Raw genomic sequence first — 230,686 nt, 5'->3', positions numbered from 1 at the left:
CCGCAGGGTACGGCCTATGGCGCCAACGCTCTGGCCGGCCTGATCAACATGACCAGCCGCGCGCCGACTGAAACAACCGAGGCCAGCGTGGCTGCCGAGCTGGCGGAATACAATGGTCGCACCCTCTCTGCAGTCGTCAGCGGCCCCCTGACCGAGCGACTGAGCTACCGCCTGGCCGCACGCAATCAGCAGTCGGATGGCTATATCGATAATGCTTATCTGGATCGCGAAGACACCAACGATATCGATGAGTCGGTGCTGCGCGGCAAACTGCGCTATCAGGTTGGCGATGACCTGCAGCTGGATTTCACTGCGCTCTATCTTGATGCGGACAATGGCTACGACGCATTCTCGTTGGCGAACACCCGCACCACGCTCTCCGACCAGCCCGGGTGGGACCGACAGCAGGCGCTGGCCGGCTCCGTCATTGCACGCTGGAGCGGCGACGAGCGTTTCACCCTGCAGGCCACCTTGAGCACCGCCGATTCCGATACGGAATACGGCTATGACGAAGACTGGACCTATGTGGGTTTCCATCCCTGGGAATACAGCTCCACCGACAATTATCTGCGCGATAAAGCCAACACCAGTGCCGACCTGCGCCTGCTGTCCACCGAGGCATCTAAACTGTTTGGCGGTCGCAGCAGCTGGGTTGCCGGACTCTACTACCGCATCGAGAGCGAGGGTCTGCAGCGGAACCAGGACTTCACCAGCCAGTACGACACCGACAATGCCGCGATCTATGGCCAGCTCCGCACCGCGCTCACCGATGCGCTGGCCCTGATCACCGGGCTGCGCCTGGAGCAGCGCACGGCCGAGTATGACGATTCGCTGGCCGTCCATTCCGGCAATGAGGAGTCCCTGTGGGGCGGCAACGTGTCGCTCGAATACGCTGTCGCCGACAGCACGCTGCTGTACGCAACCCTGTCCCGGGGTTACAAAGCCGGTGGTGTCAACGGCCGCATCATCTCCGCTTCCGTCACCAATCCGGATATCGACAGCGCGGTATTCGAGTTTGATACCGAGCACCTGCTCAACTATGAACTGGGCATCAAGGGCGGCTGGCTGGAGAATCGCCTGCAGGCGCAGCTGGCAGCGTTTTTCCAGGATCGCAGCGATGTGCAGGCCAAGCAGTCGATCTTCGATCCCAGCGACTTTTCCTTCGATGACTTCCTCGCCAACGCCGCCGGGGGCGAGACCGTGGGCGTGGAGTTGGAGCTGAATTACCTGGCCAGCGATGCACTGCGTTTGTTCGCTTCGGCTGGCTGGCTGAATGCGGAATTCGAAGGCTTTGAAAGCACCGCCCACGTGGATGCCCGCGATGATGCCAACAGTATTGCCCTGGCACCGGTGGATCTGGATGGCCGCGATGTGGCCCATGCGCCGAATTACCAGTTCTTTACCGGTGCGGAGTATTCCTTCACTCCGAATCTGATGTTGCGCCTGGAGCTGGAAGGCAAAGATGTTTTCTATTTCTCCAACAGCCACGATGAGAAATCCGCCGCTTATGAACTGCTGAATGGCCGACTGACTTATCGTGGCAATCGCTGGGAGGCCTCACTGTGGGGCCGGAACCTGACGGACGAGGATTACTACATCCGCGGCTTCTACTTCAGCAACGCGTTTGGTAACAACCCGGCCAACCTCTATGCGCCGGAGCCCTACTACCAGTTTGGGGAACCACGCGTGGCCGGGGTGTCCGGCACTTACACTTTTTAACGGCCTGCATGGGTTCACGATGATTGGGTTGAGCCCGGCAGCTGGTGTGGGCGGCCTGTCCATCCGCACTGTCGAAATCACAATTTAGGATCGAGTGCATGAAACTCTCCGTAGAAATCAGTATGTACCCGCTGAAGGACGAGTACATTCCCAGCATCCAGGCATTTATCGACCGTCTTAATCTGCATCCGGAGTTGCGGGTTATTACCAATACCATGAGCACCCAGGTGTTCGGTGATTACGACCTGTTGATGGATATCCTCAAGCAAGAAATCGGCACGGCTTATGAAAAGCACGGTCGCGCTATCTTCGTGTGCAAATTTATCCAGGGCGACTTAGACCCGGCGACCACTGATGTTTGAGGCGGAAATGGGCAGTGCCATCACTACAGCGCTGGCAGCCATGTCCGGATGGGAGATCGTTGCCGTCATCCTCGCGCTTGCGTATCTGCTGCTGGCAATGCGGGAAAATATCGCCTGCTGGTATGCGGCTTTTGCCAGTACCGCGATCTATACCCTGCTGTTTTGGGATGTCAGCCTGCTGATGGAATCCGCGCTGCAGGTGTTCTACCTGGTGATGGCGGTATACGGCTGGTGGCAGTGGCGTCACCATCGTGATACACAGCGCGATCTACAGATCCACCGATGGCCACTGCGCACGCACCTCGTCGTTTTCGCTGTAGTGGGTGCATTGACCGCGATCTTCGGATATGTGCTGGAGGCCACCACCAGTGCCGCCCTGCCCTACCTGGATTCTTTCACTACCTGGGGTGCGGTGATCACAACCTTTATGGTGACGCGCAAGGTGCTGGAAAACTGGATCTACTGGTTTGTAATCGATGGTGTTTCGATTTACCTGTATCTGGACCGGGGTCTCTACCTTACTGCAGTGCTGTTTATGGTCTATGTAGTCCTGGTCGTGGTCGGCTTTTTTCATTGGTATGCCATTTACCGGAAAGAGGCTCAGATTCCCGGCACTGGAGTTGCGGCGTGAGCATACCAGTGGTAGATGTGATTCCGTCCGACTGGGGCAGGTGGGCGCACACCCGACCTGAATTAGTTCGACAATTATCCGGTGGTCTCACGAACGAGAACTACCTGATTACCGCCGGTGATGAGCTGTATGTACTGCGCAGGAATTCTGCCATCAGTGCAGCGCTGGACCTGGATCGAGAGGCCGAAGCCGATGCCTTGCACCGCGCCGATCGGGCGGGTCTGAGTGCGCCGCTGGTGTACTGGGACCCAAATCACCGCTACCTGGTTACGCGTTATCTGAAAGGGCGACCCTGGCGCGTGAGCGGACAGGCTTCGCTGAGGCCGCTGGCGGATTTGCTGCGCAGGATCCACTCACTGGCGCCGATCAATGCCTGCCTGGATGTTGAGGAAAAGATTGCGCGCTATAGCCAATCCATCGACACCGCGCTCGATCTGCGGGCTGAACTCCAAGCCCTGCAGGCCAAAATCCAGTGCCATATCGACAGTGCCCAATCGCTGAGTGGTGTGTCGGTTCTCTGTCACAACGATCTGGTCCCGGCAAACCTGATCGCTTGTGGGCCGGACAGGCTGTATGCGCTGGACTGGGAGTATGCCGCCATGGGTGACCCCTTTTATGACCTCGCTGTGATCGCCGAGGAGCACAGTTTGGAGGAACGTCATCTCCATTGGCTACTCTCAGCTTACCTGGGGCGTGAGCCATTGCAGGACGACTGGTTGCGCCTCCACCACTGGCGCGTCATCTATGTCTATCTGGCGGGGTTGTGGTACACGGTCCAGTGCAGCAGTGGAGTGGTGCAGGCAGAGCGTGCTAGTGCTGTTATCCGGCGGTTGAAACAACTGCTGAGGGCCGCTGGGTTCTGATTGAGATAATATTCGGGTGCTGATTGCGATTGTTATACTTGGTGAGAGCGCACCTAGTCGGTTCTGCTTTTAGTTCTGTCGACTTCGGGTCACGGTTGATGAAAGGGCGCTACCTATTTGAACTGCACCGAAAATAAAGGAGTTCTATATTGCTGTGAGAATGAATTACGCTGCTTTTTTGGCAAGCTGCCGAGTACAACAAAGGATCGGAACGCCCCTCAACTATGGCTTACGACTTATCAGCCGGAATCCAAGATAGGCCCGACTTAAACTTGGGTTCATAGGATTTTGGCGCTTTTTGCTAGATTGTGTCGGGCGCATAAAAGCTGGACATTTTCGGTGCTAAGCGAAGTACCACCTTTTGAAAATGGGACAATATGATCAAAATGAAGCTCATCAACTGCACCACATTCTACACACTTCCCTCTATCACGCTTCCACACAGCTAATTTTATCTTTGTAGGAATTATTCGAGTGCGCTTTGTCTCATCTGCCTGTATGTCTTCAGCGGCCTCGTCATTAATAATGCCCTCAACCGCAGCCAATTTAAATTTAAAAACATTGCGTGATCCGTCGGGCTCACGCCAAGAGTCAATCAGGTGGAAGTAGCCATTGTCTGACCAGATGCCTTTCTTTATCTTTTCATAAACTCTAACGATATCAGGGTTTTTTAAACCGGCCTTAAAGTCTAGGGCTGCTTTATGAAATTTTCCATTCTCTGTCAAATTGCCAGACGGGAGATGTTCAGGTTGATCAACAGATTTTGGGTTTCTAAGGCCGTTATTTCTGGGTTCGTCGTGGCCCTCGTAGATTAAGATGGAGCCATCATCCTCGATGCGATCTTGATAAGGTGCATTAGCATGTAGTGACATCAAAATTACGGAATGCCTTCCTCTCAGCCGAAAGTTCATGCCCCTTTGTAAGCTGGTTCCTTCCTTCTGGCACATTTCAAAATATGAGATTACATTTCCTCTCATGAAATAGCGCTTCCCTTTTAGTTACATATGATTTGGACCACTTTCTAAGTGGACTAACGATTAAGCAGTCCCTTCACCGCTTGCGGCAAATCCGCCGGCAGGATCACATTCTTGGCGTTATCAGACTGGGATAGCTCCGATAGCGCAGCGATATAGCGCTCGCCCAGCAGGTACATCACTGGCATCTCCTGTTCGCCAATAGCCGAAGATACGCGCTCGATGGCTTCGCGGCTGGCGTCTGCCAGTACCACCTGGGCCTTGGCGTCACGCTTGGAAGCTTCCAGGCGCCCGTCGGCCTCGAGGATCGCTGCCTGTTTCTCTCCCTCCGCGCGGGTCACGGTGGCGCGGCGCTGGCGTTCGGCAGCGGCCTGCTCTTCCATGGCGGCCTGCATGGTCTGTGATGGGTTGATATCCTGGATTTCTACTGTCTTAAGGTTGATACCCCAGTCAGCGATATCGTCAGAGATACCTTCCTTGAGCTTGGCCTTGATCAGGTCGCGGGAGGACAGGGCTGCGTCCAGTGACATTTCGCCAATGATGGAGCGCAATGCGGTCTGCACCAGGTTCTGGATCGCGATCTCATAGTCCTCGACACCGTAGACGGCTTTCTCCGGCGAGACGATATTGATATAGGCCACGGCGTTGGCAATGATGGTGGCGTTGTCCTGGGTGATGACTTCCTGCGAGGGAATATCCAGCACGATATCTTTGGTGGTGACTCTGTAGGGCACCTGGTCGACGTAGGGAATGACGACGTTCATGCCGGGAGTAAGGGTGCGGTGATATTTTCCCAGACGCTGCACGATATGCTTGGAACCCTGCGGCACGATTCTTACCCCTTTGGCGATGGTGATCACCACCAGTGCGACCAGCGCCAGTACTACATATAAACCTTCCACTTCCTGTTCCTCTCCCCGGGTAAAAGACCATCGGTCTGTATTGTTAATATCGATTCAGTTGTTGGTTGTATTCAACAGTTGGCGGGCGCTCAGAGGCGGCTGACCATCAGCGCGTTGCCTGAGATATCGGTCACACGTACACGGTCCCCGATAGCGACTTCTTCGGTGCAGATAAAGATCCACTCGTCCTCGCCCAGGATCGGCGCGGGGAATTTCAGCCGACCGCGACTTCTGCCGGCATTGGATTCCAGTACCAGGCCGACCTGGCCCACGAGGGCCTCAAAGGCCATACCGGCGGTGGTGCGGTCTTTCCAGCGGGGTTTGATGCTTTTCACCCAGATCACCACGAAGGCGACAGAAGCGAAGGCCCACAGAATGAGTTGCAGGGTAAAAGGCAGGTCAACGGCCAGTGTCAGGATCCCCATGAGAAGGGCAGCGAGGCCAAACCAGAACAGAACGAAGCCAGAGACAAAAATTTCCGCGGTGACCAGTAGCAGACCCAGCACCAGCCAGTGCCAGTAGGCGATGTGAAGGTTGAGCCAATCCAGCATGGCAATCTTTCCCTGTTATGTTGCAAGGAAAGCATTATGCCAAAAAGTCTGGCAAAGGGGGCTTTTGATTGACATGAAGGCGGAATGAGAGAGGCATGTCCAGCTGGCGCTAGCATTCCAATTTTTTCGGGCCGAACAGGTCAGCAGACAACTGCGCTATCTTCCCGTGTAATTCATCACTCTTCCCGCAGGCGGTATCCAGCAGGGGGATCAGCTCGCCAGGGAACTGTGCGCTCAGGGGAGCCAGATGCCGGCAAAGCAGATGCAGATCGCGCCAGTCCCCCAGTGCCTTGGCCAGCTTCTTCAGTGGTTTTCGCCGTTTGCCGATGTGTTTTTTATGTTTCTTCCCCATCAGTCGGCTGTGATACCAGTGGTCTTTCACGCGCTTGCGAAACTCGTGAAAGTTCTCCGCACTCTCCTCTGCAAAGGCCTGCTGCATGCTCTTGCGAGCGCGACGATAACTCTTCGCATAACCCCGTCGGGCATGCTTCCAGTGCAGAGCCTTCAGGGGCCAGGCTTCAAACCGCTGCGCAGCCTGCTGCAGCTGCAATCGGGCATCGTCGAGCGCCCGGCTGTCATTCTTGTGCTCGGCCTGCTGGCTCAGCAGGGCTTCTATCTGCGGATATTTACCCGGGGCCAGCTTCAACAGTGCATCTCGCAGCGAGACCGCATCGCGGCTAGCGGACAGAGTATTGGCAATGGTGCGGAACTGGGCGTTCTCGTAGCGGTACAGCTTCTCAGCCTCGTGGCGGACCAGCCGCAGAAGCGCGCGCAGTTTCTTGCAGCGCTTGCGTACCTGATGGACTGAATCTTCCTCCGGCAATTCAGCCAGTTCGGCAATCGCCGCAGCTACCTGGCTCCGGGCTACTCTCCCCAGGTTCGCTGGCAGGCTCTTGTCAGGCTTGAAGACGTAGTGCATTGCAGGTGCTTCCTCTCTATCCCGTCTTCAGTTTAGTGCGGTGGATTTGCATTGTTTCAGGCAATAAAAAAGCCGCATCCGGGGATGCGGCTCAATGAGAGCGCTCAGGCTCTTAACCTTCGAAGTCTGCGCTTCTTAGAAGGTGTAGTTGGCGCCCAGGTAGTAGGTACGACCCAGGGTGTCATACATACCGGAGCCACCACCGGTACCGGTCAGGTAGGCCGGCGGAGCGGTGTCTTCGATATTGTTGACGCCGCCGAAGACCTCGATGCTGTCCTGGAACAGGTAGCGGGTCTGCAGGCTGTTGTAGCCAACTTTACCGGTATAAGACGGTGCAGCGCTTTCCGGACGGGAGTCACCAATGCCGAACAGCGCCATGCTGTCGATGTACTGGTGGCGCCAGTTGACGGACAGGTTGCCGTAGCTGTAAGTGACATTGCTGATGAATGTATCAGTCGGGTCACCCAGCTCACCATCGATCTGGTCCACGTCTGACGGATCGTCCTGGAAGGAGTAGTCATTACGCTCCAGCAGGTGGGTGCCCAGCAGGCTGAGGGTCAGGCTGCCGAGGTCGTCAGAATTGAACACGTCGGCCAGTGCAAACTGGTAGCGCACTTCATAGTCGATGCCGTTTGCGGTCAGGGCAGAGGCATTCAGCGCGGAGCTGGTCAGGGATACCAGGTCGCCGTTCGCATCGCGCTCGATGTTGCCACAGAAGGCGTTGTTGATGGAGGAACCGTCCACACACTTGTTGAGGATGGTCTGGCCACCGTAGTAGGAGATCGCATCTTCAATCTCGATATCCCAGTAGTCCACGGTCAGGGTCAGACCCTCGGCAAAGCCGGGAGTGAAGACGAAGCCGTAGGTGAAGGTGGTCGCAGTCTCTTCCTGCAGGTTCTCGTTGCCGCCGCTGAAGCCGGGCAGGGTCGGGCCCTCGTTCCACGGAGACTGGTAGTCGGCAGCGAGGCCCAGGGCCGCACAGTTGGCCGCGCGCAGGGCGGGGTCCGGAGCGTACGGAATCTCGTCAGCGTCACAGGGGTCATCGACGTTGAAGAAGTTCTGGCCCAGGGGCGCGAACAGCTCGTCGATGTTCGGTGCGCGGACTGCCTCGGAAGCGGTAGCGCGGAAACGCAGATCGTCATAGACGGTCCAGTCGAGACCGGCTTTCCAGGCACCGGTGCTACCGATGGTGGAGTAATCAGACGCACGGTAAGCGGTATCGAAAGTCAGGCTCTGGACGCCCGGCAGGCCGCTCAGCAGCGGTGCGGAGGCCTCCACGTAGAATTCACTGACGTCGTACTCACCGTCGGTCGGAGCCAGAGCGTTCATGAACGTCGCGCCGTCCTTGATGATCTGGTCGTAATCGACGTTGCTGGTTTCTTCGCGGTATTCGAAACCACCGGCCACAGAAAGAGGACCTGCAGGCAGGTTGATCAGGTCACCACTGATAAAGCCGGAGGCCACCATCTGGGTCATATTTTCATATGAGCCGGTATTCTGCAGCATGACGTAGTCGATGGCTTCCTGAGAGGCACGGCCTTCACCGAACAGATCCAGCGGCTGACAGCCATTGGCGCGGGCCTCCGCATCGGCACAGACGATTTCGCCGTCGATCTCAACCGCGTTGATGGCTTCTGCGAAGCGGGCATTGTGGCGGTTGTTCAGGTAGCGGACGTTGCCGTCGTACTCACCCCAGACCAGGCTGGTCTCGTAGTTCCAGTTGCCATCGATATCGCCCTTCACGCCGAGGACGTAGCGCTGGGTTTCACGCTCGGCCAGGTTGCCGCGGTAGCCCAGGTCGGAGTGCATGCGATACATGCCGAAGCCGCCGATGCCGGCATCAGTCAGAGCCTGGGAGAAGCTGTCGTCCAGGAACGGGTTGGTGGAAGAGTAGCCGTCATAGCTGAAGCTGGCCTGGCCGAAGCTTTCCGCTTCGTTGTTCACGTACTTGGCTTCCGCAAACAGCTGCATGGAATCGGTCAGATCGTAGCGACCTTTGACGAACACATTGGTGTTCTCGGTGCGCGGGTACATCTGGTACTGGCCAATCCAGCGGTAGCCGTCACCGCCGCTGCAGCGGCCGGAAGAGTCACAGATGCTGCCGTACTCTACCGGGCGCGCGGTGCCGTCCTCGTCAAAGGTAACCAGGCCCAGGCCGGTATAGGCGAAACCGGCTTCGCTCAATACGGGCAGGGTGTAGTCCTGGACAACAATGCGATCCGGGATGCCGTCTTCGGGACCGGTGTCTTCCGGGTTGCGCAGGGTGCCCCAGCCCTTGGTGATCCACTCGCGGTCATAACCGTAGACGTCGTCGCGGGCCGAAGTCTGGATGCTACCGGCAATGTTGGCGCGGCCGTCGAAGAAGTTCTGACCGAAGGTGATGCTCATTTCGGTGGTTTCTGCACCACCGTTGTCGGTGTCACTGCCGTAGGCACTGATCTTGACGCCCTCGAAGTCATCCTTCATGACGAAGTTGACCACGCCGGTAACCGCGTCCGCACCATAAATGGCGGAGGCACCGCCGGTGATCACGTCAACGCGCTCCAGCAGGTCTTCCGGAATAGTGTTCACGTCCACTGCAGAGGTGCCGATGGAGGAGGCGATGTGGCGACGACCGTCTTGCAGCACCAGCGTGCGGGAAGTACCCATACCGCGCAGGTCGAGCAGGTTCAGGCCGACAGTGCCGATAAAGCGACCGGAGTTGTTGCCGGAAAAGGTGGAGCGCAGGGCGGGCAGGTCGTTCAGTACGTCGCCCAGGTTTACGTCACCACCGAGGTTGATGTCTTCGGATGTCAGGGAAGTCACCGGGGTCGGGCTCACTGCGTTCGGGCGAGTGATCCGCGAGCCGGTTACCGTGACCTGCTCGATGGCAGCATCTCCGGTGATACAGGTCGGGTCTTGGCTGCCTTCAACGCAGGTGGCGTCGGCAGTATTGGTTGAGTCTTGAGCGAAAGCCGGCGTTACGCCGACCGCGGCCAGAATCGCACCGCGGATCGCCATGGAAAGTAGATTGCCCTTCATTCTTGAACCCCTCAGAGTCGTGGCATTTGTTATTGGACAGACCGGTCTGGCCGGTCATACCTGTTTGACGTACTTCACCAGTATTTCCTCAAAATATTTTTGACATTAATCAAAAGTGTTCATTTTATGAGCGGGTGGCGCCGGGGGTTTAAATGTGTCTGGTTCGAGGCGGGATGCAACGTGTTCCATCTTTGAGCGCTGACAAGCGCTTAGTGCTCGGCCTTCCGGCCATGTACAATGCCACCCCTGAATCAGGCTCAGCAGGCGCAGTTATGACCGACCGCAAGACGACCCATTTCGGCTACCAGGAAGTTCCGGTGGAGGAAAAGGCCGGGCGTGTGGCCGAGGTATTCCACTCGGTGGCGGCGCGCTATGACGTGATGAACGACCTGATGTCCGGTGGTGTCCACCGGTTGTGGAAGCGCTTTACCATCGAGCTGTCCGGTGCACGACCGGGGCAGGCGATCCTGGATATCGCCGGTGGTACCGGCGACCTGACGGCGCGTTTCTCCCGTATCGTCGGCCCCGAGGGTCAGGTGGTGCTGGCGGACATCAACGAATCCATGCTGCGTGTCGGTCGCGACCGGCTGATGGATCGGGGCATCGCCGGCAATGTGGTGCCGGTACAGGCGGATGCCCAGTACCTCCCGTTCCCGGACAATACCTTTGACTGCATCACCATCGCCTTCGGTCTGCGCAACGTCACCGACAAGGATCTGGCGCTGCGCTCTATGCTGCGGGTGCTGAAGCCAGGCGGCCGGCTGCTGGTGCTGGAGTTCTCCAAGCCGCAGTCGAAGCTGCTGGAAAAGGTCTACGACCAGTACTCCTTCCGCCTGCTGCCGTTCATGGGCAAGCTGGTTGCCAACGACGCCGACAGCTACCGCTACCTGGCCGAGAGTATCCGCATGCACCCGGACCAGGACACCCTGAAGCAGATGATGGCGGATGCCGGCTTTGTGGACTGTGAGTACCACAATATGACCGGTGGTATCGTGGCCCTGCACCGGGGTATCAAGCCCTGACTTGAGTTCGATGGCGCTGCGAGAGTGCGCCATTTCACCCGACCGGTCTGGATAGAAGGAAACCTGCCTTGGACCCCACCTTCCGCTCTGGCTTCGACGCCGCGCTGGAGAGCGCCATCAACGCCGCACTGAGTTGTGACCCGGCGACCCGCGCTCGCCTCGGGAAGCTCGATGGCCGTGCCCTGGCGCTGAACCTGACTGCGCCGCGAATGGAGCTGATCCTATGTGTGGAGGGCGAGGAAGTGCGACTGCGTCAGCACTGGGAGGGTCCGGTGGACACGCGCTTGACCGGTTCCCCGATTGCCCTGCTGCGGCTGCTCAGGGATGACAGCGCCACCCCGGCCAAGTTGGGCGTTTCCATTACCGGCTCCAGCGCTCTGTTGCAGCAGCTGCAGCAGATACTGCGGGACCTGGACATCGATTGGGAGGCGCCGCTGTCGCGGCTGCTGGGCGACGTGCCGGCGCACTCTATTGGCAAGCTGTTTCGTTCCGCCGATCGCTGGCTGCGGCAGAACCTGGCTGATGCCCCCGGCGCGGCCGCCGAGGCGGTGAGTGAGGAGTGGCAGCTGACGCCACCGCGCGCCCAGTTCGAGGCCTTTGCCGACGATGTTGCTGAGCTGGCACTGGCGACCGATCGGCTGGAGGCGCGCCTGCGCATCCTGCGGCAGAAGCTCGACCCGCGGGAGGCGCCCTGAAATGCCGGCAGCCCGCAGCCTCACCATTGCCCGCGTCTTCCTGCGCTACCGCCTCGATACGCTGTTGCCGAACCGGCAGCGACCGCTGTGGATGCGGATTCTCTGGTCGCCTCTGCGCCTGTTGCCGGAGCCGAAGCTGAGCCGCGGAGCACGTCTGCGCCGCGCGCTGGAGGCGCTGGGGCCGATCTTCGTCAAGTTCGGACAACTGCTGTCCACCCGGCCGGACCTGTTGCCGCCGGATGTGGTGGAGGAGCTCAACCACCTGCAGGACAATGTGGCCCCCTACCCCACAGACCAGTGCATCGCCCGCATCGAGGCGGCGTTGGAAGCTCCGATCGACAGTCTGTTTGCCCACTTCGATCGCACGCCACTGGCCTCCGCCTCGGTGGCCCAGGTGCACGGGGCCGTGCTGCCGAATGGCGAGTCCGTGGTGGTCAAGGTCCTGCGCCCCGGCATTGATAAGGTGATCGAGCAGGACCTGCGCCTGCTGAAGGTGATTGCCCGCTGGATCCGCCGCTACGTGCCGGACGGTCGTCGCCTGCGTCCGGTGGAGGTGGTAGAGGATTACCGTCACACCATCGAGGGGGAGCTGGACCTGGTCCGCGAGGCGGCCAATGCCACCGAACTCAAGCGCAACTTTTCCGGCTCACCGCTCCTCTACGTGCCCGAAGTGCACTGGGACTACACCCGGGAGACGGTGATGGTGATGGAGCGCATCGACGGCATCCCGGTCACGGACCTGGAACAGCTGCGGGCCCAGAACACCAATATGCAGCTGCTGGCCGAGCGCGGGGTGGAGATCTTCTTCAAGCAGGTGTTCGAGCACAACTTCTTCCATGCCGATATGCACCCGGGCAACATCTTCGTGTCCCGCCAGCATCCGGAGCGGCCCCAGTACATTGCCATCGACACCGCCATCGTCGGCAGCCTGTCGCGGGAGGACCAGTACTACCTGGCCCGCAACCTGCTGGCGATGTTCCGCCGCGACTATCGCATGGTGGCAGAGCTGCACGTCCAGAGTGGCTGGGTGCGTGCCGACACACCCATCAATACCTTCGAGTCGGCGATCCGCGCCGTCTGTGAGCCCATTTTCGAAAAACCCCTGGGGGAAATTTCTTTTGCCCGCGTGCTGATCAGCCTGTTCCAGACCGCGCGCCGCTTCGACATGGCAGTACAGCCGCAGCTGGTGTTGTTGCAGAAGACCCTGCTGAACATCGAGGGGCTCGGTCGCCAGCTTTATCCGGAGCTGGATCTGTGGAAGACTGCCCATCCATTTCTGGAGCGCTGGATGCGCGACCGCATTCATCCGCGCACCATTCTCGGCGAGATCAAGCGCTATGGCCCCGAGTGGCTGGAGAAATTTCCCCAGCTGCCGCAGATGGTGTACTCAGCACTGGATCAGTCGCGGGAATTGGCGCCCCAGTTGCAGGCCATTGGCAGCGCGCTGGAATCCACCAACCGCCGCGGGCGCAGCCGCTACCTGCGTCGGGCAGCGGCGGTAGTGCTGGCGGCGGGGGCCGCAGCGCTGGCCGCTCCGCAATGGCTGGCGGCCATGCCGCCGGCGGGGTGGGCCATGGCGGTGGCAGCACTGACGTTGGCACTGTGGCCCTGACAGCCGACCGGCGTCCGTGAGCCACCTACAATCAAGAGATACGTGACAGGCAAAGCAGTGACAGAGGTTTCGACAACACAGGATTTGATCGACGCCGTACGTTGGAATGACGACGGGCTGGTACCCGCCATTGCGCAGGATGCCCGCAGTGGCCGCGTCCTGATGATGGCGTGGATGAACCCTGAGTCACTCCAGCTGACCGCCCGCGAGGGGCGGGCGGTCTACTGGTCCCGCTCGCGCGGCAAACTCTGGCGCAAGGGTGAGTCCTCCGGCCACGAGCAGCGGATCTGCGAGATACGCCTCGACTGCGATGGCGACACCCTGCTGCTGCTGGTTGAGCAGCGTGGTGGAATTGCCTGTCACACCGGCCGCACCAGCTGCTTTTACCGGGTACTGGAGCAGGGCCAGTGGCGGGTCAACCAGCCAGTCATCAAGAATCCGGACGACATTTATGAATGACCTGCTGCGTGAACTGGATGCGGTACTCGACAGCCGCAAGCGCTCCGGCGATGCGGAGGCGTCCTATGTGGCCAGCCTGCACCGCAAGGGGCTGAACAAGATTCTCGAGAAGGTCGGCGAGGAGGCCACGGAAGTGATCCTCGCGGCGAAGGACGCCGAGCGCAGTGGCGACCGCGAGGCGATGATTGCCGAGACTGCCGACCTCTGGTTTCACTCCCTGGTGATGCTTTCTCACCTGGGGGCGGATTCACAGGATGTATTGCGCGAATTGGGGCGCCGTTTCGGCCTCTCCGGCTTGGAAGAAAAAGCCGCTCGCACGGCCACGCAGGAGCAAGGGCAACAACAATAGCGAACGGCGCCTACGGCACCGAAACAACTGGATCTTGAAGGAGTAAGTTATGGGTTTTGGCGGTATCAGTATCTGGCAGCTGCTTATCATTCTGGTGATCGTGCTGCTGCTTTTCGGCACCAAGCGGCTGAAAAATCTCGGCGGTGACCTCGGTGGTGCCATCAAGGGCTTCAAGAAAGCCATGAAGGATGAGGACAAGGCCGGCGAGGACGATGAGGGCAAGACCAAGGAAACCAAGCGCCTCGAACACGATGAGGCGGACAAGCCCAAGTCCGAGTCTACACAGCAAAAAGACAAGCAGTCCCAGGACAAGTAAGCCGAGAGCGCGCGCGTGTTTGATATCGGTTTTTTCGAGTTGCTGCTGGTCGCTGTCGTCGGTCTTCTGGTGGTGGGCCCGGAGCGCCTGCCGGATGCGGTGCGCACCACGGCCCGCTGGTGGTCGGGCCTCAAGCGCACGCTCCACAATGCGCGCGAGGAGCTCGAGCGTGAAGTGGGTGCCGATGATATCCGCCGCGAACTGCACAACGAGCGGATCCTCCGCGAGCTGGAAGAGAGTCGGCGCGAACTGGAGGCGTCAGTGCGCGAGCCTCTGGCAGAGAGCCAGCCCAAAGGGGAAGAGATCGAGTTGCCGGAAACCTCCCGCGCCGAGGCCTCCGACTACCTGCCGGAGGACGAGCGGCAAATGGGCGACTCGGAGCACCTGCCGGAGGATGAGGAGGAACTGGAGGATCCCGAGTACCCCGAGCACCTGCATGATCACGGTGATCCGGAGTTCAACCCCGATCATCCCGATCATTTCAAAGACCAGGACGAGCGACGCTCACCCAGGGACGAAGACAAATCTTCATGAGCGAACAGCAACATCAGCCGTTTATCGACCACCTGATCGAACTTCGCGATCGTCTGCTCAAGACGTTGCTGGTGGTGGTGGTGATTTTTGTCTGCATGGTGCCGTTCGCATCGCAGATTTATGACTTCGTTGCCGATCCGCTGCAGGAGCGCCTGGTCGAGGGCGCAGGCATGATCGCCACCGAGGTGACCTCGCCATTTTTCACCCCGTTCAAGACCACCTTTATCCTGGCGTTTTTCCTCGGCATTCCCTATGTGCTGTACCAGGCCTGGGCTTTCATCGCCCCGGGCCTTTATCAAAATGAAAAGCGCCTGGCCATGCCGATCCTGGTTTCCAGTGTGGTGCTCTTTTATGCCGGCATGGCATTCGCCTATTTCGTGGTGTTCCCGATCCTGTTTGATTTTTTCATCAGTTCTGCCCACTCCGATATCAAGGTTCTGCCGGATATCAGCCGCTACCTGGATCTGGTGCTGAAGCTGTTCTTTGCCTTCGGTTTTGCTTTCGAAATACCCATCGCGACCGTGTTGCTGATCTGGAGTGGTGCCGTCGATGCAAAGACCCTGGCTTCAAAGCGCCCCTATGTCATCGTCGGCTGTTTCCTGGTGGGCATGCTGCTGACACCGCCGGATGTCATTTCCCAGTCGCTGCTGGCGATTCCCATGTGGTTGCTGTTTGAGCTTGGAATCCTGATCGGCCGCTGGATCAAGCGAAAGCCGGCGCAAGAGGAGACGGATGGCTGAGACCGGCATTGCGTGCCGCCGAAGCTCGGTCCGGCGCCGTTCGAACCCGGTATCAAGACGCTGCCGTTGACCCGGGGCGAAATCATGGCGAACCCGGAAGCGATCCGGCAGGCACTGCTGTTCCTGCAGCGCGGTCACTTTACCGGCGCTACCGCAGAAGCATTCGCCTGCGGTTACTGAGAGGCTCATCACCCGTTATCGGGCCGGGGCTCACGCGCCCTCGTGCATCTTGCGCAATACCATGCGGGTCATAAAGGTCGCCATCAGGCACACAAAAGCGATGATGCCGAGGCTGAGAAGGCCAGAGAAGCTGGTGAAAAGGTCGATAAGTGCTGCCATGATGCTCGCTCCAACAGTGGTCATTGAACACAACCAGTGTAGGGCCGGGCCGCAGGCGCCAATTGACCTGGATCAACCGTCGTTCAATCCGGGCTGTTCTGCAGGTGGGGTCAGGCCAGTGCGCTCAGGAGCGGGTTTCGCCTGTGGCGCCATGCTGAATGCTCTGGCAGTCGTACAGGATCACCTCAAATTCCCGTTCGCCACTCTTGCGAAGGGAGAGCGCGGCGGAGTCTTCCTTGGTATGCCAGCGATAGTCCGGGTGCCCCTTGTCGGCGACAAACAGGACACCGGAGGCTGCCGGTTCCTGGTGCATGGGGACCAGCTTGTTATCGAAGGTCAGCATGGCCATCGAAGGGCCGCTCTCCGGCTTGCCATATTTGACCTGCAGCCGAGTGCCATCGCCACACTCATAGTTGACGGTGCGTATCTGGGTGTCGATCTGGCGACTGCCGCCCTCGCAGCCATGGAGGAGGGGGACAGCCAGCAGCAGGGTGGCAGAGACACGGCGTAGCATGAACGATCCAGTGTATTGTCTTGCAAAAGTTACCCGGCTTTGAGCACGGGAAAGCTAAAAAATTCCCGCTATGCTGATGAAAACCAGCGCGCCGAGGACCAGGTAATAGATCTCCCGGTGCCGCTGCCACTGGGGCGCCAGGCCAATCAGGGCTATCGGCGGCAGGAAAAGGGCGGCGAGGCCGAATAGCGTGCCTTCGCGAAACCCGGCCAGGATCAGGCGCAACCAGCCGATGACGGCGAACACCAGCGCAAACACCGTCAAGACGGCGGCCACGGGTGGTATTCCATTGGCGGCGGCTGCCGGTTCCATGGCTGCCCTCCCTGAAACTGACCAGAAGAATGAATGGATCACCAATTGTATAGCAGCAGGGAGCACAACAAGGGCATTTGCGGATGGCGCCTGCTTGCCGTCCTGCTCATCACCACCGCGCTCGGCGGCTGCGAGACAGCGGGATATTACGCCCAGGCAGCCACGGGGCAAATGCGCATCCTCGCGGCGCGGGAGCCGATCGAAAAAATAGCCACCGCCGAGGATACCGACGACAAGCTCCAGCAGCAGCTGGCGCTGGTGCAGGCAATCCGGGCATATGCCGCCGGAGAGCTGAAGTTACCGGTGGGGCGGGCATACGGCGCCTACGTCAAGCTGGAAGACGACTATCCCATCTGGAACGTGCTGGCGGCGCCGGAATTTTCTCTCAAGCCCCGGCGCTGGTGCTATCCCATCGTCGGCTGTGCCAGCTACCGCGGCTATTTCCGCAAGGATTGGGCACGAAACAAGGCGCAGGAATTGGCTGCCGACGGGTTCGATGTCTATCTGGGCCCGGTGCCGGCCTACAGCACACTGGGCTGGTTCGATGATCCGGTCATGTCGAGCTTTGTGCACTGGCCACCGGAGCGGCTGGCGGGGCTCCTGTTTCATGAGCTGGCCCACCGCCGGGTATATATCTCTGGTGACACCCAGTTCAACGAGAGTTTCGCCACGGCGGTGGCACAGCTGGCCCTGCCGGACTGGCGCCGTCGGCAGGGAATCGACGGGCCTGCGGCCAACCGGATTGCCGAAGCAAAAGCGGTCAATGCGCTGATGATGACTACCCGGCGCCAGCTGGAGGCGATTTACGACAGCGACCTGCCGGTGGGAATCCAGCGCCAGCGCAAGGAAGAGACCCTGTCGCGGCTGCGGGCATGCTATCGGGCGCTCTCCGCCGGCTGGGCCTACCCGGATCGCTACAAGGCCTATATCGACAAAACCAACAACGCGACCCTGGCCCTGGTCTCGGAGTACCAGACCCGGGTGCCGGCGTTTCAGCAGCTCTATCGGCAGAGCGATGGCTGGGAGGACTTTTACCGTGCCACCGAGCGATTGGGTAAGCTGGACAAGAAAGAGCGAGACCGGCGACTGGATGCACTGGCGTCTGCCTATCAGGACTCCAGCAGGAACGTCACCGGTCCGTCGTTCAACAGCGAGACCTGCATGTCGGCGGCGAATATGCCGCAGGCAACCGGGGACAGCTGAGCGCGGGCACGCTCGACGAAGTAGTCGTAGAGCCCCTCGGCCTGTGCGGGGCTGGCACCCTTGCTGAAACTGGGCCGCAGGCCCCGCGCCGTATCGGCAACGAGGGTGAACTGGCTGACCACCAGCAGGCCGCCACCAGCCTGCTGCACATTGAGGTTCATGCGTCCGCTCTCGTCGCCGAACACGCGATAATGCAACACTTTCTGCAGCAGTTTGTCGGCTGTAGCGCGGTCATCGCGGGCCTCTACACCGAGTAGCAGTAGCAGACCGCGTTCAATGGCGCCGACCGTTTTCCCGTCCACGTCCACCTGGGCGTGCCGCACCCGCTGAATCAACCCCTTCACTACACGATCTCCTTTGATCCCGCTGCCCTGTGGCGCGGGCCGGTAAAATGCCCTAGGTTACCCAACTGTCCGTGGATAAAAAACTCGAGCTCACGGCATCAGGAGCAGTGGATGGTATTGGCGATCATCGTGCTGGATGGCTGGTCGATGAAAAATTTCCGCATGGAAAAAGTTCTGGCGTGCGGTCGAAAAAAACTGGCCCGCAGTTAATTCCCGGCAGGCGACGGCGTTGCCGTGCCCGGGTGAGCGCTGAAATGGCAAGTCGGTTGCCATCGGCTTGGTTGCAATAAGTACCCGCTTGCGTTGGTATGGCATGGGGCGGACTTCAAGAATTTCCTTCAAACCGGTTTTTGCTGGAAACTGACGGAATCGCCCTTCAGTTTTCCAGCGACTGTCACGTTTTCGAGGTTACTCCAGCATGAAACACGCCTTCGTCACCGGCGGTACCGGGTTTCTCGGCGCCAACCTGATCGAGCAGCTCATTGCGCAGGGGTGGCGGGTTACCGCCATGCACCGGCAGGGATCGGATACCCGGTTGGCGCAGTCCCTCGGTGCTCACCTGGTGCCCGGAAGTCTCGGTGATATGGGCTCCCTGGAGCGGGCGGTGCCGGAGCAGGTGGATGCGGTGTTTCATGTGGCGGCGAATACCAGCATGTGGCGCGGAGGCCGCGCGCAGCAGTGGCGGGACAACGTCGAGGGCTCGGCCAATCTCGCCCGGGTCGCACGCCGGAAGCAGGCCGGTCGCATGGTGGTGACCAGTTCCATTTCCGCTTATGGCTATCAGGATCAACCCATCGATGAGGAGAGCCCGCAGCTCGCGGATGACCCGCGTTATGGCTATCTCTACACCAAGAAGCGGGCGGAGCTGGCGGTGCGTGAGGAAATTGACCGGGGCCTGGATGCGGTTTTCCTGAATCCCTGTGCGATCGTCGGTAAATATGACACCAGCAGCTGGGCGCAGACATTTTTCCTGATCCTGGACGATCAGTTGCCGGGGGTGCCACCGGGCAACGGCTCATTCTGTCACGCTGCGGAAGTGGCCAGGGCGCACATCGCGGCTTTCGAAAAGGGCCGGACGGGTGAGAACTACATCCTCGCCGGCATCGATGCCAGTTTCCTCGAGTTCTTCGGCACCATTGCCCGGCTGCTGGGAAAGCCGGTCCCCCGGCGCACCACGCCTGCCGCCGTGATTCATCTGGTGGGGCAGGTTTCCGATTTGCTGTCGCGTGTTACCGGCAAGGAACCGCGGATTACCCCGGAGAAGGCGGCGCTGATCACACGGCGGGTCACGGCCAGCTGCGAAAAGGCACGACGGGAGTTGGGCTACCGGGGCGATGTTCCACTGGAAACGATGCTGCAGGAGAGTCGCGACTGGTTGATCGGGCAGGATCTGCTGCCGGCCAACGTGGCGAAAATCACTGTGAAGAAAGAAACCGGGGAGGTGTCGGCGTGAACCGCGGCAATATTATTTTCCTGCTGGTGATGACCCTGTTAGTGCTGCAGTTGATCCAGCATTACTTCTTTTCTGGTGCCCAGTAACAGGCCGGATCCGGAGCAACGTCATGGGTGAAAACCGCTGCGACTGGTGCCTGTCCACACCGCTCTACCGGCAATACCACGATGAGGAGTGGGGCCGCCCGGTCACCGACGATGCCCGGCTGTTTGAGTTCCTTATCCTCGAGGGGGCCCAGGCTGGCCTGTCATGGATCACGGTACTGAACAAGCGGGAGAACTACCGCCGCCTCTTCGACGGTTTCGATGCCGAGCGCATCGCCCGCTATACCCCGGCGAAGATCGAGCGGTTGCTGCAGGATCCCGGCATCATCCGCAACCGTCTGAAGGTGGAGTCGGCGGTCAAGAACGCCCGCGCCTATCTGGCCCTGCGCGAGCGCGGGGAGACTCTGTCGGATTTTCTCTGGCAGTTCACGGACGGCCGGGTGCTCGTCAACCGGCCGCACACCATGGCCGACGTGCCGGCCACCACGCCGGTGTCCGATGCCATGAGCCGGGCGCTCAAGAAAGCGGGTTTCAGCTTTGTCGGTTCCACCATCATGTATGCCCATATGCAGGCGACGGGCATGGTCAATGACCACCTGCTCTCCTGCCCGGGACACCGGCAGTGCGTGGACGAGGCGCGGGCAAAAAACCTACTCTGAGCCGCTGCGGCAGTCGGTGAGATGACGTATGCTGCGGGGCTTACGTCCATCGAAAAAGGAGGGGTACCAATGGACCTGCAACCGCTCATCGAACAGTACTGGCCGCTGATCAGCGCCGGTGCCCTCAAACTCGGCAGTGCGCTGCTGATCCTGCTGTTGACCTATATCGCCGCACGCCTGGCCCGCCGTGGCGTCCGGCGACTGTCCGGCCGACTGGATGCCACCCTGATCCCGGTGCTGAGCAACATGGTGGTGTGGGCGGTATACGTCATCGGTGCGCTGGTGATCCTCGATCGCTTTGGGGTCAATACCACGAGCCTGGTCGCGCTGCTGGGTGCCGCCGGTATCGCCGTCGGCCTGGCCCTGAAGGACACGCTGCAGAACATCGCCGCCGGCTTCATTCTGCTGGGCCTGCGTCCGTTCCGGGTCGGAGACACCATCCAGTTCGGTGACACCATGGGGACGGTGCGCGAAGTGGGGCTGTTCACCACCCGTATCGACACGCCGGACGGGCTCTGTATTTCTGCGCCCAACAGCAATGTCTGGGGCCAGAACCTGATCAACTACACCCGCAACGCCACACGCCGCATCGAGATCATTGCCAGCATTGCCTACCGCGACGATATCGACAAGGGCATGGCAGTCCTGCGCCAGCTGGTGGCCGATGAGCCGCGTATCCTGCCGGACCCCGAGCCCAGCTTCGCCGTGCGCGCACTGGCGGACAGCTCGGTGAACCTGCACATGCGAGCCTGGGTCCGCACCGAGGAGTACTGGGATGTCTACTGGTCCCTGATGAAGCAGCTGAAACCGGCACTGGAACGCGAGGGACTCAGCATTCCCTTCCCGCAGCGGGAGCTGCATATCATCAATCAGGTGGCAGAAAAGCCAAAAGAGAAAGCTGTACATGAATGAGTTTTTTGCCGTGGCCCCCTTGAGCTGGCCGGGCATCCTCACCGCCATGGCCTGCGCCGGTGCCATCGGCCTCGAGCGCCAGCTGCGGGGCAAGCCGGTGGGGATCCGCACCTCGATCCTGATCGTGCTGGGCACCTACGCCTTCACCGCCCTGGCTATGTCCATCGGCGGCGGTGCCGACCGCGCCCGGGTACTGGGGCAGGTGATCACCGGTATTGGCTTCCTCGGCGCCGGGGTCATGCTGGCCCGCGACGGTGTGGTGGTCGGGGTGACGTCAGCCGCCACCATCTGGGTACAGGCGGCCATCGGCACACTGATCGGCTTCGGATTTACCGGCACCGCCGTGGTGCTGGCCGGGCTGGTGATCTTCGTGTTGCTCGGGGTCGATCTGCTCGAGAACTATTCCTCCCTGCTGACGCGGGGCGTCCATGCCCGCTACCAGCGCTGGCGGCGCCGGCGAACGCTGGTGCCCGGGGGTGATCCCAGCGAGAGCTGATCGCGCCGGATGCTCGCTTTGGCGCACAAGGGGTAGGCGTCCGGGGCGTTGCAATCGACTCCTCCGCGGTTTCGTGTCAAAGTAAGCGCCGTTTTTCTGTGCATATTTTGAGCGAGGCACCAAGATGCGAACCAAGCTGCATAGCCCACTAATCCCCAGCCTGCTGGCTCTGGCCATCCTGAGTGGATGCCAGGGTGAGGATCCGAATCAGGCTGCCGATGCTGCGCAACAGGCCCAGAGCGCCCAGGTCTCCGAGGCCGCCACCCCGGCAATGGACCCGGCCGCCGATCCCGCGGCAGAGACGGCGCGCCTGACAGAGTGGTTTAACCAGCGCTATGAAGAGCAATTACAGTTCAGCCCGATGCAGCTCAGTTACCTGGGCCGCAAGGATCTGTACGACCAGATCGACGACATGAGTGAAGCGGCGGATGCCCGCGAGCTGGCCTGGAAGGCCAAGACCGTCGACGAGCTGAAGAACAACTTCGACTACGACAGCCTCACCGAGGCCGGCAAGGAATCCTACGACCTGTGGATTTTCCAGTACGAGCAGGCCAAGGCGGCTGAGCCGTTCAAGCGCCACTCCTATTTTGCCGGCGAGCTGGGCGGCCCGGAGGCCTCCCTGCCCAACTTCCTGATCAATATCCACAAGGTGGAGACCGAGGAAGACATGCAGGCCTATATCGCCCGGATCGACGGCATCAGCCGCGCCATGGGCCAGATGCTGGAGCGCGCCCAGCTGTCTGCCAAAGATGGCATCCGCCCACCGCGTTTCGCCTATGACCTGGCGATCGAGCGAGCGCAGAAAGTCTCCACCGGTGCCCCCTTCGACGGTGAGGGCGAGGCGCCCATCTATGCCGATGCCAAGGGCAAGATCGAGTCACTGAAGAAAGACGGCAAGATCAATGATGAGACCGCGGCGCAGATGCTGGCGCAGGTGGAAAGCAGCCTGCAGGAAAGCTTCAAACCGGTGTATGACCAGTACATCGCCTGGCTGAAAGAAGATCGCGAGAATGCCAGTGAGGAGCCGCAAGGTGCCTCCAGCCTGCCGAACGGTGAGGCGTACTACGACAATCGCCTGGCCAACTACACCACCACCGAGCTCACCGCTGATCAGGTGCACGAGATCGGCCTGATGGAAGTGGCCCGCATCCGCAAGGAAATGGAGGCGATCAAGGAGCAGGTTGGCTTTGAGGGCAACCTGCAGGAGTTCTTCACCTTCATCCGCACCGACGACCAGTTCTACTACCCGAACACCGACGAGGGACGCGAGGGTTACCTGGCCGAGACCCGCGGTTTCCTCGACGACATCGAGAAGAAACTGCCGCAGTATTTCGGCATTCTGCCGAAGGCGAAGCTGGTGGTGAAACGGGTTGAGCCATTCCGCGAAGTGCCTGGTGGTGCCCAGCACTATCAGTCCGGCACCCCGGATGGCTCCCGCCCGGGTACCTACTACGTGCACATGTCCGACATGAGCGCCCTGTCCACCACCGATATGGAGACCGTGACCTATCACGAGGGCAGCCCCGGCCACCATATGCAGATCTCCATCGCGCAGGAACTGGAGGGTATTCCGCAGTTTCGCACCCAGGCGCACTTCACCCCCTACATCGAGGGCTGGGCACTTTACTCCGAGAAGCTCGCCAAGGAGATGGGTCAGTTTGAAGATCCGTACAAAGACTTCGGCCGTCTGACCGCCGAAATGTGGCGTGCCATCCGCCTGGTGGTGGATACCGGCATGCACGCCAAGGGCTGGACCCAGGACCAGGCAGTGGAGTATTTCCTCGAGAACTCTGCCATTCCGGAGAGCGCCGTGCGCTCCGAAGTGCGTCGCTACCTGACCCTGCCGGGCCAGGCCACTTCCTACAAGATCGGTATGCTGAAGATCGAGCAACTGCGTGAGCAGGCGAAGAAGCAGCTCGGCGACAAGTTTGACATCCGCGGCTTCCACGACACCGTGCTGGGTGGCGGTGCACTGCCGCTGCCGATGCTGGAGAAGCGGGTTAACCGCTGGGTCGCCGACGTCCAGCAGGGCTGATCGAAAACGCGCCTCGTTGCGTAAAGAGAGCCGGGCATCCGCCCGGCTTTTTTGTGCCCGCATAAAAAGTGCACGCTTTGTGTTTTGACCGGCGGCCTATTAGCATCCGGGGCAGCAATCACTCTTCAGCGAAGGAGATCTGACACATGAACCGATTGGCCAAATTCCTCAGCCGGTCTCTGGCAGTGCTGGCACTTGCCACCGGCACTGCGGCAACGGCCGCTGAGGTGGTGGAGGAGCGTATCGATACCGACAAGCAGGATTTCCGCATCGTGCGTCTGGTTTCCGGCCTGCACCACCCCTGGGCAGTGGCACAGCTGCCCGATGGCCGCTTCCTGGTGACCGAACGCCGGGGGCGGTTGGCGCTGGTGGAGGATGGCAAGGTCACCTACCTGGAGGGCGTTCCAGAAGTATCTGCGGTCGGCCAGGGCGGCCTGCTGGATGTGGTACTGCACCCGCAGTACGGCGATGGCGAGCACGACTGGATCTACCTCAGCTATTCCAAGGCCGCGGATTCCAACAGTGGCAAAGAAGGTACCGCCACCGCCATGGGGCGCGCGAAACTGAAGGGCAATTCACTGACCGGGTTCGAGGAGCTCTTCGTGCAGGACCGCTTCTCCCAGCCAGGCCGCCATTATGGTTCGCGGTTGGCCTGGCGTGAGGACGGTACCCTGATGATGACCATCGGTGATCGCGGCGTGGTGCGCGAACGCGCCCAGGATATCGAGGACCATGCCGGCAGTGTCCTGCGGCTCACGGGTACAGGCGCTGCCCCGGCCGACAACCCCTTTGCCGGGGACAAGCGCGGCCTGGACGAGATCTTCAGTTACGGTAACCGCAATATCCAGGGCCTGGTGGTTACCGGTAATGACCAGGTTTGGGCCAGCGAGCACGCGGCACGCGGCGGCGATGAGCTGAACCTGATCGAAGCCGGCAACAACTACGGCTGGCCCAAGGCAAGCCGTTCCAGGGAATACAGCCGCGACGAAGCCATCGGTAAGCCTTCGGTACCGGGTGTGCAGCAGCCGAAGCACTACTACGAGGGGCGCTTCGCACCGTCCGGCCTGGCCCAGGTGGACAGTCGCCTCTTTCCCGCGTGGCACGGCAACCTGCTGGCCGGTGGACTGGGCAGCGAGAAACTCCTGCGCATCGTCATTGATGGCAGTGAAGTCAAGGGCACCGAAGTGTTGCTCGACGGGCAGCTCGGCCGCATCCGCGATGTGCGCCAGGGTCCCGACGGCTATATTTACTTGCTGAACGACCAGGGCGATGCAGGCCTCTATCGTCTGGAGCCGGTGAAGTAACCGACCGATCCAGTGGGGATCGCCATAATAGGCCGGGCAATCCCGGCCTTTTTTATACGCGATGTCCCGACCTGACACAGGGTGTCGACATGAATTTTTACAGGGGAAACCGGATGCAACCGATCAAGCTGATGACCTTCCTGCTGACGTGCCTGCTGGTGCTGCCAATGGCATCTGTGGCCGAAACCCAAAGCACGGATATTGTCGTACGGGCCAAGTCCAAGGATGCCAAATTTATCGGCACATCCATGGGCGGCGCCATGGTCCGGATCCGCGATGCGGAGAGTGGCGAGATCCTCGCCGAGGGCCTGACCGAGGGCAGTACGGGCAATACCGACCTGATCATGAAGGAGCCCCATCGCCGCCATCAGTCCATCGCCGAGGGTGCTGCGGCTTTTCGCGCGTCGCTGGAATTGAGTGAGCCGGTATTTGTGACGGTCGAGGTGCTGGCTCCCTACATCAAGAAGCAAGCCCGCGTCGCCGCACAGACACAGGTCTGGCTAGTCCCTGGCAAACATCTGGATGGTGAGGGCCTGGTCGTGGAGATACCGGGATTGGTAGTGGATGTCCTGAGCCCGCAGACCCACCGCTATACGGCTCTGGCCGATGCGCCATTCGAGGTTCGCGCCAATGTGGTCATGATGTGTGGTTGTCCGATCAGTGACGGTGGCTTATGGGACGGCAGCAAGATGGAGGTGGCAGCGCTGGTGAAAAAAGATGGCCGCGACTTCGCCAACATTCCACTGTCCCTCGCCGACACCAATACCTTTACCGGAGAACTCAAGCCGGATAGTCCCGGGGTCTACCAGGTACTGATTTATGCCCACGACCCGCGCACGGGTAATACCGGTGTCGACCGGGTCAGCTTTATCGTCAGATAAGATTCTCAGGTTTTTCAGCGGTCGGCGCAGGATGCCGGTCGGACAAGGGGTGCTTCTGGCCGGTGTCATCGGCTTGGGGCATTTTCCGGAAGCCAATCAGGGAGGTAATCGGCGTTGAAAAAAGGGGAAACGGAGACCCTGATCCGTTCACACCGGCGGGAAAATATAGCCCGCCGCCTGCGCCAGCCGCCGCCTTCCCAGAATACTTCTGATTTTGTTCTGGGTGCCATCGACGGTTGCGTGACCACATTCGCTATCGTCGCCGGTGGTTTCGGGGCGGGCATGTCTGCGGCAGTGATTCTGATCATGGGGCTTGCCAACTTGATTGCCGACGGCTTCAGCATGGCTGTCAGTAACTATGAGGCGGTCAATGCCCAGCGTGAATTTGTCGATGCCGCCAGGCGCACGGAAGAAGAGCATATCGTCAAGGTGCCGGAGGGTGAGCGCGAGGAAGTTCGGCAGATTTTTGCCCGCAAGGGCTTCCACGGAGAGACGCTGGAGAAAATCGTCTCCACCATCACCGGCAACCGCAAACTGTGGATCGAAACCATGCTTAACGAGGAGTATGGGATCGGCCAGGCAGAGGGCGACCCGGTTCGCTCCGCGCTGGTCACTTTTTTTGCATTCGTGCTGGTCGGAGCTGCCCCTCTGCTTCCGTATCTTGTGCCAGCGATCGAACTCAGCAGCCAGTTCCTGATCAGTACCACGCTCGCCGGGATGATGTTTTTCCTGATTGGTATGGCGAAAACCATGGGTAGTGAACGGAGTGCGCTGTTCTCGGGAGTGAAAACATTACTGCTGGGCGGTGCCGCGGCAGCGCTTGCTTACCTCACCGGATGGCTGTTGCGGTCTTTGCTCATGGGTTGACGTTATTGAATGTGGGACAACCGATAACAGTGAATTCATTAGTCCCAGTGCCGATAACCCTGGCGGTGACCGCGGTCGCGTTCGGGTTGTCGGAAAAAAATATCTACTATCACATGCGCCAATAAAGACTCACCTACGGCGCTCTGACTGATCCGGATTAGCCCTTTCGGGGTTATTTCTCAAAAATTCTGCAGCGCTCACAGTTTTTACTTTCCTGAAAGCCGGTCGTGATCCGCCCTCGATTAAGTGCCGTACCCCCGAAGCACAAACCATCAACTGAGGGATGTAATCATGTTCAGCAAAAAACAATTGTTCTGCGCAATCGCCGGTTCTGTATTTGCCGCTTCTGCCAGTGCAGAGGGGCTCTATGTGAGCGGCAATATCGGCTACAGCAATATGGACGATACCGATACCAGTGGCAGCTTCAGCAGCGAGTTCGTGACAGGACCGGGCACCACCATTCCCGCCGGTGTCCCCCTGCCAGCCGGCACCAATGTCGGCTGGGACACCAAAGTGGACAGCGGCACCACCTTCAGCCTGGCCCTGGGTTACCAGATCAACCAGTTCCGGCTCGAGGCCGAGTACGCCAGTTCGCAGAATGATGTCGAATCTCACGATAATGTCAGTGCTGCCGGTATCGACCTGACCGGGGAGGATGCGGGTGTGCTGGTGAGCGGTGCGCCGGGCAACCTGGGTGTGAGTGTCGGTGACCTGGTGGCCGCGGGTGAAGGTGAGTTTGACAGCGACTTCCTGTTTGCCAATGTCTACTACGATTTTGACCTGGGCACTGCACTGACGCCCTATGTCGGCGCCGGTATTGGTAATGCCTCCGTAGACGTCAGCTACAGCCCGTCCGGTGTGACCATCATTGATGACAGCGACAGTGTTTTCGCCTATCAGCTGATGGGTGGTGTCAACTACGCCATGAGCGAGCAGCTGAGCCTGTTTGGCGGATTGCGCTGGCGCCAGACCGATGATATCCAGGTGGATGCAGACCTGTTCGATGCCGACTTCGAGGTACAGATGGATACTTTCGTGGCCGAAATCGGCACCCGCTTCCAGTTCTAATCGTACCGCCGGAATATCCGTGAGGCCGTGCCAGGGATGGACGGCCTCGCGACTGGATTTACTCTCAGGCAGTCTGTACAGGACGCCATATCTACCCCGCCAGCAATGGCGCCTCCGCTACCCCGCAATCGACAAAAGCCCGCCAGAATCAGCAGTTCTGCGCCTAATTGTGCCCGGGCGCCGCGGGTAAAGATCTATCGTTTAAAGGAGACCGTACGGATCTCTGCCCAAACCAAACAACAGGAAGTGATTATGTTGCGTAAAAGGACTCTATTGACTGCGATTGCGGCCAGCGCACTGTCGTTCGGCGCCCACGCGGATGGGCTGTATGTCGGCGGTTCTCTCAGCTACAACGACATGGACGACGTGGACACCGATGGCCGCTTTACCCGCGATTTCCTCACCGGCGGCCCGGTGATGGTGATGATCGATTCCGGCACCAGGGTGCGCTGGAATACCGATGTCGACAGCAGCTGGGGCGTGAACCTTGCCCTGGGTTACCAGGTCGATGATTTCCGCTTTGAAGTGGAATATGCCTATGCCGAGCACGATGTGGACTCACACGATAATGTGCGAGTCGCAGGTGTCGGCAATATCGATGACCTGGATGTCTCAGTGCTGCTTGAGGGGCTGGACACCGAGCTGGGCGTCACTGTCGGCGATGTGGTGGGCGACGGCAGGGGTGAATTCAGCGCTGATTACCTGTTCTTCAACGCCTACTACGACTGGGATACCGGCAGCCAGTGGCAGCCCTATGTCGGTGTGGGTGCAGGTAACGCCTGGGTGGATGTGGACTACAACCCGTCCAATGTCCGCGTCATCGATGACGATGACAGCGTGTTTGCCTGGCAGTTGATGGGTGGTATCAACTACCTGTGCAGCGACGAGCTGACCTTCTTTGGCGGCCTGCGCTGGCGGGAGACCGATGATGCCGAGGTGGACTCCAGTCTGCTCCCGGCGGATTTCGATCTGAACACTGAAAGCTGGCTGGTGGAAGGCGGCGTGCGCTGGCACTTCTGAGACCGTCAGGTTCCATTGCGAGACGCGGCTCCCCGGGGCCGCGTTTTTCGTTTCCGGGTCAGACCGCCACGACGCGGTTGCGGCCGTGGTGCTTGGCCCGGTACATGCGCTCGTCAGCCTCAGCCAGTAACTCGCCATGGGTGTTGTCGTCGGCACTACCCGCCGCGACACCGAAACTGATGGAGACCCTTACCGGTACTTCATAGCAGTCACTGAGGGCCTCGACTTTCTGCCGCAGCTTTTCCGCCAGCACCCCGCCACCATTCAGGTCGGTATTGGGTAGCAGGATCAGGAATTCCTCGCCGCCCCAGCGGGAGACGATATCTCCGACGCGGGTATTCTCCTGCAGTACGCGGGCCACATCCCGCAGCACACGATCGCCGAAACTATGGCCGTGCTCATCATTGATGGCCTTGAAGTTGTCCAGGTCCCCGATCAGCACGGTGTAACGACCGTCCGCCTGCTGGTCGCGGCGCTCCAGCTCGTTGATGGCACGGTAGGCTTCACGGCGGTTGACCAGGCCGGTGAGCGCATCGGTACTCGCCCGCGCTTCCAGTTCCTCGGTCAGATGGTGGAGCAACTGCTGGGTCTGGTGGCGGCTGCTATCCAGCAGTGCCGTCAGGGCGGTGAGGGCGCCAAACACGGCGAGGAAGCGTGCCCGGTAGCCGGTGTCGTATTCAGCAGTCAGGCCGGGGAATTCCGGGTAAAACAGAATCAGCGCCGTCGCCCCGCCGATCGCCAGCAGGGTGGCCGTGCCGGCACGGTAGCCATAGAGATTGATAAAGCATGGGACCAGAGTCACCGCCCACATCAGGCCGGTATTCTTCACGCCACCGGACAGCAGCAGGTAGAAATACAGCACCAGTAACAGCAGGCCCACCAGCACCGGTGTCTTGCGGCTCTGGCCGAGCAGGTTGATGGCCACATAGGCGCCGAGGATAAGGCCGGCGATGCCGAACAGCACGCCCGACAGCAACAGCTCGCCATTGGTCAGCGCCATCAACGCCATGGCGCCGGTGATGGCCATGGCAAAGATCAGCATATAGCCCGACGCCAGGATGCGCCGACGCAGCTCGATCTTGCGCGCCTGCTCCAGCGGGCTGGGCAGGTCGTAGGTGTTGCCGGGTAAGCCTGAATTCATGAAGGTCCCTGTTCAAGCTGGGCCCGTCGCACCCCCTGGCCCGTTCCGCCCTGCCACGGCGGCGCATTCTTATTGGTAGCGGCAGCGGCCCAGGGGCCGGTCTGGAAGCAGTTGCCCAGTATAAGGGTTTAATCCGCGGCACCAAAAGCGGCGCGCTATAGTTTCAGCGGGTATGGCGAGGGAATCGGCGAGTAGTGAGATTGCTCAAACTGACAAGTGGTGACATCCTGACAATCCGCGCCGCCGGGCTGGTCTGCCCGGCACACAAGCACCTCATTCGCGGCCGCGGACTATCGGTGCAGATCTTCGATCGCGGCGGTGAGGCTCTCGAGGCCGCCTGCGACCTGCAGCCGGAGTGCCCGGTGGGAGAAGCCCGCCTCACCCGGGCCTATGGGCTGCCGGTCAGTTACCTGATCCATACCGTCACGCCCCAGTGGAGCAGTGGCGACCTGTGGACCTCGAGGGCGCTGGCGCAACTGGGCCAGTGCTATGCGAGCGCCCTCGATCTGGCAGCCTCGAAAGGCATCCGCACACTGCTATTCCCGGCACTGGGTGCCGGTACCAACCGCTTTCCCCACAGCATCGCCGCACACCGCGCCCTGGAAATCCTGCTGCCGAGGGCTACCGAGTTCGAGCAGCTGACAGTCTGCCTGCACACCCGCGCGGCGCTGGCCGAGTGGCGGCGCGTGGAGCGGCAATTCTATTCCTGACTCGGGCGGCACTTCTTGGCAGCTCACCGCACTCGCTGCACTATCGTTGGCCTCCCCCCCCCTCCCGCGCAGTGGGTTTTTATTGTGTTGGTGCTGCAAGGAGAATTTCGCTGTAGCCGCTTTCCTCCGATAGGAAGCTGCGCAGTGAATACCACATTTGCCATGAGATCTGCTCGATAATTTTTGCCGGTGGCCGATAACGTTGTATCAGGGCAATTGCGCAAACAGTTTCTTATTGAGCCAGACAGAGCCTACGGTGATGGCTGGAATTGTCGAACAGGATGCAATGCTTGCCGCGCTCATGCCTCTAGAAAGGAGAAAATTCAATATGATTATGCTTGGTTGATAGTTTGACTTGAGTCGCGCGATTAATAGTCCTGACTTTAGTGACGTTGCATCCAATGTTGATTTTTATCTCATAAATACCCGCCGGTCGTGCGGGTAGACTTTGCGATTGGAATGTATTCCAATCAATCCGTTTTGAGGCAAAGCTGGAATCATGCTTTTGTCTTCATCGCAACGATTTCATCGAATCCAAACCGGATATCTGAATTTCGCTCCACAAAACAATAAACACTGATCGGAGAGATACCATGAAGGTGCAACAAATAGTAACTTCGCTTTCCCTCGTCGCACTGGCTGGCAGCCTGGGAATGCCTGCTTTTGCACAGACCGGCGGCGATAGCCAGCAAATCATGGAGGAAGTGGTTACCGTCGGTACCAGAACGAAGGCGCGTTCTGTGTCAGAATCACCAGTGCCGGTGGATGTGCTCAATGCGAATGACCTGGCCAAGTCGGGCAGCAGCGATATGCTCGACCTGCTGAAAGGCTCGGTTCCCTCCTTCAATGTACATGATCAACCGATCAGCGATGCTGCCTCGATGATCCGCCCAGTCAACATGCGCGGCTTATCCTCTGATTCCACACTTGTCCTGCTCAATGGCAAGCGTCGCCATCGTGCCGCTGTCATTGCCTTCCAGGGCGGTGGCCTGAACGACGGTGCCCAGGGGCCCGACATTTCCGTGATTCCCAGCATCGCCCTGAAGCAGGTTGAAGTACTGCGTGATGGTGCTGCAGCCCAGTACGGCTCAGACGCCATTGCCGGGGTGATGAACTTCGTGCTGAAAGACAGCGCGGAAGGCGGCTCCCTGGAGGTCAAAAACGGCGAGTTTTTTGAGGGCGACGGTCAGACGACGACCATGGCCGGCAACTATGGCATGGCCATGACTGACTCCGGTTTCCTGAATTTAAGCTTCCAGCTAAAGAACACGGATGCCACCTCCCGCTCCGTTCAACGCCCGGACGCCCAGGCAATGATCGATGCCGGCAATACCGATATACCTGTACCGGCACAAATCTGGGGTTCACCCAAGATCGAAGACGACCTGACCCTGTTTGGAAATTTCGGCATTGACCTGAAAGACGGCAGCGAAATTTATGCCTTCGGTAACTATTCCAACCGCATGGTGGATGGCGGATTCTATTACCGGAACCCGAATGGCCGCGATGGCGTCTACACAACGGATGGGGTTCGACTGGTTGGCGCTCTGGACGGCGACGCGGCGAGCTGCGATGCCTACCGCACCACGCCGCTGGACGATGGCTCCGATATGGTGACGTCGGGTCTGCTGGCTGACGATAACTGCTTCGTCTTCAACAAAATGATCCCCGGCGGCTATACCCCCCGCTTTGTCGGTGATATCACCGATACCTCGATTACTGCGGGCCGCCGCGGTGAATGGACCGATGGTTTCATGCAGGGCTGGAACTATGACGTCAGCGGCTCCTTTGGCCGCAATGAGGCCGCATTCGGTCTGAACAACACCATCAACCCGTCGTTTGGCCCAGACAGCAAGCGTAATTTCGATACCGGCGCTTACATCCAGCAGGAGACGACGCTGAACTTCGACCTGCAGAAGCAGTTCGATACCCTGAGTCTCGCTATGGGTTCCGAATGGCGTGACGAGTCGTTCCAGATTATCGCCGGTGAAGGGATGTCCTGGCAGGTGGGACCGCTGGCGGACCAGGGCTTCAATATCGGTTCTCACGGCTTTGCCGGCTTCTCCATCGATTCTGCCGGTACGGCAGAGCGCAGTAACTACGCTCTCTACATTGACGTGGAAAACCAGCTGACCGATGACCTGTTGCTGGGCGGTGCAGTGCGGTACGAAAACTTTGATACCTTCGGTGATACCGCCAACTACAAACTGGCTTTCAACTGGCAGCTGAGCGATAACATCGCCTGGCGCGGCTCTCACAGCACCGGTTTCCGTGCGCCGACCATGGGCCAGGCATCTGTGGTCAATACCCAGACCTCAATCGTGGGCGGCCAGTTGACCCAGGCGCAAACCCTGCCGGCCACCAAGCTGGGTGAGGCAGAACTGATGCCCGAAGAGTCGGTCAACTTCGCCACGGGTCTGGTCATGTCAGCAGGTGGAATCGACGTGACTGTCGATGCCTATTACATCGAAGTGCAGGACCGCATCGCGCTGACCGACAACGCCGCTCCCACCGATGCGCAGCGTGCGGCGATGGCAGCAGCCGGTGTGCCCAATCCGGAATTGATCGGACAGATCAACTACTTTGCCAATGATTTCGATACCGAAACCACCGGTGTCGATGTGGTGGCAACCTACGGTGCGGAACTATTGGGTGGTGGCACTGATTTCAGCCTGGCCTACAACTGGACCAAGACAGAGGTCAATGGAGGTGACGCAACCTGTGGCGGTGCCTTCGTGAATAATCAGGGTGAGATCTGTAAAGCGGTGCGTCTGGAGCGCGGACTCCCCGAGCATCGCGCTTCCTTCACCATGGCGCAAAACTGGGACAAGGTCAGTGCCTTCCTGCGTACGAACTTCTACGGCGAGTATGTTGGGGTTCATGCCGACTGGTTTGGCGAGCAGTTGGATTCCGCGTTCACCGTCGACCTGGAGGCATCTTACCAGGCAACAGAAGCCATTTTCCTGACTGCCGGCGCGTCAAACCTGTTTGATGAGAAGGGTGGGAAAATTGATGGCTCCATCGTCGGCGAGCAAGATAGCGTGCTCGGTGGCGTCTACTACGAAACGTCGCCCTACGGTATTGGTGGCGGCTTCTATTACCTGAAAGCCAGTTACGAGTTCTAAAACATTTCCGTGGTTTTTAGGTAAAAAAATAAGCGCCCTTCGGGGCGCTTATCTATTTGCGCCGCGAGTGAATCGCGGCGAGGGAGGTGGCGTGCTTCTGGCGAGGAATTACTTCTTCGCGCGCTTGCGCATGTTTTCCTGCAGGACTTTCTTGCGTAGGCGGATGTGGTTCGGGGTCACTTCCACCAGTTCGTCGTCCTCGATGAACTCCAGCGCCTGCTCCAGGGTGTGGCGGATCGGCGGTGTCAGAGTCAGTGCCTCATCGGTGCCGGCGGCACGGATGTTGGTCAGCTGCTTGGCCTTGGTGGGGTTCACTACCAGGTCGTTGCTGCGCGAGTGAATGCCGACGATCTGGCCCTCGTAGATATCCTCACCGTGGCCCAGGAACAGGCGGCCGCGGTCCTGCAGCGCGTAGAGCGCGTAGGCCAGGGTCTTGCCGTTCACCATGGAGACCAGCACGCCGTTGACGCGCTTGCCGACGTCGCCCATTTTCACCGGGCCGTAGTGGTCGAAGATACTGGTCATGATGCCGGAGCCGCTGGTCATGGTCAGGAACTGGGAGCGGAAACCGATCATGCCGCGGGACGGCACGATAAACGTCAGGCGAACGCGACCCTTGCCGTCCGGTTCCATGTTGGTCAGCTCCGCCTTGCGCAGACCCAGCTCTTCCATCACCGAACCCTGGTGCTGGTCCTCGACGTCGATTACCACCTGCTCGAAGGGCTCCTGGATCTCACCGTCGATCTCGCGCTGTACGACTTCCGGGCGGGAGACGCCCAGTTCGAAACCTTCGCGGCGCATGGTTTCGATCAGTACGGACAGATGCAGCTCGCCGCGGCCGGAAACCTTGAATTTATCCGGTGAATCGCCCTGCTCTACCCGCAGCGCCACGTTGTGGATCAGTTCCTGCTCCAGGCGCTCCTTGATGTTGCGCGAGGTGACGAACTTGCCATCCTGGCCTGCGAACGGGGAGTCGTTGACCTGGAAGGTCATGCTCACGGTAGGCTCGTCGACGGTCAGTGCCGGCAGCGCTTCCGGTTTTTCCGGATCGCACAGGGTGTCGGAGATATTCAGTTCGCCCACGCCGGTGATGCAGACGATGTCGCCGGCGCTGGCCTGCTCGACTTCCATCCGCTCCAGACCCAGGTAACCCATGACCTGCAGCACCTTGGCCTTGCGCGAGTTACCCTCGCGGTCCAGTACCACCACCTGCTGATTGGGCTTCAGGGTGCCGCGGGTAATGCGGCCGACACCGATGACGCCCACGTAACTGTTGTAGTCCAGTGCGGAGATCTGCATCTGGAAGGGGCCGGAGCGGTCCACCTTCGGCGGCTCTACCTTGTCCACGATCATCTGGAACAGCGGGGTCATGTCCTCGGCCATGTCGGTATCGTCCAGGCCGGCGATGCCGTTCAGGGCAGAGGCGTAGACTACCGGGAAATCCAGCTGCTCGTCGGTGGCGCCGAGGCTGTCGAAGAGGTCGAATACCTGGTCCATCACCCAGTCCGGGCGCGCACCCGGGCGGTCGATCTTGTTGATGACCACGATCGGGTTGAGGCCCTGCTCGAACGCCTTCTGGGTCACGAAGCGGGTCTGCGGCATGGGGCCGTCGACCGCGTCCACCAGCAGCAGCACACTGTCCACCATGGACAGTACCCGCTCCACCTCGCCGCCGAAGTCGGCGTGCCCGGGGGTGTCGACGATGTTGATACGGTAATCGTGCCAGCGGATGGCAGTGTTCTTGGCCAGGATGGTGATGCCGCGCTCACGCTCCTGATCGTTGGAGTCCATCACCCGCTCTGAATCCGCATCGCGGCGGTCCAGGGTGCCGGACTGCTGCAACAGCTTGTCCACCAGGGTGGTCTTGCCGTGGTCTACGTGGGCGATGATCGCAATATTGCGCAGGTTATCAATCACAGGGAACCTCTGAGGGGGTAGTGCGCGCAGCTTGCTGACTGGCGCGTCAAGTCAATCGGGGCGGGCTGACGGGCAGCGGTGGTCCGGCCAAAGGCGGGGATTATAGTGGCCAAGCGTGACAATTGGGAGCAAAAATTGAACAAAAAAACGACAGTTGCCCCGCTTTTTTCGCTTCGGGCGAGGAATCCCTCGCCCCGGGGTGAGAATCGGGCCGGGACGCAGAGGTAAAGCGGTTTCGCTCAGCGGCTACAGGAGCAAGCGGGTACTGTGCTGCGGGAGGATCCCGGTGGCTGACACGGGCCGTCACATCCCGTACACCTTCCGCTCGTGCTTACTGCGATACGCGGCCTGACGCTTCCCGGTTCTGCCAGTACTGGGGTGCCCACGCCGGGTGCCGCCGGTGAACAGCCGTTATCCCGGTCGTCCTGCCTGACCTCCACGGAAAAGCTTCTGCGCAGCCTGCGGTGGAATCGGGCATCGCCACTGCTGGTTTTCCCCGGCTTTACGATGCCTGCTTCACGGTGTTATCGGCACCAGGGCTCAAGGTGAATGGCTGCCCCACGGGAACAGCACGCTGCGTGCAGCGGTTTTTTGGCTGTGCGATGATTTCGGCATTCGAATTTTTTGTCGGTAGGGCGGCATTATGAAGCGCTTTGCATTGATCCTTGGAATTCTGGTGGCGTTTGCCTGGGTCGTCGACAGGGCACTGCTGCCGCAGCAGGGCTATCAGCCAGAGGCGTTGCAGGGCGTGGACGTGAAGCCGGAGAGCCTGCGCTATTTCCCGGACAATTACGCTCAGAGTCGTGAACGGTTTCGGCAGCTGCGAACGCTGTCACCATCGCGCTATCAGGTGCAGGGTGGGTTATTCAAGGTGTCGTCCTCCGATGAGGACCTGACCGTGGACTGGTTGCACTTCCGTAGCAATGCACCGCGGCTGGTGGTCCTGGTCAGCGGCGTGCATGGTATGGAGGCGCCAACCGGCGCTGCAATGCAGCAGCTGTTTGTGGATATGTTGCGCGCAGGCCAACTGCCGGGAGACTTTGATCTGCTGATGCTGCATGCGCTCAACCCCTATGGCTTCAAATATGGTCGACGAGCAACAGAAAACAATGTCGACCTGAATCGTAATCTAGATACAACTGCCGCTTTGTTTGCGAATGGCAATCACGGCTACCGGCAATTGCACGACTTTCTCTTGCCGCAAGAACCGGTGGATTTGAGCCGGTGGGAAAACCGCTTCTTCGCAGAGCGTTTATCACTGAAATTGTTGCGCAATAGCCGTGATGCAATTCAGGAAGCCGCACTCAGTGGGCAGTATCAGTACCCGCAGGGTTTTTACTACGGTGGTGACAGCTTTGAGCCACAGCAAGAATTTTTACAGCAACTTCTTATCGATAAAGCGGCGCCCTACCAGAGCATTCTTTTTATTGATTTGCATACCGGCTTTGGCACCCGCGGCGAAACTCATTTCTATCCGGGCAATCCTGCCACAGAGCAGATCAGGCGCGATATGGAGTGGGTTTTCCAGGACTACGAGATGGTTTGGCCTTCCGAAGCGTCCGGGTTTTTCCCGATCCGGGGTGATCTGATCGGATTCGCGGGGAAGCTGCTGGCAGCGGAAAAGCGCTTTGTGCCGATTATTCTGGAGTTCGGCACCATGGACAGCCTCGCCACCAAAGGTGGAGTGGAGTCACTGCATCGGACGGTGCTGGAAAACCAGGGACACTTTCATGGCTTCCTGTCAGGGCAGGATCGCGCCGAAGTACAGCGCCGCTATGAAGAAATGTTTTACCCGTCATCAGGCCGCTGGCGCAGCAAGATTATTGGGGACATGAGCAATATCTACCCACAGGTTCTTGCGCGTTTCCTGCAGCTGGAGGAAGTGAAACCCGAGCGCGGGGATCTCAATATCACTGCGGTGGATTCGGGTCATTAGGCCAGTGGCATTGGGGATGCTCAGCAGTTTCAGGGGCTGTTGGGCCAGCTGAGGGTGGCCCGGGTGCCGCCCAGTGTGGGCGAGCGGCCCAGCCTGAGTTCGCCGTCGTGCCACATCATGACTTTTTTCACGATGTAGAGCCCGAGTCCATACCCCTGCTCATCAGTGGCGGAGCGGGTAAAGGCATCGGTGAGTTCCAGGGCGTCGCCACCCAGGCCCGGGCCGTTGTCCTCGACGGTGAGCTGGCAGCGCGTTTCACAGTAGTCGAAGCGCAGGTCGACCCGGTTATCTGCGTACTTGCGGGCATTGCTGACCAGGTTCTGGATTGCGATAGCCAGCGCATCCGGCTCGAACCAGGCTTCGCCGTCGGGGAAATAGTATCCGAGCTCCAGCTCCGGGCAGTGGCTTTCCAGTGATGGCGCCAGGTCATCGAAAAAAGTTTCCAGGCAGACCCGGCGGCGGGAGATGAATTCCTCGTGGATTTCCAGTCGGGAGAAGCTCAGGTATTTGTCCACCAGCTGCTCGATATCGCTGACCGCCTGGGTGACGACCTGTTTGCTCTCCGCTCCTTTGTCATCCAGCGCCAGCTGGAACTTGATTCGGGCCAGAGGGGTGCGGATCTCGTGGGCGATGGTGCGGGCCAGGTCCTGGCTCATCTGGCAGTAGCCGAGCACGATGTTCGACATCCGCCGGAAGGTTTCCGCCAGCGGATAAATGGTGGAGCGGCGACTGGTCGGCGCCGGCATCCGGAACGGTTTTTTACTGAAGCGGATGGCCAGGTTCTGCAGCCGGTTGAGATCACGGAACATCGGCCAGATCAGCAGTAACAGCACCAGCAGCATGGTGCCGATAAACAGCAGCCGCCACTGGGTGACACTGGCTGCCTGCGGTTGGCTGAAGGGGCCGATCTCCATCACCTGGTCGCCGCTCAGGCGATAAAAACGAATCTGTTGATTGTCATCGTCGAGCCCGACGGTGGCACCGGACTTGAGGCGTGACATCAATTCGCCCGGAAAATGGACCGCATGCAGCGGGTAAGTCTGTACCAGCGCGCCCTCACTCCGTTCCAGCGCCTGTGCCAGCTGGGTGGCACTGATGGTGTAGTCGTCAGGCCCGCTGGAATACTGTTGATGAAGTGCGCTGATGGCTGAGAAAACCACCACGAGGGCCAGTGCCATCAAACCCAGCAGGCGTAACATCTGGCCACGCATCAATCACTTCCTTTGGTGGCACAGAGCACATATCCCCGTCCGCGCACGGAGCGGATGGCGATCTCACCGGTGAGCGTGTCCAGTTTCTTGCGCAGCCGGCTTACGCGCATGTCCACCGCGCGATCCAGACCATCGAACTCCCGACCAATGACACGCCGGAATAAATATTCGCGACTCAAAAGCTTTGACGGTTGTTCGGCAAAGATCAGCAGGAGATCAAATTCGTTTGCCGTGAGCGGCAGCGGTTCGCCATCGACGGCAACTTGGCGGCTAGCGAGATCCACCAGCAGCGGTCCGAAATGGATATCGGCAACAGTCGTCGCAGATTTCCTGCTGTTGCGCATGTTGGCTTCGATCTTTGCCCACAACAGCTCCGGGTCGACGGGTTTGACCAGGTAGTCACAGGCACCAAGTTCCAGACCGCTGACCTGGTCCCGCACCGAGCTCAGGGCACTGATGAAAATGAGCGGGCAGTTCAGCTGGTGTCGGCACTGCTGCAGCAGCGAGAATCCGCTGGCATCGGGCAAGACCACGTCCGCCAGAATGATGTCGTAATCACGATGGTGCAGTGCCTTGAGAAAGTCGCTGCCATTATTTGCATGAGTCACGGCGCAGCCGCGCTCACCGAGAAAACGGCAGATCAAAGCCGCCAGCTGTTCGTCATCCTCCAATAACAGGATGCGGTAATTGGATGCCGTCATAACAGCCCCCAGCCGTAGCGACGTTGGTGGCGTGTGGGACGATAGCGTGCAACTTTGAGTGTGGCCGTCGCCACTTGCGCTCCGCTGTCTGCCTCAGTGACCTGAAACTCGGTATCGGCATCGGCGGTAACGTGGATCTTCATTTTCGTCAGTTGGTGACCGGCGAAGCATTGCACCACCCCCCTGCCGGAAATCTGCAGGCAGTAACGGTCGCTTTCATCAGTCGTGAATGCGACATTAATAGAAATGGAGCAGGTGTCCTCGCCTTCATCAATTGCGCAGAGACTAGGCGTTAAGCTCAGTTCGGCCGCATTGCCCACGCCCGGCAAGGCCAGGGTCGGGCAGAGCAGGAGCAGAAGTGAGCGGAAGTGTTTCATCTGCCACTTCCGATGGAATACTGGATGCCCGCAAACCAGCTCAGCGTCTCGGACTTGCGGATAAAGCGGGGGAGCCTGCCATCGAGATCGAAGTGGTTGTAGCGGCCCGCAAGCCGCAGGGCAAAACCCTTACCGAGCGGGTAGGAAAAATGCAGCCGTGCATACTGGTCGGTGACATCGCCGGGCGGATGGGCAAGGGCATAGCGCTCGGCAAAAGCACCAGCCTCCTCCTCGCGAAAGTGATAATAGTAGTCAACCAGGTCGGTATCCTTGTGCACGGCCCCGATTCCCCATCCCAGGGCGCCGCCAAGAAATCCGTATTGCTTGTCGATACTGAGGTGCACCTCACTGCCGTGGTGAACACCAGTGACATCGTGCAGCCAGGAAAAAGACAGGTCGGCCATGCCGCTGACGAGTGTGCTACTCGCGCCGGCCATCAGGGAAACCCGGCGATCGATCTCGCTGACTTCCGGTGCCTGGGCGAGGGGCATGAAAATGGAGACTGAACCGGCGGCGACTGCGGGCTTGTCCAGCTGGAAAAAGAGCCCGTCCTCGTTTGGCTGAGCGATCAGGTCGATGTAGAAGCGCTTGTTCTCGACCAGGCTATAGCCAGCGGTCAGATTGCTGAAAAAGAAACGTTTTCCGTAATAACTGAGCGACGGCAGTAAAAAAGTTTCACCATCTGCACGGCCCTCTAGGGGGTTCTCGATCACGCCGCGGCCGCTGGCCAGTGAGAGTTCCCACTGTGGCGTTCTGATTTCAGCGCCCAGGGCGGTGCCGTGGGCCAGCAGTAACAGTGATGTTATTAGAATTCTTGTGTACATATTCAGATGTGAAGGCATATCTGTTGGCGTCTCTTTTACCACAACCCTACCTGACGGGCGGGGCCGGCAGAGCAAAAAGTCACAAACTGTTACAAAATTTCGGGCCGGCAGAAGTAAATCGCGCTGGCTGGCTGGTCACAGCATCTTGTTTTGCCTTTTCACCAGGGGCGGCCGACAGATCTTCTGAATCTGCCGCTGTCGAAGCACAGGCAGGGGTGACCAGGGCCTGAAAATCGGTGTTGTTTCTGGGGCCGATGCCCGCGATTCAGTCGCCAGAGGTTGACAGTGGCTTGCAGGGTTTCCAGGGGCCTGTGAGGGGGAAGGGAGTTGTGCGTGGGGCAGTGGTGGGGCCCGGTGAGGGCTGAAACGCAATATTATTCCCCGGCGCAGCAGCCGGGGAATTCGGTCAATGCGGCATTACTCGGGCCGGTGTGGCAGGTGCGGGCGCAGTACGCCGACATTCCGGTAGCCCTCGTCGAGCAGGTGCGAGGCGTGCAGCCGGCTCATGACGCCGCGGCTGCAATAGAGAAGATATTGCCTGTCCGGGTCCAGGGTGGCAAAAGCGCGGTTCAGGCGGTAGAAGGGGATCACCTCCACCTGGCTGTTCTCCAGTTCCAGTGGGTCCATCTCCTCCTCGTCCGGGTGGCGGATATCGATGATCACCGCCTGGCCGGGATCGCTGACCACTTCCACGTCCGGCACCTCGCCATTGATCTCTTCCACCACCTGGTCGATGTTCTGGATCACCCGCTGGTTGATGGCGCGATCCAGCACGGCAAAGTCGAAGTGGCTTTCCTCCTCCTCGACCCGTTCGCGCTTGGCTCGCGTGGTGGGCTTCACAGAGATCACCCCGCAGTACTCGGGCATGTTGGCCGCGAACTCCTCGGTGCCAATTTCGCGGGCGGTACGGATGATATCGGTCTTGTCGCTCACGATCAGTGGCCGCAGCACCAGGGTGTCAGTCACGCTGTCGATCACTGACAGGTTCTTGAGGGTCTGGCTGGAGACCTGGGCGATGGCCTCGCCGGTCACCAGCGCATCCACTTCCAGTTCGTTGGCGATGGCGGTGGCGGCGCGCAGCATCATGCGCTTGAGGATCACGCCCATATGGGAGTCATCCACATTGGTCAGGATCTCTGCCACGACTTCATCGAAGGGAACGGATACGAACTTTACCCGGTGGGAGGAGCCATAGCGGTTCCACAGGTAATAGGACACTTCTTTCACGCCCAGCTCATGCTGGCGTCCACCGAGGTTGAAGAACAGGAAGTGGGTACGGATGCCGCGCTTCATGGTCATGTAGCTGGCGACGATGGAGTCGAATCCACCTGAGACCAGCGACAGCACCGGATCCTGGGTGCCCAGCGGGAAACCGCCCAGGCCCTGGTGCAGCTCTTCGACCACATTGAGTTTGTCGTGGCGGATTTCCAGCTTCACCGTCACGTCGGGATTCTTCAGCTTGACGCCCTTGGCGCCGGTATTCTTGTTCAGGCCACCACCGACGTACTGCTCCACGTCCAGGGACTGGAAGTCGTGCTTGCCGCTGCGCTTTACGCGCACACAGAAAGTCTTGTCGTCGAGTTTGTCGCCCCATACCGAGAAGGTCTTCTCATAGATATCGTGCATCTCTCCCAGCGGGAACTGCTGCACTCGGGTGAAGTTGGCGATACCCGGTGTGTGGGCCAGCACTTCCTCGATCCGTTCGGAGAGGTGGGCAACGGCGTCTGGGGCGATGACTTCAATCTTTTCCCAGTCCTTCAGGACCTTAATGCGGTCGTCCACGCGATGCAGCAGGATGCGCAGGTTGTCCTTGAGCTGCTTGGACATGCGCTTGCGCACGGGATTGCTCTTGATGGTGATTTCGGGAAAGAACTTGACGACAAAGTGCATGGGAATCCGTGGTGTACCACTTTCTGGAGAAAACGCTGCATTATAAACCAGCACGGCCGCGACTGGTCGTGCACCGGGCTTGTGCGATCGCGCGCGAATGCGCGCCATTTTGGTGCGAAAGTCGGTAGCCAGTTGCGCCGGCTGCATCTATTCTGACCAAGACGACGCCATGTGACCCCGGTGGAGCGCCATCTGGCGCGCCTGCCCCAATTTGGCACACTCCTTGCTTTGTTACTGGTTAAATAAAGGTCGCGCATACGGATCTTTACGAAAGAAGAGCACACGCCAGCAACAGGGCTGTCGCAACTCAATACTTTTCCAAGACCTGGAGGACTGCAATGTCAGCGAAAACGCTCGGTTTGATTAAAGAGAGTGAGGCCAAATGGGTAGACCTGCGCTTCACCGATACCAAAGGTAAAGAACAGCACGTATCTCTGCCGGTTTCAGAGATCGACGGCGAATTCTTCGAAGAAGGCAAAATGTTCGACGGCTCTTCCATCGCTGGCTGGAAGGGCATCAACGAGTCCGACATGATCCTGATGCCGGACGACGAGACTGCGGTACTGGACCCGTTCACTGACGAAGCGACCGTGATCCTGCGCTGTAACATTGTTGAGCCGTCCACCGGTCAGGGCTACGAGCGCGACCCGCGTTCCATCGCCCAGCGCGCTGAAGATTACCTGAAGTCCACCGGCCTGGGTGACACTGCCCTGTTTGGCCCGGAGCCCGAGTTTTTCGTCTTTGACGATATTACCTGGGGTGCGGACATGGCCGGTGCTTTCTACAAGATCAACTCTGAAGAAGCAGCCTGGTCTTCCAGCATGCCCCATCCGGAAGGCAACATCGGCCACCGCCCGGGCGTAAAAGGTGGTTACTTCCCGGTTCCGCCGGTCGACTCCCTGCACGACGTGCGCGCTGCCATGTGTTCCGCCATGGAGCAGATGGGCCTGGTGATCGAGGTGCACCACCACGAAGTGGGTACCGCAGGTCAGTGTGAGATCGGCGTTGGCGCCAACACCCTGGTGAAGAAGGCGGACGAAGTACAGATCCTGAAGTACTGCGTGCACAACGTTGCCCACGCTTACGGCAAGACCGCCACCTTCATGCCCAAGCCGCTGGTAGGTGATAACGGTTCCGGCATGCACATCCACCAGTCCTTCAGCAAGGACGGCGTCAACCAGTTTGCAGGCGACGGTTATTCCGGTCTGTCCGAGACTGCCCTGTACTACATCGGCGGTATCATCAAGCACGCTCGCGCGATCAACGCCTTTGCCAACGCTTCCACCAACTCTTACAAGCGTCTGGTACCGGGCTTCGAGGCGCCGGTTATCCTGGCCTACTCCGCGCGCAACCGCTCTGCGTCCATCCGCATCCCGTACGTTGCCAGCCCGAAGGGCAAGCGTATCGAGGCCCGCTTCCCGGACCCGACCGCCAACCCGTACCTGGTGTTCGCTGCCATGCTGATGGCCGGCCTCGACGGTATCAAAAACAAGATCCACCCGGGCGACCCGGCCGACAAGGATCTGTACGACCTGCCGGCGGAAGAAGTGGCCGAGTACCCGACCGTTGCTTCCAGCCTGGAAATGGCCCTGGACGCACTGGATCAGGACCGCGCCTTCCTGACCGAAGGTGGTGTTTTCTCCGACGACGCCATCGATGCTTACATCGAGCTGAAGCGTGAAGAAGTCGAGCGTTTGAACATGACCACTCACCCGGTCGAGTTCGACATGTACTACTCCGTTTAATGTGCATCGGCGTCCCCGTGACGCCGGTCGCATTTGACGCCAAAAGCCCGCGCCTTCCAGGTGCGGGCTTTTTTGTTGGCGGTACACTAGCGGGGAGATGTTCGCCAACCTGCTAGGTTGTAAGTAGCAGGACTTTCTTTCACTGCCAGGCGTGGCCGAGCCCACGAACGGAATTTCATGAAGAAACACTACGGACTGCTGATTGCGCTGTTGACGGTAACCTCGCCAGGATTGGCGGGCAGCGACGGGACAGACCGGGCATCCGGTGGTGGTAGCGTGGTTTACAAAACCGTCGGCCCCGACGGCAGCGTCGTGTTCACGGACACGCCGCCCCCGGATGGCAAGGCTGAGCGTATCGAGCTGGGGCCAGTCAATGTGCAGCCTCGCCCTATGCCCACGCGCAAACTGTCACCGAGGGACCAGGAAAAAGATGATCGGCGACGCGCCTATACTGGACCAGTCAACTTCGCCATCGTCAGCCCTCAGGACGGCGCGACCATTACCCCCGGGCAGCGCTTCATCGTCATGCAGGTGGCCATCGAACCCCTGCCACCCCAGGGGCACCAGGTCTTTGCGGTGGTGGACGGGCAGCCCTGGCTGGGCAGTTCCTCCGGCAACCGCCTGGACATCTCCGCCCTTGAGCGCGGCAGCCACACCCTGCAGGCGGTGCTCGCCGACCCCGGGGGCAATGTGCTGGCCCGTTCACAGATCATCAACCTGTACGTGCAGCGGCCCGGTGACCAGGTGCCGGATTATCCCGGCGCGAAAGCACCGCAGGCGCCGAAAACCCCGGCCGCGCCGGGACTGTCGCGTCCGGCACAGCCGCGTCGGAACAACTGACCGTGGTGTAGGACCTTTCCCCCGCCGGCGTCCCGCGGTCGCCGGCCCTCTCCTCTGCCCCAGGATCGGGGCGGTACTGACCCGCTGGCCGGGCTTGCGGCTGTCTTTTTTCTGACCTGCGCACCATAATGGTGCGGACAATGGCGCACTGGTGAGTGTTGCTGTGCCGATTCGCCTCCCTCGACCTGAAGCCGCTACCGACTGGTGCCAGAGCACCCACCATGCCCGCCTTTGGCGCACGGCATGCGGGGGTGGGCGTTAAAAAACCTCTGGTGCGCCATTTTGGTTTGCTTTTTGCACCGTAATCTAACGACCGCTTTTGAAATGGCCCGCGCGCCATGGTTGAACCGGAAACACGCCATGCTCAATGACCGTCAGCTGCGCCAGTTACTGGATAGTCTGTCCACGGCCGTACTGGCCCTGGATGACAGCCTGCTGATCTGCTACCTGAATGCCGCCGCCGAGGACCTGTTGGCGGGGTCAAATACACGGGTCCATGGCCTCCCGCTACGGGAGCTGGTGCGGGAACCCCGGTCTGCCCAAGAAGCGATGCGCGCGGCACTGGCCAGCGGGGAGCGCTACACGGTGCGGCAGGCTCATTGGCACCTGCACAACCTAGAGCAGCGCACGGTGGATTACTCCGTGAGCCCGGTGCCGGAGTTGGGGTTGTTGCTGGTGGAGATGCAGCCCATGGACCGACTGTTGCGTATCGCCCGCGAAGATGCACTGCTGAGTGCACAGGAGACGACGCGCAACCTGGTTCGCGGCATGGCCCACGAAGTGAAGAACCCGCTCGGTGGTATCCGCGGCGCAGCCCAGTTGTTGCAGCGCGAGCTGCCGGATGAGGAGCTGGCGGAGTACACCCAGATCATCATCGACGAGGCAGACCGGTTGCGGAATCTCGTCGACCGGCTGCTGGGGCCCAACCAGCCCGCCGCCATCGAGTCCACCAACGTGCATGAAATTCTGGAGCGGGTGGCTCAGCTGATCGATGCTGAGTGCGATGGCCAATTGCGCATTCGCCGTGATTACGACCCGTCGATTCCCGAGTTTCCGGCAGACACCGAGCAACTCATCCAGGCCCTTTTGAATATCGCCCGCAATGCCATGCAGGCCATTGATGAAAGTATCGGCCTGGGCGCCGGCGAGATTACTTTGAGAACCCGAATTCAGCGGCGCTTCACCATTGGTCGGCGCTGTTGCCCGCTGGTCTGCCGCATCGAGATTGAGGACAACGGCCCGGGTATCCCGGAGGAGATCCGCGACCGTATTTTCTATCCGATGATTTCCGGGCGCGCCGAGGGTTCGGGTCTCGGCCTTTCCATTTCACAGAACATCATCAATCAGCATCGCGGCCTGATCAAATGTGACAGCCGCCCGGGGCAGAGCGTCTTCCAGATCTATCTGCCTCTGGACACCGAATAGCAGCTTACTGGACGGAAGAGTATGAGTAACCGCGTTTGGATTATTGACGACGACCGATCGATTCGCTGGGTCCTGGAGCGGGCACTGTCCCGCGAGGGTATCGAGACCAAGTGCTACGAGAGTGGTGACAAAGCCCTCGATGATTTCTACAGCGACTCACCGGATGTGGTGATCAGCGATATCCGCATGCCCGGCTCCGACGGTTTCAAGTTGCTGCAGCGCTTTCAGGCCGAGCGCCCCGCCCTGCCGATCATCATCATGACTGCGCACTCTGACCTGGACAGTGCCGTGGCTGCCTACCAGGGTGGTGCCTTCGAGTATTTGCCCAAGCCTTTCGATGTGGATGAGGCGGTGGCTGTCACCCGCCGCGCCCTGGCCCACGCCAGCGAGCAAGAGGCGGAGGAACCGGTTGCGATCGAACAGGTGAATGGCAACAAGGAGATCATCGGCGAGGCGCCGGCCATGCAGGAGGTGTTTCGCGCGATCGGCCGTCTGTCCCACTCCAACATCACCGTATTGATCAACGGTGAATCCGGTACCGGTAAGGAGCTGGTGGCGCAGGCACTGCACAATCACAGCCCGCGCAAGAGCAAGCCGTTTATTGCCCTGAACATGGCGGCGATTCCCAAGGACCTGATGGAATCTGAATTGTTTGGTCACGAGAAGGGCGCCTTTACTGGTGCCACAACCCAGCGCGCGGGCCGGTTCGAGCAGGCGGATGGCGGCACCCTGTTCCTCGACGAGATCGGCGATATGCCGGCCGAGACCCAGACCCGGCTGTTGCGGGTGCTGGCCGATGGTGAGTTCTACCGCGTTGGCGGCCATACCCCGGTGAAAGTGGATGTGCGCATCATCGCTGCGACTCACCAGGACCTGGAAAAACTGGTCGGCGAGCACAAATTCCGTGAGGACCTGTTCCACCGCCTGAACGTCATTCGCATCCATATCCCGCGCCTGGCGGACCGCCGCGAGGATATTCCCCGCCTGGTACGGCACTTCTTCAACAGTGCCGCCAAGGACCTGGGGGTCGAGCCGAAGATCCTGCTCAAGGAAACCGAGGAGTACCTCGCCAACCTGGACTGGCCCGGCAACGTGCGCCAGCTGGAAAACACCTGTCGCTGGATCACCGTGATGGCCTCGGGCCGTGAGGTGCATATCGAGGACCTGCCGCAGGAGCTCCAGCAGCAGACGGCGAGCAGCGCAGCACCGCAGGACTGGCAGCGCTCCCTGCGCCTGTGGGCCGACCAGGCACTGGCGGCCGGACGTCGTGAAATCCTGAGTGAAGCAGTGCCCGCGTTCGAGAAAGCCCTGATCGAGATTGCACTGAAACACACTGCCGGTCGCAAGCGCGATGCCGCAGAACTGCTGGGCTGGGGAAGAAATACCCTGACACGAAAACTCAAGGAATTGGATATGAGTGGGGAATCCGACTAGCCTGAAGCAACCGATTGCCACGAGCGGGGCGGATCAGGTGGCAGCTGCTGTGAGGGTTTGAATCCTCGGGGAGTGCCTTTCCCTTGCTTTGAGCGCAACAGGTGATGGGCGGGTCCATGGGGCTGGCGGACTTTGTTCGGCTCTCGATTGGTCTCTCGATTCGGCTCTTGCCGTTATGCTTGTGCCTGCTCTGCGTTCGGCAATCAGCCGATTTCATTGGAATATTGCCTGAAAGGAACTCATCGATGGATCAGATAAAAATTTCTGTTGTCGCTTCCTCTATATCCCTGGTCCTGGCGATAGCGGTGGCCATTGCCCTGTTCACAGGAAACGTCATCGGGCAACCCGAGGGTGAGATTACCAATCTCAAGGCCCAATTAGCGGAAAGCCAGCAAAGCGTTGGTTTGCTGAATGAAAGAATTGAGGAACTTGAGATGCGCTTGCAGGGCATCGAGCTTGCCGTGCAGGGAAAAGAGCCGCGGCAGGAATGGAAGGTCCGGCCTCTGGCCGCAAATACCGACTAGGTCGATTGTCGAATAGGCAGGGCGGTGGGCTGAGGTGAAACTTGAGCAGGCAGAGCAACGTGCGGTCAGCCTGCTGGGCGGCAATGCTCTCCTTGAGTACTGCGGCCTGAATGTCTGGCCTTTTTATATCGAGCCCGCTCCGCAGGGTGAGTTTCATGTGTTTCGCTATCAATTTGCAGATGAAGCAAGAATTGGGAGCGATCGCTACATTGCTATAGGCGCCACGGGTCAGCCATTTTCCCTATTGTTTGAGCAGGGCGAGTAGCGGCACAGCTATGGTGAAATTGCGTTTCAAGTGATTTCAGTCAATAAAGGTTTCAGGGCAGGGTTACGCTCTCAGACTGCATAACGTTGGGTTACCAACTGCATCGATACAGCAGCACGAATACGGCACGTTCATCCTCCCCGTTGTAGTACAGTCCACAGGCATTGCTTCGATATATGTCTGCGCCGTCAACAGCGAACAGCTTCCCCAGTCTTCATCTTTTCGCTCTGCACCCGTTGAGTCTATCCCGGCGCAGAAGGCCTCCTCCCCCCGTGTCATCGTCCTGCCATCGCCGACAACCTCGATCGAGTCAGCGCGTTTGCCAGGAAAAACTGAACCTGGCACCCGACGCCCGTGACCGGCAGGCATTCATCAAGCACGGCGCAAGAGTCTATAACTCCCTGAGGAATGGAAAACCTGGCGATCGGGTTCCCCTTTCAGTTATTTCGGCGACACGCGCTGCGTGGATGCCGGGATCTGGTTGTTATCCCGTTTGCCATTAATCCGCTGGAATTTCCATAGCAGGGAGGATCCCATGGGGAGATGGGCTGCGATGCTTGTGCTGATGCTGGCAGCGGGAGAGATCCTGGCTCAGACCGGGTCGCGGCATCTGTTTATTCTGTCGGGTCAATCCAATATGGCCAGGATGAATCCCGACCTGACTTTCACTCCGTATTTACAGGGTGTACTGGGTAGTGATCAGGTGGTTGTGATCAAGGATGCGCAGGGGGCGCAGCCGATCCGCCGCTGGATCGATGCCGAAACGGCGCAACCCGGACCGCTCTATCTCCGACTGCTACAGAAGGTCAGGGATCGCGTGGGCGAACTGAAGCCGGATGACAGCGTCACTTTTGTCTGGATGCAGGGAGAACGGGATGCCCGCGAGGGGCTCGGGCTGGAATATGAAAACAACCTGCAAATCCTGTTGGCAAGGTTGAGAAAGGATCTGAGGCGGAATGACATGGTCGTCGTGATCGGCCGTATCAGTGACCACGGCCTTGCCGGCCCTCGCAGTGATGACTGGCGCGCCGTGCGCGCAGCACAGGAGCGTGTCGCGGAATCCAGCATGCTGGCGGCATGGATTGATACCGATGATCTCAATGATGGCACCGGCCCGGAGGGCACACAACTGGAAAACGATCTGCATTATACCGATGGCGGCTACCGGGAACTTGGCCTGCGTTTCGCGAATCAGGCCATCCGTCTGCACCGGGAGGCAAACCCTCCGGCGCAGGAAAAAGCCAACCCCGTGGTCCAGAATTGAAAGGATACCCGCGGGAAATTCATGAACCTTTACGACCCCTTCTCCACGCTGCCGCTGTTGGGACTTTACGTCTTTTCCATCTTACTGGTGATGCTGACACTGGGGCTGGGTTATCTGTTTGGTCACCGTCTACAGCGCGCTCACAGAAGTGTCCGGGACAGCTCACTGGGCAGTGCAGTGGCCGCGACCCTGGGACTGCTGGCCTTCATGCTGGCGTTCACCTTCAATATGAGTGCCGAGCGGTTCTCTGAGCGCAAACAGCTGCTACTGGAAGAAGTGAATGCCATCGCCACCACTTACCTGCGCGCTGATTTCCTGACCGAAGAGGGCAAAGGGGAAGCCCGCGCGCTGCTGGCAGAATACGCATCGGTTCGGGACTTTAATCCCGCCCGCATCGATCTGCAGACCTACCTGCGCCTGCTGGCGCGCAGTGAGGAGATACAGGACCGTCTCTGGGCCATTGTCGCCGAACATGTCGATGCGGGCTTCGATACGGAAAAGCTGCGGGCCTTTTACCAGCCTCTCAATGAGGTGCTCGATTATCACACCCGCAGGGTGCAGGTGGGGTCCCGCTACCGCATACCGCCGCCGATCTGGGTCGCGCTATACGCGATTACCGGACTGGCGATGTTCGGTATCGGTTTCCAGCTGGGGGTGGCGCGTGGTGGCTCGCCGCAGGTGGCCATTGCGCTGGCGCTGTCCTTTTCCCTGGTGATCCTGCTGATCGCCGACCTGGATCGCTCCTGGGAGGGCTTTCTTATCGTGGACCACAGCGCCATGACCGAGCTGAGTACCAGCCTGCAGCAGCGACAGCGTGAGATCATGGAAATTCAGGAGGGGCGCCGTGAGTAATACCGACGTGTGCACTGCGGGTGGCGGGCGCATGACCGGGCACCAGGCCCTTGGGAACTGGTGGCTTTATGTACGCTGATGATCTCTTCCATACACTGCCGCTGTCACTGATCTACTTCGTTACCGTCTGCTTCGTGCTGATCACGCTGGCATTCGGTGTCATGCTGGGTCGTTTTTACCGGAGAAAGCATGGTGACCAGAAAGAGTCCTCCATCGGTAGTGCCGTCGGTGCGACCCTGGGCCTGCTGGCCTTCCTGCTCGCTTTTACCTTTAACATGACGGCCAGCCGTTTCGGTGATCGCAAGGCCCTGGTCCTGGGCGAGGCGAATGTGATTCACAATGCCTACCTGCGCGCGGACTTCCTGCTGCCAGAACAGGCCACCCGTGCCAGGGCATTATTGGCCGAGTATGCCGATTTTCGTGACTATGATCCCGGCGAACGCAAGATCAGGGCGGAAGACCTGGCCCATGTGGAAGGCCTCCACCGGCAATTGTGGGGTATCGTCGACTATCACGTGGCCCAGCAATACAACGCCGGCTATCTGCGGCAGTTTGTCGACCCATTGAGTGAGTTGATCCGCTATCACCATTCGCGGGTGGTGGTGGCGCTCCAGTACCACATACCACCGCCGATCTGGCTGTCGATGTACTTCATGACAGGTTTGGCGATGATGGTGATCGGCTACCAGTTCGGTATCAGTCGCGGCGGCTCACTGCAGATAGCGGCGGCTTTGGCACTGACTTTTGCCACTGTCATCCTTCTCATCGCCGATCTCGACCGGTCGATGGAGGGCTTGTTGCTGGTCGATGAGCGGCCGCTACACGAACTCAACCTGCGCCTGCAGCGGGAGCAGCAGCGCCGCCTGGAGGAGAAAACGGGGCCAGACAGTGTCAGCCTGCCCCGGGGCGTATCTCCTGGCCACCCGGCTGTTCAGAGCCCATGAATTCCCGCATGAAGATCTGCCAGAAGGCCATGAACAGTGCCGCCAGCAGTGGGCCGATGGCAAAGCCGCTGATACCGAACATCATCAGACCGCCGACCGTGGAGAAGAGCACCAGGTAATCCGGCAGCTTGGTATCCCGTCCCACCAGGATCGGCCGCAACAGGTTGTCCACCAGGCTGATCACGCCGACGCCGAAGGCCATCAGTATGGATGCCTTGACCACCTCGCCGGTGGCGTAGAGGAAGATGGCGGCCGGGAACCAGATGATTGCCGCCCCCACTGCCGGCAGCAGCGAAAGCAGGGTCATCACTACCCCCCACAGCAGTGGTGCCGGTAGTCCCAGAGCCCAGAAAATCAGTCCCCCCAGTGTGCCCTGGGTAACGGCCACCACCAGGTTGCCCTTGATGGTGGCGCGGGTTACCTCGGCGAACTTGGCCAGCAGCAGGTGTTCGCGCTCATCGCCGAGCGGCAGGGCGCGGATCAGCAGCGCCACCAACCACTCGCCATCCCGAATCAGGAAGAAAGTCAGGTACAGCATCAGGCCCAGCATCAGGAAGAAGTTGAGCGTGTTCTGGCCGAGGGCGATGGCGTTCTTGGCAATGAAGCTGCCAGCGCTCATGAGACCGCTGAGGACTCGCTCCTTGAGCTGGTCGAAGTCGATACCGAAGCGCTCGAAGAAGGCACTGATACCGGGGAAGGCGGAACGCACCTGCTCCAGCTGGCGCGACAGGTCGATCTGGCCGCTCTGGACCTTCTGGAACAGGCTGACGGCTTCATTGATGAACGAGCTCGCCACAGCGAGCACCGGGATCACCACCAGCACTACGCAAAGCACCAGCGTTAGCAGGGCCATCAGGTTGGGCCACTTGGGGAAGCGCTGCATCAACAGTCGGTAGACCGGATAGAAAATCACGGTGATGGCGCAGGCCCAGAAAATGGGCGTGAAAAAGGGCTTCAACAGCAGTGTAAAAGCCAGAGATACCAGCAGCAGGGCAATGATGAACGAGCGCTGTTCCAGCTTTGCTTGCACCTGTCGTCCCCCGATTATTGTTGTCTTGTCAGGGGGCTAGTTTACGCAGTGGTGACTATCGATTACCAGCCTCGGTAGCCGCAGGTGTCGATATGGAAGCGGACCCCGCTGTAAATGCCGAGTCCCATATTCCACCTCTTGCCCACGCGCCGGTGGATTTTTTTGAGGATCGGCACCAGCTCTTCGCGGCTGTAGTCCCGCTCCGGCACCATGTCCAGCCCGCAGAAATGCATATGTTTACTGCGCCGGGAGCCGCCGGCCTTGGCGTTGTAGGTGTTGGTACGCCAGCCGGACAGCACCGTAACCGGGCCGATTGCCGGAATGATTTCCTGCTGCAACAGGCGCAGTGTTTCCACCATGGTGCCCCAGTTCTTCTCCGGTGGAATGGCAAAGGGCGGCTCTCCAACCTGCTGCCAGTCACTGCCCTGCCGAAGAAGGGAGTAGGAGGGAACCACTCCATCGACCTTGTTGATGTAGAGGAAGTGTTGCAGGCGGGTATAGCGGGGCCGCAGTTTGCTGTCGTCCAGGAAGCGTTCGAAAGCCTTGGGGGAGGCAGCCGCATAGCCTTTCACATCATACACATCGGGAATCACCAGTTTCTCCGGAATTTTTTCTATCGGAATGATTTCCCGCGGCGTCACGATGCGCTCCGACAGTTCCCGTACCTTTTCCACGGTGAAGACCACCAGCAGCAGGATGCCCGCCAGGGTGAGGCCGGTGATCCAGATTGCTCGGCGCCGCTCAATGTGAATATCGATCCACTCGTGATCGGGACTCTCTTTGATATCCATGGTCGATCAGGCTCCTGGTAGAGGACTCACCAGTGGCGATAGCCACAGGTGTCGATATGAAAGCGGACCCCGTCGTAGATACCGAGTCCGGCCCGGCTCTGCGGGCCGACCCGCACATGCATGGCCTTCAGTTCCTCGGTCAATTCACGGCGACTGATGTTGGATCGGGGTACCAGGTCAACGCTGCAGAAATCCCGGTGATGGCTGCTGGCCGAGCCGCCCACCTTGCGGTTGTAGCGAGCGCTCCGGTAGGCAGATACCACGACCACCGGGCCGGTATAGGGCACCACTTCATCGCGCACCAGCTGCAGGGTGGCGACGATATTGGGCCAGTCCCGGCGCGGCGGCAGGGCAAACGCCGGCTCGCGGATACGCAGCCAGTCGGAACCCTGGCGCAGCAGGTCCCGGGGTGGGATCAGGGCGGTGTCCACATCCGCCTCGCGCAGGAAGGTGGTGAATTCTGCGAAGCGGGCGCGGTTGTCGCCCTCGCGCAGGAACTGCTGGAAGGTTTCCTCATCCGCGAACCGGTAGCCGCGGATTTCCACATAGGGCCGCTCCACAGACTGGAGGTACAGCAGGCCCCAGAGTGTGGCGATGATCACCAGCAACAGCAGCACAATGCCGGTGAGTACCAGCCAGTTGACGCGCTCCGCCCGCCACTGCTGGTGGACCTGGCGACCGATTAGGGTGACTTGGTCTGTTGCGGACATGTGAACCGATGGCGTTTGAGTACAACCTCGCCGCGCTGGCGCACGGCGCCTCTTCATTCACTATAGCCGCAAACGAAAAGACCCCCGCAGATTGCTCTGCGGGGGTCTTTCAGGCCGTCAGACCGGACAGGGTCAGGCGCGGGGGCCGGCGGCCTTCACGTCGTCGCTGACCTGGAACTTGTCGATGTTCTCGGCGAACAGCTGGGCCAGTTTCTTGGCCTGCTCGTCATAGGCAGCCTTGTCAGACCAGGCTTCGCGCGGGTTCAGGTAGGCTTTGTCGACACCCGGGACATCCATCGGAATATCCAGGTTCAGGGCCTCCAGGTGCTCGGTTTCAACACCCTCCAGGGCGCCGCTCTGGATTGCGGCGATCACTGCGCGGGTGACCGGGATCGGGAAACGCTTGCCTTTGTCCCCGGAGCCACCGGTCCAGCCGGTGTTGACCAGGTAGACTTTTGAACCGAAGTCCTCGATGCGCTTCATCAGCAGGTCCGCATACTCGCGCGGTGCGCGCGGCATGAACGGAGCGCCGAAGCAGGTGGAGAAAGTCGGGTGGATGCCCGCCTCCGCACCCAGCTCGGTAGAGCCGACGCGCGCGGTGTAGCCGGACAGGAAGTGATAAGCGGCGGCTTCCTTGGACAGGATGGACACCGGCGGCAGTACGCCGGAAACGTCGCAGGTCAGGAAGATCACGTTCTTCGGCTCGCCGGCCTGGTTGCCCGGCTGGCGCATTACCACGTGCTCCAGCGGGTAGGAGCAGCGACCGTTTTCGGTCAGGCTGGTATCGTGATAGTCGGGTACGCCGGCCTCGTCGGTGACCACGTTTTCAACGATGGCGCCGAAACGAATGGCATCCCAGATGACCGGCTCGTTTTCCTTGCTCAGGTTGATGGTCTTGGCGTAACAGCCGCCCTCGATGTTGAAGACGCCGCCCTTGGCCCAGCCGTGCTCGTCGTCACCGATCAGGTAGCGGTCCGGGTCGGCGGACAGGGTGGTCTTGCCGGTGCCGGACAGGCCGAAGAACAGGCACACGTCGCCATCCTTGCCCACGTTGGCAGCACAGTGCATCGGCATCACGTCCTTTTCCGGCAGCAGGAAGTTCTGCACGGAGAACATGGCCTTCTTCATCTCGCCCGCGTAGCGCATGCCAGCCAGCAGCACTTTGCGCTGGGCAAAGTTGATGATCACTACACCTTCCGAATTGGTGCCGTCACGCTCGGGTTCGCAGACGAAAGCCGGGGCATGCAGGATGCGCCACTCTTCCTTGCCCTTGGGGTTGTACTTGTCCGGGCGGATGAACATGTTGCGGGCAAAGAGGGTGTGCCATGCGGTCTGCGCCGTGACCACTACCGGCAGGTAATAGTCCTCGTGCTGGCCGACGTGTAGCTGCTGCGAGAAGGTATCGGAGGAAGATACGAACTCTTCGACTCGGCTCCAGAGGGCATCGAACTTATCCTGCGGGAAGGGGCGGTTGACGTTGCCCCATTCGATGCTGTCGCTGGTGGAGGGCTCTTCCACCACGAAGCGGTCTGCCGGGGAGCGGCCGGTGCGGGCACCGGTCTCGGTGACCAGTGCGCCGGTCTCGGAGAGCTTGCCTTCGCCGCGGCGGATCGCCTCTTCAATCAGTTTCGCCGACGCCAGGTTCTTCAGAGCCTGTGCCGTGTCGTCCATCTGTGCCATTCGTCGATTACCCGTGAAGTTATAGGACTGAAATAGTAGGGCAACGCTAACGGGAGGCGTTGCCGGGAAAATCGGGGGGCAGAATTATGGCAAACTTCAATTTGACGGGATACTCAGAAAGGCTATTTTTTGCTCAATGACAGCGTTGTCTTGTGAAATTTAGTGTCAGACTATCAGCTTTGGCGATAATGTAGTTTTACTACATAGATTTAATGAATTTTGGTGCCAAAATCGGCGACCGTCGGCGAACGGCCCGATGCCCGGTCGGGGCCGGGCATCGGGGCTCTGCGGGAGCCGGAGGCCCCCCTAGTGCAGGGTGTGGGGAGGGGCGTTGAACAGGGTCTCGATCTGCTCCCGGTCGAAGCGGTACTGGGTGTTGCAGAACTGGCAGTCAGCCTGGATTTCTCCTCCCTGCTCCTCCAGCAGCTGGTAAACCTCCTCCGGGCCCATGGCGATCAGGGCCTGCGCGCTGCGCTCGCGGGAGCAGCTGCACTTGAAGCGGATATTGGCCGTGCCCAGCGCCTCGGGGTTGAGCTGATGGAACAGGCGATGCAGCAGCTGGTCGTGGGGCAGGTCGTGCAGCTCATCGGCGGTCACTGTTTCGGCCAGGTGCTGGGCCATCTCCCAGGCATCGGCGTTTTCCGCTGCGGTGGCCGCATTGTTGCCGGGCAGCACCTGCAGCATGATGCCGCCGACAGTGCTGGGACTGGATTCGATCCAGAACCGGGTCGCCAGCTGTTCGGACTGGGTGAAATAGTCCTCCAGGCACTCGGCCAGGGTTTCCCGCTCCAGGGGCACAATGCCCTGGTAGCGCTCCCCCTGAGCCGGTTCGACAGTGATGGCCAGTACCCCGCGGCCACCGATCAGCTGCTGCAGGGAGGCATCCTCGGCGATCTCGGCGCCTTCCGCCAGATGCGCGATACCGCGCAGGTCGCTGTGGTGGGTGCACTCCGCCATGATCAGCGGTACATCGCCCTCGCCGCGGGCCTGCAGGGCCAGCAACCCCTCGAATTTCAGCGTGGTGGATAGCAGGCAGGCGGCGGCGAGAAACTCACCGAGCAGTCTCTGCACCGGCATCGGCAACTGGTTGTTCTCCAGTACCGCCCGGTAAGCGTCGGTGAGGGTGACCACCTGACCGCGGATATCGTGTTGGGAAAGTATGAAGCGTTCCAGCTGATCGGACATGGACTCGTGGCCTCGGCAATTCTTGGGGCGGACGGGCATCGCCGTCGGGGGCGGCGATTTTAGAGGGCCGGGTCTTTAAATGGTAGCCGTGGCGGCGGGTACCGGTTCAGCCACACAGCTGGCGGATCTGCTGCTCCAGTGCCGCGGCTTTTTGCTGGCGCTCGCGCTCGCTGAGACGCACCTGCTGGCCACTCTCATCCACAAGGATCACCGGGCCGCGCAGGATACTCAGGTCCCGCTGGGCGCGGCGGCACGCTTCGGCGCGCTGTGCCTGTTGCCGCTTTAGCTGCTGTCTCTGTTGCTGCTGGTACTGGCGCTCGAGGTCGACCGGCTGCTGGCGTACGCTGGTGGTCGCTCTGGTGGGATCGGCACTGTTGATGGGGGTGAGGGCCTCACCCACATCCTCGGCGCTGGCAGAGGCCGGTGGCCGGTCACCGAAGTGCACCTGGCCGTGCTCATCGACCCAGCGGTAGAGCTCGTCGGCGCTGGCCGTGGTGCCGGCCAGAATGAGCGACAGGACCAGTAATCCACGTCTGAACATTGTCCCCTCCCTTCACTTCCCTGCGGGCCGTCCCGGTAGATGGACGGTTATTCGCCGGTATCCTGCGCCAGGGTGCTGAAGAGCTCCGGCGAGTGGCGGTGCGGGATGTGGTAGGTCTGCAGAATCATCGGTTCCTGCTCGCGCGCCGCCGCGGCGTCGATGACCATACGGTACCCTGCGTCGTCACGCAGGTCTACGAAGGGTTTCTCGTTGCCCTCCATCAGTTGGGCAAACTCTGCGAAATCCTTCACCGGCTCGCCATTCACCGAATCAATAATCCAGTTCTTCCAGTCGTGGTAGCCCAGGTTCACGCCGGCGGGCAGGACCTTCAGGGCCACCACCAGTTCATGGCGCTCGGCATCCCCCCAGCGGTTGCGGGCGTGCAGGTAATCGATCGGCGCCTTGGAGTGCCAGTTGTTGCCCCAGCGCTTGATCAGGTTCATGTTCAGGGGCACGAATACGACGCCGCCGTAGATGTAGTAGCGGGGGCGCTGGTCGAATTGCTCCCCCACCACCAGGGAGCGGGATAGCGGTGCGGTGCCGAGGGTGACCTGTGCGGTGCGCACCTCCCCGTCACGGGAAAAGCGCACCGGCAACTGGTCGCCGACGTGGTACTGGTCCACGGCGTAGTGATAGTTGGTGCGCTGGTTCTCGCGCCACTCCACGGTGCGGTCCGCCGCAATTGGGTAGCCATCGACTTCCAGCAGCACGTCGCCGGGCTGCAGCACAGTGGCTGCCGGTGCATCGTGGAACACCTTGACGACCAGTGCGCCCTCTTCATCTTCGGCCAGACCGGCCACCTCTTTGAGCGCCGGGCTCTCCATGCTCTGGGTTACCGCGCCCAGCTCGGGGAAGCCGTCATGGACGCCGTCCTCGGCATCTTTCAGCACATGCCGGATTACGCTGGGGGGCACGAAGTAGCCCAGGTTCTCGGCACCCTGGCTGTTGTTGGTCTGCATGGCGACGCCGACGATGCGGCCATCGGAAATGACCGGACCGCCGCTGTTGCCGGGATTGATGGCGGCATCGATCTGGCCCGCCATCAGGTAGCTCTCGGCATGGGCGTAATACTGGTGCTCCACGCGCGAGAGCACACCGCGGGTGATGGACAGCGATTTGCCGCCGATGGGGTAACCGTAGACTGTGACCTCTTCCTGCAGGTCCGGCAGTTCACCGAGGTCCAGCGGGCGGGTGTCCTCGAAGAAACTCTGCTCCTCGACCGTGAGCAGCGCCAGGTCCGCCTCGTGGGAGACAAAAGCCACCTGGGCGCGGAATTTCTTTGCATCGCCGTGGCGCTGCACCTGGATGAAGCTGCCATTGGCGACCACGTGGGCGTTGGTGAGGATGCGCCGGCCATCGATCACCGCACCGGAACCGGACAGTTGCTTGGCATTCAGCAGTGCCCAGGGGTTGAAGTAGTCGGGCGCCGCGGCGGTGGTGTAGATCTTGATGATGGAGCGCTTGAGCTGTTCGTGTTCGCGGCTGTCGGCGCTGGCGGTCTGGGTGACCAGCAGGCACAGGGCGACGAGGGCGAGGATTCTTTTCATCATGGCGCAGATCGCTGTCGTTTATCTTTATGGCTGGCAGTTTAGCAGTTGCCGTGGATTGCTACGCTGCGGGCGCGGCAATGGAGCACCGCCCTAGTCCTGTTCGCGCAGGAAGCGGTGGATCTGGCGGCGCTGTTTCTTGTTGGGCCGCTCGCTGTGGATGCCCGCATTGCTGGCCTTGCGCTCGGCCCGGGCCTGCTCGCGTTTGGCTACGCTGGCTTCGGTTTCCCGGTAGAGGGTCTGGGCAATGTCGGCACCGCGTCGCTGGTCAGACAGGGCCAGCACTTCCACTTCCAGCTGGTCCCACCCCTTGCGGATCACCAGAGTCGTGCCGGTAGTGATTTCCTTACTGGCCTTCACCCGCTGTCCATCGGCGTGCACCTTGCCGCCCTCGATGGCCTGCTTGGCAAGACTGCGGGTCTTGAAGAAACGGGCGGCCCAGAGCCATTTGTCGATGCGGACTTTTTCCATGGAGGTATTTCAGTGTTCGTGAGCGGCACGGTCGAGGCGGGCTTTCGGGGCACGCTGTGAATACTTCCCTGTACGCTTGTAATCGGCATCCTGCCTCATACAGTCCCGAAAGCCCGCCCCGACCATGCCTGTGCCTGCGAATGAACCGCAGTTCACTTGGGTGCGATTTCGATGATTTCGTTGAAATGCAGGATCGCCGGGAAGTCGGTGATGTCCCGCAGCGGGCCGCGGCTGTCCGGTTGGCGGATGCACAGCAGGTGGGCGATGCCGTAGTCACGGGCGGCAGCCAGTACCTGCTCGTTGTCGTCCACGAACAGGGTCCGGTTCGGCTCGAATACCGAGTGCTCGCGCAGCACCGGCCAGAAATCAGGACTCTCCTTGGCGTGGCCCAGATCGTGGGACGACACGATACCGTCCATCCAGCGGTCGATGCCGGTGCGCTCCAGCTTGTGGGTCAGGCCGTCCGGATGGGCGTTGGTCACCAGCAGTACGCGCTTGTCCATCTGGCGCAGGTTGCTGAGGAAGTCCTCCACATGGGGGCGCACGGCGATGCGGTCCTCGATCTCCCGTAGGACGGCGGGGATATCCATCTTCAGTTCCCGGGACCAGAAGTTCAGGCAGTACCATTCCAGGGTGCCGCGACGGCCTTCGATCTCCTCCATCAGCGCCGCTTCCGCCTGGGCCAGGGTGAGGCCGTGGGTCTCGGCATAGCGCCTGGGCAGGTGGTTGAACCAGAAGTGATTGTCGTAATGCAGGTCGAGCAGGGTGCCGTCCATATCCAGCAGCACCGTATCAACGCCTTGCCAGTCCAGCATGAAAGTCTGTACCTCGTAGGTGCCGGCGCCCGGTTCAGCGCCGGCGGTCAAAAAATCGCCGGTTGCCTATTATGCCCGCGCGCGCCCTATTCCGTACAGCAGCGCCAGCTGGGCACCATAATAGGTGACCATGATGGCAGTGCCGGCCATCGGCAGCGGCAGCAGGAAGCGGTTCACGGCGATCAGGGTGTCGGAAATCATGAAAATGATGGCACCAGCGAAGAGCAGGCCCGAGCGGCCCCGGTGGGCAGCCGCACTGAGCGCCATGCCGGTGATCGCCAGCAGGTAAAAGGACACCGCTGCTGCCAGCTGGCCCGCCGCGGGCAGCAGCTGCGAGGCGAGCAGGCTGGCGGCCAGCAGTAGAGGCAGGGCCCGCATGGCGAAGCGCTGGCTGCGCCACTGGGCCCCGCGCAGGAAATTGGCGGTATACACCAGCTGCGCCACCAGGAAGGCGGCAAGCCCGGCCACGAACTGCAGCGGAAATTCGAGTGCCAGCAAGACATCGCCCAGGGCGGAGAAACCGAGCGCGACCAGAGTGAGCGTGCGGGTCCTGCCCCTGAGGATCAGCGTCGCCAAGGCCCCGAGCACGGCGATGGGTGCCGCCTTGAGCACCACCATGCCGATGCCGGATACCCCCGCAGCGTCCAGGTAGATGTAGAGTGCTGCCAGCAGGGCAAAAACCGCGGGCAGTGCGGTGCGGGGCAAAAAGCCGGGCCGGGAGTCTGGGGAAATCGCGCTGGAAGTCATGGCGTGGTCCGTGTTTTTCTTGTATTGGTGCTGCTCGAGTGGGGCAGTATTCGCGAAAGGCGCTGGGCGCGCAATTGCGTGTTCCAGTTTCGCTCCCCGACCATGACGCAGCCCCGGCAATTAGACAGCAAGTCGCGCAACCGAGCCGCCGTAACTGACAAGGAGAACACGGCCATGAAGGCAGACAGCATTCTCGAGACCATCGGCAACACACCACATGTCCGCATCAACCACCTGTTTCGCCCGGATATCGAGGTGTGGATGAAGGTGGAACGGTTCAACCCGGGCAGCAGCATCAAGGACCGTATCGCCCTGTCGATGATCGAGGAGGCGGAGAAGAACGGCGAGCTGAAGCCCGGCGGTGTGATCGTCGAGCCCACCTCAGGCAACACCGGCATCGGCCTGGCCATGGTGGCCGCGGTGCGCGGCTACCGCCTGGTCCTGACCATGCCCGAATCCATGTCGGTGGAGCGGCGCAAGATCATGAAGGCCCTGGGGGCGGAGCTGGTGCTCACTCCGAAGGAGCGCGGCATGCCCGGCGCCATCGAGCGGGCCGAAGAGCTGCTCAAGGAGCACGACAACAGCTGGATGCCGCAACAGTTTCGCAACCCCGCCAATGTCAAAGTGCACCGGGAGCAGACCGCCCGTGAAATTCTCGAGGACTTCCCCGAGGGCCTCGACTACATGATTACCGGCGTTGGCACCGGCGGCCATATCACCGGTTGCAGCGAAGTGCTGAAGGAATATTTCCCGCAGCTGAAGACGTACGCGGTCGAACCGGAGAAGTCGCCGGTGATCAGCGGCGGCGAAAAGGGGCTGCACCGCCTGCAGGGGATCGGTGCCGGATTTATCCCGGACATCCTCAATACTGACACGCTCGACGGCACTGTTCAGGTCAGCGAGGAAGACAGTTTTGAGATGGCCCGGCAGTGTGCCAGCAGGGAGGGAATTTTCGTCGGTATCTCCTCCGGCGCCAGTCTCGCCGCAGTCAAGCAGCGCGAGGCCAAATTCGCCCCGGGTGCCCGCGTACTGGTGTTCAGCTACGACACCGGTGAGCGTTACCTCTCCATCGAGGACCTGTTTCCGGCCTGAGTGCTGCTCTCGTCAATGCGGTGTCGTGCGAACAGCACCGCTCGGTGCGTATAATGCCCCGCTTCCGTGCCACAACCGTGGCGCAGCGACAACGATAAACAGCGTCCGGAAACTGCCGGACCGGGAGCCGAGGTAGTATGAATCAGGGGTTGGACAGCAAGGCGCTGCTGGAGCGCGTGATCGGGATCTGTGAGCGTGCCGGCGAGGCGATCCTCGAGGTCTACAACAGCAGTGAAGAACTGGCAGTAGAGTCCAAGGCAGACGATTCGCCGGTAACGGCTGCCGACCTGGCCGCCCACCGGGTGCTGGCACCAGCGCTGGCGGAGCTGATCGAGGGTGTGCCGGTGCTGTCCGAAGAGCAGGAGATGCCTCCCTTCGAGGAGCGCAGCCGCTGGCAGCGCTACTGGATTGTCGACCCTCTCGACGGCACCAAGGAATTTATTCGGCGCACTGGCGAGTTCACCGTCAACGTGGCCCTGGTGGAGAATGGAGAACCGGTACTGGGGGTGGTCTATGTGCCGGTGCTGAATATCACTTACGCCGGTTGCCGCGACCTGAACGGCAGTGGTGAGCCGGTGGCGTTCAAGCGCCACGGCGGAACCGAGACCCCGATCCGTGTGCGGACGCTGGCACCGCGCCTCGAGAGCAGTGAGCCGGTGGAAGTGGTGGCGAGTCGCAGCCACGGCGCCGGTGCTGTCGACCAGCTGGTGGAGCGGATCGAATCGACGTTGGGGGCGGTCGAGTGCAAGAACATGGGCAGCTCGCTGAAACTGTGCCTGGTCGCCGAAGGTGCGGCGGATCTGTATCCGCGCCTGGCACCCACCTGCGAGTGGGACACCGCCGCTGCGCAGGCCGTGGTGGAGGCCGCCGGCGGCACCGTGGTGGATGAGCAGTTCGAGCTGCTGCGCTACAACCGCAAGGACTCGCTGCTGAACCCCTACTTCTACGTCATTGGCGATACCAGCTACGACTGGCGCGAATTGCTCACAAAGTAACCGTTTCTGGGCTAGCCTTTTGATAGGTTCTGTGTTCGCCGCCCCGACCATGGGGCGGCCCCCCTGAGGTTGCCCATGACCGATCCGCGTACCGTCCATGTGAATGTCAGCGAGAGCGAGACCCGCAAAATGCGCCGCCAACTGGAGTCGGAAATCCAGTGGTTGCAACGGCAGATGGATGACATGCAGGGTGCTTCCGGTGAGCTGGATGTCTCCCTGCTGCAGACGTACAAGGAAATGATTTATTGTCGGCGGGCATTACTGGGTCGTATGCCTCGCTGAGAATTCTGTTCCCCTCCCCTTTCCCTATTCAGCAAAGGCATTCCAAAAAGCGCCGATTCCCTCCGTCCGCTGGCCACGAAAAATTAAATACCGTCTACGCTTGGTGGGTTATTGAAATAAGAGTAATACCAATGCGTTACCCGGTTGTGGTCCACAACATCGAATATGCGGGCTTCGGTGCCATCGCGCCCGACCTGCCCCACTGTCACTGCCACGCCGAGACCCTCGATGCGACCCTGCAAAAGATGGCCGAAACCATTTTCCAGCGGTTGGAGGACCTGCACGAGGCTGGTGAGTCCCCCCCGCCCGGTGGTGACATCGATATGCTGCGCAAAAACCCGGCCTACGCGGGCGGTATATGGGCCATGATCGATGTGGATCACGAACTGCCCGCGCCCGACTCGAACCCCTGAATATCTGTTTTTACGAAGCCACGAGCATTTCTCTGACCAAGGATGGAAGGCATGAAAAAAATCGTCGGTGCATTCGCCCTGCTTTTCTCAATGTCTGCAGGCGCGGTGGAATGGAACAATCCCATTGAGGGCTTCTGTCTCGGTGAATATCAGGTGGTGGGCACGATTGGCCTCGGCCAGGGTGAGCTGCAGATCAACGATGACGGGGATTTCTATGGCTACGGCAGCGTCGGCATCTCTCCCAGTGTAGGTCTGTGGCAGGTCGAACTGCGCTACACGAATTTTGATGATGGCGGCGTCGACATCGACCAGTACGGCATCAATTTCAAAGTCGACTTCACCCTGAACTGTGATGTGCACTGTCTGTACTGGATGGCGGGCTGGAACTACAGCGAGATAGACGTAAGTGAAGTCATACGCGGCGGCCTGCCGGTAATTGTCGACGACAACGGTTATGACAACTACTGGAATGCCGGCGTCGGCTATCGCTATCGCTGGACACGCGACTTCGATACCTCCGTCGAATACATGTACAACGATGTTGGCAAGGTGTCCGGTTTCGACCTGGGCCACCTGCGCGGCCTCACCGTCAACTTTGCCTATCGCTTCTGAAGCACCCGAAAAGGGGATAAACAGAAGTAGCGCAAGGCATTTATGGATTCGATCGGCACCCGGACACAGGACCGGGCGCCGTTTTTATATGTCCAACTGGGTTCAGAAGCGATAAATGCCATTCATCCAGAGGGTGCGACCGGGCTCATTCACCCGCTGCAACTGCGTAAACCCGGCGACAGACACGCCGGCGCGGCTGATGTGTTCGGCATAGGTCTCGTCGAGCAGGTTGTCGACCCCGGCGGTCAGCTGCAGTTTCCGTGAGGCCTGCCAGCTGCCGTTAAGCGACAACACCCTTGCCCCATTGGTGGGGCCGATGTCCTGGCCGGCGATATTGCCCTTCCCCACATCAACCCGCTTCTGGCTGGCGATTCCCCTGACCAGCAGACCCGCACTCCAGGTGTCGCTGCTGTACCTGAGTGCAAGGCGGGCCTCCAGTGGCGGCAGCTGGGCAAGGGTGGTGGTGTCGGTCTCATTGGCACCGCGCACGGAGGCAAGGGTGAATTCTGTCTGCCAGTGATCGTGCAGCCGGTACTGGGCGTCCAGTTCCAGCCCCCAGGTTCGCGCATCGATGTTGCGCACGATGCTGGTGCTGCGGGTCATCGCCATGGGCATGCCCATCATGTTGCCCCCGGCCATGGCCGGTTTCTCGTAGCCGGACTGGATCAACAGGTAGTCGTCGATCGCGTTGTAAAAAGCGGAGATGCTGCCGGACAGGCGATGGCCGTTATAGAGCCAGCCGATATCCAGTTGCGTTGTCTTTTCCGCTTCGACGTCGAAGGCGCTGACAGAGTCGGCCGTCTCTCTCGCGATCATTTCCCAGTAATCGGGGAAGCGCTCGCTATGGCCGACGCCGGCGAACAGGGTCGAGCCGCCGCTGGTCAGCTCCACTTCGTGACGCAGGAACCCGCTTTTCAGCACCTCGTCTCGCTCCAGTCCGCGACTGGGGTTCGGTGCCGAGGCCATCATCGACAGCATTACCATCGAGCGCTGGTCCTCCACCTGCCAGTGGTCCAGGCGTGCCCCGCCGATCCAGCGGTGCGCATCATTCTGGTTCCAGCTCAGTTCCGAGTAGAGTCCACTTTGCAGGAACTCCGCATCGGCACTGCGCGACAGCTGCCGGTAATCGACCATCTGCTGGTTCATGGTGTTGCGGCTGGTATGTGCGTTGAACTGGGTATCCACCCCTAACACCAGCTCGGTCGCCGCAGAGGGGGTGAGAGTCAGTTCCGCTATGCCACCGCGGGTCTCGCGGTCGGGATTCATCGCCACCGGGTTTCCCATCGGGCCGCCGGGCTCCCGCAGGTTGTAGTTGTCCATCACGTGATCGACGTAATTGAAGTAGCCCTGCACCTCGATCGATTGCAGGGTATCCCCCAGGTTGTCCCAGCGCCCACTGGCGCTGTAGTGTTCCCGGGCAAAGCGACTGCCGTCTACTCCGCGATCCGCGTAGGCCGCTTCGCCGTCACTGCGGGAGGCGCTCAGTGCAAGGCGGGTGTCCTCATCCGGAGTCCAGGCAAGGCTTGTCTGACCCTGCCAGCGTTCATAACGGGAATGCACGGTTACTCCATCGCCGTCCCGGTAATCGTCCGCGCTGGCGGCGGACAGGGAGCCGCGAACGGAGAACCCGGGGCTGCTGTAGCGGGCATCGAACAGCCCGTCGCTGCGTCCGGCACTGGCCGCCAGCAGGCTGGAGTAGAACTCCCACTGCTCCCGGCCGGGACGCTCCTGCTCGCGCTCGAACAACACCACACCGGCGGAATTGCCCGGCCCGTGTTTCACCGTTTGCGGGCCCTTGATCACCTGAATCACGTCCATGCTCTCGGGGAAGATATACGCGGTGGGCGGGTCCATGCGGTTATTGCAGCCACCGAGGATGACCTCGCCATCTACCAGCACCGATAGTCGCGAGCCGGCCATGCCGCGCAGTACCGGGTCGCCATCGGTGCCCCCTTTGCGGATCACCGAAAATCCGGGGATGGTCTTCAGGTAGTCCGCACCGTCGTTGGCCGGCAGCGGTTGCCGGGGTTGCCTCGGATCGGTTACCACATTGAGCGGGCTCTGCGTCACTGCGCCAGTCACCACGACCTGCTCGAGTTCGCTATCGCTGTGGGCGGCAATTGCTGCCTGGTTCATGCTGGCTGCGATTGCGAGGCCCAGAAGGCTGTGGGTTATTACCGGAGCATAAGAATTGTTGCTGTAGCGGGCAGTCAGGCCACGCCATGAGTTAAGGTCTTTCATCATTATTGCTTCCACACAGGGGCAGCGGTCACCCTCGACGGCTGCCGACAGGGCGCAAGGGCTCAGCGGCCGCGAGCGCCAATAGAATGCTTGTTGGTGGGTCAGTCAGGCGGTGTGGATGAAAGGCGGTGCACGGCCCTGGGGGCGCAGATACGCCAGTGACGGAGCGTAGGTATCTGCTGCAGGGGCATCGCCGAGGCCGCTTTGTACGATGCCGCCAGAGTTGAGAGGTTGCGCCTCGACGGCCAGCGCAGCACTCGCAGCAAAACTGCAGTGGTTGTCAGCAAAGACCTGGGCAGTGGCCGGATCATGGTCGTGGCCGGTTTGCGGGCTACTCCCATCGGCTCCGTGATGGCCGTGGTGCCCATGATGATGGTGCTCCCCGGTCGGGGTGGCGGCAGCCAGGCTCTGCAGAAGGAATGCACTGCGGGCATCGCCATGACAGAGGCCATAGGGGCTGCCGGAGCTGATCGGCGCGGGCATGAAACCCACGGGGACGAGGCCGCGCACCGCCAGGAACAGCGCCAGTAACAGCACGGCATAGAGCCGTGCCGTGGGCAGGAGCAGGGTCCGTTGTACTGAGCGGATGGGTTGCATGGGTGCCGGCTGTGCTGGAACAGGCCGGAAAAGAGTTACCGGCACTAGGGCTTATTGTGCCGGCCGAGGTTGGCAACGGCAACGAATCGTTGCCGCGGTGGGTGCCAGTGGCAGATGCACGGCGACGCAGCTGACGCTACCATTGCCCCATCGTGCAGAAGCCGGGGAGGATCGGTGAAAAAATTGCTGTTGGTGGCGGCCTTGCTGCTGGCCGGTGGGTATGTGGCACTGCCGTGGAACACCGTCGGCCAGATCGAGCGATCCGCCGCGGAGAATGACCCCGAGCGACTTGCCGGCTACATCGATTTTCCCACCCTGCGCGAGAACCTGAAGGCGGGCCTTCAGGAAGAAGTGCGCCGCTCCATGGGTGATGAGGTGCCGCCTGAGCTGAGCGATTTTCTCAGCGCCGGCGCCAGCCTGCTGGCCGGCCCGATCCTGCGCCAGCTGGTGACACCGGAAGGCATGGCGGAGCTGTTGCGCGGTGGTGAGAGTCTGCTGGATCTGCAGCGTGAGCTGAATCGGGAAAGCACGCCGCCGCAGACTGGGGAGCAGGGGCAGGCCGAGGCCGCGCAGGAGTGGCGCCTGTTGGGCTGGCGCTTCACCGGCCCGAGCCGGGTCAGTGCCGATTACGGCCCTGAGAAGGATCCCCAGATACAGCTGTTGCTGGAGCGTCAGGGCCTGCAGTGGCGGGTCGTGGATCTGCAGTTTCTGCCCGAGCCAAACCATGAGGAGGGAGGCTGACCGTGCAAGTGGACGATTCCAAGAATGTCTTCGGCGACCCGTTGCTGCCATGCAGCATGGATCCGGTGACAGGATTTTTTCGTGATGGTTGCTGCAACACCGGACCCGAGGATTACGGTTCCCACACCGTATGCGTTGAAGTCAGCGAGGAGTTCCTGCTGTTTTCCCGTGACCGCGGTAACGACCTGATTACCCCCATGCCGGAATACGGTTTTCCGGGCCTGCGGCCCGGTGATCACTGGTGCCTGTGCGCCTCCCGCTGGCTGGAAGCACAAAAATACGACATGGCACCGCGGGTGTTCCTGCAGCGCACCCATGTCCGCGCGCTGGAGATTATCCCGCTGGAATTGCTGCGCCAGTACGCCGTGGATCTCAATTAACTGATTGGCGGATGTAGTGACCCCGTGCGGTGGGATGACTGGCTTATGGCAGGCATTGGAACCTCATAACCCTTCACTTTCCTAAACGGGGCTCAGGTTGGCTATATCTGACTCATCAATATTTTGCAGGAGCAACCCATGGCAAGAGTACTGGTCCCGGTGGCAGATGGCAGCGAGGAGATCGAGATGGTCACCATTGTCGATGTGCTGCGTCGTGCCGGCGCAGAAGTGACGCTGGCCTCGGTGATGCCGGATTTGATGGTCAAGGCCTCCCGGGATGTCTGCCTGAAGGCCGACGCTTCCATCGACGAGTGCCTGGATACGGACTGGGATCTTATCGCGTTACCGGGAGGGATGCCCGGCGCCCAGCACCTGGGCAGTTGTGCCCCGCTACTGCAACTGTTGGCGCAGCAGCTCAAAGAGGATCGCTGGGTCGGGGCCATCTGTGCTGCGCCGGCCGTGGTGCTGGGTCGCAATGGCCTGATTACCGATTATGCCGCCAGCTGCCACAAGAACTTTCTTGGCGAGTTATATCAGCAGGCGCGGCTGGGCAGTGATGAGAGAGTCTGTATAGACCGCAAGCTCGTCACCAGCCAGGCACCGGGCACGGCGATGCTGTTCGCTTTGCAGCTGGTCGAGTGCCTGTTCGGCGAGGAGAAAAGGAAAGAAGTGGCAGCGCCGATGGCTGTCTGAAGTCATCCTGACCGGGGCGCTGGAGCCCGGGTCACAGTGAGTGGGACGTCCCTGTCCCAATGAGTCTCCAGAACTGTTTCGGGGATTCAGAGACTCGAGTTCCATTTTCCGATTTGACGTCTTTCACACAATAGCCCTTTGGGGCTATTTTTGTCTGTAAAATCCAATAAATAGCAACATAAAGGCGGCAAGTGTCGCCTTTTGCCAATATAAGTTCCGCAGTCACTTTGGGTGAGAGCTACAGAAGGCCATCCGTAATGCAGCGGGTGATCAGCTCACCGGTGTTTTTGCTGCCGGATTTGCTGAGAATATTTTTCCGGTGGTTCTTGACCGTGTTGGCTGCGATACAGAGCGTCTCGGCGATATCCCGGCTGGTCATGCCCCGGGACATCAGGCGGATAATTTCCATTTCCCGCTCGCTAAACAGTGGACCGGATACCTGTTTGGGCTTTTGAGCCTGGGAGATATCCAGGTTCAGATAGGACGGCTCACTGGCCATGCCAATAATGGAAATACAGTAATTGTTCTGGCTGGTGAGGTGTTCGATGCTGGTATGGATACACAGGGAACGCGCAAGGCGTCCTTCCGTGTCAGTAGCGAGGACCATCGCCTGGTGATTGAGCAGGTGATAGGAGCCGTCAGCGGTTTTGCAGCGGAAGCAGTAAGAAACTTTGTAGTTATGCCTTTTCTCGGCTGGAATTCGGCCGTAGACGATTTCAAAGGCCGCCCGCTCCGCATTGGCGACAAACTCCAGGTCGTCGGGGTGCGTCCTGTCGAGAATGTCCTGCACCGTCATGCTGTCAGGGGCCAGTCCGAGCAGGTGCCGAACAGAAGCACTGGCATGCTTGATCTGCATGTCGGCAAAATCGACGACGAAATAGTAACTCGGTCCCCCGGAGAAGACGGACGAAAGCCTGTCATCCAGCTCAATAAGGTCGGTCTCCGCGCTTTCCGGGCTCAGATGCTCACTTGAATGCTCCCAGACTGCCTGCAGCAAATGCTTGTCTGCCTTCATAACTTTGCTTGTTTTTCTTACTTATTTTGCTGTTGTTTTGACCGCTATCGGATACGCAGTACGGACCACGTCGACGGTGGGACCCGCCTTCTGTGTCCTATTGACGGTGGCGGGTGGCACTGGTTTTGTGCTCCAGTTCGCATGCATGATGCGATATGTATCGCATAGGCAAATATTTTTGGCTATTTGCGGTGCCAAAGTCCAGATGAAATATGCTTTTTCTGGCTAGACCCAGATAGCGGCCGAGAGGTCCGCGCAGTGAGCCTGTGGCGGCCTATGGCCACTGCTCCTGGGTGGTGGTGTCGCCAAATGATGAAGTCCCGGCATGCGACTGGGGATTCTGGTACCAGGACGGCCGGCAGCGGGCTGCCGATGCCTCGGGATAGGCTGGTGGGGGAGGCGGGCGCGTATTCCGGGGGCATGGAAGGCGCCCCCTGGTTTCTGTGCTCTGGCTATTTTGTGGCGAACAGCGACTGGTCTATATCGTGAAATCCCTTGAACTCCAGAGCATTGCCTGTGGGGTCGAGGAAGAACATGGTGCCCTGTTCGCCCGGCTGCCCGGCAAAACGAATATGGGGCTCGATCAGGAATTCATCGACAAAGCTTTTGGCCCGCTCCGCAAACGCCTGCCAGTCCTCAAAAGGCATGACCACACCGAAATGCGGCACCGGCACCCCATGACCGTCCACCGGGTTGGCGATGGCCGGCACCTTGCCCTCACGGCCAATAGCCGGGTTCAGGTGGGTGACCAGTTGATGGCCGAACAGGTTGAAGTCGATCCAGTGCTCGGCACTGCGTCCTTCCGGCAGGCCCATCTTGTTGCCGTAGAACTCCCGCGCCTCGTCGATATCGCGGACCTGAATGGCGAGGTGAAAGGGCGTCAAACGCATAATTCATTCCTGATCGGTTAGTGCCACCTCGAAGGGGCTGTTACTGCAGAGGGCTGGAGAGCAATTCCAGCGTGGCGCGGTCTTTTTCCCCGTCATAATACTTCTGCAGGACCTCGGCGAAAACTGACTCCCCGGTGGCCACCTCATTGAACAGTGTCATGGATGACTTCAGCTTGAGATCATCAGGGCTGCCCAGGATCTGGTGCGCAGTCCTGCCCTCCACCGATAGCAATGCTTCGGCACATTTCCGCAACCGCTCGCCCAGCTGTGGATGCTGAAGGTAGGCCTCTGCCTCCGTCCGATCCCTGATCGCATAGTGCCGCGCCGTCGCGCTGCGTCCCAGGCCCTGGATCTGTGGGAAGATGTACCACATCCAGTGGCTCTGCTTCCGGCCCGCCTGCAGCTCTGCTAGCGCCTGTTCGTAGCTGTCCGCCTGTGCCTTCAGGAACCGGTCCAGGTCGTAGTCTCTCTCCACGGTGATCTCCGCTCTTCTTTGTGTGTCTTTGCTGGCCTTACTGCCAGTCTAGTGGTGCCGGAACTGCGGCAACTGGTTCGCAAAAAAGCTTGGGCAGGGGGCTATGCAAGTCTTACTGGGGACGGATCAGCCAGGGCGTGCAGTTGTTCGTCATCCACGCAGCGCCCCGCGCCTGAGGTGTTGCTCAGCAGCAAGGGTAGCTACCCTGGCATCCTCTGCTCGGCGTGCAGCCTCTTGATAAGGGTCCCGAGCGAGTTTAGCTGGTCAACAACGGTGCCTGACATCTCACCCTGTGCGATACACTGTTTTCTCGAAGGAAGCGTGCCTGGATCTGCCAGAGGAAAACCCCCGCCTCTTGCAGGTAGCATCGGCTGCCACCGTTGGTGTGGGTAACACTTGGCAGAGGGCAGATGTGTTCGTAATAACGATTAGTCCGAGGAATGCCGCTCTGGGCCTGACTGCGCACGATTCTCATGTCTCTGCTTGATCTCCACCCTGAGCCTCCTGACGCATTGGATTCCGGAGTGGCTGAGAGAGCAAAACCTCCCAAAGCGATATCGCGCCCTATGTACGGGGCCAGTGTTTAAGCCGGTAATGCCGGCGACTCAGGACAAGACAGGACAAATGCAAAGGGCAGCCCAGATGGCTGCCCTTATCATTCAGAAATGGCTGTAAATTACTTCCAGAACTGCCACCACTTCTTGCTGTTTTCTTCTCGGGCTCGCTGGCCTTGTTCAGAGCCTTTGCCAAGTTCCTTACGCTCCTGCTCGGCTTTCTTTTCAGCCTGCTTGGTCATGCCCTTGTTCTCCTTCTCGGCCTTGGCCCCCTCTTTTTTAGCATCGAGGTGTTTCTCTTCTGCCATCAGAGCCTTCTCTTCCTTTTTGGCCTTTATCTCGCCCTGTTTAGCGCGCTTTTCAGCTGCCATCTGGCGTTTACCCTCCGCCATCTCTCGATGCTCGGCAATGCGAGCCTGGGCTTCGGCAGGAACCTTCGGTTCTTTAACATCTTTACCGGCCGCCTCGGCCTGCTGGGCCAGGGCCGGAGCGGAGAGAAGCATGCTTGTTACCAGGTATGGGATTGCTTTTTTCATGGTGAGGCTCCTTAAGTGGAGTGAGATGTGAAAACGCGATAGCCCCACAATGCAGCCTGGCTCTCAATGTCGAGCATGGTGAAAGTAGTTCTATCCAATAGTGAGCAATGGTACACGCAGGAAGCTGAATTAGTCATGAATAGGAAATGCTACCTGGGTTGATGATGCCATCGTTGATTAGTTCGGGCCAAATCTGACTCATCTTCCTGAAAAAAAGGGGTTCTCCTGCTAAGGTAAGGACACTTCTACCTCGCACCCCAAGAGAGAATATATTCAATGTTTGAGCTCATCATGGCCCTGGTGAACCTGGCCCTCGGCCTCTACCTGATCAGCCTCGGCCGCGGCCGGCCACTACCACAGATGCAGCGCGAGCTGAGCCCGGAGCGAAAAGCCAAGGTACGGAAGCTGTGTACTGTAGGCGGGGTCGCCATGCTGGTGCTGGCTCTCCTGTATCTGGTGACTTTCTTCATGGCACCAGAAGCGCAATCGTGAGTTGAGAAGTCGCGGGAGAACTCAGTTGGTTGTGGCAGGTCAGTAGAAGCTGGGAGACTAGAAAGCAGGGAGCAGGTCAAGTAGAGAAAATAGTCGAGAAGTCGGTTGAGAAAATTGTTGAAAAAGAAGTACCAGACTACCTGGATGAATGCATACAAATTAGGCGTAATGCAAAGATATATGTGAGTGGTGATGGAGTAGCTGTCGATGGTGCCCCAACAATTGGAGAGAGTAGAGTAGAAAATATCCCGGAGTTGGTTCCCGCTTCATAGCAAAGGTAAAGTTTTTTCTGCTTTTGCGCCTTAGATATACACTAAGGCCCAAACTTACCATCATGAGATCAGCGTTTTTCTAAAAAGGTAGGTGTGATGATCTTCATCAAGCAGGATAATTTTCTTCAGGGACTGATGACTTTGGTGCAAAAATCAGCATGTCATCAGATGGCCGTTGAGGTCTTATTTTGTTGACTTCGGAATCAAACTTGGAGGGGGTTATTTTGTGCTCCAAGTAGAATTGATATTGCGATCTATAGCCCTCTAAAACTTCATTTCTAGCCGTTAAGTTATGCATGAACTGGATTTGATCTTTATCATTATCGCTTAGGCCGTTAGAAAAAAGCCCCTTAAGCCCAGAGATGCGTGATTCGCTTGTTCTAGATCTAAGCTCGTCAATCCAAGCTAAACCTTTGCGCTCGTTATGTGTAAAATCCATCCAGTCTACAATTTTTGCCGAGGGTAAAAATTCAACGTAGTTCTTTTGCAGAAATCTTTCTGGGTCCTCGCCAAGGATCATATTTGAGGCAATATGTCTCCCTTTTGCCTGCCAATCTTTATGGCCACTTTGCAATTCGCTTAAGGCTTTATCGAACATGCCAAGCTCTGCACTGCATCGGGCCCGCATGAGGAACGCCGTGCAGAAAAAGTGCTGGTACGACATTGCTTCCAAGAGTTCGGTGGAGTGGTCGAGATGCTCTAAATAGTGCATTGCCGCATGGCCCAAGCTTTCTCTAGATAAATGCAGAATATGATTTCTATGCGATTTATCGGTTGGAAGTGAGGAGAGCTCGTCGGCTGCGAGGAGTAATGATGAGCGGCGGTCTGTATCGAGAAAAGTTTTAATCCAGTCGACTTTTTTGTCGATGGATTTTACTCGGCCTTCTACCCTTTTAAGGCTTGAATATAGCACAGCGAAGCTGGCAGCACTTACAGCAAGGTTCAATCCCGAGATTGCCATAGTTGTCTGGCTAATTCCTACGAGCTTTTGAGTTGTTTTTGCTATATCCCGCAGCTGGAACGTGTTGAATATATCAAAAGGAGCGCTCAATACACCTAATGGGTTGAGTGAGGTGCTGGCGGCGGGGATCAAATGCCTTACGATGCGCCCGCCTGCATCGCGTATAACTCCACCGTGTATTGAGTATTTTCCGCTCAATACTCCGGTGATTACTGATTCGGGGATGCTGCGCTGTAGGGTGAGTAATTGCTCAATCATTTATGGCTTAAGTCTTTATTTTATTTTGGGGCATCATACACCAGGTGCCAGTATGGCCCCATCCCCGTGGGCATGATGTTTTGTATGGTAACAGGTGCTGGATGGGTCGAAATAGAGGGGGGTGTTGGCGGTTTCAACGTGGCCTGCGAAGAGCGATGGCTATGGCCGTGGCGTGTTCGTTGCTGAGCGCAATTGCGTCTGAGTGAAGCGGTTCGGAGATGGCTTCCCTGCGCGGCAGATCCTGTGGGCGGGCGGAATAATCACAACAGCCTATGGGCTATTGTGCCCCTGCGGGCTTCGCGCTACGCGCTCGTTGCAAATTGCTGTCGCAATTTGTCGAACCGCGGTGGTTCTCATCCACCTCCAGTCACCAGATACAAAAAAGCCCCACCCTTTCGGGTGAGGCTTTATTTGTATGGTGCCCGGAGGCGGAATCGAACCACCGACACGGGGATTTTCAATCCCCTGCTCTACCAACTGAGCTATCCGGGCTTCGCAATTTGCCGGGCTCTCCGGCTGCGAGGCGCGTATTAAACCTGCTCCCCGGGGCCGAGTCAAGCCCTTGATTGATAAATAGTTTTTCTTGTGAGTGAGTGCTTACTCTTTAGGCGTTTTTGTCTTCCGGCGGCACGTAGCCTTCGGCCTCATCATAGCTTTCGCCACTCAGGAACTTCTGCATCTGCTCGCTCAGGTAGGTGCGGGAGGAGGGCTCCATCATGTTGAGGCGCTTTTCGTTGATCAGCATGGTCTGGTGGGACATCCACTCTGCCCAGGCTTTCTTGGAGACGTTGTCGTAGATGTCTTGGCCTTTGGGTCCGGGGAAGGGGGGCGCTTCCAGGCCTTCCAGTTCCTGCTGGTACTTGCGACAGAATACGGTTCTCGACATGGGTCTCTCCTCGGTTAGGTGCCGGTCTGGTCCTGGGTTGTCAGCAGCGGGGCGCGGAAGGCCTCCAGCTGATGGACCAACTTGACGATAGGGGCCGGCAGTCCCAGTTCCTGGGCCGCCCTGGGCCGGTTGAGTTGGCGCAGTTTATACCAGTCCCCGGAAGGCTCTGCCACCCGGGGCGGCCGCGCCGCCAGCTGTATCCAGACCGGGCTGATATCCAGGTGGAAGTGGGTAAAGGTATGGCGCATGGCCGGCAGTGTTGCCAGTTCGGTTGCCTGCAGGTCGCGGATTGCCAGCCACTCATGGGCGCTGGCTTCGCCGCCATCGTCTTCTTCCAGCTGCACCGGGCACCAGAGCCCGCCCCAGATGCCACTGGGCGGGCGCTGCTCCAGGTAGAGTGCGCCGTCGTGCTCGATCAGCAGCATGGTGGTGGTGCGGACGGGCTTTTCTTTCTTGGGTTTCTTGCCCGGGTAGTCCTGCGGATTGCCCTGGGCCAGGGCTGTGCAGTGGTTGGCGAGTGGGCAGGCATCACAGCGCGGTCGGCTGCGGGTACAGACGGTGGCGCCCAGATCCATCATGGCCTGGGTGTAGTCGTTACAGCGGGCCTCGGGGGTGTACTGTTCGGCCAGCTGCCAGAGCGCGTTTGCGACGCGGGTCTGTCCGGGCCAGCCTTCGACGGCGCGGAAGCGGGACAGCACCCGCTTGACGTTACCGTCGAGGATCGGCGCGTTGATGCCCATGCTGATACTGGCGATGGCGCCGGCGGTGGAGCGACCGATGCCCGGCAGCGCACTGAGCTCCTCCACATCGCGCGGGAATTCGCCGCCGTGTTCTTCCGTCACCTGTTGCGCGCATTTGTGCAGGTTGCGGGCACGGGCGTAGTAGCCGAGGCCGCTCCAGTGGGCGAGCACCCTGTCCAGCGGCGCGCTGGCTAGGTCTTCCAATGTGGGGAAGCTGTCCATAAAGCGCTGAAAGTAGGGAATGACGGCCGTGACCTGGGTCTGCTGCAGCATGATCTCGGAAACCCAGACGCGGTAAGGATTGATGTCCTGTTGCCAGGGAAAATCCTTGCGGCCGTGCTGGTCGAACCAGGTGAGGACAGCTTGCTGGAATTGATTCGGGGACATGGTCGCGGGCATGGGCTGGCGGGTTACTGCATTTGGTGGCGGGAGTGTAACAGAGGTCCCGGTTGGTTCCGGGCTCTGTTGTGGCTTTCTTGGTTCGGAGCGCTGGGTGGTGCCTGGGTCCCGGCCTGCGCCGGGACGACGATGGTTTGTGTGGCTGGGTGAGTAGGTGAGTGGGGCGATCATCGCCTGGCCAAAGGTGAGAGCTGTGCGGGGATGGTTGTGCCGGATCCCGGGTCGGGGCTGGGTGGTGTCTGGGGCCCGGCCTTCGCCGGGACGACGATGGTTTGTGTGGCTGGGTGAGTAGGCAAGCAGGGCGATCATCGCCTGGCCAAAGGTGAGAGCTGTGGCGGGGATGGTTGTGCCGGATCCCGGGTCGGGGCTGGGTGGTGCCTGGGTCCCGGCCTGCGCCGGGACGACGATGGGAGGGTTGGGCAGGGGGTGGCGTTGGGAAAGGGGCGGGACAGTGGGGACTGGATCCCGGGTCGGGCCCGGGATGAGCACAATTGGGGTGGGCCCTGGTACAGACCCACCCCAGCACCTGGGATCAGTCGCCGCGGTTGAACAGGCCCTTGAACTTGTCTTTCAGGTCGTCGACCTTTTCCTTGACCTTGTCACCGTACTTTTTCTCCGCCTTGTATTTCAGTTCGTCGCGGATCAGGTCGTCGATGCGGCGGCTGTCGGGTTTGCAGCTGCCGGCACCGGCGTCGGCAAACTTGTCCTTACAGCGCAGCGGCAGCGGCCGGTTGCGCCAGCGGCTGTTCTGTACTGAGCACCCGCTGGCCGAAGTTTTCTCACCTACGAGCGCGAGGCCGAGGGCAAAGTCAAAATCCTGCTGCTCGAGGTTGACGGTGCCGTCTCCGGTGAGGGCGATGTTCTCGACCCCGGCAAGCACTTCCTGCACCTTCACCTTGTCACCCTCGACGAGGATATTGGCGCGCAGGTCCTGCAGGCGGGTGCGGTTCTCCCACTGGCGTTCGGGCAGGGTCGTCTTCTCGACGAAGCTCACCAGCTGGCACATGCCTTTTTCCAGGTTGAACGGCGAGAGGTACAGCTGCTCGCTGGAGACCTGCACGGCAGCGCGCAGGTTCTTCTGCAGTTCGACGGTGTCCACACCGCCACTCTGGCCGGACCAGGTGATACTGCTCTTGCCGGAAACCTGCACCCGCTCGCTGGGGAACAGTGCACCCTGCACTTTTGAGATTTCCACGTCGGCGAGGCCACCGCTCAGGCGGGCCACGGCGGACTGGCCGCGGGCGTTGAACTGACCGTTGGTGCTCAGCTGGCCACCGTACAGGTCGGCGCTGAGCTTCTGCAGCTGGAACAGGCCGTTGTCGACGGTCAGCTGCAGCTGGGGACGGTCCATGACGACCTGCACTGCCTGCAGGCGATCCAGGGACAGATCCAGGTTGGCGTTAAAACCACGCATCTCGGTGAGCGGCAGTGGCGTCGGCGGGGTTGGCTCCGCCGTCTCCTGGGGCTCCGCTTCCGGCGGCGGTGGTGGCAGGTAGTCGTCCAGCACCAGTTCGCCACCGCGCAGGGTCAGGTCGATGCCGGGCATGTCGCCGTTGCGCAGCTGGGCGCTGCCGGCGAACACGGTATCATCCAGCTGCAGCTGTAGCGGGGTCATATCCAGTTTACGGTCGGTCCCCTCGATGTTGGTTTCGAGGGTGAACTTCGTCAGTGCGGCACCACTCTGGGTGGTGAGTTCGGAGCCGGTCACCGCCAGCCAGGGGCGCAGCGGCTGCGCCTCGGCGTTCAGGGTGAGCTGGATCTGCCACGGCTGATCGTTGGCTGTGCGCCGCAGGCTGCCGCGCAAATAGATCTTGGCTGCTGCCTCGCCACTGGTGGCAGTGAGTTCCAGTGGCTGCAGGCGCAGTCCGTTCAGGCCCTCGTCCAGTGCCAGGGTACTGTCGAGGTTCAGGCTGACGGGCTCGGCAAGCGCATTGCCGGTGACCTCTGCGGTTGCCTGTACCAGGCCTGGCTCTCCGCCCGGCTCCAGGTTGTCGGCAGTGACCGAGAGCAGACTCAGCTGGTACTCGGTATTATTGCTGGCATCGCGGTAGCTGATGCGGCCGTCTTCCACCCGCAGCTGCTGCAGCGCCAGCTTGAGTTGCTGGGCGCCGGGCTCCGCCGGTTCGGTGGGCACCTGCAGTTGCGGTGGTTGGCTGGCCTGTTGTTTGCGCTGCGCCTCCATGGCTTCGGTGAGCAGTTCCCAGTTGCCGCGGCCATCCTTGTCGACCGTCAGCTCCACCTGCGGGGCGACCAGCAGGATTTCCTGCGCTTCGACACGTTTCTGCAGCAGCGGCATCAGGGCGACGCCAACGGCGATCTTCTCTGCCTGAACCAGCGGTTGGTCCGGCTGCGGCAGTGGCGCGAGTTTTACCCCCTCGAGCTCGAGCGCGATATTGGGCCAGATCTGCCAGCCGATATCGCCATCCAGGCGCAGGGCGATGCCCTGTTTGGCGGCGAGTTGTTCCAGTTGCGGTTTGTAGCGGTTGACGTCGATGCCCATCAGCAGCCAGGCAGCGGCGCCGGCAAGGAGCAGAACGACAATGAGCAGGGCGACAAAAGTGCGCTTTATCCAGGCCATGAAGCAGCAAATCCCTCTGTTTTTGTAATGGTCAGTGGCGCAGGGCGCCGGTGTGCGACTGGTTATCTGTTTATTCAGACGCCCGCTGGCGGCAGGTGTTCCCGCGCAGGGCGGCTGAGGTCGCAACTGTCGGTTTGATTTCGAGGGTATTGTAGGAGAAATGCCCCCCGTGCCGATACACGGGGGGCTTCAGCAGGGAAAGTTTTGCGGATCAGAACAGGAAGCGGACGCCGGCTTCGACGCTGCGACCCATCTCCGGTGCGAACTCACGCAGCAGGGAGGTCGAGTTGCGGATCTCTTCATCCAGCAGGTTGCGGCCGCTGGCGAAGAGTACTGCGTCGGTGCCGCCGAACTTGAGGTTATAGCGCGCGGTCAGGTCCATGCGCGTGTAGCCGTCGGTCGCCTCCTCAAAGGCGCCGGCACGCTCCTGCTCGGAGGCCCTGGTGGTGCGCAACTCCCAGTTCCACTGGTCGTAGTCACCACCGAAGGCCAGGCCAACCCGCAGCGGCGGCATGCGCGGTACATCGGTGCTGTATTCGCGGCCCTCGCCCTCTTCGTGGGCATGTTCAACCCCGGCCTCTTCGTGTTCTTCGTGGAGGAGATCCAGGTTGCTGGTAAAGCTGGCGCGCACGCTGTCACCGAACAGTTCCACATAGTGACCGCCGGTGAAGGGGAAGCGCACGGAGGCCTCCGCGCCGTAGAACACCGCATCGCGGTTGGTGTAGGCGTAGATGGGCAGCTCGGCCTCGATGTTCTCCTCACCGGTGTTGGCGGCATAGATGTAATCCGCCACATGGTTGTAGAACAGGTTGGCTTCGAAGCGCGCCGCATGCCAGCCGCTGGCCTCCTCGTTGTGGTGGTGGTAACCCAGCTCCAGGTTGACGGACTGCTCCTTGTCGAGATCCTCATCGCCCTCGATATAGCGCGCCTCTGCCAGATGGGCGCCATCCGCAAACAGCTCCTCGGCCACCGGTGCCCGTTCGGCGCCGGTGATGCCCGCGCTGATGTGCTGATGCTCGGCGAGGAAGTATTGCAGTGATGAGCTCACGCCCAGCAGGTTGAAGTCGCGGCTATCGGCGAACTCCGGATCCACTTCGACCCGTTCGACGCGGCCGCCCATATCCAGGTGCCAGGCACCCCATTCCCGCTCTTTCATGGCGAAGATGCCTGCGGCGCGGGTATTGCTGGGCTGGATAAACGCCTCGTCACCGATGGCGGCGAAATCCTTATCTGAGAGCTGCACGCCGTAGGCGCCGCGCCACTCGCCGCCAGCGTCGTGGGTGAGTTCGACGCGGCTCTCCCAGGCATCGTTGGTGAAGCGGGTGCCCGGCTCGCCGGCATCGATTTCCACGTGTTCGTAGTCGTTGTAGCCGAGGCGGAAACTGAGCTTGTCCCAGTACTCGTCATTGAGACGGCGCTCGCCCTTGAGGTCGTAGCGGGTCTGGGCCAGGTCGATACGGACGTTGTCCTCGCCCTCCTCACCGTGCTCCTCGCCGGCGAGCTCTTCTCCAGCGTGCTCTTCCTCGTGTGCGTGCTCATGGGCGCCCAGCGGGATGCCGTAATTGTTCTCCAGCCGGTTCACGGACAGGCCGACAAAGCCCTGCTCGCCGATCCAAGACATTCCGCCGCTGTAGCTGTGGGCGCGGGCATTGGTATTGCCGACGAAGCCGTCGGTGTTGAACTCTTCCTCGTGCTCTTCACCGGCAAGCTCCTCGCCGGCGTGTTCCCCTGCGTGCTCACCTTCGTGTTCCAGGATCGCCAGGCCCGGGATGCGGGTGTCGTCGTTCTCGCGGTAGACACCGTCCAGATACCAGGCCAGCTGCCCTGCACCGCCGTTCAGGCGGAAGACGCCGGCATCCTGGTCGTTGCCGCTGTTATGGCGCATCTCGACGGCGCCTTCTACCTGCTCGGGAATACGGCTGGGGATGCGGCCATCGATCACGTTCACTACGCCACCGATGGCGCCACTGCCGTAGCGCAGGGTCGCCGGGCCGCGCAGGATCTCGATGCGCTGTGCCAACAACGGCTCAATGGCGACGGCGTGGTCAGCGCTGGTATTGGAGGCATCGGCGCTATCCATGTTGTCGCTGAGGATCTTGACCCGGTTGGCGCTCTGGCCGCGGATCACCGGCAGGCCCACGCCACCACCAAAAGACGCATTGGCAACGCCGAGTTCATTCTTGAGGGTGTCGCCGAGGGTGGCGGAAGCGGCGTCCCGCAGGGCCTCTCCGGAGAGCACCGAGACCGGTGCAGCAACGGCGTCGACGGGCTTCTCCAGGGGAGAAACGGTCACATTGACCTCTTCCAGGCGCTCGCCGGCGGCGAAAGTTGCAGATGCGGGTACGGTCAGGGCGCCGGCGATCGCCAGGGCCAGTTTGCTGGTTTTGTTCACGATTTTTATACCTGTCACAGGGCGCAACCCATAGCCTGCGAACGCGCAGGGGCGGGGCGCCGAAAATACGGATAAGGGTTGTTATCAGTGCTGGGACAGGGAGGCGGGCGGGCCGCGGGCGTTCTGGCGCTCGGGCTGACTGTCGCGGGGTGCCGGGGCACCCTGGGCGAGGTACAGGTAGCTGCCCACTGGGGCGTAGGCCTGGTACTCGCTGCCGGGGGCCGCGGGCATCTGGTGGGAGCAGATATCACAGAGTTCGTGGGAGGTATCCACGAAATGCACGTGTTCCGCCAATACCGGCTGTGCCGCGAGCATTGCTAGCAGCAGAACCAGGCTGGCCCAGAGACGGGTCTGTTGGCGGAATTGGGTGATCATGGTGCGTATCATATGGGCCGGACGCCACGAATCAAGTTTCATCTGTCACTATCTGCGTACACAGGCGACATTTGATCCTATAATCCGCGGCTTCCGTCTCATTGCAGCAGAAATAAGGACGAGCACCCCATGCGCAAGGCCAGCGTCAACCGCGACACCCTGGAAACCCAGATCAAGGTCAGCCTGAACCTGGACGGTGATGGACGCGGCAAGTTCGACACCGGCGTACCCTTCCTCGAGCACATGCTGGACCAGATCGCCCGCCACGGCATGATCGACCTGGATATCACCTGCAAGGGCGATGTGCATATCGATGACCACCACACCGTGGAGGACATCGGTATTACCCTGGGCAAGGCCATTGCCGAAGCGGCGGGGGACAAGAAGGGTATGACCCGCTACGGCCACAGCTATGTGCCTCTGGACGAGGCCCTGTCCCGGGTGGTGATCGACTTCTCCGGCCGCCCCGGCTTGGTGATGGATGTGCCCTTCACCCAGAAGCGCATCGGCAACTTCGATACCGAGCTGTTCTACGAATTCTTCCAGGGCTTTGTGAACCACGCCCTGGTGACCCTGCACATCGACTGCCTGAAGGGTCACAATGCCCATCACCAGGTGGAGACGGTGTTCAAGGCCTTCGGCCGCGCGCTGCGCATGGCCCTGACCCCGGATCCGCGCATGGCGGGCACCATGCCCTCCACCAAGGGGGTGCTCTGAGCCATGCAGCGCATTGCGGTACTCGACTACGGCATGGGCAACCTGCACTCGGTGGCCAGTGCCCTGCAGAAAGTGGCCCCGGGTGACGAGGTAATACTGGCCACGAGTCCCGGGCAGGCTGCCGACGCGGACCGCTTGCTGGTGCCCGGTGTCGGCGCGATCCGGGACTGTATGGCCGGCTTCGCCGAAGCGGGGTTCGAGCCGGTGTTGCGCGACGCGATCGATGCCGGCCTGCCGGTGCTCGGTATCTGTGTCGGCATGCAGATCATGATGCGCCACAGCGAAGAGAATAACGGCGTCGATTGCCTGGGGCTGTTCCCGCAGCCAGTGAAGTTCTTCGGCAGTGATCTGAACAGCGACGGCGAGCGTCTAAAAGTGCCCCATATGGGCTGGAACCAGGTGTGGCAGAAGTGCGAACACCCGCTCTGGCATGGTATCGCAGACGGCAGCCGCTTTTACTTCGTGCACAGCTATTACGTGCCGGCAGAGGGCAATGCCGCGCTGGCGGGGCAGACCGATTATGGTGTCTCCCTGGCGGCGGCGGTGGCAGACAGCAATGTCTTCGCTACCCAGTTCCATCCGGAAAAGAGTGCCGATGCCGGCCTGCAGCTGCTGCAGAACTTTGTCGCCTGGGACGGCCGCGCCTGAGCGCGGTCCGGTCCCGACCAACCAACGCCGAAACCAAGACAGAACCATGATTGTAATTCCCGCCATCGACTTGAAAGACGGCCAGTGCGTGCGCCTGCGCCAGGGCGAAATGGAAGACGCCACCGTTTTCTCCGACGACCCCCTCGCCACCGCCCGTCACTGGGTCGAGCGGGGAGCCCGGCGCCTGCACCTGGTGGACCTGAACGGGGCCTTCGCCGGCAACCCGGTCAATGGTGAGGCTGTTACCGCCATTGCCAAGGAATTCCCGCAGCTGCCAGTGCAGATTGGCGGAGGCATCCGCGACCTGCACACCGTTGAACGTTACCTGGATGCGGGTGTGACCTGGGCCATCATCGGCACCGCCGCGGTCAAGAACCCGGATCTGGTCAGGCAGGCCTGCCGCGAGTTCGAGGGCCATATCATCGTCGGCCTCGATGCAAAGGATGGCCTGGTGGCCACCGAGGGCTGGGCGGAAGTCTCCGACCAGCAGGCCACCGAACTGGCCAAACGCTTTGAGGACTGCGGGGTGAGCGCCATCGTCTACACCGATATCGCCCGTGACGGCATGATGCAGGGGGTCAACATCCCGGCCACGCTGGAGATGGCCCGCGCAGTGCAGATCCCCATCATTGCCTCCGGTGGTGTGAGCTGCATCGCGGATATCGAACAGCTGCTGGAAGCCGGTGATATATACGGTGCGATTACCGGTCGTGCGATTTATGAGGACAAGCTGGATTTGGCTGAAGCGCAGAAACTCTGTGACAGCTGGAAGCAATAAATTCGGCTTACTCCGTGGTTAAACCCGGATCTGAAGTCGGTGCGCCGACACCCCCTGCCTCGCAGGGTTGCCTGATTGCGAAAGCTTAAGCAATACAGGCAAATTGAATACGTAACAACGCTGACCCCGGAAGCGAAGTACAAGTGCCGGTGATGGAATTTCGAAACCGTCGGTAACAGGGACGTTACCGACGGAGCTACAGGGATGTATTACTGCGTTTTCGAAATTCCATCACCGGTGCTTGTGCGCCCCTGAACCCTGAACCCTGAAAGGTTTTTACCGGGAGTTGAGTGAAGGAAACACTATGGCCCTTGCCAAACGCATTATTCCCTGTCTCGATGTCGACGCCGGCCGCGTGGTCAAGGGCGTGAACTTTGTCGATATCCGCGATGCCGGCGATCCGGTGGAAATTGCCCGCCGCTATAACGAGGCGGGTGCGGATGAAATTACCTTTCTCGATATTACCGCCACTCATGAAGAGCGCGATACGATGCTGCACACCGTGGAGCAGATGGCTTCGCAGGTCTTCATCCCGCTGACCGTCGGTGGTGGTGTACGCACGTTGCAGGATATCCGCAACCTGCTCAATGCCGGTGCCGACAAAACCGCCATTAATTCTGCCGCAGTAAAAAATCCCGAGTTTGTGCGCGAGGCCGCCGAGCGTTTCGGTCGCCAGTGCATCGTGGTGGCCATCGATGCGAAGCAGGTCGCCGAGGGTCAGTGGGAAATCTTCACCCACGGCGGCCGCAAGCCGACCGGCATCGACGCAGTAGAGTGGGCAAAGCAGATGGCCGATCTCGGTGCAGGGGAAATCCTGCTCACCAGCATGGATCGCGACGGCACCAAGAATGGCTTCGACCTGGCCCTGACCCGTGCCATTTCAGATGCAGTGCCGGTGCCGGTGATTGCCTCCGGCGGCGTCGGCAATCTGCAGCATCTGGTGGATGGCGTTCTGGAAGGTGGTGCCGATGCAGTGCTGGCGGCGAGCATTTTCCACTTCGGCGAATACACGATCGCCGAGGCGAAGGAATATATGCAGAAGGCCGGTATCGAGATGCGGATCTAATCCCTGACTCAGCTCTATGGAAGGCCGGATCTGGTGTCTGCCCGGCCTCGCTCCAGCCCCCGCCGTTGTCACAATGCACTGCGGTTGTAGCACCCACTGACACTGGATCCCGGATCAAGCCCGGGATGACGCCGGTGGTGTGTTTCGGCCGTCCGATGGATCCAGGCCGGGATGACGACGGTGATGTGTTTCGGCCGTCCGATGGATCCAGTTCGGGATGACGACGGTGATTTGTTTCGACTGTCCGATGGATCCAGGTCCGGGTCCGCAAGCTTACTTCCAACCCTGTCGTCATACCGGCGCAGCCCGGTATCCAGTCACCTCGGTGCGGGCAGCGTACACGGGATCCCGGATCAAGTCCGGGATGACGCCGGTGGTGGGTTTCGGCTGTCCGATGGATCCAGGCCGGGATGACGACGGTGGATTGTTCCGGCCCTCCCATGGATGCAAGCCGAACTGAGTAAAAGCATGCTCCCACCTCTGTCGTCATACCGGCGCAGGCCGGTATCCAGTCACTCGGTGCGGGCAGCGTAAAGGGTAGGTTGTGAATTGCTCGGATTTCGGCGTAATAACCGCGGCCAGCGGCCGCTTCCATAAAGGGGGTCAGGCAGGAAGTCAGCGTCCCTGTTCTCTGCGCCAGCGGTGCGCCCGCCGGCTGCCGAATGCATGGATAACAGCGCCCTGGGGGTGTTTCTGGTTGGGTGGACTCGAAGAGGAGCCCTGCGATCCATCTTCCAGCGGTATCCCGAAGTACATTCGTACCGCGCGGTCTGCGGATGCCCGGCAGGGATAGGGGCCGAAGCAGGTGCCTCCTCTTACCTGGAAGAACCAGTCATCGCCGACCTTGTAGAAACGGTCGGAGCGCGGGGGGATCGGGCGCCCCTGCTCGCCTTTGCGGTACTGCTCCATATACATCCCTGTCCGCAGTGTCGCAGCGTCCTGCCGCGACGGTTACCTCAATCGGCCTTGGGGGCGTGCTCTTGTTTGCCACCATCCACGCGCCGGGGCCATGCCGGCGCTGTTCGGGTTGACTGCTAGGTTCAGTCGGCGCGGGCCACCTTGGCGCGTAGTTCACGATCGCGATTGGCATAGAGGTTCAGGCCCTTGAGCACATTCAGCGCCTCAAAGATCTGGTTGTCGCGGTCCAGCCAGTCCTCGCGCTCTTCCATCGCTTTCTTGCGATCTGCCGCATTGCGCTCCTCACCGCCGTTGCCATTGCCCAGGTGACCGGCGAGATCCGCCTCCGTGGTGCGCGCCGGACCTTCCAGGCGAGTGATCTTGACCCGCTCCACCAGGATATCGGGGGTGATGCCCTGGGCCTGGATCGAGCGGCCATTGGGGGTGAAATAGAGGGCGGTGGTGAGTTTGATGGCGCGGTCGCTGGTGATCGGGATCACGGTCTGTACCGAACCCTTGCCGAAGCTGTCGGTGCCCATCACCACGGCGCGGCGGTGATCCTGCAGCGCACCGGCAACGATCTCCGCCGCGGAGGCCGAGCCGTCATTGATCAGCACCACGATCGGTGCTCCGGCGGTGATATCACCGGGCTCCGCAGAGTAACTGAGCTGGGAGGATTCGGTGCGGCCCTCGGTGTAGACCACCAGGCCCTCCTCCAGGAAGGCATCGACCACCTCCACTGAAGACTGCAGTACACCGCCGGGGTTGTTGCGCAGGTCGATGATCAACCCCTTGAGTGCGCCCTTCTCCTGCAGCTTGTTGACCGCCTTCACTACATCGTCACCGGTGCCGAGCTGGAACTGGCTGATGCGCACATAACCGTAACCCTCGTCGAGGATGCGGCTGCGCACGCTGCGGACACGCACGGTGTCCCGCTTGAGGGTCACCTCGAAAGGCTCCTTGTAGCCCTTGCGGGCAATGGTGAGGGTGACGGAGCTGCCCTTGGGACCGCGCATGCGTTCCACTGCCTCGTCCAGACTCAGCCCTTTCATCGACTTGCCCGAAAGGCGCAGGATGATGTCGCCGGCTTTCAGGCCCGCGCGGGCCGCGGGGGTGTCGTCCATGGGCGTGACCACGGTGATATGGTCGTTCTCGATGCCCACCTCGATGCCGAGGCCGGCGAACTCACCGGTAGTGTTGGCCTGCAGGTCGTCGAAGGAATCCCGGTCCAGGTAGGAGGAGTGCGGGTCCAGCCCCTGCAGCATGCCCTTGATGGCATATTCCAGCAGCGTTCGGTCATCCACCTCCTCGATATACCCCTGGCGGATCTGTTCGAATACCTTGGCAAAGCTGCGCAGGTCTTCCAGCGGCAGGCGCGAGCTGGTGCTCTGCACCAGGTTCTCGGTGGGATCCACTTCGCTGAGGCCCATCAGGGGCAGAGCGGTCAGGGCAGCGGCGCCGATGAGGCTGGCCAGCGCTTTGGGAGTGAACATAGGGGAGGACCTCGGCCTTATTTCTACGCTTCTTTGCCAAAGTGTAGACCCGGGGTCCCCGGCAGGTTTTCAAGTTGGCGCGCGAGCCAACGGTGCCCCATCGGCGGGGGCGGGCTGTTTCAGCGCCGGCACCAGATGGTCGGGTCCTGCGGCTCACCGCGGTGGCGGATCTCAAAATAAACCCCGGTATGCTCAGTGCCGCCGCTGTTGCCGGTGCGGGCGATGATATCCCCGCTCTCGACCCATTCGCCGAGGCTGCGAGTGAGGGACTGGTTGTGGGCGTAAAGACTCATGTAACCATCGCCGTGATCGAGAATCATCAGCATGCCCTGGCCGCGCAGGTAATCCGAAAAGACCACCCGGCCGCGGTGAATGGCGCGTACCGGTTCCCCCTCACTGGCGCGAATGGATACCCCCTTCCAGGTGATGCCATTGGCGCGGCGCTGCCCGAAGGCGTTGGCGCGGCGCCCCTTCACCGGCCATGCCATACGGCCGCGCTGCCTGGCAAAGGGCTGCTGGTCCTGGGGGCTGATCAGGGTGGCAATTGCGCGACCCACCTCATCTACCAGGCGCTGCAGGCGCGAGCGGTCGTCCCGCAATTGCCGCAGCTCGCCGCTCTTGTCGGCCAGCCGGGCTGCCAGCCGATCCAGGGTTTTCTGCCGCGCGCGCTGGGCACTGACCAGTGCCCTCTCCTGGGATTGCAGGCGCTGGCGCTCGGCGTCTAGGGTGTCCCGTTCCCGCTGGATGGAAGAGGAGACGTTCTGCAGCGAGGAGAGGGTGGAGAGGTAGTCGTCGATGACGCGGGTGCGTTCTTGGAGAAAGTATTCGTGGTAGCGAAGCTGGCGGGCGATGGTCTGTGGATCCTGCTGGTTCAGGAGCAGCTTGATCTGCTCCTGTTTCCCTAGTCGGTAAGCGGCGGCGACTTCCTGCTCGACCCGCCGCTGCATACTTCGCCGCGATTCCTCCAGCTGCTGCTCCTCCTCCCTGAGCTCTTTCAGCTTGTCGGTGCGCGTGCGCATATCGTTCTTGATGCGATCGATGCGCTGCTTCAGCTCGGAGATGCTCTTTTCATTGTTCTCCAGGTCCTTGAGCAGCTGGTCGCGCTCGTTGCGGACCTGATTCAGCTCCTCCTGCAGGGTCGCAATGCGCTCCTTGATCTCCTTCAGGCGCGCCTGCTGCTCAGCCTCGGAGGCTTCCTGGGCCAGGGCTGGCCAGGCGGGCAGCAGGAGCAGCGAAAAAATAATTGCCGAAACAGTTTTCATTGGTCGAATTGCACCAGGCTGTGGCCAGTCATCTCTGCCGGTTGCGGCAGGTCCATCAATGCAAGCATGGTCGGGGCTACGTCGGCAAGGCTGCCGCCGTCGCGAAGACTCAGCTTGCGTTCGCCAATATAGACGAAAGGCACCGGCAGGGTGGAGTGCTGTGTGCTCACCTGGCCGGAGCCGGCATCGTACATTTCCTCGACGTTGCCATGGTCGGCGGTGATCAGCACTTCGCCACCGGCGGCCAGGGTGGCGTCGACGACGCGGCCGACACAGGTGTCCAGCGCCTCGACCGCCTTCACCGCGGCTTCGAATACGCCGGTGTGGCCAACCATATCGCCGTTGGCGTAGTTGCAGATGATGGCGTCATAGTGGCCGCTCCCGATGGCGGCAACCAGCTTGTCGGTCACCTCCGGGGCGCTCATCTCCGGTCGCAGGTCGTAGGTGGCCACATTGGGGGACTTGATCAGCTCGCGGGTCTCGCCAGCGTAGGGTTGCTCGCGGCCACCGCTGAAGAAGAAGGTCACGTGGGCGTATTTCTCGGTCTCGGCGATACGCAGCTGGTTGAGGCCGCGCCCGGCAATGTACTCACCGAACGAGTTGACCAGATCTTCCGGCGGGAAGGCGCAGCTGGCGTGGATGTCGGCGGCGTATTCGGTGGTCATGACAAAATCGGCGAGCTTCGGTGTGGCAGCACGCTCGAAGCCGTCGAACGCGTCTTCGGTAAAGGCGCGGGTCAGCTGGCGGGCGCGGTCCGGACGGAAATTCATGAAGATCAGGGCGTCGCCATCGGCGATCGGTGCCGGCTCGCCCACCAGTGTCGGCGCTACGAACTCGTCGTTTTCACCGCGCTCGTAAGCCGCCGTCAGGCCCGCCAGCGGGTCTTCGGCACGGTGTTCGGCCTCGCCCCTGGTCAGCATGTCGTACACCGGCTGCACACGCTCCCAGCGCTGGTCCCGGTCCATGGCGAAGTAGCGACCCGCCATGGTGGCGATGCGGGCATTGCCGACGCTGTCGCACACCTGCATCAGTCGCTGGAGCGAGGGTTCTGCACTGCGGGGGGGCGTGTCGCGGCCATCGAGGAAAGCGTGTACGTAAATTTGCCTGGCGCCCCGCTGGGCGGCGAGCGTCACCATGGCAACGATATGGTCCTCATGGCTGTGCACCCCGCCATCGGACAGCAGTCCCATGATATGCACCGCACCATCGTTGGCGACGGCCTTGTCCACGGCGCCGGTATAGGCGGTATTGCGGAAGAAGTCGCCGTCCTCGATCGCCTTGTTGATGCGGGTAAAGTTCTGGTACACGACCCGTCCGGCCCCCAGGGTCATATGTCCCACCTCGGAATTGCCCATCTGCCCCTCGGGCAGGCCCACCGCCATGCCGGAGGTCTGGATCAGCGTTCTGGGCCGCTCGGCCCAGATCCGGTCCCAGACCGGGGACTTGGCGGCGTGAATGGCATTGTGCTCGGCCTTTTCACTGTGGCCGAAGCCGTCCAGGATCAGCAGGACCAGTGGGCGGTGCTGGGGATGAGACTGCGCAGATGCCATGGCGTGGGGGTTCCTGTGCCGGTGATTGGAAAACGGACGCGGATTTTAACCCGATTCCGGGCTCCCGGTCAGGGGGCGCCGACCGGCCGGACAGTGCATTCCTGGTTAATAATTGCTCACAATCGTGTATACTGCCGCCGCACCGCGGCATGGGGCTGCGGCAAAACAACAACAGAGATAGCTGGGGGCGGAGTGGATTTTTTCGTCTTTATGAGCGAGCAGTGGCTGCTGGTCAGCCTGCTGGTGATTTTGCTTTATGCATTTGCGTTCTCCGAGCGCCACAGGGCCGGTGTCCCGGCTTCCGTGCACGAGGTGACGCGGTTGATCAACGTTGAGGACGCCCGCGTGCTGGACGTGCGCGACCGCAGCGAGTTCAACGCCGGGCACATCGTCGATGCCATCCACATTCCCCACGGGGAAGTGGCCGGTCGACTCGGCGAGCTGGCGAAATACAAGGAGAAACCGCTGATCGTGGCAGACAAGCTCGGCCAGCACGCCGGCGCCGTAGGCCGCCTGTTGAAGCGGGAGGGCTACCAGGTGCGTCGCCTCCAAGGCGGCATGAGTGAGTGGGCCAACCAGAACCTGCCCCTGGTGAAGGGCTGAGTTTTCATCGAGGAGTTGCGGTAACGAGTATGCAAAACGTCGTGATTTACACTACCCGCTTCTGCCCCTTCTGTATCCGGGCCAAGTACCTGCTGGACAAGAAGGGCGTGAAGTACGACGAGATTGCGGTGGACGGCAACCCCACCCTGCGCGCCGAGATGACGGCCAAGGCCGGCAAGCACACGGTGCCCCAGATCTGGGTGGGCAAGCAGCACGTGGGTGGCTGCGACGAACTGATGGCTGCGGAACGCAGTGGCCAGCTGGACAAGCTGCTGGCGGCCACTGGCTGAGGCAGTCGTCGGCGGACAAAAACACCGCCGGCAAGCATTCCGGCCTTGAAACGGCTTTCAAAGGCCCCAATTGAAAGACCCTAACAGGGAGTCTTTCTCACGGAAGGCAAAACGAACCATCTAAATAAAGTACAGGCAGTAACATGGCTGAAGAACAAAACGGCGCAGCGACCAACGCAGAGGCTCCAAACGTACAATTCCAGATGCAGCGCATCTACCTGAAAGACCTCTCCTTCGAGACCCCGATGGGTGCCGAGGTCTTCAAGAAAGAGTGGAAGCCGCAGGTCAACCAGGAACTGAACACCAAGACCTCCAAGATCGACGAAGATCTCTACGAGGTTGCCCTGACCCTGACCATCACCGTCAAGCTCGAAGAAGACACCGCATTCCTGGTGGAAGTGAAGCAGGCTGGCCTGTTCACCGTGAAGGGCCTGGAAGGTCAGCAGTTGGCCCAGGTGCTGAACACCGCCTGCCCGCAGATCCTGTTCCCCTACGCCCGCGAAGTGGTGGACAACGCTGTGACCAAGGGTTCTTTCCCGGCCCTGATGTTGCCGCCGATCAACTTCGACGCGCTGTTCGCCTCTGCCCTGGCCCAGGCCCAGAAGCAGGCCGAAGGCGCACAGGCAGAAGAGAAGGCCGAAGCCTGATCCGCTTCCCTCTCGATCTGAAAAGGCCCCAATCGGGGCCTTTTTTGTTGGTCGGGTAGTCGCTCCCGGGCTTGAGTGCCCGCTGTCGATCACCTAGGCTCGAGGGCCGCGACTGGAGAATTCGTCATGCAGTGGGATTTGCCGCAGCCTTACACACTGTCCGTGACCGTGGGCCCCGAACACGTCGACGGGCTGCACCACGCCAACAATGCCGAATATGTGCGCTGGTGTGAGCGGGCGGGCTGGGCGCACAGTGTTGCGCTGGGGCTGGACGTGGCCAATTACCAGGATCTCGACCGCGGCATGGCCATCCGTCATGCAGAGTACGACTATATACTGGCGGCGAGGGAGGGTGACGAGCTGTTGTTCGGCACCTGGCTGACCCTTGTGGATGGCCGCCTGAACATGACCCGCCGCTTTCAGGTCTTCCGCCCCTCCGATGGTGCCCTGATCCTGCGCGCCCAGTGGCAGCTGGTCTGTATCGAGCTGTCTTCCGGCAGACCGAAGCGGATGCCGGCGCTGTTCCGGGACATCTATGCCCCGGCTGTGGTACGAGCCGACCAACCTACCGTGGAGCAGACCAATGAGTGAGAGTGAGGCCTTCGCCACCCTGACCAGTAATAGCGGTGCCCTGAAGGACAAGACTGTTTTCATCACCGGTGCCAGCCGCGGCATTGGCCGGGCCATTGCCCTGAAGTGCGCCGCCAACGGGGCCAATATCGTCATCGCGGCCAAGTCCGCGGAGCCCCATCCCAAGCTGCCGGGTACCATCTTTTCGGTAGCAGAAGAAGTCGAGGCCCTCGGCGGCAAGGCGCTGCCGTTGCAGGTGGATGTGCGCGAGGAGGCGCAGCTGGCCGAGGCCATGGCTCAGGCCGCGGAGAAATTCGGCGGTATCGATGCGGTGATCAACAACGCCGGGGCGATCAACCTCACCAATGTCGAGAATACGCCCCCCAAGCGTTATGACCTGATGCAGAGCATCAACAGCCGGGCTGTCTACCTGACCGCGCACCTGGCAATTCCGTACCTGAAGAAGTCCAAACAGGGCCATATCATCAGCCTGTCGCCGCCTCTGAACCTCAAGCCCAAGTGGCTGGGTCCCTGTGCCCCCTATGCGCTGTCCAAGTTTGGCATGACCATCCTCAGCATGGGGCTGGCGGAGGAGCTGCGGGAGGCCGGCGTCAGTGTCACAACGCTGTGGCCGCGCACCCTGGTGGCGACGGCGGCAATCGAGTTCGCTGTCGGCAGCCGGGAGATGTTTGAACAGAGCCGCAAGCCGATGATCATGGCGGACGCCGCCTTTGAAATCCTGCAGACCCCGAATGGTGAACTCTCCGGGCAGCAGCTGATTGACGAGGAGTTGTTGCGCGAGCGCGGGGTTACCGATTTCACCGAATACGCACATAATCCGGACAAGGCCGACCAGTTGGCGGTGGACCTGTTTCTGGACCCGTAAGATGTTTCACCGGGGGGAGGTAGAACAGTGGCAGATGACAGCAATCTGTTTCAGGAGGCGCTCGGCCAGCTCGGGGATGTGAAACCCCTGAAGCGGGAGCGCCGCGTGCCGCTCAAAAAGCAGCAGGAAGCCGTCCTGGACCTGCGCGCCCGCCGCGAGGCGGCAACACACGAGAAAGTGCAGGAGTTCAATCCCCTCGCCGGGGAATTCGTCGAGCCTGTGGACCCCTGGGATCCGCTGGAATTCAAGCGCGATGGGGTGCAGAACGGGGTCTACCGTAACCTGCGCCTGGGCAAGTACCAGGTGGATGCGCGGCTCGATCTGCACCGCCACTCTGTGGAGTCTGCACGACGCGCCGTGTTCGAATTCGTGCGCGACTGCCTCGAGGCCGATGTGCGCTGCGCCCTGATTACCCACGGCAAAGGGGAAGGGCGCAAACAGCCGGCGCTGCTGAAGAGTTGCGTCAACGCCTGGTTGCCGCAACTGGACGAGGTGCTGGCTTTCCATAGCGCGCAAAAGCAGCACGGCGGCCTCGGTGCCACCTATGTCTTACTGCGCAAGAGCGAGCGCAAGCGCCAGGACAACCTGGAGCGCCATCAGCGGCGACGTTAAGCAAGACGGTCAACTCTCAAGGGCGTGTCATCTGTTTGTCACGCCCCGAAGCTACTATGCCCTCACAACGAACGGCCTGTCCTGCCCGCGACTGACTTCACTACGGGATCGTTGTTCTTCTCTCTTTGATTTGCGTTTCCCATCGCTGGTGGTGGGCCTGAACAGCGGGTGCCGAATGGTGTCCCCGGTTCGATGGCATTTTCTGACCATAAGAAATATAGGCGGCTTACGGGCCGCCATTTTTTTTGCAACAGGGGAATGGATCAGGGGGCCGGGGGGGGTGGGTTGTCGGTGCGCCTGAACTCCAGTCGTGTCATGCCGCCCTCGTCCTGCAGAATCAAGGCGTCCCCTTCTACATTGAGACTGTCTGTCAGGGGCAGGGCCCGCAGGTAGTCCTGCTCAAGTTCACTGCTCTCCCGCACATTGCCCATACGGGAGATCTCCGGGATCTGTGACCAGTTAATCCGGCCGTCCTCCTGCAGGCTGAAGCGACCCAGGTAGGGGTTGTTGCCGGCGCTGCCGCGCACATAGCCGAGGTCATCACAGGTAAAGTAAGGGCGGTCGCGCAGGAATGTCTGCCAGAGAAGCCTGGAACGGTGTTCGCGGCCATCGATGGACATGCGCTTCAGCAGCCACTGGTGATCACATACGGACTGCTCTGCCACTGGCACTTCGTTCGGGGCATCATCCATCATTCCGCAAGCGGTGAGTGATGGCACTAATGCGAAGGCGGCAATAAAAACTGCGGGCCTGGGCAACATGGGACAATTCTCATTATTGTGGTGAAGTGTCCGCCATATTAAACACTAAAATGCGCTCCGGGTCTGTGGCCGGCATCAAGGCTCAACCCTGACATATTCGATATAGATATTGCCTGAGGCGTCGCGCAGGATCAGGCGGCCACCACCGGACTTGGTAAACGCCTGTCGGGTGCCAGCCAGAGCGCGCAGGTACGTATTTTCCTGCTCCATCAGTGGCGCCGGTCCGGCCATTTTTGTCGAGGCAAAGCTGGAGGTGTCCCACAGCATCAGGCCGTTGTCGGTAATCTGGACACTGCCGCGGTAGGTATTGATGCCGCTCTTGCCCATCACATTGCCTTCTGCATTACAGACGAAAGTGAAGCGGGAATTCTCCTCGATCGGCACCGCTGCGCCATTGACGCGCAGCCTTTTGAGCTGCCATTTAGTCGCACAAACTGAATTGATGCTGCCGGCAGTCTGTACCACCTGCGGTTCGTCTGTACCAAGACCCAGGCAGCCGGCGATCACCAGTGTCAGCCCGGCCAGCCATAACAGCGCAAATTTACTCATTGCCACCTCACTTTGCTGCGCCCATAAGAAAAGGGGCGGCAGCGTTCCCTGTGCACCCATCCTGCCCCTAGCTTAGTTGCTGGGGGCGACGGCGAGTGGAAAAGCGCGACGGGCTATGCTGGAAAAAACCACTCCGGTAAAAAAGTGACCGCCGCCACAGGGATGTGCTTGCGCATGATTCGACGCACCAAAATCGTTGCCACCCTCGGACCCGCCTCTGACAAGGCGGATGTCCTGGTCAGGCTTATTGCGGCTGGAGTAAATACCGTTCGCCTGAATTTTTCCCATGGGCACGATGATGACCACCGCCGCCGCGCGGCCCTGGTCAGGGAGGAGGCGCGCCGACAGAAGCGCCATGTGGCCATCCTCGGCGACCTGCAGGGGCCCAAAATCCGTGTGGGTCGTTTCAGTGAAGGGCGGGCACTGCTGGAGCGGGGTGCGACGTTTGTGCTCGACCCCGGCTGGGGTGATAACGCCGGCAATGCCGAGGGTGTCTCCGTGGACTATGCGGAGCTGGCCAGTGATTGCCGCGCCGGCGATATCCTGTTGCTGGATGACGGTCGCCTGCGGCTGTTGGTCCAGAGCGTGGAAGGGCAGCGGCTCAATACCCTGGTGGAGGTCGGCGGCTGGCTTTCCAACAACAAGGGCATCAACAAGCTCGGTGGTGGCCTGACGGCGCCGGCGCTGACCGGGAAGGACCAGCGGGACATCGAGGTCGCCGCCGAACTGGAGCTGGACTATCTCGCGGTTTCTTTTCCCCGCGATGCGGACGATATCGTCAGGGCACGTGAACTCCTGCATGCGGCTGGGGGGCGGGCACACATCGTCGCCAAGGTGGAGCGCGCGGAAGCGGTCGCGGACGAAGCCCGGCTCGACCAGCTGATACTCGCCAGTGATGCCATCATGGTGGCGCGTGGGGACCTGGCGGTGGAGATCGGCGATGCGGAACTGATGGGGGTGCAGAAGCACCTGATCCGTCGGGCCCGCCACCTCAGCCGCGTGGTGATTACGGCCACGCAGATGATGGAGTCGATGATCTCCAGCCCGGTACCCACGCGGGCCGAAGTTTGCGATGTGGCGAATGCGGTGCTCGACGGGACTGATGCGGTCATGCTGTCGGCGGAGACCGCTGCCGGCGACTATCCGGTAGAAACCGTGGAGCATATGGCGGAAGTCATCGTCGGTGCGGAAAAGCATCGCGCCACCCGGCGACCACCGCGGGTGATGCGGGACAATTACCCCGCCGGCGACGAGTGTATTGCCATGGCCGCCATGGCCATCGCCAACCACTGCCGTGATATCCGGGCCATCATCTGCCAGACAGAGACCGGCAATACCGCCCGGCTCATGTCCAGGGTCCGGTCCGATATCCCCATCTTTGCCTTCTGCCGCCATCCGGTCACCTGTAACCGGGTGGCGCTCTACCGTGGCGTCGACCCGGTGCTCATGCAGGTGGAAGGTCTCGATGGTATCGAGCGGGACCGCAAGGCCATCGACCATCTTAAGAAGCGTAAATTCCTGCAGCGCGGGGATTTTGTCCTCATCTCACGCGGTTACCACCAGGATGTGGGTGGTAATACCGATACGCTACGCATTGTGCAGGTGGAGTGAGGGCTTCTCGCGAGTTAAGACGTGATCCGGCCTGTCGTCTGCTTTTGCAAAATGGCGCCTATTGCCTCACTTTGACAGCCGTTTCCTCTAGTCTGAAACATGAGTGCGGTAATCACCGCTCCACTCATCAGTGTCTAGAGGTAACTGCAGTGCAGAAGTTGTGTTGTATTCTGCTGGCAGCGGCCATGGCGACAGGAGTTGCCGGTTGTTCCACAACCGCGTCCAAGGGTGCCCCCAAGTCATTGACCATGAACGGTCAGAAATTCCATTGCATCGAGGAAGAGCAGGAAACCAGAATCCTGGTTCGCTGTGTGCGGGCGAGTTGATCGTGGCGCCGGAGCAAGGCGGGTGACCGGCATTACCGGGAGCCCGTTCTGCAGATACAAAAAAGCCGCAAACAGCGATGTTTGCGGCCAAGGGTTTTGCTCAGTGAGCTGGGGGCCAACCTGACCCCCGAAAGACTTCCTAACCTGTGAGATCGGGATTAGAAGTTGTAGTTGCCGGTGAGGGCGATGGTGCGCGGAGCGCCGTAGAAGCCTGTGTCGAAGGCGCCACCGAAGGCATAGCCAGCGATGCGGTATTCCTTGTCAGTCAGGTTCTTGCCCACCAGGCCCGCCTGCCATTTGCCGTCCGCGCTGTAGTAGGTGGCAGTCATGTCCACCAGCGTGTAGGCCTCCTGGTCGAGGACGGGGTTCGGCACCTCGAAGATCTGGGTGTCGGCACGGTAGGAGATGGTCGGGTTGATCACGACCTCAGCACCGCTCTGCATCGGCAGGGAGTAGTTCAGCTGGAACATGGCGGTGGTATCCGGCGTGTTCTGCAGATCACGCTGGTCGGATACGTCCACGCCACCAGAGATGAATTCCAGGAACTCGGTATCGGCGTAACCCAGGGCCAGGTTGGCCATCAGGTTGTCGGTCATCGCCAGCGTGGCTTCCAGCTCGATACCCTGAATGCGGGATTCACCGGCGTTCAGCACGGCACTGGCGAAGCCACCGCCCTCAACAAATTCCTGTACGGTCACCTGCATGTCCTTGTAGTCGGCACGGAAGGCGGCCGCGTTCAGGCGCAGGCGGTTGTTGAACAGGTCGGACTTCACACCGAACTCGTAGGTGTCCACGGTTTCCGGATCGAAGCCGTCTACTGTGGAAGGCAGCTGGCTGGCATCGCCGCGCATATCGAAGCCGCCGCTCTTGAAGCCTGCGCTGTAACCGGCGTAGACCATCACATCATCGTTGATCTGGTGATCAATGCCGATATGCGGTGTGAATTCGCCCCAGGAATCACTGTTCTCGTAGTCGGTCAGCACGCCGAGCAGGATCGGGTCAGCCCCTTCGGGGTAGTACTTGTCCTGGAAGGTGGGGCTGTACAGGCTGAGATAGTTCGCCTTGAATACATCGGCGTCTTTCTCATCCTTGGTGTAGCGGCCGCCGAGGCTCAGGTTCCAGTCCGGGGCGAACTGCCAGTTGTAGTGGGCATAGGCCGACAGGCTGGTGGTATCCACGGAACCGGCCACATTCTGTGTCAGCGGGATGCCGATGACGTTGGTGAGATAACCCAGTACTGCATCAAAGGAACCAGCTGCGGTGCCGGTGTAGTAGTAGACGCCGCTGACCAGGTCTGCGTTATCGCCTTCCCAGATCAGCTGGAATTCCTGGGTAGTCTGGTCATCTTCGTAGAAAGCGGGTACGTCGAAGTCGGGACGGTTGACGCTGTCAAAGTCAATCGCGGTCTGCGTTTCGCCCTGACGGAACGCGGTGGTGGACTTCAGGGTAACGCTGTCGCTGAGCTCATACTCTGCAGTCAGGGACGCGCCGCTGGTCTCTACCAGGTTGTCGTACAGCATGTTGGATTCGGTGTCGTAGACGCTGTCCAGTACCGGCTCACCGCCGAGTCCCGGAGCGAGGCGATAGCCGTGCTTGGGCGCAGACTTGTCAGTGGTCTGGTCTGCCGCTACGCGCACCCAGAGAGCATCGCTCGGGTTGAATTCCAGGGCGACACGGGCGCTGACGATATCTTTGTTGTACTGCTCGTCACCGGTGATGACGTTTTCGCCGTAGCCATCGCGCTGGAAGCTGGCGATGGCACCACCCAGGTATACGCCATCAGCGATTTCGGTGGAGCCGGCCACTTTCAGGTCGGTCTGGCTGTAGCTGCCCACGGCGCCGGAGATAGAGACACGGGTGTCGCCGGACATCTTCTTGGTGACGTACTTCACGGCACCGCCGATGGTGTTCTTACCATAGAGGGTACCCTGCGGGCCGCGCAGCACTTCCACGCGCTCTACGTCGAGAATATCCAGAACCGCACCCTGCGGGCGTGCAATGTAGACGTCGTCCACGTAGATACCAACACCCGGCTCAAAGCCCCACAGCGGGTCCTGCTGGCCGATGCCGCGGATAAACGCCGTCAGGGTGGAGTTGGTGCCGCGGCTCGCCTGCAGCGTGGTGTTGGGGGACAGCTTCTGGACGTCAGTCAGGTCGCTGACGCCAGCTTGCAGCAGCTGGTCCTCGCTGATTGCAGTAACGGCCACCGGAACTTCCTGCATTGACTGTTCACGCTTCTGCGCGGTAACGGTCACCTCTTCCAGGGCGGGCTCGGCATAGGTAAAGCTGGCACCGCAGGCAAGCATGACGCCGGCGGCGATGGGATGAAACTTTATTGCTCTCATTGCGACTCTCTCCATTCACCAATATTTATGGTTGTTATAAATCTTGCGGATAGCCACTGTATCCGCTCCCGGTCTAGTTGCCTGTTAGACCAAGGTATGACGGCTGGCTGTGGTCCCGGGGAGGACAAAAAACAGCCAGTAGGGTAAGGTTCGGTTTCGAGATTGCTCCGCCTGTTCTTTGACCAATGCGCCCGCTCGATTCACGGGTTGGCGGAAAAATCTACAGCAAGAATAACTGGCACAAGCCCATCCTGTCATGGGTCAGCGCTTGTCAGTTGGCGCCAGAATGCTCTCCGGGGATAGCTGGCGCCAAATAACAAAAACTGAGAGAAGACGCGTTTGTTCAGCCTGACTACCCTGGCCGCAGTGGCACTGGCCTATCTGCTGTTGCTGTTTGCCATCGCCTTCTGGGGCGACCGCATGCCGGCGCACCGTCTGCGCCCCATCAAGCCGCTGATGCTGGCCCTGGCCGGCACCTATACCAGTGCCTGGATGTTCTTCGGCACACCGGCTCAGGCGGTCGAGGAGGGCTGGATTCTGCCGCCCACCTTCGTCGGTGCCAGCCTCATGCTGATCTTCGGGGCCCCGCTCCTGGCCCGCTTTGTGCGGATGAGCAAACAGCAGGGCTCCACTTCCATTGCGGATTTCATCTCGGCCCAGTTCGGCGGTTCCCAGTGGCTGGCGGCGGCAGTGGCCGTGCTCGCCCTGGTGGCGGTGCTGCCCTACCTGGCCCTGCAGTTGCGGGCGGTAGCCGACAGTTTCCTGTTGCTGGGGGGGAGTGGCGATATCAGCCCGGTGCTGGTGACGGCAATCGTCAGTGCGACACTCGGTCTGTTTGCGCTGCTGTTTGGTACCCGGCATATCGACAGCAGTGTGCATCGCAACGGCATGTTGCTGGCCGTGGCCTTCGAGGCGCTGGTGAAGATCGGGGCTTTCGTGGCCGTGGCCTGGTTTGTGATGGCCGGCGCCTTTGATGGCGCGACCGACCTGATGCGCTCTGGTCTGGAGAGCGACAAGGTCCGCGCACTGGCGGAATCCCGTCCGGCAGATACCGGCTTCCTGGCCGTGGTGGTGCTGGGTATGGCAGCCATGTTCTGCCTGCCGCGCCAGTTCCATATCCTGATGATCGAAAGTGACGGCGAGCAGGATGTTGGCCCGGTGCGCAAGCTGATCCCGCTGTACCTGGGTGTCCTGTCGGTGGCGATCCTGATCGTCGGCTATGGTGGGCTGCTGTGGCTGCCGGACAGCTACAGCAACCCGGAGCGCTTTGTGCTGGGCCTGCCTCTGGAGAGCGGCTCCACGGCGCTGGCTCTGCTGGCCTTTGTCGGTGGCCTTTCCGCCGGCTCCAGTATGGTCATCATCGCCACCATCGCCCTGTCCACCATGATCGCCAATACCATGGTGGTGCCCTGGTGGCTGCAGCGCCTGCAGGCGCGTCCTGTCGGGCAGGTACTGGGCACGGACCTGCGCCGGGTGCGGCGGGTGATCATCGCCCTGATCATGCTGGCTGCTTTTGCGGTTAATGAGGGGATCGGGGCCGGGGTGCGACTGGGTACCTTCGGGCTGCTGTCACTGGCCCTGGTGGGCCAGCTGGCCCCGGCAATGATCGCTGCGGCCTGGTGGCCGGCCCGCTGGCCCCGCCTGCGTGCAGCGGGTGTGATGACCGGCCTGGCAGCCGGCGCTGCGATCTGGAGCCTGTCAGCGCTGCCGGCAGCGGTCGGTAACCCGGATCTGATTGCGCGGACCCTGGGGCTGGAGTGGAGTGCCCTCTCCATTACCACGCTGTTCGGCCTGGGCCTGAACAGCCTGCTGCTGGTCTCCGTTTCGCTGTTGCTGCATCGCTGGCAGCCACAGGGCCGCAAGGCCGCGGAGACCCCGGTCAACAAGGTCCGCCTGCGTGAACTGCTGGCGCGCTTTGTCGGTCGCGATGCGGCAGAGCGGACCTTTGCCGGAATTGCCGCCGAGAGTGGCGACCGCAAGAGTGCCTCGGCAGAGGATTACCGGGATGCGGTGGAGAAGATCCTCGCCGGTATCGTCGGGTCCACGAGTGCGCGGCGACTGGTGCGGCAGCACAACAGCGCCGAGGTCAGCCCGCAGACGCTGGAGCAGGCCAGTGCCATCTACCAGTTTGGTCGCGGCCTGCTGCAGAGCAGCATCGACAATATCGACCAGGGCATCTCCGTGGTCGATGCCAACCTCAACCTGGTGGCCTGGAACCGGCGCTATGTAGAGCTGTTCAACTACCCCGGCTCGATGATCTACGTCGGCCAGCCAGTGGCAGAGCTGGTGCGCTATAACGCCAGCCGCGGTGAGTGCGGCCCCGGGGCGGTGGAGATGCACGTGCAGAAACGGGTGGAACACCTTCGCGCCGGCACCGCCTACCGGGTCCAGCGTCACCGTACGGACGGCACGGTGCTGGAAATCCGCGGCAATCCGTTGCCGGGCGGCGGGTTTGTAACCACTTACACCGACGTTTCGGACTACCAGCGCGCGCTGGCTGAATTGACGGAAGTGCGGGATTCGCTGGAGCAGAAAGTGGCGGCACGGACCGGTGAGCTGCAGGCCCTGAACAGCGAGCTCCACGCCGCCAGTGCCGGCAAGACCCGCTTCCTCGCCGCCGCCAGTCACGACCTGGTACAGCCCCTGAACGCCAGTCGCCTGTTCCTCGATGCGCTCAGTGCGCGCCAGCTCGACAGCGACAGCGCCCGCCTGCTGACCCGCGCCGACAGCGCCCTGGCCGCGGCGGAACAGCTGATTACCGATATGCTGCAGATCGCGCGTATGGACGCGGGTGATATCCATCCGCAGATGCAGGCCATGGCACTGGAGCCGGTACTGGACAATGCGGTGGCCCAGGCCCGCCTGGCCGCGGAAGCCAAGGGGATTGAATTACGCTACCGCCCCACCGACCTGTGGGTACACAGCGATGAAAAGATGCTGCGCCGGGTGGTGCAGAACCTGCTCGACAACGCAGTCAAATACACCCGCAGTGGTGGGGTGCTGCTGGTCGCCCGCGGGCGCGGGGACCGGGTCTCGCTGGAGGTCTGGGATACCGGGTGCGGTATCGATGAGTCCCTCCAGCAGGATATTTTCCGCGAGTTCTGCCGCCTCGACAGTCCCGGTCAGGAGGTGCAGCGGGAGCACGGTTACGGACTGGGACTCGCCACCGTGGAGCGTCTGTGTCGCCTGCTGCAGTCGCCCATCAGCCTTACTTCCCGTACCGGTCGCGGCAGTGTGTTCCGCGTGCGCCTGCCCCGTTCCCGGCCGCTGGCCCGCCGAGTGCCTGCGCCCGCCCAGCTGCAGCCGGCGAGGTCCTCCCTGAGTCTGCGCGTTGCCTGCGTCGACAACGAGCCGGCGATCCTGGAGGCGATGGAAGCGTTACTGGGAGGGTGGGGTTGCCAGGTCGCGAGCGCCCCGAACCGGGAGTCTGCGCTGGAGCTGGAGCAGCCGGATCTGCTGCTGATGGACTTTCACCTGGGCAACAGTATCGACGGTATTGCCCTGGCGCGGGAGCTGATGGCGCGGTGGGGTGCGACCGTGCCCTGTGTGATCATCTCGGCGGAAAACACCGACCTGGTAAAGAACCGCGCCCAGCGCGCCGGTTGGCAATTCCTGCAGAAACCGCTGCGCCCGGGTGCCCTGCGGGCGCTGCTGCAGGCGCAGCAGAAGAGCGGACGCCGTGACCCTGCGACCAAGGTCGTATAGGGCAGTGATCCCGCTCTGGTTAGTGTGACGTTTAATAAGAATGCCCGGAACAGTAAGCCGGGCGCAGCCTTCTGGAAGTCGCTATGAAGAAATATGTCCTCGAAATCCTGATGTTCACCGCCTACGCGCTGTTCGCGGCGTCCTGGGTATCCGGTGCCATCCTGACCCCCAGCGTGCAGGCCTCCTTTGGTGAGGCCGGTCTTGCCAATGCCACCTGGGGCAGTAACGTCATCACTATCGCCAAGATTGTCGGCAACCTGGCTGCCGCCATGCTGCTGGTGCGCCTCGGCGTGAAGCGGGCCTTTACCATCGCCGTGCTGCTGATTGCGGCCGGCGGCCTGGGTGCGCTGGCCGGTGATTACATCGGCTGGCTCTGGTCGCGCCTGGCCCTGGGGCTCGGCGGTGCGCTGGCGATCGTCTACTTCAACCCGGTGGTGCTGCACTACTTCGCCGCGGAAGAGCGCCCGCTGATCAACGGAGTCAATGCCGCAGCCTTCAATACCGGTAACCTGATCGCGCTGCTCTCCACCGGAGCGCTGGCCGCCTGGATGGGCAGCTGGCAGTCCGTGGTGGCGCTCTATGGCGTGATGGTGGTGGCCCTGGCAGTGCTCTGGTGGCTCTCGGCCGAGGACTTCTCCCTGTCCGGTGCAGCCAACAAGGGCCAGCCGGAAGAAAAATACGGCCTGCGCGAGGGTATTCGTGAAGGTTTCAACTGGTGGCTGCCGCTCGCCTACTGCGGTGTGCTGTTCTGCTACATCGCTGTGTTTGCCCTGTTTCCGCTGATCGATGGTTTTGCAGTGGCCAGTAACCACCTGTCAGCTGTGATGATTGCTGCCGGCATGGTGGGCACTGTGGCCGGTATCATGATTACACGCCGCTATCCGCTGCGCCTGCCGGTGCTGCGTTATGCGGGCCTGGCGCTGGTGATCTTCGCGGCACTGATGGTGCTGAGCCGCAACCCGGTCATCGCCTATGCCGCGGCGGCTCTTGCCGGCTTCTTCATGTTCCTGCCCATGACTGCGCTGGTGACGCTGCCGCAGGAGCTGCCGGGCATGACCCCCGGTCGCATCACGGTGACCTTTGCCATGTTCTGGTCCATTTCCTACGGTGTCGAAACCGTGCTGATGTATGGGGCGGGTCTGATGGCGGACATGACCGGTGAGCCGGCGATTGCGGCCTACATCGCCGTGGCCTGTTCCGCCTCCCTGTTTGTGTTTTCCTTCATGCTGCCAGAGAGCGGCAAAAAGCCTGCGAGCGATGTAAAAGAGGAATCGGATAATGCAGAAAGCGCGACAGCTTGATCCGGCACTGGCCCAGTGGCTGGAAACGATCAATGAGGTGGTGGCAAAGCTGAAGGCCGCCGGCTTTGAGCCGACCCCCACCAATGCCCGTGAAAGTCTCGCCAATCTGACCCGGGGCTTTGTCGAGGCGGGTCCGGAAATGCCGGCAGTGGATACCACTGTGCCCGGCCCCCGCTATGCCGTGCCGGTGCGTATCTATCGCCCGGAGGAGAATGATGGCGGTCCGGCGATCATCTATGCCCATGGCGGCGGCCATATGGCCGGCAGCGTGTCCGTGTACGACCCGATTTGCCGCCGTATCGCGCAGCACTGCAAGCGCACGGTCATTTCGGTGGACTACCGGCTGGCCCCGGAAAACCCCTATCCCGCCGGCCTGGAAGACCTGTTGACCGTGGTCCGCGGTATCGGCCCGGCACTGGATCGCAAGGGCATCGAGCACGGCGACCGCTGGATCCTGATGGGGGACTCCGGTGGTGGCGCTCTGTGTGCGAGTGCCAGTACGCTGCTGCAGCACGAGCGCCACAATATTGTCGCGCAGGTTCTGGTATACCCGAGTCTCGACTACACCATGCAGCTGCCGTCCATCGACGAGAATGGTCGCGGCTATTTGCTGGAAAAGGAAAAGATCGGCTGGTACTTCAATAATTATTTCCAGGGCGTCGAGAACCGCCGCGCCTGCTCGCCGCTATACGCCGAGTTCACGGCCAATCTGCCCAGGACCCTGATGGTCACGGCGGAATTCTGCCCGCTGCGGGACGAGGGCTTCGCCTACGTGGACAAGCTGAAAGAAGCCGGGGTGGCCGCTGAGCTGCTCCATTTCGACCAGCAGATCCACGCGTTCCTGAACCTGGAATCCATGGTGGCGGCGGACTGTGAGCGCTTCTATCGCCATACCGCGGAGTTCGTGCGCGGCCTAACGGATTAATTGTCGGCCGTTTTGCCACCGGCGACACCCATCGCCGGTGGCTTCTGTAGCTCCCTTTCTCTCTCCCTGTTCTCCCTCCTTCGCCCCCTCTTTCTCGCCGCCGGTTCTTCACTCCAGGGCTTCTGGTCGCGCTTCAGGTCTCGGCGGGCTATGACCAAGGTATGAGTTTCAGCGACTGAAACTTTCCGTAACATGAATACTGATTCAGGTTTCATAAAGAGAGCAGAGCACCATGACGGATGCCGTCTCCATTCCCGCAGTCGCCGGTAGCGGCCCTGGTGTGCCCAAGACCGCCCGTGGCGAGCGGACCCGCGCCCGTATTCTCAAGGCGGCGGAGGAGACGTTCGGCACACTTGGTTATCACCGCGCGGGCATAGCCGACATCACCCGGGCTGCCGGTGTCGCTTCCGGGACCTTTTACACCTACTTCGCCAGCAAGGAGGAGACCCTGCGCGAACTGGTGCAGGAGATGGGGCGCCGCTTGCGCGCGCACCTCGAGCAGGAAACTGCCGGTGCACGGGATCGGCTGGAGGCAGAGGAGCTGGGTTTGCGCGCTTTCCTCCAGTATCTGTGCGACAACCCCGCACTGTATCGCGTGCTGCAGGAAGCGCAGTTTGTCGATGAGTCCATTTACCGCCATTACTACGAGTCTTTTGGCGAACGTTATATCCGGATGCTGGCCGGGGCCACGGACAGGGGCGAAATCCGCCCGGGTAACGATGAGGTGCGGGTCTGGGCCCTGATGGGGATTTCGAACTTCCTCGGTCTTCGTTATGCCCTGTGGGAAAAGGAAGCCCGCTTTGATGAGATCGTGGCGACGGTTTCCGACCTGTTGCGCAATGGACTGGCCTCTGGCGGCGGCAGGGAAAACCGGTGAAGACCGCAAACGTGCTCTATGAGCTGGAGGATGGGATAGCCACCATCACGCTCAATCGTCCCGAGCGCCACAATGCCCTGGTGCAGCCGCTGCTGGATGAGCTGCGCGAGGCACTGGCCCGTTGCCGGCAGGACAATCCGGCGGCGCTGGTGCTCCGCGCGGAGGGTCGCTCCTTTTCCAGTGGTGGTGATGTCGCTGCTTTTTACGAGGTGGCCCGGGGAGAGCGGCGCGCCTACGCCACGCGGCTTGTGGGCGCGCTCAACGAGGCGATGCTCGACCTGCTGCGCCTGCCAGTCGCGACCGTGGCAGCGGTACACGGCATGGTTACCGGTGGATCGGTCGGGCTGGTACTGGCCTGTGACATTGCTGTGGCCGGCCCCAACACCCATTTCGCCCCCTGGTACACCGCCGTTGGTTTCAGTCCGGATGGTGGCTGGACGGCGCTGATGCCGGAGCGCATCGGTCGCGGTCGCGCGCTGGATGTGCAGCTTACCAATCGCCATATCGAGGCCGTGGAAGCCCTGCAACTGGGATTGGTTCAGTACCTGGAGGAGGACGGCGATGTGTCGGCCAGGGCCGTCAGACTGGCGCGTCAGGTGCGTGACGCAAAGCGCGTCAGCGTCCGCAACACGCTGGCCCTGACGCGTCCCGATGTGAATCGGGTGGCCGCGGCGCTGGAGGTCGAACGGCGACACTTTCTGGAATTGATCGACAGTGAGGAAGCAGACCGTGGCATGGCAGCCTTTCTCGGTCGCGCTAAACAGTAATCATTGCCCGGTTGCCGTGGTGGCCACGATCCCCGGGTAGATAACAATAACGGAGACTCCCATGGAAATGTTCGACCTGCTCGCGCAGCGCGCGCGGGTAACGCCGGATCTGCCGGCACTCGAGGACCTCGACAGCGGTGAATGCTATGACTACCGCCAACTGAACGAGCGCGCGTCACGCCTGGCGGCAGCCGCGCGCGAGCACTGGGGCCTGCAGGATGGCGACCGGCTCGCCTACCTTGGCCACAGCCGCGCGGAATTTTTCGCCATGCTGTTCGGCTGTGCCAAGGCCGGTCTGATCCTGGTGCCGCTTAACTGGCGCTTGGCGGAGCCGGAGCTGGAAGTGTTGCTGGATGACTGTGATCCCCGTGCGTTGATCTTCGGTGGCGAATTCGCCGAGGTGGCGGCCCGTCTGGGCAACCGCTGGGACACAATGACCCTGGTGGCCCTCGACGGTGCCGCTGCGGGGCAGCGCGATTACCACCAGGATCTTGCCGCCAGCACGCCGGACCTCAGGCCGCACGCAGAAAAGAGCCCGGACACGCCCTGGTACCTGCTTTACACCTCTGGCACCACCGGACGCCCGAAGGGGGTCATCCAGACGTTCCGCATGATGCTGGCGAATCACCTGAACGTCGGCCTCGCAGTCAACCTGACCAGCGATGATGTGCTGTTGAACGTGCTTCCCCTGTTCCATACCGCGGGCATCAACCTGTATTCGTCTGCGGTGTTGCTGGTGGGTGGCTGCGTGCTGGTATCGCGCAGCTTCAATCCGGACCAGGCCCTGCAGGTGCTACAGGACCGGGCAACCATCTTTTTCGGTGTACCGGCCGTGTACCAGGCGCTACTGGATCACCCTGAATTCGACGGCGAGAGGCTCAAGCGCGTGCGCTCCTGGGGCTGTGGCGGTGCGCCGTTGTCGCTGCCCGTTGCAAAACGCTATGCCGATGCGGGCATTCGCATCCGCACCGGTATGGGCATGACAGAAACCGGTCCTACGGTATTTCTGCTCGATGAGGAGCTGGTGCTCGACAAGGTTGGCTCCGTGGGTCGCCCGCAGTTGCTCACCGAGGTGCGCATCGTCGACCGCAATGGAAACGATGTTGCCGATGGCGAACCGGGCGAGTTGCTGATCCGCGGCCCGAATGTCACGCCCGGTTACTGGAACCGACCGGATGCCACTGCGGAAGCGATCCGGGTCGATGGCTGGCTGCACAGCGGTGACGTGGCCCGCTGTGACGAGGATGGCTGCTACTACATCGTCGACCGCTGGAAGGACATGTACATCTCTGGCGGTGAGAATGTTTATCCGGCCGAGGTAGAGCAGGTGCTGGAACAGCACCCAGCCATTGCCGAGGTCGCAGTAGTCGGCATGCCCGACGAGCGCTGGGGTGAAGTCGGCAAGGCTTACTTCGGCCTGAAACCCGGTGTGCCCGCACCGGAAGAAGATGAGCTTCGGGCGTTCTGCCGGGCGCGCCTGGCAGGCTACAAGGTGCCCAAGGCATTCCAGGTGCTGGCCGCCCTGCCACGCAATGCCCTGGGCAAAGTGATCAAACAGGAGTTACGCGATGACGCAGCCAGAAACTGAGGCGCAGCCGGGGCAGACCCTGCAAAAAATGCAGCGGGAGTTTGTCCTGACCCAGGAAGACTTCAACCGCTTTGCCCGCCTGAGCGGGGACCACAACCCCATCCATGTGGATCCGGAATACGCTGCAGGTACCCGCTTCGGAGCCACTGTCTCCCACGGCATGCTGTTGTTTACCGTGCTGCGGGGCATGATCGAGGCGTATTATCCGGGCGCAAGGCTGCAAAGCCAGGACCTCAAGTTCCCGGCGCCCACCTATACCGATCAGCCGATCACGGTCACCCTTCTGGTCGAGGCGGGACAGTCGGGTCGCGTGGAACTGGTGACACAGATTACCCAGCAGGAGCGGTTGTGCCTGGATGGCCGCTGTTGTGTAGCGCTTGCTGAGGAGTTGCCGCGATGAACAAGAACCTGCCCCGTTTCGATGCCCTGCGCCTCGACGACCGTGCGTCCGTGACACGCAGTTTTGACCGGCAGGCCCTGCGGGAGTGGTGCCAGCTGGCGCATATCGAGGGCGACTGGCCGGAAGTGCCTGAACCCCTGATCGCCGGGCTGTTTTCCTACCTGCTGGGTGAGGAGTTACCCGGACACGGCACCAACTACCTGAAGCAGCACATGCAATTCCATGCTCCCGCAAGGGTAGACGAGCCTCTCACCGCGACGGTCACCGTCACCCGCCTGCGCGATGATAAGGCGCTGGTCAACCTGGAAACCCGCTGCACCGGTGAAGGTGGACGGCTGATCTGTGAGGGAGATGCACTGGTGCTGTTCCAGTGCTGAAAGGCGGGTCTAGGGTACTTCAGCAGTAAGCCTGTGCGGATATTAATATCCGCACAGGCTTACCGTCACTTCAAAGCTGGGTCAGCACCTGGGCCTCGCGGATCAGCTGCTTGCGGTCACGGAGCTCCAGCTTGCGCAGGATCGCGGTGACATGACTCTTGACCGTGGGCTCGGTGATGTCCAGCTCGAAAGCGATCTGCTTGTTCAGCAGGCCCTGGGCAATCATCTGGAAGATGCGCAGTTGCTGCGGCGTCAGCCGTGACAGGCGATCGGCCAGCTCACTCCCTGCCTCTTCCTCCAGCGCCTCCGCGCTGAAATATTCCTCGCCGTCGAGGACGCGCTGGATGCAGTCGATGATTTCTTCCGGGCGGGCGGTCTTGGAGAGAAATCCGCTGGCGCCGAAGCCGGCGGCCTGGCGGATCACGCTGTTCTTGTCGCTACCGGAGACCACCACCACCGGCACCATCGGGAAACCGTTGCGAATCTGTGCCAGCCCGTTGAAGCCCTCGCTGCCGGGCATATTCAGGTCCAGTAGCAGCAGGTCGATTTCATGCTCATCGAGTCGGGAAAGGGTGGAGGCGAGGTCTTCACTCTGCAGGAGATCGCAATCCGGCAGCTTGGCACTCACCGTAGTGGCGAGCGCCTCGCGGTAGAGAGGATGGTCGTCGGCAATCAGCAGTTTGTAGTTCACAGCGCGCTTCTGGGTGATGAATGGATGCCGACTGTGCCGGCATCCGCTCATGCTACTGCGCGCTCCAGCCTCCGTCTACCGGCAGGGAGGCGCCGGTAATGGTGGTCGCATGCTCACCACACAGGTAATGCACCAGTGAACCGATGGCATCGGGCTTGGTCGCTTTCGCGATTGGCTGCTTGGCCCCGATCAGGCGTTTCTGGGCCTGTTCCAGGTCGATGGATTCTTCCTGTGCGATGCGCTCGATCTGTGGCTGGATCAGCGGTGTCTCCACCCAGCCGGGACAGATGGCATTGACGGTGACACCGTAGTCGGCATTTTCCAGTGCCAGTACCTTGGTCAGGCCGATCAGGCCGTGCTTGGCGGCACAGTAGGCAGCCTTGTGTTCTGAAGCCACCAGGCCGTGCACGGAAGAAATATTGATGATCCTGCCCCAGCCGCTCTCGCGCATGTTCGGCAGCAGCTCCTTGCTCAGGTAGAACGCGGAACTCAGGTTGATGGACAGGATACGCTGCCACTGCTCGCTGGGGAATTCATGGGCCGGGGCAGTGAACTGCACGCCGGCATTGTTGACCAGTGCGGCCGGGTGCCCCAATGCCTCGCGGCTATCGGCTACCAGCTGGGCACAGCCCTCATCGCTGCTGATATCGGCACTGCTGAAACCACAGAAAATCCCGTAGCGCTGCTGGAACTCTTCGATGAGCGCCGCACCTTCGCTCGCCGTGGCGAGGCCGTGCAGCATGACTGGATATCCGGCCTCGGCCATGCGCCGGGCAATGGCAAGACCGATACCGCTTGTGGATCCGGTTACCAGGATGGGTTGATCTGAATTGCGCTGCACTTGCACCCCCCGCGGCTGCTTTCATCAAAGACCCCGCGCCTGTGGCACGGAGCCTTCCTGCTCATTTTTTCAAAATCGTAGCAGCGGTGGGGGGCGTGGTCTGTATGACCAAGGTATGAAGCTGTGAGCTCACCCCGAGGCATCAGCGCCGCGGACGGTGCGCACCACCGTGATGGGGGCGGTTGTAGTGCGGACGGCCATGATACCGGTGATGGCCACGGTAATGGCGGTGACCGCGGTAGTGGTGGTGGCGATAGTAGTGACGATACCGCGGATGGTGCCGGTAACGATAGTAGCGGGGCGAAGAGTAGTACAGGTGCACGCTGCTGGACGGATAGTAATAGGGGTAGCTGGAGTAATAGCTCCCGCCCGAGTAATAGCCGTCCGAGGCGCAGGCGCCCAGGGTCAGTGCGGTGCAGACCGTAACAGCGATCAGCCCGGTTTTGAGAGTTCTGTTCATGACGTTGTCTCCGGTTGGTCTCTCCTCGGATCACGGCATTCCCTGCGGCACCGGGGTGTCGCTCGCCAGGGTTCGTATCGAGGTATCGCTACCTCAACGGGGTCTGGGTCGGGCCGGTAGTGGGCGCGGCCTGACGTGTTGATGGGGTGGTCGATGGTGGTGGGGGGGCCGGTGGTGGTAGTGGCCGTGACGCGGCCGGTAAACACCGCCCACAAAGTAGTAGTTCGCGTGACGAACGTTATGGCAGACACCGCTCGGGTGGCAGTGATAGTAGCGGCCGCCAACACGGTAATAACCGTCACGGGAACTGGATGAATAGCCGGATTCGGCACATCCCGATGATGCCAGTGCAGCGGCAATGGCCAGTGAGGAAGCTATCCCCCACAGGCTGCGGGGCAACGATTTCATAAATGACCTCCACGCCCTTCGGCGGGTACAGCGTCTATTGAAAGCGTAGCAGTCTTGGCGCACTTTTCATTTTTTTCGTCCCGAGAATGGGACCGCTTTGAGCACTGCAACTGCAGGGACAAAGCTTAATGTCGCGGGAGCGTTACCCCCACCCATGTGGTTTGCAGCGTGGGGGTAAGCGATATATCAGTCAGCGCTAGGAAGAAGTTCAGTGGTGAGAAGTTCGCGATATACCGCGCTGGCCAGCAGCTGCTTTGCCTGCTCGATATCCGGGGCGAAGTAGCGGTCCTTGTCGTAGAAGGAAACCCGTTTCCGTAATTCTGCTTTTGCTTTCTCCAGTTTTCCGGTGGTCTTCAGCGGTGCTCGGAAATCCAGGCCCTGGCAGGCGGCTAGCAGCTCGACCGCCAGTATGCCGCTGGTATTGTCAGCCATGTCGCGCAGGCGGCGGCCGGCAAAGGTGGCCATGGAGACATGGTCCTCCTGGTTGGCACTGGTGGGCAGCGAGTCCACGCTGGCCGGGTGTGCCAGGGACTTGTTCTCACTCGCCAGCGCGGCGGAGGTGACCTGGGCGATCATGAAGCCGGAATTGACCCCGCCGTTTTCCACCAGGAAGGGCGGCAGACCGGATAGGTTGGTGTCGATCAGCAGCGCCATGCGCCGTTCGGACAGTGAGCCGATCTCTGCGATTGCCAGTGCCAGGTTGTCGGCCACCATGGCGACCGGTTCCGCATGAAAGTTGCCGCCGGAGATGATGTCGGAATTCTCCGGGTTTTCTTCGTCGGTAAAAACCAGCGGGTTGTCGGATACACCGTTGGCCTCTGCCAGCAGGACCTCGGCGGCGAAGCGGATCTGCTGCAGGCAGGCACCCATCACCTGGGGCTGGCAGCGCAGGGAGTAAGGGTCCTGCACCTTCTCGCAGAACTGGTGTGACTCCCCGATCTGGCTGCTGTCACCCAGCAGGTCGCGGAAACTCGCCGCCACTTCGCGCTGGGCTTTCTGGCCGCGCACCGCGTGGATGCGGTCGTCAAACGGCCGCCGGGAGCCCTTGGCGGCCTCCAGGGTCAGGGCGCCGGTGACAATGCCGCCGGCAAACAGATCCTCGGCGGCAAAGAGCCCCAGCAGGGCAAATGCAGTGGAGGCCTGGGTACCGTTGAGCAGCGCAAGGCCTTCCTTGGGGGCCAGTACGATTGGCTCGAGGCCCGCTTTTTTCAGGCCGTCGCTGGCGGGCTTGCGCTCGCCGTTGATGAATACCTCGCCCTCGCCCAGCAGCACCACGCTCATGTGCGCCAGCGGTGCCAGGTCGCCTGAGGCACCGACGGAGCCCTTTTCCGGAATTGCCGGGAATACCTCCGCGTTGACAAGCTGCATCAGCGCTTCGATCACCTGCGGGCGCACGCCGGAAAAGCCCCGGGCGAGGGAGTTGATCTTGAGCACCATCAGCAGGCGCACGGTGGCCTCATCCATGAAATTACCGGTCCCTGCCGCATGGGACAGGACGATGGCGCGCTGCAGATTTTCCAGGTCATTCTTCTCGATACGGGTATTGGCCAGCAGACCGAAACCGGTATTGATGCCGTAGACGGTGCGACCTTCACTCAGTACCTGGGCAACGGTTTTTGCCGAGGCTTCGATGGCCGGGTAGGCATCTTTCTTCAGGGAAAGCTGCACCGGCTCGCGTGCCACGCGGCGGAGTTCTGCCAGGCCCAGCTGGCCGGGGTTGATTTCCAGTTTGTACATAAACTTTTTCACCGAAAATAAATTCTTTGGTTTCCTATCACGCCGGCGCAGGCCGGTTACCAGCATCAAAGTGCCAGATGTTCCTCTGGCACTTTCTCTGGATCCCGGATCGGGTCCGGGATGACGACATAAGCAATGGCTGTATCGCCAATCAGTCTTTCAGCATCGGCAGGTCCAGCCCCTGCTCCCGTGCACAGTTTTTGGCAATGTCGTAGCCGGCATCGGCGTGGCGCATCACACCGGTGGCGGGGTCGTTCCACAGCACACGCTCGATGCGCTTTTTCGCCGCTTCGGTGCCGTCACAGACGATCACCACGCCGGAGTGCTGGCTGAAGCCCATACCCACACCGCCGCCGTGGTGCAGGGAAACCCAGGTGGCACCGGAAGCGGTATTCAGCAGCGCGTTGAGCAGCGGCCAGTCGGAGACCGCATCGGAGCCATCCATCATGGCCTCGGTCTCGCGATTGGGGCTGGCGACGGAACCGCTGTCCAGGTGGTCGCGGCCGATCACCACCGGGGCTTCCAGCTCGCCGCTGGCCACCATCTCGTTGAAGGCCAGCGCCAGGCGTGCGCGGTCCTTCAGTCCCACCCAGCAGATGCGCGCGGGCAGACCCTGGAACTGGATGCGCTCGCGGGCCATGTCGAGCCAGTTGTGCAGTTGCGGATTGTCCGGAATCAGCTCCTTCACCCTGGCATCGGTCTTGTAGATATCTTCCGGGTTGCCGGACAGGGCGGCCCAGCGGAACGGGCCGATACCCTCACAGAACAGCGGGCGGATATAGGCGGGGACAAAGCCCGGGAAGTCGAAGGCGTTTTCTACCCCTTCCTCGAACGCCATCTGACGGATGTTGTTGCCGTAATCCAGCGTGGCCGCGCCGCGATCCTGCAGGTCCAGCATGGCCTGCACCTGGATCGCCATGGATTTCTTGGCTTCCTTCACGACAAGGGCTTCGTCCTGCTTGCGCATCTCGGCGGCCTGCTCCATGGTCCAGCCTCTGGGGAGGTATCCATTCAGTGGGTCATGGGCGGAAGTCTGGTCGGTGACTACATCGGGCTCGATGCCGCGTTCGACGATCTCGGGGAAAATGTCGGCGGCGTTGCCGAGCAGGCCAACGGAAATTGCCTCGCCCCTTTCCATCGCCCCATTGATGATCTCCAGCGCCTCGTCGAGGCTGGTGGCTTTTTTGTCCACATAGCCGGTGCGCAGACGGAAGTCGATGCGGGTCTCGTCGCACTCAACGGCGATCATGCAGAAGCCGGCCATGGTCGCCGCCAGTGGCTGGGCGCCGCCCATGCCGCCGAGTCCACCGGTGAGGACCCATTTACCCTTTGCTTCACCGTCGAAGTGCTTGCGGGCTACCGCGGCAAAGGTTTCGTAGGTGCCTTGCACAATGCCCTGGGAGCCAATGTAGATCCAGGAGCCGGCGGTCATCTGGCCATACATGGCCAGCCCTTTTTTATCCAGTTCGTTGAAGTGCTCCCAGGTAGCCCAGTGCGGCACCAGGTTGGAGTTGGCAATCAATACACGGGGAGCATCGGCGTGGGTCTTGAATACGCCCACCGGCTTGCCGGACTGCACCAGCAGGGTTTCATCCTCCTCGAGGCGTTTCAGCACTTCGACGATCTTGTCGTAGCATTCCCAGTCCCGTGCGGCACGGCCGATACCACCGTAGACCACCAGGTCTTCCGGGCGCTCGGCCACATCGGGGTGCAGGTTATTCATCAGCATGCGCAGCGGCGCTTCGGTGAGCCAGCTCTTGGCGTTCAGCTTGGTGCCGGTCGGTGCCGCAATCTTGCGGCTGGGGTCGTGACGTTTGTCTGTGGCCATGTTGTCCTCGCCAAATATCTTGTAAAAACTCCGTCATTCCGGGACGCGCCCGGAATCCAGAAACCCCTGCGCCAGAGTCTGGCACTGGATCCCGGTCTGCGCCGGGACGACGATGAATGGGGTCAGAATCTCAGTTGGGCGCCCAGGCGGTAGCGGTTGCCCGGATGGACCAGGCGGGCAAAGCTGACCACGCCGGTGCTGCTCATGGTGCGCCGCCAGATCTGCAGGCAAGCATCTCCCGCAGCGATCTCGAGCGCGCGGGCGATCTGCTCATCGGCGGCAATGGCCTCCACCGTGGTGTCCACTTCCGTCAGCGGTGCCACCGCGGAGAGATAGGCATTGGGTGTGGAGACGGAGAAATCCTGCTGCAGATATTCAGGTGCGAGGCGCGGATTGGTAAATCGCTCCTCCCACTGGATCGGCAGGCGGTTGTCGCAGTGCACGATCAACGAGTGAAACACCGCTGCTCCTTCTGCCAGTGCCAGGGCGCGGCTCACCGCCGGCGATGCGGCGGTTTCCTCCAGGCACAGGATGCGGCTGCTATAACTGTGACCGCGGGCAGAGACTTCGTCGGCAATGTTGCGAATCTCCAGCAGCGATCCCGCCGGCACGGGTTCGGCGACAAAGGTACCCAGTCCCTGGCTCCGCATCAGTACTCCCTCATCGGTCAATTCACTGAGGGCCCGGCGGGCAGTCATGCGGCTTACCTGGAATTCCTCGGCCAGCTGATTCTCCGAGGGCACGCGGGTATTCACGGGCCAGTCGCCGCGCTCGATACGGTCACGGATATGGCGCTTGATGGCCGCATAGCGGGGCTCATGGCCCTGCTCCGGCCTTTGGTGCCCCTGGGCCGGGATCTGGTTGTCCCGGGCTGAGGGCCTGGTATCCCCGGATGAAGGCTTTCTTGCAGTATTCATGGACTTCTGTAGAGTCTCAATCTTGGTTGTATATGCCTGTATATACAAATGGTGTGGCTACTATGTTGCCCGTTGCCGGGCCTGTCAAGGCGGCCGGTAAAGTCCTGCGGGGCCTGTTGGTCGTCTGCCGCCCTGGCCGGTGCCCGAAGCCGGTGCCCGAAGCCGGTGCCCGAAGCCGGTGCCCGAAGCCGGTCGCCCTAATTGGTAGGGCCGCAGGGGCGGGATTGCCAGCCCGATTGCTCCGCACAAATCCGCTCGACAATTACTCGAGCGACTATGGTTAGAAAAAGGAAAACCGCGCCGCCCTGGAGCCTGAGGTTTCTTGCGCGAGAATGCCGGGAACAAGAGAACCCATGACAGAACGCTGTGACCTGCTGATTACCAATGCCAATGCCGCCACCATGGATCCGTCGATTCCGGGCGGCTACGGTGCCATCGAGGATGTGGCGATTGCCGTGACCGGCGGCCGCATCGTATGGATTGGGCCCCGCCAGGAGCTGCCGGATTGTGCCGCCGATGAGACCGTGGACGGCGAGGGTTGCTGGGTTACGCCGGGGTTGATCGACTGCCATACCCACCTGGTCTACGGCGGCCACCGGGCATCGGAATTCGCCCGCCGTCTCGGCGGCGAGAGTTACGAGGAGGTGGCCCGCTCCGGCGGTGGCATCCTGTCCACTGTCCGCGCCACCCGCGCTGCCAGCGCCGAGCAGCTGTACCGGGCCGCAGAGCCGCGCCTGCAGGCGTTGCTCGCCGAGGGCGTTACCACGGTGGAGGTCAAATCGGGTTACGGACTCGAGCTGGACACGGAGCTCAAGCAGTTGCGTACGGCCCGCCGACTGGCCCAGCACTACCCGGTGGAGGTCGTCACCACCTGCCTCGCAGCCCACGCCCTGCCGCCGGAATACGATGGTCGTGCCGATGAGTACATCGACCTGGTGTGCGACGAGATTTTGCCGGCGGTGGCCAAAGAACAGCTTGCCGATCAGGTGGACATGTTCTGCGAGTCCATCGCTTTTTCCGTCGAGCAGTGCCAGCGGGTCATCGAGCGGGCGCAGGAGCTGGATCTGCCGGTCAAGGCGCACGCCGAACAGCTGAGTCGCAGCGGTGCCACGGCCATGGCGGCCAGGGCGGGTGCGCTGTCGGTCGACCACGTGGAATACATTACCAACCTGGATGTGGCCGCCATGGCCGAGAACGGCACCGTGGCGGTGTTGTTGCCCGGCGCCTTCTACACCCTGAAAGAAACCCAGCTGCCGCCGATAGAGTCACTGCGGGCGTCCGGTGTGTGCATGGCCCTGTCCACCGACCTCAATCCGGGCAGCTGCCCCATCGCCTCGCTGCGGCTGATGATGAACATGGGGTGCAACCTGTTCGGCCTGACGCCGGCCGAAGCCCTCGCCGGCGTAACCCGCTCGGCGGCCCGCGCGCTTGGCCTGTGCTGCTCCCGCGGGGTATTGCGAGCAGGGCTGCGGGCGGACATGGTGCTGTGGCCCATGGAGACCCCGGACCAGCTGGCATACGAATTCGGCGCCCTGAAACCGGCCCAGATTTACTTTGGAGGCAGACATGTTACAGCTGGCTGATATGCGCCTGTGGAGTGGCCGCACCGATCGTGAAGACGGTAAGGCCGGCGAGCGCTGGCACCAGCGCATCACGCCACTGCAGCTCGACAGTGCACCGGGCCTGGCGATTCTCGGGTTTGCCTCCGATGAGGGCGTGCGTCGCAACAAGGGTCGCATCGGTGCCGCCAAGGGCCCGCGTATCCTGCGTATGGCGATGGCCAACCTGCCCGCCACCTTCGGCACCCCGCTCTACGATGCGGGTAACGTACGGGTGGAGAAAGAGGATCTGGAGTCGGCCCAGTCCCTGCTCGGTGCCCGGGTCACGGAGTTGCTCAGCGACGGGCACTTCCCGCTGGTGCTGGGTGGCGGCCATGAAATTGCCTTCGGCAGCTACCAGGGCGTCGCCCGCTGGATGCGTGAGCAGCAGCGGGAAAAGACCCTCGGCATCGTCAACTTTGATGCCCATCTGGACCTGCGACTGCCGAAGCCCAAGGGGTCATCGGGCACGCCCTTCTACCAGATCGCCGAACAGTGCGAGATCAACGGCAAGCCGTTCAATTACCTGTGCGTCGGTGCTTCCGATGCCGCCAACACGCCTGCCCTGTACAACCGTGCCGATGAGCTCGGCGCCAGCGTGATCCGCGACCGGGAAATTACGCCCTGGGCGCTCGACCAGACCCAGAAGCGTATCGCCGACTTTATCGGCGGGGTGGATTTCGTCTATCTGACCGTCTGCCTGGATGTCTTGCCGGCAGCCGTCATGCCTGCGGTCAGTGCCCCGGCTGCACGCGGCGTACCGCTGGAGTTGCTCGAGCCCCTGCTGGATACGGTACTGGAGTCCGGCAAGGTCTGCCTGGCCGACCTGGCCGAGTTCAATCCGTACTTCGATATCGAAGACCACGGTGCCCGCACAGCGGCGCGGATCGCCTTCCAGGTCGCCAACGGGGTGACGGGCCACTGACCTCCTGCCATACCTTTCGCCATTTCGCCATCATCCATCATGTAGTGGCGAGACATATGGGGAGGCTCGGACGGACCTGCATCAGGTGTCGATATGCAAACGCACGTCCACATTGTTGCGGGTGGCGTTCGAATAGGGGCAGACCTCGTCGTGGGCGCGGTTGGCAATTTTCTCTGCATCGCCCTTGTCCATACCCGGCAAGTTGATGTGCAGGTCGATATCCAGGCCAAAGCCCTTGCCTGCGGGGCCGATACCCACCTCTGCACGCACGCTGACACCATCCGGCACGTCGATACTCTCTTTGTCTGCGACGAATTTCATTGCGCCGATAAAGCAGGCGGCATAGCCGGCGGCGAACATCTGCTCCGGATTTGTGCCCTTACCGCCGTCACCGCCCATCTCTTCGGGCACACTGAGATCAACCTCCAGTCTGCCGTCATCGCTCTTGGCTTTGCCGTCCCTTCCGCCGGTGGCTGTAGCAACTGCCGTGTAAAGCGCCTTCATGTTGGTCCCTGTCATCTGGCCTGAATCGAGGGAAAAGTGTAGTCGAGGTCAAGCCCCGCGAGCTGACTGGTAATTGCGCACGGCCCGGGGTGTTATTAAAGTGGCAATCAGAATAATTAAAAAAAGGTTCTGACATGCCGGATCGGGATATTGCTACATCCAAGCCAACACGCCGCCCGCACACTCGTGTGGGCAGGCGCTACCGTCCGAACCGGCTCGAAGGTCCCTACGATGCCATCGTCATCGGCTCCGGCATCGGCGGGCTGACCACGGCAGCGCTTCTGAGTACGGCCGGCAAGAAAGTACTGGTGCTGGAGCAGCACTATACCGCCGGGGGCTTCACCCACGCCTACGAGCGCAATGGCTATGAATGGGATGTGGGGGTGCATTACATCGGTGATGTAGGCAGCCATCCGACCATGACCCGCAAGCTGTTCGATTTCCTCTCCGGCGGTCAGCTGCAATGGACGCCAATGGACAGCACCTACGACCGTATCTGTATCGGCGACGAGCAGTTCGATATCCGCGCTGGGCGGGAGCAGTTTATCTCCGGTTTACTGGAGCACTTCCCCGGAGAGGAACAGGTCCTGCAGCGTTACCTGCAGCGAGTCTCAGCCGTTGGTCGTGCCATGCGTTTATTGACGCTGGAAAAAATCCTGCCCGGGTGGTGCGCGCCGCTAATTTCACTGTGGAAAAAATGGCGGCTGCCGGATTATCTCAACAGGACCACCTACGAAGTCCTGCGTGAGCTGACCGATAACGAAAAGCTCATCGCGGCGCTGACCGGCCAGTGGGGCGATAATGGCATGCCGCCGAAACAGGGCAGCTTCATCATCCATGCGCTGATCGTGAAGCACTATCTCTATGGTGGCTATTATCCGGTGGGTGGCTCCAGTGAGATCGCGGCCACCATTGTTCCGCAGATCCAGGCCGGTGGTGGTGAAGTCTTCACCTATGCCGAGGTGGATACCATCCTCATGGAGGGCAATCGCGCCAGTGGCGTGCGCATGAAGGATGGCACTGAGATCGCCGCGCCTGTCGTCATCTCCAGCACTGGCGTCTTCAACACCTTTGAAAAGCTGCTGCCCGAGAGCGCGACGGAGCAGGCCGGTTATCACCATGACCTGGCACAGGTGCAGCCCTCGATGTCTCACCTGTGCCTGTATATCGGCCTGCAACAGACGGCAGAAGAGCTCGGGCTGCCCAGGACCAATTACTGGCTTTACCCGAGTGAAGATTACAGCGCTGATATCCAGCGCTTCCTTGACGACCCCGACGCGGAAATCCCGCTGGTGTATATTTCATTCCCGTCGGCCAAGGACCCGACATTCTGCAGGCGTTACCCCGGCCGGGCCACCATAGAAATCGTGGCTCCCGGCCCCTATGCCTGGTTCGAGCAGTGGCAGGACAAGCCCTGGGGTAAACGAGGGCAAAGTTACGAGCAGCTCAAGGAGCGTTTCAGTCAACGCCTGCTGGAGCATCTGTATCGGCACTTCCCGCAGCTGCGAGGAAAGATTGATTACCACGAGCTGTCCACGCCGTTATCGACCCGACACTTCTGCTTTTATGAGCGTGGGGAGATTTACGGACTCGACCACGACCCCGGCCGTTTCCGGCAACAGTGGCTGCGCCCCGGGACTCGCATCAAGGGGCTCTACCTGACCGGGCAGGACATCATGAGCTGTGGCGTGGCCGGGGCGATGTTCGGTGGCATGCTGACCGCACAGGCAATACTCGGGTGGCGGCGCGGTGCCCTCCTGTTGAAAAAAGTATTCGGCAATTCCGCAAAGAACCGTGGAGATGTGAGCGGACGGCTGGTGAGGTCTGCCTGAAGCCACAATTGATTCAGCCCGGGGCTACAGAGGGTTTTAGTGCTCCGGGTCATTCATCAGGAACAAGAAAGTCAGGGATGAAAACCATGACAACAAGCCTGATAAATCGTGCATTTCTGGGCTGCATTGTCGCATTGGCCACTCCGGTGAATGCAGCTGACAGGACGCCGATTATTGATATGCACCTGCACTCGTACACCGTGCGCGAGCCCTATCAACAGAATCTACTATTGGACTTTGTTTCTCCCAGTTCCAGCTCGGCACTGCAGGTGTTAACGCTCGCTGCCCTGGAGCAGCACAATATTGTTCTTGCAGTGACTGATGGTCACGAACTGCAAGAATACCGGCAGGAAGCACCGGGGAGGATTCTGCCGGGCTGCGGGATCAGCGGCAGGGACAGTGTCTCTACCCTGCGCGAGCGCCTGCAGAGCGGGGAGTGCTGGGTGCTGACCGAGTCGAGGCCTCAGCGCAGGGGAATTGCCATCGATGCACCCAGGATGGAGCCTTATTTTTCCCTGGCAGAGGACTTGGATGTTCCTGTCGGGGTGCACATGGGGATATTACCCCATGAGGCGGTCTGGCGGCCGACTATCCCCTAGCGGGACCTGACTCTCAACAATCCTGCCAGCTTGCAGCAGGTGTTGGAGCGCCACCCGGACCTGCGGGTTTATGTCACCCATTCGGGTTGGCCGATGCTTGAGGAGATGCTGGCACTGATGGAGGAGCACTCACAGGTCTATGTCGATGTGGCAGGGATCAACTGGTCGTTGCCACGGGAGGTTTTCCACCAGCACCTGCGCGAACTGGTAGAGGCAGGCTTTGTCGACAGAATCATGTTTGGCAGCTGCCAGATGCTCTGGCCGGATGCCATAGAACTCTCCATCGAGGCGATCGAGTCGGCACCATTCCTCACGAAAGAGCAGAAACGCAAGATCTTCTACGGTAATGCGGCCCGTTTCCTGCGGCTCGAACAAGAGCTGATTGAGGGGCACCATCGACGATGAATAGTGCAGGCCTCGTTCAAGATGTCAGCAGCAAAGCTTGTTGTTCTTTTTGAGGCATCAGGAAAAGAAGGTCAGGGCGGACACATTCTGTGTCGTCAAGTTTGGAGCTTGCCTGAAAAAAATACCAGCTCGCCAGGGCAAGCTGGTTACACTGATTACTTCAGTCCGGTGAAGTGGCAGGCATGTCCAATAGGAAAGTTATATGCCGAGTATCATCCGGAATTTACCAGCAGTGGTGCTGGGCGCTTCTTTCAGGCGGATGTACCACTTTGAATTATTCTTGGCCACGCGCTCGAAATCTTCCCCCGTAGTGCCCTGAATGCTGACTTGATACGCTACGACACCGTGTTCGCTGTCCGTCATGCTGATTTCGGTCACTGTGATGGATGATGAGTTCAGTATTTCGAATGTTTGAGGGCTCATTGCGGCAACGAGCTGATTCAGTCGAGCAAATACTTCGGTTCGACTCAAATCCTTGCGACTTCCATTATCAGTGTCTCCAAAGAAGTGGTCTGCAAAGGCTCGTACCTGCGGATTACTGCTCTGGCCGGCCGTGAGAAATAGAGGTAACAGCTCCTCTTTGAGTAACTCGAGGTCGGATGGGAGGATATATTCGGCGGCAGCAATAAAATCAGTGCCGGAGTAAGCATCCCAATACCCCTGCATACGATCAGTGATTTCAGCATTGTTGGCGAATGCCGGAGTCCAGTGGAGGAGGAAAATCAGGGCAAGGATTGATCGCTTTATCATTATTTGCAGTCCATTAATTTGATTTTGCTTGAGTGCGGCCGGCCGACATTTTGGTGCGAGAATGCCTGTACGGCTTTTAATCGCCTTTCCGGGGTTAGCCAGTAGTTGAATATCTTTGGCTATTGCTGCCTGTGTGGCAAAAATTTGGCTGAGATTGGCGGATTTTTTTTCATCTGGTGTTGGATCGGCAAGGATCCGCTCAAAAAATGACTTGCTTGTGCCGATTGCAACAGATTCAGAGAACAGACTAATATCCAGCTTTTCGTCAGATTTTATGGCTTCGGGTGGCGTGGCTGGGGTGCGCCAATGTGAAGTAAAGAAAGAAGGAAATGTACATGTTTAGTCACGTGATGGTCGGCGCCAACGACGTCGAAGAGTCAAAGAGATTTTACGATGCGACCCTAGGGGCGCTGGGGTACAAGGCGGGCTCGATGGATCCCAAGGGGCGCTGTTTCTATTTTGGCAATGGTGGTGTCTTTGCCATTACCAAACCCATTGACGGTAACCCGGCCTGCCACGGCAATGGCAGCACCATCGGTTTCGCGGCCGAGAGCCCGGAAGCGGCAGATGCCTGGCATGCGGCGGGGCTGGCCAATGGTGGCAGCGAGTGCGAGGACCCGCCCGGCGTGCGCGAGGGCTCGGGTATGAAACTGTACCTGGCCTATCTGCGCGACCCGGCCGGCAACAAGGTTTGTGCCATGTACCGGATGCCCTGAGGCCGGACTACTCGGAACAAAAACAAGAAGGGCGATCCGTGGATCGCCCTTCTTGTTTTGCGGTGCCGGCTTTATTTCTTGTTTTTCATCGCCGCCATCAGCAGGTCACCCATACTGCCCTGGCTCTTGCCGCCACCCTGTTGCTGGCGGTTGCGATTATTGTGACGGCTGGCCTGGCGGCTCTCGCGGTGATCGCCCTTCTTGACACCGCCACTACCCTGCTCACCGGGTTCATCGGAGAGGCGCATGGACAGGCCGATGCGCTTGCGCGCCACGTCCACTTCCATCACCTTCACCTTGACGATATCGCCGGCCTTGACCACTTCGTGTGGATCCTTGACGAACTTCTCTGACAGGGCGGAGATGTGTACCAGTCCGTCCTGGTGCACGCCGATATCGACGAAGGCACCGAAGTTGGTGACGTTGGTGACAGTGCCTTCCAGCACCATCCCGGGTCGCAGGTCCTTGATCTCTTCCACCCCCTCCTCGAACTGGGCGGTGCGGAATTCCGGACGCGGGTCGCGGCCGGGTTTTTCCAGCTCGGCGATGATGTCGGTCACTGTGGGCACACCGAATTTTTCATCGGTATAGTCCGCCGGATTCAGTTTGCGTAGGAAAGTGGAGTCGCCGATCAGGCTGTTGATCTCGCGGCCACTCTTCTCGGCGATGCGCTTCACCACCACGTAGGCTTCCGGGTGCACGCCGGATTTGTCCAGCGGGTTCTCGCCATTGTTGATACGCAGGAAGCCGGCGGCCTGCTCGAATGCCTTGGGGCCCAGGCGCGGGACTTCCTTCAGCTGGTCGCGGCTCCTGAAGGCACCGTTCTGGTCGCGATAGGTAACGATGTTTGCAGCAATGGAATTGCTGAGGCCGGATACCCGCGCCAGCAGCGGCGCGGAAGCGGAGTTCAGTTCGGCACCGACGCCGTTTACACAGTCTTCCACCACTGCGTCCAGGGAGCGCGCCAGCTGCGTCTGGGAGACATCGTGCTGGTACTGGCCGACACCAATGGACTTGGGTTCGATCTTCACCAGTTCTGCCAGCGGGTCCTGCAGGCGGCGGGCGATGGAGATGGCACCGCGGATGGTCACGTCGAGGTCCGGGAATTCCCGCGCGGCAAATTCGGAGGCGGAGTAGACCGAGGCGCCGGCCTCATTGACCATCACCTTCTGTGCTTTCAGCTTGTACTGTTTGATGGTCTCGCCGACGAACTTGTCGGTCTCGCGGCTGGCGGTGCCATTGCCGATGGCGATCAGGCCCACGTCGTATTTCTCGCTCAGGGCGGCGATCACGGCGGCGGATTCCTGAAGACGGTTCTGCGGTGGGTTGGGGAAGATGGCGGTGTGGTCCAGCAGCTTGCCGGTGGCGTCCACCACGGCCACTTTCACGCCGGTGCGCAGGCCCGGGTCGAGGCCGATGGTGGCTTTCTGGCCCGCGGGCGCGGCCAGTAGCAGGTCCTTCAGGTTGCGGGAAAAGACTTTGATGGCCTCTTCCTCGGCTTTTTCGCGCAGCTCACCCATCAGGTCGGTTTCCAGGGTGGTCAGCAGCTTGATGCGCCAGGTCCAGCGCACCACCTCGCCCAGCCATTTGTCCGCCGGACGGCCCTGGTCAGTGATATCCACGTGTCTGGCGATCATGGTCTCGCAGGGGTGGCCGGCGGTGGCGGGGCGCTCTTCGTCGTCCTCCAGGCCGATGCTGATGGCGAGAATGCCTTCGTTGCGTCCGCGGAAAATAGCCAGGGCGCGGTGGGAAGGTACTTTGGACCAGTCCTCGGCGTAGTCGAAGTAGTCGCGGAACTTGGCTCCTTCCTCTTCCTTGCCGTCCAGCACGCGGGATTTCACCTGTCCGTCGCGTTTGAGGAAGTCCCGCAGTTTGCCCAGCAACTCGGCATCCTCGGCAAAGCGCTCCATCAGGATGAACTTGGCTCCGTCAAGAGCCGCCTTGATGTCCTTGACGTGCAGGGACGGGTCCTCGTTGTCCGTATTCAGGTACTGCTGCGCCTCCTCTTCCGGGTTCAGTGCCGGGTTGGCATAGAGGGCATCCGCCAGCGGCTCCAGGCCGGCCTCGATGGCAATCTGGCCCTTGGTGCGGCGCTTGGGCTTGTAAGGCAGGTAGAGGTCTTCGAGGCGGTTCTTGGTGTCCGCCGCATTGATCTGGTTCGCCAGTTCCGGCGTAAGTTTGCCCTGATCGTCGATGCTCTTCAGGATGGTGGCACGGCGCTCTTCCAGTTCGCGCAGGTAGCGCAGGCGCTCTTCCAGGGTACGCAGCTGGGTGTCATCCAGGGCGCCGGTTACCTCTTTGCGGTAGCGGGCGATAAACGGGACGGTGGCGCCTTCGTCCAGCAGGGCGACGGTGGCGGACACCTGTTGCGGGCGTACGTTGAGTTCTTCGGCGATTCGGGCGTTGATATCCAGCATTTTATTTTCTTACATCCGTTCTGCGGAGGGTACATCTTGCCCGGCGACTGTGGATGGCGCCGCCGGTGAATTCAGGAGAGGCATTATGCGGGAGCCGCGCGCTGCGAGAAAGGTTTGCGGCGAACTGCAGCCCCCTGCGACGACCTGCACCCGAAAGCGCTTTTTTTGTTGCTGAACTCCAGTAGAATGCGCAGCTAGTCAAAATTTGATCACTTTTGGGTCCGTTGCCGGATTGAGGGTATCTGTGAAAATTTCCAAGAAAAACAAGCTTCTGGGAATCGTTGTTGCGGCTGGCGCGACCGCGATCGCTCTGGTTTTCCTGATGGCGCCAAAGCCAGAGGAAAAAGTTGTTCAGGCCAGCGTGCCGCCGGTGGTGGATGTCATGTATGTGCAGCCCGGCCGGGAAGCCCTGCTGGTGCCCAGTCAGGGCACAGTGCGCGCGCGCTACGAGATCGAAGTGGTGGCGCGGGTCGGTGGCGCGATCGAAAAGGTTGATGATGCGTTCGTCGCGGGCGGTTTTTTCCAGCCTGGCCAGTCGCTCCTGCAGATCGAGTCCGCCGACTATCGCCACCAGCTGGTCCGCGCCGAGTCCCAGCTGGCCAATGCCAGGGCTACCCTGGCCCAGGAGCAGGGCCGCGCGAAGCAGGCCAAGCGTGAGTGGCGCGACCTGGGCTCCGAAGAAGCCAATGCCCTGTTCCTGCGCAAGCCCCAGCTGGCGGCGGCGGAAGCGGCGGTGGCCGCGGCCCGTGCCGATCGAGACCAGGCCCAGCTGGACCTGGAGCGGACCCGGGTGAAGACCCCGTTTGCGGGTCGCGTGGTAGAAACCTTTGTCGACCTGGGTCAGTACATCACCCCGGGTACCAGGCTGGCCAGAATTCACAGTACCGACATTGCCGAGGTGCGCCTGCCCCTGACCGATCGCCAGCTGGCGCTGCTGGAACTGCCGCTGGGTCAGTCCATCGAGAGCGGGCCCGCCGTGCGTCTGCGCGCGCAGATCGCTGGTCAGCAGCGTGAGTGGCGCGGCCAGCTGGTGCGTACCGAGGCCAGCATCGATCCCAACAGCCGTTTCGTCTACGCGGTGGCGCAAGTGCCGAACCCCTATGAGGGGGAAGCGCCGCTGGTAAACGGTCTGTTCGTGGAGGCGGATATCGCCGGCAAGACGTTCGACGGTGTAGTCCGCCTGCCCCGCCAGGCTTTGCATGAGAGTGACCATCTGCTGGTGCTCGATGCCGAGAACAGGCTTCGCATCAAAAATGTTGAACTGCTGCAGACCGTGGGCGAGGAAGTCTGGGTGCGTGGTGATATCGCGACCGGTGAACGCGTGATTGTCTCCAGCCTGGGCTATTCCCGCGAGGGCATGGTGATCACCGGCAATCCCGTCAACGAAAAACCGGCGGACGTGATCCTCAGTGACAAGGCGGTAAGCGGGGAGTTGAACGACGAGGGCGCCACTGCAGCCCGTGTTGGCGCCGGTGGTACCGCTGAGGGGGCGCGCTGATCATGAATGGTGTGATCGGGTGGTTCGTCCGCAACAGCAAAGCAGCCAACCTGCTGATGATCATGATTTTCATCGGCGGTGCTTTCGGCATCATGAGCGTCGGTCGTGAGGTTTTCCCCAGTAGCCCCTCGAATACGGTTGCTGTTGAGATCTCCTATCCGGGCGCGGGCCCGGCAGAAGTCGAGCAGCAGGTCACCGTCCGGGTAGAGCAGGCCATCACCGACATCAAGGGCATCAAGGAGGTGAACTCCTTCTCCCGCCGTAGTCACTCCAGTGTCCACGTCGAGGCAACAGAGGGATACGACGAGCTCCGCCTGTTGAACGATATCAAGGTCAAGGTGGATAGCATCAACACCTTCCCCGGGGACATCGAGCGGCCTGTGGTCGCCATGCGGGAGTGGGAACAGGAAATGATGCATATCGCCCTCGGCGGCGATGTGTCCGAGCGCCAGCTCAAGCAAACTGCGGTGAACCTGCGGGACCGGCTGGTGCTGTTGCGCGGCGTCCGCCAGGTGGATATCTGGGGCGAGCGTGCGGATGAGATGTCGATCGAGGTCTCAGAGCTCGACCTGCGTCGTTACAACCTGAGTTTCGATGATGTGGCCAATGCGGTGCGGCGCTCGTCGCTGGATCTGCCCGCTGGCATGATTCGTTCGGATCGCGGGGATATCCAGGTCCAGACCCGGGGCCAGGCCTATACCGCCCGTGAGTTCGGCCAGATCCCGGTGCTGAGCCGTCCGGATGGCACAGTCCTGCTGTTGCGGGATATTGCGACCATTCGCGATGGGTTCGAGGAAGAGGGTTCGGTCATTCGCTTCAATGGCAAGCCGGCCATGAACCTGCGCGTATTACAGGGGGAGCCGCTGGACGTGGTCGCCACGGCCGAGCGTGTACGCGCCTTTGTAGAAGAGGTGCGCAAAGAGCTGCCTCCGGGTATGCAGCTGGAGATCTGGTCTGACAACTCCAACCTGTACGCCGATCGCATGGGCCTGCTGCTCAAGAATGCCGCCGGTGGCCTGGTGTTGGTCTTCCTGCTGTTGATGCTCTTCCTCCGGCCCGCGCTGGCAGTGTGGGTCACTGTGGGTATCGCCACCGCCTTCATGGGCGCCCTGTGGCTGCTGCCCCTCACCGGTGTCACCCTGAACATGCTGTCCCTGTTCGCCTTCCTCCTGATCCTGGGGATCGTGGTAGACGATGCGATCATCGTCGGTGAAGCGGTACATGCTTCCCATGACGAGGGTGCCCGGGGGCTCGCGGCGGCCGAGGCGGGTGTGAAGCAGGTGGCCAAACCGGTGATCTTTGCCGTTGTCTCGACCATGGTGTTTTTCATCCCCATGCTGTTCCTCCCGGGCGGTGCTGCCACCCAGGCGCTGGCGCTGGGTGCGGTGGTGTTGCTGTGCCTGCTGTTCTCACTGGTGGAGTCGCTGCTGATCCTGCCTGCGCACCTGGCAAGCCTGCAGCCCGAGAAGCCGGCCAAGTCCGGTATCGGTCGCAGGCTCCAGGTATTCAGGGGGCACTTTGCCGGTGCCCTGGGCATGGCAAAGGATCGTTATTACCAGCCCCTGCTGGAAAAAACCCTGCGTAACAGCCGGGTGACGGTGGCGATCTTTTTCTTCGCCTTGCTGACGGCTGTATTTGTCTACAAGGAGGGCTACCTGAAAACCAGCTTTATGCCGGATGTCGCCTCCGATATGTTGAGGCTGAATGCAAGCATGGCTGCCGGGGAGTCTTTCGAAGAGGCCGAACGGGTCATGAAGCAGTTCGTTGCGGCCGCAGATCGGCTGGAACAGGATCCGGAGATGCTGGAGAAGAACGGTGGTCCTTTCCTGCGGAACAGCATCATGTTCCTCTGGCGCGGCAACATCTACGTGAACCTGCAGCTGGTTCCTGGCGAGGAACGCAATATCTCCCCGAATGAGCTGGCCCTGCGCTGGCGCGAATACATTGGTGAGCTTCCCGGTACCGTTGAGGATATGCGCATCGTATCCAGCATCAATAACAACGGTCCGAGCCTGGCCCTGCATTTGAGTACGGGCTCTGGTGACATGGCCGAGCTGCGCCGGGCGGCGGATGCCGTCAAAGCCAAGCTTGCCTCTTACCAGGGGCTCTATGACGTGCGCGATAATCTGTCCAGTGCGCGGCAGGATGTCGAAATCCAGCTGAAGCCCTATGCCACCAATATGGGGGTGACCCTGGGGGATGTTGCGCGGCAAGTCCGCCAGGGTTTTTATGGGGAAGAAGTGCAGCGTATTCCCAGGGGCAAGGAAGATGTCCGGGTGATGGTGCGCTACCCGCAGGAGGAACGCGCTGGCGAGGATCAGATCGAGCGCATCCGTATCCGTACGCCGGAGGGTGAGGCTCCGTTCAGCGCCGTGGCGGATGCGGTCTATGTGCCCGGCTTCACCACCATCCGTCGAAATGACCGAGAGCGCTCGGTGCGCATCACTGCCGATATTGAGCCCGGCACGACCGAGTCCTTCAAGGTGTTGCAGGATCTGCGTAAAACCGCCTTCCCCGAGTGGGAGCGTGAATTCCCGGGTTTCAGCCTGAAGACTGCAGGGCAAATGCGTGAGCAGCGGGAGTTTAATTTTGCGCTCGCTGCAGGATTCATCCTTTCGGTATTCACCATTTATGCGCTGCTGGCCATTGCTTTCAGCTCCTACTCACAGCCGCTGCTGATCCTCACGGCAGTGCCGTTCGGATTCTTCGGCGGTATCGTTGGCCACCTGATTACCGGCTATGACATCAGCATGATGTCGATGCTCGGATTCCTGGCGGCCGCGGGGGTGGTCGTGAATGACAACCTGGTGCTGATGGATCGTATCAATCAGCTGCGCGACAGGGGCATGGAAGTACTGGATGCGGTCAAGCAGGCGGGCAGCGACCGCTTCCGGCCGATTATCCTGACCTCCATCACCACCTTCGTGGGGCTGGTGCCGATCATGTTCGAGCGCTCCCTGCAGGCGAAATTCCTGATCCCGATGGTGGTCAGCCTGGCCTTCGGCGTGCTGTTTGCAACTGCGGTGACCCTCATCCTGGTGCCGAACCTGTACAAGGTGGTGGAGATTATGCGTGCCAAGGTCCATGGGCCCCGCGAAAGCAGCGAGGATTTGTCGGGCTCGCTCAAAAACGCCTAAACTACCAGCCACAGAGAAAACGCCGACCCCGAGTCGGCGTTTTCATATTTCCCCTCCCAGCAAGGACTGATCACCGATGCGCGTGCCGCGTATTTTTTGCCCTGAGCCCCTGTCCGGACAGAGTGAGGTGACGCTGGACGAAGGCGCCAGCCGCCACCTGGTGAAGGTGCTGCGGCTGCAGCCGGGGCGTCCGCTGGTGCTGTTCGACGGCCATGGCGGTGAATACGAGGCAGAGCTGTCGGAGGCTGGCAAGCGCGCCCGGGTGCGGGTTGGCGAATTCCGTGATCAAGAACGCGAATCGCCGTTGGTGCTGACCCTCGCGATCGGTATTTCCCGTGGCGATCGCTTTGACTGGGTGATCCAGAAGGCCACTGAGCTGGGGGTGGCGCTGATCCAGCCGCTGTTTACCGAGCGCTGTGAAGTAAAACTGAGCGGCGACCGCTTACAGAAAAAACTGGGGCACTGGCGCCAGATCGCCATCAGTGCCTGTGAGCAGTGTGCCCGCAACAGGGTTCCGGAGCTGCTCGAACCGCAAAAGCTGCCGCAATTCCTGCACAGATCCGGCGAGGAGTGCCTCAGGCTGGTCCTGCACCACCGCACCGACGTCAGCCTGCGCCAGTTGGAGCGCGAGCGCGGCCGGCCAGAGTCAGTACTGTTGCTGGTCGGGCCGGAGGGAGGCCTGTCGGCGCTGGAAATCGACTCGGCGCTGGACAGGGGCTTTGCGCCGCTGAGGCTCGGGCCACGGGTCCTGCGGACGGAGACGGCTCCGGTTGCAGCCTTGTCCGTGTTGCAGTATCAATGGGGCGACCTCTGACCGGCACCACTGCCATTCGGCCCCCGGTCATGACAAACGCATCAATCTCAGGGAGAGAACAATGGTTAAGTTGATTTTGTGGTTGCTGGGCCTGGCGATACTCGGGCTGTCCATCGCCATCATCGTGCAGCCACAGCTGGCTCGGAGCCTGAGTGAGCGACTCAATGAAACCGGCTATGCGGTTTCTGCCTGGGGGCGGATTGTGGTTGGCCTGATCCTGCTGCTGATAGCCGATACCCGTGCATGGAATATCCTGTTCAATGCCCTTGGTGTGTTACTGGTGCTGGCCGGTGCCTACATGCTGTTCATCGGCTTCGAACGCAGCAAAGCGCTGGCGATCAAAATTGCCAATGGCAGTGAGAACTTCCTGCGCGTCAGCGGTGCCGTGGGCGTGTTGCTGGGATTGCTGCTGCTGTCGGCGAGTTGAGAGAGCAGAATGTTTGCAACGCAGTTGGTGATATTTGATTGTGACGGGGTGCTGGTGGACAGCGAAACGATTGTCTGCCGCATCCTGGCCGAAGAGATGAACAAGCTCGGCATGCAGACCACTGCCGAAGAACTGGACGAGCAGTTCAGCGGCAGGCCGGCCAAGGATTGCCTGGCCGAGATCGAGACCCGTTACGGTGGGCCGCTGCCGGACAACTATTTCGGCAATACCGAGCGTCGGATTCGCGAGGCATTTCATCGGGAGCTCGAACCGGTCGCGGGTATCGAAGACCTCCTCGATCACCTGCTGCAGGTGAATCTGCGCAGCTGTGTCGCTTCCTCGGGATCCCACGACAAGATGCGCCTGACCCTGAACCGCACCGGCCTGTACGATTACTTTGACGGGCGTATCTTCAGTGTCGATGATGTCGGCCGCGGTAAGCCCTGGCCCGACCTGTTTCTGCACGCTGCCCAGACCATGAATGTGGAGCCCCAGCACTGTCTGGTGGTGGAGGACTCCATAGCCGGCGTGAAGGCGGCGGTGGCTGCCGGCATGCCAGTGGTGGGCTACAGCAACCATGTCCGTCGCGCCGACCAGCTCCGGGAGCAGGGGGCCATCGTGGTTGGTGACATGATGGCGGTGCTCGATCACCTCTGACTGGCAGTTGGTCTACAATGAATGCAACGCCACCCGCACGATGCCACCACGGGAGATCCCGGTTATGGTGCCAAGCCGCTGTTCCCCTCTTCTGCTGATCATCAGCCTGTCACTGGCTGCCTGTTACGATGATCCTCACAAGAAATATGCCCTGAATCCACCGGGCGCTGCGCCTGTGAGTGATGCAGCTGCCCAGACTTTTGGTGACGCCGTGGTGCGCTATCTGAGGGGGCAGGTTGCAGAAAATGCGTTTGTTCTCGGGGTGGATTTCGAGCCCGGCAGTTCCACACCCAAAATGCACACCATCGCCGACGTGGAAGCTCTGTTGGTGATCCTGCGGGATTTCCCGACGGTCACAGTGGTGATCGAGGGGCACACGGACAGCGAGGGGGAACCGGAAAAGAATCAGCGCCTCTCACAATGGCGGGCGGAGTGGGTCAGAAACTTCCTGCTCGACCGCGGCATCGCGCCCGAACGGGTGTCGGCCGAGGGCTTCGGTGACACTGTGCCGATCGCCGACAACAGCACGCCCAGTGGCCAGCAGAAAAACCGCCGCCTGGTGATTCGCCTGCACAAGGGGGGCGTCGAACCTGTCCAGGCCCAGCAAGAGACAAATCCGGAGCGCAATGGCTCCGGAGCCGTCGGGGAGCAGCTCAGTCGAGACTGAGCGACTGGAGTATCTCTGCGGTGGGTTCCACCTGGTTCATGGTATAGAAGTGCAGTCCCGGTGCACCGCCTTCCAGCAGCGTCTCGCACAGGTCCGTCACAACTTCCAGTCCCAGCTTGCGGATATCTTCCGGGTTGCTGAAGCTTTCCATCCGCTTGCGTAGCCAGCGGGGAATTTCCGCGCCGCAATTCTTCGAAAAGCGTGCCAGGTTGGTGAAGTTGGTAATCGGCATGATGCCCGGGTAGATGGGCGCGTCGATACCGGCTTTCTCGCACTGGTCCAGAAAATAGAAATACGCATCCGGGTTGTAGAAGTACTGCGTCAGTGCGCTGTTGGCGCCCGCATCAAACTTGCCCTTCAGGTAACCGATATCAGCGTCATAGCTCTCGGCCTCCGGGTGGATCTCCGGATAAGCGGCTACTTCGAGGTGGAAGTGATCGCCGGTGTGACGCCGGATAAAGGCCACCAGCTCATTGGCATAGACCAGTTGCGCCACGGCGCCCATGCCGGATGGCATGTCACCGCGCAGGGCGACGATCCGGTCCACGCCTGCCTCCCGGTAGCGGTTCAGCAGCTGGAGCACGGCTTCCTCGCTATCACCGCCAAAAGACAGGTGCGGGGCAATGGAAATTCCATCGCGGCGCAGGTTGGTGACGATATCTGCCGTGGTTTCGCGGGTGGTGCCGCCGGCGCCATAGGTGACGGAAAAAAATGCCGGCTGGAATTCCTGCAGGGTTTCACGGGTCTTGTACAGATTCTCCCGGCCCTCGGGGGTCTTGGGCGGGAAAAACTCGAAGCTGATGCGGGTACTGTTTGTCATGGTAAATCGTCCAGTCCTCAAGGGGCTGGATTCCGCCTGGCGGCCGTGAGCCGGCCCGGCAGAATGACGATCTTTACCAGCATCGTCATGCCGGCGCAGGCCGGCATCCAGTCTCGGTTGGATTAATACTTGTAGCTTTCCGGCTTGTAAGGGCCGTCCACGGAAACGCCGATATACTTGGCCTGGCCTTCAGTCATGCGGGTAATCACACCGCCAAATCCTTCGACCATATAGCGCGCCACTTCCTCATCCAGCTTCTTCGGCAGCACTTTGACATACAGTGCAGAGACCTTCTGGTCTGCCGGTAGCTCAGCGAATTTCTCCTGGTACAGGTGGATCTGGGCGAGCACCTGGTTGGCAAAGGAACCATCCATGATGCGGCTCGGGTGGCCGGTGGCATTACCCAGGTTCACCAGACGGCCCTCAGAGAGAAGCAGCAGGTGATCGTTGCTTTCGGCATTGCGCACGATCTTGTGCACCTGCGGCTTCACTTCCTGCCACTCCCAGTGCTTGCGCATATAGGCGGTATCGATCTCATTGTCGAAGTGGCCGATATTGCACACCACGGCACCGCTCTTCAGGGCGCTCAGCATATGCGCATCGCAGACGTTGGTGTTGCCGGTGGTGGTGACAAGCAGGTCGGTATTGGCCAGCAGGTCCTTGTTGATGGACTCCGGCTTGCCGGTGTTGATGCCGTCGATATAAGGAGACACCAGCTCGAAACCGTCCATGCAGGCCTGCATGGCGCAGATGGGGTCGACTTCGGAAACCTTGACGATCATGCCTTCCTGACGCAGCGAGGCGGCGGAGCCCTTGCCCACGTCGCCGTAGCCGATCACCAGCGCCTTCTTGCCGGACAGCAGGTGGTCGGTGGCGCGCTTGATGGCATCGTTCAGGCTGTGGCGGCAGCCGTACTTGTTGTCGTTCTTGCTCTTGGTGACGGAATCGTTGACGTTGATCGCCGGCACTTTCAGGGTGCCTTCACGTAGCATTTCCTGCAGGCGGTGTACGCCGGTGGTGGTCTCTTCGCTGATGCCGTGGCACCGGTCGAGAATCTCGGCGTACTTGCGGTGTAGCAGCTCGGTGAGGTCGCCGCCGTCGTCGAGGATCATGTTCGGCTGCCAGCCGGCCACGTCTGCACCCACGGTGCGCTCCAGGCACCATTCGTACTCTTCTTCGGTTTCGCCTTTCCACGCAAACACTGGAATACCGCGGGCGGCGATGGCAGCGGCAGCGTGATCCTGGGTGGAGAAAATGTTGCACGAGGACCAGCGCACTTCCGCACCCAGGGCCACCAGAGTCTCGATCAGCACCGCGGTCTGGATGGTCATGTGGATGCAGCCCATGATGCGCGCACCGGCGAGCGGCTGCTCGTCATGGTATTTCTCACGCAGCGCCATCAGGGCCGGCATTTCGCCCTCGGCGATCTCAATCTCGCGGCGCCCCCAGTCGGCCAGGTTGATGTCGGCGACCTTGAAGTCCTTGAATTCAGTGCTCATTTGATTCATTGCAAACCTTGTACGTTTTTTATTGCGCAGGCAGTGCCTGCGCGTGAGTTTCTGGGTTTTAGCGATTACAGATCAGCGTGCGCACGCAGCGCTTCCGCCTTATCGGTCTTTTCCCACGGGAAGGCGGTGAAGGTTTCACTGCGCTTCTCGCCATTGCTGTCGACCCACTCATAGGTATGCTCGAACGGCTCGCGGCCAAAGTGTCCATAGGCGGCGGTCAGCTGGTACATCGGGTGGAGCAGGTCCAGCGCGCGGGAAATGGCGTAGGGTCGCAGGTCGAAGTGCTCGCGCACCAGCTCGATCAGCTTCTCCTCGCTCACCTTGCCGGTGCCGAAAGTGTTGATGGAAACAGAAGTCGGCTCGGCGACACCGATGGCATAGGACACCTGGATTTCGCAGCGGTTGGCCAGGCCTGCGGCAACGATATTCTTCGCCACGTAGCGGCCGGCGTAGGCAGCGGAGCGATCCACCTTGGACGGATCCTTGCCGGAGAAGGCGCCGCCGCCGTGACGGGCGGAGCCGCCGTAGGTATCCACGATGATCTTGCGCCCGGTCAGGCCGCAGTCACCGACCGGCCCGCCGATGACGAATTTACCGGTGGGGTTGATGTGATACTTGGTGCCAGCGTGCAGCCACTCGGAGGGCAGGGTGTGGTGCACGATCAGTTCCAGCACTGCCTCGCGCAGGTCTTCCTGGCTGACATCGGGGTTGTGCTGGGTAGACAGTACCACTGCGTCGATGGCGCAGGGCTTGCCCTGGTCGTCATAGCGGAAGGTCACCTGGCTCTTGGCATCCGGGCGCAGCCACGGCAGCAGGCCAGACTTGCGCGCCTCGGCCTGACGCTCCACCAGCCGGTGGGCATAGTAGATTGGTGCCGGCATGAATGTCGGGGTCTCATCAGTGGCGTAACCGAACATCAGGCCCTGGTCGCCGGCGCCCTGGTCCTCCGGCTTGGCGCGATCGACGCCCCGGGCGATATCCATGGACTGCTTGCCGATCACATTGATCACACCGCAGGTCTCACCGTCATAGCCGACCTCGGAGGAGGTGTAGCCGATATCGGTGATGACCTTGCGTACCAGGTCTTCCAGGTCCACCCAGGCAGAGGTGGAGATTTCGCCGGCGATGACGGCAATGCCTGTTTTTACCAGGGTCTCACAGGCCACGCGGGCGTGCTTGTCCCGGGCCAGCAGTGCATCCAGCACTGCATCGGAAATCTGGTCGGCAATTTTGTCGGGGTGCCCTTCGGACACGGACTCCGAGGTAAACAGTCTGTATTCACTCATAAGGTGCTCTCCATTGATGTCGCCGCGGCGCTCCATTTATCCCGCAGTCGGCGGTTTTATAACTGTCGGTCTGGTTAGTCTTGGTCTCAGCGATCCGGTGTAGGCCGGACTGAAAAAATAGTCGCTCTCAGTATTTACGCACTGGTTGCCGTCGCAGTTTCCGGCTTGAGGAATTCACGGATCTGGATCTGGAAGCCATTGCGCAGGGCGTTGTACACGCTGCGTCCATTCTCGAGGCCCGCCTGCTCCGCCCATTGCGACAGCTGCTCCGGCGCAAACCCCAGCCACAGATCCCCGCAGGCATCGCGGGCCCAGTCCTGCTGGTGGGCCTGCAGCTCGGCCACCAGCAGCTGGCCACCGGGCTTCAGCGCTGTCGACAGGTCACGGAATATCTGTTCGGGCTCCGGCGTATGGTGCAACACCATGTTCACCACCACGCTGTCGGCACTGCCGGGGCGCGCGGCGGCCTCGCGGGTGTCGCCACGAAGAAATTCGATATTGCCGAGGCCGCTGTCCCTGGCGAACTGCTGCGCCCGTTCCAGCATGGTGGGTGAAAGATCCAGGGCGGTGACCATTTCGAAGCGCGGGGCCAGCTCGGCGAGAAACTCGCCCTCGCCGGGGCCGACTTCCAGTGCATTGGCCCCGGGGCGTAACAGCTGGCCTACCTGTGGGCCGTAGACATCATAGCCGGCGATCAGCTCCTGCTGTTCCCGGAAGCGGTTGCCATAGTCAGCGAAGAAGCGGCGCGATGCCTCCGCCCGCTCCCGGGCAATCTCCGCGACTGCCGCCTCGCGCCCTTGCGGTAGCGGCAGGCTGTCGAGGCTGGTGAACAGGGGCTCGAGGCCGTCGCCGCTGCGGCGGTAGAACAGGTTGTTGCCCTCGCGGCGTTTGCTCACCAGGCCTGCCTGGGCCAGCACCTTGAGGTGGTGGCTCAGAGCCGGCTGACGCAGGTCGAAGATCCGGCAAAGCTCCAGCACGCTGTAGGAGTCCTGGCTCAGCAGCCGCAGGATCTCCAGGCGCAACGGGTCACCCGCCGCCTTGAGGCGCACGGCCAGTTGCGGGATCGGGTCGCCAGAATCGACTTCCGGCGCTGCTTGGTTTACCTGGGAGGATGACATGGCGGCGAGTCTAGCAGCGGGCTGACCCTATATCAAAGTTTTTTGATATAGCTGCATAAAAAACTTTTGATGCAGCTTTAACGTTTCATTGCGTGGGCGCCAGCGGCAACTTTGTTGCGTCTAATTGGCCGCAAAGCGCCCTTGCCCTTTGCGTGGCAGCGGTGATTGCGGGAAAATACGCCTCCTTTTTTCGAGACCGCAGGCCAGGCCCTGGGGAGCCGCCAGCCGCGAATACGCTGCGCTGGCCTATCTTCAGGGAGAGCCAGGTCCAGCAAACAGACCCCAGAGAGTTGAGCCCTATGACTTCCCGTACCCCGTCTCGCACCGAGCTGGCCAATGCCGTTCGCGCCCTGTCCATGGATGCCGTGCAGAAAGCCAACAGCGGCCACCCAGGCGCGCCCATGGGCATGGCGGACATCGCTGAAGTCCTCTGGAACGACTACCTGAAGCACAATCCTGCCAACCCGGACTGGGCCGACCGCGACCGCTTCGTGCTGTCCAATGGCCACGGCTCAATGCTGCTCTACTCTCTGCTGCACCTCACTGGCTACGACCTGCCGATCGAGGAGCTGAAAAACTTCCGTCAGCTGCACTCCAAGACTCCGGGCCACCCGGAATACGGCTATGCCCCGGGCGTAGAAACCACCACCGGCCCTCTCGGTCAGGGTATCACCAACGCCGTCGGTATGGCCCTGGCGGAGAAAGTCATGGCGGCACAGTTCAACCGCCCCGGTTATGAGCTGGTGGATCACCACACCTACTGCTTCCTCGGAGATGGTTGCCTGATGGAGGGCATTTCCCACGAGGCCTGTTCCCTGGCCGGCACCCTGGGCCTGGGCAAGCTGATTGCTTTCTACGACGACAACGGCATCTCCATCGATGGTGAGGTAGAAGGCTGGTTCACCGACGATACGCCCAAGCGGTTCGAATCCTATGGCTGGCATGTGATCGCCGGTGTCGACGGCCACGACTCCGCGGCCATCAAGGCCGCCATCGAAGAGGCCCGTGCCGAGACCGAGAAGCCCACCCTGATCTGCTGCAAGACCGTCATCGGCTTTGGCTCGCCCAACAAGCAGGGCCGCGAGGAGTGCCATGGTGCCCCGCTGGGTGAAGACGAAATTGGCCTGGTGCGGGAAACCATCAACTGGAACTACGCGCCGTTCGAGATTCCCGAAGAGATCTACGCCGGCTGGAGCGCCCGCGGCAAGGGCGAGGCGCAGGAAGAAGAGTGGCGCGATATCTTCGCCGATTACCGGGAGGAGTTTCCGGAGCTGGCGGCAGAGTTCGAGCGCCGCATGAGTGGTGAACTGCCGGCCGACTTCCTCGCCAAGGCGGATGAGTACATCAAGCAGTGCCAGCAGGATGCCGAAAAGATCGCCTCCCGCAAGGCCAGCCAGAATGCTCTGAATGCTTATGGCCCTCTGCTGCCGGAATTCCTCGGTGGTTCTGCCGACCTGGCCGGCTCCAACCTCACCATCTGGTCCGACTCCAAGGGCGTGACCAAAGGCGACGCTTCCGGCAACTACGTCTATTACGGTGTGCGCGAGTTCGGCATGAGCGCCATCATGAACGGTATCGCCCTGCATGGCGGTTTCGTACCCTACGGCGCGACCTTCCTGATGTTCATGGAGTACGCCCGCAATGCGGTGCGCATGGCGGCGCTGATGAAGCAGCGGGTAGTCTTTGTTTACACCCACGACTCCATTGGCCTGGGCGAGGACGGCCCGACCCACCAGCCCGTCGAGCAGCTGACTGCTCTGCGCTCCACGCCCAACCTGTATACCTGGCGCCCCTGTGACGCCACCGAATCCGCAGTGAGCTGGAAGATGGCGGTCTCCCGTGCCGACGGACCGTCCGCGCTGGTATTCAGCCGCCAGGGCCTGGCCCCGCAGGCGCGGAACGATGCCCAGTTGCAGCAGATCGAGCGCGGTGGCTACGTACTCGCGGACTGCGACGGCGCGCCGGAAGTGATCCTTATCGCCACCGGTTCTGAAGTGGAGCTGGCCGTCGAAGCGAAGAAGCAGCTCTCCGATCGCAAGATACGCGTCGTTTCCATGCCCTGCGCCGAGGCCTTCATGGAGCAGGACGAGGCTTACCGTGAATCCGTGCTGCCCGCCAATGTCCGTGCTCGGGTTGCGATCGAAGCGGCGCACCGTGACTACTGGTACAAGTTCGTTGGCTTCGACGGCGATATCATTGGCATGAGCAGCTTTGGTGAGTCCGCACCGGGCGGCGAGCTGATGAAGGAATTTGGCTTTACCGTCGACAACGTCGTCGCTTCCGTCAAGAAGCTGCTGAAGTAAATGGCTATACTGGACACCGGTCGGTGCTGGCATAACGGGACTTTTTGAATCGTCTTCCCGGCGCAGGCCGGGATCCAGCCCTCCGGAGTCCAGATGTAATGCCCAACCCGGCTGACCCGCAATGACCATCCGACTCGCCATCAACGGCTATGGCCGCATCGGTCGCTCTGTCCTGCGCGCCCTCTACGAGTCCGGCGCTCGGGACAAGCTGCAGATCGTCGCCATCAATGAGCTGGCTGACTGCGCCACCATTGCCCACCTGACCAAGTACGACTCTGTGCACGGCCGCTTCGGGGGAGATGTCAGCGTCGAAAGCGATACCCTGATCGTCAACGGTGATCGCATTGCGGTGACTCACCGGGAGCAGTTGCAAGACCTGGACTGGGCCGCCAATGCCGTGGATCTCGTGCTGGAGTGCACCGGCAGTTTTACCGAACGGGAAAAGGCTGAGCTGCACTTGAAGGCCGGGGCCAGAAAAGTCCTGTTTTCCCAGCCGGCCAACCGCGATGTGGATGCCACCATCGTGCACGGTGTCAACGATCATGTGCTGACAGGCACAGAGACGATTGTTTCCGCCGCTTCTTGCACTACTAACTGCAGCGTGCCGGTTATTGCCGCCCTGGACAAAGCTTTCGGTATTGATGCCGGCGTGATTACCACCATCCATGCGGCCATGAACGACCAGCCGGTGAGTGATGCCTACCATCACACCGATCTGCGCAAGACCCGTTCCGCAGTGACATCGATCATCCCGGTGGACACAGGCCTTGCCCGCGGTATCGAGCGCATTCTGCCGGAACTGGCCGGGCGCTTCGAAGCCCAGGCGATGCGCGTGCCAACCGTCAATGTCTCCGCCATCGACCTTTCAGTGCAGTTGCATCGTGACGTCACCCAGGCGGAGGTCAACAGGGTATTGGCAGAGGCGGCAGCATCAGGCTTCAATGGAGTGCTCGGTTACACCGAGGAACCCCTCGCCTCCTGTGATTACAACCACGACCCGCGCTCCGGCATTGTCGATGCCAGCCAGACGCGGGTGGCGGGCGGCAAACTGGTGAAGGTACTGATCTGGTTCGATAACGAGTGGGGCTTTGCGAACCGGATGCTGGATATCGCGCGCATCATGCAGTGATTCGGGACGCTCCAGGTCCCGGAAACAATCAATAATGACCATAGGGGTTGACCATGAAACGACTTTCCGGAGTTTTGCTTTTATCCTCTCTGTTGATTGCCCCGGCTCTTTCACAGGCCAAGCCCAGTGGCCTTTATGCCGGCGGCCATTTTGGAGCCATGGATGCGCAGCCCTCTGTAGAGGGACCCGGGGTTAACATCGGTTACCAGGTCGATAATGGCTGGGGTGTTCACGGTGAATTTACCCGCGATACAGTGGGTACCTTCGGTGGTGTGTTCGGCACCTATCGCACGGCGGGCGCGGTCTACCTCCTGTTCAAGGGCGGTGTGGCAGCCGGGCGCAGCGCCAGCGGTCTGGGTGCTGGCGCAGGTGTAGGCTTCGACCTTGGTCGGGCGTTTAACCTGGAACTGGATGCCAACCAGTTCGACGATAAAACTGCCGGCCACCTCCGCCTCAGCTACAGCTTCTGAGTCCTAAAGGGGCACTGTCCGTCCGGACGGTGCCTCTCTTCCTTCCAGCCTCAATCTCCCTCTGCCCTTGAACATTTACCTGCTGACCCATGAACGCGAGCTGGACCGGCCAACCAATACCGGTACTGTCGCCATGGCTGCCGCCAGTGGTCTGGTGCAGCGTATCGTCTGGAGTCGCACCAATCCGGATCCACTGTTGGAGAGGCTGGCAACCACGGGTAAATTGGCACTGGTATATCCAGCTGTTGACTCCCAACAACCGTCAAGGCCCGTGGGTGAGTTCGATCACTTTCTCCTGCTGGACGGCACCTGGCAGGAGGCGCGGAAGATGTTCAATCGCACCCCCTATCTCGCATTCCTCCCCCGGGTCTGTCTGCAGCCGGAGGCCTCTTCAAATTATCAGCTGAGAAGAAACCAGCTTGAAGGGGGATTGTGCACAGCAGAGTGCGTGGTGGAATTACTGCGTGCAAAGGGGAATCTGCAGTTGGCAGAAGAGGTTACTGCGCGGTTTGTCGAGTTCAACCGACGCTGACCCGTGATCTTCACCGGTTGCTGTTTCACGCCCTTGCGGATTAATCTTGCCCGGATTCACTCATCAAGCAGAGCAATAACCAAATGACCAGCGGGGGAGCCATGCAGTCAGGAAAATTGATTTTGAAGAATGCCATTGCCGGGAGCCTGGGGCTTTTTGCTGCCTTTGCCATATCCGCAAACGCTGCCGAGTTCTCGACCGGTCCCGTAATTGAAGGCTATGGACCTGTTGCTGCCGTCGAGCAAATCCAGCCCCTGACAGGCAAGGAGACTTTTATGGTCGCCTTCGACGCGACCGAGGCCGGTGGCCAGGAAAAAGCAAACCGCAAATTCGAGAGTCTGGCCCGTTTCCTCAATATGCATGTCAGGGCCGGAGTCGATCCCAAGCAGATCAAACTGGCGCTGGTCGTACACGGCACAGCAGGCTTTGATTTGCTGAACAAGGCCGCCTACCGGGAGAAGTACGATAGCGCCAACCTCAATGCGCCCCTGATTGAGAAGCTGACTGAGAACAATGTCCGTGTGATTCTCTGCGGACAGTCCGCCGCCTACCATGGTATTGAGGCCGGTGACCTGCTCCCGAACGTGGAGATGGCGTTATCTGCCATGACCGCACATGCGCAACTCCAGCAGCAGGGTTATACGGTCAATCCTTTCTAGGGCTTATTCCCCTCAACGTGCCTGAAACTTTGCTGTGATGCTCTATTGGACTCCCGGCCCGTTTAGGGAGGGAGCTTGGGTGTCCCCTCTAATGCGGGGGAGAGATGTCGGTCGTTGTAATCTCATCTATTGTCTGGGGCTCAAGGCCTGAGCGCTCTTGTGTTGATGTGTTTTACAGGTGGTGAGAGCAAACCACAAAAAAACCGGCGTTGTCGCCGGTTTTTTTTGGGCTCAAGAAGAGGCTAATACTAAGGCCCGGTGATTTTCCGAATGGCACTGAGATCTGGCTTTGACGGACGATTACGTTTCAGTTCGTTCTCATAGATGAAGCTGCCGAGTTCACGTAAAAAAGGCTTGGCGACCTCGTCTATCTGGTATTGGTCATCATTCAGGGTGTCGTTTTCGTTGGCGTAGATCACCGCTGACAGGAAAAATTCTACCTGGTTCCTGGTGTCGACAATGTAAGCGGAATCGATGACATGCCCATACGCCCAGCCGGTTTTATTGAAAATTTTGATGTTTCCGGGCACTTCCCGGGGCTCTCCCCCATACATAAGAAACTTTGCATAGTTTTGTGGGTACTCTTCCGGGTCATAGGTGGGGGAATCGCTATCTGGGGGCAGCATCGACATATAGCGCAATACCAGTGCACGGTCTTCCGGGCGCAGATTAAATCGCTCCTGCTCGGCGAATAGCTGCGGGAAGACCAGTCTTTTGAGGACACCATCGAGATCCCCGAGGCTGAGGCGGTTCTTGGTCGTAAAGTCCATGGGTGCTTCGACGCGTTCACCGGAAGCAATATGGGCGCTGCCTAACTTTGGTCGGCCAGCATTGATATACCTGGTCTCACTGTATCGGGCCGGCAGTGAAAGGATAGGTTCGCCCTCGGCGCCGACAAAGCGAATCGGGTTGTACTGACGGTTTTCTTCCTCTGACATCCGCGTGCTGAGGCGGTGATTGATCAGCGTATTTTGCAGACCTTTGTCTGCCAGCTTCTGGTTGATGTAGTCCTGGCCGAGCAGTTCATACAGCCTGTTGCTGGCATCGTTATCGCTCACCAACAGAATCTTTTTTATATAGTGCGCGATGCTGGGTATTCCGCTCTCAGCCGAAGGGTCGCTGTGGGCAACGGTCTGGAATGGCTCGGCCGCATCGGTCAGCATGCCGCTTCCAGAAGTCAAACCCTCGATATCCTGCTCGGCCAGCCATTCAAGTGCCAGCAGTGAGATGGGCAGCTTTACCGTGCTTGCCGGATAAAAGTAGCGGTTTTCATCCACCCCGTATTGATATTCGCGCAGCACCGGCTGGTTGTCGGCTTCGCGATCTATCTGGGTGTAGAGGATTTGGAGTCGATACGGCTCCGGGTTGGCCATGACTGTGGTCAGGGTCGGGTATCGGGAGCCGGCTTCAATCAGCCACTCATCCATCGACTCGCACTTGTCAGTCCCTGCCGGTAGGGGGCAATCGGCTATGGCCAGCATGGAGCTCCCGGAACAGAGAAGCAGCAACAGAAAATCGCGGAATTTCACAGGCGGGACCTTCTTTTTGAGATGTCGGCTGATCATATCGGTCCCCCATTGGGGAGACAAATCCGCTCACTGGTGCCCTGACCATTGATACGCACGGAGGTCTGGATAGCTCGTTGGCCAGGGTGAGCCCTACCTTGAATCAGCTTGGCTATTGCCATTTTGCGCCGTGGTTGTGCGAGATTGGGCGGCGTATCCACCGAAAACAAAGGCTCTGGCAATGGATTTTTCGGGGTTATCCCCCTGCCCTCCAGCTCAAATTTGGCGGCAATTGGCACGTATCAGAGCTAACAAGATGAAAAGCGCGCCAAATTATTCGCATTTGGTGATCCAGAATGAATAATTCTTGACGGGCCTTTTCAGCGGGAATACTTTATTTCGTGTCGGGCGGATTGGTTCGGCTGCCCTCGCATAACTAGATAACAAGCGGAGTAGTCCATGAACAAACTTCAACGAGCTATTCGTCTCGCAAATTATTCCCTGCTCACCGTTGGCACCCTGGCAGCGCTGCCTGCGTTTGCCCAGGAAGACGCCTCTTCCACCCCATCTGCGGCAGCGATCGAGGAAGTCGAAGTCACCGGCTACCGTGGCTCGGTAAAGAAAAGTCTCGATATCAAGCGCAATGCTGACGCGATGGTGGATGCCATTTCTGCCGAGGACGTCGGCAAGTTCCCCGATCAGACAGTAGCCGATGCCCTGCAGCGGGTAGCGGGTGTCTCGGTGGAAAAATCAGAAGGCGAGGCTGACCGTGTCAGCATCCGCGGTACTGCACCCCACCTGAACATGACCCTGTTCAACGGTCAGCATGTGGCGACTGCTGAAGCATCGGCAAGTGTGCTCAACCCGCCCAGCCGAAGCTTCAATTATTCACTGCTCCCCTCTGAACTGATTGATACCCTCGAGGTACACAAATCAGCGCAGGCAAAAATCGAAGAGGGCTCAGTTGGCGGCACCGTGATCGTCAAGACACGCTCCCCGCTGGAGACTGAATCGAATCACATCGCCTTCTCCGTCAAGAATATGTACCAGGAGGCCAGTGGTGAAAACAGTCCTTCTCTCTCCGGTTTTTATAACTGGAAGAATGAGGCGGGCGACTTTGGCTTCAACCTTGGCTATGTGCGCAAAGACAACCGCATCCAGCGGGATACCAATGGACTCGGCTACCAGGGTTATCAACCGGTCAACGATGCGGATGGCAACGTCGACTACTATCTGCCGAACAACATTCGTTCCACGCGTTATCGGTCTGAGAAAGACCTCTCCACGGCTACTGTCAACCTTGAGTGGCAGGCCAGTGATGAGCTGAACGTCGAGTTCACCAACCTGTTTTCAAAGGTTGACCGGGTGAACCAGTTCATCACCAATGGTGTGCGCACCCTCGGGGCCGCTTCCGGTGCCGGCATCGAGAATCCCGTGTTCGCCGATGGCGTGGTGGTGGCAGGTTCTCTGGCTGCGGACACCAATAGTGGTCGCGAACGCGAGGAATCCTGGTACAGCACCAATAACAATACCGGTGGCTACGAGACCAGGGCGCACAACCTCAAGCTGGAATACGAGGGTGCGGGTTATACCCTGAGTGCACAGCTGGGTACTACCGCGGCGAAGGGCGATATCCTCGATGACCAGATTGAGTTCGAGGCCAGTACGGATGCCTCTTTCGATCTCCGTGGTGAGCCGACCTACAGCTTCGAGAATACTCCGGCACCGGCCGACTACTCGACGATGTATACCCATCGTAATATCTTCGACAACTCCGAAGAGGAAAACTACGCACAGGTCGATCTGAACATCGAGCTGGATAACCAGTGGTTCACCTCTGTCGATGTCGGCGCGAAGTACCGTGACCACAACAAGGACTCAAACCTGCACAAGGATGTCTGGATCGTATTCCTGAATCCGTGGATCACAACCCTCGACAACTATGCCAATGGTTCTGTAGCGGATGACTTCAAGGGAACCAGCAGCTCACAGCAGGGCCTGTATGAGTTCAACTATGCCAACTGGCAGGCATGGACCAGGGAGACGCCGACCTACCGATCGAACTATCGTCCTGACTACAGTTTCGAGCTGCAGGAGCAGGTGACCAGCGCCTATGTTCAGGGCAACTTCGACTATGAGAAGCTGCACGGCAACGTTGGTCTTCGTTATGCAAAGACCAACGGAACCAGCATCGGTTTCCAGCTCTTCAAGCCGGTTTCCTGGAATCCTGACACCTGGACGATGACCCCGGCAGAAATCGACAACGATTACGATAATGTGCTGCCGAGCCTGAACCTGGCGTATGACTTCAATGACGACGTTGTGATGCGTTTTGCTGCGGCCAAGGTCCTGTCCCGCCCGGATTATGACAACCTGAAGATGACCCGTGGCTTTGCCAACAGCATCTGGGTGCCGGGTTATGACGGCTTTGGCAGTGGTGGTAATCCGGATCTCGAGCCGTACAGGGCTACCCAGTACGACCTCTCGACTGAATACTACTTCACCGAGTCTTCTATCGTATCTATTGCCTACTTCTACAAGGATATCGATACCTATATCGATACTGCCGACGTCGGCGAAGATCTGATTGGAGAAGAAGGTCCCGGGTATTACCGTATCACCATCCCGGTCAATGGCATCGGCGGTGTCAACCAGGGTGTCGAGCTGAACTTCCAGCACGATTTCGGCAACGGTTTTGGTGTACTGGCAAACTACACCTACTCAGATGCCGACATGCTGGAGACTGCTGAGGAGCGGGCCGCTGGAATTGAGAAAAAGCTGCCAGCCAACTCCAAGGATACCTATAACCTCACTGCCTACTATGAGGACCATGGTGTGTCCGCCCGGTTGGCCTACAACTACCGCTCCAGATATTACACCGGTACCAGGCGTAATGAACTGGACCTGTACCGTGATGGATATGGACAGTTGGATGCCAATCTCTCCTACCAGCTGACGAATAACGTCTCCCTGGTTATGAACCTGTTGAACCTCACCGATGAAGAGCAGTCGACCGAGTGGGGCGAGCAGGGCCTGCCGGGGGATGTGCATCAGTACGGTCGGAGAATCTTCGCCGGCGTTTCTGCAAAATTCTAATAATCTCTCCTCGTTGATGGTCGTGGCTTGGCCGGCATCTATCGATGCCGGCTTTTTTGTGCGCGAAGAAAAGGATGCGCTGGGCGGGGGCTCTGAGCAGTAAGGTCACCCTGAGACCAGCTGGAGGATAAGCCACGCCGCCGCTTTTTGATTGCCCTGTCTATACCTGTCCCGGTACCTTTGCGCAGAATCGCCGTCGAGCAGGGGTGTGCCGTTATGCCCTATCTCCTCTCCTGCCCGCCCGCCTCACTAGCGAGTTCTGTCTGCAACCTCTCCCTTTTTCTTTTGTAATAGCCCAAGAGCTGTCAGCGTCTTTGGTGGCGCCCGCTAAAGGCGGTCTGTATCCCGGCAGGTTGACCGACCAGTCTCGGCGAGGGAGGAGGTCTTCCGCAGTCCCGTACTTTTTGAGCCGGCCTGGCGCGAGTCCTGCCGTAGCGGCGAGAAACTGGTAGTCTTGTTGGCGTTTATGTACAGGTGCCTGCTGTCCGGCCAGACCGGACGGGGTAAATAATAATCAAGGGGAAAGTGAATGCGCTTACGCAATGCTCTTCTGGTACTGGTCCTGGCGCTTGCGAGTGCGGCGATACGGGCTGAAAGTGTTGCCGACTTCACCGCGGGCATGCCGCGGTATGCCGGCTTCCATGACTTCTATTGGGATGCAGCCGAAGGGCGGGTGTTGCTGGAGGTCGAGGCATTTGACCGGGAGCTGTTGCTGCTCACCGGTCTCGCCCAGGGGCTGGGGTCCAACCCGGTGGGGCTGGATCGCAACCAGGTGGGTGATACCCGGCTGGTGCGTTTTGAGCGGATTGGCGACAAGGTACTGCTGCACCAGCTGAATACCCGTTTCCGGGCCAATTCGGAGAATGCCGCTGAGCGCCGGGCGGTAGAAGAGGCCTTTGCGTCATCGGTGCTCTGGGGATTCAAGATCCTGGCCGAAAGTGAGCGCAGCGCACTGGTGGACTTCACTCCCTTCCTGCTCAGTGATCAGCACGGTATTGCCGACCGCCTGAAGAGCACCGGCCAGGGCACTTACGCCCTGGACCAGGCCAGGTCCGCCGTTTACCTGCCCCGGACCAAGAATTTTCCCAAGAACAGCGAGTTTGAGGCCAGCCTGACCTTTGCTGGCAGTGCCCCCGGTGACTACGTACAGGAGGTGGTGCCCACCCCGACACTGGTGACTCTGCGCCAGCATGTCTCACTGGTGGAGCTGCCGGACGACAACTACCAGACACGCAGATTTCACAGCAACAGCGGTTATTTTCCCCTGGTGTTCCGGGATTACGCCACGGCCATCGATGAGCCGATGGACCAGCGCCTGATCTACCGCCATCGTCTGGAAAAGAGGGTAGGCAGTGACGAGCCGGTAGAGCCGATCATCTATTACGTCGATCCCGGTGTGCCGGAGCCGGTGCGCAGTGCGTTGATCGAGGGCGCCAGCTGGTGGGATCAGGCATTTGAGGCGGCAGGTTTCAAGAATGCGTTTCAGGTCAAGCTGTTGCCGGAGGGGGCCGACCCGCTGGATGTGCGTTACAACGTGATCAACTGGGTGCACCGCTCCACCCGGGGCTGGTCTTACGGGTATTCCATTGCCGATCCACGTACGGGCGAAATCCTCAAGGGCAATGTGACCCTGGGTTCCCTGCGCGTGCGTCAGGACTTCCTCATCGCCCAGGGCCTGCTGCAGCCCTACGGCAGTGAGGCGGCAGATACCAGCGCACTGAGGGAGATGGCCCTGGCGCGCATCCGCCAGCTGTCTGCCCATGAGGTGGGACACACCCTGGGGCTTGCCCACAACTTCGCCGCCAGCGCGGCCGACCGCGCTTCCGTCATGGATTACCCGGCACCGCTGGTGACTCTCACGGATGGCGAGATGGATCTGACAAAGGCCTACGATGCGGGTATCGGTCGCTGGGACAAGCTCGCCATCATGTACGGTTATGGCAATGGCGAGAGCGAGGAGAGCTACCTCGACAGCGTCTTGCAACTGGCGAAACAAGAGAGCCTCAGGTTCATCTCCGATCCGGATTCTCGCACCATCAACAATGCCCATGCGGCTTCCCACCTGTGGGATAACGGCGCCGATCCGTTGCCGGAGTTCGACCGCATGAGCCGGCTACGGTCCCATGCGCTTAAGAATTTTTCCTCTGCGGCCAACCGTCCCGGCACGCCGCGCTCGGCCCTGGAGGAAACCCTGGTGCCGGTCTACTACGGTCACCGCTATCAGGCCGAGGCCGTTGGCAAGTTGATCGGTGGACTGGACTACGACTACATCGATAACGGCGACCCGGCTCCTGCCTATTCCCTGGTGCCGGCTGAACGCCAGCAGCAGGCGATCGATGCCTTAGTGGGTACGCTGGAGCCGGAGTTCCTCCGTTTGCCGGAGGAGGTGCTGGCCCTGCTGCCACCAAAAGCCTATGGCTACGAGCGCACCCGCGAGAGCTTTCCTGCCTATACCGGTGTGGGCTTCGATGCGATTGCTGCAGCAGAGGCCGCCGCCGGCCACACGCTGGATATCCTGCTCAATCCGCAGCGCGCGGCGCGACTCGAGCAGCAGTCTGCCCGCTTCCCCGAGCAGCCGGGCTTTACATCGATTCTGCATCGCCTGACGGAGAAAGCCCTGGATGGCGGTCGCTACAGTGGGCTGGAGGCGGCTATCCACCAGCGGGTGAACCATGTCTATGTGCATAAACTCATGACATTGAGTGCGAACCGTGAAGTGCCTGCGTCAATCCGCGCGAGTGCCAATATGGAGCTGGCTCGCTTCCAGCACGGTATCGGATCCATGAAATTATTCGGGGAAGACCCGAATAACTACGGTGCTCACTACTACTATCAGGCGCAGAGGATCGCGGCATTTAATGAAGGCAAGCTGGATGTGACGGGCGAGAAGCTCAAGCAAATGCCGCCGGGCTCACCCATCTGATCGGGGCAAGAGCTGAAGTCATGGGAAAGCGCCACCACGCCAGTGAGTGGCGCTTTTTTTTACAGCAAAAAAAGGCCGCGCAGGGCGGCCGAGGGGGTCAAGATCGGATGAGTGATGAAAAAGTTAGTTGGGATTGATCAGGTCGTAGCGTGCCAGTTGGGGGATGGCAGCGTGTACTTCTGATTCGGTCTGGTCGATGGCCTCGAGTTGCCGGCAGAGGCTGTCCGCCATGGCTTCGAGTGCTTCGGCTTTTTCCTTGACGGCGCCCTCCGCAGCTTCTGCCGCCTGCTCTGCCTGCCGCTCGATACTGCGCCCGCCGGTCAGTACCGCCTTGAGGGCATTCCAGACGATGCTGCCGGCAGAGTCCTTGGCGATCTGCTCCAGGCGCGGCTCAAGGTCCTCGTCAATGGTCTCCTCGATAAAGGCGCCCACGCCATCGGTACCGAGGGTATAAACTCCGTCCTGTTCACTGAAACGCTGGTACGCCCGCCGTTCTACTTCCGCCATGGTCAGGCGCAGTTCTTCAGCATTCGGGTGATCCGTACCCGCCAGGGTGGTCAGTGCAATGCTGACACCGTGCAGGGCGACGTCCACTGCCAGCAGGGAGACAAGGCTCAGGTTGCGGCTGGCCTCGTGCATCTGCCCGTAGTAGCGGGCCATCAATGTCTGCTGTGCCTCGTCCAGCGCCACGGTTTTGCCATCTACCAGCAAGGTACCGGGCACTTCATAGTGGAAAAGGGATTCCGCAGCCCCGGACTGCTCGCGCACATCGATAAACGCCGGGCCCAGGCGTATGTGGCGGGGAATATCGATATTGCAGCTGTCGTTGTCATCGCCGAACTGCAGGTTCAGGTTATCGGCGCTGACGGCACCACTGAAGCCGAGGGCGGCCGCCATCAATAGGGGTTTCCACATATCGCGTGATCCAGTTTCTATCTCAGTTACGGGTAGGATGCGCTGAGATTGCCGAATGGATGCACCCGATGAAAACTTTTTTCGACAGGCCGATCGGTGGGGACGACGGGGCGGCAGAGTGAAGGGAGGTGGCATGAATGAAGGAAGTGGAAGGAATGAAAGAGGGGCCCGGAGGCCCCTCGAGGTTACTGACGGCGATCAGCCACGCTTGGGCTTGCCGCCCCCCTTGCCACCGCCATTACCGCCACCGCCAGTGTCACCGCCGCCACCGGTGCCACTACCGCTACAACCATGGGCAGTGAGGTAGTCGAAGGTGGCCCTGGCCTGCACCAGACCGTAGCCGTAGGCATTGTCTCGACCGGCGGCGCCCAGGTCTTCCGCAGTAGCGTTCAGGGCTGCGCGGATCTCGCTGGCGGAGCAGCTGTCGAAGTGGCTCCATACCAGTGCCGCAACACCGGCCACATGGGGAGTCGCCATGGAAGTGCCGTTGAAGTAGGCATAGTCGCCCGGCTCAACCGCTACCGTGGCGGCCGTGCCCACCTGGCCGAGCAGCGCAGCGCCGTCAGTGTCTGAGATGCCGACAGAGGGGATACCGGTGGCCACTTCACCCATAGTGCCGTAGAGCATGCCGGGTTCGTTGTTGTAGATGATGGCGCCGACGCCGCCGCCAGCCTCACAGTTCAGCACCTTGTCGGCAAAGCTGATGTTGCCGCGGGAAATCAGGCAGATCTCTCCGGCTGCGTCAGTGCAGGCGGATTCACCCAGGCCGCAGTCTACCAGTGCGCCGGAGGCCGAACCCAGCGGGCTGCCCTCCATGCCCGCAGAAGCCACCGGGCTGCCGCCGACGGTCACGTTACTCAGGGTTGCGCTGCCCACTGGCACGCTGGACAGGACGTCCACGCCGGGGCCGGCCAGTTCGACCTGGTCGGTCTGCTGGGAGAAGTCGGCAATGACCTTGTTGCTGTCGATGGCCGCGATCGACATCACGGAATCGTAGGAGGCCGGGTAGGAGTGGCGGGTGTTGCCATCGTTACCGGCGGCGGCGATGGACAGCACGCCCTGGTTGAGCAGGCTGGCAAAAGCCTGGTCCTCGGTGCGGGACTTGAAGGAGCCGCCAAGGCTCATATTGATCACATCGGCACCATTGGTGGCACAAGTATCCGCTGCGGCCACCAGCGAGGAGGAGTAGCCCCAGCCATCGGCATTGAATACCTTGACGATATGCAGGTTCACGTTCGCGTTCGGCATCACCCCGACTACACCGGCGTTATTGTTGATGGCGGCGATAGTCCCGGCCACATGGGTACCGTGCCCGTTCTCGTCCTGGTACCAGTTGCCGGTACCACCATCGTTAGTGCCAGTGACAGCGTTGCCGGACAGATCCTCATGGCCGATATCGTAGCCAGAATCGATGATACAGACAGTGCGGTTTCCGGCGTTCAGGTCACTGACCTGGTCCGCCTGCACCATAGGGATACCGAAAGGCACTTCCTGGGTCATCAGGTAACGCTTGGCGTCTTTTTCTACATACTCGACATTGGGGTTATTCTGCATGGCGCGCAGTGCGCGCTCGGGAAGGTAGGCCGCCACTGCATTGTGCTTGTCGAGGGCCAGCGCCGGGCGACCACCGGCACTCTGTAGCTGCGATTTGACCGCGGCGCCTTTGCCGGCCTGGAATTTGATGATGTAGCGTTCGTCCGCGGCAGCAGATGCCTGGGCAGATACTGCCAGGGCGAGTGCACTGGCAGAGAAGACGGAGAAAAGTTTGCTCATAGAAAATAGCTCCGGAGTGGACCTTGTAGCGTTATTGTTGACCACACCAACCGCATTCCTCCGGCCGGCGGGTAAGCCGGTGGTCGGAGTGCAGACCTCTGGTGGAGGAGGCCTGAAATTAGCACTCTTTTCCCCTGCTGCGCCATGAAATTTCACGCCATGTGAAGGAGCCAGAAAAATTGCAACAAGGCGAGCGAATTGGCGCGTCTATCATTGTGGGTCCTGGTCTTTTACTCGTTAAAAGTGTGACCCCGCCAATTAATGATTGGTACAAATGTACCGTTCACTTTTTCCTTAATCACCACTCTTCTCTACCGTTCGCCAAATTCGGAACCCATGAATACTATGGTCTCAATTCAGCGAGGCCCTAATGTCAGAATATGCTGCAGGGTTGTATTTATTTCGTTGGAATTAGAGTCGGGGCAAGCATCGAGAGATGTACGAGAGATGTACGAGAGATGTAGGAGAGATGCAGGAGAGATGCAGGAGAGATGCAGGAGAGAAGTGGGAATGTGAGTACTGCCAGCTCTGGGCTGGCAGTACTGTCTGGTATGTGAATTTATTTGCTGGCGATATCCGCTTCTGCCAACAGCTTGCCGTCTGCGTCGATCTCAATGATTGGTGCAATATCGAGCTTTCGGATCTTCTCGGCAATCTTTTTCTTATCGCCAACGATTACCCAGGTGAATTGGTCTGGTTTGATGTTTTCGCGGGCCAGCCTATGGATGGTGTCGAGGTCAGCGTTGCGGATCAGGTCTGCATAGCCATCCATGTAATCCAACGGGCGTTCGTATTTCACCATCTCCCGGGTTGCGCCAAGGATGGAGTTTATAGTTTCAAAGCGCCCAGGCAGCTCATTGACACGCTTGTCCTTGACCTTTTGAAGCTCCGCCATTTCCGCGGGAGCATTACCAATGTAGGCCCGCAGCTCCTTTTGCAGCTCCAGCAGGGACTCACTGGTCTTATCTGTCTGCACTGGTGCGTAGACCAGGAATGGCTGCTGGGCCTTGGTGTCGATGAGGAAGGAGAAAGCCCCGTAAGCCCAGCTCTTGTCTTCACGCAGGTTCATATTGATGCGCGAGGTGAAAGTACCACCGAGGATATCATTCATCATATCCAGTGCTTCACTCTGGGCGATCCCCTTGGAAGAACCCAGAAGACCACCAATGATGATGGACTGCTCCGAATCCGGTTTGTCGATCAGGAACACGCGGGGCTCTTTCGGTAGGGGAACCTGGGCTACGTTCTTCTGCGGCAGTGGGGCTTCCGGTGCACGCCAGTCTGCAAAATGGTGTTCCAGTTTTTCGACGAGGGCATCCATGGTGATATCGCCCGCAACCACCATGGTCGCGTTGTCCGGACGGATCCATGTCTGATGGTGGCGCACCAGGTCCTCTCTGGTCAGGGAACTGATCGATTCCTTTGTGCCACTGCCAGTCAGCGGTACGCCATAGGCATGATTCTCGCCGTAAAGCAGCGGAGGCAGTGTGCGCAGTGCCATCTGCAATGGTCGGGTCTTTTCCTGGTCGATCATCGCTAGCCAACGAGTGCGCTTGCGTTCGATCTCCTCCTCAGCGAAGGTTGGCCGTATCACTACATCGGCGAACAGTGCAACGGACTCGTCGAGAGTGCTGGTAAGTGCCTCAAGGCCCACATTGGAGACATCGATTTGGGTATTGGAATAGATGCGCGCACCGAGCATTTCCTGGCGTGCATCGATTTCCAGTGAGCTGAAGTTACTGGTGCCTTCCTTCAGCATCGACATGGTGTAACCCGCTGTACCGAGTGTTTCCCCCAGATCTGCTGCGTAGCCGGCGTCGAACATCAAGTGCATATTGACCATCGGTACTGCGTGCCGCTCCGCAAGCACGACCTTCAGGCCGTTGGAGAGCTCAGTGGTCTGCAGCTGCGGGAATGGCACAGTGGGGAATTCGCCGGTATCGGGTAGCTTGGAGCGGTCTGCGCCTTCACTGGCCACCTTGTACTCTGGGAAGGGGTGGACTTCCAGGTTGTAGTCACCCGTGGCCAGCCACTCTTTAGCTGCGGCGCGCACTTGCTCCGGTGACAGCGCCCGTTTCTCATCGATATCTGTCAGCAGGGCATTGGGGTCGCCGTGGTACAACTCACCGCGGGCCAGTATCACACCTTTGCCGCCCCAGCCACCGACCTGCTCCAGGTTGCGGGCGCTGTCGGCGTACTCACTCATGATGACCCGGGCCAGTTCTTCTTCAGTTGGGCCCTCCTCGAGAAAGCGCGCGAGCTCTTCCTCGATTGCCGCTTCTACCTGGGCCAGTTCGACGCCGGACTTGGCATCGGCGATGACCTGCAAAGCGGAGGCGAGTTCAAATTGATAGAATGCCGTTTCCACGCTGGTAGCGATCTGGTCTTTGTAGACCAGGCGCTCGTACAGGCGGGAATTCTTGCCGGAACCGAGCACGGCTGCGGCCAGTGAGAGCGCATTGCTGTCTTCATGGCCCATATAGGGCGCATTCCAGACTTTGTAGATGCGAGACTGGGCCACCCGGTCGTACATCTTCTCGCGCTTGGATTCATCGCGCTTGGCGATCCAGGCTTCCTTCTTGATCAGCGGTGGTCCGGCGGGGATATCGCCGAAGTATTTCTGAGTCTTCTCTTTTGCCGTAGCGACATCGATATCACCGGCAAGGACCAGTACGGTGTTGGCTGCACCGTAATATTGCTTGAACCAGTTGTGTACATCTTCGAGCGAGGCCGCATTGAGATCCTCCATCGAACCGATGGTGGTCCAGGAGTAGGGGTGACCTTCGGGGAAGATCGCTTTCTGCATCTGTTCCCAGACCTTGCCGTAGGGCTGGTTCTGCCCCTGGCGCTTTTCGTTCTGCACCACGCCGCGCTGCTCATCGAGTTTTTCCTGGGTGATAGCCCCGAGCAGGTGGCCCATGCGGTCGGACTCCATCCACAGCGCCATATCCAGGGCATTGCTCGGCACAGTCTCGAAGTAATTGGTGCGATCGAGCCAGGTAGTGCCGTTCATCCCGGTCGCGCCGGCGGCTTCGAAAGGTTTGAAAAACTCATCGTTATAGTTTTCTGAGCCATTGAACATCAGGTGCTCGAAGAGGTGGGCGAAACCGGTACGCCCGGGCTGCTCATCTTTGGAGCCCACGTGATACCAGACCCCCACAGAAACGATCGGTGCTTTGCGGTCTTCATGCACGATGACACGCAGTCCGTTGTCGAGGGTAAATTTCTCGTAGGCAATTTTCAGGGGGGAGATGGCAGTCTGGCTGGTGGTCAGCGGTGACTTGGTGTCAGCGGAGGCCTGGCTGGATTCACTACCCGGCTGTGGTGGCTCCCCGCAGCCAGACAGTGCCAGGGCCAATACCGCCGGAATCCATAGCGGACGTACGGTTTTCATGGGATTTCCTTATTCTTGAAGTTATTGGTGCCGGATTGCCCGAATGGCCAGCGGGAGCTGGCCGGTGTCTGTCAGAAAATCAGCGATGCGGAGCAATCTACGGTGCACAAACGTTATACAGGTCGTGCCATAGGGAGGCAAATGACCCACGTCCCACAGCTGTTCACATGTGACGAGTTGCACAAGTTTGGCATCCGCTGGCGATGGAAGTCGGTTCCATGCCGCCAGCGGCCATCACACGACATGGAGGTCAGGCTTCAAGGTGGGCTGTCTGGTGTCCGGAATAGAAAAAAACCCGCTTCAATTTACAGAGGTTGTTTCGTTCTGCAGCAGGGCTTCATAAACGGCAGTGGCAACCGCACCATAACGACCAGTCGCAAACTGGTCGCCCTCGAAGCGGTTTGAATTCTGTTCGGCATCTATCAGCGCTGAATGTTTTTTATTGGTAAGGAGTACCAGGCCGAGGTTGTGAACCGGATCGATCATGGTCAGGGTGCCGGTCCAGCCAGTATGTCCGTAGGCCTTGTCACTTGCCAGTTCACCGAACATCCAGTGCATGTCTTCGTTAGCATTTCTGCGCCAGCCGAGTCCAAAGGTCGGATTGTGGGGAGACGGGCTGATAAAGGCCTGGATCGTTTCGCGGTCAAAGAGACAGAGATCACCATAGCCGCCACCGTTGAGCATGGCCTGGAGCAGCACAGCAAGGTCGCCGGTTGTCGAAAACAGACCTGCATGGCCGGAGACCCCATCCATGGAGTAAAAGGCTTTTTCGTCATGCACCTCCCCCCGCAAGGTGTGCTTGCGGATGTTCGGGAAAGTGATCACGCCGTCGCGGCTGTTACCCATGAGTTCGGTCGCTGCAAAATCCTCAGCGCTGAAACCCTTTCGCAGGGGATTGAAGTGTGTGCGTTGCAGGCCCAGTGGTTCGTAGATCTGCTGTTCGACATAGTGGTCCAGTCGCTCACCGGTAATGCGCTCCACCAGCAGGCCGAGCAGCATGTAGTCGGTATCACTGTAGGCAGTGCGGGTGCCTGGCTCATAGCTGAGTGGAGACAGCGGAATAAAACCGAGGGTTTTTGCCCTTTCCTGGGAGAAGAGGGCCTTGGATACCTGCGGGTTGTGGTATTGGGGGTCGGGAGAGAATCCGGCAGCATGATGCAGCAGATCGATGACACGCAGGGTTTCTTTGCCGCGGATGTCGTCACTGTCCCGGTCGATGAACTCCGGCAGGTACTGTCGGACAGGTGCCTGCAGGTCCAGCTGGCCCTCGCTGACCAGCTTCTGCAGAGCGAAATTGGTGGCGTACATCTTGGTATTGGACGCGAGATCAAACTGCGTGTCTTTTAGCACCGGTTTGAATTTTTTCAGAGGAGTGTGCCCGGAATATTTCTGCCGATAGCCATATTGTGAATGCTTGACGATCCTGCCGTCCTTGATGATCAGCAGTGCAGCGCCCGGGAAGCCTGCAGCAATATCCTGCTGGATGAGTGCATCGACTCTGGCCAGGCCGGTACTGGAGAAACCGGCTGATTCGGGGCTTGGCGCTTCGCGCAATACCGGATAATTGCAGCGGGGAGCTGCCTCGTCGGCACTAGCGGCCATGGACAGCGTTGAAGTCACAGCCAGAGCCAGGGCCGCGTTACAAGCCATTTGACACAGTCTGGCGGTCAGGGATTGTCCTCTGTGCCCGAAGCCATTTTTATTCAAAACCTTTCCCCTATTGATATTGCCTGGCTGCCCTTCAGCTATGCGGTTTGCACCCTGCCTGCTGGTGATCCAGGGTGCTTAGCTGGTGAAGTGGCACCTGCATGGGCTCAAAAATATCTTATCTGCCTGTTGCTGGGGGAATAGTCTATCGCCCAACCGGTGGGGTCAAGGTGTCCTGTTGCATCCAGGGGTAACTCGCGGCCTGTTTGGTTGGAGTGACAGGCGGAAATCAGAAAGTGCTGTTCTCATCAAGCAGGCTGACGGAGACGGAGCCATCAAAGTGTTCTGTGATGGATATGTTGATCGGTCGACAGCAAACCTGGCAGTCCTCCACGTAGACGTGGGAGCCTTGGGACAAATCGAGCAACAGGGTGATCGGCTCACCACAGTAGGGGCAGATGCCCTCATGTTCCTCCAGACCCGGCATTATTTCCCGGCCTCCTCCATAGATACAATGTAACGTCCGGCCCAGGCCGCCAGGGTATCGGCAACAAAGAGGGCGTCTGCTTTCTCCGTCAGCAGGTGATCGGCATCATCCAGGCTGATGAAGCTTTTTGGATGCATTGCGCGGTTGTAGATCGCTGCTGCTTCCTCGATGGATACAGTCTGGTCGATGGGGGAGTGATAGATCAGCAGCGGGCGGTCCAGTTCGCGGATATAACCCATGTCATGCTGATCCAGGTCTTCAATGAAGTGCTGTCTGATCACGAAGGGGCGCCCTGCCAGCTTCACTTCCGCTGCCCCTTTTTCGGAAATGGTATCCAAAGCACAGGAAAACTGTTTGATCACATGGTCGGGATCGGCAGGGGCGGCAATGGTGGCAATGGCGTGGGCCTCGGGAATCTGTGCAGCAGCGGCGAGGGCAGCCGCGCCACCGAGACTGTGCCCAATCAGCAGATCGACGGGGTGATGTTCGTTTCTCAGGTAGGTGGCGGCGCTGAGCAGGTCGGACACATTGGTGGAAAAGTTCGTGTCAGAAAAACTACCTTCACTGTCACCAAGGCCGGTGAAATCGAAGCGCAATACGGCAAAGCCCAGCTCAGCCAGTCGGCGGCTGATCCGCGAAGCGGCGAGCACATCCTTGCCGCAGGTAAAGCAGGGGGCGAACAGTGCGTAAGCGCGGGGCTTATCATCGGGCAGTTCGAGAATACCCGCCAGGGTCTGGCCGTGCCCATTGGGAAAATGCACTTTGTTTCGCCTGCTCATCAGGATGCCTCTGGGCTCCATTTCTGTAGTGAAATTACCATGCGAAAATGTAGCGGAGTTACAAAAACAGGGTAGATGTACCGCGTCTTGGCAGCAATCCTGACTGTTTTTTTCAGGACTACTTTTGACAGCGCTATCACGGCAATCGTCGGTCGGCGAGGGCGTCTCCTGTTGCTATAATCCGCGCCCTCTTTTAACCGTTTACCAATTGAGCAGGGGGACTGGTGATGGCAGTCAAGCTGATGACTGATCTGGATCTCGCGGGCAAACGCCTGCTGATCCGCGAGGACTTGAACGTACCGGTGAAGGACGGCGCTGTGACCTCCGATGCACGTATCCGCGCCGCGCTGCCCACTATCCAGAAGGCCATCGACGCCGGTGCCCGGGTTCTGCTGATGTCTCACCTTGGGCGCCCCACGGAGGGCGAGTATGCCGAGGAGTTCTCGCTGGCACCGGTGGCCACGCATCTGGGCAAGCTGCTGAACCGCGATGTGCCCCTGATCAAGGACTGGCGCGATGGCGTGACACTGGAGGAAGGTACCGTTGCGCTGCTGGAGAACGTGCGCTTCAACAAGGGTGAAAAGAAAGACGATGAGGCGCTGGCGCGCGCCTACGCCTCCCTGTGCGATATCTTCGTGATGGACGCGTTTGGCACGGCACACCGCGCCCAGGCTTCCACTCACGGGGTGGCCAGATTTGCCCCGGTGGCCTGTGCCGGCCCACTGCTGGCGGCGGAACTGGACGCGCTGGAAAAGGCACTGGCAGAGCCGGCCCGCCCCATGGTGGCCATCGTTGGCGGTTCCAAAGTCTCCACCAAGCTGACCGTGCTGGAAACCCTGGCCGACAAGGTGGACCAGCTGATCGTCGGTGGCGGTATTGCCAATACTTTCCTCGCCGCCAGTGGCAAGCCGGTGGGCAAGTCCCTGTGTGAGCACGACCTGGTGGATACCGCCAGGGCGCTGATGGAAAAGTGCGATATTCCGCTGCCCGTGGATGTGGTGACCGGCAAGGAGTTCAGCGAGTCTGCGGCCGCAGAGACCAAGTCCGTCGATGACGTCGCCAGTGACGACATGATCTTCGACATCGGCCCGCAGTCCTCCGAGCAGCTGGCAGACATCCTGCGCGGGGCGAGGACCATCATCTGGAATGGTCCGGTGGGTGTGTTCGAATTCGATCAGTTCGGCGGTGGCACCGAGCGCCTGTCCCGGGCCATTGCCGCGAGCGACGCCTTCTCCATCGCCGGTGGTGGCGATACCCTGGCCGCGGTCGATAAGTACGGCATCGCCGACCAGGTCTCCTATATTTCCACCGGTGGTGGTGCATTCCTGGAGTATGTGGAAGGCAAGACACTCCCGGCCGTTGCGATGCTGGAGTCCCGCGCCAGCGATTGATGTCCCCGATTGCGCCATCCCGCCCCTGCAGGGATGGCGTGACATATAAGCAAAACAGAATTTACGACCCAGACGAGAAAGGTATTTTTCATGGCACTTATCAGCCTGCGCCAACTGCTGGATCACGCCGCCGAGCACGGTTACGGCGTGCCCGCATTCAACGTCAATAACCTGGAGCAGATGCGCGCGATCATGGAGGCCGCCAAGCAGACGGATTCCCCGGTGATCGTCCAGGCCTCCGCCGGTGCACGCAAATATGCCGGTGCGCCCTTCCTGCGTCACCTGATTCTAGCCGCCATCGAGGAATTCCCGGAGATTCCGGTGGTCATGCACCAGGACCATGGCACCAGCCCGGCGGTTTGCCAGCGCTCCATCCAGCTCGGCTTCAGCTCGGTGATGATGGATGGCTCCCTCGAGGAAGATGGCAAGACTCCGGCCTCCTATGAATACAACGTGGACGTGACCCGTCGCGCCGTGGAGATGGCCCACGCCTGTGGTGTCTCCGTCGAGGGCGAGCTGGGCTGCCTGGGCTCCCTGGAAACCGGGATGGCCGGTGAGGAAGACGGTGTCGGCGCTGAGGGCAAGCTGTCCCATGACCAGCTATTGACCGATCCGGAAGAAGCGGCGGACTTCGTCGCCAAGACAAAGGTAGATGCGCTGGCCATCGCCTGTGGCACCAGCCATGGCGCCTACAAATTTACCCGTCCGCCGACCGGGGACATCCTGGCCATCGACCGTATCAAGGAAATCCACGCGCGCATTCCGGACACCCATCTGGTGATGCACGGTTCCTCCTCCGTGCCGCAGGAGTGGCTGGCGGTGATCAATGAATTCGGCGGTGAGATTCCGGAAACCTACGGTGTACCGGTCGAGCAGATCTGCGAGGGCATCAAGCACGGCGTGCGCAAGGTGAATATCGACACCGACCTGCGTCTCGCCTCCACCGGTGCCACCCGTCGTTTCCTGGCCGAGAATCGTGCCGAGTTTGACCCGCGCAAATACTACAAGGCGGCGATGGTTGCGATGAAGGATATCTGCGTGGCGCGTTACGAGGCGTTCGGCACCGCCGGTAATGCCAGCAAGATCCGCCCGCTCAGCCTGGAAGCCATGTACCAGCGTTACGAGGCGGGCGAACTGGAGCCGCAGATCAAGTAAGACAGCCCGACCTGCCTCCCTGCCGTCGTCGGCGCCCTCCATGGCGCCGACGATTTCCCGCTCCCGATGACCTATCCATTCCTTTCATCCCACCGTTGATCGCCGTTCCCGGTCTGGAAAGGCTGTTGCTGTGCTGTGCGTTGACGCGCGGGATGCGAGCTCGCCAACTTTCGCTTTAATCGGTAGCAGGTCGGTGCCTGCAGGGGTTCTGTTGCCACCTCCTGGCGCAAAATGCAGTACCATTGAGCGCATGGAACTGATGCGCGAACTCTCCACTCTCGAGCACAGCCCGGTCCTCAAGCGCCCGGACTTCACTGCGTTGCGCGATCAGTTACCCCGCCTTGATTTCAGTGGCGAAGGGCCGCTGCTGCCCGAGCTGCAGGATTACCGCAACTACTACAACCTGCATTTTCCACTGGCGGAGAAGACCGGTGTCGGCACTTTCATGGCAGCCGGCTTTGAGCTGGTGGGACAGTACTGGCTGGTAGCCAGGCCGCGGGGGACGCTGTTCATATGCCACGGCTACTTCGATCATACGGGTATCTACGGTGCGGCAATTCGCTTCGGCCTCGAGCGGGGGCTCAATGTCGTCATCTTCGATTTCCCGGGTCACGGGCTCTCCAGTGGCGAACCGGTGGCGATCGATACATTCCTGCAGTACCGCCAGGTGCTCGACAGCCTGCTGCAGATCGCCCGCGACAAACTGCCGGGGCCCTGGCATGTCATGGGGCAGAGTACCGGCGGTGCCGCAGTGCTGGCCTACCTGCAGTACAGTGTCTGGCAGCCGTTCGAAAAGGTTTTCCTGCTGGCGCCGCTGGTGCGGCCGGCCCGCTGGCACCTGCGCAAGTGGATGTTCTATCTGGGCCGCTTCTTCATGGTGGCGCCCAACCGCGGATTTAACATCAATACCCACGATGCCGAATTTGCCCGCCGTCAGGCACACCGCGATCCGCTGCAGTCCCACGTGATGTCGATGCGCTGGCTGGGAGCCATGGTGGACTGGCTGCACGCCTTCCCCAAAACCGCACGCAATGAGAAGCGCATCCTCGTGCTGCAGGGAACGGATGATGAAACGGTCTCATGGCGCTACAACATGCGCGTGATCGGTGACCGCTTTCCCAATAGCAAGCGGGTGATTATCCGCGGGGCGCGGCACCAGATGATCAATGAGACCCAGCCCTATCGTCATCAGATCCTGCAGGCACTGGATAACTGGCTGAAGGCATAGCCCGGCCGGGCAGGGTCGCTTTTCCCGGGTATTTTCTTTCCGGTTTACAAGGCCGACTCCCGCTTGCTACCCGTTCCGCGAGTGGATTCCCCTCAGAGTGCAGCCCGGCGCAGCGCGCGTTGCCTGCGCCGCTGTGCAAGGGCGTCGATGGTATAGAGGGCGAGGCCGATCCAGACAAAGGCAAAGGTCACGAGCTTGGCCTGGTTGAAAGGCTCGCCGAAAGCGAGGGTGGCCAGCAGCAGCATCAGGGTCGGGGCCAGATACTGCAGGAAGCCGACTGTGGACAGGTTCAGGCGTCGTGCGGCGATATTGAACAGCAGTAGCGGCAGGAGCGTGACCGGACCTGCCAGCACCAGCAGGCTGTTCAGTTGCCAGCTGTTATCGGCCAGGTTGCTGGTCGGGCTGTCGCTCCACAGCAGGTAGAGCAGCGCCACCGGCAGCATGTACAGGGTCTCGATACCGAGGCCGGTCAGGCTTTCCACCGGGGCGCGTTTGCGCACGAGGCCGTAAAAACCGAATGACAGCGCCAGGAACAGCGCCACCAGCGGCAACTCGCCGAACTGCCACAGCTCGTGGCCGATGCCGATGGCGGCCAGGGCGACCGCGAGCCACTGCAGGGGGCGCAGGCGCTCTCCCATGAAAAGCACGCCCAGCAGGACGTTGATCAGCGGATTGATGTAGTAGCCCAGGCTGGCATCGAGCAGGTGTGCATTGGTGATGGCCCAGATGAACACCAGCCAGTTGCTGCCGATCAGCAGGGTGGAGAGCGCCAGCGTGCGCATGCGTTTGCGATCCCGCAGAGTGGCAAGCAGGTCCGGCAGTTTGCCGATCAATACCAGGATGACCAGCGCCAGTGCCAGCGACCAGATGCTGCGATGGGCGAGGATTTCCGGCGCGGAGATGCCCCCGAGCAGTTTGAAGTAGAGCGGTGCCAACCCCCAGATGAGGAAGGCGGTTACACCGGCGAGCAGGCCGGCGGCAGCAGAATCTTTGTGGGGCACGGGTCACTCTCGGCTTGTGGCCGTAGAACTGGGTGGATCGGGAAAAGGGCCACCGCGGATCGCGCGGTCTGGCACCGCGGCGGATTCTACCCGCAAACGCGGGCCGGGTCAGTGCCGTCAGGGGTGGCCCCGGCGCACTGGCCGGGGCCGACAGGGAGGAAAATCAGAAGAGGACGCGACAGCGCAGTGTGCCGGGGATGTTCTTCAGTTTTTCCAGGGCCAGGTCTGAGTACTCTGCATCGACGTCGATCACGACATAACCCAGGGTTTCGTTGGTCTGCAGGAACTGGGCGGAGATGTTGATGGCGTTTTCCGAGAAGACCTGGTTGATGGCGCTGAGCACACCGGGCACGTTCTCGTGGATATGCAGCAGGCGGTGAGCGCCGGCGTGCCCCGGCAGGGCCACTTCGGGGAAGTTCACCGAGCTGGTGGTGGTGCCATTGTCGGAGTAGGTGGCCAGCTTTTCGGCCACTTCCACGCCGATATTTTCCTGCGCTTCCATGGTGGATCCACCGATGTGGGGCGTCAGCAGCGCGTTATCGATACCGCGCAGCGGGGACTGGAACTCGTCGTCATTGCCGCGGGGTTCCACCGGGAATACATCGATGGCGGCACCGGCCAGGTGGCCGCTCTTCAGCGCTTCCGCCAGCGGGTCGATATCCACTACCGTCCCGCGTGAAGCGTTCAGCAGGATGGCGCCGGGCTTCATCTTCCCGATCTGTTCGGCGCCGATCATCATCCTGGTCGACGGCAGCTCCGGCACGTGCAGGCTGACCACGTCCGACTGGGCCAGCAGCTCGTCGAGGGAGTTGATCTGCACTGCGTTGCCAAGTGGCAGCTTGGTCACCACATCAAAGAAGATCACCCGCATGCCGATGGCTTCCGCCATCACTGACAGCTGGGAGCCGATGGCGCCGTAGCCGACAATGCCGAGGGTCTTGCCGCGGGCTTCATAGGAGCCAGCAGCGGACTTGAGCCAGCCGCCGCGGTGGCAGACAGCATTCTTCTGCGGGATGCCGCGGAGCATCAGGATGGTCTCGGCGATGATCAGCTCGGCAACACTGCGGGTGTTGGAATAGGGAGCATTGAACACCGCAATGCCCAGGTCGGTCGCTGCTTTCAGGTCCACCTGGTTGGTGCCGATACAGAAGCAGCCGATGGCGATCAGCTTGGGGGCGTTTTCCAGTACCTTGCGCGTCAGCTGGGTACGGGAGCGGATGCCGATAAAACGCGCATCGGCGATTTTCTCGATCAGTTGCTCTTCTGGCAGTGAAGTCTTCAGGTATTCCACGTTGGTATAGCCGCGGGAGGCCAGAAGGTCGACGGCCGACTGGTGAACCCCCTCCAGCAGCAGAATTCGGATCTTGTTTTTTTGCAAAGAGATTTGCGGAGCCATAAACACTCTCTACTATGGGCAACGGTTTTGGAGAAAAGTAGCAGCGCTGGATCCTGCGGTGCTGAGTGGCAAAATCACCGCCGGATGGCCCGGGGCGGATTGCCTGCCGCAGAGAATTCGGGTGGCTGACGCACCCGCCTCGGAGCAAAAGCCACTGCGCTCAACCGGGAGTCCGGCGAGGGCGCGATCATAACACATGGGGCTAAAAAAGCTTTATACGAAATGTCCATCCTAAATGGAGCGTGGTGGCATGTACCGACATCAATACCGTTGCGGTAGCACCTGCGAGCTGCCCGCCGGCAAAATCGTCTGCGTCGGGCGCAACTATGCCGCCCATGCCGCGGAGCTGGATAACCCGGTTCCGGAGGAGCCACTGCTGTTCATCAAGCCCGCCAGTGCTGCTGTTCCACTCGAGGCGCCGATTCACCTCCCGGCCGGACGGGGCAGCTGCCATTTCGAGGGAGAGCTGGCGCTGCTGGTCGGCGAGCGCCTCAGCAATGCCAACCCCGCGGATGTGCCCGGAGCCATCGCCGGCCTGGGTCTCGCCCTGGACCTGACCCTGCGTGATTTGCAGTCCCGGCTCAAGGCCGATGGCCATCCATGGGAAAAGGCCAAAGCGTTCGACGGCGCCTGTCCGCTGTCGCCATTCGTCAAGCTGGACTGGTTGCCGGACTGGGATGGTCTGACTTTCACACTTTGGCTCAATGATGAAGTGCGCCAGCGCGGCAAGACCGGCCACATGCTGACCCCGATTCTCGACCTCGCCGCCTACATCAGCAGTTATTTCACCCTTGAGCCCGGTGATGTGATACTCACCGGGACGCCCGCCGGGGTGGGCGAATTGCTGCACGGCGACCGCCTCGCCCTGCAGCTGGAGGACGACTGGTTGCGGGTGGAGACCCGGGTTGCCTAGCCCACGGGAACTTGCGCGGCGCACTACCATTGTTAGCAGGCGGTGGTCGCCTTATGATGCCGCCGCCCGGGGCACCCCCGGCTCCAATGACAGAGGCAGCGCCCACAAGGCGCGGTAACAGGAAGCGAGAGAGTAGCGGCGCGATGACTGATCCCAACCCCAAACAGACCATCCGTATCCTCACCACCGGCGGCACCATCGAGAAGAGCTACTGCGAGGAGGACGGCACCCTGCGCAATCGCGCCTCCATTATTCGCGACGGCCTGATCGCCAGCCTGCGCCTGCCCTACACCCATCTGGAGCTGGACAGTGTCCTGAACAAGGATTCTCTGGAGATGGACGATGGAGATCGCCAGCAGATCGCCGATGCCGTCTCCCGCACGGCTGACAAGGGCGACCCGATCGTGATCCTGCACGGCACGGACACCATGTCCAATAGTGCCGACTACTGTTTCGAGAAACTCGGTACGCCGCCGGTGGCGGTGGTCTTTACCGGGGCCATGAAGCCCATGGGCTTTATCGATTCCGACGCCCGCCAGAATGTCACCGAGGCTCTGCTGGCCGCACGCCTGCTGCCGCCGGGCTTCTATATCGCGTTTCACAACCGGGTGTTCCCGATCCCGGGCGCGCGCAAGAACCGTGAGACCGGTACCTTCGAGGCCATTCCTGCCAAGGCATAGTGACGCTGCAGTCGCACCCTTATCCGCTGGGGGCCCCTGTCGGCTTCGCACCGGCGGGCCAGGCGCGTTACAATGCCGCGGTCTTTGATTTGTGATCACATTTTCGGTATAAACCGAATGATCCTTCAATTTTTAACGTGAGGTGCGCCATGTCGGAACAAAATAAGACCCCCCAGACCCTGCAGGAATGGCAGGCGATGGCCGAAACCCTCCAGATCGAAGGCCGCGCCTTCATCAACGGCGAGTACGTCGACGCCCTCTCCGGAGAGACCCGCGCCACCCGCAACCCCGCCGATGGTCGCGAACTGGCTCAGGTGGCGAGCTGTGGCCCCGAGGATGCGGACCTTGCCGTCAAGATCGCCCGCAAGACCTTCGAGTCCGGTGTCTGGTCCCATATGCCGCCGATGGAGCGCAAGAAGATCCTGGTGCGCTTTGCCGAGCTGATCGAGCAGAACAAGAACGAAATTGCGTTGCTGGAGAGCCTGGACGCGGGCAAGCCCATCAGCGACACCATGAACGTGGACGTGCCCGGTGCGGTGACCACCATCCGCTGGAGCGGTGAGGCCATCGACAAGGTCTACGACGAAGTGGCCCCCACCGGCCCGAACGAGCTGGCCCTGATCCAGCGCATGCCCCTGGGGGTGGTGGCGGCCATCGTGCCGTGGAACTTCCCCCTGTCCACCACTGCCTGGAAACTGGGTCCTGCGCTGGCCACCGGCAACAGCGTGATCCTGAAGCCCGCCTCCAATACGCCGCTGACCGCGATCAAGCTGGCCGGGCTGGCGAAAGAGGCCGGCCTGCCGGATGGCGTGCTGAACGTACTGCCGGGACCGGGCAGCAGCCTGGGCAAGGCTCTGGGCCTGCACATGGATATCGACTGCCTGACCTTCACCGGCTCCACCGAAGTGGGCAAGACTCTGACCGAGTACTCCGGCCAGTCCAACCTCAAGCGCACTTTCCTCGAGCTGGGTGGCAAGAGCCCCAATATCGTCTTCGCCGACGCAGACCTGGACAAGGCTGCCGAGGCTGCGGCGCTGGCCGTGTTCTACAACCAGGGCGAAACCTGCACGGCCGGTACCCGCCTGCTGGTGGAAAAATCCATTGCCGGCGAGTTCATCGAGAAAGTGAAGAAAGCCTCTGCGCGCTTCAAGCCGGGTCACCCGCAGGACCCGAACACCGTCATGGGCGCTTTGATCGACAAAAATCAGTTCGACACTGTCGAGCACTATGTGGCCAAGGGTAAAGAGGAAGGCGCACAGCTGGTCTGCGGCGGCGCGGCTTCCAGCGCAGTCGATGGCGGCCACTATTATGAGCCGACCGTATTCAGCGGCGTGAGCAACGATATGACCATCGCCAGGGAAGAAATCTTCGGCCCGGTGCTGGCGGTCATCGAGTTCGAGACCGACGAAGAGGCGCTGCATATCGCCAACGACTCCATCTACGGCCTCGCTGCCGGTGTCTGGACCAAGGATATTGGCCGTGCTCACCGCATGGCCCGTGATATCCGCGCCGGTTCCGTATGGGTGAATAACTACTTCGGCGGCGACATCACCGTGCCGTTCGGCGGCTTCAAGCAGTCCGGCAACGGCCGCGACAAGTCCCTGCACGCGCTGGACAAGTACTGTGAGCTGAAGTCCACCTGGATCGATATCAGCTGATCTGCTGCTTTTCAGACAATCTATTTCTTTATATCTTGGGGGTCGCTTTATGCGGCCCTTTTTTATGCGTGATAAGGAAAATAATAATGCGGTTACATCATTTCTGCCTGGGAGCCCTGCTGGCCATCGCTGGGCCCTGGCCCTTGAGTCATGCCGACGACCTCGGTGACTTGTTCTCGGACTACAAGCGGGCTCTGCAGACCGGTGACGCAGAAGAGGTGGCTGGAGCTGCTGCCTTGGTTTACGAGTATGCGGCCGCGAACCTGCCCGAGAGCAGCAAAAGTCGCATTGCGGCCACTATCAACTATGGCAAGGCTCTGTCCCAGCGAGGCCAGTTTGAACAGGCAGAGAAGCTCCTGTCTTCATCAGTCGATATGTTGGAGAAAATCCACGGCGAAGGTGGGATAGAGCTGGTCGACCCGCTGCTGGAGCAAGTGAAGAACCGCCTTCGTCAGAAGAGAAAGACAAAGGATCGCGGTATTGTTTACCGCAGGCTCGCGCACAGGGCCCTGAAAATCACCCGTGATACCAGGGGGGAAGGCAGCCTCCTGTATGGGGTGGTTAACCTGGAGCTTGGCAGAGCGGCGCTTGATCAAATAGGGGATCTCTATGCGAAAAAATATCTCAAAACCGCACATAGACTGTTTGCGCGCCTACCAGAGGCAGAGGGCTATTATCGTTCCATGAGCGATTTTTACCTGGGCAAATATCACCTCTCTGCCAACCAGTACGGTTCTGCACTGCCCTATCTGGAAAGTGCGCTGGTACAGGTCGACAGGGGGGAGCAGCCAGACGGTCAGCTCGAGCTCACCACCCGCGCTTTTCTCGTTGAGGCCTACGAGGAGGTGGGAGCGCAGGAAAAGTCGATCGAACAGTGCCGGGCCATTGGCAAGGCACGCCCGTTCGGCCCGGACCAGGATCCCCAACCCTTGTTCCGACGAACCCCTGTTTACCCCCAGCAAGCGTTGCGTGCAGGTCAGCAGGGCTATGCTGTTGTGCGCTTCACTATCTCGGATACCGGCATGCCGACAGACATCGAGACTGTAGAGTGGCAGGGCTCAGAGCATTTTGGACGGGCGGCCGAAGCCTATATCGAGAAACTGCGTTATGCGCCGGCGTTTGAAAATGGCAAGCCGGTCGATACCCTCGGGCACCAGACCAAGGTGTCCTTTAACATCGCCCGTTGAGAGCCATGGAATGGGCGCAGTGCTGATATTTACTCACGAAAACCGCCTCCTCGTTGAGCTGGCCAGAAGCAAGCTGGAAGTAGCCGGCATTGCGGTGTTCCTGAAGAACGAGTATGCCCAGGGGGCCACCGGTGAGCTGGCTCCCCATCAGGCCTGGCCTGAGTTGTGGTTGGAGCGGGACCGGGATTACGAACGGGCCATGCAGTTGCTGCGGGATGCCGAGGGGCAGGCCGACTGGATCTGCCGTCACTGTGGAGAGAGCAACGGAGCGGCTTTCGACTACTGCTGGCAGTGTGATTCGTCGCGGCCGCCCGGTTAGCTAGTGGTTGCCGGTGGGATTGTTCAGAAACGGTTAATCGTATACCCGTATAGTGGCTGTCATGCTCAGGAGAATCCCAATGAACGATACGAGACACGCACTTCCAGCCCTGCTGTTAGGCAGCGGAATGCTACTGGGGCTGGCGCTGCTGGGCTGGTTTGCCACCGAGGCGGTGGAGCGGTTCAAGGGCTATGAGCGCACAGTGACAGTCAAAGGGCTGGCAGAGCGGGAAGTGCCGGCCGACATCGTGATCTGGCCGATCCAGTTCACCGCGGCCAGCAACGACCTGCAGGCGCTCTACCGCCAGATCGCCGGCAGCAGCGAGCGGATCGAAGGCTTTCTCGGCGAGCAGGGCATTGCCGCCAATGAGATCTCGGTCTCCCTGCCAGCAGTGACAGACCGTCTCGCCCAGCAATATGGTGGAGGTGCGCGGCCGGAGTATCGCTACACTGCGCTGCAGACCGTTACCGTGTATTCCCGGCAGGTGGAGAAGGTCCGCGCTGTGATGGACAAGCTGGCGCAGCTGGGGCGGGAGGGCATCGCATTTTCCCAGAATAATTACCAGGGCCAGATCGAATACATCTTTACCGGCCTGAATGACATCAAGCCGGGCATGGTCGAGCAGGCCACCAATGAGGCGCGACAGGTCGCACAGAAATTTGCCGAGGATTCCGATAGTGTGCTCGGCAAGATCAAACGCGCTTCCCAGGGGCAGTTCAGCATCGGCGACCGCGACAAGAACAACCCGCATATCAAGAAAGTCCGTGTGGTTTCGACAATCGAATATTACCTTTCCGACTAAAACAACGAGGAACAATCATGATCAAATCCGTGATCGCAGGGCTTCTCAGCATTGCCCTGGCTGCCGGCGCCAGCACCGCACTGGCAAAACCGGGCAACGACCTGCCACCAGGTCTGCAAAAGAAGGTGGAGAATGGTGGTGAGCTGCCGCCGGGCTGGAAGAAGAAGCTGCGCAAGGGGCATGTCCTCGAGCACGATATCTACCGCCATGGGGTGATCATCCAGCCAGTCGATCGTCACGGCCTGGTTACTATCCGTATTGAAGGTGAGGTTGTGCGCCTCGTCCATCATACCCGTGAGATTGTTGATATCCTCAGTCACTGACCCGTTCGACGGCGCCCGCATCGTTTGCGGGCGCTCACTTCATCCCACATGCCTGATTCCGACTTCCCGCGCCGCACCCGCCTCTTATACTCCTGCAGTCCCCTTCAACTGCCACGGAGAGAATGATGAACGTCAAAAGACACGGACTGGCCATCGGCCTCGAGCGCACCGGTCAAAAATTTTTTCTGAGTCTGCGGGTCAACGGAAAACTGACCCATGAGGATTACCAGTCCCTGGTGCCGATGCTGGAGTCGGCCATGGAGGGGATCGAGGATCCGGAAATCGATGTCTTCCTCGATGCCCGAGAGCTGGAGGGATGGGAGGCAAGGGCCGCCTGGGACGACCTGAAACTGGGCGTCAAACACGGCCGTGAATTCCGCCGCGTTGCCATCCTCGGCAATAGCCGCTGGCAGGAGCTGGCAGCCAAGATGGGCTCCTGGTTTATTGGCGGCGAGGCACGATATTTTGAAGACGAAGCGGAAGCCATGGCCTGGCTGGAATCGTCGCCGTAGAATAGCCCGCTTGATAAGAAGCAAGCGGCAAAAGGAACTCCCGAATGTTTGAGTGGATAGCAAGCCCCGAGGCCTGGGTGGCGCTGGCGACGCTGGCGGCACTGGAAATCGTTCTCGGGATCGACAACATTATTTTTATTTCCATTCTTGTCGGCCGCCTGCCACCGAAGCAACGGGAATCCGCACGAGTGATCGGCCTGGCTCTGGCCATGATCGCGCGCCTCGCTCTGCTGTTTTCCATCGTCTGGATTATGGGATTGGTGGAACCCTGGTTCAGCCTGTTCGGCCACGAAATATCAGGCCGCGACGTGATTCTGGTTGGCGGTGGTCTCTTTCTGCTGTTCAAGGCGACCCACGAGATTCACCACAGCCTGGAAGGTGTCGACGGTGACGAGGGTGCTGTCAAGGTGACCAGCTTCGGAATGGTGCTGGTGCAGATCGCCATTCTGGATATCGTCTTCTCTCTTGACTCGGTCATTACGGCGGTGGGGCTGGTGGACCAGATCTCCATCATGGCTATTGCCATTATCCTGGCGGTGATCGTCATGCTGGTAGCGGCCAGGCCGATCGGCAATTTTGTCGAGCGACATCCGACGGTGAAGATGCTCGCGCTGTCCTTCCTGATTCTCGTCGGCTTCACCCTGATCCTGGAAGGTTTTGAAGTACATGTGCCCAAAGGCTACATCTACTTCGCGATGGCTTTCTCCATGGCGGTGGAGATGCTCAATATCCGTTTGCGGAAAAAGCAGGCCAAGCCGGTGGAGCTGCACAAGCCCTTCCACGAGGAAAAAGCTTGAGCCGTTATTTTGATGGCATCTGGAAATGAAAAGGGGCGATCGAAAGATCGCCCCTTTTTCCTGGGTTACGGTTTTTACTGGCAGAGACTGCGAATACTGTGGGCCTCAACTGCCGCGTCCATCCATGTGTAGGCATCGTCGTCGGCAAAGTAGTAATAGAGAGTGTCGTTTGGTAGTACGAGCACGCTGATGCCACCGTAGCCGGACATGAACGGAAGCCATAGTTCGCCGCTGCAGCCGGGTAGGTTGGCACTGATCTCATGGGCCCAGAAGCCGTTCTTGTACTTGTAATCATTCAGGGGATCATTCCCCCGGTCACTGGCATTGCGCTGAAGGGCGGCATCCAGCTCAGCCTGGTCCAGCACGGCCTGGCTGCCACTGTGATAGAGGTCGCCGATCTTGGCAATGTCATCGCGCAGCCACATCAGGCCCCAGCCGGCGAATGGTTGCTGTACCGAGTCGTAGGTGCGACGGGTGAAGCGCGCCGTGGGGCTGATGCCCAGAGGGGCGAGCACCTCATCGATGACGATATCGGTGAAGATATCCGTACTGCTGCCCTCAATCCCCCTTACATACTGATTCATAGCGCGACCGAGGATGTAGGTATCGGAGGTGTGATACACCCACGTAGTGCCCGGTGTTGCCTTGCGCGGGTATTCGGTGCAGCTGTAGCTGATCTTTGAGGCGTGATCCTCTGGCAGGAACAGGTCGTTGGTGTGGCTGGCCCCTTCGTCACTCATGTAACTCGTGAGCTTGTAATTGCCGGTGGACATGTCGAGTGCATTCTCAAATGTGACATCATCCCAGTTGCCATTGCTGGCACAATCCGGCACGTAATTGCCAATGATCTGGTTGAAGGTACCGGGATATTTCTTCTCCAGACGCATCAGCGCACTGCCGGCAAACACAGACTTGGCGCTGGAGTATGACGGCACCGGCATCGACTCGCAGTAGGGGTAATCCCCCTGTCGTGATACACAGCCGGCAGTGTAGTGGGTGCCATCGATGACAAAGCCAACAAGAGACATATTGTCCGGGTCCTTGCCTGAGGGCAGAGCAAACTTGCCGGGGTCAGTGCCCGGATAATCCTGGGCCAGGGCGCTCATTGGTTTGACTGGCATGCGGCCGTTCACTTCGGCCTGGTACTCGGCGATGAGGCTCGCAGAGTTGTTCACGCTGTGCGGCGTATAGGTCGCATCCAGCTGGCCCCACATGTCTACCTGGAAGTAGAGGCATGTCTCGCCGGCAATCTGATAGGCCACATCGGAAACAGAGCCGTCGTCCTTGAACAGGAAGGTCATCACGCCGTTGTGTATGCAGTTGGCATTTTTCTGCTGCAGTGCAAAAGGCAGGGCGACGCGGCTGTAGCCGTTATCCCCGTTTTCATCCCAGACGCGCCCGGGGGTCAGGATATATTCCCACTCGGGGTGGCTGCTGGGGATGGATCCCCGTTGAATCGGGAAGATATGGCTGCCGGTCTGTACCAGTTCGAAATCAAATTCTGGCAGATGCTTGCGGGTGCTGTCCTGATTGCTGGTGTAGCGGAATGTGTCTTTCTGTTCATCAAAGGCACCACCGGTTGCCTCACCAAATAATTCGAGGCTGCCTTCAAACTGGTTGCTCGGCATGGCCGCATCTTCGGGCAGGGCGTAGTGGCTGTAATTGACCAGCTGGCCCGGATCACTGCCATTGATCAGCGTATTGAATGTGAGCGCACTGCGACTGACCGCGCCACTGCCACTCAGTGGATCGAAATTGGTGACAGTGCCGCCGCCACCGCCACCGCCACCGCCACCGCTAGTGCTGGCGCTGCCGGACAGGGCGATGGTCACGTTGCTCTCATCAGGATCGTTGGAAGACACGCTGACGCTGCTGTTGTAGCTCCCTTCCGCGGAGGGTGAGAAATCTATGGTCAGCTGGCAGTTGCTGGCGGGGGCAACGGTGCCGCAGTTGTTGCTGGCAATACTGAAAGGTGCAGAGGGATTGCTGGTGCCGCTGATCACGAGGTCGGCGGTGCCGGTGTTCGCGATGGTCGCGCTCAGGGAGTTGCTACTTCCGGGAGCGATGTCACCGAAGTTCAGGCTGGTGGGTGCATCGATATCCGGGTCGGTGGCTGCGCCGCTGGTGCCATTGACCGCGACTGACTGGCCATAGCAGTAGTCGCCGGTGGTGGCGCCGTTACCGCGAAAGCGCACCTGTACCTGGGTGTTGTTATCCACGCCGGCCGGAGAGGCGCTGCCGGTGAAAATCGTGCCATTGTCATCACCGTTGGCCACTGTGACCACGGTGGTCCAAGAGCTGCCACCATCCGTGGATACTTCAGCGTAACAGAACTCGCCATTTTCCAGTGATGACGCCGACAGTGCAAAATCTACCGAGACGGCAGAAAAACCGGCGGTGGATAGACCACGTGTTGCGGTCGAGGTGGCCCGCAAGCGGATTGACTCACTGTTATAGGCATCCACATTGCCGGTAGTGGACCAGTCGCTGATGTCGCTGTCGCTGAAGTTGTCAGAAAAAATCGTGGCACTGTGGCCCGACATTGCGAACAGCAGGCCGCCCGCAAGCGCCAGTGCCGATGGCACCAGTCGGCGGGTATTCTGTGAGGGGTAATGCATGGTCGTGTTCCCGTAATCGTGTTGTTGACATGGCACGACTGCAATCGCCACTACCATTCGGGCTGATAAAGACCAGCAGAAAAGTGAGCGGCGGTTCGGTGCACAGGGCCATAACAAGATGCGGTGCCGCGGGCGGATGCGTTAGCACCAGAATTGCCGCAGCGATTGGGCCAGAGGGATCGTCAGGAGGAAGCTGGTGACAGGGGCCGGCCAGGGACCGGCCCGGGACTTGGGCTCAGCGCCCGCAGGTGTTGAGTCCGAGGGGGAAATACAGCGGGCAGGTGCCGACGAGGCTGGTCAGGGTGAATATGGCAGCCAGTGCACCGAGTGCCAGAGCAGTGAGGCCACTGGCGGCACCGGTCACTACCAGTGTCGCAATGACGGCGACGGCGGCCAGGCGCAGGCCGCGATCGAGTGCGCCCATGTTTTTCTGGATCTTCATTCTTGACTCCTGTTGCAGGTCGGGGCGATTGGGCCTCAACCGGGTACATACACGTTATACCGCGGTTGCACTGTGGCCCGCTTGACCTGGATCACGCAACCCGGCGCAGCTGTCGGCGGGGGGCGGCCGGGCGTCCGGGATAGTTCGGTCCGGTCGGTGTCGATTCCCGCTGCAGGTAGTCGATAATGGCCCGGTTCAGCGCGGCGGCACCTCCCTCGATGCCCTGGTTGCCGAACAGGCGGTTGAATTCCAGTACGTAAGGGTGCTCCCCGACCATGGCAATATCGAAGCCGGCATGGTTGATATCCAGTGTCCGGGCCAGGTGGAGCGCGAGATCGATCGCCGCCTGCGGCACCGGGCCGCGATCCACGAGTCCGCCCTTGGAGACGTTGTTGTAAAAACCACTCGAGCCCTGCAGCCGCCAGTAGGCACTCAGTACCTGGTCGCCGATGACCACAATACGGATATCCCGATCGATGGGCAGCAGTTCCTGCACATACAGCACGTCCGTGCGATCCAGGTAGGCTCGCCAGTCGTCGCGGGTCTCGATCAGCCAGACCCCATTGCCCTGGGATGCCTTGGGCAGCTTGGCCACGAACGGAAGGTCCATCTCCTGCCACAGGGCGTCGGCGTTATCCGGAGTGTTGGCGAGGATGCGGGTGTAGGGGGTGTGCAGTGGGCACACCAGCTCGAAAGCGCGGGTCATCTCGATCTTGTTGTGACCCAGGCGGTAACTGGCTTCGCTCGGGAACACCCGGGCACCGAGCCCGTAGACCAGGGCATTGAGTTGCCAGTATTCCGGGAACAGCACCCAGTCCGCCGCACTGATGTCGGCCCGGTACTTGAAGACCTCTTCCGGTTTCAGCTGCAGGGTGTCCGCGAACCCGAGGGTTCGGAAAACGTTAAAAGATACCCAGGACATCATATCTTCTGATCAAAAAAAGCGCTTCAAGGAGTCGGTGGAGAGGATCTGGCAGCCACGGCCGGCCCGGAAAGGCGCGATTTTTAATGCAGGTGAAATAAAGCGTCAAGCAACTTGTGCAGTCGATCAGTGCACGAAATCGGGGCCAACTTGCGTGCAGTACTGCAAACCGTAGAGTTGAAAATATTTGCCTTGAAAGGACTGCCAACAGGGGCTTTGCCTGGGGTGGTTGCGGTCCGTCCGGCTCTCAGGGAAATCGGTTCCCATCGCCCCCTTTAGGGACCGGTTTATCACCCACCGGCCATGGGAAAAACCTCTGGACTGAGCGGATTCAGTCGGACATTGCCTGTCGTAATTCATTGGTCACGATGGAAATCACGCGCGCATCCAGAGGCACCCAGCGATGCAGCTTGACCGGTACTTCGTGGCTGCTGCCCAGCGGCAAAATGGCACTGCTGTGAGGCAGGATGGTGGCGTCAAAGGGCGTCCAGATGGAGACGGGGGCGGTGGAGGCCAGGCACTCCAGTTCCGTGTTCATCTGCTCCAGCAGTGGGCTGCCGATCTTGAGTTGGCGGCCGCCGGGGTAGGGCAGCAGGTTGGCCCACAGGCTGCCCCGGTGGGGACTGGCCATGGAGATATACTTGTGCACTCGCGGTAGCCCACTACGGGCCTGCATGAAATGCCGGGAGACAATACCGCCCATGCTGAACCCCACCAGCGCAAAGGAGTGTCCGGGCGGCACCAGCTCTTCAACGCGCTGTTCGAGCTGTCGGGACAGGTACTTGAGCCCGTACCAGGCGGAGTTGTAGTGCAGGTGAATGTAGTGGGCCGCGAACCCCTCGTCGGCGAGTGCCGCCTGCATCCGGTGCATCGACCGGCCCCGGTCGAAGATGCCCGGTACCAGCAGTACCACATTACTCTTCTGTGTCATCACCCTGGCCATCCTCGCGCATGCGCAGGTAGGACATGTCTTCGAGTGTCCGGTGGACGCCGGCGATATTCAGTGGCAGCCACTCGTCATAGCGATCCAGATTCCGGTAGGCCGGCAAGCGGATTTCCGCCTGCAGAACCGGCAGGGGCTTGCCCTGCAGCATGCCCTCGAGTACCGCCCCGTAGAGCGCCTCCAGGTACCCGAGGTAGCGGGCAACGTCATCCCGCGAACCGGTCCTGCCATGGCCACCCACAAAGAGTGCGAAAGGCTCCATGGCCAGCACTTCCCGCGTGGAACGGATCATTCCGTGGATATCGTAGCCGGGGAGATCCCGGTATGGCAGCCGCCCGAGGACGATCCAGTCCACCACAAACAGCACATTGGCGGGCATGAAGCGCATGCTGACGGCGCCGCGACCGTTGTTGGGGCCGTGGTAGCGGAGCTCAACGCGGCTGTCGCCGAGCGTCACGACCATGGAGTCCGGAAATGTCAGGTCCGGCAGCGCCGTCGGCACCCGGGTCCATTCCAGATCCTCGGCGGCATACTGGTGGGCGATCACCGTCGTGTCTTCCCCGGCCAGCACCTCACCACCGAGCACGTGATCCACGTGATTGTGGCTATAGGCGAGATAACGGATCGGCGCATCGAAGCGCCTTGCCAGTTCCCCGCGCAGCCAGCGCGCCGCTTCCCGGTTGATGGGATCGGTCACGAACAGACCGTCGGTGGCGGCCATCAACACCGCGTGGTACTTGCCCGCCGTAAAGCGGTAGACATTACCGCGGAGCTGCTCGAGTCGGTACGCTGGCTCCTGCGCCGGGGGCGCAGCAATTAATGGCAGGGGGATGCAGAGGAGAAGAAGCGCCAGAAGGGGTCTCATCGGGATGTCGGGTCGGGTGGGCTGACGGCTTCAGCTTAGCCGAAACCCTCCCGGCACGGCGGTACTGCCGTTGCCCGGCACTGCCTACTCCTTCTCGGTGTGGTAGAGCTGCAGGCCCCGTGCCTGATAGTTACCGAGCGCCCCTGGATGGTCGAGCGTGCAGGTGTGCACCCATACCCGGCGGGTGTCACCCCATGCCCAGGCAGATTCGAGGGCATGGGTCAGCAGGTAGCCGCCGAAGCCCCGGCCTACAAAGCGCGGGGCAAGGCCGAAATAGGCGATTTGCACATTGCCGTCTGGTTGTTGCTCCAGTTCGTAATAGCCCGCGATCGAGCCGCGGTGATAGGCCACCCAGGTGCGCAGGCTGTCCCGCTCTGCATATTCCCGCCAGGCCTCGTCGGACAGTGCCAGTTTATCCACCCACTGCCATGGCTCCCCCACCAGCTGGTACAGGTAGCGATTGAAACGGTATTCCCGCAGTTCCGCTTCCACCACCTCCAGGGTTGGAGGCTTTGGTTTGCTGCGCAATTGCGCGGGATCCTTCATTTCCAGATAGTAGGTAGTCACTGGTGCCTGTTTGTCCATCGTAAAGTTCCCGGAAGGTTTATCGCTTCGCTCCTGATGACTGGTCCCGCCCCATCAGAAACAGGAGGGGCTCGGCCAGCCGGGCCTGCCAGGAGTTTTCGTCGTGGGCATGGCCCTCGAATACCCGCGTCTGCCAGGCAGGACTCTCGTAACCGGCCGCGCGCATGATGGCATCAACTTTCTCCTGCAGCGGCGGATAGACCGCATCCAGAGTCTCGGTGCCATGGTCGAAATAAATCCGGTGCTGGCCCGGCTGCGGCAGGTTCCGCTCGACATACGCGCGAATGGCAGCGGCCACTGGCAGGTCATCCTCCGGCTTGATGCCGGGCCAGTGGGTGGAGATCGCAGCAGCGGCCGAAAAGATCTGCGGGTATTCCAGCAGCGCGTAGAGAGAAATCAGGCCGCCCATACTCGAGCCGGCGATGAAGGTATGTTCCGGGTCGGGGGCGACTTCAAAGTGGCTATCGATGTAAGGCTTCAGCTGGCCAAGGAGGAATTGCAGGTAGCGGTCCGCCCGCAGTTCTGCCTGGTTGAACGGATGCGCCCTGCCCCGCTCGGTGGCTGGCAGCAGGGCGCGCGCTTTCTGTGGGAAGTAATCGCCATGACGGGTCTCACTTACATTTTCGATCGCGACCACGATAAACGGCACCGTCTGCCCGGATGCCTGCAGCTCAGAGGCAGCCTCGTCCACGCCCCACTCCTGTTTGTTCCAGGTAGTGTTGGCGTCGAACAGCATCTGGCCGTCGTGCATGTACAGCACCGCATAAGGCGCCTTTCCCGGGTAGCCGTCCGGAAGCCACACATGCACCGGGCGGGGTGCGATGCCGTCAAACTCGAACGGGGGCAAGGTCTGTAGCTTCCCGGCGGAGACCTCCATCGCCATGACAGTTTGAGCCTGTATCAGGAAGATAACGAAGAGAAACAGCTTCTGCATGTTGTGTTGCCTGTAGAGCCTGCAGTGGATAAAGGGAATTGCGGAATTGAATGGCGCTTATTGTACGGGAATAAAACGCAGTCGCAGTCGTCGGGCGATGGAATCCGCCGCCAGGGTCAGGCTGGCACTCACGGCGATCAGGATCAGGGCCACATCGAAGCGCAGGAATTCAAACGCGGAGTCGATATAGAAACCGAGCGTGGGAATGCCCAGTACGCCCAGCATCGCGGTCTCGCGGATGATGATTTCCCAGCGGTAGAAGCAGTAGGCGAGGAAGCGCTGGTACAGCGTCGGCACATAGAAATAGGCAAAGCGGCTGAGCGGGCCGGAATCCATGACTGCCGGTGCCAACTCATCGCTGTGCTTGCCCAGCAGGTGGCCGATGATGGCGCCATTGTGCAACGTCATGGCGATGATCGCCGGTAACATTGACGGCCCGAGAATGATCAGGAAGATGAAATTGAGCAGGTATTCGGGCAGGGATCGCAACAGCAGCAGGAAGCCATCCCCCAGTCGCCGTCGCCAGCCGCTGACAAAATGCGAGGAATTCATGGTGGACCCGAGCAGGGCAAAGAGGCCGGTCAACACCAGCACCACCTGGGCGAGCAGGAGGGTATTCCAGACCCCCGTACCGGCCTGTTCCCCGAGCCACATTAGCCAGCGCTGGGTTTTTTCCAGAGCCCAGTCCTCCCGCAGTGGCGCCGGTATGCAGTCCAATAGAAAAAGCCGGATACTGTCACCATCCCACTGGCCGGAGACTGGCCGTAGCAGGAACGACAGCGGCACCAGCAGCCAGAGCAGTTTTGCCCGAAACCAGAAGCGCAGCGAATAGACTAGGCCCGGGTTCAGGGAGTGATTACCAGGGCCTTCAGGAACAGCTGCACCGCCGGGTGCTCCGCCGCGCTGCGCTTGAAGGTGGCGGCGTTCTGGATCTGGTAGTGGAAGCGATTCGGGCAAAGGACCACCAGTTGGCCCGTGTCCACGTATCGCTGGGCCAGGTACTCCGGCAGGAAGCCCACAAACTTGCCCGACAGCAACATCGCCAGGCGTGCGGCCATATGGTTGGCGGTGGATTTGTATGGAAACAGCCGGTACAGGTGCGCAGCGCCGGACAGGACCGCGTGGCTGGGGGCCGCCAGCTCCTGTTCGGTGAGTAACTCCTCACTCACTTCTGCCTCATTGGCCAGCAGATGCTGGCTGCCGCAGTAGAGGCGCGACTGGTGCAGGAACAGCGGCTTGTACTCGAGTCCCGGTCGGTGCGAGTGCAGCGGGTTGATGCCCACATCGGCGCGGCCGGCGAGGATCTCCAGCTCCAGTTCCTGCGGTGCCGCCAGCTGCACATCCAGCTGCAGTTGCGGGGCGCGCTCGCGCAAGCGGGCGATGGTGGCTGGCAGGTCCAGCTGCGGCATCTCCAGCACATCGTCGGGCAGCACGATGCGCAGGCTGCCGGTGAGCTGGGACTGTATGGCGTTGACCTGGCTCTTGAAGGCGGCCAGGTGACCGTCCAGATCATTGATCGCCTGGTAGAGGGCCTCCCCCTCCGGGGTCAGCTTGAAATCCGAGCGCCCGCGGGAGCGCAGGCATAGCTGCATGCCAAGGCGAGCTTCCAGGTCCGACAGGTGCAGACTGATGGTGGAGCGGCTGATGTTGAGCGCTACCTCTGCCGGTGCCAGACCGCCTGCCCGCACTACCTCGCGGAAGACCCGCAACAGGCGCAGGTCCATATCGCTCATTCGCCCACCGAGGGCGCTCTTCCCACTCATTTCAGCACTCCAGAGCGGCCTGAGCCGGCCTTTTCCACATGAAAGTCGAGCTTAGAACAAAGTTTGATAATGGTAAATTTTAGTTGGAGAAAAATGACTATTCCCCACTGGTATCCGGCCTCAGAATCTCCGCTATTGAGGTAGAGGTCAATAAATACAGGGAGCCCAAAGATGCAGTTGGCTGATAGAGAGTTGTTGAAAACCCAGAACTATATCAATGGTGATTGGCGTGACAGTGGCACCCGAATCGCCGTGCGGGATCCGGCCAATGGTGAGTTGCTGGCGGAAGTTGCCGATGGTAGCGCCGCCGATGCCCAGGATGCCGTGGTGGCCGCCGCTGCGGCTTTCCCTGCCTGGAAGAGCAAGACCGCCGCCGAGCGCGCAGCGGTGCTGAAACGCTGGCACCAGCTGATCCTGGACCACATCGACGATCTGGCGCGGATCCTGACCCTCGAGCAGGGCAAACCGCTGGCGGAGGCAAAGGGTGAGATCCTGTACGGTGCCTCCTATATCGAGTGGTATGCGGAGGAGTGCCGCCGCGCCTACGGCCAGACCATCCCCACCCACAATCCGGCCATGCGCCTGCAGACCATCCGTCAGCCGGTGGGGGTGGTGACCTGTATCACTCCGTGGAACTTCCCCAATGCCATGATCACCCGCAAGGCCGCGCCTGCACTGGCTGCCGGCTGTACCGTGGTGATCAAGCCCGCGGTGGAGACGCCGCTGTCGGCCCTGGCCCTTTGTGAGCTGGCCACCCGCGCCGGCCTGCCCGCCGGCACCATCAATATGGTGGTGGGATCCGACGCCCCGGCCCTCGGCCAGGTATTGACGCAGCACCCGCAGGTGGCCAAGTTCACCTTTACCGGCTCCACCGCCGTGGGCAAGATCCTGATGGCCCAGTGCGCCAGCGGGGTGAAGAAGATGTCCATGGAGCTGGGCGGCAACGCGCCGTTTATCGTGTTCGACGACGCCGACCTGGATACCGCGGTCGGCGCCTGCGTGGCGACCAAGTTCCGCAACGCCGGCCAGACCTGCGTGTCCACCAATCGCATCTACGTACACGAAGCCGTCCACGATGTATTCGTGGAGAAACTGCGTGCGGCCGTGGCCGAGCTGGAGATCGGCCACGGCTGTGACGAAGGGGTGGCCGTGGGCCCGCTGATTCACCGCCGTGCCGCCGAGCGGGTGGCGGGCCTGGTGCAGGACGCCGTTACCGCCGGTGCAACCGTCGAGCTGGGCGGTGACTTCCTGGCCCAGGGCGAGAACTATTTTGCTCCCACCGTGATTACTGGGGTGACCGATGACATGCGCATTGCCCGCGAGGAAATCTTCGGTCCGCTGGCGCCGGTGCAGAAGTTCACCGACGAGGATGATGTGATCCGCCGCGCCAACGACACCCCTTACGGCCTGGCTGCCTACGTGATGAGCGACAACATTCGCCGCGCCAACCGGGTGGTGGAAGCGCTGGAATACGGTATGGTGGCCTGTAACGCGGGCGTCTTCTCCACCACGGTGGCACCGTTCGGTGGCAGCAAGGAATCCGGCATCGGCCGCGAGGGTGGGGTCGAAGGCATGGCAGAGTTTTACGAAACCAAGTACTGCTGTTTCGGCGCCTGATGACAGCTGCCGCCTCCCCGGGGGCGGCACAAGGCCTCTTTGGCAGTGGTGGACAATGGACAGGGGAAGGGAAATGCAGAGATTCACACCGGTGGTGCTGGCTACTGTGCTGCTGGCGGCCTGTGGCGGGGAGCGACAGATAACGAAACATGCGATAGACGATTACCTGGATCGCGCCAGGGAGGTCGCCCGCACCACCATCATTGCCGACACCCATGTCGACGTACCCTATCGGCTGGTTGAGCACTATGAGGATGTCAGCCAGGCGACAGCGGGCGGCGATTTCGATTATCCGCGTGCGATGGCTGGTGGGCTGAACGCACCGTTTATGTCCATCTACACTCCCGCGGAACTGGAGCGGGAGGGTGGCGCCAAAGCCAAGGCGGATGCGCTGATCGACCTGGTGGAAAAAATGGTCGCCGGCGCACCGGACAAGTTTGCCATTGCCACCTCGTGGGAAGATGTGGAACAGCAATTCGAGCAGGGTTTGATCTCCCTGCCCCTGGGTATGGAAAACGGCTCTCCGATCGAAGGTGAGCTGGCCAACGTGGAGCATTTCTATAACCGCGGGGTGCGCTATATCACGCTGGCTCACTCTCTCAGCAACCACCTCTCCGACTCCAGCTACGATGATCAGCGGCCAGCCGGTGGGCTCACAGAGTTTGGGCGTGAGGTGGTCAAGGAAATGAACCGCCTGGGTATGATGGTGGATGTTTCCCATCTGTCCGATGAAGCGTTTTACGATGTGCTGGAGGTGAGCGAGAAGCCGGTGATCGCGAGCCATTCTTCGGCCCGTCATTTTACCCCGGGCTTTGAGAGGAACATGAGCGACGAAATGATCCGAGAGCTGGCGGCCAATGGTGGAGTGATTTTCGTCAACTTTGGCAGCAGTTTTGTCAGTCAGGCCTCGCTCGCCAACTGGCAGGCGCAAGACGAGGAGCAGGAACGCTTCATGCAGTCGATGGGTATCGAGGATGAGGCTGACGAGCGGGTGAAAGCGCATATGACCGCTTTTGAGGAAGAGCATCCTTTCCCATTCGCGACTCTGGAGCAGGTGCTGGATCACATCGACCATATCAAGGTGATAGCTGGCATTGATGCCATCGGTATCGGCTCTGATTATGACGGTGTAGGGGACAGTCTGCCCGAAGGCCTGAAAGACGTCGCCAGTTATCCGAACCTGATCGCCGGGCTGTTGGCTCGCGGTTATACCGAAGAAGAAATTCGCAAGATCCTGTCCGGCAACCTCAAGCGGGTGTGGCAGGCAGTCGAAGCCTGAGTGACAGGCTCATATTGAATACCATCCGGGCGGTAATCCGCCTTTGGAACATTTAAAGACAATGACAATAGATTGACGGGAGCAAAGCCAATGTCCGAAATGAAAACCGATGCTTTCTGGATGCCGTTCACCCCGAACCGCAGCTTCAAGGCCGCGCCGCGTATCGTCGAGCGCGCCGAAGGTATTTACCTGATGACCAAAGACGGTCGCCAGGTGATCGATGCCACCGCTGGCTTGTGGTGCTCCAACGCCGGTCACTGCCGCTCTGAAATTGCCGATGCAATTCACCAGCAGGCGAAAAAGCTGGATTACAGCTCCATCTTCAACTTCGGCCATGAGCTGAGTTTTGAATATTCCGAGCGACTGGTAAAACACACCCCCGATGGCCTGAACAAAGTTTTCTTCGGCAACTCCGGCTCCGAGGCGGTGGAGAGCGCCCTCAAGATCGCTCTGCAGTATCAGCGCGCGCGTGGCAAGGGCAGCCGCACCATGTTTATTGGTCGCGAGAAGGGTTACCACGGGGTGAACTTCGGTGGCATTTCCGTGGGTGGTATTGCGCCCAACTACCAAAGCTTCGGCCAGCCGGTGAAAGCCAACCATATGCGCCACACCCTGGATATCGAGCGCAATGCCTTCAGCCGCGGCCTGCCCGAGCATGGCGTGGAGCTGGCGGAAGACCTGGAGCGCCTCGTCGCCTTCCACGGTGCTGACCAGATTGCTGCGGTAATCATCGAGCCCTTCTCCGGTGCCGGCGGCGTGGTGCTGCCGCCCAAGGGCTACCTGAAGCGCATCCGCGAAATCTGTGACCAGCACGACCTGCTGCTGATTTTCGATGAGGTGATTTCCGGCTGGGGCCGCACCGGTTCCGCGTTCGCTTCCATCGAGTGGGATGTGACCCCGGATATGATGACTTCTGCCAAGGGCATCACCAATGCCACGGTGCCACTGGGTGCGGTATTCGTTCAGGACCATATCTACAACACCGTGATGAATGCGGCACCGGAAGGCATGGTGGAATTCTTCCACGGCTATACCTATTCGGCGCACCCGGTGGCCTGTGCCGCCGGTATGGCAACTCTCGATATCTACGAGCGCGAGGGCCTGCTGACCCGCGCTGCCGGCGATATCGGTAAGCACTGGGAGAATGCCCTGCACAGCCTGGCGGATCTGGACAATGTGATCGATATCCGCAACTACGGTCTGGTGGGCGCCATCGAGCTGCGCGCGCCGGCGGAACTGAAAGGCAAATTCGGGGCCAAGGCCTCTGCCGCGGCCTGGGACGCCGGTGTGATGGCCCGCGGTATCGGTGATGCCCTGTGCATGTCCCCGCCCCTGATTATCGAGGAGCATGAAATCGACGCCATCGTCGACAAGCTGCGCGGCGTGATCAAGTCCATGGCGTAAGACCCATCGGGTGGACTGGCGGGTCTGCCCGTGTCTACACTCAAAACACGTGGCCCGCGATCGTGATTCCAGTCTTTGCAGAGTCGACTGGGTTGCGGTCGCGGGCCGCTCTGCATCTGCTAGCCGCTGATTCTGGCGCCGCCGTCTACACTTCGGGTATCTGGGTTATGTAACGCGGAGCCCCCCGATGCCTGCCGAACCTTATCCCCTGCCCAACCGGCCGATACTCAGCGTACTGGCCGAAAACTGGTGGCTGCTGCTGTTGCGCGGTATTGCCGCGGTGGTTTTCGGCCTGCTGGCCTTTGTCTGGCCCGGCCTTACCCTGCTGACCCTGGTAATCCTGTTCGGGGTCTATGCCCTTATTGATGGTTTCATCGCGCTGATCGCTGCCGTGAAAGGCCGGCACAGGTCCACGCCGATGTGGTGGCTGATCCTGGCGGGACTGGTGAGCGTGGCGGCGGGGATCATCACCTTCATGTATCCGCAGATCACCGGGTTGGTGCTGGTGATCTTTATCGGTGCCTGGGCACTTGTGCGTGGGCTGTTCGAGATCATCGGCGCCGTGAGCCTGCGCAAGGAAATTCAGGGCGAATGGCTGCTGATTGCCGCGGGCATGCTGTCGGTGCTGTTCGGTATCGCCATCCTGGTCAATCCCGGTGCCGGCGCCCTGGCCCTGGTGTGGCTGATCGGCGCCTATGCCATCGCACTGGGGCTGCCATTGAGCTGGCTTGCCTTTCGTGTGCGCAAGCGCCTCGAAGAGGCAGAACACAAGCCGTAAGCCGGACGTCGGCTTGCCATGGTGACCGGCTTGGGGGCATCATCACAACACAATAATTTGAGACGCCCATCACGCGGGAGCGGTTGTCCTGCACTATCGCGAGCCCCCCATGGCCGAATCGCTGATCGTACTGGACCCACAGGCGGAAAAGAGCCTGCAGTCCCAGATACGGGAAAAAATCATCCAGGGTATCCTGTCCGGCAGTATTCCCGCCGGGCAGCGGATGCCGTCCTCACGCCGTATGGCGGAACAGCTGGGTGTAGCCCGCAACACTGTCGTACTCGCCTATCAGCAGCTGGTGGACGACGGTTTCCTCACTACCCGTGAGCGCAGCGGTTTCTTTGTCAGCAGTGCCGTGCGCGAGCAGGGTGTGATCAGCCACAGTGAGGCGCTGCCAGCCGCGACCAGTGGTGACGGCGATCGCAGTTTCTGGCGTGAGCACTGCAACCCGGTTTCCGTCAGTCGCCGTGCACTGCGGGTGCGCCCTGCCAACTGGCTGCAGTATCCCTTTCCGTTCGTCAGTAACGAATACGATCCCCGGCTGTTTCCCGGCGCGGAATGGCGGGAGTGTACCCGCGATATCTACACCGGTCGTGAAGTGGCCCAGTGGGCAACCCTGGGCGACAACGAGGATGACCGGCAGCTGGTGGAGCAGATTTGCACCCGCCTGTTGCCCCGTCGGGGGATTTACGTCGACCCGGGCCAGGTCCTGCTGGCCAGTGGCCTGCCCCAGGCCTGCTATCTGTTGGGCCAGCTATTGCTGGGCAATAACCGCAACCTGGGCATGGTCATGCCCTGCTGCAGCGAAACCGAGGAGATCTTCCGTCGCACTGGCGCCGGCATCCGCGAGCTGCCCCAGGATGCTGACGGGCCTCTGCTGGGGGATAAACTGGAGAGCAGCGATTGCTGGTACCTGCAGCCCAGTGCCCATAACCCCACTGCAGTCACCACCAGCCTCGAGCGCCGTCGGCAATTACTGCAGGGGGCGGCCAGGCAGGGGGCGGTGGTAATCGAAAACGACTGCGATCATGAGTTCTGCTATCACGGTAACCCCCTGCCGCCGCTGAAGAGTCTTGGCGGTGGGGAATCGGTCATCTACCTGTACCAGCTGCCGCGGGTGATCGATCCGGGGATGCAGGTGGCTTTTGTGGTGGCACCAAAGCCGGTAATCCAGCGATTGCGCGCCCTGCGGTATACGCTGCGGGAGCGGGTGCCGGCGATCAACCAGCGGTTGTTGGCCAAATTTATTGCCTCCGGTCACCTGGATGCCGCCATTTTCCGTATCACCCGACAGCTGCGGGAACGCTGGACCGCGCTCGGCGAGGCACTGATGCACCACCTGCCGAAACTGCAGGCGCGCCGCGCCAGTTCCGGCACTGCCTGTTGGCTGGAGTTACCCGACCATGTCAGTGCCGAGCAGGTGCAAAAGGAGGCCGAGCAGCAGGGCCTGCTGCTGGAGGTGGTGCGGGAATACAACGCGCTGCGCCTCGGCTATGCCGCCATCGAGGCAGATCGGATCGAGGCCGGTGTGCGAATCCTGGCTCAGCTGATCAACGGTGAGGTTTCCGAGGGAGAGGAGACGCTGGCCACTGCCCGCGGCCGCCGGCTCTACGCCGCCGACCTGCAGCGGGAATTCCCCGGTGCCGTGCTGCTTGGCACCAATGCGCTGGGGGAGTCCTACCGGGTGCAGGTGATGGAAGATGGCACATTGCTCGGCTATGCCCGCAATGACGTGGATGTGGACGAGACGGATACGGGCCGCTGGTGGCTGAACGGCGATATGTGGGTGCGCCAGTGGCGCAACTGGTCCTACGGGCGTGCCGCCAGTTTCCACGTGGTGGTCGACGGCCACCTGATCAAGTGGTTTGGCGAGAGTGGCCAGCTGATCGATACCGGGATTCTCGCGCGGGAATAAATGCCCTGGTTCCGGCCGCAGAATGCCCGGCCCTCACTCCTGTTGGGGGTGAGGGCCGTGATGCTTCCCACGGCCGCGCAGCAAAAGCTTCAGGGAACGTAATCGTTAGATTTCTGCAGCGCTGATATTCCGGGCGCGATCCAGTTTGGTCGCTGCCGGTAAAGCGGCAAAACAAACCAGCAGCAGCAGAGATGCCAGGATGATGAGCTGTGAGTAGTCAGCCCCTCCTGAGAGCAGCCGGCCTGCAATGACAGGCCCGGATGCCAGTCCCATCTTCGACGCAAAGCCACCAAACGCACCCATTTGTCCGGCAGCATCAAAGCGAGACACCATCGTCAACAGGTAGGCCACGCAGAAAGCCCAGGTAATGCCGGTGATGACATTGGCGGCGAAAAAAGCGAGCGGGCTGGCGCTGGCCAGGAACAAGGCGATACCTGCCACGGTTGCAACCAGTGCGATCATCAAAGGACGGGTGAGGTCATAGCGATCGCCTGTGTGTGCCGCAAGTATGGCTCCCGATATGGCGATGAAGCTCGCCCAGCCTACTGTGAGGTCGACATAGCCGGGCGTCAGGCCAAAGGCATGCCCCAGGTCGATAATAAATGCAAACAGCGCCATGTTGGCCAGCTGGAAGCAGAACAGTGCCAGAAGCGTCAGCAGGATTGGCGTGACTGGCAGAACAAGCTTCTTCGGCAGGATAGAACGCGTGGATTTGCCGGCAGGCAAGGGGTAGGGCGGAAGGAAGATGACCATCAACAGTGTGCAGGTGCTGAAAGTAATCAATGCATAGAAGGGGACATAAGCACCGAACTGGGGTACCAGCGACGGCAGGGTGATAATGCCAATGAACCCACCCAAATACTGCACTGCGAGCAACATCCCGAACGCGCGACCGGCAATTCCGCTGCGGCTGATGACCGCAAAGCCCAGTCCCACAAGGCTACCGCCCAACACCCCATGAAGGAAGCGCAGGGGAACCAGTGACTCCGGGGCGGATAAAGAAATGGTCAGCAGATCCAGACCAATGGATGACAGCAGGAGTGCGCAGGCAGCGGGCTTCCAGCGGGGAATAAACCGAATCAGGAAAGTGATGCCGAAAGCCCCGAGTGCGGCCCCAAAGAAGTTGGCTGAAAGGATGTCCCCGGACTCTGCGGCCGATAGCCCTGCGCCGGACATCAGCGCATTGGAGATGACCGGGGCGATGTTGACGTAGTAAAGGCCCGCTGAGGAGAGGAAAGCCAGCAGTATGCTGGCAGCCCAGCCCTGGGCGTTCACCGTTGGTACGCCGGTAAATATTCCCTTCGCAGTGTTGAATTCACCGCGGTCGATCAAGCTCTCTGCATTTTCGCTCATTCTGTCTCCGGCTGGGCTCTGCTCTGTTATTGATGGACACCTCCCCCTTTTTACCGCCCGACGGCAGCCGTGAGAGATCAGTGTATTCCCATTACTTGGCGCAACGCTAACGGATTGAGCGGGTGTTGATAGGGCCAGATACGCAGCAGCCATGGTACCAACGGACTTGCCTGCCTACCGCAATCCCGCAAAAAACGGATTGGACTCATGGCTCGGGCCAATCTGGACCTATTGGCTTGATGGGCATTCCGCCAAGATGCATCCAGACCAAAAAAACACGGGAGTCCAACGGGCACCTGATAGGCGGTAGTCACAGGCAGGAATTCTCAGGCGATGAACAATCCACGCAAACAATTTGGAATCGCGGCCTTGCAGCTGCAGCTGGCCGAGGCAGATAACCTGGAATTGCTGCTGCAGCGGATCCAGAAAACCAAGCTTCGCTTTCCCTGGGTGCGGATGGTGGTGCTGCCGGAACTGGCCCTGCGCGGCGTGGGAGTGCAACACGCCCGGGAGCTGCCATCGCCGGAGGAGCAGGCTTTCTGTCGCAGCGCACGGGAGCTGGGTATCTGGCTGGTGCCGGGGTCCATGTATGAAAAGTGCGGCAGCGCGGTTTTCAACACCACGCCGGTCATCAACCCTGAGGGTGAAGTGGTCGCCCGTTACCGCAAGATTTATCCCTTCCTGCCTTACGAGAAGGGCGTAACCGGCGGCGATCAGTTCGTGGTGTTTGATGTTCCGGAAGTCGGTCGTTTCGGGGTCTCCATCTGTTATGACATGTGGTTCCCGGAAACTACCCGCGCCCTTACCTGGCTTGGCGCCGAGATCATCATTCACCCCACCAAGACCGACACCATCGACCGCCTCGATGAGCTCTCCCTAGTCCGCGCCAGCGCCATCACCAACCAGTGTTACGTGGTGGACGTGAACTCCTGCGGCGCGCAGGGCGTGGGCCGCTCGATCATCGTTGGCCCAGAAGGGGAGACGGTGCATGAGGCGTCGGTGGAGGAAGAAATCATCGCTTTCGAGGTGGACCTGGACAAAGTGACGCGGGTCCGCGAGCGGGGCATGAAGGGCCTGGGCCAGACCCTGAAGAGCTTTCGCGACGGCAAGGTCCGTTACCCGCAATATGAGCCGGGCGCCGAGTCTGCAGCCTACCGGCAGCTGGGTGTACTCAAGGTGCCGGAATGAAATGCTGATTGTCGACTGAAGTTCCTGGACCAGTCAGTGCGCGTTGGCTGGCCCTGATTTTTTTTCGAGTGTACGCGCGATAGTCATAGTCCGATAACATAAAACGGCGCAGTACGGCCGGAAAGCAAAAGAGCAGAGGGAACCATGAAAGAGCAATCTCACAAGGGGTTCAGCAAAAAGTCGCTGGCGACTGCGGTTGCTGCCGTCTCCACCGGTTATGTACTGACACTGCCCCAGATCGCCACTGCGCAGGATGCGGAGATGATGGAAGAAATCATCGTCACCGCCACCAGCCGTGAAACCACCATCCAGGATGTGCCCTACAACATCTCCGCCGTCTCCGGTGAGGATGTGACCCGGGCACAGATCACCGAGCAGGCCGAGCTGATGCGTAATATCCCGGGTGTGGCTGTCGTCGATCGCGGCAACCGCAACTCCGGGGTGATCAACGGCATCATGATCCGCGGTCTCAACGTCGACAGCGCGGCACTGGGGGATTATTCGGTAGCGGCAGCGCCGACGGTCTCCACTTACGTGAACAGCACGCCGGTGTATGCCAACTTCCTGCTCAAGGACCTGGAACGGGTCGAGGTGCTGCGTGGACCGCAGGGCACGCTCTACGGCTCCGGCTCCCTGGGCGGTACCGTGCGTTACATCACCCGCAAGCCGAGCACCGAGGGTTTCTCGGCCGATATCAATTCCGGTATCTCCTCCACTGCTGGCTCTGATGGGCTGAATTACTCCAGTGATGTGGTGGCCAACTTTGCCATCTCCGACAACTTTGCCATCCGTGCCTCCGGTGGCTTCGTCGACAATGCCGGTATCGTCGATTACGTGAATGTGTACCGCCTGGATGGCAATGGTATTCCGGCGGCACCCAATGGCGTGCTCGCCGCGGATGCCAGTTACAAGTCGGTCGAGGATGCGGATACCGTGGAAATCACCTACGGCAAGGTCGCTGCACTCTGGCGCCCCACGGAATCTTCCGAGGTAGTGCTGACCCACATGACCCAGCAGGACGACATCGGTGGTCGCCGTCAGCAGACTGTCGGCCAGGATGGCTGGGGCCAGACGTACGATGATTATGAGAACGGCTCCATTCAGCTGGAGCCTTCCAGCCGTGAGGCGAGCCTGACCAGCCTCGAGGCGGAAGTGGATCTGGGTTTTGCCACCCTGACATCCTCCACTTCCGATTATGATCATACCGGCGATTCCATCTCGGAAAATACCGGTTTCTATGCCCAGAATGGCTGGATCGCGGATTATTACTACAACTACAACCGGCCCATGGCGCAGGCAGTGCGCCAGTATGAGGACAGTGCCTTTATCCAGGAGTTGCGCCTGGTCTCCAATACCGAAGGCAATATCGACTGGATCGTCGGCGCCTTCTATATGGATCAGGAAACTGCCGGCGCCCAGCAGAGCTACGTGCGTGGCTTCCAGCAGTGGGCGGATGCAGCCTGGGGACCGGGTATCGTCGCCAGTGACCAGGACTGGGACTATGCCCGCGATGACAGCTTCACCGAACTGGCGTTTTACGGCGAAGTCACCTGGCATCTGGATGCGCTGCACCTGACCCTGGGAGCGCGGCAATTCGATAATGAATATGAATCCTCGGTGTACATGGACTTCCCCGCCTATGGCCCGGGCGCGATTTTCCCGATTCTTCGCGATGCAAACGTCACTGAAGATGACGGTGTGTTGTTCAAGGTCAATGCTTCCTACGATATCAGCGAAGACACCATGGCCTATGCGACTATCTCTGAGGGGTACCGTCGCGGTGGTTCCAATGCGGTGCCAACTTCCGGCTTCTTCGGTGAGGATCCTGGCTGGACAGTGTATGAGTCGGATACCGTGTTGAACTACGAGCTGGGCATCAAGGGCAGCACCGATGCCTTCCGCTATACCGTCGCGGCATTCGCGGTCGACTGGGACAACGTTCAGGTCAATACTGCCTCCCGCTGGTGGGGCTTCTATGCGGTCGGCAACGCCGAAGCTGCCAGTACTTCCGGTGTGGAACTGGAGCTGCAGGGTGATCTCAGTGAGCAGTTGAGCTACACCGTTGGCTATGCCTACGTAAACGCGGAGCTGGATTCCGACTTTACCCCACCGGGATACTCGGCGCCCATCGCCAGTGCCGGCACCCGCCTGCCCGGCACACCAGAGAGCACCTTCACTGCGGCGCTGGACTACCGCGCGCCTATCGGTGCCGGAGATGTCGAGTTTGTCAGCCGCCTCGCTGCCTACTACCAGTCCGATGCGACCAATGCTGCCAGCGACAGCGCCCGCTTCGCGGCCGAACTGGATAGTTTCTCACTGCTGGATGGCCATGTAGGCCTGGCCGGCGACTGGTGGACCGCAACGCTGTTTGCCAAGAACCTCGCCAATGAAGAAGGCACTACCGGGCTGTTCAAAGAGGAATACATGGGTACGGATCCGGCCCAGCAGTACTTCGGCAATGGCTCCAAGCAGTTCCTGACCATGCCGAGGACCCTCGGTGCGAACGTGCGCATCACTTTCTGAGTCTCTCGTTTGCTGTTATAACTTGGGGCGCTGTGCGCCCCTTTTTTATTATCGGAATGCCTCATGCTTGCGGAACAGAGCAATAAAAACAAACAGCCCGCGGAATTCATTCACAGTGCCAACGATGCGCTGAAGCGGGGCCGCTTCAGCGATGCTGCCGCAATCATGGGACGGGCAATCCGTGAGGTTCCGGATCATCCTGACCTGCTCCCGCTCGCGATCCGTACTCTGATCTATGTGGGGGAGCATCGTGAGGCCAACCGCCTCCTCGATCACTATCTGCAGCTTTCCGCCGGAGATGACTGTCATCTGGGGCTGTGTGCCGAACTTTATGCGCTGGTCCAGCGGCAGGTGGAAGCAGTACAGATCTATCGGTCACTGGCGGTGAATGGCCACCGCGATGCTCGCTACAACCTGGGTGTCAACCTGTTGGCCACCGGTGAACTGGCAGAAGCGGAACAGGTACTGGAAGACCTTGTAAGTGAAGACCCGGCAGATGCACAGGCCCAGCTTATCCTCAGCGGGTTACGCCGGGTGACAGTGGATAACAACCATATCGGGCGCCTGCAGGAGACCCTGCGCAACCAGCGCCTGCCGGCGATGGAGCGGCTGAAACTGCATTATGCAATGGGCAAGGAATTCGAAGATATCGGTGAATTTCAGCAGGCATTCCTCCATTTCCAGGCAGGTGCTGATGGCCGGCGTGCCATGCTGAAATACCGCGTTGAATCCGACCAGCAGACGCTGGCGTTGATAGCTGAACACCACCGCAATGTTGGGCCCAGCAATGCGGATCCGGAAAGGGGCCGTGAGGCGGTATTTATTTTCGGCCTGCCACGCTCGGGCACCACCCTGGTCGACCGTATTCTCTCCAGCCACAGCCGGTGCGACAGTTTTGGTGAAATTACCGACCTGCCCATGTCGCTGATGGTGATGGCCGGGCGCAGTTTGCCCAAGGAGCAACTGGTGGCGGAGACAGCCCGCTGGGCGCCTGAAGCCATCGCAGATCATTACCTCGGGCGTCTGGCGAACTTTGATTCCAGTGCCGGGAAGCATATCGACAAAACGCCACTGAATTTTCTCTACGCCGGCCTCATTGCCCGGGCAATGCCCGGTGCCAGTATGATCTGGATGGAGCGGCATCCACTGGATGCCTGCTTTGCCATGTACAAGACCCTGTTCAAGATGGGTTACCCCTTCTCCTACAGCTTTGAAGACCTGGCGGCCTACTACATCGCCTATGACCGTCTCAAGCGGCACTGGCAGGAAGTGCTTGGGGATCGGGTCCGTCTCCAGTCCTATGAAAAACTGGTGCAGGAGTTCGATCCGGAGGCCCGAGCCCTGGTGAACACGGCGGGTATGGAGTGGGAGGCCAGCTGCGGGGAGTTTCACAAGAACCGCAGTGCCGTCGCCACTGCGAGTTCTGCCCAGGTGCGACAACCGCTATACAAGCGTGCGGTCGCTCACTGGCGCAATTACGAGGAGCAGCTGGCGCCGCTGGCAGAGGCCCTGCGCGCCGGTGGCATTGAAGTGGACTGAGAGCGCCGGAGAGTGGATCCCGGATCAAGTCCGGGATGACGGAATAAAGCTCGTCATACCGGTGCAGCCCGGTATCCAGTTTCCCGATCGTGATCTCCGGGCGTCGGCTGGATCCCGGATCAAGTCCGGGATGACGGAATAAAGCTCGTCATGCCGGCGCAGGCCGGTATCCAGTTTTCCGATCGTGGCCCCTGGGCGTCGACTGGATCCCGGATCAAGTCCGGAATGACGGAATAAAGCTCGTCATACCGGCGCAGGCCGGTATCCAGTTTCCCGATCGTGACCTCTGGGCGTCGGCTGGATCCCGGATCAAGTCCGGGATGACGGAATAAAGCTCGTCATGCCGGCGCAGGCCGGTATCCAGTTTCCCGATCGTGGCCTCCGGGCGTCGGCTGGATCCCGGATCAAGCTCGGGATAGCGGAATAAAACGCGTCATGCCGGCAAACGCCGGCATCCAGCGTACACTTTTTCATTCCATCAGCGCATTGACCAGCGCCTTACCCTGCTCATTCTGAGCGATGCACAGCTGTATCTGCTCACCGGTCTGATCCAGTCTCCGCTGATAGCCGGGGGTCAGTTTGCCATGTTGCTCAAATAGCTTTTGCAACTGAGTGAGCTTTTCCGGCTCACAGAAGCTGCTGGCCAAGCTGGGGGTACGGCGCCGCCACTGGGCGGGGATTTTTTTCACCACTGCGGAGAAGTTCGCCTGCAGCCATTGCCAGTGTCGGTCCCTGACTGCGGGCTGGGCCAGCGCATTCTGCAGCAGCCCGAAGGCTTCACGTGGGCCGATGTTGTCCCCCAGTGCCAGCTGGTGAATGGCGTCCAACTGCCCGGGGTCATTGCTGCCACCGAGTGCATTGGCACTGGCATTCTCGAAGCGTGGATCGTCCACCTCCCTGCGGAACTTCACCAGGTGCGGCAGGAAATCGGGGCCTGCATCCTGCACGGCGACGGTGAGAGCCGCTTCGTAGAGGTCGGAGTCCAGTGCCGCCGCATCCGGCTCACCCTTGAAGCCGGTGAAAGCGATGGCCTTGTCGGCCAGGGTTTGCCTGATCGCAGGGTCACCGGCCACCAGCGCCATAAAGCCCTGCAGCTCACTGTGCAGCAGCTTGTCGTCGTTGTCACTGCTACCGGCGGTACGATCCAGCACCGGCTGGTAGAGCGATTGCAGGAAGCCCAGGAAGGCTTCCCATCGCTCATCACCGACCTCCCCACCCAGATAGTTGCGGCGGTATTTTTCCAGGTAGCCCAGTGGAGCCGTGACAACCTGACGACGCTGCGAAGCAGCGGACTTGCGCACCACGGCGATCAGGGTGCTTTCCGGCAAGGTGCCGGCCTCGAAAGCAGCGAAGGCACTGTCGATCACGGACAGGGCTTCCGTGGGCGTCAGTTCGGGGAAGTTGTCCAGCAGCGCCTGCCACTGTTGTGGCGGCAGCGTCCAGCGGTAGTAACCGCTGCCCTTGGCGTTCGGCAGCAACCACTCGGGACAGATGCCCCCGCTGATGGCCAGTGTCTGCTCTGCCTCATCCATCATTACGCACTGATGGCCGGCGTCGCTGCGCAGGCACACGGGAATGGTCCATCGGGTGTCGATACTCTCGATGGGCGAGCCCAGCGGTTTGTAGCGCTGCTGCTGGATATTGACCTGGGCGGCGCCGTTGCCGCACTCGAGGGTGACATTCAGAAGCGGCACTCCTTTTTGCTCGACGAAGCTGCGGAACGTCTCGGTAAGTTCCGGGGTATTGGTTTCCTCGCCGATCACCCGGTAGAAATCTTCGGAGCTGGCCACGCCATCGGCAAAAGCCTCGATATAGCGGCCGAGGGCCGGGCGGAATTTCTCTGGACGAAAATACTGGTCCACCATGTGGATGACGCCGAGACTCTTGTCATAGGTAATGGCGTCGTAGGCGTTGCGGATCTCGTTGTTGTCCTCGATCGGCTCGCGGATCGCCCGGGTGCTGGCGAGGGAGTCCAGCTGCATGGCGCTGATGGCTTCCTCGGCGGCGTTGAGCTCGTGGCCGCCGTCCGGCTCGAGGATGGTCAGGGCCAGTGGTGTGCCCCAGGTGGAGAAACCCTCTTTCAGCCACAGGTCATCCCACCAGGGTGGGGTGACCAGGTTGCCAAACCACATATGGGCAATCTCGTGGGCGTGGATCTGCAGCAGGGCCAGGCGCGCACCCGGCGCCGGGTTGTCGCCCACCAGGATACGCTGCTCCCGGTAGGTGATGGCAGCTGAGAGTTCCGTGGCGCCACTGGGCCACTGGGGAGCGGCGATGATATCCAGCTTTTCGAACGGATAGGGGCGCCTCAGCTCGGTCTCGAAAATTTCCACCATGCGCGGGGTGATGTCCAGGATATAGCGCATATCCTGGCCCCGCCCCTGGCGGGCAAAACCGCGCAGCGGAATGGGCCTGGTACGGTACTGGCTGGGGGGGATGGCCGGCCGCTCCACCATGTCGAAAGGCCCCACTGACAGGGACAGCAGGTAGGTGGGCGTCGGGCGCGTGGTGGCGAAGGTGACTTTTTCCAGCCCCTCCCCGGCGGGCTCACGCTTCAGTTCGGGGCCATTGCTGATGGCGGCATAGCCGGCCGGCACGGTCAGGCTGATATCGAAGGGGGCCTTGAAACCGGGCTCGTCGAAGCCCGGCAGGTATTTGCGCGCCTGGATCGACTCGGACTTGGCCAGCGCATAGGCATTGCCCTGTTCCTCAACCTTGAACAGTCCCGCCAGGTTGCGATCGAACGGTGCGCTGTAAGTCATGCGCAGGGTAAATTTCCCCCGGGGCAGCGGTTCGGCAAAGCTGATTTTGGCGACGCCGCTGTCCAGTACCTCTTCATACCGGGCTTCCACTGTCTTGCCGTCATCCACGATCGCAGTGGCCGAGGCGACCTCTAGGTTCTTGCCGTGCAGCCAGATATGGCCGGCATCGGACGACAACTCGATATCGATTTCGACAGTGCCGGAGAACGTATCCTGGCGTGGGTCGATCAGCAGGTCCAGGCGATAGGCGGCTGGAGTGATCCCTTCCGGTAGCCGGCCAGCGGGGGGCTCCTCGGGGATGGCCGGCGGGCTGGCGGGGGCTTCGGGCTGGGCCTGCTGCGGTGCCGGTGTGGGTACCTGCACCTGCTCTTCTCCGGAGGGGGTGCCCGCTTCGTCGGCGGGACTGCAGCCGAGCAGGGCCAATATCGACAGCGCCAGCAGGCTGCGCAGGGCGGAGTACATCATGGGGCTTTCTTTACTGCTTACTTCATCAACAACACAATTGATTCTAACTGCCCGGTCAACTTCTTGCCGGTGGGAGCCGGCAGTGGCGCCGGATCCACCCAGGAAAAGGCAGAACCCGAAAGCGGGCAGCAGTCAGGAAAAGTCAGTTGGATATGCAGTTCTGGTCTAAAATTGTTCTTTTTTTGATCAATTAAAACCTGTAATGTGTGGGCTTCATTGCAGCCAGGGACGGCTAAGAAGAAACAAACCCTGGTGGTCAGAATATGGTTTCTCGAACGCTCGCACTGTTGGTAATTTGTTCTGCCTTTTTGCTCTCTGCCTGCAGTGCCCGGGAGCTGGCTGACGATGCGTGGTATCAGGTGGACACCGAGAACTTTCGCATCGTCACCAATGGTGATCCGGAAGCCATCGATACCCTTGCCCGCGACCTGGAGCGCTACCGCGCCGTTGCCCTGAAGCTGCTTGGTGCAGAGGACGGAGGCAAGAAACTCACCATCTATGCGGCGGCTGACCGCACCACCTATGCCGGACTGGTGGGACCAGAGCTGGCGGAAATCACCAATGGCTTGTTCGATACCACTGCTGAGGGCAGCTATGCGCTGGTGAACCTGGATGGTCGCAGTGGCAAGCGCCAGCTGAAGGCCCGTGAATTTCTGTTTCACGAGTACACCCACTACCTGAGTTACAACGGCAACACCGTGCACTACCCCTACTGGTACAGTGAGGGATTTGCCGAGTTCATGTCGACCATGACCTTCCCCTCCCCGGGAAGTTACCAGCTGGGCGCCATTCCCCAGGAGCGGGCCCTGACCCTGATCTATACCGCGCCGATGCCGCTGGAGGAGTTGCTGCGGGCGACGGTGGTCACCACACCGGATGAAGAGAAGGGCCGGGTCTATGCCAGTGGCTGGATGCTCACCCACTGGCTGCTGATGGAAAGTGGCAAGGTGGAGCAGTTCAGGGAGTACGTGAAGGCCTACAACCGTGGCGATGACCCCGTGCAGGCGCTGGAGAAGGCCTTCGGTGTGACCCTGGATCAAGTGGAAAATCGTTACAACGCACTGTTCCAGGATGGCAGCTTCGAGATGGCTGGTGGGGTCATACCGGCGGATTTCGAGGAGGCAAAACCCAGGTTGCAGCAACTGTCGTCCCGCAATGCGGTGACCGAGGTGGCACGCTTCCTGGTGATGTCGGGCTACAACCCGCAAGGGCTGGGAGCACTGCTTCAATACGCCCAGGCGGAAGGGCTCGAGAGCCCTGAACTGACTGTCAGTTATGCGGAAGCGGCCATCCAGGTAGGGGATTTCGACTTTGCCGAGGAGCTGCTGTCCACGATACCGATGCAGGATCGCAACAAGTTCTGGTTCCAGAAGGCCGATGCGTGGCTGCTATTGAACCGCCAGATAATGACGCCGGGTGCAGACCGGGACCGCGATCAGTTGAAAAAAGCCCGGGACAAGTTCGTACACCTGGTCAACAACGATGAGGAAACCGCTTCGCACTGGTATGGCCTCGCCATGAGCATGGAAATGCTCGACTACCCGCGGGAAAAATACCTGGAAATGCTGGAGCAGGCCTACCTGCGTGCGCCACGCCAGGTTCATATTGCCCAGTGGCTGGCAATGGAACTCTATGAGAAAAAGGATGCCGAGTACTTCGCTGAGGTTGCCCAGCCTCTGCTGATGGAGCTCAATGATGAGGAACAGTATCGGCAGATCAAGGACATGCTGGCGGAAATGCGTGGTGAAGTGGAGCAAAAGAAGATCTCCACATTGGCCCAGAAGGAAGGCTGATAGCGCCTGGGAAGATTGCGAAGTTGACGAAAAACGCCCGCCTCGAAAGAGCCGGGCGTTTTTTGTGTTAGCTTGAATGCCAATCCAATGACAGGGAATTCGTATGTCGCAAAGCAACCGGAGCGAGAGGGAGATTCCGGCGGGAAGCAAAAAAGTTGTGCTGCTCGCCTTTACCAGCATTGTGACAACAGTGCTGGTGTGTAGTTTTTTTATTTTACGCCCGCTGCGGACTTCCTACAGAATGCATCCCCCGCTCGTGCGCTTGAAGCAGTACCTGAGGATCCAGAGGGGGTTGGTGAGGGGGCGGTCTTGCCAATCAATGGTGCCCAAAACGAAGCCATTCCGGATGGACTAAAGCGTCTACAAGAGAATTTGGCCTGGAAGCGCTCGCGTGGATACTTCACCCCGGCCGATCATGAAAGCTATGCAAGTTATGATGTGAAAGTCCTTGAGGCTCTCGCTGCTGGCGGGGATCTTCTTGCGAGTTCCGTTCTGGTTCATGGTTACATTGAAGGTCGCTTTACCGAAGATGCCTCAGGGCAATTGCCTGATAAGACACATGAACTATGGCGCGAGGGGATTGTGATCGGCTCGACGCGGGCGATAGCCGGTGCGGCATTGCGGGCAGAAGGCGCAGCTTTAAATCATGAGGACCCCCACTCCCCGGAGAGCAAACAGGACTTCATGGAGGCTCTTGCCTTGTACGAACTGGGCTATTTGCGTGGCGATCGCGACGTCTTGCGGTCGGGGTTGGCACTTGCGCGCCAGTTTGACCTTTCATTCTCCCCGGAGGAAAAAATGGAAATTCACAGGCGCGCAAAGCGGCTGTACAGGGAGTTGGAAGCGGAGAGGGTTTTGCGCGGCTTCGGACCGTTCGATAATTCGAGGCCTCCGGCAGTGACAAACTGGGAGTTGTTTCCTCGTCCGAATGACTGGGGAAGCAACTACTACGATGACGTGGTTGCGGAGTACAAGGCGCTGCAGAGTCCCTGAAACGCTGGGCAGGCATGATTGAGGGTGATTTGACGCGGCAGATTCCGTGCGTGTCGCCAAAGCTCCATCAGCAGGCTGGAGATTTCTATGCATTGGCGTTAGTGGGCTCCGGTCGTGCGAGGGTTTGATCTAGTGTAGAAAACTGACAGCCTGTAAATCGAGCAATCGCAGTTTTTCAAGGTCTCGGAATTAAAGACGACGTGTGAGTAAACGCTATGATCGGGCTTGAGCAATGGAGAACTTCAACTGCAGACGCCCTCGGCAGTGGTGCAGGCCTACCTGGAGTTTCGGTGCGCCCTGCCATTGCCGGAGAGTGCGATCCAGGGAAAAATACCCGTTGTGTTCACCTTATTAACCGATTCTTCAGTCGCGGAGTCGATGGATTTCTTCCTGCCTGTGGGTGGCGCCGCCGGGGACAGCTCGTACCAGGCCGGCATCGGCATAAGTCGCTTCCTCACGCAGGCTGGCCCTGACCAGCTCCAGGTTATGCTGTGCCACACTGTCCCCCGGGTTGAGGTTGAGGGCGTGAAGAAAAGTCTGCTCGGCCAGCCTCTCCTCTCCCATACGGCGATAGATCGTCCCCAGTCCACCCCAGAGGACACTGGAGTCAAGGTCAAGCCGGATGGCTGTGCGGATATGCGCGAAGGCCTGGCTCAGGTCATCCTGTAACATGGCTTCCATGGCAAGGTTGTTGAGATACAGAGATCTGGCCTCGCGATCACTCAATCGATGCAGATACTTGCCAAAGTAGATCCCATAGCCCGGCTCGATAATGAATGGTCGATCGTCGATGACCACCACCGCATTGATATGTGAGATTCGCTGTCGAAAGGGGACGCCACTCCCAGATTCCGAAATTTCCTGGCCGGCATTGAGCTGCGCCTGGTTTATGTAGGCTTTCAGGCCAAGATGACGAGCCATGGCCACGACCATTGCGGCATGGGATACACAGTTACCCCGCTGCTGGGCGAATGCTTCAGATGCAGAAGTGGTGCGATTCAGTTCGTACTCGAAATGTGCTCCCCGGGAGCGTAAATCAGCCAGGACCGCATTCATTCGCTCTACGGGATTGTTGCCCTTTGCGGTTATCTTCAGGTAGTGACGCATGGAGTCACTGAGGTAAAAGAGATCATCGACTGTGGTCTGCTCCTCAGACAGCTCGCCGATAACCAGCCCCGGTGCCCTGAGTAATATATCGGGATCAATGCCTGCTCGCTGGCTTGCCCGGAGCGCACTATTCGATGCGCAGGCCATTTGCAGTATTGCAATAAGAAAAATAATCAGCCGAACCATATCGAGATCTCCCTGTGGTGCATCAATAAGATTGCGGATGCCCCGGTAAAAGTTGCGGCGAAGCGGTGAATGCACGGAATCAGCAGATCAATGGCTGATGGAACCTGTCAGTCGTCGATGGATTGACAGGTGAGCGCGACCTGTGGTGAAAGCGATAGGAAAACGCGAGTTTTCACTGGTCGTATCTTCGGTCAGATTCAGCGCAAGGTTTTTCTCAGTGATATCCGAGAGCGGGCAGGTGAAGATCTGGACGAAGAAATTCTGGTCATCTTTCCTCTCCCGATGAGCCCCAGTGCTGAAATTATTCCGGTTGAGTTTTGGCGCGAAAATTGTGAGACGTTGCACAATTTTTCCCGTAGTGCATTAATGGACAGGGAGTGAATGCACCAAGAAAGATAAAGGCGACATTGTGACTGACCCCAAAAATCTTCTGTATACGATCCTGTTGAGCTTCGCTCTCGCCCTCGCTGCCTGTGAGGGCGACAACAGCGATGTCGGGCAGGTCGAGCATGACGAACAGGCCGTTGCAGGCCCTGATCGGGGAGAACCGGAGGCTGATCCGGCGACTTTTAAAAACTATATCGAGCGCGGTGACTGGAGTGCCATTCGTGAGCGTGGCGTATTGCGGCTGCTGGCCCCTGTTGGCATGACTGACCTGTCCCTGCCGCGTGACGGCTTGCCCAGCAGCACATGGCGTGAGCTGGCCGAGAAATTTGCCCGCAGCCGTGGCCTGCAGCCGCAGTGGGTCTATGTGCAGGGTTTTGACGATCTTGTCCCAGCTCTGAAAGACGGGCGGGGTGACGTTATTGCTATTAACTTCACCAGTACCAGGGCCCGTGCCGAAGAGGTCGCTTTTACCCGTCCCCTGCAGTATGTGCGTGAATTATTGGTCACCCGTGCTGACGCCGCACCAGAGCGGGATGAGACAAAACCATTGCTGGTAGCTGTGCGTCGGGGCAGCGCTTTTGCGCAGACTCTGACGGCGGCTGGACATGAGCATGAATCCGCACAGGATGTGGAGGGGAAGGGGCGCTTCGAGGTGCGTTATCTGGACGAGCCGCTGGATCACGATCGCCTGCTGAGTGCAGTGGCATCCGGGAAGTACCCTGCGACTGTGGTGGACAGTAACCTGGCTGATGTTCTGCTACCGTATTATCCGCAGCTCAGGGTCAGCGAGACACTGAATACCCAGCGAGCCATCGCGTGGGCCGTGCGAAAGGAGAGCCCAAACCTTGAACAGGCGTTGAATGAATTCCTGACCGAGGAACACCTGATTGCCGAGCAGCTGCGGGAACGTCCCTTGCGCGACTGGAGCCATATAGAGGAAAGTCGCACGCTGCGTGTGCTGACCCGAAACCACCCCGCCTCCTACTTCATGTGGAAGGGTGAGTTGATGGGCTTCGACTACGACCTGCTGAAACACTTCGCCGAGCAACAGGGCCTGCGTCTCAGTATGGTGGTGCCCGGTCCGGACGTGGACCTGGCAGAAGCGCTGAACGCCGGGCTCGGCGATATGATTGCCGCATCCCTGACGGTGACGGAGACTCGCAAGGAGCAGGGGCTCGTATTCACCCGTCCCTATATGCAGGTTGAGGAACAGATCATTGCCGCTGAACCGCGCTCTGGTGCCACAGTTCTCCCCGCCGCTGAATTGCTCGCCGGGGCCCGGGTTGCCGTGAATCCGCTGACCAGCTATCGCGATAATCTGCAGGTGCTGGCGCAGAGCCAACAGAATCCCCTCGAGCTTGTCCCCGTCAAGGGCGCGACGACCGAATACCTGATTGATGCCGTGGCGCGGGGCGATTATCCCTTCACCGTCGCCGACTCCCATCTGGTCGACATCGAGCGGACCTATCGCGACGATTTCGCTGTGGTCGGGCGGTTGCCTGGCGAGCAGGATATCGCCTGGGCAGTTCGCAGCGACCAGGCGCAACTGCTGGAGAAACTGAACGGGTTCCTCAACGCCGAGTATCGTGGGCTTTTCTTCAACGTTACCTACAACAAGTATTTCAGGGAGAGTAAGCGCATGCAGACTCCCCTTGAAGAGCGTCTCCGCAGCGCCAAGCGCCTGTCGCCCTATGACCCTATCGTGCGCGAGTATGCCTCTGCCGTGGATCGGGACTGGCGCATGGTGATCTCGCAGATGTACCAGGAGAGCCAGTTCGATCCGCAGGCCCGTTCCTTTGCCGGTGCCCGGGGGCTGATGCAGGTCCTGCCCCGTACCGCAGAGGAGCTGGGTATCAGCAATCTCTACCAACCGGAAAATAATATTCGCGCGGCAATCTCCTACCTGGAGTGGCTGGAAGATCGCTTCCCCCGCCGTCTCGACTTTGACCAGCGGATTTATTTTACCCTCGCGGCCTATAACGCCGGCCACGGCCATGTGCGCGACGCACGGAAGCTCGCCCAGCGTCTGGGTAAGGATCCCGATCGCTGGTTCGGGCATGTAGAGGAAGCGATGCTGCTGCTCTCCAAACCGGAGTATTACCGTGAGGCGCGATTTGGTTATGTGCGCGGCCGCGAACCGGTCAACTATGTGCGCGAGATCCGCGATCGCTACCTGGGTTACCTCTCGGTTGCGCGTAAAGAGCAGTTGGGTAATCAGTCTCTCTGATCCGTCATCGTTGCCGGGCCGACCGGCAACAGGGCTTGCCGGTGGCGTGCGGCCACATGGACGAACTTGCGTCTTCCCTCTTGCCGGGGTGGTTATTTGGTCTTCTTTCTGTGGTGACGATGGGCTCGTCCCGGTATAGCTGCATCAGCTGGAATGAACCATTTTGACGCTGGATTCATTGGCGCTCTGCACGGCCGGAACCTGCCTTGGCGGATAAACTATTTTCTTTATTGCGCAGGCAAATGTTTCTGACGACAGGGCTGCGAGTCTATTCGCAAATAACATTCTTGACTTATTGGTCAGGTATTTTGTTCTGATTTTGGTGCCGACAAAAGCCTAATATTTCTCCGTTCACCGCGTTGGTAAAAATAACCCATAAGAATCGATGATCGGAGAAAGCATCATGCAGAAAACAAGTCTGTTCGTATTACTTACCATTACTTCCGCGCTTGTATCACTCAACACCTCCGCTGCACCGGCGAAAGGCACTGCAGCTGGTGACAGCATCACCATGGGGTTTGCGGCGGACTGTACCGGCAACACCTTCTTCACCGGCGGCTTCTTCTGTCTGCTGGGTGGAGACCAGCCGGAACACAGCTGGTTTGATGGCTGGGATAACAGCGTCAACAGCGTTCATGACAAGTACAAAGCGATTGATCCCAATGTGGCCGCCAACAAGAACGCTGCGCGCTCCGGAGCAGAGATGCGCGGCGGTGGTGACAGCTTCAGTGTTCAGGCTGATCGCATACTGACCGAAACGACGGTCGCCGATCATGTAGAGGTGGTCCTCGGAGGTAACGACATCTGCAATCGCGACTGTGTCGACCCCGCCAACTGCTCGGACCCCCTCTACACCGAGAGCGAGTGGCGCGGCGCAGTACAGGCCGGCCTGGACAAACTGGTCAGCGGCCTGCCCGCAGGATCCACTGTGGTTCTGGGTTCCGTACCCCGGGTGCAGGACCTGCGCGCGGCGGGTCTTGCCAAGCAGAGTGGTAACTGGCGGGTGAACTGTGAGAGCGCATGGTCCACCTTCGGTATCTGTCGTATCGCCACCAATGGAGGCACGCTCAATGGCGAATCCTTTGCAACACGCTCTGCCGGTATCGAGGCTGCACAGCGGCTTTACAATGAAGTGCTCCAGCAGGAGGCCGCTGCGTACAATGGCGTCAATGGCGTTGAGGTAGTAGCGGAGTACTCCGGCCTGGACCAGGCGAACGTGGGTACCTTCAAGTTCGGTAAGGATGATATCGATGGTGGAGACTGCTTCCATCCCAGCGTGCGTGGCCAGAATACCGTCGCTGACCTGATGTGGAACGGCAACCCAGACAAGTAACTTATCGGCGGTGAACAGGGCCCCATCGGGGCCCTTCGATGTTTCCGGTTGGGAACCTGCTTGCGGCTGCACTCATCAGAGGAGAATCGACGGAGTGGATCTACTCGGGTGAATCACCATCCCCGGAGTTCTGCTGGTCCCCCTGGTCCTCGAAATAGCCTCGATCTTCCACAACATACTGCACGCGCTGCGGTAGCCCGTTACGCATGAAAGTGACATCCACCATTTCACCGCTGGTCAGCGCATCCCAGAGCTGATTCTGTCCACTATGGACCCAGGTATCGTTTACCCGGACTACTACGTCTCCCTCCTCGAAGCCCAGCGCCGTGAAAAACTCATTATTCTCGATACCCTCGAGCCGCAACAGGTTGTAGCCATCCACGACGTGCTCGGCTTCGACGAACTTCTTCTCCAGCGCCTCCCGGTCCTGTAGTTGCTTCTGTAGCCACTCCTGCCCCAGAGGCAGCACCCCGGAGGGCGCGAGCAGCTTGCGGGTCTCCCCCTCCGGTTGCTCGATGCGGCGCAGCGTTTCCTCGTCGCGCTGGGTCGAACCGGTTTTAGGGACACGCACAAAGTCGTCATCTTCGCCTCTGAGGCTCAGTCGCTCGAGCCGCCCGTTGACCGTCAGGATGACATGGCGCTCGTGTATCGCCTTCAGGGTGACGTCGCGCATCAACGTGTCGCCGGGTGAAAATCGATTGGCCGATGCTTCGCGGATGCGAATAAGCGCCGATGACTGCTGCGCGCGGGAGGAGACACTGGTTCCAGTCAGCTGCAGCGGTAGGTCGGTCTCGGGGACCCGGTCTGTCGACAGTCGCCAGCGGGCAGCCTCCGGATGGGGCGTGGAGGGATTGTGGCCGAGACGCTCGAGCTCCTCGTCAATCCACATGCCATAGTGTGCTGCTGTTTTTGGGCCCCTGGTGTACAGGCCATTGATAAATACAACGGGAACGCTCTGCAGCCCCAGTTGGCGAGCGAATGCGGTATCTTCTGCAATCTGTTCATTGTGGTCGGCCTCAAGCTGACAGCGATCAAACGCGTCCTGCGTGAAGCCGAGCTGGGATGCCAGCTGGCCATAGACATCTTTATCCAGCGCTTTTGCGTGGCTATAGAGTCCGTCCGCATAAGCCCAGGGAGTTCCCTGTTGGCTGGCGCAGTGCACGGCGTTGGCGGCCTGTACGCCCTGACGGTGAAAGTGCATGGGAAAATCAAACGGTGCCACGGAAATCCAGCCTGCGTAGCGATCGAGCAACTGACGCACCACCAGATTGGTGGCAGCACAGTGTACCGATTGATACGAGCAGAAAACGGCGAGCGTGACTGGCGCTTCGGGATTGCCCCGCATGGCGCGCTGACGGGTATCAATCTCCAGTCGTGGCGGGCGGGGGTGGGGGAGAAGCCAGGTAACGGTGGGTGCTGCCGCACCACTTGCAGCCGGCGGAGTGACTGCATCCACCATCGACTTCAGTGTATTGAAGCGCAGCTGATATTCGGTCAGGGCCAGGTCGTGTCGCTGCAGCTGAATTTTCTGGTCGACTTCGGCAAGGGTAATGGCCTGTTCACCAATCCTCGCTACCACCTGTGACTGGTTGGCGGAGATCTCCTGTCTGTCTGCGGTGCAGGCTCCCAGGAGTACGGAGAAAATCAGTAACAGCAATGGCATGTAGCGGCAGAGCGGATTATTTCTCTCATCCATGATGTCAGTTCCATCCGTTATTATTCTGCCACCGGTTCTACCACAGAGGCTGGCGACGCTCTATGACACCCATGGCCTTTTGCAAACAGGTGGCGCCTAATGGAACGATATGGCTGGTTTTATTTACACGATGGCCAGAGCGGCCAGGCGCAGGAAGGCTGGGGTGCCGGGTCCAGGCTCTCTGAACCATATTGGTGAATCAGTTCAGCGATCCACCCGGTGCATTGCGGGTACTGGGTCATGTCGAGCACAAACTCCTGTCCTCGCGCAGCACTCTGTAAATGGCAGTATCCCGGCTGGCGGTCATGCGCATCTCGCCACCAGCGTTCCGCCTTGTGGTGGTAACTCAGTGGTGTACGATCCGGTCCCGGGTAGAAAAAGTTGGGCAGTCGCCACAGGGAGGGCCGTGGTGAGTCGGGGCAGGTCAGTACCAGCGGTTCAGCGAGCTGTGGAAAAACCCCGGCACCTGCAACAGGGGCGTTGGTTTCGGGTAGCTCGAGTTTGTCTGCCGCAAGATAAAGTGTGTTGGCGGAGTCCGGACCGATCTGGAAATGAGGGTGGTAGCGCGCCCAGCCGAGCTCCGAGTCTCTCAGGTCGTCGACATGGCAGACATCACCGATCGCCAGCCAGCCCCATAAGATGTGTTGCGCGGGCGCCTGCCGTACGAACTGCCATTTGCCATTCGTCCGCTCAACCGGTCGGAACAGGCCGAAAAAAAGAAACAGATCCCCGGGCCGGACGCCCTGACGACGCAAGTGTCCCTGGGCGGCACCTGTCTGTCCCAGCAGTGGTCGCCAGCCCCGGGAGCGGGGCAATGTATCCGGGTACATATCCGGATCCAGATGTGCTGTGCCCCGGCCGGTATGACGTCCGCGGGTAAGGTCTTCCACCAGCTCCCCGATATCGATATCCCCGTGTCCGATCTCTGCGAAAGTGATCGAGGATTTTGTATCGGGTATCGGCAGTGGGTAGAGAGACCCGTCGGGGAAGATCGGACTCGGACAGCCACCGGCGGAGGAATCGAAGCCCTTGCGGCTCAGGATCAGGCGCATCCGCTCCTTTACCTCGTGATCGCGTTTGAGGGGTTGGGTGAATGCTGGATCACGCTGAGCACTGCCGGTACTGCCCGCTGCTGGTCGAGTATCTCTTCACCATTCACGTACATGGCGCTGGAACCGCCGCCATCGAGATTCATCGCATCGAGGCAGCCCAGCTGGAGCAGGCGGCCCGGCAGTTCATCCAGACGCGCGGACTTGGTCACATAGAGCAGAATGCGGCTATCGCCGGTGATACAGATGGCAGTGCGCGGCCGACTGTCATCAAGGCGAAGGCCTGAGCCCCAGAAAATCTCCTCGTGGAATGTCAGCCGGGGCCTGCCATCCTGGAGCAGCCGGGGGCCTCCTCCTATACCCCACTGGAGGTCGATGGGGACACCCCGTCGGACAGCGGGCGGGGCCTGGGGCTCCGGATCATTTTCCACATAGGACAGGGGAGTGCCGTGACGTCGCGGCACGGGCTCGCCGGTGTGGTGGTGAATCCAGTCGATATGAGACTGCCCCTCAGAGTCGACCCAGAAAGCACTGCGCATGACCGGGTACTTTTTTCCCTCGCGGGTGACCACGGGAGTATTGCGGGCCAGAACCTTTCCTTCGCTGGCCAGTAGAGAAAGGGCTGTGTTGCCAGTAAAAAAACCGCCATTGATCACGGCCAGTACACCGGGCGCCTCGGCCCATTGGTGCATCGCCGTTGCCTCAGGACGAAGTTGCGGTCGAATTTCGACGTGCGGGTCTGCCGGATCGATCGACAGGTAATGACTGTCCTTGCCTGTCGAATGCACGATCAGCTCCCCTGGAGTCTGCTGTGTTGGGGAGCTGGCTAACACCGGTGTGGAGGCCAGCGAGAGCAGGCAGTAGCCGATCATCATCAGTGCGTTGGCGATGGACTTATGGTGAGGTCGATCGAATGGTGTCATGGATAACTCCTCGCAGATTGCGATTAGCGCCTCAGACAATCAGAGCGAAAACCGGGAGATATAGTGGCAGATATCGGTCATGTGCACACTGCCGGAAAACTCGAAGGTTATCCTGCCCAGCGACGAAAAATAGACCTGTAGCTCGGCATCGAGGTCAAAAGTGCCGGATGTCTCCACCGAATAAGCGACAATATTCTTGTACGGGAGTGATGTGAAATCCCTCTTGCTGCCCGTCAGTCCCTGCACATTTACCGCGATGATCCGTTTGCTGGTAAACACGACTCCATCGCGCAGGGACTTGAAGGAATCCAGTACTTCCTCGCCGTCGAGTAATAGTGGTGCCACCTTCTCGGCAAAGCCGGCATTTTGCTTCAGTTTGAAAAAGCCCTTGTTGTCAAAATCAATCATTCTTTGCCCTTTTGATGCTTTGCCAAGATTCGAAGCTCAACCAGAGCATGTTTCAGCAAGCTCGGTACGGCTTAGTACTATCGCCGGAACATAACGCTTCTGCTCATGATGCCCCGCAAGAAAAACATTCAGTGCGGTTTAGTGAACCTCCTTTTATATCACGGCGGCTCTCTGGGCGGGGAATGGTGTCTTCTGATGGAGGCCCTGATCGGGCCCGGCTCTCAAAAGAGCCGACGGGGGCTATCCCGTGGATGGTGGCAGGGCAAAGCCCCAGGACGTGTATCTCGGGATGCCCAGAGACATCCCTGTCACCTCCGTGTCAGCGCCATCAGCGAGATCCTGCTGCCAATGGCCCGAGATACACGTCCTGGAGCGTCGCTTACTTTAACTACTGAAGTGCGGGCTGAAGCTGAAGGCCGCCGAGAAGCGGCCTTGCCTGAGTCAGAAGTTGCGGGACCAGCCGAAGCGCAGGATATCCTGGCTCATGGTCAGCTCAGCCTCACCGCCGCCAAAGGCAGTGGGGATGGAGTTGTCTCCCTGGACCGTCTCCTCAAAAGCATGCGCATAGGACACGGTGAACTCCCCCAGAGCCGTGCGCCAGTCCGCACCGATGCTCATGTGATCCTCGATCACACCGGGAGCGAGAATATTGATAAAGGCCTCACCTGCAGGGATTGGTTGCCCGGCATGGCTGATACCCGCGCGCAGGGTCAGGTCATCAGTGGCCCTGAAAGCTGTGCCCAGTTTGGTGACTTCAACATCCTGCCAGCCAAAACCCGGGCCGCCATCGGCCCCGAGCGGATTGCCCTGGAACAGCAGGCTGAGGGAGTTGCCCACGGAGCCGGTATCACTGTACAGGATGCGCTGCCAGTCTGCGGCTATGGTCAGGCGCGGTGTGGCGTTCCAGCTTAGACCGACGGCGTAGTTTTCCGGAATATCAAAGCCGCCGCGGTCGGCGAACAGTCCCTCGTAGCGATCGAATTCTCCGGTCTCGATACGGGAAGACCAGGTAGCGCCAAGGCTCAGGTCTTCGCGCAGGCGACCGATCCAACCGAGTTTTACTCCCCAGCCGTGGGCGGTGTCATGACCGCGATCAGTGACGTTGCCCGCGCTGGCGGAAACAAACGGGTTATCAAAGGCCTGCAATCCGGTGGCCTCAAAGCGCTGCACGGCGAAGGTGGTGGCGACCCCGAAAGCGTGATCCGGGGTCGGGCGGTAGGCCAGTGACGGAGTGATAAACAGCTGGCTCAGGTCGACGCCGGCTTCACCACTGGAGCCGAAAGCGGCGAACGGGTTGTTCTGGTAACCGGTGTTCATGCCACCGTTGCCGTAAACCGCTACTCCCCAGCTCAGTTGTGGGGAGAGCATGCGGGTATAGCCGAGCTCGGGAATGACAAAATCGCTCTTCTCATTGCCATCGTAATCGCCGTCTGCGCCGGCGAGGTTGCTGCGAATCCGCGCACTGCGATCGGGGCTGAACACAGTGAAGCCCACATCCAGTCGGTTGCCTACCAGTGCAGTACCCGCCGGATTGTTCGCAGCGGCCAGCGCATCCTGTGGCAGGGCCACGCCAACGCCAGCCATTGCCTGGGCCTTCGGACCTACCCCTTCTACGAAATAGCCATTGGTGGCTTCGGCGGAGTACACGGTAAACAGGGCGGCTGCGGAGAGCGCTGTGGCAGACAGCTGGGCAATTTTCTTGCTCATTGATCCTACTTTCGGGCTCGGTGTTCAGTAAAAGGTCTTTTGCGGGGCGAGGATTGTAAGAGCCAAGCGTTATAACCGGGAAATACTAAAAATTTCTATGCTTATGCCTTTAAGGGTTTTTGCCGGAAGGAGGTGTGGAAGGGTACCTGAATAGAGGCGCGTTATTGGAGTGCTGGCGATCTGCGAGGTTTCCAGATTGGGAGTGTTGAGGACTACCTCCAGAAAAATTCGCTAAAGGTAAGGGGGTGGCTGTTGATATCAAAGCCCTCGCGCAGGTAAAACCGGTAGGCGCCAGAGCGTTGTACACCGGAATTCAGGCGTAACTGTTCACAGCTCTGTTCCCGACCATGCGCTTTCACCGGTCAGTTCCTACTCGGTGCCGACAAGTCATACCTCAATCTGTTGGGGTATTGCTGAGCCCATGAGTGTTGAGTATTTGGGTAATGAACGAGCTCCAGACCGGATCTGGCTGCCAGATTTTATGCAGCATTGCAGCGGCCTCATCTGCTTTTTGATGGCGATAGATGCGGTTGTACAGGTACATAAAAGCGGAGACGCGCAGATTCAGCGCGCAGTGCACCCAGACTTTCGCTTGGGAGAGTTCCTGCATCAAGGAGGCAAAGAGAGTGAAGTGTTGTGCCGTGGGGCGATCGAACGGGACCGGGAGATGGGCGTAGGTCATCCCCAGGTCATTGACCATATCACCTTCTGCAGGCAGCGCGTGTACGGTACTGCTCATGGCAAGATTGATGACGGCCGTATAACCGCGTTCGGCGATAACTGCAAAGTCGGGTTCTGTTGGTTGCCCGGAAGTGGCAATGCGCTTGGATAGCTGGAGAAAGTTTCTGACATCCATTGGCTTGGGCACCGGGTTCCGTTCGGTCCAGTCTATCACCCGCAGTCGGGTCGGACTCCCCCGGAAAATCCGGGAGAGTCCAGCTCAGTCTTGAGCGGTGATCAGTTACTCGGGAAGGAGAACTGCGCACCTTCACGCACGCCACTGGACGGCCAGCGCTGGGTGATGGTCTTGCGGTTGGTGTAGAAGCGCACACCGTCCGGACCGTAAGCACTCAGGCAACCGAACAGAGAGCGCTTCCAGCCGCCGAAGCTGTGGTAGGCAACCGGTACCGGTAGCGGTACGTTGATACCCACCATGCCGACGAGGATGTTGTCGCTGAAGTAGCGCGCTGCCTCGCCGTCACGGGTGAAGATACAGGTGCCGTTGCCATACTCGTGATCGTTGATCATCTGCATGGCTTCTTCCATGCTCTTGGCGCGCACTACCAGCAGTACCGGACCGAAGATTTCCTCTTCGTAGCAGGTCATGCCCGGCTTTACGTTGTCGATCAGAGTGCCGCCGACGAAGAAACCATTCTCATAGCCCTTTACTTCCGGATTGCGGCCATCCACCACGATGGTTGCACCCTGCTCCTCGGCGCTGGCAATGTAGCCGTTCACCTTGTTTTTGTGAGCTTCGGTGATTACCGGGCCGAAGTCGTTGCTGCTGTCGGTATAGGCGCCGACCTTCAGCTTCTGCATTTCGCCGCTCATCTTCTCGATAAAGGTATCGGCGGCTTCGTCACCCACGCAGACGGCAACAGACAGAGCCATACAGCGCTCGCCGGAGGAACCGAAGGCGGCGCCGGTCAGTGCAGCCACGGCGTTATCCATGTCGGCATCGGGCATGATGATGGCGTGATTCTTGGCACCGCCCAGTGCCTGACAGCGTTTGCCGTGGGCGCTGGCTGTGGAGTAGACGTACTCTGCAATCGGGGTGGAGCCGACAAAGCTGACTGCCTGCACTTCCGGTGCAGTCAGCAGGGTATCCACGGCAACCTTATCGCCATTAACCACGTTCAGTACGCCATCCGGCAGACCGGCTTCCTGCAGCAGCTGGGCCAGGTAAATAGCGGCGGACGGATCGCGCTCGGACGGTTTGAGCACGAAGGTGTTACCGCACACGATCGCCAGCGGGAACATCCACAGCGGTACCATGGCCGGGAAGTTGAACGGGGTGATGCCGGCCACGACGCCCAGCGGCTGCATTTCACTCCAGGAATCGATGTTGGGGCCCACGTTGCGGCTGTGCTCGCCTTTCAGCATCTGCGGTGCGTAGCAGGCGAAATCCACATTCTCGATACCGCGGGTCAGCTCACCCATGGCGTCGTGGGAAATCTTGCCGTGCTCCTCGCCGATCATCGCGCAGATCTGCTCCGCGTTTTCTTCCAGCAGCTGCTTGAACTTGAACATCACCTTCGCACGCTTTGCGGGCGGAGTGTCGCGCCAGGCCGGGAAAGCAGCCTGTGCGGCAGCGATGGCCTCCTCGACAGTTTCCTTGGCGGCGATGGCGACCTGCTTGGTGACCTCCCCGGTGGCCGGGTTGAATACGTCCTGGGTGCGTTCGGCGGCCTCGGAGACCTGGCCGTTGATGTAATGACCCACAATGCTCATGAGTAAACCTCTCTATTTTTAGATCTATAAAATTTGTTTCTCGTCATGCCGGACCTGATCCGGCACCCATTGCCCGCTGGGCATCCGGCTTTGCGGCACTGGATCCCGGCTTACGCCGGGATGACGACGGTGGCCTGAAGCAGAAAGCGCTCGACCACCTGAACTCTGGATCTCGGTATCTGGTGTTGGAAGGGATCTGGTAGCGGTTGGTTACTGGCTGTCAGCCACCAGCTTGATACAGTCTCCCAGTGCATTCACCAGTCGATCGATCTCCTCCGGCTCGGCAACGAACGGCATACCCAGCTGCACGGTGTCGCCCCCGTAACGGACATAGAAACCCTTCTCCCACATCTTCATGGCGATCTGGTAGGGGCGCAGCAGCGGTTCGCCCGGAGCTGCTTCGATGGTGAGGCCGGCGGCCACACCGCAGTTGCGGATATCGCTGACCAGCGGCAGCCCCTTGAGCTGATGCACGCGCTCCTCGAGGACGGTGGCCAGTTCGCCGGCGCGGCTGAACAGGTTTTCCTTTTCCAGGATATCCAGTGAGGCCAGAGCCGCTGCACAGGCAACCGGGTGGGCGGAGTAGGTGTAGCCGTGGGGCAGTTCCAGCAGGTAGTCGTGACCACCCTGTTCCATGAAGGTGTCGTAGATCTCCTGCTTGGCGATCACCGCACCCATGGGAACCGCACCATTGGTCAGCTGCTTGGCAGTATTGAGGATGTCAGGGGTCACACCGAAGGCCTCGGCGCCGGTGGCCGCACCCATACGGCCGAACGCGGTGATGACCTCGTCGAAGATCAGCAGGATATTGTGCTGGTCACAGATCTCACGCAGGCGCTTCAGGTAGCCCTTGGGCGGCGGCAGCACACCGGCAGAGCCGGCCATGGGCTCGACGATCACGGCAGCGATGTTGGAGGCATCGTGCAGGGCGATCAGTTCCAGCAGTTCGTCTGCCAGGTGTGCACCTTCCTCCGGCATACCTTTGTTGAACTTGTTTTCCGGCAGCACGGTGTGGGCCAGGTGGTCGGCATCCACGGCAGTACCGTACAGGGCGCGGTTGGCACCGATGCCGCCGACGCTGATTCCGCCGAAGTTCACGCCGTGGTAGCCCTTGGCGCGGCCAATCAGCTTGGTCTTGGTGGGCATGCCCTTCTTGCGCCAGTAAGCGCGGGCGATCTTCAGTGAGGTCTCGGCAGACTCGGAGCCTGAGCCGGTGAAGAACACGCGATTCAGTCCCTCCGGCATGAACTGGGTGATACGCTCGGCCAGCTCAAAGGCCTTGGGGTGGCCGAACTGGAACGCCGGCGAGTAATCGAGGGTGCGCAGCTGTTCGCTGACCGCATCGGCGATTTCCGCGCGATTGTGGCCTGCGCCGCAGGTCCACAGGCCGGACAGGCCATCAAAGATACGGCGGCCATCGGCGCTGGTGTAGTAGCAGCCATCGGCGCCAGTGATGATGCGCGGGTCCTTCTTGAACTGGCGGTTGCCCGTATAGGCCATCCAGTGGGCGTCCAGCTGTGCCTGGGTCAGCCCGGCGAACTTGTCACTCATTCTTATTCTCCCGGAAACACTCGGTATGACTGTGGAATGGCAGTGACTTTAAGCGAGCATCAATGTTGCATAAATTGCAATTTATCGACGTTTGGTTTCATATGGGTGAAACTTTCTGTGGTGGGATGACTGATGGGACGCAAACAGGCCGCCTTGCTGGGCCAGCTGAGTGATATCGACCTGCGACTGCTGCGGGTCTTCCGTGCGGTGGCGGAGGCCGGAGGCTTTTCGGCGGCCGAGCTGGAGCTAAACGTAGGCCGCTCCACCATCAGCCGTCATATCAAAGATCTGGAGGTGCGGCTGGGGGTGACCCTGTGCCGGCGCGGGCGCGCCGGTTTTGCCCTCACGGACGAGGGGCGCCAGATCTATCAGGCGACCCTGAAACTGCTCGCCTCCCTGGAGGCATTCCGCGGCGAGGTGGCAGACGTGCACAAGCGCATGACCGGCCATATCGCCATCGCCCTGTTCGACAAGATGGTCACCAATCCGGCCGCCCATATCGGTGAGGCACTGCGCCGGTTCGATGACCTGGCACCCGAAGTGAGCCTGGATATCCATATTGAGCCCATCAATGAAATCGAACGCGGGGTGATGGAAGGGCGCTTCCAGCTGGGCGTGATCCCCACCCACCGGGCCTCCCCCAGTCTCGACTACCAGCACCTGTTCTACGAACAGATGTATCTCTACTGCGGTTACCGCCACCCGCTGTTTGCCACCGCCGATATCTCCATCGATGACGATGCCATCCGAGACAGCAAATATGCCGGCCTTGGCTACCACTCACCGAATATGGAAGTGGGCAACAAGCTCGGCCTACAACGGGATATTACCGTCAACGACCAGGAGGCCATCGTCCACTGCCTGCAGTCCGGCCGCTATATTGGCTACCTGCCGGATCACTATGCGGAAAGCTTTGTGAAAAAAGGGGAAATCCGTGCGATCTGTCCGCAGCGCTATCAATACCAGTGCGACTTTGTGGCGATCCAGCGGGTATCGCCGAAGCCTTCGCGGATAGTGGACAGCTTGTGGAGTTGCCTGATGTTGGCGCATGGTGGTGGGCAAAATGCCTTCTAGACATAGCGATTCAGGGTGCTGATGAGATAGGTGGCGTCAATCTCATCGTCGCGATTGACTTTAGGAACCGGCTTTGCGAACTTTTTCCGCTCCAGGGAGAGCTGTAACCCCGGACACAATAATATAAATCGATCCGGAGATGGGACATGAAAGCCCTACATCGCCTATTTGCAGTAATTCTCTTGCATGTGTCTTCTGGCTCTGTGGCCGCTGACATTACCTCTGAGCAGGCAACCAACCTCGTGGAGGAGCAGTTCGTCTCCTTTTTTACTGACTGTGAAAAATTCACTGCAACCTTTTCGCCGAACTTTAAATATTGTGACGCTGAATCTTGCGTGACTAACAAGAATACTTTGCTTGAGGTGTGCGAGGCGACAGCAGATGCGCCCAACATCATACATCGGCTCGATGTATTGCCCGCGTCCTTTCCTGAGCCATATGACCCCAACTACAACCCGTTTCTTGATGGGGTAGATTACAGTAATATTACTGCCACTGGTTTACAGACTGTGTCTTTGCCTCTGGATCCACAAAATCCTGATCAGCTGATCCCACTTTGTTTCAACTTTGCCATTCGCGAGAAAATTGCATTGGACGCAACCGCTGATCGGGGCTACGGATCAACTCTCTGGCAGGGGTTCTATACGATTTCCATATCGCTGGACCCCTCCTCTCCGTGCTACCCATTCCTGTTCCCCTAATCGAACAGCATGAGTAAATGCCTGGCGCGGGGTGACTGCGCCAGGCCACTGTGGAAAGGATCAATTCGGCCATGAGTCTTAAATGGCCGGCACCTTGCATTGTTTTTCGTGCCAATTCTACAGGTTTAGAGGGTGTGAGGCGGTTTCTCATTTAGGCCAATAACTTGTCCTAGTCTGCAGCGATGGCAGGATCATCAGAGAAAAATGTCCAAGCCGGCCCTTTCAATTCAATCATTCTGAGCTGCTATCGATCGTCTTGCGGATTTTTCCCAGGACATTGCGAAGCACCTTCTTGGTGGTGGGCATCTTCTGGTCGATCTCTGTGCGCAGTGTCAGCAGTTCTGCATCCTCGGAGTTTATCCGCAGGCCGCGGGTGACATTGTAATCCGCTCGCTTGAGGTCACCCTCCAGCAGGTTGGCCCGGCCGCGGCGGGCGAATTCCGCAGCCAGTTGTTCCATTCCCGCAAGCGCCTGTGGACTCTCGCTGTCCAGTGCCAGCGCCTTGCGGTAATAGTGCAGTGCATTGTCGCCCCTCGGGCGGTTCAGGCGGCCCTCTTCCATTGCTACGGCGCCACGGGTGACGTAGCCCTCGATCAGTTTCTGCGTGACCTCTACAAGTCCCTCATTCGCCGAGTTGTTATCGGTATCCAGCAGCAGTACCTGACGATAGTAATAGCGCGCATTGTCGCGCTCGGGGAAAACATAGCGCCCCTCGTCCATACTCAGCTCCGCCTGTTCGAGCAGCTGGCGAATTTGTCGATCCGTTTCGCTTTCGTAGGTCAGGGCCGAGAGTATCAACAGCCCAGCAATGACGGCGATGGCTGGCAGGAGGCGCGGGTAGGCCCTGGTGGCAAGCCGAATTGTGCCAAGCGGAGCGGCAATCGGAGCAACTGGTTTTTCGCAGCCGGCTTTTGCCTCTGGTTGTAACAGAGGCTCAATAGCCGAGGCCAATTGCCGGCAGGACTGAAATCGCTCGCAGGGTTGTTTCGCGAGCATACGGCCGAGCAGTGCAGACAGATATTGCAGCTCGGCCGGTAAAACCGGTACTGGTTGCTGGATATGATTGATTGCCGTGGAGGTGTGACTGTCGCCCTTGAACGGGTTATAGCCGAGTAACAACTCCAGCAGAATAACGCCCAGGCTGTAGATATCGGTTGTGATATCGATCGGCTGACCCTGTGCCTGCTCAGGACTGCTGTAGGACGGGCTGCCCAGGCTGAATCCGGCTTGCGTCAGGTCAGAGTTGTTATCCACATCCTTGGCGATGCCGAAGTCGGTCAGCACCGCCGTACCATCGTTGCGGAACAGAATGTTGGCAGGTTTCACATCGCGGTGGATGATGCCCCTATCGTGTACCACCGCCAATCCCTCGGCAATCTGCTGGATCAAGCGCAGGATCGCAGCGGGCTCCTGGAAGCGATGCAGGTTATGGCTCAGGTCACCGCCATCCAGCAGCTCCATGGCAATGTAGTAATCGCCGCTGGCCAGGGTCGAGATATCGTGAATGGTGATGATGTGTGGGTTTGCCAGGCTGGCGATAAAATGGGCTTCTTTGATGAAGCGGGCATTGAGAGATTCGTCAGAGCTCTTGCGCAGGACCTTAATGGCTACCTTCCGGTTCAATGACTCCTGAGTGGCCAGGTAGACTGAGGCCATACCGCCGTGACCTATCTGGCCGTGGATGGTGTAACCGGGGATGTCGAGGTGGGAGTGATCCATAAGCGCCTGGCGAGCCTGCTATCAGTGGGAGTTGCCCACCCAGCTTCAGCGACTGGCGGCCATTCCCATTGCCTGAAAGTCGCAAGGATAGCGCTCAACTGCGGGGAGATAAACCTGATCGGTCACCGCTGTTCTGATGTGAGGTGTGTCACATTCTGCGGTGAGTAGTCGGGCTGGTGGGGGGCGGCATCGCGCCGCCCCGCTCGAGCAAAGGATCAGAGCGCGGTAGAAATCCGGTCGATATAGGGCGCCAGTTCGGGCTTGTGCTCGAGGATCTCCGCCCGGGACAGGCCATCGATCTCGTGCGGGAACACCAGCCACTCGCTGGTCCTGTGCAGGTAGTAGTGCGGTTCGCGTTCGGTCCTGTTGTTTTCTGGCTTGTAGTAAGGCGTGGCCACGCGGATTTCAGGGGTGTTCTTCTTGCACGCCTTATGCAGGTCCTTGATGGTCTGGTCGATGCTGAGACCAGAATCGTGCACGTCGTCCACGATCAGCAGATTGTGATGGGACTCCACACGCTTGATCAGGTAGGTCAGGCCGTGTACGCGCACGTGCTTGTCACGCTGGCCGATACCGGTATAGGAAGAGGTGCGGATGGCGATATGGTCTGCATCCACGCCCATTACATGCAGCAACTCTTGTACCGCAATGCCCACCGGCGCGCCGCCACGCCAGACGCCGACAATGTAATTGGGGCGGAAACCGCTCTGGAAAACCCGCTCCGCAAGCGCGTAGGAATCCGCCAGCAACTGCTGTGCGCTGATGAAGTGCTTTTTCACGTTGGTTCCCATAAGAAGGCAGCCCTCAGAAGAACATGAATTTGGCAACAAAGAGTGCCGCCAGAAGATAGACACTGATGCTGACGTCCTTGCTGCGGCCACTCAGTGTCTTGATTACCGCGTAGGCAATGAAGCCCAGCGCGATGCCGTTGGCGATGGAGAAGGACAGCGGCATCATCACCGCGGCCACCACCGCCGGTGCGGCTTCGGTGATATCATCCCAGTCGATGGACGACAGGCCGGAAGTCATCAGTACCGCCACATAGAGCAGTGCACCTGCAGTCGCGTAGCCCGGCACCATACCCACCAGCGGCGAGAAGAACAGGGCGAGCAGAAACAGGCCAGCGCACACGACGGCAGTGAGACCGGTGCGACCGCCAGCGGCGACACCCGCGGTGCTCTCCACATAAGTCGTGGTGGTGGAGGATCCCAGCAGGGAGCCCACTGCAGAGGCGGAGCTGTCTGCCATCAGCGCCTTGCCCATGCCGGGCAGCTGGCCTTTCTCATCCAGCAGTTTGGCACGGTCGGCAGTGCTGAGCAGGGTGCCGGCAGTGTCGAACAGGTCCACAAACAGGAAGGCGAAGATCACGCTGATCATGCCCACTTCAAACGCACCGGCAATGTCCAGCTGCAGGAAGGTCGGGGCCATGCTCGGCGGCGCAGACAGGATGCCGGCATATTCCACCTTGCCCATCGCAAGGGCAATAACAGTCACGACGAGAATGCCGATCATTACCGCACCCAGCATGCGCCGGTAGGCCAGCGCGGAAATCACGAAGAAGCTCAGCGCTGCGAGGATGGCATCACTGGAGGTGAGGTCGCCCAGTGTCACCAGTGTGGCAGGGCTGGCGGTGACGATGCCCGCACTTTTCAGGGCGATAATGGCCAGGAACAGGCCGACACCCGCAGCAAGCGCCTGGCGCAGCGACAGCGGAATACTATCGATAATCCACTGCCGTACTTTGAAGATACTGAGTAGCAGGAATACCACGCCGGAAATAAACACCGCCCCCAGGGCTACCTGCCAGCTGTATCCCATCTCGCCCACGACCACGAAGCTGAAAAACGCATTCAGGCCCATACCCGGTGCCAGCGCGAACGGGTAGTTGGCGTACAAGCCCATGATCAGGCAGCCGATCGCTGCCGCCAGGCAGGTGGCGGTGAACACGGCACCCTTGTCCATACCGGCCGCGGCCATGATGTTCGGGTTCACGAAAATGATATAGGCCATGGTCAGGAAGGTGGTTACACCGGCGATGATTTCCCGGCGCACGGTAGTGTCCCGCTCCGACAGCTTGAACAGGCGTTCAAGCAGGGACGGCTGCCTGGTGGAGGAGCTGGCTGATGCCTGAGTGCGGATGTCAGTCATAGTCTTGTCCAGTTGCAGTAAGCGGGGATCAGAAGTGGTACTTGACCAGCAGGTTCACGTTGCGCTCATTGGAATCAATACCAAAGGTACCGTCCTTGATGCCGAACTTGTCGTCCCAGTGAACATACTCGATGCCGGCATACAGTGCCTTCGGCTGGCCCCAGCGGGCGCCCAGGTCCCACTTCAGCTGGGAAGTGAAATTCATGCTCGGGTGGGCATCGGCGGAAGCGCTGGCCCAGTCGAGGAAGCCGTCATACAGGAAGCTCTCTCCACCGAGGGCAAATGGCAGACCCCAGGCCAGGGTCAGCTGCTCATTGTCGGCCTTGTCGTCGTTGTCGCGGTGGTAGAGGTTGGCCTGGAAGAAAGTGAAGCCCGGAACCGCCAGGTCAAAGCCCACACCCGCCAGCTTGTTCATGAAGTGTGGACCGGTGGCGGTGAGGCTGTCGGGGTCGTCGAAGTTCCCGATTTCCAGGGTCCCTGCGGCCAGCACGTCTTTGACCGGACCGAAAGAGAGGTCGCGACCGCCCAGTTTCCCGAAGCTCAGGCGCGGGGAGACTTCCGTGTACAGCTCGTCGGACCCTGCATCTGAGGTCAGGTAATCGGCGAACATGAACAGGTCGCCCCAGCCGTGGCCGCTGACGTGCTCGTAGGTCATGACACTGCGGCTGGAGTCGTCAGTCTCCAGGCTGTAGTGGACCTTGTAGTCCCTGCCGTAGAGCAGGCTCAGGCTGTTGTCATTCCACAGCATCTCGGCGCTGGTGGTCAGGGATGTCAGGCCGGCGACTACAAAAAGCAGGGTCTTGGGCAGATTCACGGGGTACCTCAGTGACAGCGAATCGAAAGGCAGGGCTGGCCTCGCGCGGGCTACAGGCAGGCATCGCCCGCAGCTGGTTAAAAAATGAGCGCGGAATTTACCGGAATGGCGACAGTTTTGCCAATTTTTTCACGCTCAAGAGGACGCAGCTGAAATGGGTTCGCGACAAATTACCTTTTTTTGTCGCTTAAAAGAAAAATTTTTCCAAATTTTGCTGCCAGGGCCATGTTCGAGGGAATGCTGGCTAGCTGAGGGCGGGGGGATGGATAGTTGCGGAGCCCGCCGGGAAAGCGGGCCCCGATTAGTGTCAGACGCTATTCGGCGGTTACCGGGTCGATCACGGAGGTGATTTCAGAGATGGTGTTGGCCGGGAAACCGCCCATTTCGGCGTGACTGATCACCGCTTCTTTATCGGGCGCAATGTACATACAGTAGATCTTGTCTGGGGTGACAAAGCTTTGGATCCACTGTACCGATGGGCCCAGCTCCCTCAAAACTCCACAGGATTTCTGCGAAATGCCCTGAAGCTCTTCCTGAGTCAGGTTCCCGGCACCGGGAATTTCCCGTTCGATGACAAATTTTGGCATGGCCAATTTCCTTATTGTGGGCAACAACAGCGTTGTTGAAGTGTCCGGTCATCTGGACAAGTTGATCACTGCTGCCCGAATATATCGTCGCCGTATGGATGTTGCGAGTGAGTGGCGTGCCAGAGAACCGAAACCCGGGCGATTGGCGCCAGTTTGTTCTCCGGGAAATCAGGGGTAGCGATCGCAGGTTGCTCATGTCACCGGGGCTGCCGGGGGATCGGGTTGTGTCTGCTAGGCTCCTCTGTCTGTTGCCACTGGTTTTCCATTGAAGCTCCTCATTTGACCGTTGGGTGATCAAGCTGGACTACAAGCTCTACTACTGGGATTTGCCCTTTCGCGGAAATTTCATTCAGCTGATGCTGGAAGACGTCGGGGCGCACTACCAGCGCCGCGATGCCAGCGAGATCTATCCCGAGCGCAGCCTGAAGATCCATAACCCGGGTATGGCGCCGCCCTATCTGTATGAGTGCAAGACAAAGACCTACTTTGCGCAGATGCCCGCGGCGCTCATGCACCTGGGGCGTAAGTACGACTACTTACCGAAGCGGGCAGAAACCCATACCCTGGCCCTGAAAACGATACTGGACTGCAACGACCTCCTGATCGAGATCAGCAATTGCAATGGCCAGGTGATGTGGGAAAGAAGTGACTGGGAGGGTTTTCGCTTCGGCCGGCTGCCCGACTGGATGCAGGTGTTTGAGAAAACAGGCCTCAGCCATGGTCTGAAAGGGCAGAGGGGTTTTCTGTTGGGCAGTAGTATTTCGGTCGCTGATATCGCTACCGCGGCACTGTTCGGAACCCTTGTGTACTCTTTTCCGCAGCTGGAAAGCGATCTGCGCGAGCATGCACCCCATGTCGCCGACCTCTGCCAGAGAGTCGAGGCCCGCCCCACCATTCAATCCTTGCTGGAGAAACAGCGGCAGGAGTATGGCAGGGGCTACTGTGGCGGACAGATCGAGCGCTCCCTGCGCAAGATGATCGGTTAGCACCACGTGGCTTTCCTCAACCAGCCAGTGCAAACCCCATCAGTGCCAGGCAGGAGAGGACGCCTGCAACAGGAACCCACAGCGGATAACGGATCTCATCATGTTCGGTGCGATCACCGCGAAATTTGATGGTCAGTAATGCCCCGTTCACCAGTGTGAACACCAGCAGCATGACAAAGCTGGTGATCTGCGCCAGCAGCGTGAGAGGCAGCCAGAGTGCGAACGCCAGGATCAGTATGCCAATCAGAAGGGTGGCCACGACTGGCGTACGGGTCCTCGCATTGACCCGGGCAAAGATCCGCGGCGCCATCTGCTTCGTCGCCATGCCATACAGCAGCCGTGATGCCATGATGATCTGCACCAGAGCACCGTTCACGACCGCCAGCAGGCTGATAACGCCGATAAATGCCGGCGAATGGCCGGCATTGCTGACCACGGCCGCCAGCGGAGCCTCACTGGCGGCCAGCATGCCGACAGGCACCGTGCGTACCGCCAGGGCAGCCACACTCATATAGAGCAGGGTGGAGATGGTGATGGCAAGCAGTATTGCCCGCGGCAGGACCTTGCGGGGATTCTTCACTTCCTCGGCGGTATTGACCATGTCCTCAAAGCCAATAAAGGCATAAAACGCCAGAAAGCTCCCCGACACCAGCCCCGGCAGCGCGCTCCACTGGGGCGGTGCGAAAAACTCCCGCCAGTCAGTAACGGCAGGCGCCCCACCACTGGCAAAAATGACAAATAACAGGCCGCCCACCTCAATCAGGGTCACCAGCATGACGGTCAATGCTGACTCGGTGATGCCCCAAAGGGCAATCAGGGTCAGCAGCGCGATCAGCAGTGTGATGGCGACGGCGTCGGGAACCTGCAAAAACAGGTTGAGGTAGCCGGTAAAACCATTGGCGATGGTGGCCGCGGACACGATTCCGGTCAGGGCGACCAGGGCGCCGACGAGTTGTGCCGGCCAGCGCCGGCGCCACGCTTTCCAGATATAGGCGGCGGAACCGGCGCTGATCGGGAAGCGCGATGACAGCTCGGCGTAGGAAAGCGCAGTAAATGCAGCGATCAAACCGGCAAGCAGAAACGCATAAGGCAGTGCCAACCCCGCCTCTGAACCAACCTTCCCGATCAGTACATAGATGCCGGCACCGATAATCGTACCGATGCCGTAAAAACTGATGACAGGCAGCGAGAGTGATCGCTTGAGGCGGGCGGGTTCTGGCACGGGGTTCCTCGAGACCGGAATTGGTGCAGCGTGGGGGTCTGTTCTTGCGGTGGTGCTTTTGACCTGTCACGCATCAGCGCTGCTTCGCACGCTTTGGAGAATCTGGCTAGTCTCAAGGAGTGTATGTCACTGGAGCTGCTATGAAATCCAACTGCCTGCATCTGGCAATTCCCGCCGGAGACCTGAAAAAAGCCAGGGCCTTCTATTGCGACGTTCTGGGCTGCAAAGCAGGAAATGGTGAAGAGGGGCGCTGGGTGGATATCAACTTCTGGGGCAATGAGCTCACCCTGCACCAGAGCGAAGAGAAACTGCCGAACGTGCGTCACGAAGTGGATATGGGCGCAGTGGCGGTCCCGCACTTCGGCATCCACCTGCCAGATGAAGAGTTGCAGGCCCTGAAGGCGCGTATCGAAGCTGCCGGTCTGGAGTATCTCGACAGACCCTATCGTCGTTTTGTCGGCAACGAGTACGAGCAGGAGACCTTCTTCATTGAAGATCCCAACGGCAACATTCTCGAGATGAAATCGATGGTGAACCCCGAACTGATGTTCCGGTAAACCTGTGTCTGGCTAGGGTGGGATTGCGATGTCTCAGGGCGGATAAAAACCGCAATCTTCAAGTGCCCTGCGGATGTGGCTCACCACTGTATTGTTCAGTTGCCGGTAGTCAGGATAGGGCGTCAGCAACAGGCGTCTCTGCGGGTCGATGGAGACACAGGAGCAATCGGCCAGCGGTTGCGCTGAATGCCTCATGCTGCCAAAGCGCTGCAGGTTGTCCTTGCCGCCGATCCAGTGCCAGCAGTCACTGTCTATCAGGCGCGGCTCGAAACAGAGGGCTGTCTGCCGGAGTAGCTGTTCATCACGGAAGCGCCGCCATTCATCCGCAGTTGGGCTCGCCACCTTGGCCAGTAGCGTCACAATCTTGCGCCAATGGTTGGAATTGGCGTCTATCAGTTCCCGACTGGTGGGTGCCCCGACCAGTTCAGCCAGCTGGTTGGGGCGGTGGGGCAGGTATAGAACCAGCCGCGGCTTCGCGGCACCCAGAAAATCAATGGAAGCCATCTATCGTCTCTTCGAACACAGGAAATCCAGACAACTCCGGGCGCAGTCTGGCACTAGGCTTGGCGCGTAGCGAAGTAAGTGCGAACAGGCCCGCGTACCAGCTCTTCATCAGGCCCCTCGGCTAACTTTACAGTATCTGGATGGACGGGGTGCCAGGCCTCAGCGCGGGACATCCACAACTCATGGGTGGGGGTGAAGATACTCTGGTCGTCGAGGCTGGCCACGGTCAGCAGCTCTACCATCGGGGCCCCGGGCCAAAAGGCCGATATGGGTGACCCGCACGCGCTGCAGAATTGGCGCCGCAACTCGCGTCCGCTCTCGGCCCTCACGTCATGATGATGCAGACTGCCGGAAAGGTAAGTGAGCCTGTCCCTTGGGACGAAGACAAACGCCATAAACGCGCCGCCACTGGTGTGCTGGCAGTCGCGACAGTGGCAGATAAACTGAACCAGGGGCTTTTCCTTACACTCATACCGTACCTCGCGACAGGCACAGCCGCCGAGCAGTGGCTTCACAATTACTCTCCTCCCGGGCGTTTCCCGGGTTAAGTCATCGGGTGGCTTTGCCTGATCTGCATTGCACTCCGCAGGCGGTAAGGATCAGTTATTGCAAGCTCAGCTCGATCCCCCTGAGTGCTGGAACAGAACTGAATGGATATCGGAAGAGCATATCCCATTGTCGCCGTGAGAGGCACTCCATTACTTGTTCTGGCACCAGGTTTTCCTGAGCGTCCATAACCAATGAGTTCAAGCTGAGGATGCTGAGAAACAGGGCGCGCGGAGCATACTGGTGCATCGATGCCCAGGGTTGACCTGTTTACTGGTCGTAAATTCCAGTGGAAGCGGTTTATCGAGCGGTATCTTGGCGTTTAGGCAGGGCTGGCTAAAGGCTGCATTTAGGTATTACGCAAAAAGCAGGAAAAATTCTCATGCCGATGTCAGTTCAGCTTGTGATTAAGCGTAAAAGTACCAAAAGTAAATCAAGTAGCAATCTTGTATGGTGGCATCACTAGGCAGACATAAAATCAAAAGGCCTTGTTTCCACAAACTTGCCGCTCATATCGCCAACCAAGCCCTCCTGGCTAAGGTCTAGCTTCTGGCATTTTTCAAGATCAACTTTGTTTAGCTGAACCCAAACGATATCGGGGCTGAAGGAGGATTCAAACGCATAAATTCTGCGCTTGAGGTCGATCAGGGTGCGCCAGATGGTCATCGAAATGTGAGGTCTCGCAGGGTCGGCGACGCCGAATGGCTGTGCCGCATTGCGCATCACACTGAGTAAGGCTGCATACGCCTGCCTGGGAGAATCAACTTGTGGTAATTTTGATAAATAGTAGCTGGCTCTGACAAAGCGATCTGCTGCTTCTGTTGTTCCCGGCAGGGGTAGATCACCACCAAAACCTTGATATTTTCTCAGGTGCTCGAGCTGTTGATCGAAGGGAGGGGAGTTGGTCATTACTGTGTAATTGCTGCTGTGGTGAATGTTTGCTACTCCATCGATGTATTCGATGATGGCTGAGTCTCCGGAATCATCGCTCAGTGCCAAGTGCACTGTTGACCATCGACCCGATACAGGGTCACCCTGCGGTCGCACCTGAATGGGTTTCTCCCTGGTATGGTCTACGCATTCCTTAACGCTTTTGAATTGGTCCAGGTAATATTGAGCCCATAGGGAGATGGATAACCCCGGTTGGGATGTGTCCCTGTCTCCGTAGGCTGACTCTGTGAGCCAAAGGATATGTGCTGCCAATCCTTTCTCGTTAAGGCCGTCCACGGTCGCAAGATCATAGGCGGTCGCTACAAGGCTGGCATACCTGGATTTCCAGGTAAGTGGGTTCGGATCTTTATCAATACCGGTACGGTCTGCTCCGGATGGGAGAGCCCAGAGATTGGTGTCCAGGCTCTGGGCCCAATCCATATTTCGCCCCGCTATAGGTCCCTGTCCACTGTTTAGCCATAGTGTTCTTGTGCACATAGCATTTTCCAGCTTATCTCTGGTAGAAATCGTGTCAGCTCAATCTGGAGTGAACCGACTTTAATCATGATTTTCATTTTCGGGCCGGTGACTAGAACTTGTAACTGAATCCAATTGCCGGCCCATGGAGTGTGGCGTCGAAGGTGTAATCAGAATCTTTGTAGTCAATTTGGATGTGGCGATATCCGGCGATGATCGCTGAACATGGGTTTATCCGGTAGCCGGCAAAAACTGCAACATCGGTAGTACGGTCAGAGCGTATTCCGGTAAGTGCCATCCCCTCTATATAAAAATGCTCAGTAAGGTTTACGTGGCCGCGCACTCCAAGTTGCCCATCATGCCAGTTGGCACCTCGCGAGACGTCAAGCTCTTCAATGGTTACATTGATGTCTATATCCGTCTCTATAGACCAGTAGCGGTATCCAGCGAGTATCTCGAAAAAACTCTGCTATCGTCAACTGCTCTATATTTTCCGACCACAAGTGCAGTCGACGATTTGTTGTTGATATCAATGTCAACAGGAAAAGGTAGGGGAAGGTTTTTCAAAATTATATCGTCGGTAAGGTCTACATATAGTCCGTCCAACAAAAAACCGAATCTTCCCTTCTTTGCTTCAAGGGTGCCCATGCCTCCCCAATTGAGGTCAGACCAGAGATCGCTGAAGCTCGTATCTGCCTCAAATCGAAAAGGAGGGTGGGAAATATCACCATCAATTCCCAGGCCCCATACATATGGTGCTATATAGAACTCCCAGTCTGGCACCTCTGACTTCGCGTCTATGGATAGTATCGGAAGCAGCAAAGCGGCCAGTAGTGAGTATTTCCACGTGGTGGCAGATGATTGCTTGCAGGAGTGCGGGCAGACGCAGGGCATAGGTTCTTTTACTTTGCTATTGAAATCAACGATAAAGAAACTCTAGTAGGTATGGCCGTTTTGTTATCTTGTAATATGCGGTTTGGCAGAAAATTTTCTGTTTGG

At 60.0% G+C, this 230,686-nt stretch carries 215 protein-coding genes and 1 tRNA gene (1 of these 216 running past the window's edge); 115 read left to right on the top strand and 101 right to left on the bottom strand.

The features are described 5' to 3' along the window. The 4 genes from LVD12_RS11400 to LVD12_RS11385 all read left to right on the top strand — a co-directional run. Positions 1-1,719, top strand: partial view of a TonB-dependent receptor gene (locus tag LVD12_RS11400; protein ID WP_237067835.1) — the 3' portion only. 429 nt of this gene lie to the left of the window's left edge; the window shows 1,719 of its 2,148 coding nt (coding positions 430-2,148); its start codon lies off the left edge, out of view; its stop codon occupies positions 1,717-1,719. 98 nt (positions 1,720-1,817) lie between these two features. Then, positions 1,818-2,081, top strand: coding sequence for a hypothetical protein (locus tag LVD12_RS11395; protein ID WP_237067834.1), 264 nt, complete (start codon positions 1,818-1,820; stop codon positions 2,079-2,081). Next, positions 2,074-2,712 carry a nicotinamide riboside transporter PnuC gene (gene pnuC / locus LVD12_RS11390; protein ID WP_237067833.1) on the top strand — a complete coding sequence of 213 codons (639 nt, stop codon included), beginning with the start codon at positions 2,074-2,076 and terminating at the stop codon, positions 2,710-2,712. The genes LVD12_RS11395 and pnuC overlap by 8 nt, the downstream gene beginning before the upstream one ends. Further along, positions 2,709-3,575 carry a phosphotransferase gene (locus LVD12_RS11385; protein WP_237067832.1) on the top strand — a complete coding sequence of 289 codons (867 nt, stop codon included), beginning with the start codon at positions 2,709-2,711 and terminating at the stop codon, positions 3,573-3,575. The genes pnuC and LVD12_RS11385 overlap by 4 nt, the downstream gene beginning before the upstream one ends. A gap of 278 nt (positions 3,576-3,853) precedes the next feature. Here the strand turns inward: LVD12_RS11385 and LVD12_RS11380 are convergent, their stop codons facing one another. The 5 genes from LVD12_RS11380 to LVD12_RS11360 all read right to left on the bottom strand — a co-directional run bounded on the left by LVD12_RS11380 (position 3,854) and on the right by LVD12_RS11360 (position 9,942). Next, the gene (locus LVD12_RS11380) at positions 3,854-4,447 is read right to left on the bottom strand and encodes an HNH endonuclease (RefSeq protein ID WP_237067831.1); all 594 of its coding nucleotides are present in this window, start codon (positions 4,445-4,447) and stop codon (positions 3,854-3,856) included. A 158-nt stretch (positions 4,448-4,605) separates the two neighbouring features. Next, the gene (locus tag LVD12_RS11375; protein ID WP_237067830.1) at positions 4,606-5,451 is read right to left on the bottom strand and encodes an SPFH domain-containing protein; all 846 of its coding nucleotides are present in this window, start codon (positions 5,449-5,451) and stop codon (positions 4,606-4,608) included. 89 nt (positions 5,452-5,540) lie between these two features. Then, on the bottom strand, positions 5,541-6,002 hold the full coding sequence (locus LVD12_RS11370) for an NfeD family protein (protein ID WP_237067829.1): 462 nt from the start codon (positions 6,000-6,002) through the stop codon (positions 5,541-5,543). 109 nt (positions 6,003-6,111) lie between these two features. Then, positions 6,112-6,921: a CHAD domain-containing protein gene (locus LVD12_RS11365; protein WP_237067828.1), complete on the bottom strand. Its 810-nt coding sequence runs from the start codon at positions 6,919-6,921 to the stop codon at positions 6,112-6,114. A 135-nt stretch (positions 6,922-7,056) separates the two neighbouring features. Continuing rightward, a complete protein-coding gene (locus LVD12_RS11360) occupies positions 7,057-9,942 on the bottom strand; it encodes a TonB-dependent receptor plug domain-containing protein (RefSeq protein ID WP_237067827.1) in 2,886 nt (961 codons plus the stop codon). Positions 9,943-10,214: 272 nt separating this feature from the next. On the opposite strand from LVD12_RS11360, the gene ubiE reads away from it, so the two are divergent. From ubiE to LVD12_RS11315, 9 genes are all read left to right on the top strand, one after another. Further along, positions 10,215-10,964 carry a bifunctional demethylmenaquinone methyltransferase/2-methoxy-6-polyprenyl-1,4-benzoquinol methylase UbiE gene (ubiE, locus tag LVD12_RS11355; protein WP_237067826.1) on the top strand — a complete coding sequence of 250 codons (750 nt, stop codon included), beginning with the start codon at positions 10,215-10,217 and terminating at the stop codon, positions 10,962-10,964. Positions 10,965-11,032: 68 nt separating this feature from the next. Continuing rightward, a complete protein-coding gene (locus LVD12_RS11350; RefSeq protein WP_237067825.1) occupies positions 11,033-11,659 on the top strand; it encodes a ubiquinone biosynthesis accessory factor UbiJ in 627 nt (208 codons plus the stop codon). A 1-nt stretch (position 11,660) separates the two neighbouring features. Then, complete coding sequence (gene ubiB / locus LVD12_RS11345; protein WP_237067824.1) at positions 11,661-13,271, top strand: ubiquinone biosynthesis regulatory protein kinase UbiB; 1,611 nt, start codon at positions 11,661-11,663, stop codon at positions 13,269-13,271. Between the two features lie 42 nt (positions 13,272-13,313). Beyond that, a complete protein-coding gene (hisI, locus tag LVD12_RS11340; RefSeq protein WP_439651344.1) occupies positions 13,314-13,730 on the top strand; it encodes a phosphoribosyl-AMP cyclohydrolase in 417 nt (138 codons plus the stop codon). After that, on the top strand, positions 13,723-14,079 hold the full coding sequence (locus LVD12_RS11335) for a phosphoribosyl-ATP diphosphatase (RefSeq protein ID WP_237067823.1): 357 nt from the start codon (positions 13,723-13,725) through the stop codon (positions 14,077-14,079). Before hisI ends, LVD12_RS11335 begins: the two co-directional genes overlap by 8 nt. Positions 14,080-14,128: 49 nt before the next feature. After that, the gene (gene tatA / locus LVD12_RS11330; RefSeq protein WP_237067822.1) at positions 14,129-14,395 is read left to right on the top strand and encodes a Sec-independent protein translocase subunit TatA; all 267 of its coding nucleotides are present in this window, start codon (positions 14,129-14,131) and stop codon (positions 14,393-14,395) included. A 15-nt stretch (positions 14,396-14,410) separates the two neighbouring features. Continuing rightward, on the top strand, positions 14,411-14,929 hold the full coding sequence (gene tatB / locus LVD12_RS11325) for a Sec-independent protein translocase protein TatB (protein ID WP_237067821.1): 519 nt from the start codon (positions 14,411-14,413) through the stop codon (positions 14,927-14,929). Next, complete coding sequence (gene tatC, locus LVD12_RS11320; RefSeq protein ID WP_237067820.1) at positions 14,926-15,669, top strand: twin-arginine translocase subunit TatC; 744 nt, start codon at positions 14,926-14,928, stop codon at positions 15,667-15,669. Before tatB ends, tatC begins: the two co-directional genes overlap by 4 nt. Before the next feature lie 12 nt (positions 15,670-15,681). Next, positions 15,682-15,849, top strand: a complete 168-nt coding sequence (locus LVD12_RS11315) for a hypothetical protein (RefSeq protein ID WP_237067819.1) — start codon at positions 15,682-15,684, stop codon at positions 15,847-15,849. Positions 15,850-15,879: 30 nt separating this feature from the next. On the opposite strand, the gene LVD12_RS11310 is transcribed toward LVD12_RS11315, so the two are convergent. From LVD12_RS11310 to LVD12_RS11300, 3 genes are all read right to left on the bottom strand, one after another. After that, positions 15,880-16,008, bottom strand: a complete 129-nt coding sequence (locus LVD12_RS11310) for a DUF3149 domain-containing protein (RefSeq protein ID WP_237067818.1) — start codon at positions 16,006-16,008, stop codon at positions 15,880-15,882. Positions 16,009-16,132: 124 nt separating this feature from the next. After that, positions 16,133-16,522, bottom strand: coding sequence for an MliC family protein (locus LVD12_RS11305; protein ID WP_237067817.1), 390 nt, complete (start codon positions 16,520-16,522; stop codon positions 16,133-16,135). 54 nt (positions 16,523-16,576) lie between these two features. Then, positions 16,577-16,834 (bottom strand): hypothetical protein, encoded by a 258-nt coding sequence (locus LVD12_RS11300; RefSeq protein ID WP_237067816.1) that lies wholly within the window; start codon positions 16,832-16,834, stop codon positions 16,577-16,579. A gap of 33 nt (positions 16,835-16,867) precedes the next feature. Between LVD12_RS11300 and LVD12_RS11295 the strand changes: the two genes are divergently transcribed. Next, positions 16,868-18,037, top strand: a complete 1,170-nt coding sequence (locus tag LVD12_RS11295; RefSeq protein ID WP_237067815.1) for an aminopeptidase — start codon at positions 16,868-16,870, stop codon at positions 18,035-18,037. Here the strand turns inward: LVD12_RS11295 and dtd are convergent. Next, entirely contained in the window at positions 17,944-18,381 is a 438-nt protein-coding gene (gene dtd / locus LVD12_RS11290; RefSeq protein WP_237067814.1) for a D-aminoacyl-tRNA deacylase, read from the bottom strand. The genes LVD12_RS11295 and dtd overlap by 94 nt on opposite strands. Positions 18,382-18,471: 90 nt before the next feature. After that, positions 18,472-18,723 carry a hypothetical protein gene (locus LVD12_RS11285; protein WP_237067813.1) on the bottom strand — a complete coding sequence of 84 codons (252 nt, stop codon included), beginning with the start codon at positions 18,721-18,723 and terminating at the stop codon, positions 18,472-18,474. A 76-nt stretch (positions 18,724-18,799) separates the two neighbouring features. Between LVD12_RS11285 and LVD12_RS11280 the strand changes: the two genes are divergently transcribed. From LVD12_RS11280 to LVD12_RS11235, 10 genes are all read left to right on the top strand, one after another. Beyond that, positions 18,800-19,834 carry an SDR family oxidoreductase gene (locus LVD12_RS11280; protein WP_237067812.1) on the top strand — a complete coding sequence of 345 codons (1,035 nt, stop codon included), beginning with the start codon at positions 18,800-18,802 and terminating at the stop codon, positions 19,832-19,834. A gap of 109 nt (positions 19,835-19,943) precedes the next feature. Then, positions 19,944-20,537 carry a DNA-3-methyladenine glycosylase I gene (locus tag LVD12_RS11275; RefSeq protein ID WP_237067811.1) on the top strand — a complete coding sequence of 198 codons (594 nt, stop codon included), beginning with the start codon at positions 19,944-19,946 and terminating at the stop codon, positions 20,535-20,537. Between the two features lie 69 nt (positions 20,538-20,606). Next, positions 20,607-21,449, top strand: a complete 843-nt coding sequence (locus LVD12_RS11270) for a mechanosensitive ion channel family protein (protein ID WP_237067810.1) — start codon at positions 20,607-20,609, stop codon at positions 21,447-21,449. After that, entirely contained in the window at positions 21,442-21,945 is a 504-nt protein-coding gene (locus tag LVD12_RS11265) for an MgtC/SapB family protein (protein WP_237067809.1), read from the top strand. The genes LVD12_RS11270 and LVD12_RS11265 overlap by 8 nt, the downstream gene beginning before the upstream one ends. 124 nt (positions 21,946-22,069) lie before the next feature. After that, a complete protein-coding gene (locus LVD12_RS11260; RefSeq protein WP_237067808.1) occupies positions 22,070-23,980 on the top strand; it encodes a DUF885 domain-containing protein in 1,911 nt (636 codons plus the stop codon). 146 nt (positions 23,981-24,126) lie between these two features. Beyond that, positions 24,127-25,284 carry a PQQ-dependent sugar dehydrogenase gene (locus LVD12_RS11255; protein ID WP_237067807.1) on the top strand — a complete coding sequence of 386 codons (1,158 nt, stop codon included), beginning with the start codon at positions 24,127-24,129 and terminating at the stop codon, positions 25,282-25,284. A gap of 113 nt (positions 25,285-25,397) precedes the next feature. Further along, complete coding sequence (locus tag LVD12_RS11250; protein WP_237067806.1) at positions 25,398-26,165, top strand: hypothetical protein; 768 nt, start codon at positions 25,398-25,400, stop codon at positions 26,163-26,165. A 114-nt stretch (positions 26,166-26,279) separates the two neighbouring features. Beyond that, positions 26,280-27,032, top strand: a complete 753-nt coding sequence (locus LVD12_RS11245; protein ID WP_237067805.1) for a VIT1/CCC1 transporter family protein — start codon at positions 26,280-26,282, stop codon at positions 27,030-27,032. A gap of 291 nt (positions 27,033-27,323) precedes the next feature. Then, a complete protein-coding gene (locus LVD12_RS11240) occupies positions 27,324-28,100 on the top strand; it encodes an outer membrane beta-barrel protein (protein ID WP_237067804.1) in 777 nt (258 codons plus the stop codon). 252 nt (positions 28,101-28,352) lie between these two features. After that, positions 28,353-29,120 (top strand): outer membrane beta-barrel protein, encoded by a 768-nt coding sequence (locus LVD12_RS11235; RefSeq protein ID WP_237067803.1) that lies wholly within the window; start codon positions 28,353-28,355, stop codon positions 29,118-29,120. 58 nt (positions 29,121-29,178) lie between these two features. On the opposite strand, the gene LVD12_RS11230 is transcribed toward LVD12_RS11235, so the two are convergent. Further along, entirely contained in the window at positions 29,179-30,261 is a 1,083-nt protein-coding gene (locus tag LVD12_RS11230; RefSeq protein WP_237067802.1) for a GGDEF domain-containing protein, read from the bottom strand. 194 nt (positions 30,262-30,455) lie between these two features. On the opposite strand from LVD12_RS11230, the gene LVD12_RS11225 reads away from it, so the two are divergent. Next, positions 30,456-30,971, top strand: coding sequence for a macro domain-containing protein (locus tag LVD12_RS11225; protein ID WP_237067801.1), 516 nt, complete (start codon positions 30,456-30,458; stop codon positions 30,969-30,971). A 593-nt stretch (positions 30,972-31,564) separates the two neighbouring features. Further along, positions 31,565-34,096, top strand: coding sequence for a TonB-dependent receptor plug domain-containing protein (locus LVD12_RS11220; protein WP_237067800.1), 2,532 nt, complete (start codon positions 31,565-31,567; stop codon positions 34,094-34,096). Positions 34,097-34,204: 108 nt separating this feature from the next. On the opposite strand, the gene typA is transcribed toward LVD12_RS11220, so the two are convergent. Continuing rightward, positions 34,205-36,013 (bottom strand): translational GTPase TypA, encoded by a 1,809-nt coding sequence (gene typA / locus LVD12_RS11215; RefSeq protein ID WP_237067799.1) that lies wholly within the window; start codon positions 36,011-36,013, stop codon positions 34,205-34,207. Between the two features lie 754 nt (positions 36,014-36,767). On the opposite strand from typA, the gene LVD12_RS11210 reads away from it, so the two are divergent. Further along, positions 36,768-37,949, top strand: coding sequence for a M14 family metallopeptidase (locus LVD12_RS11210; protein ID WP_237067798.1), 1,182 nt, complete (start codon positions 36,768-36,770; stop codon positions 37,947-37,949). Positions 37,950-37,978: 29 nt separating this feature from the next. On the opposite strand, the gene LVD12_RS11205 is transcribed toward LVD12_RS11210, so the two are convergent. The 5 genes from LVD12_RS11205 to thiI all read right to left on the bottom strand — a co-directional run bounded on the left by LVD12_RS11205 (position 37,979) and on the right by thiI (position 42,952). Continuing rightward, on the bottom strand, positions 37,979-39,160 hold the full coding sequence (locus LVD12_RS11205; protein ID WP_237067797.1) for a sensor histidine kinase: 1,182 nt from the start codon (positions 39,158-39,160) through the stop codon (positions 37,979-37,981). Continuing rightward, positions 39,160-39,861, bottom strand: a complete 702-nt coding sequence (locus tag LVD12_RS11200) for a response regulator transcription factor (protein WP_237067796.1) — start codon at positions 39,859-39,861, stop codon at positions 39,160-39,162. The genes LVD12_RS11205 and LVD12_RS11200 overlap by 1 nt, the downstream gene beginning before the upstream one ends. After that, the gene (locus tag LVD12_RS11195; protein WP_237067795.1) at positions 39,858-40,238 is read right to left on the bottom strand and encodes a DUF3019 domain-containing protein; all 381 of its coding nucleotides are present in this window, start codon (positions 40,236-40,238) and stop codon (positions 39,858-39,860) included. The genes LVD12_RS11200 and LVD12_RS11195 overlap by 4 nt, the downstream gene beginning before the upstream one ends. Further along, entirely contained in the window at positions 40,235-41,080 is an 846-nt protein-coding gene (locus tag LVD12_RS11190; RefSeq protein WP_237067794.1) for a MipA/OmpV family protein, read from the bottom strand. Before LVD12_RS11190 ends, LVD12_RS11195 begins: the two co-directional genes overlap by 4 nt. Positions 41,081-41,479: 399 nt before the next feature. Continuing rightward, positions 41,480-42,952: a tRNA uracil 4-sulfurtransferase ThiI gene (thiI, locus tag LVD12_RS11185; protein ID WP_237067793.1), complete on the bottom strand. Its 1,473-nt coding sequence runs from the start codon at positions 42,950-42,952 to the stop codon at positions 41,480-41,482. Between the two features lie 338 nt (positions 42,953-43,290). Here thiI and glnA point away from each other — a divergent pair, with 338 nt between their 5' ends. The 9 genes from glnA (at position 43,291) to LVD12_RS11140 (ending at position 52,245) form a co-directional block, all read left to right on the top strand. Further along, positions 43,291-44,697 carry a glutamate--ammonia ligase gene (gene glnA, locus LVD12_RS11180; protein WP_237067792.1) on the top strand — a complete coding sequence of 469 codons (1,407 nt, stop codon included), beginning with the start codon at positions 43,291-43,293 and terminating at the stop codon, positions 44,695-44,697. Positions 44,698-44,874: 177 nt separating this feature from the next. After that, complete coding sequence (locus tag LVD12_RS11175; protein WP_237067791.1) at positions 44,875-45,537, top strand: DUF4124 domain-containing protein; 663 nt, start codon at positions 44,875-44,877, stop codon at positions 45,535-45,537. A 360-nt stretch (positions 45,538-45,897) separates the two neighbouring features. Continuing rightward, entirely contained in the window at positions 45,898-46,962 is a 1,065-nt protein-coding gene (gene glnL, locus LVD12_RS11170) for a nitrogen regulation protein NR(II) (protein WP_237067790.1), read from the top strand. A 21-nt stretch (positions 46,963-46,983) separates the two neighbouring features. Further along, entirely contained in the window at positions 46,984-48,396 is a 1,413-nt protein-coding gene (gene ntrC, locus LVD12_RS11165; RefSeq protein ID WP_237067789.1) for a nitrogen regulation protein NR(I), read from the top strand. Between the two features lie 245 nt (positions 48,397-48,641). Beyond that, complete coding sequence (locus tag LVD12_RS11160) at positions 48,642-48,920, top strand: hypothetical protein (RefSeq protein ID WP_237067788.1); 279 nt, start codon at positions 48,642-48,644, stop codon at positions 48,918-48,920. Positions 48,921-48,954: 34 nt separating this feature from the next. Then, complete coding sequence (locus LVD12_RS11155; protein ID WP_237067787.1) at positions 48,955-49,185, top strand: hypothetical protein; 231 nt, start codon at positions 48,955-48,957, stop codon at positions 49,183-49,185. Positions 49,186-49,720: 535 nt separating this feature from the next. Continuing rightward, positions 49,721-50,449 carry a sialate O-acetylesterase gene (locus LVD12_RS11150; RefSeq protein ID WP_237067786.1) on the top strand — a complete coding sequence of 243 codons (729 nt, stop codon included), beginning with the start codon at positions 49,721-49,723 and terminating at the stop codon, positions 50,447-50,449. A gap of 21 nt (positions 50,450-50,470) precedes the next feature. After that, entirely contained in the window at positions 50,471-51,301 is an 831-nt protein-coding gene (locus tag LVD12_RS11145; RefSeq protein ID WP_237067785.1) for a bestrophin-like domain, read from the top strand. 68 nt (positions 51,302-51,369) lie between these two features. After that, positions 51,370-52,245 (top strand): bestrophin-like domain, encoded by an 876-nt coding sequence (locus LVD12_RS11140; protein WP_237067784.1) that lies wholly within the window; start codon positions 51,370-51,372, stop codon positions 52,243-52,245. Here LVD12_RS11140 and LVD12_RS11135 read toward each other — a convergent pair. The 10 genes from LVD12_RS11135 to LVD12_RS11090 form a co-directional block, all read right to left on the bottom strand. Continuing rightward, entirely contained in the window at positions 52,193-53,275 is a 1,083-nt protein-coding gene (locus LVD12_RS11135; protein ID WP_237067783.1) for an AI-2E family transporter, read from the bottom strand. The two genes, LVD12_RS11140 and LVD12_RS11135, sit on opposite strands and share 53 nt — an antisense overlap. A 62-nt stretch (positions 53,276-53,337) precedes the next feature. Continuing rightward, entirely contained in the window at positions 53,338-54,066 is a 729-nt protein-coding gene (locus LVD12_RS11130) for a D-Ala-D-Ala carboxypeptidase family metallohydrolase (RefSeq protein ID WP_237067782.1), read from the bottom strand. A 26-nt stretch (positions 54,067-54,092) separates the two neighbouring features. Then, complete coding sequence (locus LVD12_RS11125; protein ID WP_237067781.1) at positions 54,093-54,776, bottom strand: D-Ala-D-Ala carboxypeptidase family metallohydrolase; 684 nt, start codon at positions 54,774-54,776, stop codon at positions 54,093-54,095. A gap of 132 nt (positions 54,777-54,908) precedes the next feature. Then, positions 54,909-56,456, bottom strand: a complete 1,548-nt coding sequence (locus tag LVD12_RS11120; protein ID WP_237067780.1) for a phosphoenolpyruvate carboxykinase — start codon at positions 56,454-56,456, stop codon at positions 54,909-54,911. Positions 56,457-56,762: 306 nt separating this feature from the next. Continuing rightward, positions 56,763-57,641 (bottom strand): Hsp33 family molecular chaperone HslO, encoded by an 879-nt coding sequence (gene hslO, locus LVD12_RS11115; RefSeq protein WP_237067779.1) that lies wholly within the window; start codon positions 57,639-57,641, stop codon positions 56,763-56,765. A 106-nt stretch (positions 57,642-57,747) separates the two neighbouring features. Continuing rightward, entirely contained in the window at positions 57,748-58,182 is a 435-nt protein-coding gene (locus LVD12_RS11110; RefSeq protein WP_237067778.1) for a DUF4124 domain-containing protein, read from the bottom strand. Positions 58,183-58,229: 47 nt separating this feature from the next. Then, positions 58,230-59,732, bottom strand: a complete 1,503-nt coding sequence (locus LVD12_RS11105; protein ID WP_237067777.1) for a S1C family serine protease — start codon at positions 59,730-59,732, stop codon at positions 58,230-58,232. 90 nt (positions 59,733-59,822) lie between these two features. Further along, positions 59,823-60,200, bottom strand: a complete 378-nt coding sequence (locus LVD12_RS11100; RefSeq protein ID WP_237067776.1) for an RNA-binding S4 domain-containing protein — start codon at positions 60,198-60,200, stop codon at positions 59,823-59,825. 152 nt (positions 60,201-60,352) lie between these two features. Continuing rightward, positions 60,353-61,015, bottom strand: a complete 663-nt coding sequence (gene yrfG / locus LVD12_RS11095) for a GMP/IMP nucleotidase (protein WP_237067945.1) — start codon at positions 61,013-61,015, stop codon at positions 60,353-60,355. Positions 61,016-61,084: 69 nt separating this feature from the next. After that, a complete protein-coding gene (locus tag LVD12_RS11090) occupies positions 61,085-61,762 on the bottom strand; it encodes a lysoplasmalogenase (protein WP_237067775.1) in 678 nt (225 codons plus the stop codon). A 174-nt stretch (positions 61,763-61,936) separates the two neighbouring features. On the opposite strand from LVD12_RS11090, the gene cysK reads away from it, so the two are divergent. From cysK to LVD12_RS11065, 5 genes are all read left to right on the top strand, one after another. Beyond that, on the top strand, positions 61,937-62,854 hold the full coding sequence (cysK, locus tag LVD12_RS11085; protein ID WP_237067774.1) for a cysteine synthase A: 918 nt from the start codon (positions 61,937-61,939) through the stop codon (positions 62,852-62,854). 137 nt (positions 62,855-62,991) lie between these two features. Continuing rightward, a complete protein-coding gene (gene cysQ, locus LVD12_RS11080) occupies positions 62,992-63,849 on the top strand; it encodes a 3'(2'),5'-bisphosphate nucleotidase CysQ (RefSeq protein ID WP_369413383.1) in 858 nt (285 codons plus the stop codon). Between the two features lie 75 nt (positions 63,850-63,924). Then, complete coding sequence (locus tag LVD12_RS11075) at positions 63,925-64,131, top strand: hypothetical protein (protein WP_237067773.1); 207 nt, start codon at positions 63,925-63,927, stop codon at positions 64,129-64,131. A 131-nt stretch (positions 64,132-64,262) separates the two neighbouring features. Continuing rightward, positions 64,263-64,544: a type II toxin-antitoxin system HicB family antitoxin gene (locus tag LVD12_RS11070; protein WP_237067772.1), complete on the top strand. Its 282-nt coding sequence runs from the start codon at positions 64,263-64,265 to the stop codon at positions 64,542-64,544. A gap of 51 nt (positions 64,545-64,595) precedes the next feature. Then, entirely contained in the window at positions 64,596-65,156 is a 561-nt protein-coding gene (locus tag LVD12_RS11065; RefSeq protein WP_237067771.1) for an outer membrane beta-barrel protein, read from the top strand. A 102-nt stretch (positions 65,157-65,258) separates the two neighbouring features. On the opposite strand, the gene LVD12_RS11060 is transcribed toward LVD12_RS11065, so the two are convergent. Beyond that, entirely contained in the window at positions 65,259-67,400 is a 2,142-nt protein-coding gene (locus LVD12_RS11060; RefSeq protein WP_237067770.1) for a TonB-dependent copper receptor, read from the bottom strand. A gap of 102 nt (positions 67,401-67,502) precedes the next feature. Continuing rightward, on the bottom strand, positions 67,503-67,994 hold the full coding sequence (locus tag LVD12_RS11055) for a hypothetical protein (protein WP_237067769.1): 492 nt from the start codon (positions 67,992-67,994) through the stop codon (positions 67,503-67,505). A 174-nt stretch (positions 67,995-68,168) separates the two neighbouring features. Here LVD12_RS11055 and LVD12_RS11050 point away from each other — a divergent pair, with 174 nt between their 5' ends. From LVD12_RS11050 to LVD12_RS11040, 3 genes are all read left to right on the top strand, one after another. Then, on the top strand, positions 68,169-68,735 hold the full coding sequence (locus tag LVD12_RS11050) for a DUF2939 domain-containing protein (protein ID WP_237067768.1): 567 nt from the start codon (positions 68,169-68,171) through the stop codon (positions 68,733-68,735). Positions 68,736-68,737: 2 nt separating this feature from the next. Beyond that, positions 68,738-69,115 (top strand): DUF2237 family protein, encoded by a 378-nt coding sequence (locus LVD12_RS11045; protein ID WP_369413382.1) that lies wholly within the window; start codon positions 68,738-68,740, stop codon positions 69,113-69,115. A 138-nt stretch (positions 69,116-69,253) separates the two neighbouring features. Further along, the gene (locus LVD12_RS11040; protein ID WP_237067767.1) at positions 69,254-69,808 is read left to right on the top strand and encodes a DJ-1 family glyoxalase III; all 555 of its coding nucleotides are present in this window, start codon (positions 69,254-69,256) and stop codon (positions 69,806-69,808) included. Positions 69,809-70,046: 238 nt separating this feature from the next. Here the strand turns inward: LVD12_RS11040 and LVD12_RS11035 are convergent, their stop codons facing one another. The 4 genes from LVD12_RS11035 to LVD12_RS11020 all read right to left on the bottom strand — a co-directional run bounded on the left by LVD12_RS11035 (position 70,047) and on the right by LVD12_RS11020 (position 73,278). After that, on the bottom strand, positions 70,047-70,823 hold the full coding sequence (locus LVD12_RS11035) for a LuxR C-terminal-related transcriptional regulator (protein ID WP_237067766.1): 777 nt from the start codon (positions 70,821-70,823) through the stop codon (positions 70,047-70,049). Positions 70,824-71,275: 452 nt separating this feature from the next. Beyond that, positions 71,276-71,713 (bottom strand): VOC family protein, encoded by a 438-nt coding sequence (locus LVD12_RS11030; protein WP_237067765.1) that lies wholly within the window; start codon positions 71,711-71,713, stop codon positions 71,276-71,278. A 40-nt stretch (positions 71,714-71,753) separates the two neighbouring features. Further along, on the bottom strand, positions 71,754-72,188 hold the full coding sequence (locus tag LVD12_RS11025; protein WP_237067764.1) for a DUF1810 domain-containing protein: 435 nt from the start codon (positions 72,186-72,188) through the stop codon (positions 71,754-71,756). A gap of 676 nt (positions 72,189-72,864) precedes the next feature. Further along, complete coding sequence (locus LVD12_RS11020) at positions 72,865-73,278, bottom strand: hypothetical protein (protein WP_237067763.1); 414 nt, start codon at positions 73,276-73,278, stop codon at positions 72,865-72,867. A 276-nt stretch (positions 73,279-73,554) separates the two neighbouring features. Here LVD12_RS11020 and LVD12_RS11015 point away from each other — a divergent pair, with 276 nt between their 5' ends. Continuing rightward, positions 73,555-73,770 (top strand): hypothetical protein, encoded by a 216-nt coding sequence (locus LVD12_RS11015; RefSeq protein WP_237067762.1) that lies wholly within the window; start codon positions 73,555-73,557, stop codon positions 73,768-73,770. Between the two features lie 29 nt (positions 73,771-73,799). Then, on the top strand, positions 73,800-74,042 hold the full coding sequence (locus LVD12_RS11010) for a hypothetical protein (protein ID WP_237067761.1): 243 nt from the start codon (positions 73,800-73,802) through the stop codon (positions 74,040-74,042). A gap of 106 nt (positions 74,043-74,148) precedes the next feature. Here the strand turns inward: LVD12_RS11010 and LVD12_RS11005 are convergent, their stop codons facing one another. The 7 genes from LVD12_RS11005 to LVD12_RS10975 form a co-directional block, all read right to left on the bottom strand. Then, positions 74,149-75,261 carry a hypothetical protein gene (locus LVD12_RS11005; RefSeq protein ID WP_237067760.1) on the bottom strand — a complete coding sequence of 371 codons (1,113 nt, stop codon included), beginning with the start codon at positions 75,259-75,261 and terminating at the stop codon, positions 74,149-74,151. Positions 75,262-75,677: 416 nt separating this feature from the next. After that, positions 75,678-75,753: transfer RNA gene (locus LVD12_RS11000), tRNA-Phe, on the bottom strand. A 112-nt stretch (positions 75,754-75,865) separates the two neighbouring features. Continuing rightward, positions 75,866-76,147, bottom strand: coding sequence for an oxidative damage protection protein (locus LVD12_RS10995; RefSeq protein WP_237067759.1), 282 nt, complete (start codon positions 76,145-76,147; stop codon positions 75,866-75,868). 14 nt (positions 76,148-76,161) lie between these two features. Further along, positions 76,162-77,274 carry an A/G-specific adenine glycosylase gene (gene mutY, locus LVD12_RS10990; RefSeq protein WP_237067758.1) on the bottom strand — a complete coding sequence of 371 codons (1,113 nt, stop codon included), beginning with the start codon at positions 77,272-77,274 and terminating at the stop codon, positions 76,162-76,164. 544 nt (positions 77,275-77,818) lie between these two features. Further along, the gene (locus tag LVD12_RS10985) at positions 77,819-79,864 is read right to left on the bottom strand and encodes an AsmA family protein (RefSeq protein WP_237067757.1); all 2,046 of its coding nucleotides are present in this window, start codon (positions 79,862-79,864) and stop codon (positions 77,819-77,821) included. A gap of 211 nt (positions 79,865-80,075) precedes the next feature. Further along, a complete protein-coding gene (locus tag LVD12_RS10980) occupies positions 80,076-82,256 on the bottom strand; it encodes a TonB-dependent receptor (protein WP_237067756.1) in 2,181 nt (726 codons plus the stop codon). A gap of 84 nt (positions 82,257-82,340) precedes the next feature. Next, complete coding sequence (locus LVD12_RS10975) at positions 82,341-82,631, bottom strand: hypothetical protein (RefSeq protein ID WP_237067755.1); 291 nt, start codon at positions 82,629-82,631, stop codon at positions 82,341-82,343. Positions 82,632-82,760: 129 nt separating this feature from the next. On the opposite strand from LVD12_RS10975, the gene hisB reads away from it, so the two are divergent. The 4 genes from hisB (at position 82,761) to hisF (ending at position 85,840) form a co-directional block, all read left to right on the top strand. Beyond that, entirely contained in the window at positions 82,761-83,348 is a 588-nt protein-coding gene (hisB, locus tag LVD12_RS10970; protein WP_237067754.1) for an imidazoleglycerol-phosphate dehydratase HisB, read from the top strand. 3 nt (positions 83,349-83,351) lie between these two features. Next, positions 83,352-83,996: an imidazole glycerol phosphate synthase subunit HisH gene (gene hisH, locus LVD12_RS10965; RefSeq protein ID WP_237067753.1), complete on the top strand. Its 645-nt coding sequence runs from the start codon at positions 83,352-83,354 to the stop codon at positions 83,994-83,996. 46 nt (positions 83,997-84,042) lie between these two features. Next, the gene (hisA, locus tag LVD12_RS10960; protein WP_237067752.1) at positions 84,043-84,774 is read left to right on the top strand and encodes a 1-(5-phosphoribosyl)-5-[(5-phosphoribosylamino)methylideneamino]imidazole-4-carboxamide isomerase; all 732 of its coding nucleotides are present in this window, start codon (positions 84,043-84,045) and stop codon (positions 84,772-84,774) included. A 304-nt stretch (positions 84,775-85,078) separates the two neighbouring features. Next, positions 85,079-85,840 carry an imidazole glycerol phosphate synthase subunit HisF gene (gene hisF, locus LVD12_RS10955; RefSeq protein ID WP_237067751.1) on the top strand — a complete coding sequence of 254 codons (762 nt, stop codon included), beginning with the start codon at positions 85,079-85,081 and terminating at the stop codon, positions 85,838-85,840. Positions 85,841-86,455: 615 nt separating this feature from the next. On the opposite strand, the gene LVD12_RS10950 is transcribed toward hisF, so the two are convergent. The 4 genes from LVD12_RS10950 to gpmI form a co-directional block, all read right to left on the bottom strand. Then, the gene (locus LVD12_RS10950; protein WP_237067750.1) at positions 86,456-86,755 is read right to left on the bottom strand and encodes a DUF6316 family protein; all 300 of its coding nucleotides are present in this window, start codon (positions 86,753-86,755) and stop codon (positions 86,456-86,458) included. Positions 86,756-86,880: 125 nt separating this feature from the next. Next, a complete protein-coding gene (locus LVD12_RS10945; RefSeq protein WP_305080531.1) occupies positions 86,881-88,230 on the bottom strand; it encodes a S41 family peptidase in 1,350 nt (449 codons plus the stop codon). Between the two features lie 119 nt (positions 88,231-88,349). Next, complete coding sequence (locus LVD12_RS10940) at positions 88,350-89,492, bottom strand: murein hydrolase activator EnvC family protein (RefSeq protein ID WP_237067749.1); 1,143 nt, start codon at positions 89,490-89,492, stop codon at positions 88,350-88,352. Beyond that, positions 89,489-91,042 (bottom strand): 2,3-bisphosphoglycerate-independent phosphoglycerate mutase, encoded by a 1,554-nt coding sequence (gpmI, locus tag LVD12_RS10935; RefSeq protein ID WP_237067748.1) that lies wholly within the window; start codon positions 91,040-91,042, stop codon positions 89,489-89,491. The genes LVD12_RS10940 and gpmI overlap by 4 nt, the downstream gene beginning before the upstream one ends. A 192-nt stretch (positions 91,043-91,234) precedes the next feature. On the opposite strand from gpmI, the gene LVD12_RS10930 reads away from it, so the two are divergent. The 6 genes from LVD12_RS10930 to smrA all read left to right on the top strand — a co-directional run bounded on the left by LVD12_RS10930 (position 91,235) and on the right by smrA (position 94,650). Beyond that, positions 91,235-91,645: a rhodanese-like domain-containing protein gene (locus LVD12_RS10930; RefSeq protein ID WP_237067747.1), complete on the top strand. Its 411-nt coding sequence runs from the start codon at positions 91,235-91,237 to the stop codon at positions 91,643-91,645. Positions 91,646-91,674: 29 nt separating this feature from the next. Next, positions 91,675-91,935: a glutaredoxin 3 gene (gene grxC, locus LVD12_RS10925; protein WP_237067746.1), complete on the top strand. Its 261-nt coding sequence runs from the start codon at positions 91,675-91,677 to the stop codon at positions 91,933-91,935. Positions 91,936-92,078: 143 nt separating this feature from the next. Further along, entirely contained in the window at positions 92,079-92,582 is a 504-nt protein-coding gene (secB, locus tag LVD12_RS10920; RefSeq protein ID WP_237067745.1) for a protein-export chaperone SecB, read from the top strand. Positions 92,583-92,708: 126 nt separating this feature from the next. After that, complete coding sequence (locus LVD12_RS10915; RefSeq protein WP_237067744.1) at positions 92,709-93,173, top strand: acyl-CoA thioesterase; 465 nt, start codon at positions 92,709-92,711, stop codon at positions 93,171-93,173. Further along, positions 93,166-94,038: an SDR family oxidoreductase gene (locus LVD12_RS10910; RefSeq protein WP_237067743.1), complete on the top strand. Its 873-nt coding sequence runs from the start codon at positions 93,166-93,168 to the stop codon at positions 94,036-94,038. Before LVD12_RS10915 ends, LVD12_RS10910 begins: the two co-directional genes overlap by 8 nt. A gap of 27 nt (positions 94,039-94,065) precedes the next feature. Then, on the top strand, positions 94,066-94,650 hold the full coding sequence (smrA, locus tag LVD12_RS10905) for a DNA endonuclease SmrA (protein ID WP_237067742.1): 585 nt from the start codon (positions 94,066-94,068) through the stop codon (positions 94,648-94,650). Positions 94,651-94,913: 263 nt separating this feature from the next. Here the strand turns inward: smrA and LVD12_RS10900 are convergent, their stop codons facing one another. Together LVD12_RS10900 and LVD12_RS10895 are read right to left on the bottom strand one after the other, a co-directional pair. Continuing rightward, the gene (locus tag LVD12_RS10900; protein WP_237067741.1) at positions 94,914-95,345 is read right to left on the bottom strand and encodes an META domain-containing protein; all 432 of its coding nucleotides are present in this window, start codon (positions 95,343-95,345) and stop codon (positions 94,914-94,916) included. A gap of 141 nt (positions 95,346-95,486) precedes the next feature. Next, positions 95,487-95,960: an META domain-containing protein gene (locus LVD12_RS10895; RefSeq protein WP_237067740.1), complete on the bottom strand. Its 474-nt coding sequence runs from the start codon at positions 95,958-95,960 to the stop codon at positions 95,487-95,489. A 174-nt stretch (positions 95,961-96,134) separates the two neighbouring features. On the opposite strand from LVD12_RS10895, the gene pyk reads away from it, so the two are divergent. Both pyk and LVD12_RS10885 read left to right on the top strand, forming a co-directional pair. Next, positions 96,135-97,571, top strand: coding sequence for a pyruvate kinase (gene pyk / locus LVD12_RS10890; protein ID WP_237067739.1), 1,437 nt, complete (start codon positions 96,135-96,137; stop codon positions 97,569-97,571). A 149-nt stretch (positions 97,572-97,720) separates the two neighbouring features. Further along, on the top strand, positions 97,721-97,897 hold the full coding sequence (locus tag LVD12_RS10885; RefSeq protein ID WP_237067738.1) for a hypothetical protein: 177 nt from the start codon (positions 97,721-97,723) through the stop codon (positions 97,895-97,897). A gap of 158 nt (positions 97,898-98,055) precedes the next feature. On the opposite strand, the gene LVD12_RS10880 is transcribed toward LVD12_RS10885, so the two are convergent. Next, positions 98,056-100,242, bottom strand: a complete 2,187-nt coding sequence (locus LVD12_RS10880) for a TonB-dependent receptor (RefSeq protein WP_237067737.1) — start codon at positions 100,240-100,242, stop codon at positions 98,056-98,058. 339 nt (positions 100,243-100,581) lie between these two features. On the opposite strand from LVD12_RS10880, the gene LVD12_RS10875 reads away from it, so the two are divergent. The 8 genes from LVD12_RS10875 to LVD12_RS10840 all read left to right on the top strand — a co-directional run bounded on the left by LVD12_RS10875 (position 100,582) and on the right by LVD12_RS10840 (position 110,182). After that, positions 100,582-103,947: a hybrid sensor histidine kinase/response regulator gene (locus LVD12_RS10875; RefSeq protein ID WP_237067736.1), complete on the top strand. Its 3,366-nt coding sequence runs from the start codon at positions 100,582-100,584 to the stop codon at positions 103,945-103,947. An 83-nt stretch (positions 103,948-104,030) separates the two neighbouring features. After that, on the top strand, positions 104,031-105,248 hold the full coding sequence (locus LVD12_RS10870) for an MFS transporter (protein ID WP_237067735.1): 1,218 nt from the start codon (positions 104,031-104,033) through the stop codon (positions 105,246-105,248). Continuing rightward, positions 105,226-106,173, top strand: coding sequence for an alpha/beta hydrolase (locus LVD12_RS10865; protein ID WP_237067734.1), 948 nt, complete (start codon positions 105,226-105,228; stop codon positions 106,171-106,173). The genes LVD12_RS10870 and LVD12_RS10865 overlap by 23 nt, the downstream gene beginning before the upstream one ends. A 232-nt stretch (positions 106,174-106,405) precedes the next feature. Further along, on the top strand, positions 106,406-107,050 hold the full coding sequence (locus LVD12_RS10860) for a TetR/AcrR family transcriptional regulator (protein ID WP_237067733.1): 645 nt from the start codon (positions 106,406-106,408) through the stop codon (positions 107,048-107,050). Then, on the top strand, positions 107,047-107,817 hold the full coding sequence (locus tag LVD12_RS10855) for an enoyl-CoA hydratase/isomerase family protein (protein WP_237067732.1): 771 nt from the start codon (positions 107,047-107,049) through the stop codon (positions 107,815-107,817). The genes LVD12_RS10860 and LVD12_RS10855 overlap by 4 nt, the downstream gene beginning before the upstream one ends. Positions 107,818-107,878: 61 nt before the next feature. Beyond that, positions 107,879-109,405 carry an acyl-CoA synthetase gene (locus LVD12_RS10850; protein ID WP_237067731.1) on the top strand — a complete coding sequence of 509 codons (1,527 nt, stop codon included), beginning with the start codon at positions 107,879-107,881 and terminating at the stop codon, positions 109,403-109,405. Continuing rightward, a complete protein-coding gene (locus LVD12_RS10845; protein WP_237067730.1) occupies positions 109,386-109,805 on the top strand; it encodes a MaoC/PaaZ C-terminal domain-containing protein in 420 nt (139 codons plus the stop codon). The genes LVD12_RS10850 and LVD12_RS10845 overlap by 20 nt, the downstream gene beginning before the upstream one ends. Then, a complete protein-coding gene (locus tag LVD12_RS10840; RefSeq protein WP_237067729.1) occupies positions 109,802-110,182 on the top strand; it encodes a hotdog domain-containing protein in 381 nt (126 codons plus the stop codon). The genes LVD12_RS10845 and LVD12_RS10840 overlap by 4 nt, the downstream gene beginning before the upstream one ends. Positions 110,183-110,252: 70 nt before the next feature. Here LVD12_RS10840 and LVD12_RS10835 read toward each other — a convergent pair whose 3' ends face one another. The 7 genes from LVD12_RS10835 to hutC all read right to left on the bottom strand — a co-directional run bounded on the left by LVD12_RS10835 (position 110,253) and on the right by hutC (position 117,064). Beyond that, the gene (locus tag LVD12_RS10835; protein WP_237067728.1) at positions 110,253-110,873 is read right to left on the bottom strand and encodes a response regulator; all 621 of its coding nucleotides are present in this window, start codon (positions 110,871-110,873) and stop codon (positions 110,253-110,255) included. Between the two features lie 52 nt (positions 110,874-110,925). Next, positions 110,926-111,714: a 3-hydroxybutyrate dehydrogenase gene (locus LVD12_RS10830; RefSeq protein WP_237067727.1), complete on the bottom strand. Its 789-nt coding sequence runs from the start codon at positions 111,712-111,714 to the stop codon at positions 110,926-110,928. A 142-nt stretch (positions 111,715-111,856) separates the two neighbouring features. Beyond that, positions 111,857-112,174: a hypothetical protein gene (locus LVD12_RS10825; RefSeq protein WP_237067726.1), complete on the bottom strand. Its 318-nt coding sequence runs from the start codon at positions 112,172-112,174 to the stop codon at positions 111,857-111,859. 93 nt (positions 112,175-112,267) lie between these two features. Beyond that, positions 112,268-112,582, bottom strand: coding sequence for a hypothetical protein (locus tag LVD12_RS10820; RefSeq protein ID WP_237067725.1), 315 nt, complete (start codon positions 112,580-112,582; stop codon positions 112,268-112,270). A gap of 186 nt (positions 112,583-112,768) precedes the next feature. Beyond that, a complete protein-coding gene (gene hutH / locus LVD12_RS10815; RefSeq protein ID WP_237067724.1) occupies positions 112,769-114,319 on the bottom strand; it encodes a histidine ammonia-lyase in 1,551 nt (516 codons plus the stop codon). Positions 114,320-114,470: 151 nt separating this feature from the next. Next, positions 114,471-116,147 (bottom strand): urocanate hydratase, encoded by a 1,677-nt coding sequence (gene hutU, locus LVD12_RS10810; protein ID WP_237067723.1) that lies wholly within the window; start codon positions 116,145-116,147, stop codon positions 114,471-114,473. Between the two features lie 122 nt (positions 116,148-116,269). Next, complete coding sequence (gene hutC / locus LVD12_RS10805) at positions 116,270-117,064, bottom strand: histidine utilization transcriptional repressor HutC (protein WP_237067722.1); 795 nt, start codon at positions 117,062-117,064, stop codon at positions 116,270-116,272. Positions 117,065-117,417: 353 nt separating this feature from the next. Between hutC and hutI the strand changes: the two genes are divergently transcribed. Both hutI and hutG read left to right on the top strand, forming a co-directional pair. Further along, complete coding sequence (gene hutI, locus LVD12_RS10800; protein ID WP_237067721.1) at positions 117,418-118,647, top strand: imidazolonepropionase; 1,230 nt, start codon at positions 117,418-117,420, stop codon at positions 118,645-118,647. Beyond that, entirely contained in the window at positions 118,631-119,587 is a 957-nt protein-coding gene (hutG, locus tag LVD12_RS10795) for a formimidoylglutamase (protein WP_237067720.1), read from the top strand. The genes hutI and hutG overlap by 17 nt, the downstream gene beginning before the upstream one ends. Positions 119,588-119,668: 81 nt before the next feature. Here hutG and LVD12_RS10790 read toward each other — a convergent pair whose 3' ends face one another. After that, positions 119,669-120,091, bottom strand: coding sequence for an organic hydroperoxide resistance protein (locus LVD12_RS10790; protein ID WP_237067719.1), 423 nt, complete (start codon positions 120,089-120,091; stop codon positions 119,669-119,671). Positions 120,092-120,225: 134 nt separating this feature from the next. On the opposite strand from LVD12_RS10790, the gene LVD12_RS10785 reads away from it, so the two are divergent. The 3 genes from LVD12_RS10785 (at position 120,226) to LVD12_RS10775 (ending at position 122,927) form a co-directional block, all read left to right on the top strand. Continuing rightward, on the top strand, positions 120,226-121,923 hold the full coding sequence (locus LVD12_RS10785) for a phytoene desaturase family protein (RefSeq protein WP_237067718.1): 1,698 nt from the start codon (positions 120,226-120,228) through the stop codon (positions 121,921-121,923). 86 nt (positions 121,924-122,009) lie between these two features. Further along, on the top strand, positions 122,010-122,522 hold the full coding sequence (locus LVD12_RS10780; protein WP_237067717.1) for an amidohydrolase family protein: 513 nt from the start codon (positions 122,010-122,012) through the stop codon (positions 122,520-122,522). Positions 122,523-122,528: 6 nt separating this feature from the next. Further along, complete coding sequence (locus LVD12_RS10775; RefSeq protein ID WP_255771882.1) at positions 122,529-122,927, top strand: amidohydrolase family protein; 399 nt, start codon at positions 122,529-122,531, stop codon at positions 122,925-122,927. 198 nt (positions 122,928-123,125) lie between these two features. Here LVD12_RS10775 and LVD12_RS10770 read toward each other — a convergent pair whose 3' ends face one another. Next, positions 123,126-123,677 (bottom strand): hypothetical protein, encoded by a 552-nt coding sequence (locus tag LVD12_RS10770; RefSeq protein WP_237067716.1) that lies wholly within the window; start codon positions 123,675-123,677, stop codon positions 123,126-123,128. 335 nt (positions 123,678-124,012) lie between these two features. On the opposite strand from LVD12_RS10770, the gene LVD12_RS10765 reads away from it, so the two are divergent. Beyond that, positions 124,013-124,393, top strand: a complete 381-nt coding sequence (locus LVD12_RS10765) for a VOC family protein (protein WP_237067715.1) — start codon at positions 124,013-124,015, stop codon at positions 124,391-124,393. Between the two features lie 71 nt (positions 124,394-124,464). On the opposite strand, the gene LVD12_RS10760 is transcribed toward LVD12_RS10765, so the two are convergent. After that, positions 124,465-126,810: a Tex family protein gene (locus LVD12_RS10760; RefSeq protein WP_237067714.1), complete on the bottom strand. Its 2,346-nt coding sequence runs from the start codon at positions 126,808-126,810 to the stop codon at positions 124,465-124,467. A gap of 244 nt (positions 126,811-127,054) precedes the next feature. Here LVD12_RS10760 and LVD12_RS10755 point away from each other — a divergent pair, with 244 nt between their 5' ends. From LVD12_RS10755 to LVD12_RS10730, 6 genes are all read left to right on the top strand, one after another. Beyond that, positions 127,055-128,308, top strand: a complete 1,254-nt coding sequence (locus LVD12_RS10755) for an efflux RND transporter periplasmic adaptor subunit (protein ID WP_237067713.1) — start codon at positions 127,055-127,057, stop codon at positions 128,306-128,308. Positions 128,309-128,310: 2 nt separating this feature from the next. Further along, entirely contained in the window at positions 128,311-131,445 is a 3,135-nt protein-coding gene (locus LVD12_RS10750) for an efflux RND transporter permease subunit (RefSeq protein WP_237067712.1), read from the top strand. A 76-nt stretch (positions 131,446-131,521) separates the two neighbouring features. Further along, positions 131,522-132,259 carry a 16S rRNA (uracil(1498)-N(3))-methyltransferase gene (locus tag LVD12_RS10745; protein ID WP_237067711.1) on the top strand — a complete coding sequence of 246 codons (738 nt, stop codon included), beginning with the start codon at positions 131,522-131,524 and terminating at the stop codon, positions 132,257-132,259. A gap of 61 nt (positions 132,260-132,320) precedes the next feature. Further along, complete coding sequence (locus LVD12_RS10740) at positions 132,321-132,686, top strand: hypothetical protein (RefSeq protein ID WP_237067710.1); 366 nt, start codon at positions 132,321-132,323, stop codon at positions 132,684-132,686. A gap of 9 nt (positions 132,687-132,695) precedes the next feature. Further along, positions 132,696-133,343 carry an HAD family hydrolase gene (locus LVD12_RS10735; RefSeq protein WP_237067709.1) on the top strand — a complete coding sequence of 216 codons (648 nt, stop codon included), beginning with the start codon at positions 132,696-132,698 and terminating at the stop codon, positions 133,341-133,343. 64 nt (positions 133,344-133,407) lie between these two features. Further along, positions 133,408-134,010, top strand: a complete 603-nt coding sequence (locus LVD12_RS10730; protein WP_237067708.1) for an OmpA family protein — start codon at positions 133,408-133,410, stop codon at positions 134,008-134,010. Here the strand turns inward: LVD12_RS10730 and metF are convergent. From metF to LVD12_RS10710, 4 genes are all read right to left on the bottom strand, one after another. Further along, on the bottom strand, positions 133,997-134,830 hold the full coding sequence (gene metF, locus LVD12_RS10725) for a methylenetetrahydrofolate reductase [NAD(P)H] (protein ID WP_237067707.1): 834 nt from the start codon (positions 134,828-134,830) through the stop codon (positions 133,997-133,999). The two genes, LVD12_RS10730 and metF, sit on opposite strands and share 14 nt — an antisense overlap. Before the next feature lie 122 nt (positions 134,831-134,952). Continuing rightward, the gene (gene ahcY / locus LVD12_RS10720; RefSeq protein WP_439651343.1) at positions 134,953-136,329 is read right to left on the bottom strand and encodes an adenosylhomocysteinase; all 1,377 of its coding nucleotides are present in this window, start codon (positions 136,327-136,329) and stop codon (positions 134,953-134,955) included. 74 nt (positions 136,330-136,403) lie between these two features. Beyond that, complete coding sequence (metK, locus tag LVD12_RS10715) at positions 136,404-137,624, bottom strand: methionine adenosyltransferase (RefSeq protein ID WP_237067705.1); 1,221 nt, start codon at positions 137,622-137,624, stop codon at positions 136,404-136,406. A gap of 134 nt (positions 137,625-137,758) precedes the next feature. Continuing rightward, positions 137,759-138,742: an ArsR/SmtB family transcription factor gene (locus tag LVD12_RS10710; RefSeq protein ID WP_237067704.1), complete on the bottom strand. Its 984-nt coding sequence runs from the start codon at positions 138,740-138,742 to the stop codon at positions 137,759-137,761. 299 nt (positions 138,743-139,041) lie between these two features. On the opposite strand from LVD12_RS10710, the gene tkt reads away from it, so the two are divergent. The 5 genes from tkt (at position 139,042) to LVD12_RS10685 (ending at position 143,835) form a co-directional block, all read left to right on the top strand. After that, the gene (tkt, locus tag LVD12_RS10705; protein ID WP_237067703.1) at positions 139,042-141,045 is read left to right on the top strand and encodes a transketolase; all 2,004 of its coding nucleotides are present in this window, start codon (positions 139,042-139,044) and stop codon (positions 141,043-141,045) included. A 121-nt stretch (positions 141,046-141,166) separates the two neighbouring features. After that, the gene (gene gap / locus LVD12_RS10700; RefSeq protein ID WP_237067702.1) at positions 141,167-142,174 is read left to right on the top strand and encodes a type I glyceraldehyde-3-phosphate dehydrogenase; all 1,008 of its coding nucleotides are present in this window, start codon (positions 141,167-141,169) and stop codon (positions 142,172-142,174) included. 53 nt (positions 142,175-142,227) lie between these two features. Beyond that, on the top strand, positions 142,228-142,644 hold the full coding sequence (locus tag LVD12_RS10695; protein ID WP_237067701.1) for a hypothetical protein: 417 nt from the start codon (positions 142,228-142,230) through the stop codon (positions 142,642-142,644). A gap of 67 nt (positions 142,645-142,711) precedes the next feature. After that, positions 142,712-143,176, top strand: a complete 465-nt coding sequence (locus tag LVD12_RS10690; RefSeq protein ID WP_237067700.1) for a tRNA-uridine aminocarboxypropyltransferase — start codon at positions 142,712-142,714, stop codon at positions 143,174-143,176. Positions 143,177-143,298: 122 nt separating this feature from the next. Beyond that, entirely contained in the window at positions 143,299-143,835 is a 537-nt protein-coding gene (locus LVD12_RS10685; RefSeq protein ID WP_237067699.1) for a DsrE family protein, read from the top strand. Positions 143,836-144,083: 248 nt separating this feature from the next. On the opposite strand, the gene LVD12_RS10680 is transcribed toward LVD12_RS10685, so the two are convergent. After that, positions 144,084-145,262, bottom strand: coding sequence for a serine hydrolase (locus tag LVD12_RS10680; protein WP_237067698.1), 1,179 nt, complete (start codon positions 145,260-145,262; stop codon positions 144,084-144,086). A gap of 537 nt (positions 145,263-145,799) precedes the next feature. On the opposite strand from LVD12_RS10680, the gene LVD12_RS10675 reads away from it, so the two are divergent. Continuing rightward, positions 145,800-148,436 carry a TonB-dependent receptor gene (locus LVD12_RS10675; protein WP_237067697.1) on the top strand — a complete coding sequence of 879 codons (2,637 nt, stop codon included), beginning with the start codon at positions 145,800-145,802 and terminating at the stop codon, positions 148,434-148,436. Positions 148,437-148,965: 529 nt separating this feature from the next. Beyond that, a complete protein-coding gene (locus LVD12_RS10670) occupies positions 148,966-151,359 on the top strand; it encodes a zinc-dependent metalloprotease (protein WP_237067696.1) in 2,394 nt (797 codons plus the stop codon). Positions 151,360-151,482: 123 nt separating this feature from the next. On the opposite strand, the gene LVD12_RS10665 is transcribed toward LVD12_RS10670, so the two are convergent. The 4 genes from LVD12_RS10665 to pbp4b all read right to left on the bottom strand — a co-directional run bounded on the left by LVD12_RS10665 (position 151,483) and on the right by pbp4b (position 159,091). Further along, positions 151,483-152,274, bottom strand: a complete 792-nt coding sequence (locus LVD12_RS10665) for a DUF2884 family protein (RefSeq protein WP_237067695.1) — start codon at positions 152,272-152,274, stop codon at positions 151,483-151,485. Between the two features lie 198 nt (positions 152,275-152,472). Further along, on the bottom strand, positions 152,473-154,047 hold the full coding sequence (locus tag LVD12_RS10660; RefSeq protein ID WP_237067694.1) for a S8 family serine peptidase: 1,575 nt from the start codon (positions 154,045-154,047) through the stop codon (positions 152,473-152,475). Positions 154,048-154,606: 559 nt separating this feature from the next. Next, on the bottom strand, positions 154,607-157,441 hold the full coding sequence (locus tag LVD12_RS10655; protein ID WP_237067693.1) for a M16 family metallopeptidase: 2,835 nt from the start codon (positions 157,439-157,441) through the stop codon (positions 154,607-154,609). A gap of 300 nt (positions 157,442-157,741) precedes the next feature. After that, positions 157,742-159,091 (bottom strand): penicillin binding protein PBP4B, encoded by a 1,350-nt coding sequence (pbp4b, locus tag LVD12_RS10650; protein WP_237067692.1) that lies wholly within the window; start codon positions 159,089-159,091, stop codon positions 157,742-157,744. Positions 159,092-159,124: 33 nt separating this feature from the next. On the opposite strand from pbp4b, the gene LVD12_RS10645 reads away from it, so the two are divergent. Beyond that, entirely contained in the window at positions 159,125-159,292 is a 168-nt protein-coding gene (locus LVD12_RS10645) for a hypothetical protein (protein WP_237067691.1), read from the top strand. An 85-nt stretch (positions 159,293-159,377) separates the two neighbouring features. Here LVD12_RS10645 and LVD12_RS10640 read toward each other — a convergent pair whose 3' ends face one another. Next, positions 159,378-159,575, bottom strand: coding sequence for a CPXCG motif-containing cysteine-rich protein (locus LVD12_RS10640; RefSeq protein WP_255771843.1), 198 nt, complete (start codon positions 159,573-159,575; stop codon positions 159,378-159,380). After that, complete coding sequence (locus tag LVD12_RS10635; protein ID WP_237067690.1) at positions 159,575-160,354, bottom strand: alpha/beta hydrolase family protein; 780 nt, start codon at positions 160,352-160,354, stop codon at positions 159,575-159,577. Before LVD12_RS10635 ends, LVD12_RS10640 begins: the two co-directional genes overlap by 1 nt. Positions 160,355-160,581: 227 nt before the next feature. Between LVD12_RS10635 and LVD12_RS10630 the strand changes: the two genes are divergently transcribed. The 3 genes from LVD12_RS10630 (at position 160,582) to LVD12_RS10620 (ending at position 164,128) form a co-directional block, all read left to right on the top strand. After that, entirely contained in the window at positions 160,582-161,745 is a 1,164-nt protein-coding gene (locus LVD12_RS10630; RefSeq protein ID WP_237067689.1) for a phosphoglycerate kinase, read from the top strand. Between the two features lie 90 nt (positions 161,746-161,835). After that, positions 161,836-162,900 carry a class II fructose-bisphosphate aldolase gene (gene fba, locus LVD12_RS10625; protein WP_237067688.1) on the top strand — a complete coding sequence of 355 codons (1,065 nt, stop codon included), beginning with the start codon at positions 161,836-161,838 and terminating at the stop codon, positions 162,898-162,900. 250 nt (positions 162,901-163,150) lie between these two features. Then, the gene (locus tag LVD12_RS10620; RefSeq protein ID WP_237067687.1) at positions 163,151-164,128 is read left to right on the top strand and encodes an alpha/beta hydrolase; all 978 of its coding nucleotides are present in this window, start codon (positions 163,151-163,153) and stop codon (positions 164,126-164,128) included. Positions 164,129-164,220: 92 nt separating this feature from the next. Here the strand turns inward: LVD12_RS10620 and rarD are convergent, their stop codons facing one another. After that, a complete protein-coding gene (rarD, locus tag LVD12_RS10615) occupies positions 164,221-165,129 on the bottom strand; it encodes an EamA family transporter RarD (protein WP_237067686.1) in 909 nt (302 codons plus the stop codon). A gap of 163 nt (positions 165,130-165,292) precedes the next feature. Then, positions 165,293-166,525 carry a phosphoglycerate dehydrogenase gene (gene serA / locus LVD12_RS10610; RefSeq protein WP_237067685.1) on the bottom strand — a complete coding sequence of 411 codons (1,233 nt, stop codon included), beginning with the start codon at positions 166,523-166,525 and terminating at the stop codon, positions 165,293-165,295. Between the two features lie 250 nt (positions 166,526-166,775). Between serA and LVD12_RS10605 the strand changes: the two genes are divergently transcribed. From LVD12_RS10605 to LVD12_RS10565, 9 genes are all read left to right on the top strand, one after another. Then, positions 166,776-167,438 carry a fumarylacetoacetate hydrolase family protein gene (locus tag LVD12_RS10605; RefSeq protein ID WP_237067684.1) on the top strand — a complete coding sequence of 221 codons (663 nt, stop codon included), beginning with the start codon at positions 166,776-166,778 and terminating at the stop codon, positions 167,436-167,438. A 143-nt stretch (positions 167,439-167,581) separates the two neighbouring features. Then, positions 167,582-168,118 (top strand): asparaginase, encoded by a 537-nt coding sequence (locus LVD12_RS10600; protein WP_237067683.1) that lies wholly within the window; start codon positions 167,582-167,584, stop codon positions 168,116-168,118. Positions 168,119-168,267: 149 nt separating this feature from the next. Beyond that, positions 168,268-169,776, top strand: coding sequence for an aldehyde dehydrogenase (locus LVD12_RS10595; protein ID WP_237067682.1), 1,509 nt, complete (start codon positions 168,268-168,270; stop codon positions 169,774-169,776). Positions 169,777-169,862: 86 nt separating this feature from the next. Further along, on the top strand, positions 169,863-170,963 hold the full coding sequence (locus tag LVD12_RS10590) for an energy transducer TonB (protein ID WP_237067681.1): 1,101 nt from the start codon (positions 169,863-169,865) through the stop codon (positions 170,961-170,963). A 19-nt stretch (positions 170,964-170,982) separates the two neighbouring features. Continuing rightward, positions 170,983-171,282 (top strand): putative signal transducing protein, encoded by a 300-nt coding sequence (locus LVD12_RS10585; RefSeq protein WP_237067680.1) that lies wholly within the window; start codon positions 170,983-170,985, stop codon positions 171,280-171,282. Positions 171,283-171,361: 79 nt separating this feature from the next. Next, entirely contained in the window at positions 171,362-172,084 is a 723-nt protein-coding gene (locus LVD12_RS10580; protein WP_237067679.1) for an SIMPL domain-containing protein, read from the top strand. A 17-nt stretch (positions 172,085-172,101) separates the two neighbouring features. Beyond that, on the top strand, positions 172,102-172,407 hold the full coding sequence (locus LVD12_RS10575) for a hypothetical protein (protein WP_237067678.1): 306 nt from the start codon (positions 172,102-172,104) through the stop codon (positions 172,405-172,407). A 125-nt stretch (positions 172,408-172,532) separates the two neighbouring features. After that, on the top strand, positions 172,533-172,919 hold the full coding sequence (locus LVD12_RS10570; RefSeq protein ID WP_237067677.1) for a SpoIIAA family protein: 387 nt from the start codon (positions 172,533-172,535) through the stop codon (positions 172,917-172,919). 44 nt (positions 172,920-172,963) lie between these two features. Then, a complete protein-coding gene (locus tag LVD12_RS10565) occupies positions 172,964-173,716 on the top strand; it encodes a TerC family protein (protein ID WP_237067676.1) in 753 nt (250 codons plus the stop codon). Between the two features lie 74 nt (positions 173,717-173,790). Here LVD12_RS10565 and LVD12_RS10560 read toward each other — a convergent pair whose 3' ends face one another. The 9 genes from LVD12_RS10560 to LVD12_RS10520 form a co-directional block, all read right to left on the bottom strand. Next, on the bottom strand, positions 173,791-176,334 hold the full coding sequence (locus LVD12_RS10560; RefSeq protein WP_237067675.1) for a choice-of-anchor D domain-containing protein: 2,544 nt from the start codon (positions 176,332-176,334) through the stop codon (positions 173,791-173,793). A gap of 235 nt (positions 176,335-176,569) precedes the next feature. Continuing rightward, positions 176,570-176,776: a YgaP family membrane protein gene (locus LVD12_RS10555; RefSeq protein ID WP_237067674.1), complete on the bottom strand. Its 207-nt coding sequence runs from the start codon at positions 176,774-176,776 to the stop codon at positions 176,570-176,572. Between the two features lie 91 nt (positions 176,777-176,867). Next, entirely contained in the window at positions 176,868-177,698 is an 831-nt protein-coding gene (locus LVD12_RS10550) for an ATP-grasp domain-containing protein (protein WP_237067673.1), read from the bottom strand. Positions 177,699-178,029: 331 nt separating this feature from the next. Then, on the bottom strand, positions 178,030-178,629 hold the full coding sequence (locus LVD12_RS10545) for an esterase/lipase family protein (protein WP_237067672.1): 600 nt from the start codon (positions 178,627-178,629) through the stop codon (positions 178,030-178,032). Further along, positions 178,613-179,506 (bottom strand): MBL fold metallo-hydrolase, encoded by an 894-nt coding sequence (locus tag LVD12_RS10540; protein ID WP_237067671.1) that lies wholly within the window; start codon positions 179,504-179,506, stop codon positions 178,613-178,615. The genes LVD12_RS10545 and LVD12_RS10540 overlap by 17 nt, the downstream gene beginning before the upstream one ends. Before the next feature lie 84 nt (positions 179,507-179,590). Then, complete coding sequence (locus tag LVD12_RS10535) at positions 179,591-180,091, bottom strand: GNAT family N-acetyltransferase (RefSeq protein ID WP_237067670.1); 501 nt, start codon at positions 180,089-180,091, stop codon at positions 179,591-179,593. A 19-nt stretch (positions 180,092-180,110) separates the two neighbouring features. After that, entirely contained in the window at positions 180,111-181,025 is a 915-nt protein-coding gene (locus tag LVD12_RS10530) for an alpha/beta hydrolase (RefSeq protein ID WP_237067669.1), read from the bottom strand. A 57-nt stretch (positions 181,026-181,082) separates the two neighbouring features. Then, a complete protein-coding gene (locus LVD12_RS10525; protein ID WP_237067668.1) occupies positions 181,083-181,811 on the bottom strand; it encodes a PhnE/PtxC family ABC transporter permease in 729 nt (242 codons plus the stop codon). Positions 181,812-181,870: 59 nt separating this feature from the next. Continuing rightward, positions 181,871-182,788 (bottom strand): LysR family transcriptional regulator, encoded by a 918-nt coding sequence (locus tag LVD12_RS10520; RefSeq protein ID WP_237067667.1) that lies wholly within the window; start codon positions 182,786-182,788, stop codon positions 181,871-181,873. A 171-nt stretch (positions 182,789-182,959) separates the two neighbouring features. Between LVD12_RS10520 and LVD12_RS10515 the strand changes: the two genes are divergently transcribed. The 5 genes from LVD12_RS10515 to LVD12_RS10495 all read left to right on the top strand — a co-directional run bounded on the left by LVD12_RS10515 (position 182,960) and on the right by LVD12_RS10495 (position 189,781). Beyond that, positions 182,960-184,405 (top strand): NAD-dependent succinate-semialdehyde dehydrogenase, encoded by a 1,446-nt coding sequence (locus LVD12_RS10515; RefSeq protein WP_237067666.1) that lies wholly within the window; start codon positions 182,960-182,962, stop codon positions 184,403-184,405. A gap of 73 nt (positions 184,406-184,478) precedes the next feature. Further along, positions 184,479-185,684: a dipeptidase gene (locus tag LVD12_RS10510; RefSeq protein WP_237067665.1), complete on the top strand. Its 1,206-nt coding sequence runs from the start codon at positions 184,479-184,481 to the stop codon at positions 185,682-185,684. A gap of 90 nt (positions 185,685-185,774) precedes the next feature. Further along, positions 185,775-187,088: an omega-aminotransferase AptA gene (aptA, locus tag LVD12_RS10505; protein WP_237067664.1), complete on the top strand. Its 1,314-nt coding sequence runs from the start codon at positions 185,775-185,777 to the stop codon at positions 187,086-187,088. A 187-nt stretch (positions 187,089-187,275) separates the two neighbouring features. Next, positions 187,276-187,866, top strand: coding sequence for an HdeD family acid-resistance protein (locus LVD12_RS10500; protein ID WP_237067663.1), 591 nt, complete (start codon positions 187,276-187,278; stop codon positions 187,864-187,866). A gap of 109 nt (positions 187,867-187,975) precedes the next feature. Beyond that, the gene (locus LVD12_RS10495) at positions 187,976-189,781 is read left to right on the top strand and encodes an aminotransferase-like domain-containing protein (RefSeq protein WP_237067662.1); all 1,806 of its coding nucleotides are present in this window, start codon (positions 187,976-187,978) and stop codon (positions 189,779-189,781) included. Positions 189,782-189,886: 105 nt separating this feature from the next. Here the strand turns inward: LVD12_RS10495 and LVD12_RS10490 are convergent, their stop codons facing one another. Beyond that, positions 189,887-191,287 carry an MFS transporter gene (locus tag LVD12_RS10490; RefSeq protein WP_237067661.1) on the bottom strand — a complete coding sequence of 467 codons (1,401 nt, stop codon included), beginning with the start codon at positions 191,285-191,287 and terminating at the stop codon, positions 189,887-189,889. A 180-nt stretch (positions 191,288-191,467) separates the two neighbouring features. Between LVD12_RS10490 and LVD12_RS10485 the strand changes: the two genes are divergently transcribed. The 3 genes from LVD12_RS10485 (at position 191,468) to LVD12_RS10475 (ending at position 196,384) form a co-directional block, all read left to right on the top strand. Next, the gene (locus LVD12_RS10485; protein WP_237067660.1) at positions 191,468-192,322 is read left to right on the top strand and encodes a carbon-nitrogen hydrolase family protein; all 855 of its coding nucleotides are present in this window, start codon (positions 191,468-191,470) and stop codon (positions 192,320-192,322) included. A 144-nt stretch (positions 192,323-192,466) separates the two neighbouring features. Further along, the gene (locus tag LVD12_RS10480; protein WP_237067659.1) at positions 192,467-194,845 is read left to right on the top strand and encodes a TonB-dependent receptor; all 2,379 of its coding nucleotides are present in this window, start codon (positions 192,467-192,469) and stop codon (positions 194,843-194,845) included. Positions 194,846-194,908: 63 nt separating this feature from the next. After that, positions 194,909-196,384, top strand: a complete 1,476-nt coding sequence (locus LVD12_RS10475; RefSeq protein WP_237067658.1) for a tetratricopeptide repeat-containing sulfotransferase family protein — start codon at positions 194,909-194,911, stop codon at positions 196,382-196,384. Positions 196,385-196,854: 470 nt separating this feature from the next. On the opposite strand, the gene LVD12_RS16175 is transcribed toward LVD12_RS10475, so the two are convergent. After that, positions 196,855-199,611 (bottom strand): M1 family metallopeptidase, encoded by a 2,757-nt coding sequence (locus tag LVD12_RS16175; protein WP_305080530.1) that lies wholly within the window; start codon positions 199,609-199,611, stop codon positions 196,855-196,857. Between the two features lie 263 nt (positions 199,612-199,874). On the opposite strand from LVD12_RS16175, the gene LVD12_RS10465 reads away from it, so the two are divergent. Together LVD12_RS10465 and LVD12_RS10460 are read left to right on the top strand one after the other, a co-directional pair. Beyond that, positions 199,875-201,404, top strand: a complete 1,530-nt coding sequence (locus tag LVD12_RS10465) for a collagenase (RefSeq protein ID WP_237067657.1) — start codon at positions 199,875-199,877, stop codon at positions 201,402-201,404. A 309-nt stretch (positions 201,405-201,713) separates the two neighbouring features. After that, entirely contained in the window at positions 201,714-202,397 is a 684-nt protein-coding gene (locus LVD12_RS10460) for a hypothetical protein (protein ID WP_237067656.1), read from the top strand. A gap of 363 nt (positions 202,398-202,760) precedes the next feature. Here the strand turns inward: LVD12_RS10460 and LVD12_RS10455 are convergent, their stop codons facing one another. Continuing rightward, positions 202,761-203,690 carry a transglutaminase-like domain-containing protein gene (locus LVD12_RS10455; protein WP_237067655.1) on the bottom strand — a complete coding sequence of 310 codons (930 nt, stop codon included), beginning with the start codon at positions 203,688-203,690 and terminating at the stop codon, positions 202,761-202,763. A gap of 129 nt (positions 203,691-203,819) precedes the next feature. On the opposite strand from LVD12_RS10455, the gene LVD12_RS10450 reads away from it, so the two are divergent. The 3 genes from LVD12_RS10450 (at position 203,820) to LVD12_RS10440 (ending at position 207,637) form a co-directional block, all read left to right on the top strand. Beyond that, positions 203,820-204,071: a hypothetical protein gene (locus tag LVD12_RS10450; RefSeq protein WP_237067654.1), complete on the top strand. Its 252-nt coding sequence runs from the start codon at positions 203,820-203,822 to the stop codon at positions 204,069-204,071. Between the two features lie 28 nt (positions 204,072-204,099). Further along, entirely contained in the window at positions 204,100-206,304 is a 2,205-nt protein-coding gene (locus LVD12_RS10445; protein WP_237067653.1) for an MltF family protein, read from the top strand. A gap of 403 nt (positions 206,305-206,707) precedes the next feature. Further along, positions 206,708-207,637, top strand: a complete 930-nt coding sequence (locus tag LVD12_RS10440) for an SGNH/GDSL hydrolase family protein (protein ID WP_237067652.1) — start codon at positions 206,708-206,710, stop codon at positions 207,635-207,637. Between the two features lie 100 nt (positions 207,638-207,737). Here the strand turns inward: LVD12_RS10440 and LVD12_RS10435 are convergent, their stop codons facing one another. The 9 genes from LVD12_RS10435 to aptA (LVD12_RS10395) form a co-directional block, all read right to left on the bottom strand. Then, positions 207,738-209,333: a thioredoxin domain-containing protein gene (locus tag LVD12_RS10435; RefSeq protein ID WP_237067651.1), complete on the bottom strand. Its 1,596-nt coding sequence runs from the start codon at positions 209,331-209,333 to the stop codon at positions 207,738-207,740. 119 nt (positions 209,334-209,452) lie between these two features. Then, complete coding sequence (locus LVD12_RS10430) at positions 209,453-210,385, bottom strand: Nmad3 family putative nucleotide modification protein (protein ID WP_237067650.1); 933 nt, start codon at positions 210,383-210,385, stop codon at positions 209,453-209,455. 8 nt (positions 210,386-210,393) lie between these two features. Further along, positions 210,394-211,305, bottom strand: coding sequence for a phosphodiester glycosidase family protein (locus tag LVD12_RS10425; RefSeq protein ID WP_237067649.1), 912 nt, complete (start codon positions 211,303-211,305; stop codon positions 210,394-210,396). Between the two features lie 39 nt (positions 211,306-211,344). Further along, positions 211,345-211,713, bottom strand: coding sequence for a PH domain-containing protein (locus LVD12_RS10420; RefSeq protein WP_237067648.1), 369 nt, complete (start codon positions 211,711-211,713; stop codon positions 211,345-211,347). 441 nt (positions 211,714-212,154) lie between these two features. Then, a complete protein-coding gene (locus tag LVD12_RS10415; protein ID WP_237067647.1) occupies positions 212,155-213,420 on the bottom strand; it encodes an OmpP1/FadL family transporter in 1,266 nt (421 codons plus the stop codon). A 212-nt stretch (positions 213,421-213,632) separates the two neighbouring features. Further along, on the bottom strand, positions 213,633-213,779 hold the full coding sequence (locus LVD12_RS10410) for a GNAT family N-acetyltransferase (protein ID WP_237067646.1): 147 nt from the start codon (positions 213,777-213,779) through the stop codon (positions 213,633-213,635). 35 nt (positions 213,780-213,814) lie between these two features. Next, positions 213,815-214,276: a protein tyrosine phosphatase family protein gene (locus tag LVD12_RS10405; protein WP_237067645.1), complete on the bottom strand. Its 462-nt coding sequence runs from the start codon at positions 214,274-214,276 to the stop codon at positions 213,815-213,817. Positions 214,277-214,377: 101 nt separating this feature from the next. Next, positions 214,378-215,871 (bottom strand): CoA-acylating methylmalonate-semialdehyde dehydrogenase, encoded by a 1,494-nt coding sequence (locus LVD12_RS10400; RefSeq protein WP_237067644.1) that lies wholly within the window; start codon positions 215,869-215,871, stop codon positions 214,378-214,380. Positions 215,872-216,081: 210 nt separating this feature from the next. Beyond that, positions 216,082-217,422, bottom strand: a complete 1,341-nt coding sequence (gene aptA, locus LVD12_RS10395) for an omega-aminotransferase AptA (RefSeq protein WP_237067643.1) — start codon at positions 217,420-217,422, stop codon at positions 216,082-216,084. A gap of 132 nt (positions 217,423-217,554) precedes the next feature. Here aptA (LVD12_RS10395) and LVD12_RS10390 point away from each other — a divergent pair, with 132 nt between their 5' ends. Both LVD12_RS10390 and LVD12_RS10385 read left to right on the top strand, forming a co-directional pair. Then, positions 217,555-218,496, top strand: coding sequence for a LysR family transcriptional regulator (locus tag LVD12_RS10390; RefSeq protein WP_237067642.1), 942 nt, complete (start codon positions 217,555-217,557; stop codon positions 218,494-218,496). Between the two features lie 146 nt (positions 218,497-218,642). Next, positions 218,643-219,197, top strand: a complete 555-nt coding sequence (locus tag LVD12_RS10385) for a hypothetical protein (protein ID WP_237067641.1) — start codon at positions 218,643-218,645, stop codon at positions 219,195-219,197. Positions 219,198-219,428: 231 nt separating this feature from the next. Here the strand turns inward: LVD12_RS10385 and LVD12_RS10380 are convergent, their stop codons facing one another. The 5 genes from LVD12_RS10380 to LVD12_RS10360 all read right to left on the bottom strand — a co-directional run bounded on the left by LVD12_RS10380 (position 219,429) and on the right by LVD12_RS10360 (position 224,465). Then, positions 219,429-220,916, bottom strand: a complete 1,488-nt coding sequence (locus LVD12_RS10380) for a serine/threonine-protein kinase (RefSeq protein ID WP_237067640.1) — start codon at positions 220,914-220,916, stop codon at positions 219,429-219,431. Between the two features lie 215 nt (positions 220,917-221,131). Further along, a complete protein-coding gene (locus LVD12_RS10375; RefSeq protein ID WP_237067639.1) occupies positions 221,132-221,695 on the bottom strand; it encodes a phosphoribosyltransferase in 564 nt (187 codons plus the stop codon). 25 nt (positions 221,696-221,720) lie between these two features. Further along, a complete protein-coding gene (locus LVD12_RS10370; protein WP_237067638.1) occupies positions 221,721-223,064 on the bottom strand; it encodes an NCS2 family permease in 1,344 nt (447 codons plus the stop codon). A 28-nt stretch (positions 223,065-223,092) separates the two neighbouring features. Beyond that, on the bottom strand, positions 223,093-223,878 hold the full coding sequence (locus tag LVD12_RS10365) for an outer membrane protein OmpK (protein WP_237067637.1): 786 nt from the start codon (positions 223,876-223,878) through the stop codon (positions 223,093-223,095). A gap of 314 nt (positions 223,879-224,192) precedes the next feature. After that, a complete protein-coding gene (locus tag LVD12_RS10360; protein WP_237067636.1) occupies positions 224,193-224,465 on the bottom strand; it encodes a DUF4242 domain-containing protein in 273 nt (90 codons plus the stop codon). 290 nt (positions 224,466-224,755) lie between these two features. Between LVD12_RS10360 and gst the strand changes: the two genes are divergently transcribed. Beyond that, positions 224,756-225,451, top strand: coding sequence for a glutathione transferase, Atu5508 family (gene gst, locus LVD12_RS10355; protein WP_237067635.1), 696 nt, complete (start codon positions 224,756-224,758; stop codon positions 225,449-225,451). Positions 225,452-225,467: 16 nt separating this feature from the next. Here the strand turns inward: gst and LVD12_RS10350 are convergent, their stop codons facing one another. Further along, positions 225,468-226,673 carry an APC family permease gene (locus LVD12_RS10350; protein WP_237067633.1) on the bottom strand — a complete coding sequence of 402 codons (1,206 nt, stop codon included), beginning with the start codon at positions 226,671-226,673 and terminating at the stop codon, positions 225,468-225,470. Between the two features lie 140 nt (positions 226,674-226,813). Between LVD12_RS10350 and LVD12_RS10345 the strand changes: the two genes are divergently transcribed. After that, the gene (locus LVD12_RS10345) at positions 226,814-227,230 is read left to right on the top strand and encodes a VOC family protein (protein ID WP_237067632.1); all 417 of its coding nucleotides are present in this window, start codon (positions 226,814-226,816) and stop codon (positions 227,228-227,230) included. 33 nt (positions 227,231-227,263) lie between these two features. Here the strand turns inward: LVD12_RS10345 and LVD12_RS10340 are convergent, their stop codons facing one another. From LVD12_RS10340 to LVD12_RS10325, 4 genes are all read right to left on the bottom strand, one after another. Continuing rightward, positions 227,264-227,734, bottom strand: coding sequence for a DUF6942 family protein (locus LVD12_RS10340; protein ID WP_237067631.1), 471 nt, complete (start codon positions 227,732-227,734; stop codon positions 227,264-227,266). 53 nt (positions 227,735-227,787) lie between these two features. Continuing rightward, positions 227,788-228,249 carry a GFA family protein gene (locus LVD12_RS10335; protein WP_369413381.1) on the bottom strand — a complete coding sequence of 154 codons (462 nt, stop codon included), beginning with the start codon at positions 228,247-228,249 and terminating at the stop codon, positions 227,788-227,790. A gap of 493 nt (positions 228,250-228,742) precedes the next feature. Then, positions 228,743-229,708, bottom strand: coding sequence for a linear amide C-N hydrolase (locus tag LVD12_RS10330; RefSeq protein WP_255771837.1), 966 nt, complete (start codon positions 229,706-229,708; stop codon positions 228,743-228,745). 402 nt (positions 229,709-230,110) lie between these two features. Continuing rightward, positions 230,111-230,470, bottom strand: coding sequence for a hypothetical protein (locus tag LVD12_RS10325; protein WP_237067629.1), 360 nt, complete (start codon positions 230,468-230,470; stop codon positions 230,111-230,113). Positions 230,471-230,686 lie beyond the last annotated feature (216 nt).

Origin of the sequence: Microbulbifer guangxiensis (assembly GCF_021729075.1) — a bacterium.
Classification (GTDB): Bacteria; Pseudomonadota; Gammaproteobacteria; order Pseudomonadales; family Cellvibrionaceae; genus Microbulbifer; species Microbulbifer guangxiensis.
The sequence above is the reverse complement of the archived record's forward strand: the minus strand, read 5'-3'. Positions and strand labels throughout refer to the sequence as shown.

Bases quoted from the DNA above. Each gene is read 5' to 3' on its own strand.
- LVD12_RS10915 (WP_237067744.1), top strand. From the start codon at position 92,709: ATGCAGTGGGATTTGCCGCAGCCTTACACACTGTCCGTGACCGTGGGC.
- LVD12_RS10420 (WP_237067648.1), bottom strand. From the start codon at position 211,713: ATGATTGATTTTGACAACAAGGGCTTTTTCAAACTGAAGCAAAATGCC.
- LVD12_RS10370 (WP_237067638.1), bottom strand. From the start codon at position 223,064: ATGACTGACATCCGCACTCAGGCATCAGCCAGCTCCTCCACCAGGCAG.
- LVD12_RS10670 (WP_237067696.1), top strand. From the start codon at position 148,966: ATGCGCTTACGCAATGCTCTTCTGGTACTGGTCCTGGCGCTTGCGAGT.
- LVD12_RS10640 (WP_255771843.1), bottom strand. From the start codon at position 159,575: ATGCCGGGTCTGGAGGAACATGAGGGCATCTGCCCCTACTGTGGTGAG.
- LVD12_RS10820 (WP_237067725.1), bottom strand. From the start codon at position 112,582: ATGAAATCGTTGCCCCGCAGCCTGTGGGGGATAGCTTCCTCACTGGCC.
- LVD12_RS10845 (WP_237067730.1), top strand. From the start codon at position 109,386: ATGACGCAGCCAGAAACTGAGGCGCAGCCGGGGCAGACCCTGCAAAAA.
- LVD12_RS11280 (WP_237067812.1), top strand. From the start codon at position 18,800: ATGAAACACGCCTTCGTCACCGGCGGTACCGGGTTTCTCGGCGCCAAC.
- LVD12_RS10380 (WP_237067640.1), bottom strand. From the start codon at position 220,916: ATGGATCACTCCCACCTCGACATCCCCGGTTACACCATCCACGGCCAG.
- LVD12_RS11300 (WP_237067816.1), bottom strand. From the start codon at position 16,834: ATGGAACCGGCAGCCGCCGCCAATGGAATACCACCCGTGGCCGCCGTC.
- aptA (WP_237067643.1), bottom strand. From the start codon at position 217,422: ATGAGTGACAAGTTCGCCGGGCTGACCCAGGCACAGCTGGACGCCCAC.
- LVD12_RS11240 (WP_237067804.1), top strand. From the start codon at position 27,324: ATGTTCAGCAAAAAACAATTGTTCTGCGCAATCGCCGGTTCTGTATTT.
- LVD12_RS10415 (WP_237067647.1), bottom strand. From the start codon at position 213,420: ATGAGCAAGAAAATTGCCCAGCTGTCTGCCACAGCGCTCTCCGCAGCC.
- glnA (WP_237067792.1), top strand. From the start codon at position 43,291: ATGTCAGCGAAAACGCTCGGTTTGATTAAAGAGAGTGAGGCCAAATGG.
- LVD12_RS10765 (WP_237067715.1), top strand. From the start codon at position 124,013: ATGTTTAGTCACGTGATGGTCGGCGCCAACGACGTCGAAGAGTCAAAG.
- LVD12_RS11370 (WP_237067829.1), bottom strand. From the start codon at position 6,002: ATGCTGGATTGGCTCAACCTTCACATCGCCTACTGGCACTGGCTGGTG.
- LVD12_RS10995 (WP_237067759.1), bottom strand. From the start codon at position 76,147: ATGTCGAGAACCGTATTCTGTCGCAAGTACCAGCAGGAACTGGAAGGC.
- pyk (WP_237067739.1), top strand. From the start codon at position 96,135: ATGATTCGACGCACCAAAATCGTTGCCACCCTCGGACCCGCCTCTGAC.
- LVD12_RS10405 (WP_237067645.1), bottom strand. From the start codon at position 214,276: ATGGATGTCAGAAACTTTCTCCAGCTATCCAAGCGCATTGCCACTTCC.
- LVD12_RS10895 (WP_237067740.1), bottom strand. From the start codon at position 95,960: ATGAGTAAATTTGCGCTGTTATGGCTGGCCGGGCTGACACTGGTGATC.
- ahcY (WP_439651343.1), bottom strand. From the start codon at position 136,329: ATGAGCACTGAATTCAAGGACTTCAAGGTCGCCGACATCAACCTGGCC.
- LVD12_RS10910 (WP_237067743.1), top strand. From the start codon at position 93,166: ATGAGTGAGAGTGAGGCCTTCGCCACCCTGACCAGTAATAGCGGTGCC.
- LVD12_RS11120 (WP_237067780.1), bottom strand. From the start codon at position 56,456: ATGGCACAGATGGACGACACGGCACAGGCTCTGAAGAACCTGGCGTCG.
- LVD12_RS11020 (WP_237067763.1), bottom strand. From the start codon at position 73,278: ATGAAAAAAGCAATCCCATACCTGGTAACAAGCATGCTTCTCTCCGCT.
- LVD12_RS11160 (WP_237067788.1), top strand. From the start codon at position 48,642: ATGGATCAGATAAAAATTTCTGTTGTCGCTTCCTCTATATCCCTGGTC.
- LVD12_RS11190 (WP_237067794.1), bottom strand. From the start codon at position 41,080: ATGCCTTCACATCTGAATATGTACACAAGAATTCTAATAACATCACTG.
- LVD12_RS10825 (WP_237067726.1), bottom strand. From the start codon at position 112,174: ATGAACAGAACTCTCAAAACCGGGCTGATCGCTGTTACGGTCTGCACC.
- LVD12_RS10425 (WP_237067649.1), bottom strand. From the start codon at position 211,305: ATGACACCATTCGATCGACCTCACCATAAGTCCATCGCCAACGCACTG.
- metF (WP_237067707.1), bottom strand. From the start codon at position 134,830: ATGACAAACAGTACCCGCATCAGCTTCGAGTTTTTCCCGCCCAAGACC.
- LVD12_RS11250 (WP_237067806.1), top strand. From the start codon at position 25,398: ATGCAACCGATCAAGCTGATGACCTTCCTGCTGACGTGCCTGCTGGTG.
- LVD12_RS10655 (WP_237067693.1), bottom strand. From the start codon at position 157,441: ATGAAAACCGTACGTCCGCTATGGATTCCGGCGGTATTGGCCCTGGCA.
- LVD12_RS10440 (WP_237067652.1), top strand. From the start codon at position 206,708: ATGCAGAAAACAAGTCTGTTCGTATTACTTACCATTACTTCCGCGCTT.
- LVD12_RS10770 (WP_237067716.1), bottom strand. From the start codon at position 123,677: ATGATAAAGCGATCAATCCTTGCCCTGATTTTCCTCCTCCACTGGACT.
- hisF (WP_237067751.1), top strand. From the start codon at position 85,079: ATGGCCCTTGCCAAACGCATTATTCCCTGTCTCGATGTCGACGCCGGC.
- LVD12_RS11395 (WP_237067834.1), top strand. From the start codon at position 1,818: ATGAAACTCTCCGTAGAAATCAGTATGTACCCGCTGAAGGACGAGTAC.
- yrfG (WP_237067945.1), bottom strand. From the start codon at position 61,015: ATGCTGGACTGGCAAGGCGTTGATACGGTGCTGCTGGATATGGACGGC.
- LVD12_RS10665 (WP_237067695.1), bottom strand. From the start codon at position 152,274: ATGTGGAAACCCCTATTGATGGCGGCCGCCCTCGGCTTCAGTGGTGCC.
- LVD12_RS10550 (WP_237067673.1), bottom strand. From the start codon at position 177,698: ATGTCCTGGGTATCTTTTAACGTTTTCCGAACCCTCGGGTTCGCGGAC.
- grxC (WP_237067746.1), top strand. From the start codon at position 91,675: ATGCAAAACGTCGTGATTTACACTACCCGCTTCTGCCCCTTCTGTATC.
- tatC (WP_237067820.1), top strand. From the start codon at position 14,926: ATGAGCGAACAGCAACATCAGCCGTTTATCGACCACCTGATCGAACTT.
- LVD12_RS10865 (WP_237067734.1), top strand. From the start codon at position 105,226: ATGCAGAAAGCGCGACAGCTTGATCCGGCACTGGCCCAGTGGCTGGAA.
- LVD12_RS10950 (WP_237067750.1), bottom strand. From the start codon at position 86,755: ATGTATATGGAGCAGTACCGCAAAGGCGAGCAGGGGCGCCCGATCCCC.
- LVD12_RS11110 (WP_237067778.1), bottom strand. From the start codon at position 58,182: ATGTTCAGACGTGGATTACTGGTCCTGTCGCTCATTCTGGCCGGCACC.
- LVD12_RS10945 (WP_305080531.1), bottom strand. From the start codon at position 88,230: ATGTTCACTCCCAAAGCGCTGGCCAGCCTCATCGGCGCCGCTGCCCTG.
- hutG (WP_237067720.1), top strand. From the start codon at position 118,631: ATGTTACAGCTGGCTGATATGCGCCTGTGGAGTGGCCGCACCGATCGT.
- LVD12_RS10710 (WP_237067704.1), bottom strand. From the start codon at position 138,742: ATGTCATCCTCCCAGGTAAACCAAGCAGCGCCGGAAGTCGATTCTGGC.
- LVD12_RS10595 (WP_237067682.1), top strand. From the start codon at position 168,268: ATGTCGGAACAAAATAAGACCCCCCAGACCCTGCAGGAATGGCAGGCG.
- glnL (WP_237067790.1), top strand. From the start codon at position 45,898: ATGCTCAATGACCGTCAGCTGCGCCAGTTACTGGATAGTCTGTCCACG.
- LVD12_RS11255 (WP_237067807.1), top strand. From the start codon at position 24,127: ATGAACCGATTGGCCAAATTCCTCAGCCGGTCTCTGGCAGTGCTGGCA.
- LVD12_RS11015 (WP_237067762.1), top strand. From the start codon at position 73,555: ATGTTTGAGCTCATCATGGCCCTGGTGAACCTGGCCCTCGGCCTCTAC.
- LVD12_RS11260 (WP_237067808.1), top strand. From the start codon at position 22,070: ATGCGAACCAAGCTGCATAGCCCACTAATCCCCAGCCTGCTGGCTCTG.
- LVD12_RS10660 (WP_237067694.1), bottom strand. From the start codon at position 154,047: ATGAGCAAACTTTTCTCCGTCTTCTCTGCCAGTGCACTCGCCCTGGCA.
- hutI (WP_237067721.1), top strand. From the start codon at position 117,418: ATGACAGAACGCTGTGACCTGCTGATTACCAATGCCAATGCCGCCACC.
- hutH (WP_237067724.1), bottom strand. From the start codon at position 114,319: ATGTACAAACTGGAAATCAACCCCGGCCAGCTGGGCCTGGCAGAACTC.
- LVD12_RS10530 (WP_237067669.1), bottom strand. From the start codon at position 181,025: ATGCAGAAGCTGTTTCTCTTCGTTATCTTCCTGATACAGGCTCAAACT.
- LVD12_RS11360 (WP_237067827.1), bottom strand. From the start codon at position 9,942: ATGAAGGGCAATCTACTTTCCATGGCGATCCGCGGTGCGATTCTGGCC.
- cysQ (WP_369413383.1), top strand. From the start codon at position 62,992: ATGAATCAGGGGTTGGACAGCAAGGCGCTGCTGGAGCGCGTGATCGGG.
- LVD12_RS10545 (WP_237067672.1), bottom strand. From the start codon at position 178,629: ATGACACAGAAGAGTAATGTGGTACTGCTGGTACCGGGCATCTTCGAC.
- LVD12_RS11230 (WP_237067802.1), bottom strand. From the start codon at position 30,261: ATGAATTCAGGCTTACCCGGCAACACCTACGACCTGCCCAGCCCGCTG.
- LVD12_RS10340 (WP_237067631.1), bottom strand. From the start codon at position 227,734: ATGGCTTCCATTGATTTTCTGGGTGCCGCGAAGCCGCGGCTGGTTCTA.
- LVD12_RS11305 (WP_237067817.1), bottom strand. From the start codon at position 16,522: ATGCTACGCCGTGTCTCTGCCACCCTGCTGCTGGCTGTCCCCCTCCTC.
- hisH (WP_237067753.1), top strand. From the start codon at position 83,352: ATGCAGCGCATTGCGGTACTCGACTACGGCATGGGCAACCTGCACTCG.
- LVD12_RS16175 (WP_305080530.1), bottom strand. From the start codon at position 199,611: ATGATGTACTCCGCCCTGCGCAGCCTGCTGGCGCTGTCGATATTGGCC.
- LVD12_RS10330 (WP_255771837.1), bottom strand. From the start codon at position 229,708: ATGTGCACAAGAACACTATGGCTAAACAGTGGACAGGGACCTATAGCG.
- serA (WP_237067685.1), bottom strand. From the start codon at position 166,525: ATGGCTCCGCAAATCTCTTTGCAAAAAAACAAGATCCGAATTCTGCTG.
- LVD12_RS10580 (WP_237067679.1), top strand. From the start codon at position 171,362: ATGAACGATACGAGACACGCACTTCCAGCCCTGCTGTTAGGCAGCGGA.
- LVD12_RS10515 (WP_237067666.1), top strand. From the start codon at position 182,960: ATGCAGTTGGCTGATAGAGAGTTGTTGAAAACCCAGAACTATATCAAT.
- mutY (WP_237067758.1), bottom strand. From the start codon at position 77,274: ATGTCCCCGAATCAATTCCAGCAAGCTGTCCTCACCTGGTTCGACCAG.
- LVD12_RS10870 (WP_237067735.1), top strand. From the start codon at position 104,031: ATGAAGAAATATGTCCTCGAAATCCTGATGTTCACCGCCTACGCGCTG.
- cysK (WP_237067774.1), top strand. From the start codon at position 61,937: ATGAAGGCAGACAGCATTCTCGAGACCATCGGCAACACACCACATGTC.
- gpmI (WP_237067748.1), bottom strand. From the start codon at position 91,042: ATGGCATCTGCGCAGTCTCATCCCCAGCACCGCCCACTGGTCCTGCTG.
- LVD12_RS11145 (WP_237067785.1), top strand. From the start codon at position 50,471: ATGAACCTTTACGACCCCTTCTCCACGCTGCCGCTGTTGGGACTTTAC.
- hisA (WP_237067752.1), top strand. From the start codon at position 84,043: ATGATTGTAATTCCCGCCATCGACTTGAAAGACGGCCAGTGCGTGCGC.
- LVD12_RS10735 (WP_237067709.1), top strand. From the start codon at position 132,696: ATGTTTGCAACGCAGTTGGTGATATTTGATTGTGACGGGGTGCTGGTG.
- tatA (WP_237067822.1), top strand. From the start codon at position 14,129: ATGGGTTTTGGCGGTATCAGTATCTGGCAGCTGCTTATCATTCTGGTG.
- LVD12_RS10590 (WP_237067681.1), top strand. From the start codon at position 169,863: ATGCGGTTACATCATTTCTGCCTGGGAGCCCTGCTGGCCATCGCTGGG.
- LVD12_RS10675 (WP_237067697.1), top strand. From the start codon at position 145,800: ATGAACAAACTTCAACGAGCTATTCGTCTCGCAAATTATTCCCTGCTC.
- hutU (WP_237067723.1), bottom strand. From the start codon at position 116,147: ATGGCCACAGACAAACGTCACGACCCCAGCCGCAAGATTGCGGCACCG.
- LVD12_RS11070 (WP_237067772.1), top strand. From the start codon at position 64,263: ATGCGTTACCCGGTTGTGGTCCACAACATCGAATATGCGGGCTTCGGT.
- LVD12_RS11175 (WP_237067791.1), top strand. From the start codon at position 44,875: ATGAAGAAACACTACGGACTGCTGATTGCGCTGTTGACGGTAACCTCG.
- LVD12_RS11295 (WP_237067815.1), top strand. From the start codon at position 16,868: ATGGATCACCAATTGTATAGCAGCAGGGAGCACAACAAGGGCATTTGC.
- LVD12_RS10840 (WP_237067729.1), top strand. From the start codon at position 109,802: ATGAACAAGAACCTGCCCCGTTTCGATGCCCTGCGCCTCGACGACCGT.
- LVD12_RS11040 (WP_237067767.1), top strand. From the start codon at position 69,254: ATGGCAAGAGTACTGGTCCCGGTGGCAGATGGCAGCGAGGAGATCGAG.
- LVD12_RS11150 (WP_237067786.1), top strand. From the start codon at position 49,721: ATGGGGAGATGGGCTGCGATGCTTGTGCTGATGCTGGCAGCGGGAGAG.
- LVD12_RS10790 (WP_237067719.1), bottom strand. From the start codon at position 120,091: ATGAAGGCGCTTTACACGGCAGTTGCTACAGCCACCGGCGGAAGGGAC.
- LVD12_RS10575 (WP_237067678.1), top strand. From the start codon at position 172,102: ATGATCAAATCCGTGATCGCAGGGCTTCTCAGCATTGCCCTGGCTGCC.
- LVD12_RS10635 (WP_237067690.1), bottom strand. From the start codon at position 160,354: ATGAGCAGGCGAAACAAAGTGCATTTTCCCAATGGGCACGGCCAGACC.
- LVD12_RS10480 (WP_237067659.1), top strand. From the start codon at position 192,467: ATGAAAGAGCAATCTCACAAGGGGTTCAGCAAAAAGTCGCTGGCGACT.
- LVD12_RS10985 (WP_237067757.1), bottom strand. From the start codon at position 79,864: ATGGCCTGGATAAAGCGCACTTTTGTCGCCCTGCTCATTGTCGTTCTG.
- LVD12_RS10360 (WP_237067636.1), bottom strand. From the start codon at position 224,465: ATGCCAAAATTTGTCATCGAACGGGAAATTCCCGGTGCCGGGAACCTG.
- LVD12_RS11075 (WP_237067773.1), top strand. From the start codon at position 63,925: ATGACCGATCCGCGTACCGTCCATGTGAATGTCAGCGAGAGCGAGACC.
- LVD12_RS10760 (WP_237067714.1), bottom strand. From the start codon at position 126,810: ATGCTGGATATCAACGCCCGAATCGCCGAAGAACTCAACGTACGCCCG.
- metK (WP_237067705.1), bottom strand. From the start codon at position 137,624: ATGAGTGAATACAGACTGTTTACCTCGGAGTCCGTGTCCGAAGGGCAC.
- LVD12_RS10555 (WP_237067674.1), bottom strand. From the start codon at position 176,776: ATGAAGATCCAGAAAAACATGGGCGCACTCGATCGCGGCCTGCGCCTG.
- pbp4b (WP_237067692.1), bottom strand. From the start codon at position 159,091: ATGGCTTGTAACGCGGCCCTGGCTCTGGCTGTGACTTCAACGCTGTCC.
- LVD12_RS11100 (WP_237067776.1), bottom strand. From the start codon at position 60,200: ATGGAAAAAGTCCGCATCGACAAATGGCTCTGGGCCGCCCGTTTCTTC.
- LVD12_RS10400 (WP_237067644.1), bottom strand. From the start codon at position 215,871: ATGAGCATTGTGGGTCATTACATCAACGGCCAGGTCTCCGAGGCCGCC.
- tkt (WP_237067703.1), top strand. From the start codon at position 139,042: ATGACTTCCCGTACCCCGTCTCGCACCGAGCTGGCCAATGCCGTTCGC.
- LVD12_RS10850 (WP_237067731.1), top strand. From the start codon at position 107,879: ATGGAAATGTTCGACCTGCTCGCGCAGCGCGCGCGGGTAACGCCGGAT.
- LVD12_RS10455 (WP_237067655.1), bottom strand. From the start codon at position 203,690: ATGGTTCGGCTGATTATTTTTCTTATTGCAATACTGCAAATGGCCTGC.
- LVD12_RS10745 (WP_237067711.1), top strand. From the start codon at position 131,522: ATGCGCGTGCCGCGTATTTTTTGCCCTGAGCCCCTGTCCGGACAGAGT.
- hslO (WP_237067779.1), bottom strand. From the start codon at position 57,641: ATGTCCGATCAGCTGGAACGCTTCATACTTTCCCAACACGATATCCGC.
- LVD12_RS11030 (WP_237067765.1), bottom strand. From the start codon at position 71,713: ATGCGTTTGACGCCCTTTCACCTCGCCATTCAGGTCCGCGATATCGAC.
- LVD12_RS10500 (WP_237067663.1), top strand. From the start codon at position 187,276: ATGCCTGCCGAACCTTATCCCCTGCCCAACCGGCCGATACTCAGCGTA.
- LVD12_RS10570 (WP_237067677.1), top strand. From the start codon at position 172,533: ATGAACGTCAAAAGACACGGACTGGCCATCGGCCTCGAGCGCACCGGT.
- LVD12_RS10680 (WP_237067698.1), bottom strand. From the start codon at position 145,262: ATGGATGAGTGGCTGATTGAAGCCGGCTCCCGATACCCGACCCTGACC.
- LVD12_RS10975 (WP_237067755.1), bottom strand. From the start codon at position 82,631: ATGATCACCCAATTCCGCCAACAGACCCGTCTCTGGGCCAGCCTGGTT.
- LVD12_RS10730 (WP_237067708.1), top strand. From the start codon at position 133,408: ATGGTGCCAAGCCGCTGTTCCCCTCTTCTGCTGATCATCAGCCTGTCA.
- ubiE (WP_237067826.1), top strand. From the start codon at position 10,215: ATGACCGACCGCAAGACGACCCATTTCGGCTACCAGGAAGTTCCGGTG.
- ubiB (WP_237067824.1), top strand. From the start codon at position 11,661: ATGCCGGCAGCCCGCAGCCTCACCATTGCCCGCGTCTTCCTGCGCTAC.
- LVD12_RS10750 (WP_237067712.1), top strand. From the start codon at position 128,311: ATGAATGGTGTGATCGGGTGGTTCGTCCGCAACAGCAAAGCAGCCAAC.
- secB (WP_237067745.1), top strand. From the start codon at position 92,079: ATGGCTGAAGAACAAAACGGCGCAGCGACCAACGCAGAGGCTCCAAAC.
- LVD12_RS11380 (WP_237067831.1), bottom strand. From the start codon at position 4,447: ATGTCACTACATGCTAATGCACCTTATCAAGATCGCATCGAGGATGAT.
- LVD12_RS11365 (WP_237067828.1), bottom strand. From the start codon at position 6,921: ATGCACTACGTCTTCAAGCCTGACAAGAGCCTGCCAGCGAACCTGGGG.
- thiI (WP_237067793.1), bottom strand. From the start codon at position 42,952: ATGCACTTTGTCGTCAAGTTCTTTCCCGAAATCACCATCAAGAGCAAT.
- LVD12_RS10465 (WP_237067657.1), top strand. From the start codon at position 199,875: ATGGTTTCTCGAACGCTCGCACTGTTGGTAATTTGTTCTGCCTTTTTG.
- aptA (WP_237067664.1), top strand. From the start codon at position 185,775: ATGTCCGAAATGAAAACCGATGCTTTCTGGATGCCGTTCACCCCGAAC.
- LVD12_RS11275 (WP_237067811.1), top strand. From the start codon at position 19,944: ATGGGTGAAAACCGCTGCGACTGGTGCCTGTCCACACCGCTCTACCGG.
- LVD12_RS11195 (WP_237067795.1), bottom strand. From the start codon at position 40,238: ATGAAACACTTCCGCTCACTTCTGCTCCTGCTCTGCCCGACCCTGGCC.
- LVD12_RS11235 (WP_237067803.1), top strand. From the start codon at position 28,353: ATGTTGCGTAAAAGGACTCTATTGACTGCGATTGCGGCCAGCGCACTG.
- LVD12_RS11140 (WP_237067784.1), top strand. From the start codon at position 51,370: ATGTACGCTGATGATCTCTTCCATACACTGCCGCTGTCACTGATCTAC.
- LVD12_RS10485 (WP_237067660.1), top strand. From the start codon at position 191,468: ATGAACAATCCACGCAAACAATTTGGAATCGCGGCCTTGCAGCTGCAG.
- fba (WP_237067688.1), top strand. From the start codon at position 161,836: ATGGCACTTATCAGCCTGCGCCAACTGCTGGATCACGCCGCCGAGCAC.
- LVD12_RS11205 (WP_237067797.1), bottom strand. From the start codon at position 39,160: ATGCGTGGCCAGATGTTACGCCTGCTGGGTTTGATGGCACTGGCCCTC.
- LVD12_RS10385 (WP_237067641.1), top strand. From the start codon at position 218,643: ATGAAAGCCCTACATCGCCTATTTGCAGTAATTCTCTTGCATGTGTCT.
- LVD12_RS11125 (WP_237067781.1), bottom strand. From the start codon at position 54,776: ATGTCCGCAACAGACCAAGTCACCCTAATCGGTCGCCAGGTCCACCAG.
- LVD12_RS11055 (WP_237067769.1), bottom strand. From the start codon at position 67,994: ATGCAACCCATCCGCTCAGTACAACGGACCCTGCTCCTGCCCACGGCA.
- LVD12_RS11105 (WP_237067777.1), bottom strand. From the start codon at position 59,732: ATGATGAAAAGAATCCTCGCCCTCGTCGCCCTGTGCCTGCTGGTCACC.
- pnuC (WP_237067833.1), top strand. From the start codon at position 2,074: ATGTTTGAGGCGGAAATGGGCAGTGCCATCACTACAGCGCTGGCAGCC.
- LVD12_RS11090 (WP_237067775.1), bottom strand. From the start codon at position 61,762: ATGACTTCCAGCGCGATTTCCCCAGACTCCCGGCCCGGCTTTTTGCCC.
- LVD12_RS10600 (WP_237067683.1), top strand. From the start codon at position 167,582: ATGACTGATCCCAACCCCAAACAGACCATCCGTATCCTCACCACCGGC.
- LVD12_RS10880 (WP_237067737.1), bottom strand. From the start codon at position 100,242: ATGAGAGCAATAAAGTTTCATCCCATCGCCGCCGGCGTCATGCTTGCC.
- hutC (WP_237067722.1), bottom strand. From the start codon at position 117,064: ATGAATACTGCAAGAAAGCCTTCATCCGGGGATACCAGGCCCTCAGCC.
- LVD12_RS10740 (WP_237067710.1), top strand. From the start codon at position 132,321: ATGGTTAAGTTGATTTTGTGGTTGCTGGGCCTGGCGATACTCGGGCTG.
- LVD12_RS10520 (WP_237067667.1), bottom strand. From the start codon at position 182,788: ATGAGTGGGAAGAGCGCCCTCGGTGGGCGAATGAGCGATATGGACCTG.
- LVD12_RS11220 (WP_237067800.1), top strand. From the start codon at position 31,565: ATGAAGGTGCAACAAATAGTAACTTCGCTTTCCCTCGTCGCACTGGCT.
- LVD12_RS11035 (WP_237067766.1), bottom strand. From the start codon at position 70,823: ATGAAGGCAGACAAGCATTTGCTGCAGGCAGTCTGGGAGCATTCAAGT.
- LVD12_RS10860 (WP_237067733.1), top strand. From the start codon at position 106,406: ATGACGGATGCCGTCTCCATTCCCGCAGTCGCCGGTAGCGGCCCTGGT.
- LVD12_RS10535 (WP_237067670.1), bottom strand. From the start codon at position 180,091: ATGGACAAACAGGCACCAGTGACTACCTACTATCTGGAAATGAAGGAT.
- LVD12_RS11270 (WP_237067810.1), top strand. From the start codon at position 20,607: ATGGACCTGCAACCGCTCATCGAACAGTACTGGCCGCTGATCAGCGCC.
- LVD12_RS10495 (WP_237067662.1), top strand. From the start codon at position 187,976: ATGGCCGAATCGCTGATCGTACTGGACCCACAGGCGGAAAAGAGCCTG.
- gap (WP_237067702.1), top strand. From the start codon at position 141,167: ATGACCATCCGACTCGCCATCAACGGCTATGGCCGCATCGGTCGCTCT.
- LVD12_RS10345 (WP_237067632.1), top strand. From the start codon at position 226,814: ATGAAATCCAACTGCCTGCATCTGGCAATTCCCGCCGGAGACCTGAAA.
- LVD12_RS11130 (WP_237067782.1), bottom strand. From the start codon at position 54,066: ATGGATATCAAAGAGAGTCCCGATCACGAGTGGATCGATATTCACATT.
- LVD12_RS10430 (WP_237067650.1), bottom strand. From the start codon at position 210,385: ATGCGCCTGATCCTGAGCCGCAAGGGCTTCGATTCCTCCGCCGGTGGC.
- LVD12_RS10900 (WP_237067741.1), bottom strand. From the start codon at position 95,345: ATGATGGATGATGCCCCGAACGAAGTGCCAGTGGCAGAGCAGTCCGTA.
- LVD12_RS11265 (WP_237067809.1), top strand. From the start codon at position 21,442: ATGAATGAGTTTTTTGCCGTGGCCCCCTTGAGCTGGCCGGGCATCCTC.
- LVD12_RS10630 (WP_237067689.1), top strand. From the start codon at position 160,582: ATGGCAGTCAAGCTGATGACTGATCTGGATCTCGCGGGCAAACGCCTG.
- LVD12_RS11335 (WP_237067823.1), top strand. From the start codon at position 13,723: ATGAATGACCTGCTGCGTGAACTGGATGCGGTACTCGACAGCCGCAAG.
- LVD12_RS10780 (WP_237067717.1), top strand. From the start codon at position 122,010: ATGACAACAAGCCTGATAAATCGTGCATTTCTGGGCTGCATTGTCGCA.
- LVD12_RS10540 (WP_237067671.1), bottom strand. From the start codon at position 179,506: ATGAGACCCCTTCTGGCGCTTCTTCTCCTCTGCATCCCCCTGCCATTA.
- LVD12_RS11065 (WP_237067771.1), top strand. From the start codon at position 64,596: ATGAAAAAAATCGTCGGTGCATTCGCCCTGCTTTTCTCAATGTCTGCA.
- LVD12_RS11060 (WP_237067770.1), bottom strand. From the start codon at position 67,400: ATGATGAAAGACCTTAACTCATGGCGTGGCCTGACTGCCCGCTACAGC.
- LVD12_RS10620 (WP_237067687.1), top strand. From the start codon at position 163,151: ATGGAACTGATGCGCGAACTCTCCACTCTCGAGCACAGCCCGGTCCTC.
- LVD12_RS10560 (WP_237067675.1), bottom strand. From the start codon at position 176,334: ATGCATTACCCCTCACAGAATACCCGCCGACTGGTGCCATCGGCACTG.
- ntrC (WP_237067789.1), top strand. From the start codon at position 46,984: ATGAGTAACCGCGTTTGGATTATTGACGACGACCGATCGATTCGCTGG.
- LVD12_RS11005 (WP_237067760.1), bottom strand. From the start codon at position 75,261: ATGATTGAGCAATTACTCACCCTACAGCGCAGCATCCCCGAATCAGTA.
- LVD12_RS10695 (WP_237067701.1), top strand. From the start codon at position 142,228: ATGAAACGACTTTCCGGAGTTTTGCTTTTATCCTCTCTGTTGATTGCC.
- LVD12_RS10605 (WP_237067684.1), top strand. From the start codon at position 166,776: ATGTACCGACATCAATACCGTTGCGGTAGCACCTGCGAGCTGCCCGCC.
- LVD12_RS10475 (WP_237067658.1), top strand. From the start codon at position 194,909: ATGCTTGCGGAACAGAGCAATAAAAACAAACAGCCCGCGGAATTCATT.
- LVD12_RS11310 (WP_237067818.1), bottom strand. From the start codon at position 16,008: ATGGCAGCACTTATCGACCTTTTCACCAGCTTCTCTGGCCTTCTCAGC.
- LVD12_RS10435 (WP_237067651.1), bottom strand. From the start codon at position 209,333: ATGGATGAGAGAAATAATCCGCTCTGCCGCTACATGCCATTGCTGTTA.
- hisB (WP_237067754.1), top strand. From the start codon at position 82,761: ATGCGCAAGGCCAGCGTCAACCGCGACACCCTGGAAACCCAGATCAAG.
- LVD12_RS10785 (WP_237067718.1), top strand. From the start codon at position 120,226: ATGCCGGATCGGGATATTGCTACATCCAAGCCAACACGCCGCCCGCAC.
- LVD12_RS10390 (WP_237067642.1), top strand. From the start codon at position 217,555: ATGGGACGCAAACAGGCCGCCTTGCTGGGCCAGCTGAGTGATATCGAC.
- LVD12_RS10565 (WP_237067676.1), top strand. From the start codon at position 172,964: ATGTTTGAGTGGATAGCAAGCCCCGAGGCCTGGGTGGCGCTGGCGACG.
- LVD12_RS11200 (WP_237067796.1), bottom strand. From the start codon at position 39,861: ATGACGGCATCCAATTACCGCATCCTGTTATTGGAGGATGACGAACAG.
- LVD12_RS10510 (WP_237067665.1), top strand. From the start codon at position 184,479: ATGCAGAGATTCACACCGGTGGTGCTGGCTACTGTGCTGCTGGCGGCC.
- LVD12_RS10940 (WP_237067749.1), bottom strand. From the start codon at position 89,492: ATGAAAACTGTTTCGGCAATTATTTTTTCGCTGCTCCTGCTGCCCGCC.
- LVD12_RS10490 (WP_237067661.1), bottom strand. From the start codon at position 191,287: ATGGCTGCTGCGTATCTGGCCCTATCAACACCCGCTCAATCCGTTAGC.